At 69.9% G+C, this 228,691-nt stretch carries 220 protein-coding genes and 4 tRNA genes (2 of these 224 running past the window's edge); 164 read left to right on the top strand and 60 right to left on the bottom strand.

Annotated features, from left to right (window positions below):
• The 3 genes from ACWH95_RS15940 to def form a co-directional block, all read left to right on the top strand.
• On the top strand, positions 1-882 hold the final stretch of the coding sequence (locus ACWH95_RS15940) for a pyruvate carboxylase (protein ID WP_136037277.1). 2,526 nt of this gene lie to the left of the window's left edge; the window shows 882 of its 3,408 coding nt (coding positions 2,527-3,408); the start codon falls outside the window, past its left edge; the stop codon is at positions 880-882.
• Positions 883-948: 66 nt separating this feature from the next.
• Positions 949-2,598: a MinD/ParA family ATP-binding protein gene (locus ACWH95_RS15935; RefSeq protein WP_454120959.1), complete on the top strand. Its 1,650-nt coding sequence runs from the start codon at positions 949-951 to the stop codon at positions 2,596-2,598.
• Positions 2,598-3,089: a peptide deformylase gene (gene def / locus ACWH95_RS15930; protein ID WP_136045638.1), complete on the top strand. Its 492-nt coding sequence runs from the start codon at positions 2,598-2,600 to the stop codon at positions 3,087-3,089. The genes ACWH95_RS15935 and def overlap by 1 nt, the downstream gene beginning before the upstream one ends.
• 54 nt (positions 3,090-3,143) lie before the next feature.
• On the opposite strand, the gene ACWH95_RS15925 is transcribed toward def, so the two are convergent.
• Complete coding sequence (locus tag ACWH95_RS15925) at positions 3,144-4,976, bottom strand: AMP-dependent synthetase/ligase (protein ID WP_136031289.1); 1,833 nt, start codon at positions 4,974-4,976, stop codon at positions 3,144-3,146.
• A 147-nt stretch (positions 4,977-5,123) separates the two neighbouring features.
• On the opposite strand from ACWH95_RS15925, the gene ACWH95_RS15920 reads away from it, so the two are divergent.
• The gene (locus ACWH95_RS15920) at positions 5,124-5,813 is read left to right on the top strand and encodes a lysophospholipid acyltransferase family protein (protein WP_136037280.1); all 690 of its coding nucleotides are present in this window, start codon (positions 5,124-5,126) and stop codon (positions 5,811-5,813) included.
• A 47-nt stretch (positions 5,814-5,860) separates the two neighbouring features.
• Entirely contained in the window at positions 5,861-7,201 is a 1,341-nt protein-coding gene (locus tag ACWH95_RS15915; protein WP_136031294.1) for a class II 3-deoxy-7-phosphoheptulonate synthase, read from the top strand.
• Positions 7,202-7,265: 64 nt separating this feature from the next.
• On the opposite strand, the gene pknB is transcribed toward ACWH95_RS15915, so the two are convergent.
• Positions 7,266-9,221 carry a Stk1 family PASTA domain-containing Ser/Thr kinase gene (pknB, locus tag ACWH95_RS15910; protein ID WP_454120958.1) on the bottom strand — a complete coding sequence of 652 codons (1,956 nt, stop codon included), beginning with the start codon at positions 9,219-9,221 and terminating at the stop codon, positions 7,266-7,268.
• A 74-nt stretch (positions 9,222-9,295) separates the two neighbouring features.
• Positions 9,296-10,492 carry a LysM peptidoglycan-binding domain-containing protein gene (locus tag ACWH95_RS15905; protein ID WP_454120957.1) on the bottom strand — a complete coding sequence of 399 codons (1,197 nt, stop codon included), beginning with the start codon at positions 10,490-10,492 and terminating at the stop codon, positions 9,296-9,298.
• Between the two features lie 121 nt (positions 10,493-10,613).
• Between ACWH95_RS15905 and ACWH95_RS15900 the strand changes: the two genes are divergently transcribed.
• Positions 10,614-10,982: an Rv2175c family DNA-binding protein gene (locus ACWH95_RS15900; RefSeq protein WP_205812765.1), complete on the top strand. Its 369-nt coding sequence runs from the start codon at positions 10,614-10,616 to the stop codon at positions 10,980-10,982.
• Between the two features lie 7 nt (positions 10,983-10,989).
• Here ACWH95_RS15900 and ACWH95_RS15895 read toward each other — a convergent pair whose 3' ends face one another.
• A complete protein-coding gene (locus tag ACWH95_RS15895) occupies positions 10,990-12,078 on the bottom strand; it encodes a polyprenyl synthetase family protein (protein WP_454120956.1) in 1,089 nt (362 codons plus the stop codon).
• Positions 12,079-12,174: 96 nt separating this feature from the next.
• On the opposite strand from ACWH95_RS15895, the gene ACWH95_RS15890 reads away from it, so the two are divergent.
• From ACWH95_RS15890 to ACWH95_RS15760, 27 genes are all read left to right on the top strand, one after another.
• On the top strand, positions 12,175-12,549 hold the full coding sequence (locus ACWH95_RS15890) for a DUF3040 domain-containing protein (protein WP_136031304.1): 375 nt from the start codon (positions 12,175-12,177) through the stop codon (positions 12,547-12,549).
• A 254-nt stretch (positions 12,550-12,803) separates the two neighbouring features.
• Positions 12,804-13,235: a division/cell wall cluster transcriptional repressor MraZ gene (mraZ, locus tag ACWH95_RS15885; RefSeq protein ID WP_136031306.1), complete on the top strand. Its 432-nt coding sequence runs from the start codon at positions 12,804-12,806 to the stop codon at positions 13,233-13,235.
• A gap of 103 nt (positions 13,236-13,338) precedes the next feature.
• Positions 13,339-14,277 carry a 16S rRNA (cytosine(1402)-N(4))-methyltransferase RsmH gene (rsmH, locus tag ACWH95_RS15880; protein ID WP_454120955.1) on the top strand — a complete coding sequence of 313 codons (939 nt, stop codon included), beginning with the start codon at positions 13,339-13,341 and terminating at the stop codon, positions 14,275-14,277.
• Entirely contained in the window at positions 14,274-14,846 is a 573-nt protein-coding gene (locus tag ACWH95_RS15875) for a hypothetical protein (RefSeq protein ID WP_454120954.1), read from the top strand. The genes rsmH and ACWH95_RS15875 overlap by 4 nt, the downstream gene beginning before the upstream one ends.
• A gap of 24 nt (positions 14,847-14,870) precedes the next feature.
• Entirely contained in the window at positions 14,871-16,640 is a 1,770-nt protein-coding gene (locus ACWH95_RS15870) for a peptidoglycan D,D-transpeptidase FtsI family protein (protein WP_454120953.1), read from the top strand.
• Positions 16,641-16,667: 27 nt separating this feature from the next.
• Positions 16,668-18,080: a UDP-N-acetylmuramoyl-tripeptide--D-alanyl-D-alanine ligase gene (locus ACWH95_RS15865; protein ID WP_454120952.1), complete on the top strand. Its 1,413-nt coding sequence runs from the start codon at positions 16,668-16,670 to the stop codon at positions 18,078-18,080.
• Positions 18,077-19,183, top strand: a complete 1,107-nt coding sequence (mraY, locus tag ACWH95_RS15860) for a phospho-N-acetylmuramoyl-pentapeptide-transferase (protein WP_136031316.1) — start codon at positions 18,077-18,079, stop codon at positions 19,181-19,183. Before ACWH95_RS15865 ends, mraY begins: the two co-directional genes overlap by 4 nt.
• Positions 19,173-20,708: a UDP-N-acetylmuramoyl-L-alanine--D-glutamate ligase gene (murD, locus tag ACWH95_RS15855; RefSeq protein WP_454120951.1), complete on the top strand. Its 1,536-nt coding sequence runs from the start codon at positions 19,173-19,175 to the stop codon at positions 20,706-20,708. The genes mraY and murD overlap by 11 nt, the downstream gene beginning before the upstream one ends.
• Complete coding sequence (gene ftsW, locus ACWH95_RS15850; RefSeq protein WP_136031320.1) at positions 20,677-21,882, top strand: putative lipid II flippase FtsW; 1,206 nt, start codon at positions 20,677-20,679, stop codon at positions 21,880-21,882. Before murD ends, ftsW begins: the two co-directional genes overlap by 32 nt.
• Positions 21,879-22,955, top strand: coding sequence for a UDP-N-acetylglucosamine--N-acetylmuramyl-(pentapeptide) pyrophosphoryl-undecaprenol N-acetylglucosamine transferase (locus ACWH95_RS15845; protein WP_136037290.1), 1,077 nt, complete (start codon positions 21,879-21,881; stop codon positions 22,953-22,955). Before ftsW ends, ACWH95_RS15845 begins: the two co-directional genes overlap by 4 nt.
• A 42-nt stretch (positions 22,956-22,997) precedes the next feature.
• On the top strand, positions 22,998-24,398 hold the full coding sequence (gene murC, locus ACWH95_RS15840) for a UDP-N-acetylmuramate--L-alanine ligase (protein ID WP_206253294.1): 1,401 nt from the start codon (positions 22,998-23,000) through the stop codon (positions 24,396-24,398).
• A 3-nt stretch (positions 24,399-24,401) separates the two neighbouring features.
• Complete coding sequence (locus ACWH95_RS15835; RefSeq protein WP_136031326.1) at positions 24,402-25,319, top strand: FtsQ-type POTRA domain-containing protein; 918 nt, start codon at positions 24,402-24,404, stop codon at positions 25,317-25,319.
• A 161-nt stretch (positions 25,320-25,480) separates the two neighbouring features.
• Positions 25,481-26,629, top strand: a complete 1,149-nt coding sequence (gene ftsZ, locus ACWH95_RS15830) for a cell division protein FtsZ (RefSeq protein WP_136031329.1) — start codon at positions 25,481-25,483, stop codon at positions 26,627-26,629.
• A gap of 8 nt (positions 26,630-26,637) precedes the next feature.
• Complete coding sequence (locus ACWH95_RS15825) at positions 26,638-27,333, top strand: YggS family pyridoxal phosphate-dependent enzyme (protein ID WP_454121007.1); 696 nt, start codon at positions 26,638-26,640, stop codon at positions 27,331-27,333.
• Between the two features lie 43 nt (positions 27,334-27,376).
• Positions 27,377-27,850 (top strand): cell division protein SepF, encoded by a 474-nt coding sequence (locus tag ACWH95_RS15820; protein ID WP_136031331.1) that lies wholly within the window; start codon positions 27,377-27,379, stop codon positions 27,848-27,850.
• Between the two features lie 3 nt (positions 27,851-27,853).
• Entirely contained in the window at positions 27,854-28,153 is a 300-nt protein-coding gene (locus ACWH95_RS15815; RefSeq protein ID WP_136031333.1) for a YggT family protein, read from the top strand.
• A gap of 181 nt (positions 28,154-28,334) precedes the next feature.
• Complete coding sequence (locus ACWH95_RS15810) at positions 28,335-28,928, top strand: DivIVA domain-containing protein (RefSeq protein WP_136031335.1); 594 nt, start codon at positions 28,335-28,337, stop codon at positions 28,926-28,928.
• A 96-nt stretch (positions 28,929-29,024) separates the two neighbouring features.
• A complete protein-coding gene (gene lspA / locus ACWH95_RS15805; protein WP_247638914.1) occupies positions 29,025-29,585 on the top strand; it encodes a signal peptidase II in 561 nt (186 codons plus the stop codon).
• A gap of 2 nt (positions 29,586-29,587) precedes the next feature.
• Positions 29,588-30,508 (top strand): RluA family pseudouridine synthase, encoded by a 921-nt coding sequence (locus ACWH95_RS15800; protein WP_247638915.1) that lies wholly within the window; start codon positions 29,588-29,590, stop codon positions 30,506-30,508.
• 56 nt (positions 30,509-30,564) lie between these two features.
• The gene (locus ACWH95_RS15795) at positions 30,565-31,137 is read left to right on the top strand and encodes a GNAT family N-acetyltransferase (protein ID WP_241115776.1); all 573 of its coding nucleotides are present in this window, start codon (positions 30,565-30,567) and stop codon (positions 31,135-31,137) included.
• 121 nt (positions 31,138-31,258) lie between these two features.
• Complete coding sequence (locus ACWH95_RS15790; RefSeq protein ID WP_136031341.1) at positions 31,259-31,864, top strand: RNA polymerase sigma factor; 606 nt, start codon at positions 31,259-31,261, stop codon at positions 31,862-31,864.
• The gene (locus ACWH95_RS15785; protein ID WP_454120950.1) at positions 31,839-32,924 is read left to right on the top strand and encodes a hypothetical protein; all 1,086 of its coding nucleotides are present in this window, start codon (positions 31,839-31,841) and stop codon (positions 32,922-32,924) included. Before ACWH95_RS15790 ends, ACWH95_RS15785 begins: the two co-directional genes overlap by 26 nt.
• Positions 32,925-32,994: 70 nt before the next feature.
• Positions 32,995-36,513, top strand: coding sequence for a DNA polymerase III subunit alpha (gene dnaE, locus ACWH95_RS15780; protein WP_136031345.1), 3,519 nt, complete (start codon positions 32,995-32,997; stop codon positions 36,511-36,513).
• 68 nt (positions 36,514-36,581) lie between these two features.
• On the top strand, positions 36,582-37,823 hold the full coding sequence (locus ACWH95_RS15775) for a hypothetical protein (protein ID WP_454120949.1): 1,242 nt from the start codon (positions 36,582-36,584) through the stop codon (positions 37,821-37,823).
• A gap of 1 nt (position 37,824) precedes the next feature.
• Positions 37,825-39,129, top strand: coding sequence for a histidinol dehydrogenase (hisD, locus tag ACWH95_RS15770; RefSeq protein ID WP_136037295.1), 1,305 nt, complete (start codon positions 37,825-37,827; stop codon positions 39,127-39,129).
• 10 nt (positions 39,130-39,139) lie between these two features.
• Positions 39,140-39,610 (top strand): transcriptional regulator NrdR, encoded by a 471-nt coding sequence (gene nrdR / locus ACWH95_RS15765; protein ID WP_136037296.1) that lies wholly within the window; start codon positions 39,140-39,142, stop codon positions 39,608-39,610.
• Positions 39,611-39,620: 10 nt separating this feature from the next.
• On the top strand, positions 39,621-40,658 hold the full coding sequence (locus tag ACWH95_RS15760; RefSeq protein ID WP_247981854.1) for a quinone-dependent dihydroorotate dehydrogenase: 1,038 nt from the start codon (positions 39,621-39,623) through the stop codon (positions 40,656-40,658).
• On the opposite strand, the gene ACWH95_RS15755 is transcribed toward ACWH95_RS15760, so the two are convergent.
• Positions 40,633-41,205 (bottom strand): DUF3043 domain-containing protein, encoded by a 573-nt coding sequence (locus tag ACWH95_RS15755; protein ID WP_136031354.1) that lies wholly within the window; start codon positions 41,203-41,205, stop codon positions 40,633-40,635. The two genes, ACWH95_RS15760 and ACWH95_RS15755, sit on opposite strands and share 26 nt — an antisense overlap.
• Positions 41,206-41,250: 45 nt before the next feature.
• On the opposite strand from ACWH95_RS15755, the gene ACWH95_RS15750 reads away from it, so the two are divergent.
• The 5 genes from ACWH95_RS15750 to ACWH95_RS15730 all read left to right on the top strand — a co-directional run bounded on the left by ACWH95_RS15750 (position 41,251) and on the right by ACWH95_RS15730 (position 46,300).
• Entirely contained in the window at positions 41,251-42,654 is a 1,404-nt protein-coding gene (locus ACWH95_RS15750; RefSeq protein WP_206253306.1) for a dipeptidase, read from the top strand.
• Between the two features lie 69 nt (positions 42,655-42,723).
• Positions 42,724-43,086, top strand: coding sequence for an iron-sulfur cluster insertion protein ErpA (erpA, locus tag ACWH95_RS15745; protein WP_136031358.1), 363 nt, complete (start codon positions 42,724-42,726; stop codon positions 43,084-43,086).
• Between the two features lie 142 nt (positions 43,087-43,228).
• Positions 43,229-44,125 carry an aa3-type cytochrome oxidase subunit II gene (gene ctaC, locus ACWH95_RS15740; protein WP_136031360.1) on the top strand — a complete coding sequence of 299 codons (897 nt, stop codon included), beginning with the start codon at positions 43,229-43,231 and terminating at the stop codon, positions 44,123-44,125.
• Positions 44,126-44,128: 3 nt separating this feature from the next.
• On the top strand, positions 44,129-45,862 hold the full coding sequence (gene ctaD, locus ACWH95_RS15735) for an aa3-type cytochrome oxidase subunit I (protein ID WP_205812734.1): 1,734 nt from the start codon (positions 44,129-44,131) through the stop codon (positions 45,860-45,862).
• Between the two features lie 3 nt (positions 45,863-45,865).
• Entirely contained in the window at positions 45,866-46,300 is a 435-nt protein-coding gene (locus ACWH95_RS15730; RefSeq protein WP_025105064.1) for a cytochrome c oxidase subunit 4, read from the top strand.
• A 68-nt stretch (positions 46,301-46,368) separates the two neighbouring features.
• Here the strand turns inward: ACWH95_RS15730 and ACWH95_RS15725 are convergent, their stop codons facing one another.
• The 6 genes from ACWH95_RS15725 to ctaE all read right to left on the bottom strand — a co-directional run bounded on the left by ACWH95_RS15725 (position 46,369) and on the right by ctaE (position 52,408).
• Entirely contained in the window at positions 46,369-46,788 is a 420-nt protein-coding gene (locus ACWH95_RS15725; protein ID WP_454120948.1) for a rhodanese-like domain-containing protein, read from the bottom strand.
• Positions 46,789-46,871: 83 nt separating this feature from the next.
• Positions 46,872-47,408 (bottom strand): GNAT family N-acetyltransferase, encoded by a 537-nt coding sequence (locus ACWH95_RS15720; RefSeq protein ID WP_454120947.1) that lies wholly within the window; start codon positions 47,406-47,408, stop codon positions 46,872-46,874.
• Positions 47,409-48,009: 601 nt separating this feature from the next.
• Complete coding sequence (qcrB, locus tag ACWH95_RS15715; RefSeq protein ID WP_454120946.1) at positions 48,010-49,824, bottom strand: cytochrome bc1 complex cytochrome b subunit; 1,815 nt, start codon at positions 49,822-49,824, stop codon at positions 48,010-48,012.
• Positions 49,821-50,897, bottom strand: a complete 1,077-nt coding sequence (qcrA, locus tag ACWH95_RS15710) for a cytochrome bc1 complex Rieske iron-sulfur subunit (protein WP_136028787.1) — start codon at positions 50,895-50,897, stop codon at positions 49,821-49,823. Before qcrA ends, qcrB begins: the two co-directional genes overlap by 4 nt.
• Before the next feature lie 36 nt (positions 50,898-50,933).
• Positions 50,934-51,734: a cytochrome bc1 complex diheme cytochrome c subunit gene (gene qcrC / locus ACWH95_RS15705; RefSeq protein WP_136028788.1), complete on the bottom strand. Its 801-nt coding sequence runs from the start codon at positions 51,732-51,734 to the stop codon at positions 50,934-50,936.
• A gap of 20 nt (positions 51,735-51,754) precedes the next feature.
• Positions 51,755-52,408: an aa3-type cytochrome oxidase subunit III gene (gene ctaE, locus ACWH95_RS15700; protein ID WP_136028789.1), complete on the bottom strand. Its 654-nt coding sequence runs from the start codon at positions 52,406-52,408 to the stop codon at positions 51,755-51,757.
• Positions 52,409-52,600: 192 nt separating this feature from the next.
• Here ctaE and trpD point away from each other — a divergent pair, with 192 nt between their 5' ends.
• A complete protein-coding gene (gene trpD, locus ACWH95_RS15695; RefSeq protein ID WP_136036543.1) occupies positions 52,601-53,671 on the top strand; it encodes an anthranilate phosphoribosyltransferase in 1,071 nt (356 codons plus the stop codon).
• Between the two features lie 2 nt (positions 53,672-53,673).
• Positions 53,674-54,660 (top strand): PHP domain-containing protein, encoded by a 987-nt coding sequence (locus ACWH95_RS15690; protein WP_454120945.1) that lies wholly within the window; start codon positions 53,674-53,676, stop codon positions 54,658-54,660.
• Positions 54,661-54,663: 3 nt separating this feature from the next.
• Here ACWH95_RS15690 and ACWH95_RS15685 read toward each other — a convergent pair whose 3' ends face one another.
• The 3 genes from ACWH95_RS15685 to ACWH95_RS15675 all read right to left on the bottom strand — a co-directional run bounded on the left by ACWH95_RS15685 (position 54,664) and on the right by ACWH95_RS15675 (position 56,991).
• A complete protein-coding gene (locus ACWH95_RS15685) occupies positions 54,664-55,614 on the bottom strand; it encodes a 5'-3' exonuclease (protein WP_454120944.1) in 951 nt (316 codons plus the stop codon).
• 31 nt (positions 55,615-55,645) lie between these two features.
• The gene (locus tag ACWH95_RS15680; protein WP_454120943.1) at positions 55,646-56,209 is read right to left on the bottom strand and encodes a hypothetical protein; all 564 of its coding nucleotides are present in this window, start codon (positions 56,207-56,209) and stop codon (positions 55,646-55,648) included.
• A gap of 236 nt (positions 56,210-56,445) precedes the next feature.
• Positions 56,446-56,991 carry a hypothetical protein gene (locus tag ACWH95_RS15675; protein ID WP_454120942.1) on the bottom strand — a complete coding sequence of 182 codons (546 nt, stop codon included), beginning with the start codon at positions 56,989-56,991 and terminating at the stop codon, positions 56,446-56,448.
• A 234-nt stretch (positions 56,992-57,225) separates the two neighbouring features.
• Here ACWH95_RS15675 and rpsA point away from each other — a divergent pair, with 234 nt between their 5' ends.
• From rpsA to ACWH95_RS15620, 11 genes are all read left to right on the top strand, one after another.
• Entirely contained in the window at positions 57,226-58,680 is a 1,455-nt protein-coding gene (gene rpsA, locus ACWH95_RS15670; protein WP_136028795.1) for a 30S ribosomal protein S1, read from the top strand.
• 144 nt (positions 58,681-58,824) lie between these two features.
• Positions 58,825-59,667: an ABC transporter ATP-binding protein gene (locus ACWH95_RS15665; RefSeq protein WP_206253325.1), complete on the top strand. Its 843-nt coding sequence runs from the start codon at positions 58,825-58,827 to the stop codon at positions 59,665-59,667.
• Positions 59,664-60,710, top strand: coding sequence for an aliphatic sulfonate ABC transporter substrate-binding protein (locus ACWH95_RS15660; RefSeq protein ID WP_136036537.1), 1,047 nt, complete (start codon positions 59,664-59,666; stop codon positions 60,708-60,710). Before ACWH95_RS15665 ends, ACWH95_RS15660 begins: the two co-directional genes overlap by 4 nt.
• Positions 60,707-61,564 (top strand): ABC transporter permease, encoded by an 858-nt coding sequence (locus tag ACWH95_RS15655; protein ID WP_136028798.1) that lies wholly within the window; start codon positions 60,707-60,709, stop codon positions 61,562-61,564. The genes ACWH95_RS15660 and ACWH95_RS15655 overlap by 4 nt, the downstream gene beginning before the upstream one ends.
• Complete coding sequence (gene acs, locus ACWH95_RS15650) at positions 61,555-63,564, top strand: acetate--CoA ligase (RefSeq protein ID WP_136036536.1); 2,010 nt, start codon at positions 61,555-61,557, stop codon at positions 63,562-63,564. Before ACWH95_RS15655 ends, acs begins: the two co-directional genes overlap by 10 nt.
• Positions 63,561-64,865 carry an O-acetylhomoserine aminocarboxypropyltransferase/cysteine synthase family protein gene (locus ACWH95_RS15645; RefSeq protein WP_136036535.1) on the top strand — a complete coding sequence of 435 codons (1,305 nt, stop codon included), beginning with the start codon at positions 63,561-63,563 and terminating at the stop codon, positions 64,863-64,865. Before acs ends, ACWH95_RS15645 begins: the two co-directional genes overlap by 4 nt.
• The gene (locus ACWH95_RS15640) at positions 64,862-65,443 is read left to right on the top strand and encodes a CoA-binding protein (protein ID WP_136028803.1); all 582 of its coding nucleotides are present in this window, start codon (positions 64,862-64,864) and stop codon (positions 65,441-65,443) included. The genes ACWH95_RS15645 and ACWH95_RS15640 overlap by 4 nt, the downstream gene beginning before the upstream one ends.
• Before the next feature lie 30 nt (positions 65,444-65,473).
• Positions 65,474-66,073: a dephospho-CoA kinase gene (gene coaE, locus ACWH95_RS15635; RefSeq protein WP_136028805.1), complete on the top strand. Its 600-nt coding sequence runs from the start codon at positions 65,474-65,476 to the stop codon at positions 66,071-66,073.
• Positions 66,074-66,200: 127 nt separating this feature from the next.
• Complete coding sequence (locus ACWH95_RS15630) at positions 66,201-66,740, top strand: hypothetical protein (protein ID WP_136045359.1); 540 nt, start codon at positions 66,201-66,203, stop codon at positions 66,738-66,740.
• A gap of 39 nt (positions 66,741-66,779) precedes the next feature.
• Complete coding sequence (uvrB, locus tag ACWH95_RS15625; RefSeq protein ID WP_136028809.1) at positions 66,780-68,852, top strand: excinuclease ABC subunit UvrB; 2,073 nt, start codon at positions 66,780-66,782, stop codon at positions 68,850-68,852.
• 11 nt (positions 68,853-68,863) lie between these two features.
• Positions 68,864-69,217: a TfoX/Sxy family protein gene (locus ACWH95_RS15620; RefSeq protein WP_454120941.1), complete on the top strand. Its 354-nt coding sequence runs from the start codon at positions 68,864-68,866 to the stop codon at positions 69,215-69,217.
• On the opposite strand, the gene ACWH95_RS15615 is transcribed toward ACWH95_RS15620, so the two are convergent.
• Entirely contained in the window at positions 69,214-69,456 is a 243-nt protein-coding gene (locus tag ACWH95_RS15615) for a hypothetical protein (RefSeq protein WP_205812731.1), read from the bottom strand. The genes ACWH95_RS15620 and ACWH95_RS15615 overlap by 4 nt on opposite strands.
• 44 nt (positions 69,457-69,500) lie before the next feature.
• Here ACWH95_RS15615 and ACWH95_RS15610 point away from each other — a divergent pair, with 44 nt between their 5' ends.
• The 16 genes from ACWH95_RS15610 (at position 69,501) to ACWH95_RS15535 (ending at position 85,478) form a co-directional block, all read left to right on the top strand.
• A complete protein-coding gene (locus ACWH95_RS15610) occupies positions 69,501-69,965 on the top strand; it encodes a MarR family winged helix-turn-helix transcriptional regulator (protein ID WP_378803796.1) in 465 nt (154 codons plus the stop codon).
• 36 nt (positions 69,966-70,001) lie between these two features.
• Positions 70,002-70,754, top strand: a complete 753-nt coding sequence (locus ACWH95_RS15605; RefSeq protein WP_378803795.1) for a DUF4129 domain-containing protein — start codon at positions 70,002-70,004, stop codon at positions 70,752-70,754.
• Positions 70,751-71,227 (top strand): hypothetical protein, encoded by a 477-nt coding sequence (locus ACWH95_RS15600; protein WP_240745375.1) that lies wholly within the window; start codon positions 70,751-70,753, stop codon positions 71,225-71,227. Before ACWH95_RS15605 ends, ACWH95_RS15600 begins: the two co-directional genes overlap by 4 nt.
• The gene (locus ACWH95_RS15595; protein WP_206253336.1) at positions 71,224-72,195 is read left to right on the top strand and encodes an AAA family ATPase; all 972 of its coding nucleotides are present in this window, start codon (positions 71,224-71,226) and stop codon (positions 72,193-72,195) included. Before ACWH95_RS15600 ends, ACWH95_RS15595 begins: the two co-directional genes overlap by 4 nt.
• On the top strand, positions 72,192-73,499 hold the full coding sequence (locus ACWH95_RS15590) for a DUF58 domain-containing protein (protein WP_454120940.1): 1,308 nt from the start codon (positions 72,192-72,194) through the stop codon (positions 73,497-73,499). Before ACWH95_RS15595 ends, ACWH95_RS15590 begins: the two co-directional genes overlap by 4 nt.
• A complete protein-coding gene (locus ACWH95_RS15585; RefSeq protein ID WP_136036529.1) occupies positions 73,496-74,062 on the top strand; it encodes a hypothetical protein in 567 nt (188 codons plus the stop codon). The genes ACWH95_RS15590 and ACWH95_RS15585 overlap by 4 nt, the downstream gene beginning before the upstream one ends.
• A 37-nt stretch (positions 74,063-74,099) precedes the next feature.
• Positions 74,100-76,988 carry an excinuclease ABC subunit UvrA gene (uvrA, locus tag ACWH95_RS15580; protein WP_136028825.1) on the top strand — a complete coding sequence of 963 codons (2,889 nt, stop codon included), beginning with the start codon at positions 74,100-74,102 and terminating at the stop codon, positions 76,986-76,988.
• A complete protein-coding gene (gene uvrC, locus ACWH95_RS15575) occupies positions 76,988-78,895 on the top strand; it encodes an excinuclease ABC subunit UvrC (RefSeq protein ID WP_136036528.1) in 1,908 nt (635 codons plus the stop codon). The genes uvrA and uvrC overlap by 1 nt, the downstream gene beginning before the upstream one ends.
• A gap of 35 nt (positions 78,896-78,930) precedes the next feature.
• Positions 78,931-79,803 carry an RNase adapter RapZ gene (gene rapZ, locus ACWH95_RS15570; RefSeq protein ID WP_136028829.1) on the top strand — a complete coding sequence of 291 codons (873 nt, stop codon included), beginning with the start codon at positions 78,931-78,933 and terminating at the stop codon, positions 79,801-79,803.
• A gap of 63 nt (positions 79,804-79,866) precedes the next feature.
• Positions 79,867-80,844 carry a DNA-binding protein WhiA gene (whiA, locus tag ACWH95_RS15565; RefSeq protein ID WP_136028831.1) on the top strand — a complete coding sequence of 326 codons (978 nt, stop codon included), beginning with the start codon at positions 79,867-79,869 and terminating at the stop codon, positions 80,842-80,844.
• A gap of 190 nt (positions 80,845-81,034) precedes the next feature.
• Complete coding sequence (locus ACWH95_RS15560; RefSeq protein ID WP_017202787.1) at positions 81,035-81,661, top strand: superoxide dismutase; 627 nt, start codon at positions 81,035-81,037, stop codon at positions 81,659-81,661.
• Positions 81,662-81,777: 116 nt separating this feature from the next.
• Positions 81,778-82,788, top strand: a complete 1,011-nt coding sequence (gene gap / locus ACWH95_RS15555; RefSeq protein WP_136028833.1) for a type I glyceraldehyde-3-phosphate dehydrogenase — start codon at positions 81,778-81,780, stop codon at positions 82,786-82,788.
• A gap of 10 nt (positions 82,789-82,798) precedes the next feature.
• On the top strand, positions 82,799-84,013 hold the full coding sequence (locus ACWH95_RS15550) for a phosphoglycerate kinase (RefSeq protein WP_454120939.1): 1,215 nt from the start codon (positions 82,799-82,801) through the stop codon (positions 84,011-84,013).
• Positions 84,004-84,795 carry a triose-phosphate isomerase gene (gene tpiA / locus ACWH95_RS15545; RefSeq protein WP_454120938.1) on the top strand — a complete coding sequence of 264 codons (792 nt, stop codon included), beginning with the start codon at positions 84,004-84,006 and terminating at the stop codon, positions 84,793-84,795. The genes ACWH95_RS15550 and tpiA overlap by 10 nt, the downstream gene beginning before the upstream one ends.
• Before the next feature lie 81 nt (positions 84,796-84,876).
• A complete protein-coding gene (secG, locus tag ACWH95_RS15540) occupies positions 84,877-85,125 on the top strand; it encodes a preprotein translocase subunit SecG (RefSeq protein WP_101845144.1) in 249 nt (82 codons plus the stop codon).
• Positions 85,125-85,478, top strand: coding sequence for an RNA polymerase-binding protein RbpA (locus tag ACWH95_RS15535; RefSeq protein WP_136028839.1), 354 nt, complete (start codon positions 85,125-85,127; stop codon positions 85,476-85,478). The genes secG and ACWH95_RS15535 overlap by 1 nt, the downstream gene beginning before the upstream one ends.
• A gap of 76 nt (positions 85,479-85,554) precedes the next feature.
• On the opposite strand, the gene ACWH95_RS15530 is transcribed toward ACWH95_RS15535, so the two are convergent.
• Complete coding sequence (locus ACWH95_RS15530) at positions 85,555-86,799, bottom strand: hypothetical protein (RefSeq protein ID WP_454120937.1); 1,245 nt, start codon at positions 86,797-86,799, stop codon at positions 85,555-85,557.
• 104 nt (positions 86,800-86,903) lie between these two features.
• On the opposite strand from ACWH95_RS15530, the gene ACWH95_RS15525 reads away from it, so the two are divergent.
• Entirely contained in the window at positions 86,904-87,380 is a 477-nt protein-coding gene (locus ACWH95_RS15525; protein ID WP_454120936.1) for an N-acetyltransferase family protein, read from the top strand.
• 23 nt (positions 87,381-87,403) lie between these two features.
• On the opposite strand, the gene ACWH95_RS15520 is transcribed toward ACWH95_RS15525, so the two are convergent.
• A tRNA-Gly gene (locus ACWH95_RS15520) sits at positions 87,404-87,474 on the bottom strand.
• 94 nt (positions 87,475-87,568) lie between these two features.
• Here ACWH95_RS15520 and ACWH95_RS15515 point away from each other — a divergent pair.
• The 11 genes from ACWH95_RS15515 to ACWH95_RS15465 all read left to right on the top strand — a co-directional run bounded on the left by ACWH95_RS15515 (position 87,569) and on the right by ACWH95_RS15465 (position 97,418).
• A tRNA-Pro gene (locus ACWH95_RS15515) sits at positions 87,569-87,642 on the top strand.
• Between the two features lie 59 nt (positions 87,643-87,701).
• Positions 87,702-89,177 carry a trigger factor gene (gene tig, locus ACWH95_RS15510; RefSeq protein WP_378803791.1) on the top strand — a complete coding sequence of 492 codons (1,476 nt, stop codon included), beginning with the start codon at positions 87,702-87,704 and terminating at the stop codon, positions 89,175-89,177.
• Between the two features lie 70 nt (positions 89,178-89,247).
• On the top strand, positions 89,248-89,742 hold the full coding sequence (locus ACWH95_RS15505; RefSeq protein ID WP_247638934.1) for a tetratricopeptide repeat protein: 495 nt from the start codon (positions 89,248-89,250) through the stop codon (positions 89,740-89,742).
• A gap of 81 nt (positions 89,743-89,823) precedes the next feature.
• Positions 89,824-90,411, top strand: a complete 588-nt coding sequence (locus tag ACWH95_RS15500; RefSeq protein WP_136030882.1) for an ATP-dependent Clp protease proteolytic subunit — start codon at positions 89,824-89,826, stop codon at positions 90,409-90,411.
• 17 nt (positions 90,412-90,428) lie between these two features.
• Complete coding sequence (locus ACWH95_RS15495) at positions 90,429-91,070, top strand: ATP-dependent Clp protease proteolytic subunit (RefSeq protein ID WP_025105017.1); 642 nt, start codon at positions 90,429-90,431, stop codon at positions 91,068-91,070.
• A gap of 151 nt (positions 91,071-91,221) precedes the next feature.
• Entirely contained in the window at positions 91,222-92,157 is a 936-nt protein-coding gene (locus ACWH95_RS15490; RefSeq protein ID WP_378822926.1) for a sugar-binding transcriptional regulator, read from the top strand.
• Positions 92,158-92,186: 29 nt separating this feature from the next.
• On the top strand, positions 92,187-93,155 hold the full coding sequence (deoC, locus tag ACWH95_RS15485; protein WP_372490611.1) for a deoxyribose-phosphate aldolase: 969 nt from the start codon (positions 92,187-92,189) through the stop codon (positions 93,153-93,155).
• 13 nt (positions 93,156-93,168) lie between these two features.
• Entirely contained in the window at positions 93,169-94,611 is a 1,443-nt protein-coding gene (locus ACWH95_RS15480; protein WP_378822924.1) for an aldehyde dehydrogenase family protein, read from the top strand.
• The gene (locus ACWH95_RS15475; protein ID WP_136030887.1) at positions 94,608-95,459 is read left to right on the top strand and encodes an aldehyde dehydrogenase family protein; all 852 of its coding nucleotides are present in this window, start codon (positions 94,608-94,610) and stop codon (positions 95,457-95,459) included. Before ACWH95_RS15480 ends, ACWH95_RS15475 begins: the two co-directional genes overlap by 4 nt.
• 157 nt (positions 95,460-95,616) lie before the next feature.
• The gene (gene clpX, locus ACWH95_RS15470) at positions 95,617-96,885 is read left to right on the top strand and encodes an ATP-dependent Clp protease ATP-binding subunit ClpX (RefSeq protein WP_136030889.1); all 1,269 of its coding nucleotides are present in this window, start codon (positions 95,617-95,619) and stop codon (positions 96,883-96,885) included.
• A complete protein-coding gene (locus ACWH95_RS15465) occupies positions 96,882-97,418 on the top strand; it encodes an NUDIX hydrolase (protein ID WP_247638935.1) in 537 nt (178 codons plus the stop codon). Before clpX ends, ACWH95_RS15465 begins: the two co-directional genes overlap by 4 nt.
• Positions 97,419-97,470: 52 nt before the next feature.
• Here the strand turns inward: ACWH95_RS15465 and ACWH95_RS15460 are convergent, their stop codons facing one another.
• The 3 genes from ACWH95_RS15460 to ACWH95_RS15450 are packed head-to-tail and all read right to left on the bottom strand — an operon-like array spanning position 97,471 to position 100,987.
• Positions 97,471-97,968: a GyrI-like domain-containing protein gene (locus ACWH95_RS15460; RefSeq protein WP_454120934.1), complete on the bottom strand. Its 498-nt coding sequence runs from the start codon at positions 97,966-97,968 to the stop codon at positions 97,471-97,473.
• Between the two features lie 19 nt (positions 97,969-97,987).
• Positions 97,988-100,039 carry a M3 family metallopeptidase gene (locus tag ACWH95_RS15455; RefSeq protein WP_454120933.1) on the bottom strand — a complete coding sequence of 684 codons (2,052 nt, stop codon included), beginning with the start codon at positions 100,037-100,039 and terminating at the stop codon, positions 97,988-97,990.
• A gap of 9 nt (positions 100,040-100,048) precedes the next feature.
• Positions 100,049-100,987, bottom strand: coding sequence for a LysR family transcriptional regulator (locus tag ACWH95_RS15450; protein ID WP_136030896.1), 939 nt, complete (start codon positions 100,985-100,987; stop codon positions 100,049-100,051).
• Positions 100,988-101,069: 82 nt separating this feature from the next.
• Here ACWH95_RS15450 and tdh point away from each other — a divergent pair, with 82 nt between their 5' ends.
• The 4 genes from tdh to ACWH95_RS15430 all read left to right on the top strand — a co-directional run bounded on the left by tdh (position 101,070) and on the right by ACWH95_RS15430 (position 104,189).
• A complete protein-coding gene (gene tdh, locus ACWH95_RS15445; protein WP_136030898.1) occupies positions 101,070-102,113 on the top strand; it encodes an L-threonine 3-dehydrogenase in 1,044 nt (347 codons plus the stop codon).
• A complete protein-coding gene (locus tag ACWH95_RS15440; protein ID WP_136035433.1) occupies positions 102,113-103,291 on the top strand; it encodes a glycine C-acetyltransferase in 1,179 nt (392 codons plus the stop codon). The genes tdh and ACWH95_RS15440 overlap by 1 nt, the downstream gene beginning before the upstream one ends.
• 65 nt (positions 103,292-103,356) lie before the next feature.
• Entirely contained in the window at positions 103,357-103,974 is a 618-nt protein-coding gene (locus ACWH95_RS15435) for an ArsR/SmtB family transcription factor (protein WP_136035432.1), read from the top strand.
• Positions 103,971-104,189 (top strand): hypothetical protein, encoded by a 219-nt coding sequence (locus ACWH95_RS15430; RefSeq protein ID WP_136030905.1) that lies wholly within the window; start codon positions 103,971-103,973, stop codon positions 104,187-104,189. Before ACWH95_RS15435 ends, ACWH95_RS15430 begins: the two co-directional genes overlap by 4 nt.
• A 70-nt stretch (positions 104,190-104,259) precedes the next feature.
• Here ACWH95_RS15430 and ACWH95_RS15425 read toward each other — a convergent pair whose 3' ends face one another.
• Together ACWH95_RS15425 and valS are read right to left on the bottom strand one after the other, a co-directional pair.
• Positions 104,260-104,475, bottom strand: a complete 216-nt coding sequence (locus ACWH95_RS15425; RefSeq protein ID WP_454120932.1) for a hypothetical protein — start codon at positions 104,473-104,475, stop codon at positions 104,260-104,262.
• Positions 104,475-107,069, bottom strand: a complete 2,595-nt coding sequence (valS, locus tag ACWH95_RS15420; RefSeq protein ID WP_136044812.1) for a valine--tRNA ligase — start codon at positions 107,067-107,069, stop codon at positions 104,475-104,477. The genes ACWH95_RS15425 and valS overlap by 1 nt, the downstream gene beginning before the upstream one ends.
• A 156-nt stretch (positions 107,070-107,225) precedes the next feature.
• Here valS and ACWH95_RS15415 point away from each other — a divergent pair, with 156 nt between their 5' ends.
• Positions 107,226-108,275 (top strand): P1 family peptidase, encoded by a 1,050-nt coding sequence (locus ACWH95_RS15415; RefSeq protein ID WP_206251091.1) that lies wholly within the window; start codon positions 107,226-107,228, stop codon positions 108,273-108,275.
• An 87-nt stretch (positions 108,276-108,362) separates the two neighbouring features.
• Here the strand turns inward: ACWH95_RS15415 and ACWH95_RS15410 are convergent, their stop codons facing one another.
• From ACWH95_RS15410 to ACWH95_RS15375, 8 genes are all read right to left on the bottom strand, one after another.
• The gene (locus ACWH95_RS15410) at positions 108,363-109,175 is read right to left on the bottom strand and encodes a serine hydrolase (protein ID WP_136035491.1); all 813 of its coding nucleotides are present in this window, start codon (positions 109,173-109,175) and stop codon (positions 108,363-108,365) included.
• On the bottom strand, positions 109,172-110,008 hold the full coding sequence (locus ACWH95_RS15405) for a serine hydrolase (RefSeq protein ID WP_136030915.1): 837 nt from the start codon (positions 110,006-110,008) through the stop codon (positions 109,172-109,174). The genes ACWH95_RS15410 and ACWH95_RS15405 overlap by 4 nt, the downstream gene beginning before the upstream one ends.
• Positions 110,005-110,982, bottom strand: coding sequence for a S66 peptidase family protein (locus ACWH95_RS15400; protein WP_240744545.1), 978 nt, complete (start codon positions 110,980-110,982; stop codon positions 110,005-110,007). The genes ACWH95_RS15405 and ACWH95_RS15400 overlap by 4 nt, the downstream gene beginning before the upstream one ends.
• On the bottom strand, positions 110,979-112,628 hold the full coding sequence (locus tag ACWH95_RS15395) for an ATP-binding cassette domain-containing protein (protein ID WP_454120931.1): 1,650 nt from the start codon (positions 112,626-112,628) through the stop codon (positions 110,979-110,981). The genes ACWH95_RS15400 and ACWH95_RS15395 overlap by 4 nt, the downstream gene beginning before the upstream one ends.
• Position 112,629: 1 nt before the next feature.
• Positions 112,630-113,544: an ABC transporter permease gene (locus ACWH95_RS15390; protein WP_136030919.1), complete on the bottom strand. Its 915-nt coding sequence runs from the start codon at positions 113,542-113,544 to the stop codon at positions 112,630-112,632.
• Positions 113,541-114,584, bottom strand: coding sequence for an ABC transporter permease (locus ACWH95_RS15385; protein ID WP_136035442.1), 1,044 nt, complete (start codon positions 114,582-114,584; stop codon positions 113,541-113,543). The genes ACWH95_RS15390 and ACWH95_RS15385 overlap by 4 nt, the downstream gene beginning before the upstream one ends.
• Positions 114,585-114,656: 72 nt before the next feature.
• Complete coding sequence (locus ACWH95_RS15380) at positions 114,657-116,462, bottom strand: ABC transporter substrate-binding protein (protein ID WP_240745286.1); 1,806 nt, start codon at positions 116,460-116,462, stop codon at positions 114,657-114,659.
• A 316-nt stretch (positions 116,463-116,778) separates the two neighbouring features.
• The gene (locus tag ACWH95_RS15375) at positions 116,779-117,927 is read right to left on the bottom strand and encodes a M20/M25/M40 family metallo-hydrolase (protein ID WP_452313110.1); all 1,149 of its coding nucleotides are present in this window, start codon (positions 117,925-117,927) and stop codon (positions 116,779-116,781) included.
• Between the two features lie 92 nt (positions 117,928-118,019).
• Between ACWH95_RS15375 and ACWH95_RS15370 the strand changes: the two genes are divergently transcribed.
• From ACWH95_RS15370 to ndk, 15 genes are all read left to right on the top strand, one after another.
• Positions 118,020-118,802: a hypothetical protein gene (locus ACWH95_RS15370; RefSeq protein ID WP_378803787.1), complete on the top strand. Its 783-nt coding sequence runs from the start codon at positions 118,020-118,022 to the stop codon at positions 118,800-118,802.
• Positions 118,799-119,485 carry a MurR/RpiR family transcriptional regulator gene (locus tag ACWH95_RS15365; protein WP_136030929.1) on the top strand — a complete coding sequence of 229 codons (687 nt, stop codon included), beginning with the start codon at positions 118,799-118,801 and terminating at the stop codon, positions 119,483-119,485. Before ACWH95_RS15370 ends, ACWH95_RS15365 begins: the two co-directional genes overlap by 4 nt.
• Positions 119,482-120,630 carry an o-succinylbenzoate synthase gene (gene menC / locus ACWH95_RS15360; RefSeq protein ID WP_378803786.1) on the top strand — a complete coding sequence of 383 codons (1,149 nt, stop codon included), beginning with the start codon at positions 119,482-119,484 and terminating at the stop codon, positions 120,628-120,630. The genes ACWH95_RS15365 and menC overlap by 4 nt, the downstream gene beginning before the upstream one ends.
• A 30-nt stretch (positions 120,631-120,660) precedes the next feature.
• Complete coding sequence (locus tag ACWH95_RS15355; protein WP_378803785.1) at positions 120,661-121,551, top strand: aminotransferase class IV; 891 nt, start codon at positions 120,661-120,663, stop codon at positions 121,549-121,551.
• Between the two features lies 1 nt (position 121,552).
• Positions 121,553-122,665, top strand: a complete 1,113-nt coding sequence (locus ACWH95_RS15350) for a dipeptidase (RefSeq protein WP_454120930.1) — start codon at positions 121,553-121,555, stop codon at positions 122,663-122,665.
• On the top strand, positions 122,662-123,375 hold the full coding sequence (locus ACWH95_RS15345; RefSeq protein WP_247981819.1) for a type 1 glutamine amidotransferase: 714 nt from the start codon (positions 122,662-122,664) through the stop codon (positions 123,373-123,375). Before ACWH95_RS15350 ends, ACWH95_RS15345 begins: the two co-directional genes overlap by 4 nt.
• Entirely contained in the window at positions 123,372-124,895 is a 1,524-nt protein-coding gene (locus tag ACWH95_RS15340) for a serine hydrolase domain-containing protein (protein WP_454120929.1), read from the top strand. Before ACWH95_RS15345 ends, ACWH95_RS15340 begins: the two co-directional genes overlap by 4 nt.
• 94 nt (positions 124,896-124,989) lie before the next feature.
• Positions 124,990-126,609, top strand: coding sequence for an ABC transporter substrate-binding protein (locus tag ACWH95_RS15335; RefSeq protein WP_378803782.1), 1,620 nt, complete (start codon positions 124,990-124,992; stop codon positions 126,607-126,609).
• Positions 126,610-126,649: 40 nt separating this feature from the next.
• Positions 126,650-127,594: an ABC transporter permease gene (locus tag ACWH95_RS15330; RefSeq protein ID WP_136030942.1), complete on the top strand. Its 945-nt coding sequence runs from the start codon at positions 126,650-126,652 to the stop codon at positions 127,592-127,594.
• On the top strand, positions 127,591-128,403 hold the full coding sequence (locus ACWH95_RS15325; RefSeq protein WP_136030943.1) for an ABC transporter permease: 813 nt from the start codon (positions 127,591-127,593) through the stop codon (positions 128,401-128,403). Before ACWH95_RS15330 ends, ACWH95_RS15325 begins: the two co-directional genes overlap by 4 nt.
• The gene (locus ACWH95_RS15320; protein ID WP_378803781.1) at positions 128,400-129,905 is read left to right on the top strand and encodes a dipeptide ABC transporter ATP-binding protein; all 1,506 of its coding nucleotides are present in this window, start codon (positions 128,400-128,402) and stop codon (positions 129,903-129,905) included. Before ACWH95_RS15325 ends, ACWH95_RS15320 begins: the two co-directional genes overlap by 4 nt.
• Positions 129,906-130,157: 252 nt before the next feature.
• Positions 130,158-133,547 (top strand): isoleucine--tRNA ligase, encoded by a 3,390-nt coding sequence (gene ileS / locus ACWH95_RS15315; RefSeq protein ID WP_136034039.1) that lies wholly within the window; start codon positions 130,158-130,160, stop codon positions 133,545-133,547.
• Positions 133,544-134,896 (top strand): bifunctional folylpolyglutamate synthase/dihydrofolate synthase, encoded by a 1,353-nt coding sequence (locus tag ACWH95_RS15310; RefSeq protein WP_378803780.1) that lies wholly within the window; start codon positions 133,544-133,546, stop codon positions 134,894-134,896. Before ileS ends, ACWH95_RS15310 begins: the two co-directional genes overlap by 4 nt.
• A complete protein-coding gene (locus ACWH95_RS15305) occupies positions 134,893-135,315 on the top strand; it encodes a DUF4233 domain-containing protein (RefSeq protein ID WP_378803779.1) in 423 nt (140 codons plus the stop codon). Before ACWH95_RS15310 ends, ACWH95_RS15305 begins: the two co-directional genes overlap by 4 nt.
• A 1-nt stretch (position 135,316) precedes the next feature.
• Positions 135,317-135,733 carry a nucleoside-diphosphate kinase gene (ndk, locus tag ACWH95_RS15300; RefSeq protein ID WP_136034032.1) on the top strand — a complete coding sequence of 139 codons (417 nt, stop codon included), beginning with the start codon at positions 135,317-135,319 and terminating at the stop codon, positions 135,731-135,733.
• Positions 135,734-135,796: 63 nt separating this feature from the next.
• Here the strand turns inward: ndk and ACWH95_RS15295 are convergent, their stop codons facing one another.
• Positions 135,797-136,414 carry a vitamin K epoxide reductase family protein gene (locus ACWH95_RS15295; protein WP_378822891.1) on the bottom strand — a complete coding sequence of 206 codons (618 nt, stop codon included), beginning with the start codon at positions 136,412-136,414 and terminating at the stop codon, positions 135,797-135,799.
• A gap of 280 nt (positions 136,415-136,694) precedes the next feature.
• On the opposite strand from ACWH95_RS15295, the gene ACWH95_RS15290 reads away from it, so the two are divergent.
• A complete protein-coding gene (locus ACWH95_RS15290) occupies positions 136,695-139,391 on the top strand; it encodes an Rne/Rng family ribonuclease (protein ID WP_454120928.1) in 2,697 nt (898 codons plus the stop codon).
• Here ACWH95_RS15290 and ACWH95_RS15285 read toward each other — a convergent pair.
• On the bottom strand, positions 139,353-139,622 hold the full coding sequence (locus ACWH95_RS15285) for a DUF4031 domain-containing protein (protein ID WP_136030663.1): 270 nt from the start codon (positions 139,620-139,622) through the stop codon (positions 139,353-139,355). The two genes, ACWH95_RS15290 and ACWH95_RS15285, sit on opposite strands and share 39 nt — an antisense overlap.
• Positions 139,623-139,835: 213 nt before the next feature.
• Here ACWH95_RS15285 and rplU point away from each other — a divergent pair, with 213 nt between their 5' ends.
• From rplU to ACWH95_RS15235, 10 genes are all read left to right on the top strand, one after another.
• Positions 139,836-140,144 carry a 50S ribosomal protein L21 gene (rplU, locus tag ACWH95_RS15280; RefSeq protein WP_168387232.1) on the top strand — a complete coding sequence of 103 codons (309 nt, stop codon included), beginning with the start codon at positions 139,836-139,838 and terminating at the stop codon, positions 140,142-140,144.
• Positions 140,145-140,163: 19 nt separating this feature from the next.
• Positions 140,164-140,421: a 50S ribosomal protein L27 gene (gene rpmA / locus ACWH95_RS15275; RefSeq protein ID WP_017202370.1), complete on the top strand. Its 258-nt coding sequence runs from the start codon at positions 140,164-140,166 to the stop codon at positions 140,419-140,421.
• A gap of 101 nt (positions 140,422-140,522) precedes the next feature.
• The gene (obgE, locus tag ACWH95_RS15270) at positions 140,523-142,025 is read left to right on the top strand and encodes a GTPase ObgE (protein WP_454120927.1); all 1,503 of its coding nucleotides are present in this window, start codon (positions 140,523-140,525) and stop codon (positions 142,023-142,025) included.
• Positions 142,022-142,807, top strand: a complete 786-nt coding sequence (gene proB / locus ACWH95_RS15265) for a glutamate 5-kinase (protein ID WP_454120926.1) — start codon at positions 142,022-142,024, stop codon at positions 142,805-142,807. Before obgE ends, proB begins: the two co-directional genes overlap by 4 nt.
• A 9-nt stretch (positions 142,808-142,816) precedes the next feature.
• Positions 142,817-144,070: a glutamate-5-semialdehyde dehydrogenase gene (locus ACWH95_RS15260; RefSeq protein WP_136035385.1), complete on the top strand. Its 1,254-nt coding sequence runs from the start codon at positions 142,817-142,819 to the stop codon at positions 144,068-144,070.
• A 64-nt stretch (positions 144,071-144,134) separates the two neighbouring features.
• Positions 144,135-144,359, top strand: a complete 225-nt coding sequence (locus ACWH95_RS15255) for a hypothetical protein (RefSeq protein WP_136030670.1) — start codon at positions 144,135-144,137, stop codon at positions 144,357-144,359.
• 7 nt (positions 144,360-144,366) lie between these two features.
• Positions 144,367-144,969 (top strand): nicotinate-nucleotide adenylyltransferase, encoded by a 603-nt coding sequence (gene nadD / locus ACWH95_RS15250; protein WP_136035386.1) that lies wholly within the window; start codon positions 144,367-144,369, stop codon positions 144,967-144,969.
• Positions 144,966-146,117 (top strand): hypothetical protein, encoded by a 1,152-nt coding sequence (locus tag ACWH95_RS15245; protein WP_454120925.1) that lies wholly within the window; start codon positions 144,966-144,968, stop codon positions 146,115-146,117. The genes nadD and ACWH95_RS15245 overlap by 4 nt, the downstream gene beginning before the upstream one ends.
• Positions 146,117-146,497, top strand: a complete 381-nt coding sequence (gene rsfS / locus ACWH95_RS15240) for a ribosome silencing factor (protein ID WP_241115000.1) — start codon at positions 146,117-146,119, stop codon at positions 146,495-146,497. The genes ACWH95_RS15245 and rsfS overlap by 1 nt, the downstream gene beginning before the upstream one ends.
• A 1-nt stretch (position 146,498) precedes the next feature.
• Positions 146,499-147,188 carry an SDR family oxidoreductase gene (locus ACWH95_RS15235; RefSeq protein WP_206251107.1) on the top strand — a complete coding sequence of 230 codons (690 nt, stop codon included), beginning with the start codon at positions 146,499-146,501 and terminating at the stop codon, positions 147,186-147,188.
• Positions 147,189-147,198: 10 nt separating this feature from the next.
• Here the strand turns inward: ACWH95_RS15235 and ACWH95_RS15230 are convergent, their stop codons facing one another.
• On the bottom strand, positions 147,199-148,866 hold the full coding sequence (locus ACWH95_RS15230; RefSeq protein ID WP_454120924.1) for a dipeptide ABC transporter ATP-binding protein: 1,668 nt from the start codon (positions 148,864-148,866) through the stop codon (positions 147,199-147,201).
• Between the two features lie 156 nt (positions 148,867-149,022).
• On the opposite strand from ACWH95_RS15230, the gene ACWH95_RS15225 reads away from it, so the two are divergent.
• The 8 genes from ACWH95_RS15225 (at position 149,023) to ACWH95_RS15190 (ending at position 157,252) form a co-directional block, all read left to right on the top strand.
• Positions 149,023-150,228 carry a dipeptidase gene (locus ACWH95_RS15225; protein ID WP_136030679.1) on the top strand — a complete coding sequence of 402 codons (1,206 nt, stop codon included), beginning with the start codon at positions 149,023-149,025 and terminating at the stop codon, positions 150,226-150,228.
• On the top strand, positions 150,228-151,847 hold the full coding sequence (locus ACWH95_RS15220) for an ABC transporter substrate-binding protein (RefSeq protein WP_454120923.1): 1,620 nt from the start codon (positions 150,228-150,230) through the stop codon (positions 151,845-151,847). The genes ACWH95_RS15225 and ACWH95_RS15220 overlap by 1 nt, the downstream gene beginning before the upstream one ends.
• 32 nt (positions 151,848-151,879) lie before the next feature.
• A complete protein-coding gene (locus ACWH95_RS15215) occupies positions 151,880-152,842 on the top strand; it encodes an ABC transporter permease (protein WP_136035917.1) in 963 nt (320 codons plus the stop codon).
• Positions 152,839-153,738, top strand: coding sequence for an ABC transporter permease (locus tag ACWH95_RS15210; RefSeq protein ID WP_136030686.1), 900 nt, complete (start codon positions 152,839-152,841; stop codon positions 153,736-153,738). The genes ACWH95_RS15215 and ACWH95_RS15210 overlap by 4 nt, the downstream gene beginning before the upstream one ends.
• 9 nt (positions 153,739-153,747) lie before the next feature.
• A complete protein-coding gene (locus tag ACWH95_RS15205) occupies positions 153,748-154,926 on the top strand; it encodes a M24 family metallopeptidase (protein WP_206251110.1) in 1,179 nt (392 codons plus the stop codon).
• A 25-nt stretch (positions 154,927-154,951) separates the two neighbouring features.
• Positions 154,952-155,851 (top strand): alpha/beta fold hydrolase, encoded by a 900-nt coding sequence (locus tag ACWH95_RS15200; RefSeq protein ID WP_452312451.1) that lies wholly within the window; start codon positions 154,952-154,954, stop codon positions 155,849-155,851.
• A gap of 23 nt (positions 155,852-155,874) precedes the next feature.
• Entirely contained in the window at positions 155,875-156,876 is a 1,002-nt protein-coding gene (locus ACWH95_RS15195) for an Lrp/AsnC family transcriptional regulator (protein ID WP_240744543.1), read from the top strand.
• 91 nt (positions 156,877-156,967) lie between these two features.
• Entirely contained in the window at positions 156,968-157,252 is a 285-nt protein-coding gene (locus ACWH95_RS15190; RefSeq protein ID WP_136030694.1) for a hypothetical protein, read from the top strand.
• 64 nt (positions 157,253-157,316) lie between these two features.
• Here the strand turns inward: ACWH95_RS15190 and ACWH95_RS15185 are convergent, their stop codons facing one another.
• Complete coding sequence (locus ACWH95_RS15185) at positions 157,317-157,502, bottom strand: hypothetical protein (RefSeq protein ID WP_136030696.1); 186 nt, start codon at positions 157,500-157,502, stop codon at positions 157,317-157,319.
• A 906-nt stretch (positions 157,503-158,408) separates the two neighbouring features.
• On the opposite strand from ACWH95_RS15185, the gene ACWH95_RS15180 reads away from it, so the two are divergent.
• Positions 158,409-158,906, top strand: coding sequence for a DUF4031 domain-containing protein (locus ACWH95_RS15180; protein ID WP_454120922.1), 498 nt, complete (start codon positions 158,409-158,411; stop codon positions 158,904-158,906).
• Between the two features lie 111 nt (positions 158,907-159,017).
• On the opposite strand, the gene ACWH95_RS15175 is transcribed toward ACWH95_RS15180, so the two are convergent.
• The 8 genes from ACWH95_RS15175 to ACWH95_RS15140 form a co-directional block, all read right to left on the bottom strand.
• A complete protein-coding gene (locus tag ACWH95_RS15175; RefSeq protein ID WP_454120921.1) occupies positions 159,018-159,320 on the bottom strand; it encodes a C1 family peptidase in 303 nt (100 codons plus the stop codon).
• A 347-nt stretch (positions 159,321-159,667) separates the two neighbouring features.
• Entirely contained in the window at positions 159,668-160,657 is a 990-nt protein-coding gene (locus ACWH95_RS15170) for an ImmA/IrrE family metallo-endopeptidase (RefSeq protein ID WP_454120920.1), read from the bottom strand.
• Between the two features lie 3 nt (positions 160,658-160,660).
• Complete coding sequence (locus ACWH95_RS15165; protein ID WP_454120919.1) at positions 160,661-161,032, bottom strand: helix-turn-helix domain-containing protein; 372 nt, start codon at positions 161,030-161,032, stop codon at positions 160,661-160,663.
• Positions 161,022-161,399, bottom strand: a complete 378-nt coding sequence (locus ACWH95_RS15160) for a holo-ACP synthase (protein WP_454120918.1) — start codon at positions 161,397-161,399, stop codon at positions 161,022-161,024. The genes ACWH95_RS15165 and ACWH95_RS15160 overlap by 11 nt, the downstream gene beginning before the upstream one ends.
• Positions 161,396-162,256 (bottom strand): hypothetical protein, encoded by an 861-nt coding sequence (locus tag ACWH95_RS15155; RefSeq protein WP_454120917.1) that lies wholly within the window; start codon positions 162,254-162,256, stop codon positions 161,396-161,398. Before ACWH95_RS15155 ends, ACWH95_RS15160 begins: the two co-directional genes overlap by 4 nt.
• Positions 162,237-162,572 carry a hypothetical protein gene (locus ACWH95_RS15150; RefSeq protein WP_454120916.1) on the bottom strand — a complete coding sequence of 112 codons (336 nt, stop codon included), beginning with the start codon at positions 162,570-162,572 and terminating at the stop codon, positions 162,237-162,239. Before ACWH95_RS15150 ends, ACWH95_RS15155 begins: the two co-directional genes overlap by 20 nt.
• Positions 162,573-162,621: 49 nt before the next feature.
• On the bottom strand, positions 162,622-163,605 hold the full coding sequence (locus ACWH95_RS15145) for a nucleotide kinase domain-containing protein (protein ID WP_454120915.1): 984 nt from the start codon (positions 163,603-163,605) through the stop codon (positions 162,622-162,624).
• Position 163,606: 1 nt separating this feature from the next.
• The gene (locus ACWH95_RS15140) at positions 163,607-165,121 is read right to left on the bottom strand and encodes a thymidylate synthase (protein ID WP_454120914.1); all 1,515 of its coding nucleotides are present in this window, start codon (positions 165,119-165,121) and stop codon (positions 163,607-163,609) included.
• Between the two features lie 106 nt (positions 165,122-165,227).
• Here ACWH95_RS15140 and ACWH95_RS15135 point away from each other — a divergent pair, with 106 nt between their 5' ends.
• The gene (locus ACWH95_RS15135) at positions 165,228-167,315 is read left to right on the top strand and encodes a metallophosphoesterase (protein WP_454120913.1); all 2,088 of its coding nucleotides are present in this window, start codon (positions 165,228-165,230) and stop codon (positions 167,313-167,315) included.
• A gap of 268 nt (positions 167,316-167,583) precedes the next feature.
• On the opposite strand, the gene ACWH95_RS15130 is transcribed toward ACWH95_RS15135, so the two are convergent.
• Positions 167,584-167,659, bottom strand: a tRNA-Ala gene (locus tag ACWH95_RS15130).
• Between the two features lie 134 nt (positions 167,660-167,793).
• On the opposite strand from ACWH95_RS15130, the gene ACWH95_RS15125 reads away from it, so the two are divergent.
• From ACWH95_RS15125 to ACWH95_RS15105, 5 genes are read left to right on the top strand one after another with little or no spacing between them, the layout of a single operon-like run.
• Positions 167,794-168,864: an NAD(P)-binding domain-containing protein gene (locus ACWH95_RS15125; protein WP_454120912.1), complete on the top strand. Its 1,071-nt coding sequence runs from the start codon at positions 167,794-167,796 to the stop codon at positions 168,862-168,864.
• 48 nt (positions 168,865-168,912) lie between these two features.
• Entirely contained in the window at positions 168,913-169,704 is a 792-nt protein-coding gene (locus ACWH95_RS15120) for a hypothetical protein (RefSeq protein WP_454120911.1), read from the top strand.
• Positions 169,701-170,228 (top strand): DUF3592 domain-containing protein, encoded by a 528-nt coding sequence (locus ACWH95_RS15115; protein ID WP_136030703.1) that lies wholly within the window; start codon positions 169,701-169,703, stop codon positions 170,226-170,228. Before ACWH95_RS15120 ends, ACWH95_RS15115 begins: the two co-directional genes overlap by 4 nt.
• Positions 170,229-170,256: 28 nt before the next feature.
• Positions 170,257-170,913, top strand: coding sequence for an SDR family oxidoreductase (locus ACWH95_RS15110; protein WP_136030705.1), 657 nt, complete (start codon positions 170,257-170,259; stop codon positions 170,911-170,913).
• Between the two features lie 19 nt (positions 170,914-170,932).
• Complete coding sequence (locus tag ACWH95_RS15105; protein ID WP_454120910.1) at positions 170,933-172,204, top strand: glycoside hydrolase family 3 N-terminal domain-containing protein; 1,272 nt, start codon at positions 170,933-170,935, stop codon at positions 172,202-172,204.
• 15 nt (positions 172,205-172,219) lie between these two features.
• Here ACWH95_RS15105 and ACWH95_RS15100 read toward each other — a convergent pair whose 3' ends face one another.
• The 3 genes from ACWH95_RS15100 to ACWH95_RS15090 are packed head-to-tail and all read right to left on the bottom strand — an operon-like array spanning position 172,220 to position 174,786.
• Positions 172,220-173,083 (bottom strand): 3-methyladenine DNA glycosylase, encoded by an 864-nt coding sequence (locus ACWH95_RS15100; RefSeq protein WP_454120909.1) that lies wholly within the window; start codon positions 173,081-173,083, stop codon positions 172,220-172,222.
• 1 nt (position 173,084) lies between these two features.
• The gene (locus ACWH95_RS15095) at positions 173,085-174,110 is read right to left on the bottom strand and encodes an App1 family protein (protein ID WP_136033591.1); all 1,026 of its coding nucleotides are present in this window, start codon (positions 174,108-174,110) and stop codon (positions 173,085-173,087) included.
• Between the two features lie 4 nt (positions 174,111-174,114).
• On the bottom strand, positions 174,115-174,786 hold the full coding sequence (locus tag ACWH95_RS15090) for a DedA family protein (protein ID WP_136037316.1): 672 nt from the start codon (positions 174,784-174,786) through the stop codon (positions 174,115-174,117).
• A 41-nt stretch (positions 174,787-174,827) separates the two neighbouring features.
• Here ACWH95_RS15090 and ACWH95_RS15085 point away from each other — a divergent pair, with 41 nt between their 5' ends.
• Both ACWH95_RS15085 and leuS read left to right on the top strand, forming a co-directional pair.
• The gene (locus tag ACWH95_RS15085) at positions 174,828-176,138 is read left to right on the top strand and encodes an anthranilate synthase component I family protein (RefSeq protein ID WP_454120908.1); all 1,311 of its coding nucleotides are present in this window, start codon (positions 174,828-174,830) and stop codon (positions 176,136-176,138) included.
• 73 nt (positions 176,139-176,211) lie between these two features.
• The gene (leuS, locus tag ACWH95_RS15080; RefSeq protein ID WP_136037320.1) at positions 176,212-178,749 is read left to right on the top strand and encodes a leucine--tRNA ligase; all 2,538 of its coding nucleotides are present in this window, start codon (positions 176,212-176,214) and stop codon (positions 178,747-178,749) included.
• A 25-nt stretch (positions 178,750-178,774) separates the two neighbouring features.
• Here the strand turns inward: leuS and ACWH95_RS15075 are convergent, their stop codons facing one another.
• Positions 178,775-179,452 carry a hypothetical protein gene (locus ACWH95_RS15075; RefSeq protein WP_136045561.1) on the bottom strand — a complete coding sequence of 226 codons (678 nt, stop codon included), beginning with the start codon at positions 179,450-179,452 and terminating at the stop codon, positions 178,775-178,777.
• 215 nt (positions 179,453-179,667) lie between these two features.
• Between ACWH95_RS15075 and ACWH95_RS15070 the strand changes: the two genes are divergently transcribed.
• The 3 genes from ACWH95_RS15070 to holA are packed head-to-tail and all read left to right on the top strand — an operon-like array spanning position 179,668 to position 183,710.
• Positions 179,668-180,267 (top strand): ComEA family DNA-binding protein, encoded by a 600-nt coding sequence (locus ACWH95_RS15070; protein WP_136045562.1) that lies wholly within the window; start codon positions 179,668-179,670, stop codon positions 180,265-180,267.
• Positions 180,264-182,663, top strand: coding sequence for a ComEC/Rec2 family competence protein (locus ACWH95_RS15065; protein ID WP_454120907.1), 2,400 nt, complete (start codon positions 180,264-180,266; stop codon positions 182,661-182,663). The genes ACWH95_RS15070 and ACWH95_RS15065 overlap by 4 nt, the downstream gene beginning before the upstream one ends.
• Before the next feature lie 9 nt (positions 182,664-182,672).
• The gene (gene holA, locus ACWH95_RS15060; RefSeq protein WP_136030521.1) at positions 182,673-183,710 is read left to right on the top strand and encodes a DNA polymerase III subunit delta; all 1,038 of its coding nucleotides are present in this window, start codon (positions 182,673-182,675) and stop codon (positions 183,708-183,710) included.
• A gap of 212 nt (positions 183,711-183,922) precedes the next feature.
• Here holA and rpsT read toward each other — a convergent pair whose 3' ends face one another.
• Positions 183,923-184,183: a 30S ribosomal protein S20 gene (rpsT, locus tag ACWH95_RS15055; protein WP_136030523.1), complete on the bottom strand. Its 261-nt coding sequence runs from the start codon at positions 184,181-184,183 to the stop codon at positions 183,923-183,925.
• A gap of 221 nt (positions 184,184-184,404) precedes the next feature.
• On the opposite strand from rpsT, the gene ACWH95_RS15050 reads away from it, so the two are divergent.
• Both ACWH95_RS15050 and ACWH95_RS15045 read left to right on the top strand, forming a co-directional pair.
• Complete coding sequence (locus ACWH95_RS15050) at positions 184,405-185,778, top strand: glycoside hydrolase family 1 protein (protein WP_454120906.1); 1,374 nt, start codon at positions 184,405-184,407, stop codon at positions 185,776-185,778.
• Positions 185,775-187,010 (top strand): MFS transporter, encoded by a 1,236-nt coding sequence (locus ACWH95_RS15045; protein WP_206251123.1) that lies wholly within the window; start codon positions 185,775-185,777, stop codon positions 187,008-187,010. Before ACWH95_RS15050 ends, ACWH95_RS15045 begins: the two co-directional genes overlap by 4 nt.
• Here the strand turns inward: ACWH95_RS15045 and ACWH95_RS15040 are convergent.
• From ACWH95_RS15040 to ACWH95_RS15020, 5 genes are all read right to left on the bottom strand, one after another.
• Entirely contained in the window at positions 187,005-187,736 is a 732-nt protein-coding gene (locus ACWH95_RS15040) for an alpha/beta fold hydrolase (RefSeq protein WP_247638968.1), read from the bottom strand. The two genes, ACWH95_RS15045 and ACWH95_RS15040, sit on opposite strands and share 6 nt — an antisense overlap.
• A gap of 73 nt (positions 187,737-187,809) precedes the next feature.
• Complete coding sequence (locus ACWH95_RS15035) at positions 187,810-189,525, bottom strand: ABC transporter family substrate-binding protein (RefSeq protein WP_247638969.1); 1,716 nt, start codon at positions 189,523-189,525, stop codon at positions 187,810-187,812.
• Positions 189,526-189,655: 130 nt separating this feature from the next.
• Complete coding sequence (locus tag ACWH95_RS15030; protein WP_454120905.1) at positions 189,656-191,584, bottom strand: ABC transporter ATP-binding protein; 1,929 nt, start codon at positions 191,582-191,584, stop codon at positions 189,656-189,658.
• Positions 191,581-192,519: an ABC transporter permease gene (locus tag ACWH95_RS15025; RefSeq protein ID WP_136030535.1), complete on the bottom strand. Its 939-nt coding sequence runs from the start codon at positions 192,517-192,519 to the stop codon at positions 191,581-191,583. The genes ACWH95_RS15030 and ACWH95_RS15025 overlap by 4 nt, the downstream gene beginning before the upstream one ends.
• 1 nt (position 192,520) lies before the next feature.
• The gene (locus ACWH95_RS15020; RefSeq protein ID WP_136030537.1) at positions 192,521-193,504 is read right to left on the bottom strand and encodes an ABC transporter permease; all 984 of its coding nucleotides are present in this window, start codon (positions 193,502-193,504) and stop codon (positions 192,521-192,523) included.
• 242 nt (positions 193,505-193,746) lie between these two features.
• Between ACWH95_RS15020 and lepA the strand changes: the two genes are divergently transcribed.
• From lepA to ACWH95_RS14915, 21 genes are all read left to right on the top strand, one after another.
• Entirely contained in the window at positions 193,747-195,600 is a 1,854-nt protein-coding gene (gene lepA, locus ACWH95_RS15015) for a translation elongation factor 4 (RefSeq protein ID WP_136030540.1), read from the top strand.
• Between the two features lie 73 nt (positions 195,601-195,673).
• Positions 195,674-196,327 (top strand): DUF1990 family protein, encoded by a 654-nt coding sequence (locus ACWH95_RS15010; protein WP_136030542.1) that lies wholly within the window; start codon positions 195,674-195,676, stop codon positions 196,325-196,327.
• Entirely contained in the window at positions 196,327-197,544 is a 1,218-nt protein-coding gene (hemW, locus tag ACWH95_RS15005; RefSeq protein ID WP_454120904.1) for a radical SAM family heme chaperone HemW, read from the top strand. Before ACWH95_RS15010 ends, hemW begins: the two co-directional genes overlap by 1 nt.
• 104 nt (positions 197,545-197,648) lie before the next feature.
• On the top strand, positions 197,649-198,680 hold the full coding sequence (gene hrcA / locus ACWH95_RS15000) for a heat-inducible transcriptional repressor HrcA (RefSeq protein ID WP_136036372.1): 1,032 nt from the start codon (positions 197,649-197,651) through the stop codon (positions 198,678-198,680).
• A 32-nt stretch (positions 198,681-198,712) separates the two neighbouring features.
• A complete protein-coding gene (dnaJ, locus tag ACWH95_RS14995) occupies positions 198,713-199,828 on the top strand; it encodes a molecular chaperone DnaJ (RefSeq protein WP_454120903.1) in 1,116 nt (371 codons plus the stop codon).
• A gap of 2 nt (positions 199,829-199,830) precedes the next feature.
• On the top strand, positions 199,831-200,559 hold the full coding sequence (locus ACWH95_RS14990; RefSeq protein ID WP_454120902.1) for a 16S rRNA (uracil(1498)-N(3))-methyltransferase: 729 nt from the start codon (positions 199,831-199,833) through the stop codon (positions 200,557-200,559).
• A 37-nt stretch (positions 200,560-200,596) separates the two neighbouring features.
• Entirely contained in the window at positions 200,597-200,944 is a 348-nt protein-coding gene (locus ACWH95_RS14985; RefSeq protein ID WP_136030553.1) for an HIT domain-containing protein, read from the top strand.
• A gap of 46 nt (positions 200,945-200,990) precedes the next feature.
• Positions 200,991-202,016, top strand: a complete 1,026-nt coding sequence (locus ACWH95_RS14980; RefSeq protein WP_454121006.1) for a PhoH family protein — start codon at positions 200,991-200,993, stop codon at positions 202,014-202,016.
• Positions 202,013-202,474: an rRNA maturation RNase YbeY gene (gene ybeY / locus ACWH95_RS14975; protein WP_136030557.1), complete on the top strand. Its 462-nt coding sequence runs from the start codon at positions 202,013-202,015 to the stop codon at positions 202,472-202,474. The genes ACWH95_RS14980 and ybeY overlap by 4 nt, the downstream gene beginning before the upstream one ends.
• Entirely contained in the window at positions 202,471-203,763 is a 1,293-nt protein-coding gene (locus tag ACWH95_RS14970) for a hemolysin family protein (protein WP_136030559.1), read from the top strand. Before ybeY ends, ACWH95_RS14970 begins: the two co-directional genes overlap by 4 nt.
• Complete coding sequence (era, locus tag ACWH95_RS14965; RefSeq protein ID WP_136045884.1) at positions 203,756-204,652, top strand: GTPase Era; 897 nt, start codon at positions 203,756-203,758, stop codon at positions 204,650-204,652. The genes ACWH95_RS14970 and era overlap by 8 nt, the downstream gene beginning before the upstream one ends.
• A gap of 54 nt (positions 204,653-204,706) precedes the next feature.
• On the top strand, positions 204,707-205,234 hold the full coding sequence (locus tag ACWH95_RS14960) for an RNA polymerase sigma factor (RefSeq protein WP_454120901.1): 528 nt from the start codon (positions 204,707-204,709) through the stop codon (positions 205,232-205,234).
• On the top strand, positions 205,227-206,207 hold the full coding sequence (locus ACWH95_RS14955; protein WP_454120900.1) for a hypothetical protein: 981 nt from the start codon (positions 205,227-205,229) through the stop codon (positions 206,205-206,207). Before ACWH95_RS14960 ends, ACWH95_RS14955 begins: the two co-directional genes overlap by 8 nt.
• Positions 206,204-206,683, top strand: coding sequence for a hypothetical protein (locus ACWH95_RS14950; protein WP_454120899.1), 480 nt, complete (start codon positions 206,204-206,206; stop codon positions 206,681-206,683). Before ACWH95_RS14955 ends, ACWH95_RS14950 begins: the two co-directional genes overlap by 4 nt.
• A 62-nt stretch (positions 206,684-206,745) precedes the next feature.
• The gene (locus tag ACWH95_RS14945) at positions 206,746-207,336 is read left to right on the top strand and encodes an RNA polymerase sigma factor (RefSeq protein ID WP_136044294.1); all 591 of its coding nucleotides are present in this window, start codon (positions 206,746-206,748) and stop codon (positions 207,334-207,336) included.
• Between the two features lie 80 nt (positions 207,337-207,416).
• On the top strand, positions 207,417-207,920 hold the full coding sequence (locus ACWH95_RS14940; protein ID WP_454120898.1) for a hypothetical protein: 504 nt from the start codon (positions 207,417-207,419) through the stop codon (positions 207,918-207,920).
• 761 nt (positions 207,921-208,681) lie between these two features.
• Positions 208,682-209,203, top strand: coding sequence for a hypothetical protein (locus tag ACWH95_RS14935; RefSeq protein ID WP_454120897.1), 522 nt, complete (start codon positions 208,682-208,684; stop codon positions 209,201-209,203).
• A gap of 557 nt (positions 209,204-209,760) precedes the next feature.
• Entirely contained in the window at positions 209,761-210,222 is a 462-nt protein-coding gene (locus ACWH95_RS14930) for a hypothetical protein (RefSeq protein ID WP_454120896.1), read from the top strand.
• 14 nt (positions 210,223-210,236) lie between these two features.
• Positions 210,237-210,629 carry a hypothetical protein gene (locus ACWH95_RS14925; RefSeq protein ID WP_454120895.1) on the top strand — a complete coding sequence of 131 codons (393 nt, stop codon included), beginning with the start codon at positions 210,237-210,239 and terminating at the stop codon, positions 210,627-210,629.
• A complete protein-coding gene (locus ACWH95_RS14920; protein WP_454120894.1) occupies positions 210,626-211,339 on the top strand; it encodes a hypothetical protein in 714 nt (237 codons plus the stop codon). The genes ACWH95_RS14925 and ACWH95_RS14920 overlap by 4 nt, the downstream gene beginning before the upstream one ends.
• 80 nt (positions 211,340-211,419) lie before the next feature.
• A complete protein-coding gene (locus ACWH95_RS14915; RefSeq protein ID WP_454120893.1) occupies positions 211,420-212,361 on the top strand; it encodes a quinone oxidoreductase family protein in 942 nt (313 codons plus the stop codon).
• Here ACWH95_RS14915 and ACWH95_RS14910 read toward each other — a convergent pair.
• Positions 212,358-213,005 carry a hypothetical protein gene (locus ACWH95_RS14910; RefSeq protein ID WP_454120892.1) on the bottom strand — a complete coding sequence of 216 codons (648 nt, stop codon included), beginning with the start codon at positions 213,003-213,005 and terminating at the stop codon, positions 212,358-212,360. The genes ACWH95_RS14915 and ACWH95_RS14910 overlap by 4 nt on opposite strands.
• Before the next feature lie 192 nt (positions 213,006-213,197).
• Here ACWH95_RS14910 and leuA point away from each other — a divergent pair, with 192 nt between their 5' ends.
• A complete protein-coding gene (leuA, locus tag ACWH95_RS14905; protein ID WP_136036915.1) occupies positions 213,198-214,952 on the top strand; it encodes a 2-isopropylmalate synthase in 1,755 nt (584 codons plus the stop codon).
• A gap of 64 nt (positions 214,953-215,016) precedes the next feature.
• Here leuA and ACWH95_RS14900 read toward each other — a convergent pair whose 3' ends face one another.
• The gene (locus ACWH95_RS14900) at positions 215,017-215,394 is read right to left on the bottom strand and encodes a VOC family protein (protein WP_136030114.1); all 378 of its coding nucleotides are present in this window, start codon (positions 215,392-215,394) and stop codon (positions 215,017-215,019) included.
• A gap of 66 nt (positions 215,395-215,460) precedes the next feature.
• Here ACWH95_RS14900 and ACWH95_RS14895 point away from each other — a divergent pair, with 66 nt between their 5' ends.
• A complete protein-coding gene (locus tag ACWH95_RS14895; protein WP_136044868.1) occupies positions 215,461-216,192 on the top strand; it encodes a TetR/AcrR family transcriptional regulator in 732 nt (243 codons plus the stop codon).
• On the opposite strand, the gene ACWH95_RS14890 is transcribed toward ACWH95_RS14895, so the two are convergent.
• Positions 216,193-216,885 (bottom strand): trimeric intracellular cation channel family protein, encoded by a 693-nt coding sequence (locus ACWH95_RS14890; RefSeq protein ID WP_136030119.1) that lies wholly within the window; start codon positions 216,883-216,885, stop codon positions 216,193-216,195. It lies immediately after the preceding gene.
• A 34-nt stretch (positions 216,886-216,919) separates the two neighbouring features.
• On the opposite strand from ACWH95_RS14890, the gene recO reads away from it, so the two are divergent.
• Both recO and ACWH95_RS14880 read left to right on the top strand, forming a co-directional pair.
• A complete protein-coding gene (gene recO / locus ACWH95_RS14885) occupies positions 216,920-217,663 on the top strand; it encodes a DNA repair protein RecO (protein ID WP_136030121.1) in 744 nt (247 codons plus the stop codon).
• Positions 217,660-218,463, top strand: a complete 804-nt coding sequence (locus ACWH95_RS14880; protein WP_136030123.1) for an isoprenyl transferase — start codon at positions 217,660-217,662, stop codon at positions 218,461-218,463. The genes recO and ACWH95_RS14880 overlap by 4 nt, the downstream gene beginning before the upstream one ends.
• Here the strand turns inward: ACWH95_RS14880 and ACWH95_RS14875 are convergent.
• Positions 218,403-219,014 (bottom strand): P-loop NTPase family protein, encoded by a 612-nt coding sequence (locus ACWH95_RS14875; protein WP_136030125.1) that lies wholly within the window; start codon positions 219,012-219,014, stop codon positions 218,403-218,405. The two genes, ACWH95_RS14880 and ACWH95_RS14875, sit on opposite strands and share 61 nt — an antisense overlap.
• Positions 219,015-219,070: 56 nt before the next feature.
• Between ACWH95_RS14875 and ACWH95_RS14870 the strand changes: the two genes are divergently transcribed.
• Positions 219,071-219,745 (top strand): DsbA family oxidoreductase, encoded by a 675-nt coding sequence (locus ACWH95_RS14870; RefSeq protein WP_136030127.1) that lies wholly within the window; start codon positions 219,071-219,073, stop codon positions 219,743-219,745.
• Positions 219,746-219,814: 69 nt separating this feature from the next.
• Here the strand turns inward: ACWH95_RS14870 and ACWH95_RS14865 are convergent, their stop codons facing one another.
• The gene (locus tag ACWH95_RS14865) at positions 219,815-221,011 is read right to left on the bottom strand and encodes a metallophosphoesterase family protein (RefSeq protein ID WP_454120891.1); all 1,197 of its coding nucleotides are present in this window, start codon (positions 221,009-221,011) and stop codon (positions 219,815-219,817) included.
• A 154-nt stretch (positions 221,012-221,165) separates the two neighbouring features.
• Entirely contained in the window at positions 221,166-221,660 is a 495-nt protein-coding gene (locus ACWH95_RS14860) for a glutathione peroxidase (protein WP_454120890.1), read from the bottom strand.
• Positions 221,661-221,719: 59 nt separating this feature from the next.
• Between ACWH95_RS14860 and dusB the strand changes: the two genes are divergently transcribed.
• From dusB to ACWH95_RS14830, 6 genes are all read left to right on the top strand, one after another.
• Positions 221,720-222,874 (top strand): tRNA dihydrouridine synthase DusB, encoded by a 1,155-nt coding sequence (dusB, locus tag ACWH95_RS14855; protein WP_136030131.1) that lies wholly within the window; start codon positions 221,720-221,722, stop codon positions 222,872-222,874.
• Entirely contained in the window at positions 222,864-224,249 is a 1,386-nt protein-coding gene (locus ACWH95_RS14850) for a deoxyguanosinetriphosphate triphosphohydrolase (RefSeq protein WP_136030133.1), read from the top strand. The genes dusB and ACWH95_RS14850 overlap by 11 nt, the downstream gene beginning before the upstream one ends.
• Positions 224,249-226,108 carry a DNA primase gene (gene dnaG / locus ACWH95_RS14845; RefSeq protein WP_454120889.1) on the top strand — a complete coding sequence of 620 codons (1,860 nt, stop codon included), beginning with the start codon at positions 224,249-224,251 and terminating at the stop codon, positions 226,106-226,108. Before ACWH95_RS14850 ends, dnaG begins: the two co-directional genes overlap by 1 nt.
• A 37-nt stretch (positions 226,109-226,145) precedes the next feature.
• Positions 226,146-226,919 carry an ATP-binding cassette domain-containing protein gene (locus ACWH95_RS14840; RefSeq protein ID WP_136030137.1) on the top strand — a complete coding sequence of 258 codons (774 nt, stop codon included), beginning with the start codon at positions 226,146-226,148 and terminating at the stop codon, positions 226,917-226,919.
• A 97-nt stretch (positions 226,920-227,016) separates the two neighbouring features.
• Positions 227,017-227,092, top strand: a tRNA-Asn gene (locus tag ACWH95_RS14835).
• 153 nt (positions 227,093-227,245) lie between these two features.
• Positions 227,246-228,661, top strand: a complete 1,416-nt coding sequence (locus ACWH95_RS14830; protein WP_454120888.1) for an amino acid permease — start codon at positions 227,246-227,248, stop codon at positions 228,659-228,661.
• A gap of 3 nt (positions 228,662-228,664) precedes the next feature.
• Here the strand turns inward: ACWH95_RS14830 and ACWH95_RS14825 are convergent, their stop codons facing one another.
• Positions 228,665-228,691 carry the 3' portion of a hypothetical protein gene (locus tag ACWH95_RS14825; protein ID WP_454120887.1) on the bottom strand. 486 nt of this gene lie beyond the right edge of the window, so only the last 27 of its 513 coding nucleotides appear in the window; the start codon falls outside the window, past its right edge — the gene reads right to left on this strand; the stop codon is at positions 228,665-228,667.

The following is a 228,691-nucleotide window of genomic DNA, read 5'->3' as shown; positions in this document are numbered from 1 at the left end:
AAGGCTCTGGGGCTGGCGGACGACTTCGAGCTCATCGAGGACATGTACGCCGCCGCCGACCGGATCCTCGGACGCGTGCCGAAGGTGACCCCCTCCTCGAAGGTCGTCGGAGATCTCGCTCTGCATCTCGCCGCGGTGAAGGCCGATCCCGCCGACTTCGAAGCGAACCCGGAGAAGTACGACGTGCCGGACTCCGTCGTCGGCTTCATGGCAGGCGAGCTCGGTGACCTGCCGGGCGGGTGGCCCGAGCCGTTCCGTTCCAAGGTGCTCGCCGGGCGATCGGTGCGTGCGGGGCTGACGGCCCTCACCGCCGAGGACGAGGCGGATCTCGCCGGATCGAGCGAGCAGCGCCGTTCGCGACTGAACACGCTGCTGTTCCCGGCGCCGACCGCCGAATTCCGTGAGCGCCGCGAGCTGTTCGGCGATCTGTCCGTGCTCGACACGAGCGACTACCTCTACGGGCTCGTTCCCGGACAGGAGCACCTGATCGAGATCGACCGCGGTGTGCAACTGTACGTCGGGCTCGAGGCGATCGGCGACGCCGACGACAGAGGCATGCGCACCGTGATGACGACGCTGAACGGTCAGCTCCGTCCGGTGTTCGTCCGCGACCGCTCCGTGGCGGTCGACGCGCACGAGGTGGAGAAGGCCGACACGTCCGTCCCCGGTCAGGTCGCGGCGCCGTTCTCCGGAGTGGTCACGCTCAAGGTCGAGGTCGGTGCGGCCGTCAGGGCCGGGGAACCGGTGGCATCGATCGAGGCGATGAAGATGGAGGCGGCCATCACCGCCCCCGTCGACGGCGTGATCGAGCGGCTTGCCATCGCCGAGACCCAGCAGGTCGACGCGGGTGATCTTTTGGTCGTCATCCGTCCGTCGCACTAATCTTGTGCGGGCGAGGCCGCGCACTGCGTTGCGCACCCGAGGCCCCGCACAGGCTTGGAGTGACACGTGACCACGAAGAAGACAGGCGACCCCGACGAGAATCCGCTGGGGGTGCTGGACGACACCGGGTCGATCGACACGGCGGGCATCGGCATCCTCGGCGGGACCGCCCAGGTGCGGGTGACGCTGCCGATCGAGGAGGACGACGACCTCGTCGATGACGGTGTCGTGGACGGCGAGGTGGTGGGCGACCTCATCATCGACGACGTCGCGGTCGAGGGCGCCCCTGTCCCGATCGCCGCTGCGGCGATCACGATCAGCTCGACGCCCGTGACTCCGCCGGTGGAAGAGGCGACGACGGCATCGCCGGTGTCGTCCGATACGCCGCCGCCCGCCCCGGCGCCGGAGAAGCCGATCGTGAAAGCCGCGATCGACGAGGGGGCTCAGCGACCCGCCGGGTCCGAGACCGATGCGGTGCGGGAGGCGATCGTGCTCGACGACTCGTCTGCGGGCGACGAGCCCGGCTCGGACGACGTCTCCTCCCCGCACGCCGAGGAGGAGGCGGCCGCCGCCCGCTTCCTCGCGAAGGCTGGTGCGGATGCGGGGGCTGCTGCCTCTTCATCCTCCGTCTCGCCAGGTCCATCGCCCCGGAAGGAGCCACGGATGTCCACGTCCGACAGCCGATCCGTCACCCCGTCGCCGGTGCAGCCCGCACCCGCCGCCGAGGTCACCCTCGCCTCGAAGCGCCTCGGGGAGCTCAGCGAGTCCGCGCGTGAGTCCGCCGATCTGCTGACGGCCGACCGTCTGCTCGACCCGCACCACGTCACCAAGCCCGAGCCGGAGGGCGGCTGGAGCCACTTCCTCTATACGGTGTCCGGTCGACGGATCAACATCGGTGACAGCCGACGGGCCCGCGAACGCAAGGCGCTCACGGCGCGCATCGGCGCGCCGCTGACGGGCGGTGCGCGCTTCATCCCCGTGCTGTCCCGCAAGGGCGGCGTGGGCAAGACCACCATCACCGCGCTTCTCGGTATGGCTCTCGCCGATGCCCGTGAGGACCGCGTGATCGCCGTGGACGCGAACCCGGATCGCGGCACCCTCGCCGACCGGGTCGTCCGTCCGCAGCACGGCAAGTCCGTGCGCGATCTCGTCCGTATCCGTGACGAGGTGCGCGGCTACCACGACATCTCCGCGATCGTGGCTCGTGACGCGACCAGGCTCGACGTGCTCGCGTCCGACGCCGACCCGCACGTGGCCGAGGCCTTCAGCGACACCGACTACCGCGATGTCGCCGCGGTCGCCGCGCACTACTACTCGCTCGTCCTCACCGACACCGGCACCGGCATCGTGCACTCGGTGATGTCGGCCACGCTCGATCTCGCCGATCAGCTCGTGATCGTGTCGGGTCTCAGCGTCGACGAGGCACGCCTCGCGTCCGAGACGCTCACGTGGCTGGAGACCAACGGCTACACCGAGCAGGCGCGCAACGCGATCGTGGTGCTCAACCAGTCCACGCCGGGCAGCCCGCTCGTGCGCCTCAACGAGCTGCAGGCCCACTTCGCCACCCGGGTGCGCAGCGTGGTGCGGGTCCCGTACGACCCGCAGATCGCGGGCGGAGGGAGCATCGTGTTCGCGAACCTGCAGCCGGAGACCCGTACGGCCGCGCGGGAGCTCGCCGCCCTGCTCGTCGAGGGCCTGCGGGCGAAGGCCGCCTGATGGCCGTCCGCGAGATCCGCATCTTCGGCGACCCGGTCCTGCGAACGGTGTGCGCTCCGATCGATGAGATCGACGACGGCGTCCGCGCCCTGGTGGCCGACCTCGTCGACACGGTCGCGCTCCCCGGACGGGCCGGTGTGGCCGCGAACCAGATCGGCGTCGCCGTCCGGGCGTTCAGCTACAACATCGACGGCGACATCGGCTACGTCCTCAATCCCGTGCTGACCGAGGTCCGCGGGGAACCCCAGCCCACGGGGGAGGGGTGCCTGTCCGTGCCGGGCTTGTGGCACGACGCGCAGCGCCATCCGTGGGCCAGGGTCGAGGGCATCGATCTCGACGGGCAGCCTGTGGTGCTCGAGGGCGAAGGGCTGTTGGCCCAGGCGCTCCAGCACGAGACGGACCACCTCGACGGCAAGCTCTTCCTCACCCGGCTCGACCCGGAGACGCGCAAGGTCGCGATGCGGCAGGTGCGCGAGAGCTCCTGGTTCTAGCCGCATGAAGAAGGGCCCCGCCGCGGCGGGGCCCTTCTGCGACTGAGGTGCCGCTCAGCCGCCGATGGCGACGTTGGTGGTGGCGACCGGCTCGTCGTAGATCGCGGAGATCTCGTCGGCGAAGTCGTTCATGATGACGTTGCGCTTGATGGAGAGCTTCGGGGTGAGGTGGCCGGAAGCCTCCGTCCACTCCGAGTCGAGGATCGTGAACTTGCGGATCGACTCGGCCCGCGAGACCCGCTGGTTGGCCGCGTCCACCGCGCGCTGCACCTCGGCGCGCACCGCCGGGTTGGTGGAGGCGTCGGCGAGCGACATCTTCTCGTCCAGTCCGTTGTTGGCGAGCCAGGTGGGCAGCATCTCGGGGTCGAGGGTCACGAGCGCGGAGATGAACGGGCGCTGATCGCCGACGACGACCACCTGGCCGACGATCGGGTTCGCGCGGATGGGATCCTCGAGTGCGGCGGGTGCGACGTTCTTGCCGCCGGCGGTGACGATGATCTCCTTCTTCCGGCCGGTGATGGTGAGGAAGCCCTCGGAGTCGAAGCTGCCGATGTCGCCGGTGTGGAACCAGCCGCCCTCGCTGAAGGCTTCGGCGGTGGCCTCGGGGTTGTTCCAGTACTCCTTGAAGACGTTGATGCCGCGGACCTCGATCTCGCCGTCGTCCGCGAGCCGGATGCCAACGCCGGGAAGGGCGGGGCCGACGGTGCCGATCTTGGACTTGTCCGCGAGGTTCACGGTGGCCGGTGCCGTGGTCTCGGTGAGGCCGTAGCCCTCGAGGATGACGACGCCGAGGCTGTGGAAGAAGTGGCCGAGGCGGGCGCCGAGGGGAGCCGAGCCCGACACCGCGTAGACCACGTTGCCGCCCATGGCCTCGCGCAGCTTGCTGTAGACCAGCTTGTTGAAGAGCGCGAACTTGAGCTTCATGCCGAACGGGATCTTTTTGCCCTCTTCGAGGAGGCGCGAGTGCTCGATCGCGACGTCGGCGGCTGCGCGGAAGATCTTGCCCTTGCCGCCCGCTTCGGCCTTCTGCTCCGCCGAGTTGTAGACCTTCTCGAACACGCGCGGGACGGCGAGGAGGAACGTGGGCTTGAACGAGCCGAGTGCCGGCAGCAGCTGGCGCGTGTCCGGCTGATGACCCGTGCGCACGCCGGCGTGGATGTTGAGGATCGAGATGAAGCGTGCGAACACGTGCGCGGTGGTGATGAACAGCAGCGTGGAGGAGCCGGGCGTCTGCACGACCTCGTCGAGCGCCTTCGCGGCGTTGCGGGACAGCTCGACGAAGTTGCTGTGGGTGAGCACACACCCCTTGGGGCGCCCGGTCGAGCCGGAGGTGTAGATGAGGGTGGCGATGTCCGAGGCGACGGCGAGGTTGCGGCGGCGGTCGATCTCCTCGTCGGAGACGGACGCTCCCTGCGCGGTGAGGGTGTCGATCGCGCCGAGGTGCAGCTGCCAGACCTCGCGCAGCAGGGGGAGGTCGCTGCGCACCTCGTCGACGCGTGCGAAGTGCTCGGGAGACTCGACGATGAGCGCGATCGCACCGGAGTCCTCCAGGATCCACTGGATCTGGGAGGGGGAGCTGGTCTCGTAGATGGGGACCATCACCGCGCCCGCGTAGAACAGGGCGAAGTCGACCAGCGTCCACTCGTAGGTCGTCCTGGCGAGGAAGCCGACCTTCTCGCCGGGCTGGATGCCGGCGGCCGCGAAGCCCTTCGCCAGGGCGATGACCGCGGTCTGGAAGTCGGCGGCGGAGATGTCGCGCCACCCGTCGCCCTGGGGGACGGAGAAGAGGGGGCGGTCGGGCGTGGCGCGCACGCGCTCCGCGAGAAGGTCGGCGACGTTCGCGTCGGGATCGGCGGGGACGATCGCGGGGACTTCAAACTGGACCACGGCAGCTCCTTCGGTACCGGTCGGGCACGGGCGTTGGTCCGAGTCTAGGGCATGGCACCCGGTCGCGTTCAGGGTGAAACTGAGTCGCGTACGGCCCGTGCGAGCGGGGCTGGGGCGGACACCGGAGCGGCGCTAGACTTCACCTCGATGTTCTACTGGCTGATGAAGTACGTCGTGATCGGCCCCGTGGTCAAGGCGGTGTTCCGCCCCTGGATCGTGGGCCGGAAGAACGTGCCCGCGAGCGGTGCGGCGATCCTCGCCAGCAACCACCTCTCGTTCGCCGACTCCATCTTCCTTCCCCTCGTGATCGATCGGCCGATGTCGTTCCTCGCCAAGAGCGACTACTTCACCGGTCGCGGCCTCAAGGGCTGGTCGACGAAGTTCTTCATGAAGGCGACAGGACAGCTGCCCATCGACCGCTCGGGCGGCAAGGCCTCGGAGGCTTCGCTCAACACGGGACTGCAGGTGCTCGGCGGCGGCGAGCTGCTCGGCATCTATCCGGAGGGGACGCGCAGCCCCGACGGCAAGCTCTACCGCGGACGCACCGGCATCGCGCGGATGGCGCTCGAGGCGAAGGTCCCCGTGGTCCCCGTGATCATGGTCGACACCGACACCGCGATGCCGATCGGTCGACGCATTCCCCGCATCATGCGGGTCGGGATCGTGATCGGCGAGCCCCTCGACTTCTCTCGCTACGCGGGCATGGAGAACGACCGCTACATCCTGCGCTCCGTCACCGACGAGATCATGGTGGCGCTGCAGCGACTGGGTCAGCAGGAGTACGAAGACGTCTACGCCTCGACCGTGAAGGACCGCCTGCCCACCCGCGTCACATAGCCTCCGCAGCGCATCTCGGCACCGTCGCCGACCAGTAGGCTTGACGCATGCTCCCGCACCACATCGATGCCCTTGATGCCTGGCGCTCGCTTCCCATCAAGCAGCAGCCGCAGTGGCCGGACGCCGACCGCGTCGCCGACGTCTCCCGGCAGATCGCCGCTCTCCCTCCGCTGGTCTTCGCGGGCGAGGTCGACAATCTTCGCGACCGCCTCGCGCGTGCCGCCTCCGGCCAGGCTTTCCTGCTCCAGGGCGGCGACTGCGCCGAGACCTTCGCGGGTGCGACCGCGGAGCAGATCCGCAACCGCATCAAGACGGTGCTGCAGATGGCGGTGGTGCTCACCTACGGGGCGTCGATGCCGATCGTGAAGATGGGGCGCATGGCCGGGCAGTTCGCCAAGCCGCGCTCGAGCGACACCGAGACCCGTGGCGAGGTCACCCTGCCGGCGTACCGTGGCGACATCGTCAACGGCTACGACTTCACGGAGGGCTCGCGCCAGGCCGACCCCGGTCGTCTGCTGCAGGGCTACCACACGGCCGCGTCGACGCTGAACCTGATCCGCGCGTTCACGCAGGGTGGTTTCGCCGATCTGCGCGAGGTGCACTCGTGGAACAAGGGGTTCGCGCAGAACCCGGCCAACCAGCGCTACGAGCGCATGGCCGCCGAGATCGACCGGGCCATCAAGTTCATGGAGGCTGCGGGCGCCGACTTCGACGAGCTGAAGCGCGTCGAGTTCTTCACCGGCCACGAGGGCCTCCTGATGGATTACGAGCGGCCGATGACGCGCATCGACTCGCGCACGGACACCCCATACAACACGTCCGCCCACTTCCTGTGGATCGGTGAGCGCACGCGCGAGCTCGACGGCGCGCACGTCGACTACTTCTCGAAGATCCGCAACCCGATCGGCGTCAAGCTCGGCCCGACGACGACGCCGGAGACGGCTCTCGCGCTGATCGACAAGCTCGACCCCGAGCGCGAGCCCGGACGACTGACCTTCATCACGCGCATGGGTGCCGGCAAGATCCGCGATGCGCTGCCTCCGCTGCTCGAGGCGGTCCGCGAGTCGGGCGCGCAGCCGCTGTGGGTCACCGACCCCATGCACGGCAACGGCATCACGACGCCCACGGGATACAAGACGCGGCGCTTCGATGACGTGGTCGACGAGGTGCGCGGCTTCTTCGAGGCGCACCGCTCCGTGGGCACGTTCCCGGGCGGCATCCACGTCGAGCTCACGGGCGACGACGTGACCGAGTGCCTCGGCGGCTCGGAGCAGATCGACGAGGCCGCCCTCGCGACGCGCTACGAGAGCCTGTGCGACCCGCGCCTGAACCACATGCAGTCCCTGGAGCTGGCGTTCCTCGTGGCCGAGGAGCTCGAGAAGCGCTGACGCCGCGGACACTGCATGACGAAGGGGCCGGAACATCGTTCCGGCCCCTTCGTCATACGCCGACTCAGCCGGCGAAGCCCATCGTGAGCGTGATCGTCGCGCCCTTCCGCTGCGGGTCCGTCGGACTGTAGGACTCGACGCGCGTGTTCTGATTGGCCAGCAGATCCCACACCGAGTCCGGGAGACCGGTGCCGCTCGTGTACGCCCACTTGAAGCCGGCGTCACGCAGTGCCTTGGTCGCCTCGTCGCGGGACAGCCCTGACACGTCGGGGACGTCGAACAGCGGCGGACCCTGGGAGACGATGAGCTGCACGGTCTCGCCCGGACGCCAGGACCCCTCCTCGCCACGCTCGGCGATACCGATGACGCGGTCCTTCCCGATCGTGTCGCTGGGCTGGTACTGGCTCTCGGCGTTGACCTTGAGGCCCTTGCTGGTGAGGGCGTCGGTCGCCTGGCTCACGGTCATATCGCTCACATCCGGCACGGGGCCGCGCGAGATCTGGATGGTGGCGGTGTCCTTCTCGAAGACCGTGCAGCCCTCGTCGCAGCCGTAGGCGTCGCCACCCGCGCGGGGGGTGATGCGCACGTTGATGACCGAGCCGTCGGCGACGTCGGTGAAGTACTCCTCGTCGTCGGTGATCTCCAGGTTCGCCCTCTCCAGGGCCGCGCGCACCTCGTCGGCAGGCACCCCGGCCACGGCGGCGATGTCGTGCGACGCGGGTCCGGCGGAGACGACGACCGCGACCGTCGCCCCCTTGTCGAGGCGTGAGCCCTCGCCCGGATCGGTCTCGATCACGGTGCCCTTGTCGACATCGACCGAGAACTCGTCGCGCTGCGTCGGCACGAATCCGGCATCGGTGAGCTCGGCGGCGGCCTGGTCGTACGTCTGACCCGCGACGGCGGGTACGGCGATGAGCGAGCCGGGGCCGGAGCCGAACCACCAGCCGACGCCGCCGGCGAGCACGGCCAGCAGCAGCACGAGGGACAGGAGGAAGGCTCCGCGGGCGCGGCGCTTGGACGCACGGCGCCGCAGGATCGTGGCGTTGTCGACCGTGCCGGCGGTGGGCGCGACAGCGTCGGGGATCACCATCGTGCCCGGCATCACCTTGGTCAGGTCGCCCGAGTCGGCGGCGCTCTGCGGGGGAACGGTCGCTCTGGTCACCGCGGGGGAGATGCCGAGCTCGCGCTCGATGTCGCGAAGGCGCTCGAGCATCTGCTGCGCATCGTCCGGTCGCTCGTCCGGTGACTTCTCGGTCGCCCACAGCACGAGCTCGTCCAGCTGCTCGGGAACGGCGGGGTTGCGCACGCTGGGGCGCGGCACCGACTCCGTGGCGTGCTGGAACGCGATCTGCATCGGCTGCTCGCCCTTGTAGGGCTGCTCGCCCACGAGCATCTCGTACAGCATGATGCCGAGCGCATAGATGTCGCTGCGTGCGTCGGCCGTTCCGCGGGTGACGAGCTCCGGCGCGAGGTAGGCGATGGTGCCGAGGAGCTGCTGTCCGGTCGCGGTGTTCGCGGTCGTCGCGCGGGCCAGTCCGAAGTCGCCGATCTTGATGCGGCCGTCCTCGGCGAGCAGCACGTTCTCGGGCTTCACGTCGCGGTGCACGATCCCGGCACGGTGCGCCGCGGAGAGCCCGGCGAGCACGGCGTCCATGATCGTGATGGTCTGCGCGACCGTGAGGCGTTTCTGCTCCCGGAGGAGTTCGCGCAGGGTGATGCCGGGCAGGTACTCCATCACCAGGTAGGCGAGCTCGCCGTCCTGGCCCTGGTCGAAGACGTTCACGACGTGCGGATCGGCCAGTCGTGCCGCGGCGCGCGCCTCTTGGATGAAGCGGCTCTGGAACGCGGAGTCGTCGCTGAGGTGCGCGTGCATGACCTTGAGGGCGATGCGGCGTTCGAGGCGGAGGTCCGTGGCGACGTATACCGTGGCCATCCCGCCGCGCGCGATTCGAGCTCGGACTCGGTACCGACCGTCGACGAGCCGCCCGATGAGGGGGTCGGCCTGCTGATTGGTCGTCACGTCAGAATTCTAGGGAGGATTGCCTGAAAGCCCCGGGAGCGCCTCACCCCTGGACCCCGTATTCCCCGGACATCTCAGCCGTACAGCGCGAGCCAGGCGTAGGCCTGAGTCTCCCACTGCCCGTACTTGTCGGGGTAGGCGGAGATCTGCACGGCCTGCGCTGCCGCGGTGAACGACAGGCTCTCCCACCCGGGGATGTCGAGCAGGCCTCGGGTGACCGTGCCGTTCGGATCGCTCGGGCCGCCATAGAACACGCGGGTGCTGCGGTCGGCGTCCATGATCTGCTCCGGCGTGCCCCACCCGGTGCTCGGGCGCTGCTGGAAGATGCCGAGCGAATCCCGGTCGCCCCAGTCCAGGTTGCGCAGCCCGGACTCGACCATGCCGGTCGCGAGCGCCGTCGCGATGGCGCGATCGGACACGCCGAGCTCGCGACCGATGCGGATGATGAGGGCGGCGGTGCCGGCCTGCTCCGCGGTGAGAGCGGCGCTGAGCTGACCTCCCGGTGCGGGAGCGGCCGCCGGGGCTGTGGCCGGCGCAGGAGCGGCGGCCGCCTGCACGGCGATCGTCTGCCCGGGGTAGATGATCGACGACGGCCCGAGACCGTTCAGTGCGAAGAGAGCCTGCGTCGTCGTGCCGTAGGACTGGGCGATCCCGTACAGCGTGTCACCGGCAGCGACCGTGTGCGTCGTCGCCGCGGGAGCGGGCGCCGGAGCCGGAGCCGGAGCGGGTGCCGCGGCGGGCGCAGCCGCGGGCGCGCCGATGGCGAGGCTCTGCCCCGGGTAGATGATCGAGGCGCGGGTGAGCCCGTTCGCGGACAGGACCGCATCGACGCTCGTGCCGTAGCGCTGCGCGATGGCGTAGACCGTGTCTCCCGCGACGACGGCGTGCACGGTGGTGGCGGCCGGTGCGGGCGCCGGTGCCGGAGCAGGCGCCGGAGCAGCGGCAGGATGGAGCACGAGCGTCTGCCCCGGGTAGATCACGGAGCGCCAGGACAGGCCGTTCCAGGTCAGGACATCGGCCGTGCGCAGCCCGAAGCGACCGGCGATCGCCGCCACGGTGTCGCCCGGCTGGACGACATAGGTCGCCGGCGCCACCTGGGCGGGCACGCCGCGCGGGGGAGCGGTGCGCTGCCGTTCGAGCGGCGCGACCGAGGCGTCGGTCACGGCGACGGCCGGCGCGGCTGTCAGCGTTGCGGCGAGAGCGCCGGCGATCGCGGCGGGCAGCCCCAGCTGCAGGGTTCGAGCGCGGCGAGCAGCGGTCTGAAGGTTCACGACGGGCCCCCTTTTCGAGCACTTCACGCTGACACGGATGTATAGAGATGTCAACAGAAGTGACACATGTGAACAGTGTGACGGGAGTGCTGAAATGCGTCAGGGACGCCGAGGTGAGATAGTGGGCATCGTGTCTGAGAACGTTGCCGCCTCACCCGAAGCCGCCCCCGTCGAGTGGTTGACGCTGCCCGACCTCGTCGAGGTCCTCGGTGAGCCGCTGGGACGCGTGCGCCGACTGATCGACGACCATCACCTGGTCGGATCGCGTCGTACCGGTGTCTTCGCCGTGCCGTCCGTGTTCATCGTCGACGGGCACCCGCTGAGTTCGCTGCGCGGCACGGTCATCGTGCTGCAGGATGCGGGCTTCAGCGATGACGAGCTCATCGACTGGCTTCTGGCGGAGGAGGAGAGCCTCGGCCGTTCGCCCATCGCGTCGCTGCTCGCCGGCCACAAGAGCGAGGTCCGCCGACTCGCGCGCACCCTGGCCTGAGCGGGCTTCAGGCAGAGCGCACCGTCGCGGCTCGCCCGAGGTCGCGGAGCTCGCCCACGGCGGCGTTGTCGAGCGGAGCTCCGGTCAGCGCCCTGTCCGCCTCGCGGGCGTAGGCGGAGATCATGTCTTCCACCCGTGCGAGCGCGCCGGAGTCCGCGATGGTCGACTGCAGAGCGGCCACCTGCTGCGTACTCAGCGCCGGGTCGCCGAGCAGCTCATCGAGGATGGTGCGTGCGGGCGCGTCGAGCGCCTCGCGGGTCAGCGCGACCAGAACCGTCCGCTTGCCCTCTCGCAGATCGTCGCCGGCCGGCTTGCCCGTCACGGTGCTGTCGCCGAAGACGCCCAGCACGTCGTCTCGGAGTTGGAACGCCATCCCGACCGGGTGACCGAAGCGTCGCAGCGCTGCGAGCTGCTCGTGGTCTGCGCCGGCGAAGGCGGCACCGAGGACGAGCGGCTGCTCGATGCTGTACCTGGCCGACTTGAGCGAGGCGATGCGCAACGCGCGTTCCGCGTGCTCCTCCGCCGGATTGACGCTCCAGGCGGACTCCTCTGCGATGTCCAGGAACTGGCCCGTGGTCACATCGCGTCGCATGCGGGCGTACTCCGCGCGCACGGCGCTCGCGTGCGGATGGCCGTCGAGGGCGGCTTCGAGCAGGTCGTCGCTCCACGCCACCAGGAGGTCGCCGAGCAGAACGGCCGCCGCGCGACCGAAAGCCTCCGCGTCTCCGCTCCAGCGGGCGCCGCGGTGCGACGCCTCGAGGGCGCGATGGGCCGCGGGGCGACCGCGCCTGGTGTCGGAATTGTCGATCAGGTCGTCGTGCACGAGGGCGGCGGATTGGAAGATCTCGAGGGCCGCGCACAGATCCCACAGGCGGTCGTCCTCGGTGGCCGTGCGCTCGTGGAAACGGGCGGCGGCACGCCACCCGGCATGACAGAAGCGGGCGCGCAGTCGCTTGCCACCCGCTAGCGTGCTCGCCGCCATGTCGAGGAACGCGCCCGCATCCGGCCCGTAGGCCGATGACTCCTCCCGCATGCGTGCGAGGAAGCCGTCCAGTCGGGCGGCGACGGCGTCGGGGACGGGAGAGGCTGACGGCACGACTCCCAGCATACGTAAAGGAAGGGAGGGGCCTGACGCTGGCCCCGGACGCCCGTCGAGCGTAGACTGGAGTGCACCATACCCGAGGGGGACGAGATGCCACTCTCCGAACAGGAGCAACGTCTGCTCGACGAGATGGAACGCCATCTCCTTCACAATGACGCCGATGTGGTGAGCGCGCCGTCCGGTGACCGCGCACTCAGCTATCGCAACCTCGTCTACGGGGCGCTCCTGCTGCTCGCGGGCGTCGGCGGTCTCGTCGTCGGTGTCATCCTCGGCGATGTCTGGGGTGTGGTCGTCGGGGTCATCGGGTTCGCGGCCATGCTTGCCGGCGTCATGCTCGCGGTCACCCCCGTGCGTCGCTCGGCGCCGGCCGAGCCGCGTCAGCGCTCGACCGCGAAGCGACAGGACTCCTCCTCCTTCATGGATCGCATGAACGATCGCTGGGATCGCCGCCAAGACGGACGGTGACCCGCCTCACCTTCTCTGAGAAGCCCGGATGCTCTGCATCCGGGCTTTTTCCGTGTGTGGACTCTTTCCTCCACCGGGCCTCCACGGCCCTCCACTGACGCTCCACCCCGCTCCACCGCGTAATCACGCGGTTCTCTGGCGCGCCCGGAGCCCTTCGGGCAGAATCTACGGGCATTCGTCATAGGAAAGTGGAGCAAAGTGGAGTAAAGTGGGGCGCACCTCGAGTTGGCCGGACGGAGAGGGGGTGAAGGCCGATGCTGCTGGGCACGCACTCACCGAAGCTGGACGACAAGGGACGGGTCATCCTTCCCGCGAAGTTCCGCGAGGACCTGGGTGGCGGCATCGTCGTCACCCGCGGTCAGGAGCGCTGCCTCTACGTCTTCAGCACGGCCGAGTTCGAGGCGATGCACGAGCGGATCCGTCAGGCGCCGCTCGCGAACAAGCAGGCACGTGACTTCATGCGCCTGTTCCTCTCCGGAGCAAGCGCGGAGATGCCCGACAGCCAGAACCGCATCACCATCCCCGCCCACCTGCGTCAGTACGCCGGTCTTCAGAAGGAGCTCATCGTGACCGGAGTCGGTGCTCACGCCGAGATCTGGGACGCCGAGAGCTGGAACGCCTACCTCGCCGCTGGTGAGGAGTCCTACGCCGAACTGGAGCAGGAGGTGATTCCGGGACTGTTCTGACCACGGCTGTGATGCCCCGCCGCTCCCGCCCCGACACACTTCCCCGGTGCCGGGTCGCGAAGCGGAGGGGGATCAGAGCCGAAGGTCGGACCCGAGAGAGATCATGAGCCTCCGCGACATCCACACCCCCGTCCTGCTCGACCGCTGCGTCGAGCTGCTCGCGCCCGCCCTGCAGGAGGACGGCGCCGTCCTGGTCGACGCGACCCTCGGAATGGGCGGCCACTCCGAGGCGCTGCTGGAGCGGTTCCCCGGCATCCGCCTGATCGGGCTCGACCGCGACACCGACGCGCTGCGGATCGCGGGTGAGCGGCTCGCCCGGTTCCGCGATCGCCTCACCCTGGTGCACGCCGTCTACGACGAGATCGGCCTGCACGCTCAGGGCGCCGCGGGCATCCTGTTCGACCTCGGGGTCTCCTCGCTGCAACTCGACGAGGCCGAGCGCGGTTTCGCGTACGCCAAGGATGCTCCGCTGGACATGCGGATGGACCAGACGAAGGGCGTCACCGCCGCCGACGTCATCGCGACCTACAGCGAGGGCAACCTGCGGCGCATCTTCGAGCGCTACGGCGAGGAGAAGCTCGCGGGCCGCTACGCCCGATTCATCATCGAGGCACGGCAGAAGCACCCGATCCTGCGGTCGGGCGAACTCGTCGACATCCTCGTCGCTGCCACGCCCGCGGCCGCCCAGCGCGCTGGACACCCCGCCAAGCGGGTGTTCCAGGCGCTCAGGATCGAGGTCAATGCGGAGTTGAACGTGCTCGCCGACGCGATCCCGGCCGCGATGGACGCCCTCGCGGTCGGCGGCCGCATCGTCGTGATGTCGTACCAGTCGCTGGAAGACCGCCTGGTCAAGCAGGCGTTCGCGTCCGCGTCCGCGTCCACGGCCCCGGCGGGGCTGCCCGTCGAGCTCCCGGAGCACGCCCCCCGCTTCCGCATCCTGACCAAGGGCGCGGAGCTCGCCGACGACGAAGAGCGCGCCCGCAACCCGCGGGCGATCCCGGTGCGCCTGCGCGCCGCTGAGAAGGTGCGGGAGAGCGCATGAGCATGAACGCAGTACGCACGGCGGCCCGTCCGCAGCCCTCCGAGGCGCCGCAGCGCGCACCGAAGCGGCGGCTGCAGCCGGTCACCACCCCCGCGGTCCGCCGCAAGCCGAAGCTGGCCTATGCGCTCGTGGCCCTCGCCGGCGCCCTTGCCATCGGCGCGGCGCAGGTCGGGCTGTCCCTCGCGATCACGCAGGACTCGTTCACCCTCGCGGGACTGTCGTCCCAGCAGCGGGAGCTGGATCTGCACACGCACGCCCTGCAGGAGGAGCTCACCGGCCTGAGCTCGCCGCAGGTGCTCGCCAGCAGCGCGGCCGCCCTCGGGATGGTCGTCGCAGGTTCCCCCTCGTACCTCCGGCTCAGCGACGGCGCGGTCTTCGGCACGGGGTCGGGAGCCGACTGGACCTCGACCGTCGACCCGAACGGCGCGGCGGCCGTCGGGAACGTGCTGATCACCGAGAACGCACCGCCCGCGGAGCAGACCGCGCAGGGCGAGGACGGCGTCGCGCCGCCCGCGCAGGATCTTCCGCCGGCCATCACCGACGGCCTCCCCAGCCCCACCACCCACTGATCGCAACGACCACGGAGAGATCCCATGACGACACGAGCCACGCGCGGACCGCGGCGACGCACTGTCGTCGCTCTGGCGGTCATCCTCTCGGTCCTGGTGGCGTTCGTCGTCCGCCTCGTCGACATCCAGGTCGTGAGCGCCGATGAGCACGTCTCGCAGTCGCTCGAGCACATCGGGGCGGGTTCCGCCATCCCCGGCCAGCGCGGCTCGATCGTCGACTCCGGGGGCACCGTGCTCGCATCGAGCGTCATGGTCTACGACGCCCAGCTGAGCCCGCAGGTGATCATGCTCGTCGAGGAGAAGAACCCGAAGCTGCCGTGGGCCGAGGCCTCGGACAAGATCGCCGCGATCACCGGTCAGACCGGCGAGGAGGTGCGGGCGCTGGTCTCCAACGCCCTCGCCGAGAACCCGAACAGCCAGTACGCGCCGCTCAAGAAGGGCCTGAACACTGAGCAGTACATCGCCCTGCGCGACCTCGGCATCGGCTCCTACCTGTCGCTCAAGCCGCGGGAGACGCGGGTCTACCCGAACGGTGCGGTCGCCGGGAACATCCTCGGCTTCCTCGACAACACGGCGGAGGCGAAGGCCGGCGTCGAGCAGCTCGAGGAGACGTGCCTCGCGCCGGTCGACGGTGAGGAGACGTACCGCAAGGGCAAGGACGGCGTCGTCATCCCGGGCAGCGAGAAGGTCGTCGACGCCGTGGACGGCGGCACCGTGCAGCTCACGATCAACAGCGACCTGCAGTGGTACCTCCAGCAGATGATCGGCGAGGAGGCGCAGAAGCAGGGCGCCAAGGGCGGCACCGTGACGGTCGTCGAGGTGGCGACGGGCAAGATCCGCGCTGCGGCCGAGTGGCCGGCGATGGACCCCAACGACCTCGACTCCTCCACGCCCGAGACGCGCTACAGCCAGATCTTCCACCGAGACTTCGAGCCGGGATCCACGTTCAAGGCGATCACCGCCGCGGCCGCGATCGAGGGCGCGGGTCTCACGCCCCTGAGCACGGTGACCGCCTCGTCGCGCGAGACGTTCCCGAACGGTGCCGTCATCAACGACGCCTTCTCACACCCGGCCTACAACTACACGCTCGCGGGCGGCCTGATCGACTCGTCGAACGTCGCACTGTCCAAGTTCGGCACCATGGTGTCGCCCGAAGTGCGCTACGACTACCTGCAGCGGTTCGGCGTCGGCCAGAAGACGCTCGACTTCCCGTCCGAGGTGTCCGGCCTGCTGCACCCCGTCTCCGACTGGGACAGCCAGTCGCTGTACACGACCACGTTCGGCCAGTACTTCACGGTCACCGCGCCGCAGCTCGCCGGCGCATACCAGGCGATCGCGAACGGCGGCGAGAAGATCGACCTGTCGCTGGTCGAGTCCTGCACCGGTGCGGACGGCACGGTCTCCGAGGTGAAGAAGCCCGAGCACGAGCAGATCGTCGCACCGCAGACCGCGGCCGACCTCACCCGCATGCTCGAGAACGTCGCCGTCCAGGGCGGCAACGCCGATCGCATCCAGGTTCCCGGCTACCGCGTGACGAGCAAGACGGGTACCGCACAGGTCTCCGACGGCAACGGCGGATACAAGGCCGGCGTGTACTACACGAGCATGGTGGGCTTCGCTCCGGTCGACGATCCGCAGTACGTCGTCGTGGTCACTCTCGACGAGCCGACTAAGGTTGTATCGTCCGCGGCCACCGCATCCGCCTTCCAGAAGGCGATGACGCAGGTGATGAAGACCTATCGCGTGATGCCGTCCTCTGTCCCGATGGACGCGCTCCTCCCCAAGTTCGGATAGTCGGCGAGAGCCGCGCATGGAGATGACATGATCGCCCTGACGCTCGCTGAGATCACCGCCGCTGTCGGCGGTGATCTGCGTGTGGCCGGAGAGCACACCCCCGAGACCGTCGTCGACGGCCTGGTCGACACCGACTCGCGCACCATGCGGCCGGGATCGATCTTCGTGGCGAAGCCCGGCGCGGAGACCGATGGACACCGTTTCGTTGGTGCGGCGGTCGAGGCCGGTGCCGTGCTCGCGATCGTGGAGCATCCGGTCGACGTGCCCGTCAGCCAGATCGTCGTCTCCGACGCCGTGGTCGCACTCGGCGAGCTGGCGCGCGAGGTCGTGGGCCGCGTGCGCGCGGGCGGTGGGCTGCGTATCGTCGGCATCACCGGGTCCAACGGCAAGACCACGACCAAGAACTTCCTCGCACGCATCCTCGCCGACGAGGGGGAGACCGTCGCCCCGATCAACTCCTTCAACAACGAGGTCGGTGCCCCCGTCACGATGCTCCGCGTGACCCACGACACCCGGTACCTCGTGAGCGAGTTCGGGGCGGCCGGCCCGGGGAGCATCGCCCGCCTCGCCGGACTCGTCGAACCCGACCTCGTCGTCGTGCTCATGGTGGGGCTCGCGCACGCGGGCGGCTTCGGCGGCATCGAGGCCACGGCCAAGGCGAAGTCCGAGCTCGTGTCGGCGGCGCGGGTTCCGGGCACCGCCGTGCTCAACGCGGACGACCCCCGGGTGTGGGCGATGCGCGAGCTCGCCGAGCACCGCGGCCTTCGCGTCGTCGGCTTCGGTCAGTCCGACGCGGCCGAGGTTCGCGCCCACGACATCGTCGTGTCCGCCTCCGGGACGACCTGCACGATCGAGGTCGCGGGGGAGCGCCGCTCGCTGCGGCTCCGCGTGCTCGGCGCTCACCACGTGACCAACGCGCTGGCCGCCCTCACCGCGGCCGTGCAGCTCGGCGTGGCTCCGGCCGATGCGATCGCCCGCCTGGAGACCGTCGAGATCGCCGAGCGATGGCGCATGCAGCCGATGGGCAACGATCGCGTGCGCATCATCAACGACGCCTACAACGCGAGCCCCGACTCGATGGCCGCCGCTCTGCGCACGCTCGCGCAGATCACCGGCCCGGACGAGCGCACGGTCGCCGTCCTGGGGGCCATGAGCGAGCTGGGCGACAGCGCGGGCGAGGAGCACGACCGCATCGGCCTGCTCGCGGTGCGTCTCAACATCCGCCGCATCGTGGTGGTGGGCCCTGAGGCGCGCCGCCTCTACCTGGCCGCGGTCGGCGAAGGCTCCTGGGACAGCGAGGCCGTGCATCTGCCCGACCAGGATGCGGCGTTCGAGTACCTGCGCACCGAACTGCGCGACGGCGACCGCGTGCTGGTGAAGTCATCCAACTCCGTGGGCCTGCGGCATCTCGGCGATCGTCTGGGAGAATTGTTCTCGTGAGGTCACTCATCATGGCGGCGGCGATCTCGCTCGCCTTCACCCTGTTCCTGACCCCCGTCTTCCTCCGGCTCTTCCGGAAGTGGGGCTGGGGGCAGGTCATCCGCACCCCCGAGTCCGTGCACAACCCCAGCCACGAGGCCAAGCGCGGCACCCCGACCATGGGCGGCGTGATCTTCATCCTCGGCTCCATCGTCGGCTACTTCACGGGCGTCCTGGTGAGCGGGGAGACACCCGCGCTGTCGGCGATCCTGGTGATCTGGCTCATGGTGGGCTTCGGCGCGGTGGGCTTCATCGACGACTACATGAAGGTGCGCAGCCAGCGCAGCCTCGGCCTCTCCGGGTGGCGGAAGGTGATCGGCCAGCTCCTGGTCGTCATCCCGTTCGGCATCGTGGCGTTGAACTTCCCGAACCGCTGGGGTCAGACACCCGCGAGCGCCTCGATCTCGCTGTTCCGCGACATCACCTGGCTCAACCTCTTCGCCTTCGGTGTGGTCCTCGGCTGGATCCTGTACCTGGCGTGGATCGCGATCATCGGCGTGGCCACGTCCAACAGCGTCAACCTCACCGACGGCCTCGACGGGCTCGCGGCCGGTGCCGGCGTGCTCGTCGTCGGCGCCTACAGCGTGATCGCCTTCTGGCAGTTCAAGCAGCCCTGCATCGGCGGCGACCCCGGCGCGCTCGGCGGATGCTACGAGGTGCGCGACCCCTTCAACCTGGCGATCATCTCGGCCTCGTTCGCCGCGAGCCTCATCGGCTTCCTGTGGTGGAACGCCCCGAAGGCGAAGGTGTTCATGGGCGACGTGGGCTCGATGGCGATCGGCGGCGTCGTGACCGCGATGGCGATCCTGACGCGCACCGAGCTGCTGCTCCTCGTGATCGCGGGCGTCTTCGTCCTCTCGTCCGGCTCGGTCATCCTGCAGCGGGCGTACTTCAAGGTCACGCGCGGCAAGCGGCTGTTCCTCATGAGCCCGTTCCACCACCACCTCGAGATGCGCGGCTGGTCGGAGGTCACGATCGTCGTGCGCATGTGGATCATCGCCGGCCTGCTCGCGGTCTCGGCGATCGGACTGTTCTACGTGGAGTGGCTGACCCGTGTCGGCTGAGCGTCTGGCCGGACTGACCAGCTGGAACGCGGACTGGTCGGGGCTGCGTGTCGCCGTGCTCGGACTGTCGATGACCGGCTTCTCGGTCGCGGACACCCTGGCGGAGCTGGGCGCCGACGTGCTCGTGCTCAGCGAGTCGGCGGACGAGGAGTACGCGCGCCTGCTGCCCGTGATCGGCGCGACCCTCGAGCTGGGGTCGCTCGCCGAGGTGCCGGAGGCCCTGCGCGCGTTCGAGCCGGAGGTGGTGATCGCGTCGCCGGGCTTCTCGCCGTCGCACCCCGTGATCCGCTGGGCGCAGGACGCCGGCATCGCGCTCTGGGGGGACGTCGAGCTCGCGTGGCGGGTGCGGGACAAGGTGCTCCGCGTCGACGGGACCCCGGCCGACTGGGTGCTCATCACCGGCACCAACGGCAAGACCACGACCACGCAGCTCACCGCGACGCTGCTGGTCGAGGGCGGCCTGCGTGCGGCCCCATGCGGCAACATCGGGGTGCCCGTGCTCGACGCGGTGCGCGACCCGGCCGGCTTCGACGTGCTCGTGGTGGAGCTGTCGAGTCATCAGCTCTGGTACCTCGGACTGTCGCAGCCGGAGGGGGAGCTGTTCCCGTACTCCGCCGTATGTCTGAACCTCGCCGACGATCACCTCGTGTGGCACGGCAGCGCGGAGGCCTACCGCGACGCGAAGGCCCTGGTGTATCGCAACACGCGCGTGGCCTGCGTCTACAACAAGGCCGACGTGGCCACGCGCCGCATGGTCGAGGAGGCCGAGGTCGTCGATGGCGCCCGCGCGATCGGCTTCGACCTGGGCATCCCCGGCCCGAGCGACCTCGGCGTGGTGGAGGGGCTGCTCGTCGACCGGGCGTTCCTCGACGACCGCGCCCGCAGCGCCCTCGAGCTCACCACCGTCGCCGAGCTCGAGTCCGCTGGACTCTCGGCGCCGCACATCGTGCAGAACATCCTCGCCGCCAGCGCACTCGCCCGGTCGCTCGGCGTCGAGCCGGAGGCGATCCACTCGGCCCTGCAGGGCTTCCACCTCGACGCTCACCGCATCCAGGTGGTCGCGCGCCACGCCGGCATCACCTGGGTCGACGACTCCAAGGCGACGAACCCGCACGCGGCAGCCTCCTCGCTGCGGGCGTACCCCGGAGCGGTGTGGGTCGTTGGCGGTGATCTGAAGGGTGTGGACATCTCCGAGCTCGTGGCCGATGCCGGGGCGTCCGCCCGCGCGGCGGTCGTGATCGGTGTGGAGCGCGGCGATGTCGTGGCGGCATTCGGGCGACACGCGCCGGCGGTGCCGGTGTTCGAGGTCGACGCTGGCGACACTGGACAGGTCATGAACCGCGTGGTGGAGATCGCCGCGGGGATCGTCGAAGACGGGGGCACCGTGCTGTTGGCCCCGGCCGCGGCGTCCTTCGACCAGTTCTCCGGCTATGCGGAACGTGGCCGCCGCTTCGCCGAGGCGGTACGTGAGTGGATCGAGCGGGGGAGCGCCGATGACGCAGGTGGCTCGCCCTCCGCGCTCTGAGTCGGGCGGCCTCGCGGCCCGGGTGTCTCTGGGGCGCCGGTTCACGCCGGTGTCGACCGAGTTCCTCCTGATCGCGTCGACTGCGCTGCTCCTCACGATCTTCGGCCTGGTGATGGTGCTGTCGGCCACCAGCGCGACCGCCGTCGCGAACGACCAGAACCCGATGGACGGCGTGCTGCGCCAGGGCGTCTTCGCCCTGCTGGGCATCCCGCTGATGTTCCTCATCAGCCGTCTGCCGATCGCCTTCCTGAAGCGCATGGCCTGGCCCGCGCTGTTCGGGGCGGTCGCCCTGCAGCTGCTGGTGTTCACGCCTCTGGGCATCGCGGACGGCGGCAACCGGAACTGGATCCAGATCGCCGGGTTCCAGATGCAGCCGTCCGAGTTCCTCAAGCTCGCGCTGGCCCTGTGGATCGCCGCGGTGCTGCTGCGCAAGCAGACCATGCTGGGCACCTGGCACCACGTGTTCATCCCGGTCGTGCCGGTGGGCGCTCTCGCGATCGGGACCGTGCTGGCGGGCAAGGACCTGGGCACCGCGATGGTGATGGTCCTGATCCTGCTCGGCTGTCTGTTCTTCTCGGGCGTCAAACTCCGGCTCTTCATCATCCCGATGATCCTCGGCGTGGTCGCGGTGCTCGCGTACGCACTGTCCAGCGAGGATCGGATGCGGCGCATCACCGCGACGTGCGACGACATGGCGCTCTACTACACCGACTGCTATCAGTCGATCCACGGCATCTGGGGCATGGCCTCTGGCGGCATCTTCGGGCTCGGCCTGGGCAACTCGCAGGAGAAGTACGGCTGGCTGCCCGCCGCGGGCAACGACTTCATCTTCGCGATCGTCGGCGAGGAGCTCGGCCTGATCGGCTGCATCGTGGTGCTGGCGCTGTTCACGTTCTTCACGGTCGGCGCGTTCCACATCATCCGCAAGACGCCGGACCCCTTCATCCGGGTCGCCGCGGGCGGCATCACGGTGTGGATCGTGGGCCAGGCGGTGCTGAACATCGGTGTGGTGATCGGTGTCTTCCCCGTGATGGGCGTGCCGCTGCCGTTCATGTCGCAGGGCGGGACGGCGCTGTTCGCGGTGCTCGTGGCCTGCGGTGTGCTGCTCGCCTTCGCCCGGACGATCCCCGTCTCGGAGAAGCAGTCAGGTGCGCGGGGTAGGGTCGCTCGGTGACCTCGTATCTTCTCGCCGGCGGTGGCACCGCCGGCCATGTCAACCCGCTGCTCGCGGTCGCCGATGCGTTGCGCGAGCGTGACCCCGAGGCCACGGTCCTGGTGCTCGGGACGGCCGAAGGCCTGGAGTCGCGGCTGGTGCCGGAGCGCGGGTACGAGCTGCTGATCGTCGACAAGGTGCCGTTCCCGCGGCGTCCGAACGCGCAGGCAGCGGCGTTTCCCGGTCGCTTCCGTCGTGCGATCGCTCAGGTGCGTCAGCACATCCGCCGTCACCGCATCGACGTGGTGGTCGGCTTCGGCGGGTACGCCTCGGCTCCCGCGTACGTGGCGGCGCGCCGCGAACGGGTGCCGTTCGTGGTGCACGAGGCGAACGCCAAGCCGGGTCTGGCGAATGTGCTCGGCGCCCGGGCTGCAGCAGGGGTGGGCGTCGCGTTCGAGGGCACACCGCTTCGCCGTGGCGAGGTCGTCGGCATGCCGCTGCGACGTGAGGTGATCGCGCTCGACCGTGCCGCGACGCGTGCCGAGGCGGCGGAGCACTTCGGCCTCGACCCCGCACGACCCGTCCTGCTCGTGTTCGGCGGTTCCCTCGGAGCCCAGCGGCTGAACGACGCGATCGCCGATTCCTGGCGCGACATCCTCGACGCCGGGTGGCAGCTGCTGCACGTGACGGGGGAGCGCAGCGACCTCGAGGATCCCCGCGTGCCTGGCTATACGATGCGCCGCTACGTGGACCGCATGGACCTCGCGTTCGCGCTGGCCGATCTGATCGTGTCGCGGTCGGGTTCGGCCACCGTGAGCGAGGTCAGTGCTCTGGGCATTCCCGCGCTCTACGTCCCGTACTCGGTGGGCAACGGCGAGCAGCGGCTCAACGCCGGCTCGGCGGTGGCAGCGGGAGCAGCCGAGCTGCTCGACGACGCCACCTTCGACGGCGACGCGGTGCGGCGGCTCGTCGTGCCCCTGCTCGGCGATCCCGAGCGCATCGCGCGCATGGCGGCGGCCGCGGAGAACGTCGGTACCAGGAACGGTACGGAGAACGTGATCCAGCTGATCGACCGTGCCCTCGGTGCGGCGTGACTCCGGCGTCCCGACCGGAACGAAAAGTAGACTGAAGCGGACATGATCAGACCCGACCTCTCCCTCCCCCTTCCCGAGACGATCACCTCCGCGCACTTCATCGGCATCGGCGGCTCCGGCATGAGCGGGCTCGCCAAGATGTTCCTCGACGCCGGCATCCGGGTGTCCGGAAGCGACCGCGCCGACAGCGACAACCTGCGTGCCCTGGCCGCCGCGGGCGCGACCGTGCACGTCGGTCACGACGCCGCGCACCTGGGCGACGCCGACACCGTGGTGCACACCGGTGCGATCTGGCCGGAGAACCCGGAGTTCGTCACGGCGAAGGAGCGCGGTCTCCACGTCATCCACCGCTCGCAGGCGCTGCACTGGCTGATCGGATCGCGACGTCTGGTGTCGGTCGCGGGGGCCCACGGCAAGACCACCTCGACCGGGATGATCGTGACCGCGCTGCGCGAGCTCGGGGCGGAACCGCACTTCGTCAACGGCGGCGTGATCGAGCAGCTCGGAGTGTCCAGCGCCACGGGAAGCGGTGACCTGTTCGTGATCGAGGCCGACGAGTCGGACGGCACGTTCCTGCTGTACGACACCGCGGTCGCGCTCATCACGAACGTCGACCCCGATCACCTGGACCACTACGGGTCGGACGAGGCGTTCCACGACGCGTTCGTGCGGTTCGCCGACGCGGCCTCGGAAGCCGTCGTGATCTCCAGCGACGACCCCGGTGCGCTGCGGGTCGGGGCGGGGCTGTCCCACCCCCACGTGCTCACGTTCGGTGAGGCGGAGGACGCGGATGTGCGCCTGACCGACATCGTCACGGACGGACCGGTCGCGGCGACTCTGGTGTACGCGGGGGAGCAGGTGCGCATGCAGCTCGCCGTCCCTGGGGCCCACAACGCGATCAATGCGGCCGGTGCGGTCGCGGTGCTCGTCGCGCTCGGCTTTCCGTTCGCCGACGCGGTGCACGCGATGGAGGGCTTCGCGGGGACCGTGCGTCGGCTCGAACGCCACGGGGAAGAGCGCGGCGTCACGGTGTACGACGACTACTCGCATCACCCGACCGAGGTCAGGGCGGCGCTGGAGGCGATGCGCACTCTCGCCGGCGACGGCCGACTGATCGCGATCCAGCAGCCGCACACCTACTCCCGCACGCAGCACATGTATCAGGAGTTCGCCGATGTGCTCGAGCAGCTGGCCGACCACACCGTGATGCTCGACGTCTACGGCGCCAGGGAGGATCCGGTTCCCGGTGTCACCGGTGAACTCGTGAGCGGTGCGTTCCACGACCCCTCGCGCGTGCACTTCGTGGCGGACTGGCAGCAGGCCGCCGACTACACGGCCTCGGTCGCGCGCGCGGGCGACGTGGTCGTCACGCTCGGCTGCGGCAACGTGTACCAGATCATCCCGCAGGTGCTGGAGTCGCTGCGTCGGACCGACGGGGCGTAGCGCATGCGCCGGCCCGCACCGCTTCCGAGCGCTCCGGATGCCCCGGAGCAGGCGCCCGCGGCGCCGGAACGGACTGCGCGTGCGCGTCGCCGTGATCCGGAGCCGCCGATCCCGCTCGTCGATGAGCCTGCGGGCGAGGCCGTGCAGGATGACGACGCGGAGCGTCCCACGTCGACGCGGGAGGTGTGGCGGGCGGCTCGCGCTCGTCGCAAGGCGCTGCGCGCGGAGATCCGCCGCTTCACGCAGCGGTCACGTCGGCGCCGGATCGTCTGGCTCAGCAGCCTGGGTGCCCTCGTGCTGCTGGTGGGCGGGAGCGTCGCGGCGGCGTACAGCCCGCTGTTCGCGGTCGAGCGGATCACGGTCGCGGGGGCGACGACGATCGATCCTGCCGTGATCGAGGCGGCGCTGAGCGACCAGGTCGGCACCCCCCTCGCGCTCGTGGACACGAGTGAGGTGAAGGCCGCTCTCCTGGCGTTCCCGCTGATCGAGACGTACTCCCTGGAGGCGCGCCCTCCGCACGACCTGACCGTGCGCATCGTCGAGCGGACGCCCATCGGGGTGATCTCGTCGTCGGCGGGCTACACGCTGGTGGATGCGGCGGGTGTGGCGCTGTCGACGACGGCGGAGCAGCCCGCGGGTCAGCCGCTCGTGGAGACCGAGGGCGGGGTGGATTCGGCCGCGTTCCGCAGCGCCGGCCTGGTGGTGCGTGCACTGCCGGAGGGGATCCGCACGGCGCTGACGGAGGTGAGGGCGTCGACCGCGGACGATGTGACGCTCACCCTCAGCACCGGCCTCACGGTCGTGTGGGGGAGTTCGGAGGAGTCGGGTCTGAAGGCGCTCGCGCTGTCGGCGGCGCTCACCGCGAACCCCGAGGCGTCGTCGATCGATGTGACCTCGCCGGACGTCGCGGTCGTCGGCTGACGGCTTTCGGCGGGAATGGGGCGACACGCCCGTGTCGCTGCGCGCGCGCGGCCGGGCGGCGCTTACCTTCGATCTGAGAGAACGCAATACCGGGAAATACTTTACACCTCTAGTTGAGGTTTAAGGTTCCCATCCAAGGCTCGACTAATCGGAGGCCGGCCATGAGCCAGAACCAGAACTACCTCGCCGTGATCAAGGTCGTCGGCGTCGGCGGTGGCGGCGTCAACGCCGTCAACCGCATGATCGAGCTCGGGCTCCGCGGAGTCGAGTTCATCGCCGTGAACACCGATGCGCAGGCGCTGCTCATGAGCGACGCCGACGTCAAGCTCGACGTCGGCCGCGAGCTCACGCGCGGCCTCGGGGCGGGTGCCGACCCGGAGGTCGGTCGCCGTGCTGCGGAAGACCACGCGGAGGAGATCGAGCAGGCGCTGACCGGCGCCGACATGGTGTTCGTCACCGCCGGTGAGGGCGGTGGCACCGGAACCGGTGGCGCGCCTGTCGTCGCCCGCATCGCCAAGTCGATCGGCGCCCTGACGATCGGTGTCGTCACCAAGCCGTTCTCGTTCGAGGGTCGCCGCCGCCAGAGCCAGGCGGAGGCCGGCGTCGCCAAGCTCAAGGAAGAGGTCGACACCCTCATCGTGGTGCCCAACGACCGCCTCCTGGAGATCAGCGACCGCGGCATCTCGATGATCGAGGCCTTCGCGACCGCCGACCAGGTGCTCCTCGCCGGTGTCCAGGGCATCACGGACCTCATCACCACCCCCGGTCTGATCAACCTCGACTTCGCCGATGTCAAGTCGGTCATGCAGGGTGCGGGATCCGCGCTCATGGGCATCGGGTCGGCGCGCGGCGCCGACCGGGCCATCAAGGCCGCCGAGCTCGCGGTCGAGTCTCCGCTGCTGGAAGCCTCGATCGAGGGTGCGCACGGCGTGCTCCTCTCGATCCAGGGTGGCTCGAACCTGGGCATCTTCGAGATCCACGACGCCGCGGACCTGGTGAAGGAGGCCGCGCACCCGGAGGCGAACATCATCTTCGGTACCGTCATCGACGACACGCTCGGCGACGAGGTGCGCGTCACGGTCATCGCCGCGGGCTTCGACGGCGGGGAGCCGTCGCTGCGCCTGGACCCGATGGTCGTCTCCCGGCCGTCCACCGCATCGCTGCCGGAGGTCGCCCTCTCGGACGAGGCCGAGAAGCCCGCGGAGACGCCCGCCACCGAGTCGGCCCCGGCACCGCAGCGCACGCCGGCCACCAGCATCGAGCCGGCATTCGCCGACGACGACATCGACATCCCCGAATTCCTGAAGTGACGGCTCCGATGGGTGCTCCGGCGCCATCGGAGCTCGCGGCGCGGCTGTCGGCGATCGACGAACGGATCGCCGACGCCGCGCGCGCGGCCGGTCGCTCACCGGAGGAGATCACCCGGATCGTCGTGACGAAGTTCCACCCGGCGGCTCTCGTGCGCGATCTGCACGCCCTCGGCGTCTCGGCGGTGGGGGAGAACCGCCAGCAGGAGCTGACCGCGAAGGCCACGGAGCTCGCCGACCTCGACCTGCAGTGGCACTTCATCGGCCAGGGGCAGACCAACAAGGCGGGGGCCATCCGGCGCAGCGCCGACGTGGTGCACTCCGTCGACCGCGACCGCTTCGCCGACGCGTTGCATCGAGCGGCCGACGGCGACGATGTGCTCGACGTGCTCGTGCAGATCAATTTGACCGACGACCCGGGTCGCGGCGGTGTCGCACCCGACGCGGCGACCGCTCTGGCCGAGCACGTGCTGTCGCTGCCGTCGCTGCGGCTGCGCGGCGTCATGGCCGTCGCGCCGCTGGACGAGGAGCCCGCCTCCGCGTTCGCGCGGCTCCGGGGCATCGCCGACGGCATCCGCACGATCGAGCCGACGGCCACGTGGATCTCGGCCGGTATGACCGGCGACTTCGTCGAAGCCATCGCCGCCGGCGCGACACACCTGCGCATCGGTTCCGCAATCACGGGACCGCGCCCCGACCGGGGTTAACCTGTGACAAGACCAGCCCGAGACGTTCGAACCGGAGGACACGATGGGTAACCCGCTGAAGAAGACCATGGTGTATCTCGGCCTCGCCGACGAGGAAGAGGTCTACGAGGAGGAGACGCAGGCACCCGCCCGCGCCCACCGTGAGCGCGAGCGCGAGCGTGAGGAGCCGACCCCGGCCCCCGTCACGCCCCTCCGTCGTCCCGTCGCCGTCCGTCAGCCCGCAGCAGGAGCCGTGAACGAGATCCTCACCGTCCACCCGAAGCAGTACCGCGACGCGCAGCTCATCGCGGAGAACTTCCGCGAGGGCGTCCCGGTCATCATCAACCTCTCCCAGATGAGCGACGCCGACGCGCGGCGCCTCATCGACTTCGCGAGCGGTCTCTCCCTCGGCCTGTACGGTCGCATCGAGCGCGTCACCTCCAAGGTGTTCCTGCTCTCGCCGGAGAACATCGCGGTGTCCGGGCACGGGGGAATCGCGCACGCGGACGCCGAGTCCGCGGGCTTCGACCACTCCTAACCCGTGCAGCTGGTCTCGGTCCTCGCCAGCATCGTCCACCTGGTGCTGCTGCTGTACATCTTCGTGCTCTTCGCGCGGCTCATCCTGGACTACATCCCCCTGTTCAACCGGGAGTGGCGTCCGAAGGGATTCGGCCTCGTCGCCGCGGAGGCCGTCTACACGGTCACCGATCCGCCGATCCGGTTCTTCCGGCGGATCATCCCGCCGCTGCGCATCGGGCAGCTATCGCTCGATTTCGGGTTCGCGCTCACCCTGCTGGTGGTGCTGATCCTGATGAACATCGTCCGGCTCTTCATCCGCTGACGCCGTGGCGTGTCGCGCCTCAGGGCGCCGGTGAGTTCGCCGAGCCTGGGTGTCGCGGCGTCGCGAGGCCAAGGCTCGGGGGCTATGCTGGCACCCAGGTGCGCGCCCCGGGTTCGCGCCACATCACGAACACGCCATACATCGGTACTGGCAATCGAACTCATCGAAAGAGGAGCCACCCATGGCACTTACCCCGGATGACGTCGTCACCAAGCAGTTCCAGCACGTCCGCTTCAAGGACGGCTTCGACCCGGACGAGGTCGACGACTTCCTCGACGAGATCGTCATCGAGTGGCGCAAGGCCCTCGAGGAGAATGCCGAGCTGAAGGCCAAGCTGGCCGCGTACGAGTCCGGTGCCGCGCCCGCCGCCGCCGAGACCCCCGCCCCGAAGCCGGTGGCCGCGCCCGCCGCCGAGGCCACGCCCGCCGAGCCCGCTCCGACCGGTTCTGCCACGGCGACCGCCGGGATCATCGAGCTCGCCCAGCGTCTGCACGACGAGCACGTCGCCGAGGGTGAGGCCAAGCGCAACGCGCTCATCGCGGAGGCGGAGACCGAGGTCGCTCGCATCCGCACCGAGGCCGAGGCCAAGCAGCGCGAGGAGTCGGCGCGTCTGGAGCGCGAGCGCAACACGCTCGAGGCCCGCATCACCGAGCTCCGCAACTTCGAGCGCGACTATCGTGCTCAGCTGCGCGGCTACATCGAGGGTCAGCTCCGCGACCTCGACGAGAAGTCGGCTTCCACGGACTCCACGCCCGTCTCCGCGATCGGCCTGTAAGGCGTCGCGTTGACAGGACGTCGTCCCCTTCGTCGGTCGGCGGCCGGCGCGCTCGTTGCGATTCTCGCAGCGGTCGTGCTGGCCGCCGATCAGTTTGTGAAGTACCTCACCATCGAGCACCTTCCGCTGCACGAGGTCGTCCCCGTGCTCGGGGAGTTCCTGCAGCTGTATTACATCCGCAACCCCGGAGCGGCGTTCTCGCTCGGGTCCGAGGTCACGTGGATCTTCACGATCGCCCTCGCGGTCGTCGCGGGAGTGATCGTCTGGAAGGCCTTCGGCCTGAGGTCCCGGTTGTGGGCCGTCGTCCTCGGCTGCCTGCTCGGCGGTGTGCTCGGCAACCTCAGCGACCGGCTGTTCCGCGAGCCCGGGTTCCCGGTCGGCCACGTTGTCGACATGATCTCCATGCCGTGGATGATGCCCGCGATCTTCAACGTCGCCGACATCTTCATCGTCACCGGCATGATCTCGGTGGCACTGCTGGTGGTGTTCGGCCTGCGCTTCGACGGCACCCGCGAGCGCGACCACGCGCCGGTGGAGACCGATGAGGACGCGGAGGCCGTCGCGGCCGAGCACGAGGCTGCGCTGAGCGAGAGCGACCGCGTCGTCGACGGACGCGCGTCGGCCGAGGCAGGGTCGTCGTCTCCCGAGGAGCGCTGAGCGTGGAGTCGCGCTCTCTCCCCGTCCCGGACGGGCTCGACGGCACGCGCGTCGACGCGGCCCTCGCGAAGCTGCTCGGCTTCTCGCGGACGTTCGCGGCGGAGGTCGCGGCGAGCGGCGGTGTGCGGCAGGACGGCGCGACGCTCGACAAGTCGGACCGTCTGCACGGCGGGGCCTGGCTCGAGGTGGAGTGGCAGCCCAAGGAGGCGCCGAGGATCGAGCCGATCGCGGTGCCCGAGCTGGGCATCGTGTATGACGACGACGACATCGTGGTGGTCGACAAGCCCACCGGGGTCGCCGCCCATCCCTCGCTGGGCTGGGAAGGGCCCACGGTCGTCGGGGCTCTGGCCGCCGCGGGTTTCCGGATCGCCACGAGCGGGGCTCCGGAACGGCAGGGCGTGGTGCATCGGCTCGATGTGGGCACGAGCGGGCTCATGGTCGTCGCCAAGAGCGAGAGCGCGTACACCGCGCTCAAGCGCGCGTTCAAGGAGCGGACGGTCGAGAAGATCTATCACGCGGTCGTCCAGGGACACCCCGACCCGCTCGTCGGCACGATCGACGCGCCCATCGGGCGCCACCCGAATCACTCGTGGAAGTTCGCGGTCGTGCCGGACGGCAAGCCATCGGTCACGCACTACGAGACGCTCGAGGCGTTTCCCGGAGCCTCGCTGCTGGAGATCCACCTGGAGACCGGGCGCACGCATCAGATCCGCGTGCACATGGCCGCGCATCGTCACCCCTGCGTCGGGGACCCGCTGTACGGCGCCGACCCCACGCTGTCCGCACGGCTCGGGTTGACGCGACAGTGGCTGCACGCCCACCAGCTCGCGTTCGCGCACCCGACCACCGGCGAGTGGGTGCAGTTCGAGTCGCCGTATCCGGCCGACTTCCGGCACGCGCTGGACGTGCTGCGCGGGGAGTAGCGGCTGCCCCGGGGTGCCGCGCGCGCGGTGTCGGTGGTGTGCGCCACACTGACCGCATGAGCATCGTGGTGCGCCCCGCGACCGTCTTCGACGACGTCGCGACACTGGTGGGTCCGAAGAAGCCGACGTCGAACGTCTGCTTCTGCCTCAGCTATCGGATCGGCAACAAGGAGAACGTGTCCCTGCGCGGGCAGGCTCGTGCGGATCGCGTGCGCGAGCTGTGCCACCAGGACCCGCCGCCGGGCGTCATCGCGTATCTCGACGATGAGCCCGTGGGGTGGGCGGCTCTGCATCCCCGGCGTGACACCAGCTTCGCGCGCAATCGCCTCATCCCGCACGTCGACGATCTGGACGTCTGGTCGCTGTGGTGTTTCCGCGTGCGCCCGGGATTCCGCAAGCAGGGTGTCTCGCACGCGCTGATCGACGGCGCGGTCGCGTACACCAGGGAACGCGGGGCTCCAGCGATCGAGGGATATCCGGTCGACAACGCGGGGGAGAAGGTGAACCTCACGATGGCGTACGTGGGGACCCGGTCCCTGTTCGAGGGTGCCGGCTTCACGAAGGCTGCCGACACCGGGTCCGTGCTCGACGGGTTCCCCCGGGTGCTCATGCGTCTCGACCTGCGGTGACGGGCCGTCGTGGAGTGACCGACCGGGTGAGTGAGGACCGGGGAACGCGCGGCGGATCGGTCGTCGACGGGGCGCCGCGACGAGTTTCGAACCGGATCGTGCTTCTGAGGCAATACATAGTGTGAGCACAGACAGCGAGATCATTCAGCGGTCGCTCGGGCACCCCCGGGCGTTCGCCGAACTGTTCGACAGACACGCCGGCGCGGTGGGTGGCTATGCCGCCCGCCGCCTCGGGATGGATGCCGGAGAGGACGTCCTCAGCGAGACGTTCCTCGTCGCCTTCGCGCGGCGGTCGTCGTTCGACACGTCCTGGGACTCTGCACTCCCGTGGTTGTACGGCATCGCGTCGCGGCTGATCAAGAAGCACAGGGCGCGCGAGGCGAAGCACCTGCGGTCGGCGGCGCAGTCGGCGGCGCGTGAGGAGCACATCGCTCACGGCGATCTCGACGGGACGATCGCCCGGCTCGACGCCGAGCTCTCGACCCGTCAGCTCGCCCCGCTGATCGCCGCGCTGTCGGCGAAAGACCGCGAGACTCTTCTGCTCTACGCCTGGGGCGACCTGAGCTACGAGGAGATCGCGCTCGCCCTCGGCGTTCCCGTGGGAACGGTGAGGTCCCGCATGAACCGGGTGCGGACACGGTTGGATCCGGCGCGCGCCCGCGGTCGGAACACGATGGTCACGGAGAAGAAGGGAGAAGTCGATGGACGTTTTCGAGCGCGTGCGTGAGGTCAACCGGGGGGCCGGCCTCAGCGAGGAGCACCTGACGTCGGCCAGGGCGCGGCTTCTCACGGGGATCGACGCGGGGGTGGCGGCCGAGCGGTCACGGAGGGTGCACCGGCCGCTGTTCCTCGTCGCCGGGGCGGTCGCGGGGGTCGCGGCCGCCACGGCCGGGGTCGTGGTGCTGAGCCAGCTGACGGCACCGGAGCCGCGCGTGGAAGCCGTGCCGGTGCAGACGCTCGATCCGCGCCCGCACGGCGACCCGCTGCCGCGTCCGTCGGCGACGTCGGGGACGGGTGCGACCGAGCCGTTCCCCGGTACGACCCCGCAGGCGGGGCAGTATCTGCAGATCCGCTACACCAGCGACGCGCTCTACTTCCGGGATGGTGTGGGGGGCGTGTTCCGCTGGCCGCGGAGCGGCGACCCGCAGACCATCTCGGCCGCCGTGATGCGCTCGCACGCAGTGGACTACGTGCCGGCCGACCGCGCCGGCACGTGGGTCAGCCGCTATGGGCCCTCGATGGAGCGCGTCGAGCTGTTCGGCACCGATACCGAGGTGATGCGATGGACGTGGGACAGCCTCGCGCCGTACCGGCCAGAAGTTTCTGAGCTGCAGTCGGTCGGCGGGCGGCAGTACGGTGACCTGCCTCCGGTCGGTGGCCCCGGCTACTACGACGCCGCGCCCCGGGATCCGCAGGGGCTGCTCGACTACTGGTCGAGTTTCTTCGCCGAGGCCGGCGGTGCGCGCGATGACTCGGTGCTCATGGAGATCCTCAGCCAGCTGAAGCAGAACATCGCGCCCCCGGACGTGCGGTCGGCGTATCTGTCCGCTCTGCAGCTCACGGGACGTGCCACGGTCGACTCGACGGCGGGTTCGGAGGTGACGTATCGCGTCGAGTTCACCGATATCGACGCGCGGACCGAGACGATCACGATCGACAGCACCACGGGATGGGTCGTCGAGTCCGCGATCTGGTACGTGAAGCAGTCCGGGCACGATCTCGTGCCGTCGGGTGTGCCGGACGAACGAACCACCTACGACGTGTCGATCGTCGACGCGATCCCCTGACAGCCACGGCGACCCGGACACGGGCCCCGGCACCGATCTCGGTGTCGGGGCCCCGCCGTAGACTCGGAACATGGCATCCGATTCCTTCGTCCACCTGCATGTGCACAGCGAATACTCGATGCTGGACGGCGCGGCGAAGATCAATGCCATGACGCAGGCGGCGGCCGACTACGGCATGCCGGCCATCGCCGTGACCGACCACGGCAACACGTTCGCGGCGTTCGAGTTCTACCGGGCGGCGCAGGCCGCGGGCATCAAGCCGATCGTCGGGCTGGAGGCGTACGTCACCCCCGGCACGCACCGCAGCGACAAGACCCGCGTGCAGTGGGGCTCGCCCGATCAGAAGAGCGACGACGTCTCGGGGTCCGGCGCGTACACCCACATGACGATGTGGAGTCAGAGCACCGAGGGGATGCACAACCTCTTCCGGCTCAGCTCGCTGTCGAGCATGGAGGGCTACTACTTCAAGCCCCGCATGGACCGCGAGCTGCTGCAGACCTACGGCAAGGGCCTCATCGCGACGACCGGGTGCCCCTCGGGCGAGGTGCAGACGCGTCTTCGTCTCGGGCAGTACGACGCGGCGCGGGCGGCGGCGGCTGAGTTCCAGGACATCTTCGGCAAGGAGAACTACTTCGCCGAGATCATGGACCACGGCCTGTCGATCGAGCGCCGGGTGATGACCGACTTGCTGCGGCTGGCCAAAGACCTGGGCATCCCGCTGGTGGCCACGAACGACTCGCACTACACGCACCAGCACGAGGCCGACGCGCACGAGGCGCTGTTGTGCGTGCAGTCGGGGTCAACGCTCGACGACCCGAACCGCTTCAAGTTCGACGGCGACGGGTACTACATCAAGACCGCGGCCGAGATGCGGCAGCTGTTCCGCGATCACCCGGAGGCGTGCGACAACACGCTGCTGATCGCCGAGCGCTGCGAGGTGGAGTTCAACACCTCCGCCAACTACATGCCCCGCTTCCCCGTGCCGGACGGCGAGACCGAAGACAGCTGGCTCATCAAGGAGGTCGAGAAGGGCCTCCACTACCGCTACCCGAGCGGTATCCCCGACCGGGTGCGCAAGCAGGCGGAGTACGAGACCGGCATCATCCTGCAGATGGGGTTCCCTGGCTACTTCCTCGTCGTCGCCGACTTCATCAACTGGGCCAAGGACAACGGAATCCGCGTCGGTCCCGGCCGAGGCTCCGGTGCCGGATCGATGGTGGCGTACGCGATGCGGATCACCGACCTCGACCCCCTGGAGCACGGTCTCATCTTCGAGCGCTTCCTCAACCCGGACCGCGTCTCGATGCCCGACTTCGACGTCGACTTCGACGACCGCCGCCGTGGCGAGGTCATCGAGTACGTGACGGAGAAGTACGGCTCCGAGCGCGTGGCGCAGATCGTGACCTACGGCACGATCAAGTCCAAGCAGGCGCTCAAGGATGCCGGCCGCGTGCTCGGGTTCCCGTTCAGCATGGGGGAGCGTCTGACCAAGGCCATGCCCCCCGCCGTCATGGGCAAGGACATGCCCCTCGACGGCATGTTCGACTCCGCGCACCCGCGCTACAAGGAGGCGAGCGAGTTCCGGGCGCTGATCGAGACCGACCCCGAGGCGAAGACGGTGTTCGATCGCGCGCTCGGGCTCGAGGGCCTCAAGCGCCAGTGGGGCGTGCACGCTGCCGGTGTGATCATGTCGTCGGAGCCGCTGCTCGACATCATCCCCATCATGCGCCGCGAGCAGGACGGGCAGATCGTCACGCAGTTCGACTACCCGTCGTGCGAGACGCTCGGCCTGATCAAGATGGACTTCCTGGGGTTGCGCAACCTCACGATCATCTCGGACGCGCTCGACAACATCCGCATGAACCGAGGCGAGGAGCTCGACCTCGAGCACCTCGGACTCGACGACCCCGCGGTGTACGAGCTCCTCGCGCGCGGCGACACGCTGGGCGTGTTCCAGCTCGACAGCCCTCCGCTGCGGTCGCTCATGCGCCTGATGAAGCCGGACAACTTCGGTGACATCTCGGCCCTCATCGCGCTATACCGCCCGGGCCCGATGGGCGCGAACTCGCACACGAACTACGCGCTGCGCAAGAACGGCCAGCAGCAGATCACGCCGATCCACCCGGAGCTCGAAGAACCCCTGGCCGAGATCCTGGAGGAGTCGTACGGCCTCATCATCTACCAGGAGCAGGTGATGGCCATCGCGCAGAAGGTCGCCGGGTTCAGCCTCGGTCAGGCCGACATCCTCCGTCGCGCGATGGGAAAGAAGAAGAAGTCCGAGCTGGACAAGCAGTACGAGGGCTTCGCCGGCGGTATGAAAGAGCGCGGCTTCGGCGAGGGCGCGATCAAGGCGCTGTGGGACATCCTCCTGCCCTTCTCCGACTACGCGTTCAACAAAGCGCACTCCGCCGCGTACGGTCTCGTGTCCTACTGGACCGCGTACCTGAAGGCGCACTACCCGGCCGAGTACATGGCGGCGCTGCTGACGAGCGTCGGCGACTCGAAGGACAAGATGGCGCTGTACCTGAACGAGTGCCGCCGCATGGGTATCCGGGTGCTGCCGCCCGACGTCTCGGAGTCGATCAACTTCTTCGCCGCCGTCGGCGACGACATCCGCTTCGGTCTGGGAGCGGTGCGCAACGTGGGCACCAACGTCGTCGACGGGATCGTGCAGGCCAGGAAGGATGAGCGCTTCACGTCGTTCCACCACTTCCTCGACAAGGTCCCGCTGCATGTCGCCAACAAGCGCACCGTGGAGTCGCTCATCAAGGCGGGCGCGTTCGACTCGATGGGCGACACGAGGCGTGCGCTGCTGGAGGTGCACGAGGACGCCGTGGAGGCCGCGGTCGACCGGAAGCGCAACGAGGCTCAGGGCGCGATCGGGTTCGACTTCGACAGCCTGTACGACGGGCTGGAGGAGGTCGCGCCGGCCAAGGTCCCCGCCCGACCCGAGTGGATCAAGAAGGACAAGCTGGCGTTCGAGCGGGAGATGCTCGGGCTGTACGTGTCCGACCATCCGCTCGCGGGCCTCGAGGTGCCTTTGGCGAAGCACGCGTCGATCTCGATCCATGACCTCAACAACTCGGAGGACCTGCAGGACGGCGACCAGGTGACGGTCGCGGGCCTGGTCACGAGCGTGCAGCACCGGGTGGCGAAGGCCAGCGGAAACCCGTACGGCATGATCACGGTCGAGGACTTCAACGGCGAGGTCACCGTGATGTTCATGGGCAAGACGTACACGGAGTTCCAGCACACCCTCCAGCAGGACGCGATCCTGGCCGTGCGGGGGAGGGTGTCGCGCCGCGACGACGGCCTCAACCTGCATGCCCAGTCGGCCTTCGCACCCGATGTGGGCTCGTTCGACGCCGCAGGCCCGCTGTCGCTCGTGCTCGCGGAGCAGCGCGCCACCGAGCGCGTGATGCACGAGCTTGCCGAGGTGCTGCGACGGCACAACGGCGAGACCGAGGTGCTGCTTCGGGTGCACCGCGGCGGGACGGCGAAGGTGTTCGAGGTCCCGATGCCGGTGAAGGTGTCGGCCGACCTCTTCGGCGACCTCAAGTCACTGCTCGGCCCGACCTGTCTGGGGTGAACGGGTAGGATCGGGAGCCGTCGACAGCACCGCCACGGCCAGAGTGCGCCGGTGATGAAAGGACCACTATGAGCACGGAACTTCCCGAGCCGGATGCCGCCGACGCGGTGTTCAGCGACGAGGACGGCGTCCTCTATGACGACGAAGTGACCCCGGAGTACGGCATCCTCGGCTTCACGCTGCGTGAGCTGTTGATCGTCGGCGTCTGGCTGGTGTCGTTCCTCGTCTCCTTCTTCCCCCTCAGCGGCGGCGTCTCGCTGTGGGGCATCGGCATCCAGTGGATCCTGCCGATCGGCGTCCCGACGGTGGCCGTGTTCCTGCTGGTGCTGCGCCGGTTCTCTCCCGACGGCATCCGCCGCGTGGGCTCGTTGGGCATCGATCAGTTCGCCTCCGTTGCCTTCGCCGTATCCGCGTGCGTGTGGGCGGGCAACCTCTGGCTGGCGGTGTCCGCCGCGATCGCCACGGGTCAGTGGGGTCTGCCGTGGAACGCGCTCGTGCAGGTCATCACGTCGGTGGCGCTGGTCGTCCTGACCGTTTTCGCACCGCTGATCCCGGGGCTGCGTGAAGACTTCCAGGGTCGGCTGGTGACTCTCGCGCACCGGAACGCGAATCCCGTCCGGCCGGTGATCGCCCGTCCGCGCCCGGAGTCGACGTCCGGAGAGACTCAGGACGAGGCGGCGGTGGGGTCGCCGGAGGAGTCCGACACGGACGCGGTCATCGACACCGGACCCCCCACCAGCCCGGACACCGCAACCGACGCTGTCACCGACGTGGTACCCGATGCGGTCGATGGCGATCGGCGTCACGACGACACCGACTCGTACCCGGCCGACTACTCGGACCGGATCCCGCTCACTGCGCACGCGTCGGGCGGAGGCACGGGGACGATACCCGTGGCCGACGAGGAGGAGTACACGCCGAGCTACTCCCGGCGTTCCCGGGCCGAGCAGCCCGAGATCGTCTCCGACACCGGGAGCATCGAGTCCCTCCTCGGCACGACCGCTCGGGAGGAGACAGGAGCGGTCGATGTCCCCGACGATGCCACGGCCGTCCATCCGATCGTCGCGGACGAGCAGGACGACGACGTCGAGGCCACGATCCCCCGCCAGTACACGGAGGCGGCGCAACCGTTCTGGATCCTGGCGCCCACCGAGCGCGATGTGCACGACGAGCGCGGCGAGCCGATCTTCCGGGTGGGGCCGACCGCGTGGGCGCTGGTGATCGAGGATCGCGGAGGGGCCTACGTCGTTCGCCATGACGACGGCCGCATCGGATACCTCCACGACATCACCGACATCACGAAGGGCTGACATGCGCACGATCGATCTGCGGGGGCGCGAGCTCTCGCCCGCGGACATGCTCGCGGCCGTCCCCCGCGCCACGCAGGCGCGCGCGGAGGCGCTCGACACCGCGGCACGCCTCGTCGAGGAGGTGCGGGAGCGCGGTGAGGGTGCGCTGCGAGAGCAGGCGGAGCGGTTCGACCGGGTCGTCGGACACGAGGTTCGCGTGCCTGAGACGCACATGACGCAGGCCCTCGACTCGCTCGATCCGGCAGTGCGGGCGGCGCTCGACGAGGCGATCCAGCGCGTGCGCCTGGCCTCAGCCGCTCAGGTCCCGGCCTCGCAGGTCACGACCATCGGCGCGGGTGCCACGATCACTCAGCGGTGGCAGCCCGTGCACAGGGTCGGTGTCTACATCCCCGGCGGAAAGGCCGTCTACCCGTCGAGCGTCGTCATGAATGTCGTCCCCGCGCAGGTCGCCGGGGTGCAGCAGATCGCCCTGGCCTCGCCGCCGCAGGCGGATCAGGACGGTCGTGTCCACCCGACGATCCTGGCGGCCGCGGCTCTGCTCGGAGTGACCGAGGTGTACGCCATGGGAGGTGCGGGAGCGATCGGTGCCTTCGCGCACGGTGTCCCCGGTCTCGGCCTCGATCCCGTCGATGTGGTGTCGGGCCCCGGCAACAACTACGTCGCCTCGGCCAAGCGGGCCGTGGCGGGCGTCGTCGGAACGGACTCCGAGGCTGGAGCGACCGAGATCCTCGTGGTCGCGGATTCCACCGCCGATCCGCGTCTCGTCGCCGCCGACCTGGTCAGCCAGGCCGAGCACGACGAGCAGGCGTCGGCCGTGCTTGTCACCGATGCGGAGGGACTCGCGGACCGGGTCGTCGCCGAGGTCGAGCGGCTCACCGCGGCGACGCGCCACAGCGCACGTGTCGCTGCCGCATTGGCTGGTCCGCAGTCCGCGGTCGTCCTGGTCGACGACCGCGCGATGGCGGTGGCGTTCAGCAACGCGTACGCGCCGGAGCACCTGGAACTGCACCTGTCCGACGCCGAGCAGGCAGCGGCGGCGTTCACCAGTGCCGGCGCGGTGTTCGTGGGCGACCACACCCCGGTGAGCCTCGGCGACTACATGGCGGGGAGCAACCACGTGCTGCCGACCGGCGGTCAGGCGCGCTATGCACCGGGCCTCGGCGCCTATACCTTCCTCCGTCCGCAGCAGGTCGTCTCCTACGATCGCGCCGCCCTGGCCGCGGTTCGCGAGGGGGTCGTCGCCCTGGCGAACAGCGAAGCGCTGCCCGCGCACGGCGAGGCGATCGAGGCGCGGTTCACCGCGTAGGATCGGTCAGATGCACTGCCCCTTCTGCCGTCACCCCGACTCCAGGGTCATCGATTCCCGCACCAGCGACGACGGACTCTCGATCCGCCGTCGCCGACAGTGTCCGGAGTGCGGAGGACGGTTCTCGACGACGGAGACGGCCAGCCTCAACGTGATCAAGCGCTCAGGCGTGATGGAGCCGTTCAGCCGGGAGAAAGTGATCTCCGGCGTGCGAAAGGCCTGTCAGGGGCGTCCGGTGACGGAGGCCGACCTGGCGATCCTCGCGCAGCGCGTGGAAGAGGCGGTGCGTCAGACCGGGGTGTCCCAGCTCGATACCAACGAGATCGGCCTGGCGATCCTGGGTCCGCTGCGTGAGCTCGATGAGGTCGCGTTCCTTCGATTCGCGAGCGTCTATCAGGCGTTCGACTCTCTGGAGGACTTCGAGGCGGCCATCGGCGATCTCCGCGCCGACCACGCGAAGGCGGAGGCGGGCGACCGGTAATCTGGCAGGGATGTATCCCCTCCTCTTCCGCGCCGTCCTGTCGCGCTTCGATCCCGAGTTCGCCCACCACGCCGGCATGGCCGTCATCCGTGCCGTCGGTGTCCCGCCGCTGTCCTGGGCGACCCGCGCGATGACCAGGCCGGATCCGTCACTGCGTGTGGAGGCGCTGGGTCTCACGTTCCCGTCGCCGTTCGGTATCGCCGCGGGCTTCGACAAGAACGCGGTCGGCGTACGAGGTCTCGCCGCGCTCGGCTTCGGACACGTCGAGGTGGGCACGATCACGGCGATCCCGCAGGACGGGAATCCGAAGCCCCGGCTCTTCCGCTTGATCGCCGACCGTGCCGTGATCAACCGGATGGGCTTCAACAACAGGGGAGCGGACGCCGCGGCCCGTCGTCTGGCCCGGCTCCGGCGGGGCGCGCCGGACACGGTCATCGGGGTCAACATCGGCAAGAGCCGCGTGGTCGATGTCGAGGACGCGACCGCCGACTACGTCGCGTCAGCCACCCGGCTCGCGCCTCTCGCCGACTACCTCGCGGTGAACGTCTCCTCTCCGAACACTCCGGGCCTTCGCGGGCTTCAGGCGGTGGAGACGCTGGCGCCACTGCTGCGCGCCGTCCGCGACGCTTCGGGCTCGACCCCGCTGCTGGTCAAGATCGCGCCCGACCTCGCCGACGATGAGATCACCGCGATCGCGCAGCTCGCCGTGTCGGAGGGACTCGCGGGGATCATCGCCCACAACACCACGATCAGCAGGGACGGGCTCGTCACCGATGCCGCGACGGTCGAGGCTGCGGGTGCCGGCGGGCTCTCCGGTGCTCCGCTCAAGCGGCGCTCTCTCGAGGTGTTGAGGGTCGTCCGTTCCGCGGTGCCCGAGGACTTCTGCGTGATCGCGGTCGGCGGAGTGGAGACGGCCGCCGACGTGCAGGAGCGTCTGGACGCTGGAGCGACCCTGGTGCAGGGGTATACGGCGTTCCTCTACCGCGGCCCGTTCTGGGGTCGCGAGATCAACCGCGGGCTGGTCAGTCGGGGTACTGCCCGCGCTTGACCTGCGGCTTCGGCAGGCGCATGAACCGCATCTGCAGTGCGCGCATGCCGGCGTACCATCCGAGGCCCTTCTCGACGCGGTCGGCGCCGAACTTCGCGGCCGCCTTGCGCTTGACCCGAAGGCCGAGCAGGATCATTCCGCCGATCGCGATGACGAGGTACGCCATCATGAACAGGTACGCGTAGAACGAGATCATGAGGTTCGTCGGCAGGAGTGACGCCAGGATCACCAGAACCATGACGCCCATGACGAACTCCGCCGGGTGCCAGCCCGCGTCGACGTAGTCGCGCACCCAGCGCCGCTGCGGGCCCTTGTCGCGCACCGGGAGGTACTTCTCCTCGCCGGCGGCCATCCCCGCCTGGGCGCGTGCGCGCCGCTCGTTCAGCTCGGCCCGGGCGGCCGCCTTCGCCTCCTTGGTGTTGGCCACCAGCGGCCGACGTCGCGCGGCCTCCTGCTCGGCGCGGGTCGGCGTGGCGCGCCCCTTGCCGACGGCGGGCGTCTGCGGGGCGTCGTCGTTCGTCGAAGGGGAGACGGGGGTAGTGGCCACGGGTTTCCTCGGTTCGCTGAAGATGGTCACCTTAAGATTACTCGCATGACCTCACCTGCACTTCCCAGCGAGTCCGACGCCGCCGTCCTCGAGGCCGTGGCCACCGGCATCCCGTCCGCGCTGTCCGATCTGGGGCACCTGGTTCGCATCCCCGGCATGGCCTGGCCCGCGTTCGATCAGACGCAGCTGGAGCGCAGTGCGGACGCCGTCGCGACGCTGGCCAGGGACACGGGGGTGTTCGACGAGGTGCGTGTGCTGCGTGCCGCGATCCCGGGCGCCGATGAGCACGGACAGCCCGCGGTGCTCGCGACCCGCGCTGCTCGCAACGGCAAGCCGACGATCCTCCTCTACGCCCACCACGATGTGCAGCCCCCCGGCGACGACGCCCTCTGGGAGACCCCGCCGTTCGAGCCGACGGTGCGCGACGGCCGCCTCTACGGACGCGGGGCCGCCGATGACAAGGCGGGGATCATGGCCCACATCGGTGCGATCCGCGCGGTGTCGTCGGTTCTCGGTGCCGACCTCGACCTCGGGATCGCGATGTTCATCGAGGGGGAGGAGGAGTACGGCTCCCGCTCGTTCGCCCAGTTCCTCGCCGACAACAAAGACGCCCTCCGCGCCGACGCCATCGTCGTGGCGGACTCCGGCAACTGGGATTCGGTGACGCCCGGGCTCACCGTGTCGCTGCGGGGGAACGCACGGTTCACGATGAAGGTCCGCACGCTCGACCACGCGTCCCACTCCGGGATGTTCGGTGGCGCGGTGCCCGACGCGATGATGGCCACCGTCCGGCTGCTCTCGACGCTCTGGAACGCCGACGGATCGGTCGCCGTCGAGGGTATGACGAGCCGCGAGGCGGAGACGCCGGAGTACGCGGAGGCGACCCTGCGCGACGAAGCGGGTCTCCTTCCCGGCACGATGCCGATCGGCGACGGGACGATTCTGAGCCGCATCTGGAACAAGCCGTCGGTGACCGTCATCGGCATCGACGCGACGAGCGTTTCGGCCGCGTCGAACACGCTACTGCCGGAGGTCACCGTCGTGATCAGCGCGCGGGTGGCACCCGGGCAGACGGGGCAGGAGGCGTATGACGCGCTGGAGCGGCATCTGCGTGCCCACGCCCCGTTCGGCGCCGAACTGTCGTTCTCCGACGTCGACCTGGGCAACCCGTTCCTCGTCGACACCAGCGGCTGGGCGGTCTCGCTCACCCGCGACGCGATGCGCGACGGCTACGGCGTGGCGCCGGTCGACCTGGGAGTCGGCGGGTCCATCCCGTTCATCGCCGACCTCGTCCGCGAGTTCCCCGACGCGCAGATCCTCGTGACGGGAGTGGAAGACCCGCATTCCCGCGCGCACAGCCCGAACGAGTCGCTGCACCTGGACACCTTCCGTCATGCGGTCGCGACCGAGGCGCTGCTGCTGGCACGGATGAACGCCGTCGAGCTCTGAGCCCGTCGCGGGAAGCGGCGGTAGAATCGTCACAGAAGCCGTGTATCGCGGCCCGTCCCAAGGAGTGACATGACCGACACCACCCTGTCCGCAGAGACCACCCGCGCACACGGCGTCAGCCTGACGGACGCCGCGGCCACCAAGGTCAAGAACCTTCTCGAGCAGGAGGGCCGCGACGATCTGCGTCTGCGCGTGGCCGTCCAGCCCGGAGGCTGCTCCGGCCTGATCTACCAGCTCTACTTCGACGAGCGCTTCCTCGAGGGCGACGAGACGGTCGACTTCGACGGCGTCGAGGTCATCGTCGACAACATGAGCGTCCCGTACCTCGACGGCGCGTCGATCGACTTCAAGGACACGATCTCCGAGCAGGGCTTCACGATCGACAACCCGAACGCCGCGGGAAGCTGCGCCTGTGGAGACAGCTTCCACTGATCTGCGGATTTCCGGACCACGGCCGTCGTCACCTCGCGTGACGGCGGCCGTTTCGCGTGCGGAACCTGCGTGGATGGCATGAATCGGGTGTGAGGTTGCTCTAGACTTGAACGTGCCCTGTCCGCAATCTGAAAGGTGCATCGTGCCCTCGAAACGCCGCCTTCGTTGGGCCGCACTCCCTGTGGGAGTCGTGGCAGCTGTGGCTCTGGCGGGATGTACTCCCACCGAGCTGAACGGCTTTCTTCCGGGCTTCGTGGAGGGTGGCCCGGCAGCGACCAACCAGACGGAGCGCGTGTCGTCGCTCTGGGTGAACTCCTGGATCGTTCTTCTCGCCGTCGGCGTCATCACCTGGAGCCTCATGGCGTGGGCCGCGATCGCGTACCGCCGGCGCAAGGGGCAGACCGGTCTCCCGGTGCAGATGCGCTACAACATGCCGATCGAGATCTTCTACACGATCGTGCCGCTCATCCTCGTGCTGGGCATGTTCTTCTTCACGGCGCGCGACCAGACCGAGATCGAGACCAAGTGGGACAACCCCGACGTCGAGATCACCGCGATCGCCAAGCAGTGGGCGTGGGACTTCCAGTACAACGGCGACACCGAAGACGACACGGTCTGGACGATGGGCATCCAGGCCCAGCCCGATGCCGAGGGCAACATCGACAAGGCCGAGCTCCCGACGCTGGTGCTCCCCGTCGACAAGAAGGTCACGATCAACCTTCAGTCGCGCGATGTGATCCACTCCTTCTGGATCATCGACTTCCTGTACAAGAAGGACATGTTCATCGGCAAGGACAACTCCTGGTCCTTCATCCCGACGCGCGAGGGCGAGTACGCCGGCAAGTGCGCCGAGCTCTGCGGTGAGTACCACTCGATGATGCTGTTCAACGTGAAGGTCGTCTCCCAGGAGGAGTACGACGCCTACCTCGAGTCGCTCGAGGAGAAGGGCAACACGGGCGACATCACCGACGCGTACGACCGTCTCTCGAACCTCCCCGGCACCTCCGGGAAGACCGACACCGAGGAAGGAGAGGAGTAAGTCATGTCGACCACTGAAGCTCCTCGCACCGACGAGGCACCCCGCTCCCGTCCCACCACTCTGCCCGCACGTCAGGCGGCTCTCATGAGCTCCTCGCGTGTGGAGCAGAAGGGCAACATCGTCGTCAAGTGGATCACCTCCACCGACCACAAGACCATCGGGTACATGTACCTGATCGCGTCTGTGCTGTTCTTCCTCCTCGGCGGCGTGATGGCCCTGGTCATCCGCGCCGAGCTCTTCGCGCCGGGCATGCAGATCATCCCGACGAAGGAGCAGTACAACCAGCTGTTCACGATGCACGGCACGATCATGCTGCTGATGTTCGCGACGCCGCTGTTCGCCGGTTTCGCCAACGCGATCCTGCCGCTGCAGATCGGTGCGCCCGACGTCGCCTTCCCGCGTCTCAACGCCTTCGCGTTCTGGCTGTTCCTCTTCGGGTCGACGATCGCCGTCGCCGGCTTCCTCACCCCGCAGGGTGCCGCCTCCTTCGGCTGGTTCGCCTATCAGCCGCTGGCCAACGCCTCGTTCTCGCCGGGTGCCGGTGGAAACCTCTGGATGCTCGGTCTGGGCATCTCCGGCTTCGGAACGATTCTCGGTGCGGTGAACTTCATCACCACGATCATCACGATGCGTGCCCCGGGTATGACCATGTGGCGCATGCCGATCTTCTCGTGGAACACGCTGATCACCAGCCTGCTCATCCTGATGGCGTTCCCGGTGCTCGCGGCCGCGATCTTCGCCGCCGCCGCCGACCGCGTCCTCGGCGCTCACGTCTACGACCCGGCCAACGGCGGTGTGCTCCTGTGGCAGCACCTGTTCTGGTTCTTCGGCCACCCCGAGGTGTACATCATCGCGCTGCCGTTCTTCGGCATCGTCTCGGAGATCTTCCCGGTCTTCAGCCGGAAGCCGATCTTCGGCTACAAGACGCTGGTGTACGCGACGATCGCGATCGCCGCGCTGTCGGTCGCCGTGTGGGCGCACCACATGTACGTCACCGGTTCGGTGCTGCTGCCGTTCTTCGCGCTGATGACGATGCTCATCGCCGTCCCGACCGGTGTGAAGATCTTCAACTGGATCGGCACGCTCTGGCGAGGGTCGGTCACGTTCGAGACCCCGATGGTCTTCGCGCTCGGCTTCCTGGTGTCGTTCGTCTTCGGTGGTCTGACCGGTGTCATCCTCGCGGCCCCGCCGCTGGACTTCCACCTCAGCGACTCGTACTTCGTGGTGGCGCACTTCCACTACGTGGTGTTCGGCACGGTCGTGTTCGCGATGTTCGCGGGCTTCTACTTCTGGTGGCCCAAGTGGACGGGACGCATGCTCAACGAGCGTCTGGGCTACGTACACTTCTGGATGCTGTTCGTCGGCTTCCACATGACCTTCCTGATCCAGCACTGGCTGGGTGTGGACGGCATGGTGCGTCGCTACGCGGACTACTCGGCGGCTGATGGCTGGACCTGGCAGAACCAGGTCTCCACGATCGGCGCGATCATCCTCGGCGCCTCGATGCTGCCGTTCTTCCTGAACGTCTGGATCACCGCGCGCAAGGCGCCCAAGGTGACGGTGAACGACCCGTGGGGTTACGGCGCCTCGCTCGAGTGGGCGACCTCGTGCCCGCCGCCGCGGCACAACTTCACGTCGATCCCGCGTATCCGCAGCGAGCGTCCCGCGTTCGACCTGAACCACCCGGAGGCGGCCGAGTTCGCGACCACCGCACCCGGCGAGCGAGAGGGCCACTGAGTCATGCGCGATAACGTCATCATCTGGTGGGTCCTGACCGCGTTCTTCGCCCTTGTGGGCGTCGTCTACACGGGCTGGAACATCCTCGCCCACCCCGGCCTGCCGCTCGTGAATCAGATCGAGTGGGTCGGCACCGTGGCGCTGTTCTTCTCGGCCTTCATGGGAGCGATGGTCGCGTTCTACCTCGACCGCACCCACAAGGCGCAGAACGGTGAGCTGCCGGAAGACATCCTGACCTCCGACATCGACGACGGTGACCCCGAGCTCGGAGAGTTCAGCCCGTGGTCGTGGTGGCCGCTCGTGCTCGCCGCTTCGGCAGGCGTGTTCGTTGTCGGGCTCGCGGTGGGGCACTTCCTCCTGCCGATCGGTCTCGCGATCTTCGTGGTCGCGATCGTCGGCTGGGTCTACGAGTACTACCGCGGGAACTTCGCCCGCTGAGCGCTGTACCTGCGAAAGGCCCCCCGGATCGTTCCGGGGGGCCTTTCCCGTGTGTGTGAGCGCGGCGTTCAGGCGCGCGTGCGGATCCGTGGAATCCCGGTGAGGGGATCGACGGGGCGGTGGTGCACGCCATCGGCATCTTCGACCGGGTAGCCCTCTCGCACCCAGTACTCGAACCCGCCGATCATCTCGCGGACCCGATACCCGAGGCTGGCGAACTCGGCCGCGCCCCGCGTACCGCCGTTGCAGCCGGGGCTCCAGCAGTACACGACGACCTCGGCGTCGGGGGAGATCTCCTGCGGCGCCCGGGCGGCGATCTCACTGTGGTGCATGTGAACCGCGCCCGTCACGCGCCCCTGGATCCACGCCTCCGAGGACCGGACATCGACCACGACGAGCTGTTCGCCCGCGGTGCGCGCGGCGTGCACGTCGGCGGGATCCGTTTCATAGGCGAGCTTGGCGGCGAAGTAGTCGGAGCGCGAGATCATGTCTCCACGCTAGTTCCCGCTGTGGCCGCGTGGCGCAGTGAGACGGACGTCGGTCGTGCGGATTCTGCCGTTGGCCCCCGCTGTCAGTGGCGCCGCGTCATCTGCACGCGCGTTCCGTATGCGTCCAGCCCGAGGGCGTGCTCGATGCTCACGAGGGACTCGAGGAACGGCGTATCGGGAGTGCTCACGGCGAACCCGCACGTGGCGTAGAACGGGGCGTTCCAGGGAACCTCGGCGTAGGTGCGCAGAGTGATGCGCTGATTCCCCCGTCGAACGCTCTCGTCCAGCGCGGCATGCACCAGCTGCCGACCGATACCCCGGCGACCATGATCAGGGTGGACCGACAGTTGCTCGAGATGCCCATCTCCGTCGATCTGCAGGACGTGGGCGAAGCCGACGACGGTGAGCGCAGAGCGGGCGGGATGCGCGGCACGGCGCGAATCGACCACCTCGGCGACCAGGACGTAGCCGTCATGGGCGGCGCGCTCGGCCGCCGTCGCCGCGGGCGGCCAGTCCTGCGCGCGGAAGCGTTCGACCAGGAGGCGATCGGCCGCGAGCTCGATCTCCTCCAGAGCCGCGATGTCCTGCGGCTCCGCCGGCCGGATACGCACGCGTGTCATAGCGACGCCGCCGAGCCGATGACCGCGGGGGTGCTCCGTGTCGTTTCATCCTGGGCCGCGTGCCCCATGTCGAGCGTGATCGGGAACGGGTCGGTCGTGGCCGATGCAGGGGTCGATGGGTTCGGCATGGACCGCGTGACAGACGCGAACCAGGGGTGCACGTCACGGGCTCCATGTCCAACGATGTGGATGTCGGTACGGGCTTCGGCGATGGGCTCAGCAGCGCCGGCGTGAGTGCCGTCAGGGGGAGCGGCGGGGGCAAGGGGCCCGGCGGCGGCGGGGGGACCGGCGAGGGGTCCAGGAGCGACGACGTGAGTGCTGCCGGTGGGAGCTGCGGCTGTAGAGGCGGCGGTGACGGGTCCTCCGGCGTCGTTGAGATCGTCGAGGAATAGGGATCCAGCAGCGCCGTGGGGACCGGCGAGGGGGCCAGCAGCGACGTGGGGACCGGCGGCAGACTCAGCGGCGAGATGGAGCGCGCGTCGGGGCGAAAGCGCGCGCGAGCGAGCTGACCGAGCACTGGATGACATGAAGTGATCCTCTCATCGGTGAGACGACGAAGGCCCCGTCCGACGAGACGGGGCCTTCAGCGGGGGAGTGGCGACTACTCGTCGTCCTCCGACTTCTTCTTGCGCGGACGCTTCACGGGCTCGGTCGAGATCACTGTGCTGGGCGTGTTCGGCGTCTCGTCGACGTGAGTCTCGTCGACGGTGAGCGGGGCGTCGGGGAAGCCGGCGCGCTCGTGAGCGCCCTGGATCTCCGCGGCCTCGGCCGCCTCGTTGTCCGCCGTGACGTGGTGCTGGTGTGCATCGGCGGCGTCCACCTCGGCCTGCGTGAGCGGAGCCAGACGGTCCTCGAAGAACCAGCGCGACATCGCCGAACGGAGGTTCTCCGTCCACGGGATGCGGCCCTTGGCGTTCGGGCGCACCACGAGGGGCTCGTAGCCGTCGATGTCGATGAGCTTCCAGCGGTCGTACTTGTCGACCGGCTGGTGCACCTCGATGTACTCGCCACCGGGGAGGCGGACGATGCGGCCCGACTCGAAGCCGTGCAGCACGATCTCGCGGTCCTTCTTCTGCAGCGCGATGCAGATGCGCTTGGTGACGAAGTAGCCGATGATCGGGCCGAGGAACAGCAGCACCTGGAGCGTGTGGATCACGCCCTCCATCGTGAGCATGAAGTGCGTCGCGATGAGGTCGGACGATGCCGCCGCCCACAGCACGGCGTAGAAGATGACGCCCGCGACACCGATCGCCGTGCGCGTGGCCGCGTTGCGGGGACGCTGGGCGATGTGGTGCTCGCGCTTGTCGCCCGTGACCCACGCCTCGATGAACGGGTAGATCGCCACGATCACGATGAACAGGCCGAGCACTGCGACCGGAGCCAGGATGCCGAACGACCACGTGTGGTTCAGGAACACGATGTCCCAGTTCGACGGGGCGAGGCGCAGCGCGCCGTCCGCGAACCCGATGTACCAGTCGGGCTGCGTACCCGCCGAGACGGGGGACGGGTCGTACGGGCCGTAGTTCCAGATCGGGTTGATCTGGAAGAACGTCGCGATCAGCACGATGGTGCCGAAGACGATGAACAGGTAGCCACCCATCTTGGACATGTACACCGGCATCATCGGGTAGCCCACGACGTTGTCGTTCGAGCGGCCGGGGCCGGCGAACTGCGTGTGCTTGTTGATGACCATGAGCATCAGGTGCAGGACGATGAAGGCGATCACCAGCATCGGGAGCAGCAGGATGTGCAGGGTGTAGAGACGGCCGACGATGTCGGTGCCGGGGAACTCGCCGCCGAAGAGGAGGAACGAGGTCCAGGTGCCGATCAGGGGCAGGCCCTTGATCATGCCGTCGATGATGCGCAGGCCGTTGCCCGAGAGCAGGTCGTCGGGGAGCGAGTAGCCGGTGAAGCCCTCGGCCATCGCCAGGATGAACAGCGCGAAGCCGATCACCCAGTTCAGCTCGCGCGGCTTGCGGAACGCGCCGGTGAAGAACACCCGCAGCATGTGCACGCCGATACCCGCGATGAAGACCAGCGCAGCCCAGTGGTGGATCTGGCGGACCAGGAGGCCACCGCGCAGGTCGAACGAGATGTGCAGCGTCGACTCGAGAGCCGAGGACATCGCGATTCCGCGCATGGGAGCGTATGCGCCCGTGTAGTGCGTCTCGACCATCGAGGCCTGGAAGAAGAACGTCAGGAAGGTTCCGGAGAGGAACACGACGACGAAGCTCCACAGGGCGATCTCACCGAGCATGAACGACCAGTGGTCGGGGAAGATCTTGCGACCGAGCTCCTTGACGAAGCCGGAGAGGCTGGTGCGCTCATCGATGTAGTTCGATGCGGCGCCGACGAAGCGGCCGCCGAGAGGCGCCTTGGTGTCCTTCTCGTCCTTGGACAGCGTTGCGGTGCTCAATGGCGCTCCCAGAAGCTCGGGCCGACGGGTTCGGTGAAGTCGCTGCGTGCGATGAGGTAGCCCTCGTCATCCACGGTGATGGGCAGCTGCGGAAGCGGACGGGCGGCCGGCCCGAAGATGACCTTCGCGTGGTCGGTGACGTCGAACTGCGACTGGTGGCACGGGCACAGCAGGTGGTGCGTCTGCTGCTCGTACAGAGCCACCGGGCAGCCGACGTGGGTGCAGACCTTGGAGTAGGCCACGATGCCGTCGTACGACCAGTCCTTGCGATCCTCGGCCTCGATCAGCTGCTCGGGCCGCAGGCGCATCATCAGCACGATGGCCTTGGCCTTCTCCTCGAGGTAGCCCTCGTCGTGGCCGAGTTCGGCGAGGTCCTCGGGGATGACGTGGAAGGCAGAGCCGAGCGTGACGTCGGCGGCGCGGATCGGCGTACCGTCGGGGTCGCGCACCAGGCGCATCCCCTTGTCCCACATCGTGTGCTTCAGCAGCGCCACCGGGTCGCCCTTGGTCGGGTCGTCCGGCGTGGAATGCGGTGCGAGACCGCGGAACAGCGTGACTCCGGGGATGATCGACGCCACGATCGCCGCGAACAGCGAGTTGCGGATCATGGTGCGGCGGCCGAATCCGGACTCCTCGTTGGCGTCGGCGAACGCCTTGATGGCGGCCTCGCGCGTCGAGTCCTTGCCCCGCGTGGGGTGGCGCAGCTCGACGTGCTCCTTGTCGGACATGAGCGCCTTCGACCAGTGGATCGCGCCGATGCCGAGGGCGAGCAGCGCGAGAGCGATGCCCAGACCGATGAAGAGGTTGTTCTGCCGGATGTCGATGAGCGCGCCGCTCTCGATCGGGAACAGCATGTAGGCGGCGACCGCCCAGATGCTGCCAGCGAGCGACAGGTAGAACAGCGTGTAGACGGTACGGACCGCAGCCTTCTCAGCGCGCGGGTCCTTATCGGTCATCCGCTCGCGGTGCGGCGGCAGCCCGGGGTTCTGCACGGGATCGCTGACTGCGACACCCAGCCCCGGAGAGGGCTGGTAGGCCCTGTCAAGAGCCTGCGAGTCGTCGTCGTGTGCCATGGTGCTCCTCGTACGTTCCTCTTCGATGAATATGCGTCAGTTGGACTTCGCCGTGATCCACACGGTGATGGCGACCAGAGCGCCGATACCGAAGATCCACACGAACAGGCCCTCGGAAACCGGGCCGAGCGACCCCAGCGAGAAGCCACCGATCTGCACCGACTGCTGCTGGAAGAGCAGGGCCGAGATGATGTCGCGCTTGTCCTCGTCGGACAGGTTCATGTCGCCGAAGACCGGCATGTTCTGCGGGCCGGTGACCATGGCGGCATAGATGTGCAGCGCGCTGGTCTCGGTGATCGCGGGGGCGTACTTGCCCTCGGTCAGAGCACCACCGGCGGCCGCGACGTTGTGGCACATCGCGCAGTTGACGCGGAAGAGCTCGGCACCGTGCGCGACGTCTCCCTCGCCGTCCAGGATGCGGTCGGACGGGAACGTCGGACCGGGGGCTTCGGACTGCACGTAGGCCGACATCGCGAGGATCTGCTCCTCGGTGAACTGCGGCTCCTTCTGCGGTGCCTGCGGGCCCTGCATCTGCAGCGGCATGCGGCCGGTCGACACCTGGAACTCCACAGCCAGCTCGCCGACGCCGTAGAGGCTCGGTCCGTTGGGGGTGCCCTGCAGGTCGAGGCCGTGACAGGTGGCGCAGTTCGCCTGGAACAGCTTCTCGCCGTCTTCCACCGTCAACTGCGTCGCCGCGCTAGGGGCGTCGTTGGCCGCGAAGGCGGCGGACGCTCCTGCGTACACGGCGCCCGTGATCATCAGTCCAGCTCCGATGAGCGCGGCCGCCGCCAGTGGGCTGCGACGACCGCTCGAACGGCGCTTCTTCTCTCGTGCCATCTCGGGGATCAGCTCCGCTCTTATTTCAGGAAGTAGATAACGAAGAACAGCACGATCCAGACGACGTCGACGAAGTGCCAGTAGTAAGACACCACGATCGAGGACGTCGCCTCCTTGTGCCGGAAGTTCTTGACGGCGTACGCGCGGCCGATGACGAGGAGGAACGCGACGAGACCGCCGGTGACGTGCAGGGCGTGGAAGCCGGTCGTCAGGTAGAAGGCCGAGGCGTACGAGTCGGCCTGGATGGGCATGCCCTCCGCGACCAGCTGCGCGTACTCCCAGACCTGGCCGGAGACGAAGATCGCGCCGAGGGCGAAGGTGAGGAAGAACCACTCGACCATGCCCCAGCCGAACAGGCGACGGCGACCGGCGCCGTTCTTCTGGCCCTTCGCGATGCGGTAGGGCTGGAGGTCCTCGGCTGCGAACACGCCCATCTGGCACGTGAACGACGAGAGAACGAGGATCGCCGTGTTGACGGCCGCGAACGGCACGTTCAGAAGCTCGGTACGGTCGGCCCAGAGTTCGGGTGAAGTGCTGCGGAGCGTGAAGTAGATCGCGAAGAGTCCCGCGAAGAACATCACCTCGCTGCCGAGCCACACAATGGTGCCGACAGCTACCGGGTTGGGCCGCTTGATCGTTCTCGCCGCCGGGGCATACGTCGCTGAGGTCGTCACCCCTCCATTATGGCCGATCCGCGGACGTGATTCTTGCACCCACGGCCGTCGAATCCCTCGTCAGGGACTTAGGGGACCCTAAGAGATCACTGCGAATCATCGGTGAATCCGCGGGAAACGGCGGTCGACACCCGTCTGCGCGGAAGCGCGGATCGATCTGCACGTTTTCTCCGCGCCGATAGGATCGCACACATGGCTGAATCCCTGACCTGGTCCGATGTGCTCACCACCCTCCTCGAGCGTCGGGACCTCAGCGTCTGGGAATCCACCTGGGCGATGCGCCAGATCATGTCGGGCTCGGTCACCGAGGCGCAGCTCGCGGGGTTCCTCATCGCACTCAGGGCCAAGGGGGAGACCATCGACGAGATCGTCGGCTTCCGGGACGCGATCCTCGAGGCGGCCGTTCCTCTCCCGGTCTCGCCGGACGTTCTCGACATCGTCGGAACGGGCGGCGACCGCGTCGGGACCGTCAACGTGTCCACGACCGCGGCCATCATCATCGGCGCCACCGGAGTCCCTGTCGTCAAGCACGGCAATCGCGCTGCGAGCTCGGCATCCGGCTCCTCCGACGTGCTCGGCGCGCTCGGCCTGGAGCTCTCGCTGGACCCCGCTGCCGTGGCCTCGATCCTCGACCGGACCGGGATCACCTTCGCGTGGGCCGGGGCGTTCCATCCCGGTTTCAAGCACGCGGGAGCTGTGCGCGCGCAGCTCGGCGTTCCGACCGTGTTCAACATGCTCGGCCCGCTCTGCAACCCCGCACGAGCCGAAGCGAACGCGGTGGGGGTGGCGCAGATGGAGCGGGTCCCGCTCATCACCGGCGTCTTCCGCACCCGCGGCGCCACCGCCCTCGTGTTCCGCGGAGACGACGGGCTGGACGAGCTCACCACGACCGGTCACAGTCGCATCTGGGAGGTGACCAGAGGCGACATCCACGAGCACGACCTGGATCCGCGCGACCTCGGCATCCCGCTCGCCGACCTCGCCGACCTGATCGGCGGCTCGCCCGAGCACAACGCGGACGTGCTGCGACGCACGCTCGCGGGTGAGACCGGGCCCGTGCGTGACATCGTGCTGCTCAACGCCGCGGCCGGGATCGTCGCGTTCGAGCTCTCGCAGGACGCCACGCAGGTGCAGCGGCCGATCCTGGAGCGTCTGCGTGAGGGATACGCTCGCGCGTCCGCGGCGGTGGACGACGGGCGGGCCCTCGCGAAGCTCGACGCGTGGATCGGTGCGAGCCGCGAACTGGCCGCCGTCGAGGAGTGACCATGGAGCCCGTCGACGCCCTCCTCGAGATCGCCTCGCTGCTCGAGCGCGAGCGGGCATCGCGGTATCGGGCGAAGGCGTTCCGACAGGCAGCCGCCACGTTCGAGGATCTCCCCGAGGACGTGCGGAACGACCCCACCCGGCTTCGCGCCGCACGGGGGATCGGGGAGTCGACGTTCGCCGTGATCCGCCAGGCCCAGGAGGGCCGCATCCCCGAGTACCTCGTAGAGCTGCGCGGCGAGGTCGAACCCGAGCGGGTCTCGGAGCTGCGGGGCCGACTGCGCGGCGACCTGCATGCCCACACCGACTGGTCGGACGGCACCACATCCATCGAGGTGATGGCCGCCGCCGCTCGAGCCCAGGGGCACGAGTATCAGGCGATCACCGATCACTCGCCGCGTCTGCGGGTGGCGCGTGGCCTCTCCGCCGAACGGCTGCGGGTGCAGATGCCGCTCGTGCGGGCGCAGTCTGGCGACGGTTTCACGCTGCTCGCGGGCATCGAGGTGGACATCCTCGAAGACGGGTCTCTCGACCAGGACGACGATCTCCTCCGGGAACTCGACATCGTGGTCGCCTCCGTGCACTCGAAGCTGCGCATGGACGCCAGGCCCATGACCGCGCGCATGATCGCCGCCGTCTCGCATCCACGCGTCAATGTGCTCGGTCACTGCACAGGCCGGCTCGTGCAGGGCGACCGGGGGACGCGCCCGCCGTCGGCCTTTGACGCTGCGGCGGTTTTCGCCGCCTGTGCCGAAAACGGCGTGGCCGTGGAGATCAACTCGCGACCGGAGCGACAGGATCCACCCGACGAGTTGATCGCGATCGCTTTGGAAGCCGGGTGTCTCTTCTCGATCGACTCCGACGCCCACGCGCCGGGACAGCTCTCGCTGCTGGACTACGGTGCCGAACGCGCCGAGCGTGCGGGAGTGCCCGCGTCGCGCATCGTCACCACCTGGGGTCTGTCCCGCCTGCTCGCCTGGGCGGAGTGACGCTCACTCCTCGGTCGCTGCGCGTCCGGCCTCCGTCACCGCGGTGACCGCCCGCGTCATCGAGCCGCCGAGGTTCCACCTCTCCGCCAGTGCCGTCGCCGTCGTGACCTCGCTCTCCGACAGGGCACGGAGGGGGACGTCCGGTGTGGCGATCGGGAGATCCGTCGCCACGGCCACGACGGTCGGTGCGACGTCGAGGTAGGCCGTCGCTGCGAGGATCTTGGCGCGCACCCCTGCGCTCATGCCCTCACCCGCCTCCGCCGCCTCCCGGATCCCCACCAGGTCGCCGTGCACCCCCAGCAGCGTGGCCGCCGTCTTCTCGCCCACCCCGGCGACGCCGGGGAGGCCGTCGGACGCATCCCCTCGCATCGTGGCGAAGTCGGCATACTGCGACGGGAGCACCCCGTACTTGGCGACGACGGTGGCGTCGGTGACCACCTCGAGGTTGCTCATGCCGCGCGCCGTATAGATGACCCGGACGTCGGCGGCGTCGTCGACGAGCTGGAAGAGGTCGCGATCGCCCGTCACGATGTCGACCGGCATGGATGCGTGCGTCGCCAGGGTGCCGATCACGTCGTCGGCCTCGTGCTCGGCCACACCGACGATCGGGATCCCGATGGCGGCGAGGGTCTCGCGGATGAGCGGGATCTGCGCCTCGAGGGGATCGGGCACCTCCTCGACGTCCGGCGCACCGGCCACGACCTCCACCACGCGGTGCGTCTTGTAGCTCGGGATCAGGTCGACGCGCCACTGCGGCCGCCAGTCGTCGTCCCAGCAGGCGACCACGTGCGTCGGCTGATACAGGGTGATGAGCTTCGCGACGATGTCGAGCAGTCCGCGCGCGGCGTTGATGGGGGAGCCGTCCGGGGCGGTCACGTTGTCGGGCACGCCGTAGAAGGCGCGGAAATACAGACTGGCGGTGTCGAGCAGCATGAGGCGTTCGGCGCGGGGCATGGCTTCAGGGTAGAGCGTGCGTGCGCACGGGTCAGCAGCCGGGGGCGGTGGGTTGCTCGGTGCACGTGTGACGGACGAGCGCTGTGGTGGCCTCATAGATGCGGATGGCCTGGCCGGGCCCGGGGATGGTGAGCTCGCCGGGGAGGGGCACCCAGCCGCTGCCGGTGTCGAGCTCGGCGGTGTAGTGGACGGCGGTGGTGGCGGTGTAAGTGCCGCGGGCGCGGTACACGTGGCTGGTGGGGGTGGGGGTGAGCTGGGATTGACGGAGCGCGGCCCACGGGAGTCCCGGCGTCGTGGTGGATGCGGTCGTGCCGTCGCCGTAAACGAAGTCGTAGCGGACCGGGGTGAAGCGCACGGTGATGGGCGTGCCCAGGAGAGTGCCGGTGCGGGCCGGAGGGGCGGTGGGGGTGAGGAAGTTCGTGGGGAGTCCGGCGACGCCGATGTTGGACGGCTCGGCGCTGGTGGCGGCCGGGTACGGCGCGAACTCGGCGACATCGGTGATCGTGAGCGCGGGACCCGGGGCAGCAGGCCGGGGTGCGGGAGGAGTCTGAGGAGCCGTGGCGCGGCATCGTTCATCGGCTATTCCCGCGCACACGTCGGACTGACGGTTCTGGTCCGGGCGGGGGTAGCGACGGGGCGTGCCCGTGTGGCGTGCGTCGGGGGTGGCTTCGACGGGGGATGCGCCGGGACGAGTCTGTGACGCCGACACGGTGAGGACGTCTCCCGAGACGTTCGCGGTCAACCCGCTCTCCGGGTCAGCGGGCGGCGGTGCTACGGCGCCTGCGGCTCCGGTGGCTACCAACAGCAGTGCTGTTGTGATGCGCGCCCGAACTAGCACGAGAGCTCTTCGGTCGCGACGCTCGAGTAAATCGCGAGCCCGGTGCTGGTGTCGGCACGACGAAGTTCCACCTGAAGTGGCTGTCGTAGTGGGCGGTCCGGCGCGACGACGGACACCCCAGCCGAGTTGACGACTTCGACGTTCGACACATCGAAGCAGAGTCGCGCGATGATGGACGTCCCATCGTAGGCAACAGGCGTGAACGTGTCGAAGGACGATTCGCCAATGCGAGCAACGCCCTCGGCGTTGTAGTTGGTGAGGGACTTCCTGGACGCTGCTAGTGCGTCGGATCGCAGCCAGACGAAGACGGGCTCGAAGGTGCTTGCGTCGCTGAGGACGGTCTCGTTCGCCGCATCCCGATAGGCGCGATACGTTGCTTCGGCGGCGGCGAAGGCATCTTCCTTGTTCGCGAACAGCGGGGTGGCGGTGGGGCTCGGGGTCGTGTGCGGGGTTTGTGCGCAGGCGGCGAGGCTGAGGAGCGTGGCGACGAGTGCGGCGGTGAGCGTCGCTCGGAGCCGGATGGTGGATGACGGGATCACCCGGTCACGGTACGGGGAATGCGGGGTCGGGCGTCACGGTTGTCCACAGGGGAGCGGCGAACCCTCCGCTCGCGGGCGGATCGCTTCTTCTGATAGCCTGAATCGTCACTCGTGGCGTGCATGCGCATGCCCAGGTGCCGAACAATCACAATCCAACCGCTGTGAAGCATGCTGTCGGCCGTGCGCGGCCGCGCTTCCAGCCCGAGTATCCATTCAACAAGGACAACCCACTACATGACTACCGCAACGACCGCCCCGGCCACCAAGCAGGTCGCCATCAACGACATCGGATCTGCTGAGGACTTCCTGGCCGCGGTCGAGAAGACCCTGAAGTTCTTCAACGACGGCGACATCATCGAGGGCACGATCGTCAAGATCGACCGCGATGAGGTCCTCCTCGATGTCGGCTACAAGACCGAGGGCGTCATCCCCTCGCGCGAGCTCTCGATCAAGCACGACGTCGACCCCAACGAGGTCGTCGCCGTCGGCGACCAGGTCGAGGCCCTCGTTCTCCAGAAGGAGGACAAGGAAGGCCGCCTGATCCTCTCCAAGAAGCGCGCCCAGTACGAGCGCGCCTGGGGAGACGTCGAGAAGATCAAGGAGAACGACGGCGTCGTCACCGGTACGGTCATCGAGGTCGTCAAGGGTGGACTCATCGTCGACATCGGCCTCCGTGGCTTCCTCCCGGCGTCGCTCATCGAGCTGCGCCGCGTGCGCGACCTCACGCCGTACCTCGGCCAGGAGATCGAGGCGAAGATCCTCGAGCTCGACAAGAACCGCAACAACGTCGTCCTCAGCCGCCGCGCGCTGCTCGAGCAGACGCAGTCGGAGTCGCGCACCACGTTCCTGAACAACCTGCACAAGGGTCAGGTCCGCAAGGGTGTCGTCTCGTCGATCGTCAACTTCGGTGCGTTCGTCGACCTGGGCGGCGTGGACGGTCTCGTGCACGTCTCCGAGCTGTCCTGGAAGCACATCGAGCACGCCTCCGAGGTCGTCGAGGTGGGCCAGGAGGTCACCGTCGAGATCCTCGAGGTCGACCTCGACCGCGAGCGCGTCTCCCTGTCGCTGAAGGCGACGCAGGAGGACCCGTGGCAGGTCTTCGCCCGCACCCACGCGATCGGTCAGGTCACGCCGGGTAAGGTCACCAAGCTCGTTCCGTTCGGTGCGTTCGTGCGCGTCGCAGACGGCATCGAGGGCCTCGTCCACATCTCCGAGCTCTCCAGCAAGCACGTCGAGCTGGCCGAGCAGGTCGTGTCGGTCGGCGAAGAGGTCTTCGTCAAGGTCATCGACATCGACCTCGAGCGTCGCCGCATCTCGCTGTCGCTGAAGCAGGCCAACGAGTCGGTCGACCCCAACGGCACCGAGTTCGACCCGGCCCTGTACGGCATGCTCGCCGAGTACGACGAGAACGGCGAGTACAAGTACCCGGAGGGCTTCGACGCCGAGACCGGTGCGTGGAAGGAAGGCTTCGACGCCCAGCGCGAGGCATGGGAGCAGGAGTACGCTGCGGCCCAGGCTCGCTGGGAGGCGCACAAGGCTCAGGTCGCCAAGGCGGCCGAGGCCGAGGCTGCGGCCGGCGACGACTTCGGTGGCCAGTCCTTCTCGAGCGAGTCGGCCGGTGCCGGCACGCTCGCCGATGACGAGGCTCTCGCCGCTCTGCGCGAGAAGCTCTCGGGCGGCAACTCCTAAGTAACATTCCGAGAAGGGCCGTCACCCCGCCTCCGGGCGGGTGTGGCGGCCCTTTTCGCGTACCGGATTCGGTGGCGATCCGCTGCGTGACGGAACATTACGACCGCATTCGTAACACAAGAGCCGCTCCGCCAGCATGGGCCTATGACCGCCCTGCTGCCCGCGTCGCGCACCGCCGACGTCACGACGACCGCAGCGACGGCGCAGGACGTGCGACTCGACGCCGTCGAACGGTCCTTCCCGATCGCACGAGGCACCCGCCGGGTGCTGCGCGGCATCGACCTGGACATCCGCGCGGGGGAGATCGTCGCCGTCGTCGGCCCCTCCGGGTGCGGCAAGTCGACTCTCCTGCGTCTCGTGGGCGGACTCGATGCGCCGAGCCGCGGCAGCATCCGCATCGGGGGCACCGCGGTCGCCGACGTGGACGAGCGCACCGCGGTCGCCTTCCAGGAGCCGCGGCTGCTGCCCTGGCGGACGATCGCACAGAACGTCGAGCTCGGCCTGCCGCGAGGCACCGGGCGTCGAGCGGGACGCGCGCGCGTGCAGGAGCTGCTGCACCTGGTGGGACTCGACCATGCCGCCGATCAGCGCCCGCGTGAGGTTTCCGGGGGCATGGCGCAGCGGGCATCCCTCGCGCGAGCCCTCGCCCGCAACCCCTCCGTGCTGCTGCTCGACGAGCCCTTCGGCGCGCTCGACGCCCTCACGCGCCTGCGCATGCACGACCTGCTGCTGAAGATCCACGCAGCCGAGCCCACCACCGTGCTCCTCGTGACGCACGACGTGGAAGAGGCCCTCTACCTCGCCGACCGCGTGCTGCTGCTGCGCACCCTCGGCGACCACGACCACGCCTCCGTCGCCCGCACGATCGAGGTGCCGGGAGCCCGACCCCGCGACCGCGCCGACCGCGGCCTCGCCGACCTGCGCGCCGACCTCCTCGAGGGACTCGGCGTCGACACCCACCACCGCAGCACCGAGGAGACCCGATGAGCACCATCACCCGCCGAATCATCCCCGCGATCGCGCTCGCCGGGACGATGATGCTCGTCGCGACCGGCTGCGTCGCGGGCGAGAATGCGACCGCCGACACCGACACCGACACCGCACCGGCGGCCGACGCCGAGTGGTCGTCCGACACCCTCTCCATCGACTTCGCCACCTACAACCCGCTCAGCCTCGTCGTGCGCGACCAGGGGATCCTGGAGGACATCCTGGGCGACGACGTGACGGTCGAGTGGGTGCAGTCCGCCGGCTCCAACAAGGCGAACGAGCTGCTCCGCTCCGGCTCGGTCGATGTCGGCTCGACCGCGGGATCCGCGGCGCTGCTCGCCCGCGCCAACGGCTCGCCCATCCAGGTGATCGACATCTTCTCGCAGCCGGAGTGGTCGGCGATCGTCGTCGGACCCGACAGCGACATCACCTCGGTCGAAGACCTGAAGGGCGCCTCGGTCGCGGCCACCAAGGGCACCGACCCCTACTTCTTCCTGCTGCAGGCGCTGGACGAGGCGGGCCTCTCCCTGTCCGACGTCGAGGTGCAGAACCTGCAGCACGCCGACGGTCGCGCCGCGCTCGACGGCGGCTCGGTGGACGCGTGGGCCGGGCTCGACCCGATCATGGCAGCCGCCGAGGTCGAGTCGGGGGACACGCTCGTCTACCGCAACGTCGACTTCAACACCTACGGCTTCCTCAACGCCACGGAGGACTTCCTCACCGAGCACCCCGACCTCGCCCAGGCCGTCGTCGACGCCTACGAGCAGGCGCGCGAGTGGGCTCTGCAGAACCCCGAGGAGACGGCGGCGCTGCTCGCGGAGGTCGCGGGCATCGACGTCGAGGTCGCCACCACCGTGATCCAGGAGCGCTCGAACCTCGACGTGAGCGGCATCCCCGGAGACGACCAGCTCGCGGTGCTCGAGAAGATCGCGCCCGTGCTCGCCGAGTCCGGCGACGTGCAGGGAGGCCAGGCGTCGGTCGACAAGGCGCTCTCGTCGATCGTGAACGACACGTTCGCGAAGAAGGCGGTCGGGGACGAGTGACCGATCTCGACCAGCGGGTGATCGTCCCGGCGGACTCGCGGGACGCGCTCGACGTCGCGAAGGGCGAGCACCGGCGTCCGACCGGCGCGGGGCACGGGTGGAACCGCCCGGCCGTGCGGGTCATCGCCGGGCTCGTGCTCCCGCTGCTGATCCTCGGCGCCTGGCAGTACGTGACCGCGACCGGGATCGTGCCGCCCTACCGGCTGCCCGCACCCGCCTCGGTCGTGACGGCCGGTGTCGAACTCGCACAGCGCGGAGAACTGTGGACGCACATCGCGATCTCCGTGCAGCGCGTGCTGCTCGGCTTCGCGATCGGCTCGGTGATCGGTCTCGCGGTCGCCGGGATCGTCGGTCTCTCGCGCCTCGGCGACGTGCTGCTGAGTCCCACGCTCGCTGCGCTGCGGGCCGTGCCCTCGCTCGCCTGGGTGCCGCTGCTCATCCTGTGGATGCAGATCGGCGAGGAGTCGAAGGTCACCCTGATCGCGATCGGTGCCTTCTTCCCCGTGTACACCACCGTCGCCTCGGCCCTGCGACACGTCGATCCGCAGCTGGTCGAGGCCGGCCGCTCGTTCAGCCTGCGCGGATGGTCGCTGTTCCGGGTGGTGCAGCTGCCCGCCGTGATCCCCTCCGTCGTGTCCGGACTGCGGCTCGCCCTGGCTCAGGCGTGGCTGTTCCTCGTCGCTGCGGAGCTCATCGCGTCGTCGATGGGGCTCGGCTTCCTGCTGACCGACTCCCAGAACAGCGGCCGCGTGGACCGGATCCTGCTGTCGATCGTGCTGCTGGCCCTGCTCGGCACCCTCACCAACGGGGTGCTCGCGCTGGTCGAGAAGTACCTGCTGCGGCGATGGACGTGACCGCGACCGAGGCCCGGCTGCACGAGACGCGCGTCTACCCGCCGTCACCGCTGTTCCCGGATGCCAACGTGACCGCCGAGGCCTACGCCAGGGCGGCCGCCGACCCCACCGCGTTCTGGGAGGAAGCCGCACGGCGGCTGGAGTGGTCTGCACCGTGGCACACCGCGCACGAGTGGGAGCCCCCGATCGACGGGCGCGTTCCCGCCGCGCGGTGGTTCGTCGGCGGACGGCTCAACGTGGCCGTGAACTGCCTCGACCGCCATGTCGCCGCGGGCCGCGGAGACCGGGTCGCGCTGCACTTCGAGGGCGAGCCCGGCGACCGGGAGTCGGTAACGTACGCCGACCTGCTGCGCCGAGTGTCCCGCGCCGCGAACGCCCTCACGGCGCTCGGCATCGGCGCGGGCGACCGGGTCGTGATCTACCTGCCGGTGCTCGTGGAGACGGTGGTGGTCACCCTGGCGTGTGCGCGCATCGGCGCCGTCCACTCGCTCGTGTTCGGCGGGTTCTCGGCGGAGGCCGTGCGCTTCCGGCTCGAGGACACCGGTGCGAAGCTCCTCGTCACCAGCGACGGGCACTTCCGCCGCGGTGCCGCGACCGAGGTCAAATCCACCGCCGACCGTGCGGCAGCGGGCCTGGACACCCTGGAGCACGTCCTCGTGCTGCGCCGCACGGGCCAGGACGTGCCGTGGACCGAGGGCAGAGACGTGTGGTGGCACGACGTGGTCGACACGGCCTCGCCGGTCCACGACGCGGAGGCGTTCGACGCGGAGCATCCGCTCTTCGTGATCTACACCTCCGGCACCACCGGGAAGCCCAAGGGGCTTGTGCACACGTCCGGCGGCTACCTGACGCACGCGAGCTGGGCGCACTGGGCGCATTTCGACGCGAAGCCGGACGACGTGCACTGGTGCACAGCCGACCTGGCCTGGGTCACCGCGCACACGTACGAGATCTACGGGCCACTGTCGAACGGTCTGACGCAGGTGATCTACGAGGGCACGCCGGACGCCCCGCATCGCGAGCGGCACCTCGAGATCATCGAACGGTACGGCGTCACTGTGTACTACACGGCCCCGACGCTCATCCGCACGTTCATGACCTGGTTCGGCGCGGACCTCCCCGCGGGTCACGACCTGTCCTCGCTGCGTCTGCTGGGCACGGTCGGCGAGGCCATCAACCCGGAGGCCTGGGTGTGGTTCCGCCGCGCCTTCGGCCGCGATGAGCTGCCCGTGATCGACACGTGGTGGCAGTCGGAGACGGGGGCCGCGATGATCGCGCCGCTGCCGGGGGTGACGGCGCTCAAGCCGGGTTCCGCCTCGGTCCCGCTGCCCGGCATCGACGTGGCCGTGGTGGACGAGCACGGCGACGAGGTCGCCGCCGGTCAGTCGGGCACGCTCGTGGTCCGGCGGCCGTGGCCCGGCATGGCGCGGACGGTGTGGAGCAACCCGCAGCGCTATCGCGACGCGTACTGGTCGGCGTACGCCGGCCGGGGCGAGCACGGCGGCTACTACGTCGCGGGTGACGGAGCCACGAGGGATGCGGACGGGTACATCTGGATCCTCGGCCGGCTCGACGACGTCGTGAACGTGTCGGGTCACCGGCTCTCCACGATCGAGATCGAATCCGCCCTCGTGGCCCACGACACCGTCGGCGAGGCGGGCTCGGCCGGAGTGCCGGACGCCGTCACCGGACAGGCCGTCGTGGCGTACGTGACCCCGTCCGGCCGGGCGGAGGTCGAACCGGCCACGCTGCGCGAGCAGGTCGCACGGGCGATCGGCCCGGTCGCGAAGCCCCGACACATCGTCGTCGTGCCTGATCTGCCGAAGACCCGCTCCGGCAAGATCATGCGCCGACTGCTGGCAGAGTTGTGGGAGGCCGAGCACGACCGTCGAGCCGGTCGAGTGCCCCGCCCCCTCGGGGACACCACCTCGCTGCAGAACCCGTGGGCCGTCGACGACATCGCCGACGTGCTCTCCGCCGCCGAACTGAGGACATCATGACGGAAGAACATCGCTTCGGGTTCCGCACCAGGGCCCTGCACGCCGGCGGCACGCCGGACGCATCGACGGGCGCACGGGCGGTGCCGATCTACCAGACAACGTCGTTCGTGTTCGACGACGCGGCGGACGCCGGAAACCTGTTCGCTCTGCAGAAGTACGGCAACATCTACTCGCGCATCGGCAACCCCACGGTCGCCGCGCTCGAGGAGCGCCTGGCCTCGCTGGAGGGCGGCATCGGGGCCGTCGCGACCGCCTCGGGCATGAGCGCGGAGTTCCTCACCTTCGCGGCCCTCGTCGGGGCCGGGGACCACGTCGTCGCCGCGGCACAGCTCTACGGCGGCACGGTGACGCAGCTCGACGTGACCCTGCGCCGCTTCGGCGTCGAGACCACGTTCGTCGCCTCGACCGACCCTGTCGACTTCGCCGCGGCGATCCGTCCGGAGACGAAGGTCGTGTACGTCGAGATGATCGGCAACCCCTCCGGCGAGATCGCGGATATCGAGGGTCTCGCCGCGGTCGCCCATGCGGCGGGCGTCCCGCTCGTCGTGGACGCGACGCTCGCCACGCCCTACCTGGCGCGTCCGCTCGAGCACGGTGCGGACATCGTGATCCACTCGGTCACCAAGTTCCTCGGCGGCCACGGGACCACCCTCGGCGGTGTCGTGATCGAGAAGGGCACCTTCGACTGGGGCAACGGGAAGTTCCCGCAGATGACGGAGCCCGTCGCGTCGTACGGCGGCATCCGGTGGTGGGACAACTTCGGCGAGTACGGCTTCCTCACCAAGCTCCGCTCCGAGCAGCTGCGCGACATCGGGCCGGCGCTGAGCCCGCAGTCGGCGTTCACCCTGCTGCAGGGCATCGAGACGCTGCCGCAGCGCATCGACGCGCACCTCGCCAACGCCCGGGTCGTCGCGGACTGGCTGGCATCCGACCCGCGGGTCGCCTACGTCACGTGGGCGGGTCTGGAGGATCATCCGCATCACGAGCGTGCGGCGAAGTACCTCCCGCTCGGTCCCGGCTCCGTGTTCGCGTTCGGGGTGGCCGCGGACGACGGGCGTGCCGCGGGGGAGAAGCTGATCGAGAACCTGCAGCTCGCGTCGCACCTGGCGAACATCGGCGACGCCAGGACCCTGGTGATCCACCCGGCCTCGACCACGCACCGCCAGCTCACCGAGGAGCAGCTCGCGGACGCCGGGGTGCGTCCCGATCTGATCCGCATCTCGGTCGGGCTGGAAGACGCGGACGACATCCTCTGGGACCTGGATCAGGCCCTCACCATCGCGACGGGAGTCACCCGATGAGCGCCACGACCTCGACCGGCGACGCCTGCGCTCTTCCGGCGGCGCCCGCGGACGGGCAGAGCTGCGCCCTTCCCGCGGCCGCGCCCGCCCCTGGTCGCACGTGGACGGGGCCCACGCAGCAGGAGCGGTTCGCGCTGCTCCGCCGGGCGAGGACCATCGCGATCGTCGGAGCGTCGAACAACCCGGCACGGGCGTCGTTCTTCGTCGCGACCTACCTGCTGTCCAGCACGGCCTACGACGTGTACCTGGTGAACCCGCGGGAGACCGAGATCCTCGGACAGCCCGTCTACGCCTCCCTCGCGGACCTTCCCGTGCGGCCGGACATCGTGGACGTGTTCCGTCGCCACGACGACCTGCCGGGCGTGGCGCAGGAGGCGATCGACGCGGGGGCCTCGACCCTGTGGCTCCAGCTCGGGTCGTGGAACGAGGAGGCCGCCACGATCGCCGAGGCCGCGGGGCTCGCGGTGGTGATGGACCGGTGCATCAAGATCGAGCACGCACGCTTCCACGGCGGACTGCATCTCGCGGGATTCGACACCGGCGTGATCAGCTCGCGACGGCAGTTGCTCGCGCGCTGAGGCCCGTGGCGGGGAACCTAGACTGACGTCATGCCCCTCATCGCCCTCACCGGTGGCATCGCCTCCGGGAAGTCGACCATCGCCCGTCGTCTCGCGGAGCACGGAGCGATCATCGTGGATGCGGACGCGATCGTGCGCGACGTGCAGGCGCCCGGGTCGCCGGTGCTGGAGCGGATCGCCGAGGTGTTCGGCCCGGAGGTCATCGCGGAGGACGGCTCCCTGGATCGGCCGGCGCTGGGCGCGCGGGTGTTCGGCGACCCGGAGCAGCTGGCGCAGCTGAACGCGATCGTGCACCCCGCCGTGCGCGACGAGTCGCAGCGCCGCTTCACGGACGCGCTCGCCGCCGATCCGCACGCGGTGGTGGTGTACGACGTGCCGTTGCTGGTGGAGGCGAGGGTCGACGACCCGTGGGACCTGATCGTGGTCGCGCATGCCCCGGCGGAGGAGCGTCTGCGTCGGCTGGTCGAGCTGCGGGGCATGGACGAGGCTGCCGCCCGCGAGCGCATCGGCGCGCAGGTGTCCGACGAGAAGCGTCTGGCGATCGCCGACGTGGTGATCGAGACCGGCGGCGCTCTCGCCGAGACGGTCGCGCAGGCCGACGCGCTGTGGGAGCGCCTCCGCACCGGCTGACCGACCGGACGTTCAGCATTTCTCCAGGTGCGCAGAACGTCGCCGATATTCTGGAAGGGCGTGGGGACGCACCAGGGGATGGTCTGCTGGGGGAGAGCTTTTTTCCGCGCGCTGGGGAGTGGAAGAAGTGACTCAGTCGAGCCATGGCATCTCGCGTCGGACTCTGATCAAGGGAGCGGCCTGGTCGGCCCCCGTCATCGCGGTGGCCGTCGCTGCGCCGCTGGCGGCAGCCAGCGCGACCGTCGTCCCGAACAGCACGGCGAACTACTACTGGGACGCGGAGGCGCAGGGCGCGTTCACCAGCCTGGTCGCGGCGAGCGGTGGCCTGCGCGCCACCTTCAGCACCCAGATCAGCTATCGGGCGAACCCCTGGATGAGTCCGCCCGCCGGTGGCTCGCTTGTCGTGGTCGTCACGTTCTCCTCTCCCGTCACGCTCGATCCCGCGTCGTCGTTCGGGGCCTGGGCGCCGCAGCCCGTCGGCGGCTCCACCGCCACGAGCTTCACCTTCATCAGGACGCCGTCGAGCTTCGGCGACGCGCTGAGCTTCAACGTGATCGGCTCGGCGCCCGGCGAACTGCGCTCGACCGCGACCATGACGCTCCTCAACGGCGGGAGTGCGACCGCGACCACCGAGCCCTCGGCGGAGACGGCGGTCCTGGTCGCCTGACCCGGCCCCGATGTCGGAGGGGCGGCCTACGCTGGAAGCATGCAGCCCACGCGCAGTGTCCGTCCCTTCGAGGTCATCAGCGAGTACGCCCCGGCCGGTGATCAGCCGCAGGCCATCGCCGACCTCGCCTCGCGCATCAACGCGGGCGAGACCGACATCGTCCTCCTCGGCGCCACGGGTACCGGCAAGTCCGCGACGACGGCGTGGCTGATCGAGCAGGTGCAGCGTCCCACGCTGGTGCTCGCGCACAACAAGACCCTCGCCGCCCAGCTCGCCAACGAGTTCCGCGAGCTCATGCCGAACAACGCGGTGGAGTACTTCGTCTCGTACTACGACTACTACCAGCCAGAGGCGTATGTGCCGCAGACGGACACCTTCATCGAGAAGGACTCGTCGATCAACGCCGAGGTCGAGCGGCTCCGACACTCCACCACCAACTCACTCCTGAGCCGGCGCGACGTGGTCGTGGTGTCGACGGTGTCGTGCATCTACGGCCTCGGCGCGCCGGAGGAGTACCTGCGAGCCATGGTGGCGCTGCAGGTGGGGGAGCGGTACGACCGCGACGCGCTCATCCGGCAGTTCATCGCGATGCAGTACAACCGCAACGACGTCGACTTCTCGCGGGGCAACTTCCGGGTGCGCGGCGACACGATCGAGATCATCCCGGTCTACGAGGAGCACGCGATCCGCATCGAGCTGTTCGGCGACGAGATCGAGGCGCTGTACTCGCTGCACCCGCTCACCGGCGAGGTGATCGAGAAGCTCGACGCCGTGCCGATCTTCCCCGCGTCGCACTACGTCGCCGGAACCGACGTGATCCAGCGCTCCATCGGCACGATCGAGCACGAGCTGGAGGAGCGGCTGAAGGAGTTCGAGCGCCAGGGCAAGCTGCTCGAGGCGCAGCGTCTCCGCATGCGCACCACGTTCGACCTGGAGATGCTGCAGCAGCTCGGCTTCTGCTCGGGGATCGAGAACTACTCGCGGCACATGGACGGCCGCATGCCGGGCGAGCCCCCGCACACGCTGCTCGACTTCTTCCCCGACGATTTCCTGCTGGTGATCGACGAGTCGCACGTCACGGTGCCGCAGATCGGCGCGATGTACGAGGGCGATGCCTCCCGCAAGCGCACGCTGGTCGACCACGGCTTCCGGCTGCCCAGCGCGATGGACAACCGCCCGCTGCGGTGGGACGAGTTCAAGAACCGCATCGGGCAGACCGTGTACCTGTCGGCGACGCCGGGCAAGTACGAGATGGGCATCGCCGACGGCGTGGTGGAGCAGATCATCCGCCCGACGGGTCTGGTCGACCCGGAGATCATTGTGAAGCCGTCGAAGGGGCAGATCGACGACCTGCTCGAAGAGATCCGGCTGCGGGTCGAGCGCGATGAGCGCGTACTCGTCACGACGCTGACGAAGAAGATGGCCGAGGAGCTCACCGACTTCCTCGGCGAACACGGCGTGCGGGTCCGCTACCTGCACTCCGACGTCGACACGCTCCGCCGAGTGGAACTGCTCAGTGAGCTGCGCGCCGGCGTGTACGACGTGCTCGTGGGCATCAACCTGCTGCGTGAGGGCCTCGACCTGCCCGAGGTGTCGCTGGTGGCGATCCTCGACGCCGACAAGGAGGGCTTCCTCCGCTCCGGCACCTCGCTCATCCAGACGATCGGCCGCGCGGCGCGAAACGTCTCGGGTGAGGTGCACATGTACGCCGACAACATGACCGACTCCATGGCGAAGGCCATCGAGGAGACCGACCGCCGTCGCGAGAAGCAGATCGCGTACAACAAGGAGAACGGCATCGACCCGCAGCCTCTGCGCAAGCGGATCGCCGACATCACCGAGGTGCTCGCCCGCGAGGGCGCCGACACCGCCGACCTGATGTCGGGCCGCGGCCGGGCCTCGGGCAAGGGCAAGTCGCCGACGCCGAACCTCCGGCGCACGGGCATCGCGGCCGAGGGAGCGCAGCAGCTCGAGGCGACGATCCAGGATCTGACCGATCAGATGCTCGCGGCGGCCGCCGAGCTGAAGTTCGAGCTCGCCGGGCGCCTGCGCGATGAGGTGCAAGACCTCAAGAAGGAGCTCCGCTCGATGGAGCGGGCCGGGCACGCCTGAGTGGAGTGGCGATGGATGACGCAGGGAACGACCTCGCCGATCGGATCCGGGCGCTGTCGAGCGCGGACGACGCGATCGAGGAGCGCCGGATGTTCGGAACCAAGGCGTTCCTGGACGGGGGGCGCATCCTGGTCGGCGCGCGCACGGGCGGTGTGCTCCTCGTCCGCGTGGACGACGAGAACGGGGCGGCGATGCTCACGGAAGCGGGGGTCTCCCGCGCGGTGATGGGCTCGCGCACCATGAGTTCCGGGTGGCTCGACGTCGCGCCGTCGGCGATCGAGGACGATGCCGCGCTGATGCTGTGGCTCGATGTCGCGCGCGAGTCGACGGGCGCCGCGGTCGAGGCGGCTTCCGACGAGGGCTAGGGGCAGTGCACCAGGGTCTTCGGACCCGATCGGTCGATCTCGTGCTGTGTCATCGGCGCCCCGCACAGCGGGCAGGCCCGCTCGGCGCGCTCGGCAGCGCTGGGAGGCGGCGTCTTCTCGTACGGTCCGACGGACGCGGGACCGGCGAGACGGACCAGGTTGGTGTTGACCCAGGTGTAGAGGCCCCCGGCCTCGCGGATGCGGGTGCGAAGCGGGGGCCGAGTGGAGTCGTTCGACATGTTCATTAGTGTACTAATGATTCGTGCAGATGTATAGTCGATCCGTGACCGCCTCCGACGACCTGCTCCGCCTCGAGAACCAGTTGTGCTTCGCGATCGTCACGGCCGCTCGCAACATCGTGGCGATCTACCGCCCGATCCTGGAGCCGCTGGGACTGACGCATCCGCAGTACCTGGTCATGCTCGCGCTGTGGGAAAGGGCGCCGCGCACCCTCAACGACCTCGCCGCAGACCTCGCGCTGGAGCCGGCGACGGCCTCGCCCCTCGTCAAGCGCCTGGAGACGGACGGCCTCGTGGCACGACAGCGCAGCGCCGAGGACGAGCGTCGGCTCGAGATCACGCTCACGGAGGCGGGCCTGGCGCTGCGTACTCGCGCTGTCGACGTGCCCGTGCAGGTCATGCGCGCCGTCGGCATGAGCATCCAGGAGGTCGGTGCGCTCCGCGACGGACTCGGCGCTTTCGCCGGGCGCCGGCTCGACAGCGGCTCCACGGCACCGCCGTCCGCCTGACCACGCCCGCGCCGCGCCCGACCCTAGGGTGGACTCATGTCGCGCACCGAGGGCCCCACTCGCGGAGCCCTGCGCGCGAGCGGTCGCGGAACACTCCGCCGGATCCTGCTCCTCGGCGGGGTGGTCGGTCTCTTCGCTCTGCTGATGCTCGCCGCGGCGCTTCAGGGGCAGCCGCAGTTCGCGCCGTCGTCGCCGCCCCCGCCGGAACAGCAGCCCGACGCGGTCGTCGTCCCCGAGACGACGAGCTCGCCCCTCCCGGAGCTGGAGCCGCCGGAGGACTCGGTGCTGCAGAACATCCTCGGCGTCGTGTTCGGAGCGCTGCTCGCCGCCGTCGCGGTGCTGGTGCTCGTGGTCGTGGCACGGTGGGCCGTCCGCCGCCTCCGTGATCTGTGGCGCGATCGTCCCCTGCGGCGCACGGACGCGGTCGTCCCGGACGCCGCGTCCGGCGGGCCTGTGGTCGAGGCTGCGCCCGACGATGCGGTCATCCGCCGGGGAGTCGACGCAGCGCTCCGAACGATCGCGGAACGTCCGCGGGCCGCCGACGCCATCGTCTCCGCCTGGGTCGGACTGGAGGAGTCGGCGGCGGATGCCGGGGCCGGCCGCTCGGCGACGGAGACGCCGTCGGAGTTCACGGTGCGTATCGTCGGGCGCCGGGCGGGCATCCGCGACGACGTGATCACGCTGCTCGGTCTCTACGAGCAGGTGCGCTTCGGCGGCCGCGTCGCCGACGAGGCGGATCGCGCTGCCGCGGCCGCGAGTCTGCGCGGCATCAGGGAGGGGTGGCGATGAGGGCGCGGACCGTCGCGATCGCCGCGGGCTGTGTGCTGCTCGCGGTCGCCCTCGTGCTGGGGCTGCGCGCCGCAGGTGTCCCGCTGGCGTTCGCGGTGTCGTGGACGACGGTCGCCGCGGCGGTGTCCCTCGCGCTGCGCGGGGTCCTGGTCGACGATCCCGTCCTCTGGCCGCCCGAGCGTCCGCCGCGCGAGGCCAGGGGCTCCGAGGTGTCCCGGCTGGCCTGGGCGATCAACACACGTTCGGGCGTTGCGGGGACTATCCTCGTGCGCCGCGTGCAGAACGTGCTCCGCCGGCGGCTCGCACACCGCGGCCTCGACCTCGACGATCCCGCCGACCACGCGGCCATCGACGCGCTGCTCGGCCAGGGCATCCGCGCGGGACTGTCCCGCCGCGAGGTGCGGCGCGACGACATCGAGAGAGCGTTGGACGCGCTCGAACGCATACCCACCGACACGGAGGAGACAGCATGACCACGGACGAGACCACCGAGATCGCGACCACGGGTCGCCGTGTGCTGGAGGGGGTGCGCAGCGTCGTCGTCGGTATGGACGAGACGCTCACACTCGCCCTCGCGGCGATCCTGGCCGGGGGTCACGTGCTGTTCGAGGACGTGCCGGGGCTCGGCAAGACGCTGGCCGCGCGGAGCCTGGCCCAGGCGCTGGGACTCGAGTTCCGACGGCTGCAGTGCACGCCGGATATGCTGCCCGGCGACGTGACGGGCTCGTACGTGTACGCCCCGACCGAGGGGGACTTCGTCTTCCGGCCCGGGCCGATCTTCACGGGTCTGCTCCTCGCCGACGAGGTGAACCGCACCACGCCCAAGACGCAGTCCGCGATGCTCGAGGCGATGGCCGAGCGGCAGGTCACGGTGGAGGGGAACCGTTTCCCACTGCCGCAGCCCTTCCACGTGATCGCGACCTCCAACCCCATCGAGTACGAAGGGACCTACGCCCTGCCGGAGGCGCAGCTCGACCGGTTCATGGTGCGCCTCACCGTGGGCTACCCCGCCCCGGACGACGAGACGCGCATCATCGTCGACAGGGTGCGGCGGCAGACGCCCGACGTGCGCGTGCCCGCCGTGGTCGACACGGAGGGGCTTCTCGCGCTCCAGGCGGCGGTCGAGCGCATCAACGTCGATCGAGACGTGGTGCGCTACGCCGTGGACCTGACGAGGGCGACCCGCGAGGCGGCGAACGTGTCGGTGGGTGCCTCGCCTCGCGGATCCCAGGCGCTCGTGCTGCTCGCCAGGGGCGTCGCGGCACTCGAGGGGCGGTCGTACGTGCGGCCCGACGACGTCAAACGCGTCGCCGTCCCTGTGCTGGCGCATCGGCTGACACTCACTCCGCAGGCCTGGGCGCAGGGGGTGGATCCGGGTGGAGTCGTGGCGGCGGCGGTCGAACGCACCCCGGTGCCGCCGACCGTCGCGGCCGTGCGATGACCGACGAGACCGCGACGACGGCGTCCGCGGAGGTGACGTGGCATCGGACGCCCGTGATCGCGCTCGGCCTCGCCGGAGCGGCCGTGCTCGCGGGCCTCGGACTGGTGCTGTCGCGCCCCGACGTGATCGCGGTGGGTCTGCCGCTCGCCCTCGCGGCGGTGTGGGCGCTGCTGCGCCGTCCGCGCGACGGGGAGCTGCGGGTCGCCCTGCACGCTGCGCCCGACGCGGGGGAGGACGCCGTGGTGCGCGTCACCGCCGACGTCGTCCTCGACGCCGAGCACGTGCAGCTCGCGGTCGAGGGGCGGGGGCGTCGCACCGCGCTCGCGGAGGTGCGGCCGGGCACGGCCGTGCTGTCCGCTCGGACGAGGCTGTCGCACTCGGGGCCGGTCGAGCTGATGGGGCTGATCGCCCGGGGCACCGCGATCGACGGCGCCTGGGTCTCCGACCGCGGACCGCGCACGGCGATCGGGTGGAACGCCGCACCGAAGACGAGGAGGATCGATCGGCTGCCGGTGGCTCCGCGCCTCGCGGGGCTGAACGGCTCGCACGAGGGGCGTCGCGCGGGTCAGGGCGGCGACTTCCACGACATCCACCCGTTCGTCCCCGGGGATGAGGTGCGGAGGGTGGATTGGCGCGCGACGGCTCGTGCCGCCCGACGCCCCGGCGACCTGCTGGTGCGGCGGGTGAACGCGCTGGGCGACTCCTCGGTGGTGATCGCGATGGACACGGCGGAGGACCTCGGATCGGTGGTGGCCGCGTGGGGGACCGACGACCCGGACCGCACGGGTGTCACCTCGCTCGACCTCGCGCGCGAGGCGGCTCTTTCCGTGGCGACCGCCGCGGTCGGAGCCGGGGATCGGGTCGCGTTCCACGCGCTCTCGCCGGGCGGACGCAGCGTGCCGATCGGCGGGGGAGCCCGGCACCTCGCGCGGCTGCGCGCCGCCGTCGCCGCCACGGGTCCGAGTGCCGACTCGTCCTACCGGCGCTCGCCTGTCGTACCGACGGGCTCGATCGTGTTCGTGCTCTCGACCTTCGCCGACGGGGTGGCTGCGCGACTCGCGACGCAGTGGCGGGCCGCCGGTCACGCCGTCGTCGCGATCGATGTGCTGCCGCAGCTCGACGGCGCACGGCTCACCAGGGAGCAGCGCATCGCCCTGCGCACGCTGCTGGCCGAACGCGCCGACATCCTCGCCGAGCTCCGGCGCGCGGGGGTCGAGGTGGTGGCCTGGGCAGACGACGGCGTCGATGTGGCGTTGCGGGTGGCGGCGGTGCGCCAGCAGCGGAGCCGGAGGGTGGCGCGGTGACCGCTCGCACGCGAGGGTTCGACGTGGGCGCCTGGGTGCCCGGGGTGACGCTGCGCGTCCTGACCGTGGCTCTGGTGCTGCTCGGCGTGCTGGTGCTTCACCCCACGCCGTTCTGGCGGGGTGTGGCGGTGGTCGCGGCTCTCGTGGGGGCCGTGCTGCCGCGGTCGCTCGCAACATGGGTGGGGGCGGCCTGCCTGCCGTTCGGGCTGCTGCTGTCCGAGCCGGCGCCGGAACGGACGGCGGTCGCCCTCGTGCTCGTCCATGCGATCCACATCCTCGCCGCGCTCAGCCTCACGGTGCCCGCGGCCGCTCGCCTCACGCTGAGGTCGCTCCGGCCGACGGCGGTGCGGTTCGTCGTGATCCAGCTGGTGGCCCAGTCGCTGGCGCTCGGCGTCTGGGCGTTGTCGCCCGAGCAGGTCGAGCGCGGTGCGGCCTGGCTCGCCCCGGCGGCGGCGTCACTCCTCCTGGTCGTCGTGGTCGTCGCATGGCTGGTCCTGCGGCGGGAGAACGGCCCCGTCCCGCGGGCCGTCGCGGCCCCGTCGACGGGAGGGGATCGCCCCTAGCGGAGCCGATGTCCGTGGCCCCTCGTAGACTTGTTCGGTGCCCATCGTCCCCGTTGCCTCCCCCGGAAAACTCAGTGTCCGCGGTGCCCGCGTCCACAACCTCCAGAACGTCGACATCGACATCCCGCGCGACTCCCTCGTCGTGTTCACCGGCCTGTCCGGGTCGGGGAAGTCGAGTCTGGCGTTCGACACGATCTTCGCCGAGGGGCAGCGCCGCTACGTCGAATCGCTGAGCGCCTATGCGCGGCAGTTCCTCGGCCAGGTGGATCGGCCGGACGTCGATTTCATCGAGGGCCTGAGCCCCGCGGTGTCGATCGACCAGAAGTCGACCAACCGCAACCCGCGGTCGACCGTGGGCACCATCACCGAGATCTACGACTACATGCGCCTGCTGTGGGCGCGTATCGGCGTGCCGCACTGTCCCGAGTGCGGCGAGAAGATCCAGCGTCAGACGGTGCAGCAGATCGCCGACCAGCTCATGGAGCTGCCCGAGCGCACCCGGTACCAGGTCGTCGCCCCCATCGTGTCGCAGAAGAAGGGCGAGTTCGTCGACCTCTTCCGCGAGCTCGGCGCCAAGGGCTACTCCCGCGCGATCGTCGACGGCGACCTCATCCAGCTGGCCGAGCCGCCCACGCTGAAGAAGAGCTACAAGCACGACATCGCGGTGGTCGTCGACCGCCTGGTGGCGTCGCCCGACATCCTGGGCCGGGTCACCGACTCGGTGGAGACGGCCCTGGGACTTGCGGGTGGCGTCGTGCAGATCAACTACGTCGACGGCGAGGGCGACGACGCCTGGCAGACCTTCTCCGAGAAGCTCGCCTGCCCGAACGGCCACGCCCTCACCCTCACCGAGATCGAGCCGCGCACGTTCTCCTTCAACGCACCGTTCGGCGCCTGCCCCGCGTGCTCCGGGCTGGGCACGCGCATGTCGGTGGACGTCGAGCTGATGCTCGGCGACGAAGACCTCTCGATCCGCGAGGGCGTCATCATCCCCTGGACCACGCAGGGCAAGGGTCTCTTCCAGTACTACGAGCGCCTGCTCGAGGGGCTGGCGCGCGACCTCGACTTCTCGCTCGACACGCCGTGGCGCGAGCTGCACTCCGACGTCAAGGAGGCCGTGCTCCGCGGCGAGAACTACAAGGTCACGGTCAAGTGGAAGAACCGCTACGGCCGGGAGATGCGGTATGCGTCCGGGTTCGAGGGCGTCGTGCCCTACATCGAGCGGCAGTACCTCCAGGCCGAGTCCGACACGCAGCGCAACCGCTGGGGCGAGTACCTCCGCGAGGTGCCGTGCCCCGTGTGCAACGGCGACCGCCTCAAGCCCGAGGTGCTCGCGGTGCAGGTGCACGGCCACTCGATCGCCGAGGTGTCGCACCTGAGCCTCGCCGACGCGCGGGGCTTCATGGAGAAGCTGCACCTCACGGAGCGGGAGGCGAAGATCGCCGCCCAGGTGCTGCGCGAGATCCGCCTGCGCCTCGACTTCCTCCTCCAGGTGGGGCTGTCGTACCTCAACCTCAGCCGCTCGGCGGGGTCGCTGTCCGGCGGCGAGGCGCAGCGCATCCGGCTCGCCACGCAGATCGGCTCCGGCCTGACGGGCGTGCTCTACGTGCTCGACGAGCCGTCGATCGGCCTGCACCAGCGCGACAACCGCCGGCTGATCGAGACCCTGCTCACGCTGCGCGACCTGGGCAACACGCTCATCGTGGTGGAGCACGACGAAGAGACCATCGAGGCGGCGGACTGGGTGGTCGACATCGGTCCCGGCGCCGGAGTGAACGGCGGCACCGTTGTGCACTCGGGGCCGTACAGCGCGCTCCTCGGCGACAGCGATTCGATGACCGGCGACTACCTGTCCGGGCGCCGGGCGATCCCGATGCCGTCGAAGCGTCGCAAGATCGACAAGAAGCGCATGCTGAGCGTGGTCGGCGCGCGGGCGAACAACCTGCGCAACGTCACGGCGGACTTCCCGCTGGGCGTGCTCACGGCCGTCACCGGCGTCAGCGGCTCGGGCAAGTCGTCCCTCGTGAACGACATCCTGTACCAGGTGCTCGCTTCGCGACTGAACGGTGCGCGGACCGTTCCGGGCAAGCACACCAGGGTGACCGGCCTCGACAACCTCGACAAGGTCGTGCACGTCGACCAGGCGCCGATCGGCCGCACCCCGCGCTCGAACCCGGCCACGTACACCGGCGTGTTCGACCGCATCCGCACCCTGTTCAGCGAGACGCCGGAGGCGAAGGTGCGGGGCTATCAGCCCGGTCGCTTCAGCTTCAACGTCAAGGGCGGCCGCTGCGAGGCGTGCTCGGGCGACGGCACTATCAAGATCGAGATGAACTTCCTGCCCGACGTCTACGTCGACTGCGAGGTCTGCCACGGCAAGCGGTACAACCGCGACACGCTCGCGGTGCACTACAAGGGCAAGAACATCGCCGAGGTGCTGGAGATGCCGATCGAGGAGGCCGCGGAGTTCTTCGAGCCGATCCAGGCGATCCACCGCTACATGAAGACGCTCGTCGACGTCGGGCTCGGCTACGTGCGGCTGGGGCAGTCGGCCACGACGCTCTCGGGCGGCGAGGCGCAGCGCGTCAAGCTCGCCACGGAGCTCCAGCGTCGCAGCAACGGCCGCAGCATCTACGTGCTCGACGAGCCGACCACGGGTCTGCACTTCGAAGACGTCCGCAAGCTCCTCGAGGTGCTCAACGGCCTCGTCGACAAGGGCAACACCGTGATCGTGATCGAGCACAACCTCGACGTGATCAAGTCGGCGGACTGGGTGATCGACCTCGGACCGGAGGGCGGTTCGGGTGGCGGGCAGATCATCGCGACCGGTACGCCGGAGCAGATCGCCCGCGTCGAGGAGAGCCACACCGGGCAGTTCCTCGCCGAGATCCTGGGTGAGGGGCGCGCCGCGCGGAAGGCCAGCTGATGGCCGACGTGCTCCCGTACAAGCCGCGGACGGGGGAGATCCCGACCGACCCCGGCGTGTACCGGTTCCGCGACGCCAACGGACGGGTGCTCTACGTCGGCAAGGCGAAGAACCTGCGCCAGCGGCTGTCGAACTACTTCGCCCCGCTGCGCACGCTGCACGAGCGCACCCGTCGCATGGTCACGACCGCTGCGTCGGTGGAGTGGACGGTCGTTCCCACCGACGTCGACTCGCTGCAGCTCGAGTACATGTGGATCAAGGAGTTCGATCCGCCGTTCAACGTGCGCTACCGCGACGACAAGTCGTACCCCTTCATGGCGGTCACCCTCGCCGATGAGGCGCCCCGCGTGATCGTCACCCGGAACAGGAAGATCCCCGGGGCGCGGTACTTCGGTCCGTATCCCAAGGTGTGGGCGGTGCACGAGACCATCGACCTGATGATCAGGGCCTTCCCGATCCGCACCTGCAGCGATGCGAGCTACAAGAGGGCGATGCAGACCGGGCGCCCGTGCTTCCCCGGGCAGATCGGCAAGTGCGGCGGGCCGTGCTCGATGACGGTGTCCATCGAGGAGCACCGGGCGATGGTCGACGACTTCATCGCGTTCATGGCGGGCGGAGACGAGCGCTTCACCCGCGAGCTCACGAAGCGCATGCTCGCCGCGTCCGCCGCGATGGACTACGAAGCCGCCGCGAAGTACCGGGACAAGCTGTCCGCGATCGAGGCCGTGCTCGGCAAGAGCGCCCTGGTGCTGCCGGCCGATGAGGACGCCGACCTGTTCGGCATCGCGGAAGACGAGCTCGCCGCCGCCGTGCAGCACTTCGTGATCCGCGGCGGCCGCGTGCGCGGTGTCCGTGCTCTCACGATCGAGAAGGAGATCGACATCACGGGCGCCGAGCTCGTCGACCAGGTGCTCCAGCAGGCGTACGGCGACGCGCAGGACGTTCCGCGACGGATCCTCGTCCCGACGCTCCCCGACGACGCGACCGAGCTGGAGCAGTGGCTGCGCGAACGCCGTGGCAAGAAGGTCGAGATCGCGGTCGCACATCGGGGTCAGCGTGCCGACCTGATGCGCACCGCGACGCTGAACGCGCAGCAGGCGCTGATCCGGCACAAGACCCGCCGGACGAGCGACTACGTGGCGCGCACCCAGGCGCTGACCGATCTCCAGGAGGCGCTGGGCATGGAGGAGGCGCCGCTGCGCATCGAGTGCTTCGACATCTCGCACCTCGGCGGCACCAACGTGGTCGCCTCGATGGTCGTGTTCGAGGACGGCCTTCCGCGCAAGGACCAGTACCGGTCGTTCAACATCGCCGAGACGACCGACGACACCGACTCGATGTACCAGGTTCTGCGCCGCAGGCTCGCACACCTGGATCGGCCGGAGGAGGAGCAGGAGGTCCTCGACCCGACCACCGACGAGGTCGTGGGGGAGGACCTGGGCGAGGCGACCGCACGGCGCAAGCCGCGGTTCGCGTATCCACCGCAGCTGCTCCTCGTCGACGGAGGGAAGCCGCAGGTGGAGGCCGCCGCGCGCGCCCTCCACGACGCGGGGCACACCGAGATCGCCGTGTGCGGCATCGCCAAGCGTCTCGAAGAGGTGTGGCTGCCGGGAGACGACTTCCCCGTGATCCTGCCCCGCACCAGCGAGGCCCTCTACCTTCTCCAGCGACTGCGAGACGAAGCCCACCGCTTCGCGATCACCCACCAGCGCAAGAGGCGCAAGAAAGACATCGGCAGCGTGCTCGCCGAGGTTCCGGGGCTCGGCGCCTCTCGCATCAAGGTGCTGCTCAAGCACTTCGGCTCGGTCACGGCCCTCCGCGCCGCCGACCCGTCGCAGATCCAGGAGGTACAGGGGATCGGTCCGGTGCTCGCTCAGACCATCCATTCGCACCTGTCCACTCGCTAGGCTGGGAGACCGAGGGGGAGAAGGAGCAGGGAGCGATGACTGACGGGGAGAAGGGCGAGTTCCTCATCGTCACTGGGATGTCCGGCGCAGGCCGGACGACGGCGGCGAACGCACTGGAGGATCTCGGCTGGTATGTCGTCGACAACCTGCCTCCGCAGATCCTCCGGCCGCTGCTCGACCTGACCGGCATGGGTGGCGATTCGCTGCCCAAGGTCGCCGCCGTGGTCGACGTGCGCGGCCGCAACCTCTTCGACGATTTCCCGGGTGTCGCCCGACTGCTGCGCACGCGCGGCGAGATCCGAGTGCTGTTCCTCGACGCCTCCGACGACGTCCTGGTGCGTCGCTTCGAGTCGGTGCGCCGCCCGCACCCCCTGCAGGGCGATGGCACTCTGCTCGACGGCATCCGCACGGAGCGGACGCGTCTGGCCCCCATCCGCGAGGCCGCCGACCTGGTGATCGACACCTCGGCGCTGAACATCCACCAGCTCGCGACGCAGGTCTCCGACATCTTCTCGGAGGAGGGGGAGGCGCGGCATCGGGTGACGCTGCTCAGCTTCGGCTTCAAGTACGGGCTGCCCACCGACGTCGACCTGGTCGCCGACATGCGCTTCCTCCCGAATCCGTACTGGAACGAGGAGCTGCGCGGCCTCACCGGGCAGGATGAGACGGTTCGTGAGTACGTGCTGTCCCGCGAGGGTGCGACCGACTTCCTCGATTCCTATGCGAAGGCGCTCGTGCCGGTGCTCGAGGGGTATCAGCGGGAGAACAAGAGCCACTCGACGATCGCGATCGGATGCACGGGCGGCAAGCACCGCTCGGTCGCGATGTCCGAGGAGCTGGCCCGCAGGATCGCCGCGATTCCGGGGGTCGCCGTGAACGTGCGGCACCGCGACCTCGGCAGGGAATAGCCCCCCGGGCGAGTAAGCTGGAGGTTTGCGTCGCGATCCGGCGCGTGAACGTGAAGGAGTGTCGTGGCACTAACCACCGACGTCAAGGCTGAGCTCGTCAGCATCCGCAATGCACCCCCGACGGTGCGCGTGGCGGAGGTGACAGCCATCCTCCGATTCGCCGGTGGACTGCACTCCATCGCGGGCCGTGTGGCCGTGGAGGCCGAGGTCGACGCAGAGACCCTCGCCCGCCGCGTCGCCAGGGATCTCGCCGAGATCTACGGCGTGCGCCCGGAGATCGCGCAGGTGCAGTCGAGCACCGCGAACGACGGCGCCCGCTGGGCCGTGCGCGTGATCGCGCAGGGGGAGACCCTCGCCCGCCAGACCGGCCTGCTCGACCCGCGTCGCCGTCCGGTCCGCGGCCTGCCGAACCGTCTCACCACGGGTTCGCGCGCCGAGATCGCCGGTCTGTGGCGTGGGGCCTTCCTGGCCGCCGGATCGCTCAGTGAGCCCGGCCGCTCGGCGATGCTCGAGGTCGCCTGCCCGTCGTCCGAGGCGGCGATGGCGCTCGTGGGCGCCGCACACCGTCTGGGCGTCGCCGCGAAGGCGCGCGAGGTCCGCGGCATGCCCCGCGTCGTGGTGCGCGAGGGCGAGGCGATCCGTACGATCCTCAGCGAGATGGGCGCTCACCGTACCGCGCTGGCGTGGGAGGAGCTGCGTCAGCGTCGCGAGGTGCGCGCGGGCGTGAACCGCCTGGTCAACTTCGACGACGCGAACCTGCGGCGTTCCGCGCAGGCGGCGGTGGCCGCGTGCGCCCGTGTGGAGCGCGCGCTGGAGATCCTCGCCGACGAGGTTCCCGATCACCTGCGGGTCGCCGGCGAGCTGCGCCTCGCGCACCGGGACGCCAGCCTCGACGAGCTCGGCCACCACGCCGACCCGCCCCTCACCAAGGACGCGGTCGCCGGTCGCATCCGTCGTCTTCTCGCCATGGCAGACAAGCGCGCCCAGCAGGAGGGCATCCCCGGCACGGAGGCCGCTGTCCCCGCCGGGCTCGACGTCTGATCCACCCGCCTCTTCTCCGACGGCCCGTCGCCCCTACCCGGGGTGGCGGGCCGTCGTCAACGGGAGGAAGGATCCGGTCCGACCCGGTGTTGTCCTCACTAGGATGAGAGACGTCCGCTCCACGCCGCACATCGGTGGCGCGGAGGATCGGCAAGCGCCGCGGGCGCGGCGCGGATTGGATGAAAGCGATATGGCGACCTACACCCTCCCCGACCTCCCGTACGACTTCGCAGCCCTCGAGCCGCACATCAGCGGCAAGATCATGGAGCTGCATCACGACAAGCACCACGCGACCTACGTCGCCGGCGCGAACACCGCGCTCGAGCAGCTGGCCGAGGCCCGCGAGAGCGGCAACCTGGCGAACGTGAACAAGCTCGAGAAGGACCTCGCGTTCAACCTCGGCGGTCACGTCAACCACTCGATCTTCTGGACCAACCTGTCGCCCAACGGCGGCGGTCAGCCGGAGGGCGAGCTGAAGGCCGCCATCGACGAGTACTTCGGTTCGTTCGAGAAGTTCCAGGCGCACTTCACGGCTGCCGCGACCGGCATCCAGGGGTCCGGCTGGGCCGTCCTCAGCTGGGACTCGATCGGTTCGCGCCTGATCATCCAGCAGCTGTTCGACCAGCAGTCGAACACGGCGCAGGGCACGATCCCGCTGTTCCAGCTCGACATGTGGGAGCACGCGTTCTACCTCGACTACCTGAACGTGAAGGCCGACTACGTCAAGGCCGCATGGAACATCGCGAACTGGGAGAACGTCGCCCAGCGCCTCGAGGTCGCCCGCAAGCAGACGAACGGCCTGCTGGTACTGTCGTAACCGGGTCGCGTCCCGGCGGGCCCACGGCTCGTCGGGGCGCCATCTCAGCCAAAAAACCCGCGCATGGCGCCCGCTTCGACAGCGGTCTCCGGCGCATGAGAAACAGGGAGACCTGAGTGTCTGTCAAGATCGGTATCAACGGCTTCGGCCGCATCGGACGCAACTACTTCCGCGCGGCGCTCGCGCAGGGAGCAGACCTTGAGATCGTCGCGGTCAACGACCTCACCGACAACAAGACCCTGGCGCACCTCCTGAAGTACGACTCGGTCGGCGGCGTCCTCGACGCGCAGATCAGCTACGACGAGGACAGCATCACCGTCGACGGCAAGGAGATCAAGGCGTTCGCTGAGCGCGACCCCGCCAACCTTCCGTGGGGCGAGCTGGGCGTCGACATCGTCATCGAGTCGACCGGTTTCTTCACCAACGCCGACGCGGCACGCAAGCACATCGAGGCCGGCGCGAAGAAGGTCCTCATCTCGGCTCCCGCCACGGGCGACGACCGCACCATCGTGATGGGCGTCAACGAGGAGACGTACAACCCGGAGACGGACCACATCATCTCCAACGCCTCGTGCACCACGAACTGCCTCGCGCCGCTGGCGAAGGTCTTCAACGACGCCTTCGGCATCGACCGCGGCTTCATGATGACCGCGCACGCCTACACGGCCGACCAGAACCTGCAGGACGGCCCGCACAAGGACCTGCGTCGTGCACGCGCCGCCGCGATCAACATCACTCCGGCGTCGACCGGTGCGGCCAAGGCGATCGGTCTCGTGCTGCCCGAGCTGAACGGCAAGCTCAGCGGCTCGTCGTACCGCGTTCCGGTCCCCACGGGCTCGATCGTCGACCTCACGCTGATCACCGACCGCGAGAACCTCACGGTCGAGGAGGTCAACGAGGCCTACAAGAAGGCTGCCGCCGACGGTCGTCTCGCGGGCTACCTGCAGTACAACGAGGACCAGATCGTGTCGAGCGACATCGTGCACAACCCGCACTCGTCGATCTTCGACGCCACGCTCACCAACGTCAGCGGCAACCTGATCAAGGTCTCGAGCTGGTACGACAACGAGTGGGGCTACTCCAACCGTCTCGTCGACCTGACCGAGTACGTGGCCGAGCGCCTCTAAGCTCAGACACATGACTCTGCGCACCCTGGACTCCCTGGGGTCGCTCGAGGGCAAGCGCGTCATCGTCCGTTGTGATCTCAATGTCCCCCTGCGGGACGGGGTCATCACGGACGATGGCCGCGTTCGGGCCTCGCTGCCGACCCTGAACACGCTGATCAACGCGGGCGCCCGCGTGATCGTATGCTCGCACCTCGGCCGCCCCGACGGTGCCCCCGACCCGCAGTACAGCCTGGAGCCCGTGGCTCAGCGTCTGTCCGAGCTCCTCGGCGCTCCCGTCGCGTTCGCGCGCGACACCGTCGGGGAATCCGCGAGGGACGCGGTCGCCTCCCTGGAAGACGGCGGGGTCGTGGTGATCGAGAACCTCCGGTTCAACCCGGGGGAGACGTCGAAGGACGAGGCGGAGCGCGAGGCGTTCGCCGGTCAGCTCGCCGAGCTGGGAGACGTGCTGGTCTCGGACGGCTTCGGCGTGGTGCACCGCAAGCAGGCGAGCGTGTACGAGCTCGCGAAGCGTCTGCCCTCGGCGGCGGGCCTGCTGATCGCGGCTGAGCTCGACGTGCTCGACCGCCTCACCGAGAACCCGGAGCGGCCGTACGCGGTCGTGCTCGGCGGCTCCAAGGTGAGCGACAAGCTCGGCGTGATCTCGCACCTGCTGCCGCGTGTCGACCGCATCCTGGTCGGCGGCGGCATGCTGTTCACCTTCCTCAAGGCGCAGGGCCACCCGGTGGCGTCGAGCCTCCTCGAGGAGGATCAGCTCGACACGGTGCGCGGCTACATCGCGGAGGCGCAGGAGCGCGGCGTCGAACTGGTGCTCCCGACCGATGTGGTTGTGGCGGCGTCCTTCTCGGCAGACGCGGCGCACGAGGTGGCGGCCGCGGACGCGATCGAGGAGACCGCGTTCGGAGCGTCGGGCATCGGCCTGGACATCGGTCCGGAGACGGCGGCCCGTTTCGCCGAGGTGATCCGCGGATCCAAGACGGTGTTCTGGAACGGGCCGATGGGCGTGTTCGAGTTCCCGGCGTTCGCGGCGGGCACCAAGGCCGTGGCGCAGGCGTTGACCGAGGTCGACGGCCTCAGCGTGGTCGGCGGCGGCGACTCGGCGGCTGCCGTGCGCCAGCTCGGCTTCGCCGACGACCGCTTCGGTCACATCTCGACCGGAGGCGGAGCGAGCCTCGAGTTCCTCGAGGGCAAGAAACTACCTGGGCTGGAGGTCCTCGGATGGGCGTGAGCTCCCGTACCCCGCTGATCGCGGGCAACTGGAAGATGAACCTCGACCACCTGCAGGCGGTCGCGTTCGTGCAGAAGCTGCACTGGACGTTGAAGGATGCGAAGCACGAGGACGGCTCGGTGGAGGTCGCGGTGTTCCCGCCCTTCACCGACATCCGCAGCGTGCAGACGCTGATCGACGCCGACAAGATCCCGTTCGCCTTCGGTGCGCAGGATGTGTCGGCGCACGACTCGGGCGCGTACACCGGCGAGATCTCCGGCGCGTTCCTGTCGAAGCTCGACGCGACCTACGTCATCATCGGTCACTCCGAGCGTCGCGAGTACCACGATGAGACCGACGAGGTCGTCGCCGCCAAGGTGAAGGCCTCGCTGAAGCACGGCCTGGTGCCGGTGATCTGCGTGGGCGAGACCGCGGAGGACCTGGAGAAGTTCGGGGCGAGCGCGGTTCCGGCCGGTCAGCTGGAGGCGGCGCTGCAGGGCGTCTCGCCGTCGGCGGACATCGTCGTCGCGTACGAGCCCGTGTGGGCGATCGGTTCCGGTCAGGCCGCGACCCCGCAGCAGGCGCAGGACGTGTGCGCCGCGCTGCGCGGGGTGATCGCGACGGTCCTGGGCGACGAGGCGGCGGCGCGTACGCGCATCCTCTACGGCGGATCGGTGAAGGCGGCGAACATCGCCAGCTTCATGCGGGAGCCCGATGTGGACGGCGCCCTGGTCGGCGGGGCGAGCCTCGTCGTCGACGAGTTCGCCGCGATCATCCGTTTCGAGAAGCACGTCGGCGTGTGAGTGCGGCGGGGCTGCGGCCCCGCTGCACCGTATACTTGACCGTTACGGGGGCGCTCCGGCCCCAGCGAAAGGCTCTTTCTCGTGGCAATTCTCGAGTTCGTCCTGCAGGTCGTGCTGGGTATCACCAGCGTGCTGCTGACTCTCCTCATCCTCCTGCACAAGGGTCGCGGTGGCGGCCTGTCCGACATGTTCGGCGGAGGCATGACCACCGCGGTGGGTTCCTCCGGTCTCGCGGAGCGGAACCTCAACCGCTTCACCGTCGTCCTGGCGCTCACGTGGTTCGTCGCCATCGTCGCGCTGGGCCTCATCACGAAGTTCGAGGTGATCTGATGGCTACCGGTGGAAACGCGATCCGCGGTACCCGGGTGGGCTCCGGCCCGATGGGCGAGCAGGACCACGGCTACCACGCCGACCGCATCGCCGTCACGTACTGGGACGGCCTCGGCAATGAGACGGTCCGCTACTTCGCGGCCGGTCTGCCCGAGGAGGAGATCCCCGAGATCATCGACCACCCGCAGTCGGGCCTTCCCGCGGGGCGCGACAAGGAGAACCCTCCCGCCGTCGCCAAGACGGAGCCCTACAAGACGCACCTCGCGTATGTGAAGGAGCGTCGCACCGACGAGGAGGCCGTACAGCTCCTCGAAGACGCGCTGACGCAGCTGCGTGAGCGCCGGGGGCAGTGACCTCCCGCTGAGTCGGACAGACGCCGAGTCGAACTGAGAACCGCCACGGATCAGCCGTGGCGGTTCTCTGTTTCCGTCAGCGGCAGCCGGCGGCCGCGTCGATGTAGTTCTGCGGCGGGTAGCCGTAGGCCCAGACGCCGTTCGCGTCGTCGGTGAAGCCCATGCTGATCGCCCAGGCCGTCGCCCACTTCTCGATGCTGTCCTGGGTGGAGGAGTCGTACATGCCCTGGCACTTGACGCTGATGGCATGTCCCACCTCGTGCGCGACGAGCGCCTTGCTCCGATCGGCGGGCCACTGCTGGGCGACCGAGTCCGACAGCTGGATGACGGCGCGACCCGGCTCGTCCCACCACCACGTGGTGTAGCCGCCCATGCTGCCGTTGGCGCCCGCGCCGTTGACGGTCGCGGCCCAGTCGAACTCCAGGAGCACTCCGGGGGCCAGCGACCGGGCGAACGCCTCGATCTCGAGGCGTGCGCCGCGGAGGGGGCCGTCCTTCTCGCTCAACTCCGCCGCCTCGGTGGCGACGACCTGGGCCGCCGCATCCTGCAGCGCGACGTAGGCCGCGACCGCGGTGTCGTCGATGGTCGTCACGGCGGCGACGTCGGCCGCGGCGTCGCGCAGGGCGATCACGGCATCGTTGCGAGCCGACACGTGCGCCGCCTCGAACGCGGTCGCCGCCTGCCCTGCCGTCGCGAGCACGGCCAGTCCGCTCTCGGCCACGGCGTCCCGTCCGCGCGAGGCGTCCGCCGACGCCCGCTCGAGGTTCGCGTCGAGCTCAACGAGCGCCCGCTCGTCGTCCTCCAACTGGGCGGTGGTGCCGAAGAGTTCCCAGAACCAGGCCGGTTTGTCGCGTGCGGGCGGTCGATCGGCCGCCACGGCGTCCTCCACGGCCGCTCCGATCCCCTCGCCGTCCGCGACCGCGGCGGTGAGGGCCGACCAGGATTCCTCCGGCACCGGGAGAGTCGGACTGCCGGTGTCGAGGATCACGTGACCGGCGTCCGTGGACTCCAGCAGAGCGGCGTACCGGTGATCGACCTCCGAACGCTGAGCGTCCACGGCGCGCACGGCTGTTTCGACGCGCGCCGATGCGTCATCGAAACCGAGCGCTGCCGACACCTGGGTGATCGCGAGGGCCGCGACCACGGCGACCGCGCCGATCACGCCGGCGACGACGGGGCCCCGTGGCCGGCGTCGGCGGCGGCGGGTGAGCGGGGTGAGCAGGGGAGCGGAGGGCGCGCTCGCGAACCGCGGCGGAAGCCGATGGCCCGCGCCTCCCGGGGGGCCGGCGGGGGCGGCGCTCGGGGCGCCGGGGTCCGTCACGACGTGCCCATTCGCTGATGCCTTCCGGTCGGGCTGCGGAGATCTGCTGTCAGCGTATTGGACCGGCGCTGCGTCCCGCGACCGGCCGGTGACAGGATGAGTCGATGGCACAGGTGAGCGTCCGACGGATGACGACCGACGAGTTCGAGGAATGGGTGGGGGCGATCGCCCGCGAGTATGCCGCGGAGCAGGTCGCTGCCGGCCGGTGGGAGCGGGATGGCGCCGTCGATCGCGCGCGGGCGGAGAATGCGCGGATGCTTCCGAAGGGACCAGCGACGTCGCGCATGCTCGTGCTGCGAGGGCTCGACGAGGACGGACGTCCGATCGGTCGCGCCTGGGTGGGGCTCGACCACCCGCGAGGGGCGCCCGGCGTCGCGTTCCTCTATGACATCGAGGTCGTGCGGGATCGCCGAGGAGAGGGCCTGGGCAGGGCGTTGCTCGCCGCGGTGGAGAGCGCGGCGCGCGATGCCGGTGCCGAGGCGCTGGAGCTCAACGTGTTCGGCGGCAACGCGGCGGCGATCCGCATGTACGACGCGGCGGGTTACGCGGTCGTGACGCAGCAGATGCGGAAACGGCTCTGAGCGCTGACGCTCTGCCGTGGGAGAGGGGGTGACGGGAATCGAACCCGCGCAATCAGTTTGGAAGACTGAGACTCTACCATTGAGCTACACCCCCGGAACCGGAGTCCGGACTCCCACGATCATAGCGGACGGTCGGGCATGCTCCGGTCCGTTAGACTCGGTGGGGCTGAATCTGCGTGCGGATTCCCCGGGGCGTAGCTCAGCTTGGTAGAGCGCCCGCTTTGGGAGCGGGAGGTCGCAGGTTCAACTCCTGTCGCCCCGACTCAGATCCTCGACTTTTCAGCCGCGTCCGCGCGGAAACCACAAGGAGAACACACCAGCATGGCGAACAGCACCGTCGAGAAGCTGACCCCGACCCGGGTCAAGCTCAGCATCACGGTCACCCCGGAAGACCTCAAGCCCAGCATCGCTCACGCCTACGAGCACATCGCCCAGGACGTGCAGATCCCCGGCTTCCGCAAGGGCAAGGTCCCCGCGCCGATCATCGACCAGCGCATCGGCCGCGGCGCGGTCATCGAGCACGCGGTCAACGAGGGCCTCGACAAGTTCTTCCGTGAGGCGACGACCGAGCACAAGCTGCGCATCGTCGGCCGCCCGGCCGCCGAGATCACGCAGTGGCCGAACGAGAAGGACTTCTCGGGCGACCTGCTCGTCGACATCGAGGTCGATGTCCGTCCCGAGATCGAGCTCCCCGACTACGCGGGTGTCACGCTGACCGTCGACGCCGTCGAGGCCGACGAGGCCGCGCTCGACGCCGAGCTCGACAACATGCGCGCGCGCTTCGGCACGCTGATCCCCGTGGACCGTCCGGCCGCGAAGGGCGACTTCGTCGAGCTCGACCTGGTCGCGACGATCGACGGCGCCGAGATCGACCGCGCCGAGGGCGTCTCGTACGAGATCGGCTCCGGTGAGCTGCTGGAGGGCATCGACGACGCGGTGGAGTCGCTCACCGCCGGCGAGGAGACCACGTTCCGCTCCGCCCTGGTCGGCGGAGACCACGCCGGCAAGGAGGCGGAGGTCTCCGTCACCGTCAAGGCCGTCAAGGAGCGCGAGCTGCCCGAGGCCGACGACGAGTTCGCGCAGATCGCCAGCGAGTTCGACACGATCGCCGAGCTCCGCGCGAGCCTGGCCGAGCGCGTCGCGCAGCAGGGCGTGTTCACGCAGGGTTCTGCCGCCCGCGACAAGCTCGTCGAGACGCTGCTCGAGCAGATCGACATCCCGGTTCCGCCGCAGCTCATCGAGGACGAGGTGCACAACCACCTCGAGGGCGAGGGTCGCCTGGAAGACGACGTGCACCGCGCCGAGGTCACCGAGGCGAGCGAGAAGCAGTTCCGCACGCAGGTGCTGCTCGACACGATCGCCGAGCAGGCCGACGTGCAGGTCTCGCAGGAGGAGCTCTCGCAGTACCTCATCCAGTCCGCCGCGCAGTACGGCATGGCTCCGCAGGAGTTCGTCGAGGCGCTGCAGTCGTCCAACCAGCTGCCCGCCCTCGTCGGTGAGGTCGCCCGCAACAAGGCGCTCGCGATCGCGCTGGGCAAGGTCAAGGTCGTCGACACCAACGGCAAGCCCGTCGATCTGTCCGACTTCGTGGTGACCGACGACGAGGCCGCTCAGGACGAGGCCGCCGAGGAGACGCCCGCGGAGGAGAAGCCTGCCGCCAAGAAGGCTCCCGCCAAGAAGGCTCCGGCCAAGAAGGCTCCGGCCCAGAAGGACGCCGACGCGGAGGAGAAGCCCGCCGCCAAGAAGCCGGCCGCCAAGAAGGCTCCGGCCAAGAAGGCTGCCGACAAGGGCGAGTGATCGCACGAACGGTGAAGAGGGCGGATGCTGCGGCATCCGCCCTCTTCTTTCGCATCGACGAGGAGGATGCATGAGCGCGTGGGACGACCGGGTCGAGCAGGTGTGGGCCGAGGCGACCGGTGACGAGGTCGGCGACGATACGATCGCACGGATCGACGCCCTGGCCGCCGAGCGCGGCCCGGACGACGCGCGGGCGGAGTTCGAGCGGGCGGGCGCCAGGGACTCCGCAGGGCGCCCGGCCGAGGCGGTCGAGCTGTATCGCCGGGCGCTGGCTCTCGGGCTCGATGAGGAGCATCGCCCGCAGTGCGTGATCCAGCTGGCGAGCTCGCTGCGCAACCTGGGGGAGTACGACGAGGCGCTGGCGGTGATCCGCGCCGAGGAGGAGGCCTCCGCCGACGGCCCGTACCGCGACGCGGTCGCCGTGGTGCATGCGCTGATCCTCGCGAGTGCCGGACGCCCGCATCAGGGGCTCTCGGTGGCGCTGCTGGCGCTGGTTCCGCACCTGCCGCGCTATCACCGTTCGATGACCGCGTACGCGCAGGAGATGGCCGAGCGCGACACCTGATATGCCGACGGCGAACACGACCTGAGTGCTGCGTTGACGCCGGTAGATTCGAATCACTGAAACACGGAAGCAGGAGCTGACATGGCTGAACCCCTCGTCGCGACAAGCGTCTTCGACAGGTTGCTGAAGGACCGCATCATCTGGCTCGGCTCGGAGGTGCGAGACGAGAACGCCAACGAGATCTGCGCGAAGATCCTCCTTCTCGCCGCCGAAGACTCCGAGAAGGACATCTACCTCTACATCAACTCGCCCGGCGGCTCGATCACCGCAGGCATGGCGATCTACGACACGATGCAGTTCGTGCCGAACGACATCGTCACGGTCGGCATCGGCATGGCCGCTTCGATGGGTCAGCTGCTGCTGACCAGCGGCACCAAGGGCAAGCGCTACATCACGCCCAACGCGCGTGTGCTGCTGCACCAGCCGCACGGCGGCTTCGGCGGCACGGCGAGCGACATCCAGACCCAGGCGCAGCTCATCCTGTCGATGAAGAAGCGTCTCGCGGAGATCACGGCGGGCCAGACCGGCAAGCCGGTCGAGCAGATCAACGCCGACGGAGACCGCGACCGCTGGTTCACGGCGGAGGAGGCCCTCGAGTACGGCTTCGTCGACCACATCCGCGAGCACGCCAGTGATGTCACCGGCGGCGGCGGCACGGGCGCCGAGTGAGGATGCGAGAGGACACCATGTACACACCCACGTTCCAGTCCGCCGGAAACCTGCCGTCCAGCCGCTACGTGCTCCCGCAGTTCGAGGAGCGCACGGCCTACGGCTTCAAGCGCCAGGACCCGTACAACAAGCTGTTCGAGGATCGCGTGATCTTCCTCGGCGTGCAGGTCGACGACGCGTCCGCCGACGACGTGATGGCGCAGCTGCTCGTTCTGGAGAGCCAGGACTCCGAGCGCGACATCACGATGTACATCAACTCGCCCGGTGGCTCGTTCACGGCCATGACCGCGATCTACGACACGATGCAGTACGTCGCGCCGCAGATCCAGACCGTGGTGCTGGGCCAGGCGGCGTCGGCCGCGTCGGTGCTGCTCGCCGCGGGTGCGCCGGGCAAGCGTCTGGCCCTGCCGAACGCCCGCGTGCTCATGCACCAGCCGGCGATGGGCGAGGCCGGTCACGGTCAGGCGTCGGACATCGAGATCCAGGCCGCCGAGATCCTCCGGATGCGCACCTGGCTCGAGGAGACCATGGCGCGTCACACCGGCAAGCCCGTGGAGCAGGTGAACCGCGACATCGATCGCGACAAGATCCTCTCCGCCAACGAGGCGCTGGAGTACGGCATCGTCGACCAGGTGCTCACGTCGCGCAAGCGCGCGTAAGCCCCGCTGTTCGAGAGGGCGTCCGTCGAGAGACGGGCGCCCTTTCGCGTGCCCGTCGGATGTGCGTCGGGACGGGGGTCGGGTGCGCATATGAGCAGAAGCGTGCGCGAACGCTGAATCGGGCCTACCCTGGACAGGGAAGGAGGATGCCGTGGAAGAAGACCTGCTCATGGTGCGCGTGGCCGAGCTGTATTACGACGAGGACAAGACGCAGGACGAGATCGGCGGCCTCCTCAAGATCTCCCGCTGGAAGGTCGGGCGGCTGCTCACCCAGGCCCGGGAGAGAGGGATCGTGCGCATCGAGATCGTGCATCCCCGCGCACGTCGCCTCGGGCTCGAGAGAGAGCTCGTCGAGCGCTTCGGGCTCAAGGACGCGGTGGTCGTGCCCGCTCCGGAGGGCGACGACGGCACGCTCGAGCGGGTGGCCCAGGCGGCCGCCGACTTCCTGACCGCGATGCGTCCGGTGCCCCGCACGCTCGGCGTGAGCTGGGGCAAGACCCTCCGCGCCGTCGCCGAGGCACTCCCCGACGGCTGGGCCAGCGGCGTCACCGTCGTGCAGCTCAACGGCGGGGTCAGCCTCAACCGCCGCTCCGGAGGCGCGGCAGGACTGGCCGTGACGATCGCGCAGCGCGCGTCCGGCCAGGTCTCACTGCTGCCGAGTCCCGCGATTTTGGAGCACGTCGAGACCAAGCGGGCCATCGAGGGCGACCGCACCGTCGCGGCCGTGCTCGAGGAGGCCGCGGAGGCGCAGGCGTTCCTGTTCACCGCCGGTCCCTGCGACGCGTCGTCGGCGCACGTCGAGAACGGCTACCTCCGCGCGGACGACGTCGAGGAGCTCGCACGCCGCGGAGCCGTCGGCGACGTGCTCGGCCGCTACGTCGACGCGGAGGGGAACATCGTCGACCCGCAGCTCGACGCCCGCACCGTGGGCGTCTCGCTCGACCGGCTGCGCGGCGCCGACCGCGCGGTCTTCGTGACCGCGGGACCCGCGAAGCACGACATCGCACGAACGGTGGTGACCAGCGGCCTGTGCAGCGTGCTGGTCACCGACGAGACCACAGCACGAGCATTGTTGGAGGAACAGTGACCACCACAGAACTCAGCCGCAGGGCGGCGGTGGACGTCCTCGGCGGAGAGCCGGACGACGCCACGCTGCGCCGCTTCCTGCACGGACTTCCGGGCGTCGACGCGGTCGGGCTGGAGCAGCGGGCGGCCGGTCTCGGCACCCGCTCGATCAAGACGACCTCGAAGGCCTGGGCGCTCGACACCATCATCCGTCTGATCGACCTCACGACGCTCGAAGGTGCCGACACCCCCGGCAAGGTGCGCTCGCTCGTCGCCAAGGCGAAGACCCCCGACGCCGCCGACCCCTCCACGCCGCGCGTGGCCGCGGTGTGCGTCTACGGCGACATGGTCGGCGGCGCGGTCGAGGCGCTGGGCTCCGTGCACGGCGACCCGGACGACGGCCTCATCTCGGTCGCCGCGGTCGCCACGGCGTTCCCCAGCGGCCGGTCGTCGCTCGCGATCAAGCTGGCCGACACCGCCGAGGCGGTCGCGGCGGGCGCCGACGAGATCGACATGGTGATCGACCGCGGTGCCTTCCTCTCCGGCCGGTACGGCCTGGTGTTCGACCAGATCGCCCAGGTCAAGGAGGCCTGCCGCCGCGAGGACGGCTCCTACGCCTCGCTCAAGGTGATCCTGGAGACCGGTGAGCTGAACACGTACGACAACATCAAGCGCGCGTCGTGGCTCGGGATCCTGGCGGGCGGCGACTTCATCAAGACGTCGACCGGCAAGGTGCAGCCCGCGGCCACGCTGCCCACCACGCTGCTCATGCTGGAGACCGTGCGCGACTGGTACCGCGGCACGGGCGAGCGGATCGGCGTGAAGCCGGCCGGTGGCATCCGCTCCTCGAAGGACGCGGTCAAGTACCTCGTCACCGTGGCGGAGACCGTGGGGGAGGAGTGGCTGCAGCCGCACCTGTTCCGCTTCGGCGCCTCCAGCCTCCTCAACGACGTGCTCCTGCAGCGACAGAAGCTCCGCTCCGGCCACTACTCGGGCCCCGACTACGTCACCATCGACTGACGGGAAGACCACCATGTCATTTCTGGAATACGCTCCGGCACCGGAGTCCACCGCGATCCTGAACCTCCGGGACAGCTACGGCCTGTTCATCGACGGCGAGTTCGTCGACGGCTCGGGCGCCCCCTTCACGACCATCTCCCCGTCGAGCGAGAAGCGCATCGCTGAGATCGCGTCCGCGAGCGACGAGGACATCGACCGTGCGGTCGCCGCCGCCCGCCGCGCCTACGACAAGACGTGGTCGAGGATGAGCGGCCGTGACCGTGGCAAGTACCTGTTCCGCATCGCGCGCCTGGTGCAGGAGCGCGCGCGCGAGCTCGCGGTCGCCGAGAGCCTCGACAACGGCAAGCCCATCAAGGAGAGCCGCGACGTGGACGTTCCCCTCGTCGCCTCCTGGTTCTTCTACTACGCGGGCTGGGCGGACAAGCTCGACTACGCCGGGCTCGGCGCGAACCCGCGGTCGCTCGGCGTCGCCGGACAGGTCATCCCCTGGAACTTCCCGCTGCTCATGCTCGCGTGGAAGCTCGCGCCCGCTCTCGCCGCCGGCAACACGGTCGTGCTGAAGCCGGCCGAGACCACGCCGCTCACGGCCCTGCTGTTCGCGGAGATCCTGCAGCAGGCCGACCTGCCCGCGGGCGTCGTGAACATCGTCACGGGTGCCGGGCAGACCGGGGCCGCGCTCGTGCGTCACCCCGACGTGGACAAGGTCGCCTTCACGGGTTCCACCGGCGTGGGTCGCGACATCGCTCGCGCGGTCGCCGGGACGAACAAGAAGCTGACGCTGGAGCTGGGCGGCAAGGCGGCGAACATCGTGTTCGACGACGCCCCGATCGACCAGGCCGTCGAGGGCATCGTCAACGGCATCTTCTTCAACCAGGGCCACGTGTGCTGCGCCGGCAGCCGCCTGCTGGTGCAGGAGTCCATCCACGACGAGGTCGTCGACCGGCTCAAGGCCCGGCTGTCGACGCTGCGCCTCGGCGACCCGCTCGACAAGAACACCGACATCGGCGCGATCAACTCCGCCGCCCAGCTGGCGCGGATCCGCGAGCTGAGCGACATCGGCGAGGCGGAAGGTGCCGAGCGCTGGACCGCCGACTGCGCCATCCCCGACCAGGGCTTCTGGTTCGCGCCGACGATCTTCACCGGTGTCGAGGCCGCGCACCGCATCGCGCGCGACGAGGTGTTCGGGCCCGTGCTGTCCGTGCTGACCTTCCGGACGCCCGCGGAGGCGATCGCGAAGGCGAACAACACGCCGTACGGGCTCTCCGCGGGGATCTGGTCCGACAAGGGCTCGCGCATCCTCGCCGTCGCCGACCGGCTGCGCGCCGGTGTGGTGTGGGCCAACACGTTCAACCGTTTCGACCCGTCGAGCCCGTTCGGCGGCTACAAGGAGTCCGGATACGGCCGCGAGGGCGGCCGTCAGGGGCTCACCGCGTACCTCAAGGGAGCCGCAGCATGAGCAAGCGACTGAGCGTTCCGAAGACCTACAAGCTCGCGATCGGCGGGGCCTTCCCCCGCAGCGAGTCGGGTCGCACGTACGAGGTGGTGTCGCGCAAGGGCGGCTTCCTCGCGAACGCCGCCAAGGCCTCGCGCAAGGACGCCCGCGACGCGGTCACCGCGGCGCGCGCGGCCGTGAAGGGATGGTCGGGGGCGACCGCGTACAACCGCGGCCAGGTGCTGTACCGCGTCGCGGAGGTTCTGGAGGGGCGCCGCGCGCAGTTCATCGACGAGATCGTGGCGCAGGAGGGCGTGTCGTCCTCGGCGGCCACCGCGCAGGTGGACGAGGCGATCGACCTGTGGGTCTGGTACGCGGGCTGGTGCGACAAGTACGCCCAGGTGGCGGGCAACGCGAACCCCGTGTCCGGCCCGTACTTCAACATCTCCGTGCCGGAGCCGACCGGCGTGGTCGCGATCGTCGCGCCGCAGGACTCGGCGCTGCTCGGGCTGGTCTCGGTCGTGGCGCCCGCGCTGGTCGCGGGCAACACGGTCGTCGTGATCGCGAGCGAGCAGCACCCGCTGTCGGCGATCAGCCTCGCGGAGGTGCTGGCCACGAGCGACCTCCCCGGCGGCGTCGTGAACGTGCTGACGGGGTCGCCCGCGGAGATGGCGCCCTGGCTCGCCGCGCACCAGGACGTCAACGCGCTCGACCTGTCCGGCGCGGGAGCGCTCGACTGGGTCGACCTGCAGATCGCCGCCGCGGAGACCCTGAAGCGCGTGGTCGCTCCGGGCGAGGTCGTCGCCTCGCCCGAGCGGATCGCCGCGTTCACCGAGGTGAAGACCGTCTGGCACACCAAGAGCATGGTCTGAGCTCGGACCGCAGGAGGGGCCCCGTCGCGCATCCCGCGGGCGGGGCCCTTCTCGATGCCGGGGCCGCGCGGAAGCGAGTCCGCGCCAATGCGGCCCGGTGTCGCATGCAGCGGTTAGGCTCGAAGGACGATCTCTGATCCCCCATAGGAGGACGCGCATGGCCCGCATCGGTGAAAGCGCTGACCTGTTCAAGTGTTCTTTCTGCGGAAAGAGCCAGAAGCAGGTGCAGCAGCTCATCGCGGGTCCCGGCGTGTACATCTGCGACGAGTGCGTCGAGCTGTGCAACGAGATCATCGAGGAGCGCATGGCGGAGTCGTCCGCCGAGGGCGTCGCCGAGTTCGAACTGCCCAAGCCGCGGGAGATCTTCTCGTTCCTCGAGGAGTACGTGGTCGGCCAGGAGCCCGCGAAGCGCGCCCTCGCCGTCGCCGTCTACAACCACTACAAGAGGGTCCGTGCGCACGGCACCCTGCAGCCGGCGGAGCAGAAGGCCGAAGAGGTCGAGATCGCCAAGAGCAACATCCTGCTCATCGGGCCGACCGGCTGCGGCAAGACCTACCTGGCACAGACGCTCGCCAAGCGCCTCAACGTGCCGTTCGCCGTCGCCGACGCCACCGCGCTCACCGAGGCGGGCTATGTGGGTGAAGACGTGGAGAACATCCTCCTCAAGCTCATCCAGGCCGCCGACTACGACGTGAAGCGCGCCGAGCAGGGCATCATCTACATCGACGAGGTCGACAAGATCGCCCGCAAGGCCGAGAACCCCTCGATCACCCGCGACGTGTCGGGCGAGGGCGTGCAGCAGGCACTCTTGAAGATCATCGAGGGAACGGTCGCGTCGGTTCCGCCGCAGGGCGGCCGCAAGCACCCCCACCAAGAGTTCCTGCAGATCGACACGTCGAACGTGCTGTTCATCGTGGCCGGCGCCTTCGCCGGGCTGGAGGACATCGTGTCGGCGCGCGTCGGCAAGCACGGCGTCGGCTTCGGCGCCCCGCTGCACGACAAGGGCAAGGACCTCGACCTGTTCAGCGAGGTGCTGCCGGAAGACCTCCACAAGTTCGGCCTCATCCCCGAGTTCATCGGGCGTCTGCCGGTCGTGACCAACGTGTCGCCGCTCGACCAGGCCGCGCTGATCGACATCCTCACCGGCCCGCGCAACGCGCTCGTGAAGCAGTATCAGCGCATGTTCGAGCTCGACGGCGTGCAGCTGGAGTTCGAGGAGGAGGCGCTGCGCTCGATCGCCGACCTCGCGGTGGAGCGCAAGACCGGTGCCCGCGGGCTCCGCGCGATCCTCGAGGACGTGCTCGGCCCCGTCATGTTCGAGATCCCGTCCGCCGACGATGTCGCGAAGGTCATCATCACGCGCGCCGCGGTCGACGAGGGCGCCCCGCCCACCGTGGTGATGGAGCGCAAGCGCAAGAGCGCGTGACCGCGACGCCGCAACCGTGGCGCACGGTCGCGCGGGAGACCGTTATCGCCGACCGATGGATCCATCTGCGTGCGGACGACTGCGTCGATGCCCAGCGACGCCGGATCGCCCCCTATTACGTGCTGGAGTACGGCGACTGGGTCTCCGTGCTCGCCGTGGACACCGAGGGATGCGCCATCCTCGCTGAGGAGTATCGGCACGGCGCGGGCGTGGTCGCCCTCGGGACAGTCGGGGGCGCTGCCGAGAGCGGGGAGGAGCCCCGCGCGGCGGCCGTCCGCGAACTGCGTGAGGAGACCGGCCATGAGGCGACGGAACTCCACGAACTCGGAGCAACCTGGGCCAACTTCGGCAGTCACACCAACCGTGTGCACCACTACCTGGCTCTCGGCTGCACCCGTGTGGGGGAGCCGTCGCTCGACGACACCGAGATGATCGCGCTGCAGCGGGTCCCGCTCGACGAGGCCGGCACCCGGCTCACGCAGAGCTACCACCTGCTCACCTGGTACAAGGCGCAGGAGCTACTGCGGTCCTGACGGGTCGCGGCGACGGGCGGAACGCGACGCCGCGCGCGACCGCGGACCGCGGTCAACCGACCGGCATGATGAGGTCGGTGCGCAGGTCCTCCGGCGCCGTGTCCGGGTCGGAGACGTACACCTCGATCCAGACGCCGCGCGGATGGAGGTCCGCCTCCGCCGCCCGTGCGACGAGAGCTGCCCATCCGGCCCCGAGACCGTCGTAGGAGCCGAGGACGGTGGTCGCCACCGCGGATTCGGACGGAAGCGTGGATGCGACGATGGCGGTGCCGTCACCGGTGGCGAGGGCGTCGGACGGCGAGGTCTGCACGGGGAACCCGAGCTCGAGATCGAACACGCCCATCGGGTCGCCGTGGTAGATCGCCAGTGCCGGACCGGCGGGAAGCAGCGTGCCGGCGGCGAACGCGTCGCCGATGGCGCCGTACCCGGTGTCGAAGGCGTCACGGAGATCGGCGAGACGGAGCGCCTCGTGGCGGATGACCGCGAGCGGGACGGGGTCGAGGTCGAGCCGGTCGGCAGGGCCGAACGGGGCGTCGGAGAAGGCGTTCATGTGCTCAGGGTGCCACGGGTCAGCCGTCGAGTCCACGGCGCTTCAGCAGCGGCGCGATCTCGGCGTCGCGGCCGCGGAAGTCGCGATACGCCTCCAGGGGGTCCTTCGACCCGCCGACCCCGAGCAGGCGCTCCCGGAAGCGGTCGCCGTTCTCCCGGGTGAGGCCGCCGTTCTCCCGGAACCACTCCACGGTGTCGGCGTCGAGCACCTCGCTCCAGATGTACGAGTAGTACCCCGCGCTGTAACCGCCGGAGAACACGTGCGCGAAGTACGTCGACGAATACCGCGTCGGCACGGCGGGGTCGTCGAGTCCGATGTCGGCCAACGCTGCGGCCTCGAACGCCGCGACATCGTCCACGTGGTCGTCGACGGAGAGCCGATGCCAGGCCTGGTCGAGCCAGGCGGCGGCCAGATACTCGCTCGTCGCGTGTCCCTGATCGAAGGTCTCGGTCGCCCGGAGGCGGTCGACGATCGCGGGGTCGAGCGGCTCTCCCGTCTCGTGGTGGCGGGCGTAGTTGTCCAGGACCTCGGGCCAGAGGATCCACATCTCGTTGACCTGACTCGGGAACTCGACGACGTCGCGGAACACGTTGGTGCCGGCGAAGTGGGGGTACGTCACCGTCGCGTACAGACCGTGCAAGGCGTGCCCGAACTCGTGGAACAGCGTCGTCACCTCATCGAGCGTCAGCAGCGTGGGCTCTCCCTCTCCGGGCTGGGGGACGTTGAGGTTGTTGACCACGACGGGCGCGCTGCCGCGGAGTCGTGACTGGCTGACGATCGCGTTCATCCAGGCGCCGCCGCGCTTGGAGTCGCGGGTGTAGAGGTCGAGCACGTAGAGGCCGAGCGGGGAGCCGTCGGCGTTACGCACCTCGAACACCCGGGCCCCGGGGTGGTAGGCGACCAGGTCGTCGCGCTCGCGGAAGGTGACTCCGTACAGCCGGGTCGCCGCGAAGAACACGCCGTCCTGCAGCACGCGCTCGGCCTCGAACCAGGGGCGCAGCGCAGCCGTGTCGATGTCGTAGCGGGCCGTGCGCACCTTCTCGGTGTAGAACGCCCAGTCGTGCGGCTCGACCGGGAAGGGAGCGGGCTCCGACTCGTCGACCAGCGCCTGGAGCGCCGCGCGCTCGGCGCGCGCGTTGCGGGCCGACGGAGCAGCCAGCCGGCGCAGCATCCGTTCGACCGCCTCGGGAGAGCCCGCCGTCTCGTCGGCTGTGACGTATGCGGCGTGCGAGGGGTGCCCGAGAAGTGCGGCGCGCTCGGCCCGCAGGCGCACGATCTCGCGCAGGACCGGACGGTTGTCGTTCGCGTTGTCGCGCGAGCCCCGGGCGCGCGACGCGGCCAGGACGCGCCGCCGGGACTCCCGCACGCCGAGGCGGGCCAGGGCGGGATGGCCGGTGAACAGCGGCAGGGTGAGGAGGTACCGGCCGTCGAGCCCGCGGTCGGCGGCGGCGCGGGCGGCCGCGGAGAGCTCGCCCTGGCTGAGGCCGTCGAGCTCGGCCGCGGAGTCGAACACCACGGCGAGGTCGTTCGTGTCGCCCAGCAGGTTGCGCTCGAAGGTGTTGGTGAGCACGGAGAGCCGCTGGTTGAGGGCCGTGAGCTCGGCTTTGGCCGCGTCGTCGAGGCCCGCGCCCGCGTGCGTCATCTCGCGGCGGTACCGCTCCACCAGGTAGCGCTGCTCGGGGTCGAGGGGCAGAGCATGGCGCTGCTCGTGCACGCGTTCGACGCGCCAGAAGAGGGCCGCGTCGAGGGTGATCGCGTCCTGGTGCGCGGCCATGAGCGGCGCGAGCTGCTCGTCGATCTCCTGGATCTCCGGTGTCGCGTCGGCCGAGCTGACCGTGTAGAACGTGTGCGCCACGCGGTCGAGCAGCTCCCCGGACCGCTCGAGCGCCTCGATCGTGTTCTCGAACGTGGGCATCGATCGCACCCGCGTGATGTTCGCGACCTCGGCGAGCTGCGCCGCGAACCCGGCCTGGAACGCCGGGAGGTAGTGCTCGGCGCGGATCGCCCGGTAGTCCGGCAGTCCGAAGGGAAGGGACGACGGCTGGAGGAGCGGGTTCGTGGCGTCGGTCATTCCCCGAGCCTAACGACCCGTGCCGAGCGCATCGTCGGCCTCGGTGCGCAGCCCGACCATCACGGCGCGCAGCGCGTCGACGACCACGCGGACGGACCGCCGGCGCAGGTTCTCCGGCCGCGCCAGGACGTCGATCATGCGGTGCGTGCTCACGCCACGCAGCGGGATGCGCACGATGTCACGGTCGTCGACGCTGCGCGACGTGAAGCGCGGCAGCATGCCGAGCACCCCGCCCGCGGCGACGACGGCGGACACGGCGCCGTAGTCGTTGATGCGGTGGAGCACGTCGACCGGGCGCCCCGCGACGGCCGACACGGCGCGCAGCACGTCGTCGGGGGAGTAGCCGGTGCGGCTGGTCACCCAGCGCTCTGCCGCCACGTCGGCGGGCTTCAGGCTCGACCGCGTGGCGAGGGGATGATCGGCGGCGACCGCCACGTCGAGCGGCTCGCGCACGAGCGTGACACTGCGCACACCCGCCGTTGGCCACGGATCGGAGTGCTCCATGCGATGCGCGAGCACCAGGTCGTACCGGGAGGTGAGGGCGGGGAACTCGCTCTGGGCGACATCTTCGTCGGTGAGCTGCACGGTGGGCGCGGCATCCAGCGCGGACAGCTCACGCAGCAGCGGCCCGAACAGCGCCTGCCCGACGCTGTGGAAGCCGCTGAGGCTCACCACGCCCGTCGCCGCCTCCTCGAAGTCGTCGAGGGCGTGCCTCGCGGCGGCCATCGCGTCGATCGCCTCGGTGCCCGCCGCGGCCAGGACCTCTCCGGCCGCAGTGAGCACGAGCGAGCGTCCCTCGCGACGGGTGAGCGGTGTGGGGAACGCCCGCTGGAGGGCGGCGAGCTGCTGCGACACCGCGGACGGCGTGACGCGCAGGGCCTCGGCGACCGCGGTCACACTCCCGAGGGCGCCGAGCTCGCGGAGGATCTGCAACTGGTGGAGCTCCATCGCGATAGTTTAGCCAGAACTACAGGGACGATGCAGGATCTGCCGATTGTTCTACAGCGATGGATGCGCTGAGATCGAAGACATGAAGGCTTTGTTCAAGGAGGAGCCGGGCGCCGGACTCACCCTCGTCGACCGCCCCGAACCGACGGCCGGACCGGGAGACGTGGTCATCCGCGTGCTGCGGACGGGTATCTGCGGCACCGACCTGCACATCCACCGCTGGGACGACTGGGCGGCCTCCGCCATCTCGACCCCGCTCATCCCCGGACACGAGTTCTACGGGGAGGTCGTGGAGGTCGGGCCCCTGGTGCACGACATCGTCGTCGGGGACCGCGTCTCCGGAGAGGGGCACATCGTGTGCGGCACCTGCCGGAACTGTCGCGCGGGGCGCCGGCAGATGTGCATCCGCACGATCGGTCTCGGGCTGCAGCGCGACGGGGCGTTCGCGGAGTACCTGTCGCTGCCTGCCGCGAACGTCTGGGTGCACCACGCCGACGTGACCCCGGAACTCGGGGCCGTCTTCGACCCCCTCGGCAACGCCGTGCACACGGCCCTGACGTATCCGCTGGTCGGTGAGGACGTGCTGGTGACCGGGTGCGGCCCGATCGGCCTCATGGCGATCGCGGTGGCGCGGCACGCCGGTGCGCGTTTCATCGCCGCGACCGATGTGAGCGCACCGCGGTTGGAGATGGCGCGGCGCATGGGCGCGGACGAGGTGGTCGACGTGTCGCAGCGCGACGTGCGCGACGCCCAGCGCGTGCTCGGCATGCGCGAGGGCTTCGACATCGGCTTCGAGATGAGCGGCGCGGCGTCGGCCCTCCCGGCCATGATCGACAACATGAACCACGGCGGACGGATCGCGATGCTCGGGCTGCCGAGCGCCGGCTTCGAGATCGACTGGGGCAAGCTCGTCACGCACATGCTCACGATCAAGGGCATCTACGGCCGCGAGATGTTCGAGACGTGGAACGCCATGGGCGCGATGCTGCAGACCAGCGCCGCGCTGCGCGAGGCGATCGGCCGCGTGATCGCCGACGTCGTGCCGGCGCGCGAGTGGGAGCGCGGCTTCGCGGCCGCGGAATCGGCGGGAACGGGCAAGATCATCCTCGACTGGACGGAGCTGTGATGTACGGAGACTTCAAGACTCATGTGGCGGCGGAGCTCGCCGGGATCGAGGAGGCCGGGCTCACCAAGCGCGAGCGCGGCATCCGCGGACCGCAGAGCGCGGAGATCACGGCCGACGGGACGCCCGTGCTGAACTTCTGCGCCAACAACTACCTCGGCCTCGCGGACGACCCCCGGATCCTCGCGTCGGCCACCGCCGCGCTGCAGGAGTGGGGATACGGGCTCGCGAGCGTCCGCTTCATCTGCGGCACCCAGGAGCAGCATCTGGAGCTGGAGCGGCGCCTGGCGGACTTCCTCGGGACGGACGACGCGATCCTCTACTCGTCGTGCTTCGACGCGAACGGCGGGGTGTTCGAGACGCTCTTCTCGGCGGAGGACGCGATCATCTCGGACGAGCTCAACCACGCGTCGATCATCGACGGGATCCGGCTCTCCAAGGCGCGGCGCCTGCGCTACCGCAACCGCGACATGGCCGACCTGGAGGAGCAGCTGCGGGCGGCGGCCGATGCCCGGTTCCGGGTGGTCGTGACCGACGGCGTGTTCTCGATGGACGGCTACATCGCGCCGCTGGCCGAGATCTGCGACCTCGCCGAGCGGTATGACGCGCTGGTGTTCGTGGACGATTCCCACGCCGTCGGGTTCGTGGGCGAGCACGGCCGCGGCACTCCGGAGCTGTGCGGGGTGTCGGACCGCGTCGACATCTACACCGGCACGTTCGGCAAGGCGCTCGGCGGCGCCTCGGGCGGGTACGTGGCCTCCCACGCCGACATCGTGGCGCTGCTGCGACAGCGGTCGCGCCCCTACCTGTTCTCGAACACGCTGGCCCCCGCGATCGTGGCGGGAACCCTGACGGCGCTCGACCTCGTCGAGGGATCCGCCGAGCTGCGGGCGCGACTGCGCGAGAACGCGGCGCTGTTCCGGCGCCGGATGACCGAGGAGGGGTTCGAGCTGCTGCCGGGGGAGCACCCGATCGTCCCGGTGATGTTCGGCGATGCGGCGAAGACGGCGCGGATCGCCCAGGCCATGCAGGAGCGGGGCATCTACGTGACCGCGTTCAGCTTCCCCGTCGTCCCGCGCGGGCTCGCGCGCATCCGCGTGCAGCTGTCCGCCGCGCACACGCCGGAGCAGGTGGAGGAGTGCGTCGCCGCGTTCGTGGCGGCGCGTGACGCGGTGGGCTGACGGGAGCGGATCCGGATGCAAAGAAACTCTTGCAAAGAATCGTTTGCAAGGGTATCTTTGCACTCATGACCGAACAGACCCAGGTGCGAACGCTCGACGCCGGAGCGCTGAAGGCCCTCGCCCACCCGCTTCGCGTGAAGATCTTCGACCTGCTCGCCTCGCGCGGCCCCCAGACCGCGAGCTCCCTCGCCGCGCTCGTGGGGGAGACCTCGGGTTCCACGAGCTATCACCTGCGCGCCCTCGCCGCGCACGACCTCATCCGCGAGGTCGAGGGCCGCGGCACCGCCAGGGAGCGCTGGTGGGAGCGGCCGAAGGGGCGCATCGACGTGCCGGGCCCGGACGACATGACCTCGCCCGCGAACCGCGCCGCCGCGCAGATCGTGACCTCCGAGTTCTTCCGGCTGCGGCACGAGACGCTGATGTCGTACCTGAACCGACCGGCGTCCGAGGTTCCCGACGGGTGGGGTGACGTGGGCATCACGCTCACCACGCACCTCGACGTGACCCCCGCCCAGGCACTCGCCCTGCGCTCGGAGCTGGAGGCCGTCATCGAGTCGGCGATCGAGCGGTACCGCGGCCAGACCGGGCCGGACGTGCGGCGGGTGTCGGTGCGCGCCGAGCTGTTCGACCTGCCGACGCCGCCGTCCGCGGCGGGTGCGGCCGAGCCGGAGTCCGCATCATGACCGCCGCCACGCTGCACCTCTCCGCCCCCACGCGCACGGAGCGGGGGCTGCTGCGCCTCGCCGACCGCCTCACCGGCCTCGTCGAGCATCGCGTGGCCGAGCGCGCGCGGCGCCGCCAGCTCGCCCTCGACCTGCTGGCGGAGCAGCAGGCTCGCCGCCACGACCCGCACGCCGTGGACCACCTGCTCGCCCAGCTCGGGGCGCCGCGCCGCTGACGGCCCCTGCCACGGACGCGAGAGCCCCGGATCCGCAGAGGATCCGGGGCTCTCGTCGCACGGGGGCTGCTCAGTCCTCGAACGGACGCGCCACCACCTCGCCGGACGCCGTCTGCACGACCTCCCAGGCCGCGTCGAGCTCGGCGAGCGCCCGGCCCTCCAGCCAGGTGAGCGTCCAGTGTCCGGTGAGCCCGCGGGCCTCGACCTCGGCGATCGCGGGGCGCAGCGCCTCCGGGACCGACGCGGGCGGCTGCGTGCCGGTGGCCCAGCGGGTGCCGAGCTGCATCACGACGCCTCGACCGGGGCGAGCTCGATCGCGGTCACCGCGAACTCCTCGGCCTCGGTGAACTCGAGCTCGGCAATGCGGCCGACCGCGCGGAGGTCGTCGGCAGCGGCGCGCAGCGCGTCGAGCTTCGCGGCAGGGGCGGCGATCGCCGCGCGCGACACCGGGGTCTTCTGCGACGCCTTCGCCTCGGTCTTCGCACGACGGATGCCGATCAGGGCCTCGCTCGCGGCGGCCAGCACCGCGGCGTCGCCCTCGATGCCCAGCGGCTCCGGCCACGCGGCGGTGTGCACGGAACCCTGCTCGAACCACGACCACGCCTCCTCGGTCGCGAACGACAGCACGGGCGCGAGCAGTCGCAGGAGCGTGGACAGCGCCAGGCGCAGCGCCAGTGCCGCCGACGCCTGTCCCACGTCGTTCTGGTTGTACGCCCGCTCCTTCACCAGCTCCAGGTAGTCGTCGCAGAACGTCCAGAAGAACGCCTCGGTGAGCTCGAGCGCGCGCGCGGCGTCGTAGCGGTCGAACGCCGCGGTCGCCTCCGCCACCACGGCGTCGAGGGCCGTGAGCATCGAGGCGTCCAGCGCGTGGGTGACCTGCGCCCCCTCCGGCACCGGGAACGACAGCACGAACTTCGCGGCGTTGAGCACCTTGATGGCCAGGCGCCGCCCGATCTTCACCTGGGTCGGATTCTGCGGGTCGAACGCGGCGTCCATGCCCAGTCGGCTGGAGGCCGCCCAGTACCGCACCGCGTCGGAGCCGTGCGCGTCGAGCACGTCGGCCGGGGTGACCACGTTGCCCTTCGACTTCGACATCTTCTTGCGGTCCGGGTCGACGATGAAGCCGGAGATCGCGGCGTTCTTCCACGGGGCCCTGCCGTCCTCCAGCGTGGAACGCAGCATGGTGGAGAACAGCCAGGTGCGGATGATGTCCTGCCCCTGCGGACGCAGGTCGAACGGGGCCGTGAGCTGCCACAGCTCCTCGTCGCGCTGCCAGCCGCCGGCGAGCTGCGGCGTGAGCGACGACGTGGCCCACGTGTCGAGGATGTCGGCCTCGGCGTCGAACCCGCCCGGCACGCCGCGCTGGTCTTCCGTGTACCCGGCCGGCACGTCGGTGGTCGGGTCGATCGGCAGGCTCGCGGCGTCGGGGACGAGCACGCGGTCGTAGTCGCGGTCGCCGTTCTCATCAAGCGCGTACCAGAGGGGGATCGGCACGCCGAAGAAGCGCTGCCGGGACACGAGCCAGTCGCCGGTGAGACCGCCGACCCAGTTCTCGTACCGCACGCGCATGAAGTCGGGGTGCCACGCGAGCTCCTGCCCGTGCGCGAGCAGCTGGTCACGCAGCTCGCCGTCGCGGGCGCCGTTGCGGATGTACCACTGGCGCGTGGACACGATCTCGAGCGGACGGTCGCCCTTCTCGAAGAACTTCACGGCGTGCTGGAAGGGCTTGCCGACCGCGGTCAGGTCGCCCGTCTCCTGCAGCTTCTCGACGATCGCCTTGCGGGCGCTGAACACGGTCTTGCCGGCGACCTCGGCCGCGTACCAGGCGCGGGCGTCGGCGTCGGCCACGAGGGACGGAGCCTCCGGGAGGAACCGGCCGTCGAGGCCGATCGTGGTCATGTTCGGCAGGTCGCGACCATCGGTCGTGCGCAGCTCGCGCCACCAGACGATGTCGGTCACGTCGCCGAAGGTGCACACCATGGCGGCACCGGTGCCCTTGTCGGGCTGGGCGAGGTGGTGACCGTGGATCTCGATCTCGGCACCGAAGAACGGGGTGCGCACCTTCGTGCCGATCAGGTGCTTGTGCGGGCCCTCGGGGTGGGTCACGATCGCGATGCACGCGGGGAGGAGCTCCGGACGTGTGGTGTCGATCGCGATCGAGCCGGAGCCGTCCGCGAAGGGGAACTCGATCGTGTGATAGGCGGCCTGCTGGTCGCGATCCTCGAGCTCGGCCTGCGCGATGGCGGAGCGGAAGTCGATGTCCCACAGCGTCGGCGCGAGGGCCTGGTAGGCCTCGCCCCGGTCGATGTTGCGCAGGAACGCGAGCTGGCTCTGGCGGATCGTGTCGTCGGAGATCGTGCGGTAGGTCTGCGTCCAGTCCACGCTCAGGCCGAGCTGCCGGAACAGGGCCTCGAACTGCTTCTCATCCTCGATCGTGAGGCGCTCGCACAGCTCGATGAAGTTGCGCCGGCTGATGGGCTGCTGGTCGGCCGCACGGCTGGACTTGTTGTCTCCGCCCTCGAACGGCGGGGTGAAGTCGGGGTCGTAGGGGAGCGAGGGGTCGCAGCGCACGCCGTAGTAGTTCTGCACGCGGCGCTCGGTGGGCAGGCCGTTGTCGTCCCAGCCCATCGGGTAGAACACGGTCTTGCCGCGCATCCGCTCGTACCGCGCCTTGACGTCGGTGTGGGTGTACGAGAACACGTGCCCGATGTGCAGGCTGCCCGAGGCGGTGGGCGGCGGGGTGTCGATCGAGTACACGCCCTCACGGCCGAGTTCCGCGGCGCGCAGACGGTCGAACAGGTAGGTGCCCTGCTCCGCCCAGGCGGCGTCCCACTTCGCTTCGAGACCTTCGAGTGCGGGCTTGTCAGGGATGGCGGACATGGAGGTCTCCTCGAGCGATGTATGCGGCACTGTGTGAGCGTGCCTGAGTGTGGGTGGTGCCGCCCAGTCTACCGAGCGTGCGGGCGGGTCGCTCGACCGCGGCGGGCACTCGGCGCGGCGCGGACCCGCACCCGCCGCGACTGGGAGGATCGGAGCATGACATCGCCGTCGTCCTCGTCCACCCGTCCCCGGCTCGCCGACCTCGGCGTCGCGCCCGGAGCCTTCGCGCGCGGTGCGGAGAACGCGATCACCGACGTGCCCGGGGTGCGGGTCGGCCACGCCACGCTGCACGGCGACGGTCTGCACACGGGGGTCACGGCGATCGTGCCGGACGCGCTCACCGCGCGGCGCCGCAGCCTTCCCGCGAACCTCTCCGTGGGCAACGGCTACGGCAAGCTCGTCGGTGCCACGCAGCTGCGCGAGCTCGGCGCGCTGGAGACACCGATCCTCCTCACGTCGACCCTGTCGGTGTTCCGCGTGGCCGACGCGCTGCTCGGGCACCTGCTGGCGACGCCCGCGCACGCGCACACGACGACGCTGAACCCGGTGGTGGGGGAGACGAACGACGGGTTCCTCTCGGACATCCGTCGGCGGGCCGTGGGCGAGGAGCAGGTGGTCGCGGCACTGGAGGCGGCGGCGTCCGGTCCCGTCGCGGAGGGCTGTGTCGGTGCGGGTGCCGGGACGGTCGCCCTCGGCTACAAGGGCGGCATCGGCACGGCGTCACGGGTGGTCGACGTGGCCGGAACCCCGTGCACGGTCGGCGCGCTCGTGCAGACGAACTTCAGTGGCACGCTGCGCATCGCCGGGGTGCCCCTGCCCGCGGAGGAGCTGCTCACGGACGACCCTGCGGAGCCGGTCGGGAACTCCTGCATGATCGTCGTCGCCACCGATGCGCCGGTCGACGGCCGCCAGCTCGGGCGCGTGGCCAACCGCGCCGTGTTCGCGATGCGGGGCGTCGGTGCCGACTACGCGCAGGGCAGCGGCGACTACGCCATCGCGTTCTCCGTGCACGACCCGGCGACGGGCGGGCTCGCGGCGGACGACGAGCTCTCGCCGCTGTTCGCCGCGACGATGGACGCGGTCGAGGAGGCGCTGATCAACTCCGTGCTGGCCGCCGAGACCACCGTGGGCCCCGAGGGGCGGACGGCGCACGCGGTGCCGATCGATCGGGTGCGCGAGCGCCTGGCGCGCGCCGGGGTCGTCTGACCGGCGGGGGGGAAACGTCGCCGTGGAGGACGGACGCGCGACGTGTCGCGGCAACCGCGCCCGGATGTCGTGCGGTGCGAGCGGTGCTCAGTCGGCGAGCGCGGCGTGGATGCCCTCGCCGATCCGGCGCATGGCCGCGAGCACCGGGCCGCGGCCGTCCGCACCGCTGTTCCAGGTGGCCAGCACGGCGTAGGCGATGCGCCGGGTGGGGGACATGACGAGGCCCGTGTCGGCGCGGACCCGCGAGATCGTCCCGGTCTTGTTCAGCAGCCACACGCCACGGTCGAAACCCCAGTGCGCGAGCGGGTCGAGCTCGAACGCCGAGGCGACCATCGACAGGTCCATGCCTGCACCGAGCCACCGCCGCAGCGTGTCGGCCGACGCGGGCGAGAGATCGGCGCCGTCGGCGAGCCGCGACATGAAGCGCACGAGCTCCGCGGCGTTCGCGTGCGACAGCGTCCGGGGAGCGCCGGGCGGGATCGGCCACCGCACGATGTCGTCGAGCGCGGAGGCGGTGTAGCCGAGCGCGCGGGTGTGCTCCTGCACCACGGGGATGCCGATCACGCGGCCCAGGGTGTTGGTGGCGGCGTTGTCGCTCACCGCGCCGATCAGCGCCGCCACGTCGTACAGCGACAGCTCGTCGGCCTGCAGCAGGTACCACAGCCCCGAGTCCTCGATGGCCTCCACGGGGCGCCGGGTCACGCGCTCTTCCAGCGTGCGGGTGCCCGCGTCGACCTCGGCGAGCAGCCGGTGCAGCAGGAAGATCTTGCCCACGCTCGCGGTGTCCTGCACGGCCTCGGGGTCGTGGCGCAGCAGCACCTCGCCGGTGTCGACGTCCTGCACGAGCACCGACCACACGGTGCCGTTCCCGCTCGGCAGCTCCACGTCGATCGCGCTCATGCGTCCCCTCCGTCGTCGCGCGGGCGTCCGGTCACGTGCGCCCGGATGAGCTCGCCGACCGCGCGCATGCCGTCGAGCACGGGCGCTCGCAGATCGGTGCCCGCGGTCTTCCAGTTCGCCGCGACGGCGTAGGCGACCGCGCCCTCCGGGCCGCGCAGCAGTCCGACGTCCACCCGCGCGAAGCCCACGCTGCCGGTCTTGTGACGCAGCACCAGGCCCTGGTACTCGGCCTCGACGTGCGCGAGGGGGTCGAGCAGGAACGCGTCGGCGGCCATCGACGTGTCGGTGTCGGCGGCCAGCCAGTCCAGCACGCGCGCACTCACGGCGGGGGAGAAGACCTCGCCGGCGCCGAGCCGCCGCATCACGTCGGACAGCTCGGCCGCGGTGCCGAACGACGGCGTCCACGGCAGGTCGGGCGTGCGCTCGTTGCGGATGTAGTCGTGCAGCGCGGTGTCGCGGTAGCCGAGCTCCGGGGCGACCGCGCGGACGGCGTCGAGTCCGCAGAGGTGGAGGAGCGCGTTCGTGGCGAGGTTGTCGCTCACGGCGCCGACGAGGAGTGCCGCGTCGTGCACGGTGACGCGCTGGTCGTGCATCCGGTACAGCAGCCCCGAGTCCTCGACACGGTGCTCGTCGGGGATGTCGATGCGCGCGTCCGCCGCGAGCGTCCCGTCCTCCAGCCGCCGGGCGACCTCGATGAGCAGGAAGATCTTGCCGATGCTCGCGGTCTCGCACTGCACGTCCGGGTCGTGCTCGGCCAGGGTCGCCCCGGTGTCCGCGTCGAGCAGCCGGACGGACCAGGTCGCCCGGGGGTCGAGCGGGGGGAGGGCGATCATGCCGGCAGCCCGACCGTGAGGCGCGGCTCGTCCCCGGTCGCGTCGAGCACCCCGTCCACGCCGAGCGGGATCGTGAGCGCGTGCGGGTCGTGGCCGAAGCCCTGCTCCCACAGCACCGGCACCCCGCGGTCTTGGAACTCGTCGCGCATCAGGGCGTGCACGAGCTCGAGGTCGCCGCACTCGTGCCAGGAGCCCAGCACGATGCCCGAGGCCTGGGCGAGCCGCCCGGCCCGGCGCAGCTGCGTCACGAAGCCGTCCAGCCGGTACGGCTCCTCCGTGATGTCCTCCAGGAACAGGATGCCCGGGGCGGCGACGGCGGCCTCCGGCGCCCCCAGTCCCGCCGCCAGGAGGCTGAGGTTGCCGCCGGTGAAGCGTCCCTCCGCCCGGCCCCGCGTCATGATCTCGGTCTTCGGGCCGATGAGCTCGCGTCCGCGCCAGGGCTCGAACAGCCAGCGCTGCACGTCGTCGCGCACGGTCGGCGAATCGCGGAACACGTTGTTGCCCGCCATCGGACAGAACAGCGTGGCGACGCCGAGGTGCGCGCGCCAGGTCTCGTGCAGCGCGGTCACGTCGGACGAGCCGGTGAGCAGCTTCGGCCGTCCGTCGCGCCGGAGGGCTCCGCGCCGCATGGCCGCCCAGTCGATGCCGTCGAGCAGCCGCAGGGCGCCGTAGCCGCCGCGGGCCGTGACGACCGCGTCGACCTCGGGGTCCAGCCAGGCGGCCACGAGGTCGGCGCGGCGCAGGTCGTCGGGGCCGGCGAGGTAGGAGGCGCGCGGGTGCGGCGTGAGCACGTGCTCTCCCACCCTCACGTTCAGGCCCCACGACTCGTAGTAGTCGACGGCGCGCTGCGTGTTCTCCTCGTTGCCGGGGCCCGAGGGCGACACGATCGCCACGGTGTCGCCCGGTCGCAGCGGCGCGGAGTCCAGGTAGGGCGAGTCCGTGCCGATCGCGGTGCCCTCCATCGTGTCGGTCATGCGGTCCTCTCCTCGATGCGCGGTGCCGCAGAGAGCAGGTGCCGCGTGTACTCGTGCTGCGGGTTCAGCAGCACCTCCTCCGTGGGGCCGTGCTCCACGATCTGCCCGTGGTACATGACGGCGACCGTGTGGGCGATGTTCCATGCGAGCCCGAGGTCGTGCGTGATGACGAGCGCCGAGAGCCCGAGGCGGCGGCGCAGGTCGAGCAGCAGTCCCAGGATCTCGCCGCGCACCGAGGCGTCGAGCGAGGCGACGGGTTCGTCGGCGATCAGCATCTGCGGCTGCACGGCCAGGGCCCCGGCGATCACGACGCGCTGCCGCTGACCGCCGCTGAGCTCCTGCGGGATCGCGCCGAAGTACTGCTCGGGCGGCGTCAGCTCGGCGTCGGCGAGGCTCTGCGCCACGCGCTCGCGCTCGTCTCCGGGGTAGCGCTGCACGCGCAGGCCCTCGGCGACCGACTCGTACACGCTGTGCTTGGGGTTGAGCGCCGCCCACGGGTCCTGCAGCACCAGCTGCACCTGCGAGCGGAACTGCGCGAGCGCCCGGCCCTTCGCCGCGATCGGAGAGCCCTCGAACAGGATCTGCGACCCCGGGTCGGCGGGCTGCAGTCCCATGAGGGCGCGGGCGAGGGTCGACTTGCCCGAGCCGGACTGGCCGACCAGCGCCACGATCTCGCCGCGCCGCACCGCGAGGTCGACGTCGCGCACCGCGTGCACGGGGCGGCCGCCCGAGCGGTAGGTGACGTTGAGGCCCTTCGCCTCCAGCAGCACCTCGTCGCCGTGGACGATCTCCGGCACGTCGTCGGCGTCGCGTCCGTGCCGGGTCACCGGCGCCATGCGGGGGGCGGGGTCGCCGATGGTGGGGAACGCGTCGGCGAGCTGGCGCGTGTACGCCTGCTCGGGCGTCGTGCACACCGCGTAGCTCTCGCCGACCTCGACCAGCTCGCCGTTGCGCATGATCGCGATGCGGTCGCACGCGGTCGCGAGCACCGACAGGTCGTGGCTGATCATCAGCATCGAGATGCCGCGCTCGGCGACCAGCCGGGAGATCATGTCGAGGATCTGCTTCTGCACGATCACGTCGAGCGCGGTGGTGGGCTCGTCCGCGATGATCACCTCGGGGTCGCACGCGAGAGCCATCGCGATCATGACGCGCTGCCGCTGCCCGCCGGAGAGCTCGTGCGGATACGCCTCGCCCTTCTGCGGCGGAAGGTCGACGACGTCGAGCAGCTCGCGCACCCGTTCCTTCCGCGCCTTCTCGGTCTTCCAGCGATCGGAGGCGTGCAGCTCCAGCGCCTCGTTCAGCTGCCATGCGACCGTGCGCACCGGGTTCAGCGAGTGCATCGCGCCCTGGAACACGATGGAGGTCTGCGCCCACCGCACGGCGCGCAGCTGTCCGAACGACAGCGTCGCCACGTCCTGGTCGCCCAGCAGCACGCGTCCGCTGAGTCGGGCGTTGCGGGGGAGCAGGCGCAGCACGCTCATCGCGAGGGTGCTCTTGCCCGACCCCGACTCGCCGGCGATGCCGAGGGTCTGCCCGGCGGGGAGGGTGAGGGAGACGTTGCGCACCGCGGCGACCTCGTCGCGGCCGGAGCGGCCGGAGGTGCGGTAGGTGATGGAGACGTCGTCGAAGATCAGGTCGGGCATCTCAGCGGCTCCTCAGCGTCGGGTTGGTGATGTTCTCGACCGCGCGGCCCATCACGGTGAAGGCCAGCACCACGAGCACGATCGCGATACCGGGCACGAGCACGTACCACCAGTAGCCGCTGGTCGCGGCGGAGACGTCCATCGCGTTCTTCAGGATCGAGCCCCAGGACTGCAGGGTCGTGTCGCCGAGGCCGAGGAACGCCAGCGTCGACTCGGAGATGATCGCGGAGCCGACCGTGAGGGTCGTGTTCGCGAGCACGAGCGGCAGCACCCCGGGCAGCAGGTGCTTGAGGATGATGTGCCAGTGGCCGGCGCCGAGCGCCCGGGAGCGCTCGATGTAGTCGCGCGACTCGACCGACAGCGTCTGCGCGCGCACCACGCGGGCCGTGCCCGCCCAGGAGGTGAGGCCGATGGCGATGATGATCGTCCACACTCCGCGGCTCAGCACCGACGACAGCACGATCGCGAGGATCAGCGACGGCAGCACCAGGAAGAAGTCGATGATGCGCATCATGAGGCCGCCGAAGAAGCCGGTGAAGTGTCCGGCGGCGATGCCGACGAGCGTGCCGATGATCATCGACATCGCGGTGGCGGCGAGGCCGACGAGCAGCGACACCCTGGCGCCCCACACCATGCGCACCCAGATCTCGCGACCCTGGTGGTCGGTGCCCAGCGGGTGCTCCCACGAGGGCGGGGCGAACCGCTGCACGTCGACGAGCTTCGTCACGTCGAGCATGCTCGCGGGGGCGATGACGGGCGCGAAGATCGCGACGAGCGCCACGATGATGAGGAAGACGAGCCCCACCATGCCGGCGCGGTGGTGCGCGAACTCCCGGCAGAAGCCGGTGAAGGCGACGCCGCGGCGGTGCCATGCCAGGGCGCGGGGCGAACGGATGGTCGGGGATGCCGTGGTCATGCGCGCCTCACCCTCGGGTCGAGCTGACGGTAGATGAGGTCCGCGATGAGGTTCATCACGATGATGATCGTGGAGAACACCACGAAGGTGCCCTGCAGGAGCGGGAGGTCGGGGCCGGAGATCGCCTCGAACGTGAGCTTGCCGAGGCCGGGCCAGGAGAACACCGTCTCCACGGTCACGGCTCCCGCGATCAGGCCGCCGATGTGCATGAACACGAGGGTGACGGTGGGAAGCAGCGCGTTCGGCACGGCGTGGCGGCGGCGCACGAGGTCTTCGCGGAGGCCCTTGGCGCGTGCGGTGGTGAGGTAGTCGGCGCCCATCTCCTCCAGGAGCGAGCTGCGCATCACCATGAGGTACTGCGCGTACACCACGGCGACCATCGTGATCACCGGCAGCACCATGTGCGAGATCACGTCGAGCACGATGCCCACCGGGTCGGTCGGCGGGTTGGGAGACACCATGCCGCCGGTGGGGAACCAGTGCAGCGTGCCGCCGAAGATCATCAGCAGCAGCAGGGCCAGCCAGAACGTCGGCACCGACCAGAACACGAGCGAGGTGCCGGAGACGATGCGGTCGAAGGTGGAGCCGTGCTTCCACGCCGCCTTCTGGCCGAGCCACAGGCCGAGCGCGATCGCGATCACCGCCGCGGTCCCGGTGAGCAGGATCGTGTTCCAGAAGTACTGGCCGATCAGCTCGGACACCGACGTGCGGTACACGTAGCTCGTGCCGAAGTTGAGGGTGAAGACGTTGCCGAGGTAGTCGAAGAACTGCTGCCACAGCGGCTTGTTCAGGCCGAGCTGCTCACGCAGCTGGTCGGCCTGCTCGGCGCTCATGCCGCGTTCGCGGGCGATCGAGGCGACCGGGTCGCCGGGCAGGATCTTGAAGGCGAAGAATCCGAGGAGAATCACCATCGCGAGGCTGATGGCCGCGCCGCCGAGCTTGCCGAGGATGTACCGGAGGGCGCCGACGCCGGTCGGCTGCTCTTCGGCGGCCGCGCTCGTGGCGATGGCCGAGGTGGAGGGGGGTACCGCGTTGGACATGGGGGTCTCCTTGCTGCGGAGCCGGAGACGTCGCGGGGGCGGGCTATCGCCGCCCGCGACGTCTCGCGGGGCTCATTCGACGTCGGCGATGTTGCGGCGTCGGATCAGGAAGAAGACCAGGGCGCCCACGACGATCACTCCCACGACGACTCCGCCGATGATGAGGCCCGTGTTGGTGCCCGTGCCGCCGGCCGTCGCGCCCTCGACCGGCTCCACGGTCAGGTAGCCCCAGTAGCCGGCCTGGTTGGCGATGATGCCGCCGTCCTTGGGCTGCAGGGTGAACCCGGTGAAGCGGTCGGAGCGGTACGCCTCGAGCGAGTTGGCGTACCAGGTGGCCACCTGCGCGGTGTCGGTGTAGTTCAGCGCGAGCATGTCGTGCACGATCTCCTGCCGCTTCTCCTCGTCGATCTCGGAGCGCTGCTGGGCGTACATCTCGTCGAACTCGGGGTTGCAGTAGCCGTCCTGCGTGGTGCCGCCGGTGCCGTCGGTCGCGGTCGGCAGGTTCATGCAGGTGTTGATGCCGAGCTGGTAGTCGGGGTCGGGGTTGACCGACCAGCCGCTGAAGTACAGGTCGTAGTCGCCGGACGTGGCCTTCGCGCTGATGGTGTCGGAGTCGGTGGACTCGACCGTGATCTCGATGCCGATGTCCTTCATCCACGGCACGAAGAAGTCGGAGATGGACTGCTCGTTCGCGTCGTCGGCATCGATCAGCAGGCGCAGCGCGAGACGCTGCCCGTCCTTCTCGCGGATGCCGTCGGCCCCGGGCGTCCAGCCGGCCTCGTCGAGCTTCGCCTGCGCGGCCTCGGGGTCGAAGCCGACGATCACGTCGTCGTCCTCCGACAGGTGCCACTTCGGGAAGGACGCGGGGATGAAGCTCGTCGCCAGCGTGCCCTCGCCGTCGAGCACCTTGTCGAGCAGGGTCGCGGTGTCGGTGCCGAGGCGGATGGCCTGGCGCACCTCGAGCTCCTTGAGCGCGGCGTTGCCGGTGCCGTAGGGGACGTTGTCGCGGGTCTGCTGGCCCACGTTGATGCTGATCGAGTGGTAGCGGCGGCCCTCACCGGAGTGGGTGGTGACGCCGTCGACGCCGTCGAGCGCCTCGAACTGGGTGGGGGTGAGACCGGTGACGAGGTCGACGTCGCCCGCCTTGAGGGCCTGCACCTGCGCGTCGGAGTTCGTGTAGTACACGTACTGGATCGCGTCGATCTTGGGGGCGCCGCGCCAGAAGTTCTCGTTCGCCTTCAGGGTGATGGACTGGTTGGCGGAGTAGCTGTCCAGCACGAACGGGCCGGAGCCGACGACCTCGGAGTCGTTGGCGAACGTGGTCGGGTCGTCGACCTTCTCCCAGATGTGCTTCGGCACGATCGGGATCTCGGAGCCGGGGTTCGGGGCCTGCGGGGTCTTCAGGGTGATGACGACGGTCTTGTCGTCGGGCGTCTCGACCGTGTCGAAGTTCGACACCAGGTTGCCGTTGGCGGTGCCCAGCGCGGGCACCGTGAGCATCTGGTCGTACGTGTACTTCACGTCGGCGGAGGTGATCGGCTCGCCGTCGGACCACACCAGGTCGTCCTGCAGCGTGAAGGTCCAGGTCTGGCCCCCGTCGGTGGCCTCCCACGAGTCCGCCAGCCCCTTGGTCGGGGAGCCGTCCTCAGCGTCGTTCTGCACGAGCGACTCGTACACGTACCGGATGATGTTGGTCGGCGTGAGGTAGATCGAGATGAACGGGTTGAACGTGTCGACGAACCCGGACGTCGCGATGCGCAGCGTGGTGTCCGATGCGGGGGATTCGGTGGCGGCGCTCGCGGTCTGCGCCTGGGCGGCACCGACCGGCGCGGCGACGAGAAGCGCGGTCGCGATCGCGGCGGCGGTCAGACTTCGCACTGATTTCGAGCGGGGGGCAAGACGCATGGAAGAAGTCCCTTCGGGCGCCGCCCGGATCCACGATGAAGCCGGGTCGGTGGAGACCATGCAAGCGGAAGTCGGGCCCGGGGTCAAGAGATTCGATGCGTATCGCGGAAGAAAAACTGCGGTCGTGGAGAAGACCCCCCGGCGCCGTTCGGGTGTAACACGGCGGAAACACGGGGCTGCCAGGATGCGCACGTGCGGGAACCGCCGAGACGGCGTCGCATCGTCACCGTGGAGATCCGGAACGTATCCTCGCCAGGGGTCCCGGGGCACGCGAACGGGAATCGTATCGTCAGTCCGCGGCGATCGTGAGCACGGCACGCAGGAGCGCGACCCGGTCGTGCAGGGAGGAGCGCAGGAAATGCTCGTCCACCGCGTGCGCGCCCCCGCCCCGTGGCCCGAAGCCGTCGACGGTCGGCAGCCCGAGCCCGCCCAGCAGGTTGGTGTCCCCGGCGCCCGCGGCCGGACGACCCTCGATGCGCTGACCGACACCGGCCGCCGCTTCGGAGATCTGCTCCAGCAGGGCGGCGTCCTGCGCGGAGGCCCGCCAGGCCGGCCGCGCGCTGAGCACCTCCGCCGTCACGGTCGCGCCCTCGCGCACCGGGTGCAGCGCGGCCAGGGCGTCGAGCACCCGGCGTTCGGTCTCGGGATCCGTGAAGCGCAGGCCGATCTCCGCCGCCGCCTCCGCCGGCACCACGTTCGTGCGGGCTCCTCCGGCGATCGTGCCGACGTTGCACAGCACCGGACCGGGCAGGGCGGGATCCGCGACGATGCGTCGCACCGCGAGCAGCTGGTCGACGAGTTCGTCCACGGCCGAGATCCCGTGCTCCGGATCGAGGGCGGCGTGGGCGGCGCGCCCGGTGACCGAGAGGCGCACCCGCGCGCTGCCGCGACGGCCGACCTTGAGGGCGCCGTCGGGGTGCGGCGACTCGAAGCCGATCGCCGCCGCGGTCCCGCGCGCGCGTGCGGCCAGCAGCGGCCCGGACACGGGGGAGCCGATCTCCTCGTCGCACACGAGCACCACCCGCACGGCCCGGCGCCGCTCGACCGCCAGCGGCTGGAGGGTGCGCAGAGCCTCGAGCATCACCGCGATCCCGGCCTTCATGTCGTAGGCGCCCGGTCCGCGGACGACGTCGCCGTCCTCCACCCAGGGCACCTCGCCGTCGAGGGCGCCGACGGGCCACACGGTGTCGGTGTGCCCGATGAACAGGAGCGGATCGCCCGTCCCCGGCACGTCGATCACCAGGTCGGTCCCGGCGCTCGTGGGCTCGCGGCGGACGGTGCCGCCGATGGCCTCGAAGCGGGCGCTCAGGACGTCGGCGATGCGGGCGCTAGCGGCGGTGTCGCGGCTCGGCGACTCGATCGACACGAGCTCGCGCACGAGTGCGATGATGTCGTCAGAAGAGTGGTCCGCGTGCTGCGCCGCCGGAGAAGTGGTCACAGTTACGAACCGTATCTGCCTCTTGATCCCCGTGCAAGCCGCCGATAACATCGCTCAGAGCAGCAGGACTCTTCAATCTTAGGAAACGTATCGTGCCTCATTTCTCCGTGGCCGCTGACGCGGGCATCGGCTACGGCTGTCGGGAGCTGACCCAGTACACCGAGTTCCGAGAGGCCGCGGCGCTGTACGCCAGGGTGTTCGCCTACACCGAGAGCGAGTACGCGCTGAACGCCAACCTGCTCACCGCGCTCGCCCGCAACGGCGGTTCGGCGATCGGGGCCTTCGCCGACGACGGCGCGCTCATCGGATTCGCCTACGGCTTCGCCGGGTGCGACACCGACGGCACGCTGTTCCACTACTCGCAGGCGGCCGCCGTCGAGGCCGCCCAGCAGGGCCGCGGCGTCGGTCAGGCCCTCAAGCTCGCGCAGCGCGCGGTCGCCCTCCGGTGGGGGCAGCGCACCATGCGCTGGACCTTCGACCCGCTGCTGTCGCGCAACGCGCACTTCAACCTCAGCTCGCTCGGCGCCGTCGGCATCGCGTTCGAGCGCGACTACTACGCGCGCCCCGACACCGACCGGCTCGTGGTCTCGTGGGACCTCACCGCCGCCACGCGGTCTCCGCGTGCCACGCCGCCGTCCGCCCCGGCGCTCGGGCCGGACGACTGGGGTCGCGCGGTCGCCGCACCGGACGGCACCTGGATCGCGATCCCCGTGCACCCCGGCCGCCTGAGCCCGGCCGAGCGCGAGGCGCTGCGCCGCGACCTCGAGCGCAGCATGACCGGGGTGTTCCACCGCGGGGAGGTCCTGGTGGCGGCGACGCGCCTCGACGATCAGACGGCGGTCTACCGCGCGACACCAGGGGAGGGCCCGGCATGAGCGACCACCACCACGAGGACCGCGACCTCGTCTCACCGCGCGACCGCTTCGGCGAGCGCATCCGCACCAACCAGTCGGCCGAGAGCATCCAGGCGCGCATCATCGAGACCGAGCAGCGCACCCTCGCGCAGACGTTCGAGGAGCTCAGCCGCTCGGCGCAGGTGCCGCAGGCGGCCGCGCTCCTGCTCGGCGCCCGCCGTCGCTACGTCGCGGGCGAGGGCAAGGCCGCCGCGTACGCGCAGCTGCTCACCGCCGATCTCTCCGCCACGCTGTCCAACGTGTTCCTCGTGGACGGGCACGCACTGCAGCCGCTCACCGTGCTGACCGATGTGCGCGCCTCCGACGTGCTGATCGCGTTCTCCCTGCGGCGCTACCGCGAGGAGACCGTGCGGCTCGGACGGCTGTTCCACGAGGCGGGCGGACAGCTCGTCGTGATCACCGACAGCGAGGACGCGCCGCTGGCACCGATCGCCACGTCGCTCATCCGCGTGCGCACCGGGTCGGCGTCGTACGCCGACTCGCCGACCCCGGTCGCGGCGGTCTGCCACCTGCTCAGCGCCCTGACCACGGCGAGCGCGAAGGGTGCGCGTCGCCGCCTGGCCGAGCGCGACCGGCTCGTGGCCCGCCTCGGCCTCTACGGCCCGGAGCAGCCGCGGCCGCGCAGCGAGGAGGGCGGCGCGTGAAGATCGACCGCATCCGCCTGTTCACGCTGCGCCAGCCGCTGCGGCACAGCTTCGAGACCAGCTCGCACCGCAAGTCCGGCATCGAGCACATCCTCGTCGAGGTCACCGACACGGACGGGCGCACCGGCTGGGGGGAGATCGCGTCCCCGAGCGACCCCTACTTCGGCGCGGAGACCACGGTGACCGCGTGGGAGATCGCCACGCGGTACCTGGTCCCCGCCCTGCTCGGAGCGACCGGCGACGACCCGGCCGACCTGGAGTCGACGTGGTCGCGCGTGCGCGGACACGAGTTCGCGAAGGCGGGATTCTCCGGCGCGGTGTGGGACCTGTACGCCCGCACGCACGGCATCGCGCTCGCCGCGGCGCTCGGCGGCACCAGGGACGAGGTGGTCGCGGGGGTCTCGCTCGGCATCGAACCGTCGATCGACGAGCTCCTCGCACAGGTCGAGCTGCAGCGCGCGGCCGGCTACCCGCGGGTCAAGCTCAAGATCGCGCCGGGGTGGGACGTGGAGCCCGTGCGGGCCGTGCGCGCCGCCCACCCCGACCTCGACCTCCACGTCGACGCCAACGGCGCCTACCCCGACGACGACGAGGCGGCCGCGGTGTTCGCGCGCCTTGACCGCGAGGGGCTCACCATGATCGAGCAGCCGTTCGGCCCCCACGAACTGGTGGCCCACGCGGAGCTGCAGGCGCGCCTCGACACGGACGTGTGCCTGGACGAGTCGGTCGTGGCGCTCGGCGACCTGCGCGCCATGATCCGTCTGGGCGCCGGGCGCATCCTCAACATCAAGGTCTCGCGGATGGGCGGGCTCGGGGTGGCACGCGCCGCGCACGACATCGCGCTCGACGCCGGCATCCCCGTGTGGTGCGGCGGCATGCACGAGTTCGGCGTCGGCAGGGCCGCGAACGTCGCGGTTTCGTCGTTGCCCGGCTTCCTGCTGCCCTCCGACGTGTCCGGATCGGACAAGTACTACGAGAGCGACATCATCGAGCCGCCCGTCACCGCTCAGGCGGGGCGTGTGCGGGTGCCGACCGGGCCCGGCCTCGGCCATGAGGTGCGGGTGGCGCGCATCGAGCGCGACGCCGCGCGGGTGTACGACTCCGCGGCGTCCGACGTGCGCGACACCGCCCTCACGCTCGGCTGACGGCCCCGGACCGCTGCGAGGAGTGGACCCATGCGCGCACTGCTGCTGTACCGGCTGGAGCTGTCCCCGGACACCGAACCCGCGGACGCCGTCGTCGAGGTGGACCCCGCGACCCCGATCATCCGCGCCACCGACCTGGGGGTGACCCGCGGGGACGGCGTGTTCGAGACCGCGGTCGTGCGCCACGGCGTGCCCCAGGCGCTGGAGGCGCACCTGCACCGGCTGGAACGGTCGGCTGCGCTGCTCGAGCTGCCGGCGCCGTCGCTCGACCGCTGGCGCACGGCCGTGCGCAGGGCGGCCGCCGCGGTGTCGCGACCCGGGGTGCTGCGCGACGGCGAGATCGCCTCGATCAAGTTCGCCATGACCCGCGGCGACGAGCTCGACCACGCGGGACCCACCGGCTGGGTGCTCGGCTTCGCGGGCGCCGACCCCTCGACCGTGCGCGCCGCGGGGGTCACCGCGGTGGTGCTCGACCGCGGGTACCGGCACGACGTGATGCACACGGCGCCCTGGCTGCTGCAGGGCGCGAAGTCGCTCGCCTACGCGGTCAACCAGGCGGCGCTGCGGGAGGCGGCACGCCGCGGTGCGGACGACGTGGTGTTCGTCAGCGCAGACGGGTTCGTGCTGGAGGGGCCGCGGTCGACCCTGATCGCCCGCATCGACGACACCCTGGTCACCCCGCCGCCGGAGTTCGGCGTGCTGCCGGGCACCACCCAGGGGGATGTGTTCGCGGGGCTCGCCGACCGCCGCACCGCGATCGTGCCCGTGACGCGGGAGGATCTGCGGCGGGCGGATGCCCTGTGGCTGTGCTCCAGCACGCGCGGTGCAGTGCCGGTGCGCGCCCTCGACGGCGCGGCCCTGGCGATCGACCATGAGCTCACCGCGCGGATGAACGCGGTGCTGGATGCACGGGAGGACTGACATGACCGGCGACGGACGGACTCTGGACAGGGTGTTCGACGGGCACAACGACCTGGCCTGGGCGAGCAGGACGCTGCTCGGGTACCGGGTGGACGAGCTGGCCGGGCCGGTCGCGGCCACTCAGACCGACCTTCCGCGGCTGGACGCCGGGGGCGTGGCGGCCCAGTTCTGGTCGGTGTGGGTCGACCCGGTGCTGGAGGGTGCGGAGCAGGTGGTGGCGACGCTGGAGCAGATCGACTTCGTGCACCGGCTGGCGGACGCCCACCCCGATCGGCTCGCCTTCGCCCGGACCGCGGCGGACGTCAGGGAGGCGATGGCCGAGGGGCGCATCGCCTCGCTGATCGGCATCGAGGGCGGCGACCAGCTCGGCGGCTCGCTCGCGGTGCTGCGCCAGTTCGCGCGGCTCGGTGCGCGCTACCTGACTCTGACGTGGTCGCGCACGATCGCCTGGGCGGATTCCGCGACCGACGAGGAGCGCCACGGCGGACTGACGGAGTTCGGGCGGGAGGTCGTGCGCGAGCTGAACCGCATCGGCGTGCTGGTCGACCTGTCCCACGTGGCGCCGAGCACGATGCGCGACGCGCTCGCGATCACCACGCGGCCCGTGATCGTGAGCCACTCCGGAGCGCGCGCGCTGTGCGACCACCCGCGCAACGTGCCGGACGACGTGCTCGCGGCCATCGGTGCGCAGGGCGGCGTGGTGATGGTGCCGTTCGTGCCGACGTTCCTGTCGCAGGCCAGACGCGACTGGTGGGAGGCGGGCGGTGCGGGCGAGGCCCCGGCGGTCGGGGTGAGCGACGCGGCCGATCACCTCGACCACGTCCGGCGCGTCGCGGGTGCGCACGCGGTCGGTATCGGCGCGGACTACGACGGTTCCGACGCGATGCCCGACGGTCTCGGCGACGTCTCGTGCTACCCGGCTCTGTTCGCCGAGCTCCGGCGACGCGGCTGGTCGGAGGAGGACCTGGCCGCTGCCGCCCACGAGAACGTGCTGCGCGTGCTCGCCGCCTCCGACCCCGACCACGAGGCGTTCCTCGCCGGCCGCGCGGGGTCTCCGGCCCCCGCGGCGCTGGTGCCCGCGGTCGACACCACCGCGCGAGAGGGGGCGGAATGAACGCCCGTGTGCTCGTGGTCGTGAACTCCGCCAGCTCGGGCCCGCGACGTCTGGGTGCGTGGCTCACGGAGCGCGGCCTCGACGTCCACCCGGTCGTGGGAGCGCAGGAGCCGCTGCCGACCTCGCTCGACGGCTACGCGGGGCTCGTGCTCCTCGGCGGGGGACTCATGCCCGACGACGACGACCGCGCGCCGTGGCTGGCGGCCGAGCGCGCGCTCGCCGCCGAGGCGATCGCCCGCGACTTCCCGACACTCGGCATCTGCCTCGGCGGTCAGCTGCTCGCGCACGTGGCGGGGGGCGAGGTGCGGGCCAAGACCGGGCCGGTCGAACGCGGGGCCACGCCCATCCAGCCCACGGACGCGGGGCGCGAGGACGCGGTGTTCGCCGCCCTCGGTGACGAGGCCCCCATGATCGAGAACCATCAGGACATGATCACGGCTCTCCCGCCCGCGGCCGTGCTGATGGCCTCCAGCGCGGCGGTGGAGAACCAGGCCTTCCGGCTGGGTGCGCACGTGCGCGGCGTGCAGTTCCACCCCGAGGCGTCCGCCGCCGACCTGGAGCGCTGGGACGACGCGGCGCTGCGTGGCGAGGGACGGTCGCTGCCGGCCCTGATCGCGGAGGCCGAACGCGTGCACGACCACAACACCGCCGCGAGCCGCGCGCTCATCGAGGCCTTCGCCGACGAGGTGCTCGCCGGGGTCTCGGCATGACGTCCCCCGGGCCCCGCGGGCCGGCGGAGGCGACGGACGAGGGCGTCCTCCGGCTCGGGCTGGACGACGACGCGCGGCGCGGGGCCCCCGCGGCCGTCGCGGCGGTGTGCGACCGGGGCACGGTGCGGGCGGTCGCGGTGCACGGACACCCGCGCGGCGACGGGCGCCCGACCACACGCGACACCGTGTTCCGCATCGCCTCGATGTCGAAGAGCTTCCTCGCCGCGACGGTCCTGGTGCTGCGCGACCGCGGACTGCTCGACCTGCACGCGCCGATCACCACGTCGGTACCGGGCGTGCGACTGCTCCACGACGGCCGGGAGTGCACGGTGACGGGGGAGCAGCTGCTGTCGAACCGCTCGGGGCTGGGAGAGGACAACGCCTGGGTCGACCGTCACCTCGGCGCCGGCCGGGAGGAGCTCGCGGCGCTGTTCGCGTCGGGGCTGCCGCTCGCCGCGGTCCCCGGCACCGTGTATCAGTACTCCAACCTCGGGCAGTCGCTGCTCGGGCGGGCGGTCGAGGCCGTGACCGGGAGAGCGGTGGAGGACGTGGTGCGCGAGGTGCTCCTGGAGCCGCTCGGGCTGCACCGCACCGCGCACACCCCCGACGCGTTCCCCGACGACGAGCGGGCGCACGGTTTCCGCACGTTCGACGGCGGGGAGACCTTCCGCCCCGAGCCGTTCGTGGGGGCGGGGGCGCTCGGGTGCATCGGCAGCATGGTCAGCACGGTGGACGACATCGCGACGTGGATGTGGTTCCTCGGCTCGGCGTTCACGGATGAGCCCGTGGCGCCGGAGGTGCTCTCACCCGCGTCACGCAGGGAGCTGCAGCAGCCGCGCACGCCCATCCCCGGGCCGCCAGGGGCGTTCCCCGGACACGAGCTCGCCGCCGCCGGCTACGGCTACGGGCTGGTCGTCGAGGAGGATCGACGGTTCGGGCGGATCGTGCAGCATTCGGGCGGGCTGCCCGGGTTCTCGTCGCACATGCGGTGGCACGCCGCGACCGGGCTCGGCGTGGTCGCCTTCGGCAACTCGGATGACTTCGCGGCGCGGCGCGTGGCCGGCGTCGCACTGGACGAGCTCCTCGCGGGCACGGGGGCGCCGTCGGCCGTGGTGCGACCGTGGCGGGAGACCGTGGCGGCGGCGCAGGCCATCGATGCGGCGATCCGTGAGGGCCGGTCCGCCTCCGCGTATCCCGTCCTCGCGGATCACGTGCTGGCCGACGTGCCCGCGGATGTGCGGAATGCGCGGCTGGGCGCCCAGCTCGAGGAGATCGGCGGACTCGTGCCGGAGCAGGCGCCGTTCGCGGAGCGTGTGGTCGCCGCCGGGAGCGAGGCCGAGCTGCGCTGGCGGATCGCGGGAGTGCGGGCCGATCTGCGCGTCGAGGTGCGGATGATCGGGCTGCCCGAGCCGCGGATACAGGGGCTGTCGGTCGTGGTCGTGCCGACGGGCGAGTCGCGCGCCGAGGGGGAGCAGCCGGGCCCGGCCGACCGCCACCGCCTCGTGCTCCCCGCGCTCTGACCTCCGGCGCACGAGGGCCGCGGTCACACATCGACCCCGTCCAAAAATCGGTTCTAGGATGGATCCATCCCACCCGATCGTTCTGAGGACCGTCATGCCCGCCACCCCCGTGCGTCGTCTCCTGCCCGCCGCCGCGCTCGCCGCCGTCACCGCCCTGGTGCTCGCCGCGTGCGCCGGTCCCTCCACCGATGCCGACGGGGAGGTGGGCGATGAGCTCGTCTGGTCGATCGAGGGCGCGAACCTCTCCGCGGGGCACATGGATCCGCAGGTCAGCCAGCTCGACGTCTCCGGCATGGTGCAGCGCGCCGTGCTCGACTCGCTCGTGTTCCAGGAGGAGGACGGCAGCTTCAGCCCGTGGCTGGCGACGGAGTGGGAGGTGTCGGACGACAGCACCGAGTACACCTTCACGCTTCGCGACGACGTGACCTTCACCGACGGCGAGCCGTTCGACGCCGAGGCCGTGAAGGCGAACTTCGACCGCATCGTCGACCCGAAGACCAAGTCCGCGCAGGCGGCCAGCATGATGGGCGCCGACTTCTACGAGGGCACGGAGGTCGTCGACGAGCACACCGTGAAGGTCACGTTCACGCAGCCGTACGCCCCGTTCCTGCAGGCCGCCAGCACGCCGCAGCTGGGCTTCTACTCGCCCGCGGTGCTGAAGGAGTCCGCGGCGAAGCTGAAGGCCGGGGGCCCGGGCGTCACCGTGGGCACCGGTCCCTTCGAGCTCACCGATTACACGCCCGATCAGGAGCTCGTGTACACGCGCAACGACGACTACGCCTGGGGGCCGCACGGGGAGAAGGCGCCGTCGTTCCAGACGCTGCGCGTGGAGATCCAGCCCGAGGCCGCCGTGCGCAGCGGCGTCGTGCGCAGCAGCGAGGCCGACCTCGCCAGCGACATCCCGCCGAACCTGGTCGAGGAGCTCGGCGACGGTGTCACGGTCGACTCGGTCGAGTACCCCGGCCTGCCCTACTCGCTGTACCTGAACGAGAAGTACGGCGTGTTCGCCGACGAGAAGGTGCGCCAGGCGTTCGCGCGGGGCATCGACATCGACGCCGCCGTGGAGGAGATCTACTTCGGCCAGTTCCCGCGGGCGTGGAGCATCCTCGGCTCGACGACGCCCGGGTACGACGCGGCGCTGGAGGGCACGTGGCCGTACGACCAGGACGCCGCGAACGCGCTCCTCGACGAGGCCGGGTGGACCGAGCGCGACGCCGACGGCATCCGCATGAAGGACGGCGCGCGCCTCTCGGTGCGCTGGATCGCGTGGACCCCGGTGCCCGACGACCAGGCCGCGCTCGCGAACGCCATCCAGTCCGACCTCAAGGCGATCGGCTTCGAGGTGCAGCGCGAGGTGCTGGAGCCGGGCGCCTACAACGCGCAGTACGAGCCGAAGACGTTCGACCTCACGGACTGGGGCTTCTCGGGCGTGGACGCCGACTTCCTGCGCAACCACCTGCACAGCGAGGGCTTCCAGAACGCCTCGCAGGTCACCGACCCCCAGATCGACGCGCTGCTGGAGCAGGCGGTCTCCTCGAGCGACCAGGACACCCGCAACGCCCTGTACGCGCAGCTGCAGGAGTGGAACGCCACGTACACCGCGATCGTGCCGCTCTACAGCCCGTCCGCGATCACGGCGGTCGGCGAGCGCGTGAACGGCCTGCAGTACGACCTGTACGGCCGGCCGCTGTTCTACGATGTGACCCTCGGCTGAGTCCGCTCAGCCGCCGGGACGAGGGAAGCAGGACGCAACGGTGAAGGCTGCCCTGCCGCGGATCGCCGGCCTCCTCGCGACCGTGGTGGTGGTGCTGTGGGGCGCCGCCACCCTCGCGTTCCTCGCCTTCCGGCTCATCCCCGGCGACCCGGTCTCGGTGATGCTCGGCCCGCAGGCGCAGGTGAGCGATGAGGTGAAGGACGGCATCCGCGCCGAGCTCGGGCTCGACCGGCCCGTCCTGGAGCAGTACGCGTCGTTCATCGGGCAGCTCGCCCGGGGCGACCTGGGCGAGTCGTATCAGCTGCGGCTGCCGGTGACCGAGGTGATCGGCCGTCAGCTCGGGGCGACCCTGCAGCTGTCCGCGCTGGCCCTGGCGATCGCCGTGGTGCTCGCGCTCGCCGTGACCGTGCTGGTGCGCGGACGGACGGCGCGCGCGGTGGCCGCGGCGGTCGAGCTGGTCGTGCTGTCCTCGCCGGTGTTCTGGATCGGGCTCGTGCTGCTGAGCGTCTTCGCGTTCGGTCTGGGGTGGTTCCCGGTGTCGGGCGCCCGCAACCCTGCGACCCTCGTGCTCCCCGCGGTCACGCTCGCACTGCCGGTGGCGGCCCTGCTGAGCCAGGTGCTGCGCGACGCGCTCGTGCAGGCCGAGCGGATGCCGTTCGCCGAGACGGTCCGCGCGCGGGGGGCGAGCCCGTCGTGGTTCACGCTGCGGCACGGACTCCGTCACGGCGCGGCCTCGGGCATCACGCTGGCCGCCTACCTCACGGGCTCGGTGCTGGGCGGCGCGGTGCTGGTGGAGACGGTGTTCGCGCGGCCGGGGCTGGGGCGCGTGACCCTCGCGGCGATCAGCGACCGCGACCTCCCCGTCATCACCGGCATCATCCTGCTGAGCGCCGTCGTGTTCGTGGCGGTGAACCTCGTGGTCGAGCTCGTGCATCCGCTGATCGACCCCCGGGTGCGGGCCGCAGCGGCCGGAGGCGCCCGATGAGCCGCGGTCAGCGGGCGGCCCTGTGGTCGGCGGTCGCGGTGCTCGCGGTGATCGCGGTCGCGGCGGTGTGGCCCGACCTCCTCGCCCCGCAGGACCCGCTGCAGACCGACGTGCGTTCGGCCCTGCTGCCGCCCAGCCCCGAGCACCTGTTCGGCACCGACCAGAGCGGACGCGACGTGTACGCGCGCGTGGTGCACGGGGCCGGGCGGTCGCTGGGCATCGGGCTCCTCGCGACCGGGATCGCGGTCGTCGTCGGGCTGCTCGTCGGCGCGGTGGCGGGGATGGCGCCGCGGGGCGTGGACCTCACCGTGATGCGGGTCAACGACGTGCTGATGGCGTTCCCCGAGTTCCTGGTGGCGCTCGTGGTGGTCGCGGTGCTGGGCCCGGGACCGGTGAACATCGCGATCGCGGTGACCCTGGCCGCGGTGCCGGTGTACGTGCGCCTGGCCCGGGTGCAGACCAGGACGCTGCGCGTGGCCGAGCACGTGGAGGCCGCGCGCATCCTCGGGGTGCCGCCGCTGCGGGCCTTCACCCGGCACGTCGCCCCCGGGGTGCTGGGCTCGCTCAGCGTGCTCGCGACGATCGGCATCGGATCCAGCATCCTCGCCGCCGCCGGGCTCAGCTTCCTCGGCCTCGGGCCGTCCGAGCCGACCCCGGAGTGGGGGCTGATGCTCGCCGGAGGCCGGAACGTGCTCGGACAGGCGTGGTGGATCTCGGTCTTCCCCGGCATCGCGATCACGCTCTCGGTCGTGTGCGCGACGGTCGTCGGACGGATCCTGCGGGCCAGGGCGGACGGGAGGACGGCATGAGGGCGCTCGAGCTGCGGGGGCTGCGGATCGCGTTCGACGGCACGGCGGTCGTGGACGGCGTCTCCCTGTCGGTCGAGCGCGGCGAGTGCGTCGCGATCGTGGGGGAGTCCGGTGCGGGCAAGACCCTCACCGCCCGCGCTCTGCTCGGGCTCACGCCGCGTGCGGCGACCGTGACCGCGGAGGGGCTCGTGATCGACGGGACGGATGCCGCCGCCCTCGGCGAGCGCGCCTGGCGGCGGCTCCGCGGCGCGCGGATCGGCCTGGTGGCGCAGGACGCGCTGATCTCGCTCGACCCCCTGCGCCGCATCGGGGCGGAGGTCGCCGAGCCCCTGCGCCTGCACCGCCTCGCGCGCGGCCGGGGCGCCGTGTCGCAGCGGGTGCAGGAGCTGCTGCGGCGCGTGTGGCTGCCCGAGCCGGAGCGCCGCGCCCGCCAGTACCCGCACGAGCTCTCCGGGGGACTCCGCCAGCGCGCCCTGATCGCCTCGGCGCTCGCGGCGTCCCCGGCGGTGCTGGTCGCGGACGAGCCGACGACGGCGCTGGACGCGACGGTGCAGGCGCGCATCCTCGACCTGCTGCGGGAGATCGCCGACAGCGGGACAGCGGTGCTGTTCATCAGCCACGACGTCGCGGCCGTGCGCCGGCTGGCCGACCGGGTGCTGGTGATGAAGGACGGCGTCGTGGTGGAGTCGGGTCCGGTCGCGGAGGTGCTGGAGCGTCCGCAGCACGAGTACACCCGGGAGCTCATCGCCGCGACCCTGCACGAGCCGCGCGACGCTCCCGCCGGCGAGGCGGCCCCGATCCTCGTGGCCGAGGGCGTGGCGAAGTCGTTCGGCGCCACGGCCGCCGTGGCCGACGCGTCGTTCACGGTGCCGGAGGGGCGCACGCTCGGGATCGTGGGAGAGTCCGGGTCGGGCAAGACCACGCTCGCGCGGCTCCTGGTCGGCGTCGAGAAGGCGGACACCGGGTCGCTCGCCTGGCAGGGATCGCCGCGGGTGCAGCTCGTGCACCAGAACCCGCTCGGCGCGTTCGACCCGAGGTGGACGATCGGGCGGTCGCTGCGCGAGGCCCTGGAGGCCGGCGGGGTGCCCCGGTCCGAGCGCCGTGCACGGGTCGCGGGGCTGCTCGCCGAGGTCGGCCTCGCCCCGGAGCTGGCCGCCCGGCGCCCGCTCGCCCTCTCCGGCGGACAGCGCCAGCGCGCGGCCATCGCCCGGGCGCTCGCCGCCGACCCCGAGGTGCTGGTGCTCGACGAGCCGGTGTCCGCGCTCGACCCCTCGGTGCGCGAGCGCGTGCTGCGACTGCTGGCGCGGCTGCAGCGGGAGCGACGGCTGACGATGGTCCTGGTCTCGCACGACCTCGACGTGGTGGGCGCGGTCGCCGACGAGGTGCTGGTCATGCAGGACGGGCGCATCGTCGAGCAGGGCACGACGGCCGAGGTGTTCGCCGCGCCGCGACACCCGTTCACGCGCGAGCTCCTGGCCGCGGCCGGTACCGCGCGCCCCTGACCCGATGCCGTGGTCCCGGGGTGCCGCATCCGCGTACACTGGGAGCACGAGCATCGATCCGGCCATCACCGGGGAGCTCTCGGAAGAACGGTCCCGGCCCCGCGCCGTGGCTCAGTAGAACCGAGCGGGGCAGGCCCGTCACAGCCGCAGTGAGAGTGGTCGCGTCGCATGGCGCGGCACGCGAGGTGGTACCGCGGTCCGCGAGGGTCGTCCTCGCAGCAGCATCCGCCACGACGACCACTGCGAGACACGATGACCTACCCGCGCTCCTCCTTCGGACCCGCCGCCGACCAGGCCGCCACTGTGGCGCCGAGCCCCCGCTTCCCGCAGATCGAGGAGGAGGTGCTCGACTTCTGGAAGACCGACGACACCTTCCGCACCTCCATCGCGCAGCGCGAGGGCGCCCCCGAGTGGGTGTTCTACGACGGCCCTCCCTTCGCCAACGGGCTGCCCCACTACGGCCACCTCCTGACCGGCTACGCGAAGGACGTGTTCCCGCGCTTCCAGACCATGATCGGCAAGAAGGTCGACCGCGTCTTCGGATGGGACACGCACGGTCTTCCCGCCGAGCTCGAGGCGATGAAGCAGCTCGGCATCACGGAGAAGCGCGAGATCGAGGAGATGGGCATCGACGTCTTCAACGAGAAGGCGCGTTCGTCCGTCCTGAAGTACACGCACGAGTGGCAGGACTACGTCACCCGCCAGGCGCGCTGGGTCGACTTCGAGCGCGGCTACAAGACGCTCGACCTCGGCTACATGGAGAGCGTGCTGTGGGCCTTCAAGACCCTGTACGACAAGGGACTCGCCTACGAGGGCTATCGCGTGCTGCCGTATTGCTGGCGCGACGAGACCCCGCTCTCCGCGCACGAGCTGCGCATGGACGACGACGTGTACCAGATGCGCCAGGACCCGTCGGTGACCGTGACCTTCCCGCTCACCGGCGCCAAGGCCGAGGCGCTCGGGCTCACCGGCGTGCGCGCGCTCGCCTGGACGACCACCCCGTGGACGCTGCCGACCAACCTCGCGCTCGCCGTGGGGCCCGACATCGAGTACGTCGTGCTCCCCGCGGGGCCTGCGGGCGCGGCCGACGTGCACCAGGGGCGCGGCGCGCCCTCGGCCGACCTGGTCGCCGTCGAGTCGTCGGCGCACCGCTACCTGCTCGCGAAGGACCTGCTGGGCGGCTATGCCAAGGACCTCGGCTACGAGAGCGCGGAGGAGGCGGCGGCCGCGGTCGACGCGACGCTGCGCGGCGCGGAGCTGGCCGACATCACGTACGACCGGCTGTTCGACTACTACGCCGACGAGGAGACCTACGGCACCCAGCACGCCTGGCGCATCCTCGTCGACGACTACGTCACCACGACCGACGGCACCGGCATCGTCCACCAGGCGCCCGCCTACGGTGAGGACGACCAGCGCGTGGCGGGGGCCGCGGGCATCCCGACGATCCTGTCGCTCGACGACGGCGGCCGCTTCCTGCCGAACGTGACCGATGTCGCGGGCGAGCTGTGGATGGACGCCAACAGCCCGCTCGTGCGGATCATCCGCGACAACGGGCGTCTGGTGCGTCTGCAGAGCTACGAGCACTCGTACCCGCACTGCTGGCGGTGCCGGAACCCACTGATCTACAAGGCCGTGTCGAGCTGGTTCGTCCGCGTCACCGACATCAAGGACGACATGCTCGCGAACAACGAGCAGATCACCTGGGTGCCGGAGAACGTCAAGCACGGACAGTTCGGCAAGTGGCTCGAGGGCGCGCGCGACTGGTCCATCAGCCGCAACCGCTACTGGGGCTCGCCGATCCCGATCTGGAAGAGCGACGACCCCGAGTACCCGCGCGTCGACGCGTACGGGTCGCTGGAGGAGCTGGAGCGCGACTTCGGCACGCTGCCGCGCAACCCGGAGGGCGAGGTCGACCTGCACCGGCCGTACATCGACCACCTGACGCGCCCGAACCCCGACGACCCGACGGGCAAGAGCACGATGCGCCGCATCGAGGACGTGTTCGACGTGTGGTTCGACTCCGGCTCGATGCCGTACGCGCAGGTGCACTACCCGTTCGAGAACCAGGAGTGGTTCGACTCGCACTCCCCGGCGGACTTCATCGTGGAGTACATCGGCCAGACCCGTGGCTGGTTCTACGTCATGCACGTGCTGTCGACCGCGCTGTTCGACCGCCCGGCGTTCACGGGCGTCAGCTGCCACGGCATCGTGCTCGGCAGCGACGGCTACAAGATGTCGAAGTCGCTGCGCAACTACCCCGACGTGTCCGAGGTGCTCGACCGCGACGGCTCCGACGCCATGCGCTGGTTCCTCATGTCGAGCGCCGTGCTGCGCGGCGGCAACCTGATCGTCACCGAGGAGGGCATCCGCTCCGGCGTGCGGGAGTTCCTGCTGCCGCTGTGGAACTCGTGGTACTTCTTCGCCACCTACGCCAACGCCTCGGGCGACGGCGGGTACGAGGCGTCGTGGTCCACCTCCTCCACCGACGTGCTCGACCGCTACATCCTGGCGCGCCTGGGCGATCTGGTGCGCGAGGTGCGGGCCGACCTGGAGGGCCTCGACTCGACCACCGCGTCGGCCCGGCTGCGCGACTTCGCCGAGGTCCTGACCAACTGGTACATCCGCCGGTCGCGCGACCGGTTCTGGGTGGGCGTCACCGACGACCCGCAGAGCCGCGAGGCGTTCGACACGCTCTACACCGTGCTGGAGACGCTGTGCCGCGTGGCCGCCCCGCTCGTGCCGCTGGTCAGCGAGCGCGTGTGGCAGGGCCTCACCGGCGGCCGCAGCGTGCACCTGCAGGACTGGCCGGACGCCGGGCAGTTCCCGGCGGCCGACGAGATCCGCGACGCGATGGACGCCGTGCGCGAGCTGTCGAGCGTGGGCAACGCGCTGCGCAAGAAGGAGAAGCTGCGCGTGCGGCTGCCGCTCGCGCGCCTCACCGTCGTGTCGCCGCTGGCGGGCGACCTCGGGCAGTTCGAGGACATCCTCCGCGAGGAGCTGAACGTGAAGTCCGTCGAGCTCGTGTCCCTCACGGAGGACGCCGCGGCGGAGTACGGCATCAGCCACCGGCTGAGCGTGAACGCGCGGGCGGCCGGTCCGCGACTGGGCAAGGACGTGCAGAAGGCGATCCAGGCAGCGCGCTCGGGCGACTGGTCGGAGAGCGACGGCGTCGTCACCGCCGGCGGCATCGCGCTGGAGCCGGCGGAGTACGAGCTCGTGCTGGAGACGACGGGCCGGCCCGAGGGCGAGGCCCTGGCGATCGTGCCGTCGGGCGGCTTCGTGCTGCTCGACACCCGCACCACGCCGGAGCTGGAGGCCGAGGGGCTCGCGCGCGACGCGATCCGCGTGGTGCAGGAGGCGCGCAAGAACGCGGGGCTCGACGTGAGCGACCGCATCGTGCTGGCGCTGAATGCGGCGCCCGCGGAGGCTCCGGCGCTGGAGGCGCACGCCGAGCTGATCGCCGCGGAGACCCTCGCCGTCGCGTTCGCGGTGCAGTCCACGGACGAGCTCGACCGTCTCGTCGACGAGGTCACGAGCCCCGGCGACGGCGTGCACCGCAGTGGGGCGAAGGCCCTCGGGGCGGGCAAGGCGCCCCTGATCGTCACGATCGACACGAACCTGGAGAGGGTGGGCGCATGAGCGCGAGGGACAGGGCGGACGCCGTCTACGAGACGCTGCTGAGCCGTGCGGGGGAGCGGTGGGTGCAGCCGCGCAAGGAGCGCACGGCCCGCGTGCTCCAGTACCTGGACGACCCGCAGCGCACGTACCGCGTGATCCACATCACCGGAACGAACGGCAAGACCTCGACCGCACGGATGATCGAGAGCCTGCTGCGCGCGCACGACCTGCGCACGGGCCTGTTCACGAGCCCGCACCTGGAGCGCTTCACGGAGCGCATCATGATCGACGGCGAGCCGATCGCCGATGAGGCCGTGGCCGACGCCTGGGACGAGATCAAGCCGTTCGTCGCGATCGTCGACGCCGAGCTGGAGGCCGAGGGCGAGGAACCCCTCACGTTCTTCGAGCTGCTGACGGTGCTGGCCTTCGTCGCGGTCGCCGACGCCCCGGTCGACGTGCTGGTGCTCGAGGTGGGCATGGGCGGCGAGTGGGATTCCACGAACACGGCGGACGGCGACGTGGCGGTGTTCGCGCCGATCGACATCGACCACGCCGACCGCCTGGGCGACACGATCGCGAAGATCGCGGAGGTCAAGGCCGGCATCATCAAGGAGGGCGCAGCGGTCGTCTCCGCGCAGCAGCCCGCGGAGGCCGCCGAGGTGCTGCGTCGCGTGGCCGCCGAACGACACGCGACCATCGCCTTCGAGGGCGAGGACTTCGGTCTCGCAGAGCAGAAGCTCGCGGTCGGCGGGCAGCTGCTGACGATCCGCGGCCTGGCCGGGCAGTACGCCGAGGAGTACCTGCCGCTGTACGGTGCGCACCAGGGACACAACGCCGCCCTCGCGGTCGCGGCGGTGGAGTCGTTGATCGGCGGTGCCTCGCAGGCCATCGCGGGCGGCATCATCTCGGACGGCCTGCAGGGGAGCACCTCGCCGGGGCGGCTGCAGCTGCTCGGCATCGCGCCGACGGTGATCGTCGACGGCGCGCACAACCCGCACGGCGCCGCCGCGCTCGCCCAGGCCCTCGACGACAGCTTCGACTTCGACGAGTGGGGTCTGGTGCTGGGCATCCTGGCCGACAAGGACGCGGCGGGCATCGTGGCGACCCTCGCGCCGGCCGCGGCGCACGTGTTCGCGACCGCGCCGGAGTCGGATCGCGCGAGCGATGCCGACATGATCGCCGACCTCGTCGAGCAGACCGGCCGCCGGGCGACCGTCCACCCGTCTCTGGCCGACGCCGCCGACGCGGCGCGCGAGTGGGCGGCCGCCTCCGACCGCCGCGCCGTGATCATCGCCGGATCGGTCGTGCTCGCGGGGGAGGCCATCGCGCTCTCGGAGGACGAGGACTGGAAGGCGGGGTGGCGCGCATGAGTGCCGGCGCCGCGTCCTCCCGCCCCGCGCGCCGGCCCCGTCCGCCGCGCACGCTGGTGCAGAAGCTCGCCCCGATCGTGCTCGGCTTCGAGGCGATCGTGGTGTTCCTCGTGGGTCTGACGCTGTTCGGCCTCAAGGCGCTGCCGGCGGGCATCGAGCAGTGGTGGGGCATCGTCGGCGGTGCCGTGCTGGCCCTCGCGTGCATTGTGATCGCGGGGCTCATCACGAGGCCGGGGGCGATCGCCGCCGGCTGGATCGTGCAGGTCATCGTGGCCCTGGCGGCGATCGCCGTGCCGGCGGTGCTGCTCGTCGTGCTGATTTTCGGCGGCATGTGGGCGTATGCGACCATCATGGGGGCTCGGCTGGACGCACGACGTCCCGCTCAGCCCTCGACCGAGACTCAGACAGAGAGTGAATGACATGGCCACCGAAGAAACCCTCGTCCTCGTCAAGCCCGACGGCGTCGCCCGCGGCCTCACCGGCGCGATCCTCGCCCGCATCGAGGCGAAGGGCTACGCGCTCGTCGACATCCGCCTGGTCGAGCCCGACCGCGACCTGCTCGCGCAGCACTACGCCGAGCACGAGGGCAAGCCGTTCTACGAGCCGCTGCTGGAGTTCATGATGTCGGGCCCCTCCGTCGCGATCCGGCTCGCGGGCAACAGGGTCATCGAGGGGTTCCGCTCGCTCGCCGGCACCACCGACCCGACGACCGCCGCGCCCGGCACGATCCGCGGCGACTTCGGGCGCGACTGGGGCCTGAAGGTGCAGCAGAATCTGGTGCACGGTTCGGACAGCCCGGAGTCGGCCGCCCGGGAGCTGGGCATCTGGTTCGACTGACGACCACACGACGAAGCCCGTCCGCCGAGAAGGCGGACGGGCTTCGTCGTGCGTGCGGCCGGTTCAGAAGACCATGCCGATGACCTCGCCCAGCAGGTCGAGCCCGCGCAGCTGCGCGAGCAGGATCACCACGGCGTAGGCCAGGACGGTCGCGAGCGGCACCCACGCCATGAGGCGGTTCGCGCGGGCCTGGGTCTTCTCGTTGCTCGTGAGGCTCCCGTTGCGGGTGAGGTGGAGCATGGTCGCGAAGAACGTGGGGATCGTGACAGACCAGGTGAGCATGCACCAGGGGCAGAGCACGCCGAGGTTGGGGGCGTACAGGCTCTGCCAGATCAGCCAGCAGACGAGCCCGAAGGCGAAGGTGATTCCGGCGCCGAACGTGAGCCAGAACCAGCGGGGGAAGCGGGCGCCGGCGAGCAGGGCGACGCCCATGAACAGCGGCGCCATCCAGCCGGCGATGCCGATGATCGGGTTCGGGAAGCCGAACACCTCGCCCTGCCACGAGCCGAGGTTCTTCCCGCACTGGATCATGACGCTCACGTTGCAGCTGAGGTCGGCGTCGGGGTTCGCGAGCTGGATGAACTTGTCCATCGTGAGCTGGAAGGCGGCGAACCACCCGATGACGGCCGCGACGATCAACCAGACGGCGTAGACGACGGGGCGGGTGCGCTGCTCGCTCATGTTCAGGATTATCTCAGCGAGTGCTATGGATGGGGCGAGAACGGCCCCGGGGAAAACGCGCCATCATCACCGATGCCGCGAACGGGGCCATGTGGTGCGATAATGACCTGTGATGCGATGAACGGCGCCGCCGCGACACGCATCGACGCAGACTTCGGGGCCCATGCCCCACGCGACCAGAGCCCAGAGCCGGTCGCACGCCGATTGAGTTCGCGGAACCCGCGGGTACCGCATGAGATTTCACGGAGCACCCGGTGCCCGTGCAGGGAGTACGCCAGAGATGGCCGATGAGAACAATGACCACAACCCCTCCGCTCTCGATCTCCCGGCTGGTGCCGCGGATCCGGTGACGGAGCCCACGGCTCCCGCGACCGACGACTCGCTCGTCGCGCCGCTCGCCGAGGACGACACGGCGGACATCGCCGCCGACGTCGCCGCAGACGAGCTCGCCGCCGACAACGCCGCCGCGGAAGACGCGGCCGCCGCCGCCGACGATGCCGCCGCTGCCGCGGTGGAAGACGCCGCCGCCGCTCAGGACGCCGCCGACGCGGTCTCCGACCGGGCCGACGCCGCCTCGGCGTCCGGCGTTCCGGCCGACGAGGAGAGCGCGGCCGAGGCTCCTGTCGACGCGGGCGCCGCTGCTGACGCGCCGGCGAGCCAGGAGGCTGCCGGAGACGCTCCCGCCGAGGCCGCGCCCGCCGCCGATGTGCCCGCCGAGGACGCTCCCGCCGCTGAGGCGTCGTCCGACGATGCTCCCGCCGAGGGCGAGCCCGCCGCCGAGGTGTCGTCCGACGAGGCTCCCGCCGCCGAGGCGCCGTCCGAGGACGCTCCCGCCGAGGCCGCTCCCGCCGCCGAGAAGACGGAGCCCGAGGCCCCGGCGCCCCTGACCGCCGTCTCCCTGGGCCTGCTGCCCGAGGTGTTCGTGTCGCAGGTGTCGACCCAGCTGCACTTCTACGCGCCCGAGGTCGTCCCGCTGCCGGCACGCCCCGGTCGCGACGAGCGTCCTGCCGAGCGCGACCAGGAGGAGTCGTCCTCCGGCCGCCGTGGCCGCCGCCGCCGCGGAGGTTCCGACGGCGACGAGCAGCGCGACGAGCCGCGTCAGCGCCAGCGCGTCGTGGAGTACATCACCGAGCCGAAGGCCATCAAGGGCTCGACGCGCTTGGAGGCCAAGAAGCAGCGCCGCCGTGACGGGCGCGACGCGGGTCGCCGTCGTCCGGTCGTCACCGAGGCGGAGTTCCTCGCGCGCCGCGAGTCGGTCGACCGCAAGATGGTCGTGCGCTCCAAGAACGGTCGCACGCAGATCGGCGTGCTGGAGGACGGCGTGCTCGTGGAGCACTACGTCGCCCGCAACCAGGATGCGTCGCTCATCGGCAACGTCTACCTCGGCCGTGTGCAGAACGTGCTCCCCAGCATGGAGGCCGCGTTCGTCGACATCGGCCGTGGTCGCAACGCCGTGCTGTACTCCGGCGAGGTGGACTGGGACGGCGTCGAGACCGGCAACCAGCCGCGCCGCATCGAGCTGGCCCTCAAGCCCGGCGACCGCGTGCTCGTCCAGGTCACGAAGGACCCGGTCGGCCACAAGGGCGCCCGCCTCACGAGCCAGATCTCGCTGCCCGGCCGCTACCTGGTGTACGTGCCCGGCGGGTCGATGAACGGCATCAGCCGCAAGCTGCCCGACAACGAGCGGGCGCGACTCAAGCGCATCCTCAAGGAGGTGCTGCCCGAGTCCTCCGGCGTGATCGTCCGCACGGCCGCGGAGGGTGCGACCGAGGAACAGCTGACGCGCGACGTCCAGCGGCTCACGTCGCAGTGGGAGCACATCCAGAAGCAGGTGGAGAGCCAGCAGGCACCCGCGCTGCTGCACGCCGAGCCGGATCTGCTGGTCAAGATCGTCCGCGACGTCTTCAACGAGGACTTCACGAAGATGCTCATCCAGGGCGAGGACGCGCAGCGCACGATCCGCGCCTACCTGGAGAGCGTCGCGCCCGACCTGCTCGAGCGCGTCGAGTCCTACGAGGACGAGGTCGACCCCTTCGACGCGTTCCGGATCACCGAGCAGATCGAGAAGGCGCTCGACCGCAAGGTGTGGCTGCCGTCCGGTGGCTCGCTCGTGATCGACCGCACCGAGGCGATGACGGTCGTCGACGTCAACACCGGCAAGTTCGTCGGTTCGGGCGGCAACCTCGAGGAGACCGTCACCAAGAACAACCTCGAGGCGGCGGAGGAGATCGTCCGTCAGCTGCGGCTGCGCGACATCGGCGGCATCATCGTGGTCGACTTCATCGACATGGTGCTGGAGTCCAACCGTGACCTCGTGCTGCGGCGTCTGATCGAGTGCCTGAGCCGCGACCGCACGAAGCACCAGGTGGCCGAGGTCACGTCGCTGGGCCTCGTGCAGATGACCCGCAAGAAGCTGGGCCTCGGGCTGCTGGAGACCTTCAGCGAGGCGTGCGAGGTCTGCGCGGGTCGCGGCGTCATCGTGCACCACGACCCGGTGGTCAAGCACCGCGCCAACGGCGGCAACGGCGGAGGCGGAGGAAACGGCGGTCGCCGCCAGCGCGGCAACGGGAACGGCAATGGCAACGGCAACGGCAACGGCAACACCGCTCCGGTCGTGGCCGCGGTGACGCACAGCATCACGGAGGGCGCGAAGTCGGCGCTCGCCCAGATCGCCGCGTCGACCATCGCCCCCTCGGGTGACGCCCCCGCCGAGAGCGCACCGGCCGAGCAGGCCGCCGCGCCCGCCGCCGAGCGTCCGAAGAAGGCCCGCAAGAAGCGCGGGGCCGACCGCAAGGGCCCGAAGTCACCGGCTGAGGAGCTCCTCGACTCGGTGCTGGATGCGCTTCCCGAGCCGAAGGCACCGGGGCAGGGGCGTGGTCGCCGCCGGGTGACCACGGCCGCGCTCTCCGGCACGCCGGTGTCGGTGGCGGCGGAGAGCTCAGCGCAGCCGGTCGCGGCCGCGGACCCGGAGGCCTGACGCGATCAGGCGGCGCACCAGTTCCTTTCCCGGAACGTGCTGGGCGCCGCCGGCGATCAGCCGCGCCACCGCGTCCTCCGGGACGTCGTAGTGGTCCAGGTCGAACGCGCGCGCCGGGATGCCGTGCGCGCGGGCGAAGTCGTGCAGCTCGTCGAGGTCGGTGTCGCTGACCAGGTGCGCCCACAGGCGTCCGTGGGCCGGCCAGAGGGGGTCGTCGACGAGTACGGTCACCTCGCCAGCCTACGACCGGAGGCGCGACCGGTCTCACTTTGCGAGGGGCTCCGGCATCCGGTAAAGTAGTCCCTTGGTGCGCATGCCGCGTCGTCCTCGACGGCCGATGCGGAGAGTCTTGCATTCGCGCCCGTCGTACCAGCGACGCATGCAAGCAACAGTCTTCCCGTGAGATTCTCGGAGCCGCGTGCTCCCCAACGAAACAGGTATGAAGTGGTTTACGCAGTAGTGCGCGCCGGTGGCCGGCAGGAGAAGGTCGAGGTCGGCACCATCGTTCAGCTCGACCGTGTTCAGGCGGCCCAGGGCGAGAAGATCGAGCTGCCCGCTGTGCTGCTCGTCGACGGCGCCACGGTGACCACCGACGCCGACGCGCTGGCGAAGGTCAAGGTCACGGCCGAGGTCGTGGGCAACCTCCGCGGCCCGAAGATCGTCATCCAGAAGTACAAGAACAAGACCGGCTACAAGAAGCGTCAGGGCCACCGCCAGGAGCTCACGCGCGTCAAGATCACCGGCATCAAGTAAGACCGAGGAGACACAGGACATGGCACACAAAAAGGGCGCAAGCTCCACCCGCAACGGTCGTGACTCCAACGCTCAGCGACTCGGTGTGAAGCGCTTCGGCGGTCAGCAGGTCCTCGCCGGCGAGATCATCGTCCGCCAGCGCGGCACGCACTTCCACCCCGGCGTGAACGTCGGCCGTGGTGGCGACGACACGCTGTTCGCTCTGGCCGCCGGTGCGGTCGAGTTCGGCGCGAAGGGCGGCCGCAAGGTCGTCAACATCGTCGCTGCTGCTGAGTGATCACAGCACCACGCTAGACATCCGGTTCGGGGCGGGCTTCGGCTCGCCCCGTCCGCGTATCTGCCGTCCGTCTTCCCCCGCTACCCGAAGGACACGCACACATGGTCACGTTCGTCGACACCGTCACGCTGCACCTCCGTGCGGGTAAGGGCGGCAACGGCTGCGTCTCGGTGCACCGGGAGAAGTTCAAGCCCCTCGGCGGCCCCGACGGCGGCAACGGCGGCGACGGTGGCGACATCGTCCTGGTCGCCGATCCGCAGACGGGCACGCTGCTGTCGTACCACCACTCGCCGCACCGCTCCTCGGGCAACGGCGGGCCGGGCATGGGCGACCACCGGTCGGGCTTCGACGGCGAGTCCCTGGAGCTTCCGGTCCCGGTCGGCACGGTGGTCAAGTCGCCGTCCGGCGAGGTGCTCATCGACCTGATCGAGCCGGGGGAGCGCTTCGTCGTGGCCGCCGGCGGCCAGGGCGGCCTGGGCAACGCCGCCCTCGCGACACCCAAGCGCAAGGCCCCCGGTTTCGCCCTGCTCGGCACGCCCGGCTATGAGGGCGACGTCGTGCTCGAGCTGAAGACCGTCGCCGACGTCGCGCTGGTGGGCTACCCGTCCGCCGGCAAGTCGAGCCTGATCGGCGCCATCTCGGCCGCACGCCCGAAGATCGCGGACTACCCCTTCACCACGCTCCACCCGAACCTGGGCGTCGTGCAGGTGGAGGACTTCCGGTTCACGGTCGCCGACGTGCCGGGACTGATCGAGGGCGCGAGCGAGGGCAAGGGCCTCGGCCTGGAGTTCCTGCGTCACGTCGAGCGCTGCTCGGCCCTGCTGCACGTGCTCGACTGCGCCACGCTCGAGCCGGGCCGCGACCCGATCTCCGACCTCGACGTCATCCTCGCCGAGCTGGCCGCCTACGAGGCGCCGGAAGGCCAGACGCCGCTGCTGGAGCGCCCGCAGCTCGTCGCGCTCAACAAGGTGGACGTGCCGGAGGCGCGCGACCTCGCCGAGCTCGTTCGCCCCGATCTGGAGGCGCGCGGCTTCCGCGTGTTCGAGATCTCGACGGTGTCGCACGAGGGTCTTCGCCCGCTCACGTTCGCGTTGGGCGAGCTGGTGGAGAAGCACCGCGCCGAGAACATCGCGGCGGAGAAGCCGCGTGAGCGCGTGGTCATCCGGCCGCGGGGCTCGAAGAAGGACTTCTCGATCCGCGTCGAGGGCGGCACCTACGGCAACGTGTACCGCATCCTCGGCGAGAAGCCGGTGCGCTGGGTGCAGCAGACCGACTTCCAGAACGAGGAGGCCGTGGGCTACCTGGCCGACCGCCTCGAGAAGCTGGGTGTCGAAGACGAGCTGTTCCGCCTCGGTGCCGTGCAGGGCTCGACGGTCGTGATCGGCGAGGGCGACAGCATCGTGTTCGACTGGGAGCCCACCATGAGCTCGGCCGCGGAGCTCATTACCGCGCCGCGTGGCACCGACCCGCGCCTGGCGCCGAACTCCCGCCGCACCACGTCCGAGCGCCGCGAGCAGTACTACGAGCGGATGGACGCCAAGGCGCAGGCGCGCGCGGAGCTGGAGGCCGAGCGCCTCGCCACCGCCCGCGAGGGCGACGAGTGACCGCACGCACGCGCGCCGACCTCGCGTCGGCGTCGCGCATCGTCGTGAAGGTCGGTTCGTCGTCCATCAGCGGCGAGTCGTCCTGGCGCATCCCGGTGATCGTGGAGGCCCTGGCCGCCGCGCACGCCAGGGGAGCCGAGGTGGTCCTGGTGTCGTCCGGCGCGATCGCCTCTGGCATCCCGTTCCTCCGGCTCGACGCCCGCCCGACCGATCTGGCGACGCAGCAGGCCGCCGCGGCGGTGGGCCAGAACATCCTCGTGTACCGCTACCAGAAGGCCCTGCGCCCGTTCGACATCGTCGCCGGGCAGGTGCTGCTCACCACGGGTGACCTGGAGAACCCGACGTCGCGGTCGAATGCCCGTCGGGCCATGGAGCGGCTGCTGGGTCTGCGCACCCTGCCGATCGTGAACGAGAACGACACCGTGGCGACGCAGGAGATCCGCTTCGGCGACAACGACCGCCTCGGCGCGCTCGTGGCACAGCTGATCGAGGCCGACGCGCTGATCCTGCTGAGCGACATCGAGTCGCTCTACACCAAGCCGCCGACCGACCCGGGTGCCGAGCCGATCGACGTCGTGGCCCCCGACGCCGACCTGTCCGGACTGGAGTTCGGATCGACGGTCGTGAACAGCGTCGGTACCGGGGGAGCCGCCACCAAGGTCTCGGCGGCACGTCTCGCTGCAGCCTCGGGGATCGGCGTGCTGGTGACCAGCGCCGACCTGGTCGACCGGGCCCTCACGGGCGACGACATCGGGACCTGGTTCGAACCGGCGACCTCCTAGACTGGGCGGATGACCGACCCGACCCCCCAGGCGCGCCTGGAGCGCGCGAAGGAGGCCTCCCGCGCCACGGCCGGCCTCACCAGCGACGACAAGGCGCGCGCTCTCGAGGCGATCGCCCTGGCTCTGGAGGAGAACGCGCCGCGGATCATCGAGGCGAATGGGCGCGACATCGCCCGCGGCCGCGAGGACGGCATCGGCGACTCGCTGATCGATCGCCTGCGGCTCGACGAGCGCCGGGTCTCCGCGCTGGCCGCGGCGGTGCGCGAGGTGGCGGCGCTGCCCGACCCGGTCGGTCGCGTGGTCGGCGGTCACCGCATGCCCAACGGTGTCGCGCTGGAGCAGGTGCGAGTGCCGTTCGGCGTGGTCGGTGCGATCTACGAGGCCCGGCCGAACGTGACGGTCGACATCGCCGCCCTCGCCCTGCGGTCCGGCAACGCCGTGGTGCTGCGCGGGGGCAGTGCCGCGCGCGACTCGAACACCGTGCTGGTGGAGGTCATGCGTGGCGCTCTGGAGGGGGCCGGGGTCACCCCGGAGGCGATCCAGACGGTCGACGACTTCGGTCGCGAGGGCGCGAAGGCCCTCATGCACGGTCGCGGTCTGATCGACGTGCTCGTTCCCCGCGGCAGTGCCGGCCTGATCGAGACGGTCGTGACGGAGTCGACCGTGCCGGTGATCGAGACCGGCGCCGGCAACGTGCACATCGTGCTCGACGAGAGCGCGCCAGACGACTGGGCGCGCGACATCGTGGTGAACGCCAAGGTGCAGCGTCCGAGCGTGTGCAACGCGGTGGAGACCGTGCTCGTGCACCGGCAGGCCGCGCCGCGGCTGATCCCCCTCGTCGCGAGCGCGCTCATGAGCGAGGGTGTGGCGATCCACGGCGACGACATCGTCGCGGGGCTGGTCGCCACCGTGATCCCGGCGACCGAGGAGGACTGGGCGACCGAGTACCTGAGCCTGGACATCGCGATGAAGGTGGTCGACTCGCTCGACGATGCGCTCGACCACATCCGCCGCTACAGCACGGGTCACACCGAGTCGATCATCACGACCGACACCCGCAACGCCGAGCGGTTCCTGGCCGAGGTGGACTCCGCGGTGGTCATGGTGAACGCGTCGACGCGCTTCACCGACGGCGGGGAGTTCGGATTCGGCGCCGAGGTCGGCATCTCGACGCAGAAGCTGCACGCCCGCGGGCCGATGGGACTGTCCGAGCTGACCAGCACGAAGTGGCTCGCGCGTGGGGCGGGTCAGACGCGCGGCTGAGGGCTAGACTGGGGGACGCTGCATCCCCGACACCCGAGACAGCACGCCACGAAACGGAGCAAGGATGAACCTCGTCGCACAGATCGCGATGGCCGCCGCAGAGACCGAGCACCACGGCAACGTCGCGCTCGACACCCTGATCTTCGGAGTCATCGCCGCGATCGTGTTCGCCGCTCTCGGGTTCGTCACGCTGTCGTACAAGAACGTGGCGAACCGTCACTCGGCGAAGGCGGAGGCCTGGGCGGCGAAGCACGGCAAGGACGGCCACGAGGCGGGACACGGCCACTAGGCCTTTCATGAGCACTGCGACCACGCGCGCACCGCGCATCGGCGTGATGGGCGGCACCTTCGACCCGATCCATCACGGCCACCTGGTCGCCGCCAGCGAGGTCGCGCACTCCTTCGATCTCGACGAGGTGGTCTTCGTTCCCACCGGACGGCCGTGGCAGAAGGCGGAGGTCACGCCCAGTGAGCACCGCTATCTCATGACCGTCATCGCGACCGCGTCGAACCCCCGGTTCACGGTGAGCCGGGTCGACATCGATCGCGCCGGCCCCACCTACACGATCGACACGCTCCGCGATCTCAAGGCTCAGCGGCCCGACGCGGAGCTGTTCTTCATCAGCGGCGCCGACGCCGTGGCGCAAATTCTCAGTTGGAGAGACCATGATGAACTGTGGGAACTGGCCCACTTCGTCGCGGTCTCCCGCCCAGGACACGTTCTGAGCATCGACGGCCTCCCGAGCGACGACGTCAGCCAGCTGGAGGTGCCGGCGCTGTCGATCTCGTCGACGGACTGCCGAGAGCGAGTCCGCGACGATCAACCGGTCTGGTACCTCGTCCCCGACGGCGTCGTCCAGTACATCGCGAAGCACCATCTGTATCGGAGCAAGGAATGAGCACATCGGATCAGCGAGGTCCGCTCACGCGGAAGCAGCTGCGGGAGATCCGGTTGACTGGATCCACCCCGGTCATCACGGAGGAGCAGGCCGAGGCCGCTGCGGAGGCGGCGAACGCGACTCCGCCGGCGGCCCCGCTTCCCCGCGCGGCCGAGCCCGCCCCGGTGGCGCCGGCCCCGGTGGCCGACTCCGCGGTCGACCTCGGTGCCGCACCGCTCACCCGTCGCCAGGCGCGTGAGCAGGAGAAGATCAAGACCGCATCCGTGCCGGTCGTGGGAGCCGAGGCGACCGAGGGCGACCGCGACACCGCCCCCCGCGCAGATGAGTCGGACGACGACTCGTCGATCGTCTCGGGCATCCCCGACTTCTCCTCGCCATCGGCCCCGGCGGATGACGAGGTCGACGACGACGACGTCGACGACGAGGTGTCGATCGAGCCGGTGAGCGCCGCCGACGCCGTCGAGTCCGCCGGGAGCGTGCCGCTCGCCGAGCCGGCGGAACCGGAACCGGTCGACGTGGCCGAGTTGCTCGGCGTCCCCGGCACCGCGGAGGCCGACGAGGTCGAGACCGGGTCGACGGACGAGCGTGACGACCTGCTCGCTGATCAGGACGACGACCGCGGCGAGGTCGCCGACGGCGAGCGTCCCACCGTGAGCCCCGCGTTCGGCGAGGGCGTGCTGGCCGCCGAGGAGCCGGCGAAGCCCGCGTCGTTCCGGCCGTCCTTCGACGAGCTGCTCACGTCCAACGACTCGGGCGGCTCGCACCGCTCGCCCAACGCGCTGATCTTCACGCCGTCGCCCGGGGAGGGGTCGCTGTCCGGGCCCGTCGCGTCGACGGGGGAGATCCTCATCACGGGTTCCTACGAGCTGCCGAAGGGCATCGGCTCGCAGGGCCACGCACACGGCACCGCCGACGGCAAGGATGTCGACGCCGTCCTCATCGACGGGGAGCTGCCTCCGGCGTCCTCGCCCACCCCCATCGCTGCCAGCTCGGCTGTCAGCACCATCAAGCCCGCCGGCGAGGTCATCCGTCCGCCCGCGCCCGAGAAGGGCAATCGGCTGATGCTGATCCTGGCGATCGTCGCCGGTGGCCTCGCTCTCGCGCTGGGTGTGGCACTGGTCGTCGCCTTCACCACGAATGTGTTCTGATGCAATCACCTGAAACCGCCGAAGAGATGCTGCGCATCGCCGCCGAAGCCGCCGTTGCGAAGGGCGGGGAAGACCTGGTGGCGCTCAACGTCTCCGAGCCTCTTCCGCTCGTCGACATCTTCCTGGTCGTCACGGGCAACAGCGAGCGCAACGTCGCCGCGATCGCCGACGAGATCGAGGACCGCCTGGTCGAGTCCGGCCACAAGCGCGTGCGCCGCGAGGGCCGCGCGGAGGCGCGGTGGGTGCTGCTCGACTTCGGCGACCTGATCGTGCACGTCTTCCACCAGGAGGAGCGCGTCTACTACGGGCTCGAGCGCCTGTGGAAGGACTGCCCCGTGATCCCGCTCGACGCCGTCGAGACCGCTGCAGACGCGGGCTGAGGTGGCCACCCATCTGGTGACCGGCGCCGGTTCTGGTATCGGCGCCGTCCTCGCCCGTCGCCTCCTCGAGCGCGGCGACCACGTGGTCGTGCTGGCGCGCGACGCGGGGAGGGCGCGGCAGATCTCCGACGAGCTCCCCGGTGCCACGGCGATCGTGGGCGACCTCGCGCAGCCGGGGCGGCTCTCGTGGGCGCTGTCGAAGCAGAGCCTGCCCGACCGTCTCGACGGTCTCGTGCACGCCGCCGGTGTCGTGGACCTCGGTGCCGTGGGCGAGCTCACACCCGCCCTGTGGGAGCAGCAGCTCGCCGTCAACCTGGTCGCGCCCGCGGAGCTGACGCGCCTGCTGCTGCCGGTGCTGCGGGTGTCGCGCGGGCACGTGGTGTTCGTCAACTCCGGGGCCGGGCTCCGGGCGAACCCGGAGTGGTCCGCCTATGCGGCATCGAAGCACGGCCTGCGGGCCCTCGCCGACGCGCTGCGTGCGGAGGAGGCGGGGCACGGCGTGCGCGTGACCTCGATCTACCCCGGCCGCACGGCCACGCCGATGCAGGAGCGGGTGCACCGACAGGAAGGGGCGGAGTACGACGCGTCGCGCTTCATCACCCCGGACGCGGTGGCGACCACGATCCTCACGGCGCTCGACCTTCCGCGTGACGCCCACCTCACCGACCTGACCGTCCGTCCCGCCGGCTGAGCCGCGGCGCTCAGGCCGACAGCCGCGTGCGTCGCTGGAGCATGCCCCGCTCGGCGCGCGTCTGCGGCGGGATGGCCGACAGCAGCGCCTGCGTGTACGGGTGCGAGGGGTGCCGGTAGACCTCCTCCGTGTCGCCGACCTCGACCATGTCGCCGAGGTACATCACGGCGACGCGGTCGGCGATGTGCCGCACGAGGGACAGGTCGTGCGCGATGAACACGATCGACATGCCCAGACGCTCGCGCAGCTCGCACAGCAGGTCGATGATCTGCGCGCGGATGGAGACGTCGAGCGCCGACACCGGCTCGTCGCACACCAGGACATCGGGGTCGAGCGCGAGGGCGCGGGCGATGCCGATCCGCTGTCGCTGTCCGCCGGAGAACTGGTGCGGGAAGCGCGAGGCCATGTCCGGGTCGAGGCCGACGAGCTCGAGCAGCTCGGAGACCCGCTCGCGGCGTGACGCCGGGGTGCCGGTGCGGGTGGCGGCGAGCGGCTCGGCGATGATCTGCTGCACGGTCATGCGCGGGTTCAGCGACATGTACGGGTCTTGGAACACCATCTGCACGCCGCGGCGCAGCACCTTGCGGTCGCGCAGCCGACCCCGCGTCACGTCCTGGTCCCGGTAGCGCAGTGTGCCGGCGTCGGGGGAGTCGAGGCCGACGAGCATGCGCGCCAGGGTGGACTTGCCGCTGCCGGACTCGCCGACGATCGCGAGGATCTCGCCGCTGCGCAGGGAGAGGTCGACGCCGCCGACGGCCGTGACGCGGTGTGCGCGTCGTCCGCTCCCGGAGCGGAACGTGCGCTCGAGTCCTCGTCCCTCCAGGATCGGCGCGGAGCCGTCGTCGTCCGCCGCGGCGCTCACGTCCTGCGGCATCGAGTCGAGCAGCTGCAGCGTGTACGGATGCCGGGGTGCAGTGAGCACGTCGTCCGCCGGACCGGACTCCACGATGCGCCCGGTGCGCATCACGGCGACCCGGTCGGCGACCTCCATCACGACGCCGAGGTCGTGGGTGATCAGGAGGACGCCCATGCCGAGGCGGTCGCGCAGCGACAGCAGCAGGTCGAGGATCTGCGCCTGCACCGTGACGTCGAGGGCGGTGGTCGGCTCGTCGGCGATGATCAGGTCGGGGTCGAGCGCGATGGCCATCGCGATCAGGATGCGCTGCCGCTGTCCGCCGGAGAACTGGTGCGGGTAGTCGCGGACACGCTTCTCCGGGCTGGGGATGCCGACCAGGGTGAGCAGTTCGACGGCGCGCGCCTCGGCTTCGCGACGACCGACGGGCGTGTGCGCGCGGATCAGGTCGATGATCTGGTCGCCGATGCTGAGCACGGGGTTGAGTGCGGAGAGAGCGTCCTGCATCACGAGGCTCACTCGGACGCCGCGCAGGCGCCGATGCTGCTCCGGCGTGACGGTGAGCAGGTCGGTGTCGCCGAGGGAGAGGGTCGCGGCCTCCACGGTGCCGTTGTCGATGAGGCCCATGATCGCGCGCGCCGTCATCGACTTGCCGGAGCCGGACTCGCCGAGCAGCGCGAACACCTCGCCGCGGTGCACGGTGAGGTCGATGCCGTCGACCACGCGCTGGGGTCCGCGCGAGCCGTCGAGGGTCACGGTGAGGCCGCGGACGTCGAGGACGACGGTGTTCTCGGGGACGGATGTGTTCTCCATGGATGACATCATGCCAGCATCCTGGCGCTGAATTGTTTCGAACAGGAAACATCTCGGCCGAAAATCATCACAACAGTTGACTTTCGCGCCGGAATCGTCGAGATTCGAGGAAATCTCCCGCTCGACGAACGGGAGGCCACCCCCGTATCGACCCGAAGGAGCGCATCCGTGCTCGAACAAGCAGACCGCTACACCGGCTACACCGCGTACGACTACCTGGAAGCCGGCAAGGACTACCGCGAGTTCCGCTACGCCAAGCAGATCGGCCGTGTGCCGGCGTACGACCTCGGCCTCAGCGACGCGCAGAAGGAGCGCACCGAGCGCCTCCTCCGCGAAGAGACCGTGATCTCGCTGCACGAGCACGTGCAGGTCTTCCCCGAAGACATGGGGGAGCTGCGCGACCACATCCGCCAGGGCCGCGAACCCACCGGCTACCAGGGCCTCGCCCGCTCCGGTCTGACCGCGGTGTTCGACAACGGCATGGACGGCACCTGCTGCATCTCCAGCGACGCCGGATGGAAGTACCAGGACGTGCTGTTCGACCTCGGCGTGCGCATGGCCGACCTCGCGCACCAGGACTTCGTGATCAAGGCCGAGTCGATCAAGGACATCCGGTACGCCGCGGAGACCGGCCGCGTCGCGCACATCTTCGCGCTCGAGGCGGCGACCATGATCGAGAACGAGGTCGACCGGCTCGATGTGCTGTACGGCTTCGGCGTCCGCCAGATGGGCATCGCCTACTCCGAGGCGAACATGCTCGGCGGCGGCCTCAAGGAGCGCGGCGACGGCGGACTCACCTACTTCGGCGAGCGCGCCGTGGAGCGGATGAACAAGCTCGGCATCGCGATCGACATCTCGCACTCGGGTGACCAGACGTGCCTCGACGTGATCGCCCACTCCACCAAGCCGGTCTTCATCACCCACGCGGGCGCCCGCGGACTGTGGCCGACGAACCGCATGAAGACGGACGAGACGATCATCGAGTGCGCCAAGCGCGGCGGGGTCATCGGCATCGAGGCCGCACCGCACACCACCATCTCGCCCCAGCACCCGAAGCACTCGCTGGAGTCGGTCATGGACCACTTCCAGTACTGCGTCGACCTGGTCGGCCTGGAGCACGTGAGCTTCGGACCCGACACGCTGTTCGGCGACCACGTGGGCCTGCACGACGCGTTCTCCTCGAACCTGTCGCTGGGTCAGGCGCACGCCAACGTCGACTACGAGAAGCAGCCGTACGTCGACGGCATCGAGAACCCCGCCGAGGCCTTCTACAACATCATCGGCTGGCTCGTGAAGCACGACTACTCCGACGACGAGATCCGCGCGGTCGTCGGCGGCAACACCATGCGCGTCCTCGAGGAGGTCTGGGTCTGATGAAGCACAACACGTTCCTCGCACTCGGTGCGGCCGCGGTCCTCGCCGTCGGCCTCGCCGCGTGCGCCCCCACGGCACCCGAGCCGGGGGAGTCGTCCGCCGCGACCGGGCCGAGCGATGAGACGCTCAGCATCGGTACGACGACCGACGTCGTGAACTTCAACCCCGTGCTCGGCAACAGCCGCACGGACTCGTGGGTCACCAACCTGATGTACCCGCACCTGCTGAGCATCAGCGACGACGGGACCAAGGAGGCGCACGTCGCCACCGAGTGGGGCTACGTCGACGACACCACCGGGTTCTACGAGATCCGCGACGACCTAACCTGGAGCGACGGCGAGCCGCTCACGGCGGAGGACGTCGCGTGGACGCTGAACGCGGTCAAGCGCGACCAGGCGCCCGGCACGTTCTACGGGCAGCTGGGCAACCTCGACACCGCGACCGCGGTGAGCGACACCCGGGTCGAGTTGACGCTCACGCAGCCCGACTCGTCGATCATCGACGAGATCGGCTTCTGGGGTGTCGTCGTGCCGCAGCACGTGTTCGAGCCGAAGGGATCGATCGCGGAGTTCGCGAACGACGGCAGCGACGGCGGCTGGGTGGGCATGGGCCCGTTCATCATGACCGACTTCCAGGTCGGCCAGCACTACACGCTCGAGCGCGTGGAGGACTACCCGCTGGTCGACGGCGGCGTCCCCGGACCCGCCGAGGTCGTGTACCGCGTGTACCCCGACGTGAACACCGAGATCCTGGCGCTGCAGAGCGGCGAGATCGACGTGATCGCCAATGCCCTCCCGCCCGCGCAGGTCGAGCAGCTGAAGGGCACCGACGGACTGCAGGTGATCGAGGCCGCCGGTCTCGGCTACGCGCACCTCGTCTACAACATGGAGAAGCCCGACCTCGCGAAGACCCGGGTTCGTCAGGCGCTCGCCCACGCGGTGGACTACGAGGCCATCCGCACGGTCGTCCTGCAGGGGCAGGCCGTCTCCACGGGTTCCAGCGCCCTGATGCCGGTGCTCGCGAAGTACTACGACGACTCCGTCACCGAGTACGAGTTCGACCCGGAGAAGTCGCGCGAGCTCATGGAAGACGCCGGGTACACGGCGAACGCCGACGGCATGTTCCCCGTCTCGTTCCGCCTGATTTACTCGCTGCAGGACAGCGTGACCAGCCAGTGGGCGCAGATGGTGAAGGACAGCGCGGCCGAGGCCGGCATCACGATCGAGCTGCAGGGCACGGAGCGCAACACCTACCTCTCCATGACCAACGAGGGCGACTACGACATCTACGCCGGCAACTTCGCCATCATGGACGACCCGGTGACGAACTTCGCCCTGTCGTACCTGCCCGGCGGCGCGATCAACTACACCCACGTCGACGACCCCGAGCTGAACGCACTGATCGAGGAGGGCATGGTCACGTTCGACGAGGACGACAAGATCGAGATCATGCGCAAGGCGAACAAGATCGTGCACGAGCAGGTCTACGACAACATCATGTACACGCAGAACCTGTTCTTCGCCGCGAGCGACGAATGGTCCGGCTTCCTCTCCAAGCCGAGCGAACTGCTGTCGATCGTGAACCCGCTCTCGCTCGCGAGCGCGCACCCGGTCGAGTAAGAAAACCCCCACTCTCGAGGAAGGTCGCCCGGGTGTCCCGAGCATCGTTCATTCTCCGTCGCGCAGGTCGAGGTCTGCTCACGATCTGGTTCGCCGTGACCGTGACGTTCCTGCTCCTGCGTCTGCTGCCCGGCGATCCGGCCCTTGCGCTGGCGAGTCCGAACATGACGGAGGACATCCGGGCGACCATCCTCGAGCAGTACGGCCTCGATCAGCCGCTGATCGTGCAGTACGGCCTGTACATGTGGCAGCTGCTGCAGGGCAACCTCGGCATCTCCTTCACGCAGTCCATACCGGTGACCGACGTGCTGCTGCAGCGGCTGCCGTGGACGCTGCTGCTGACCATCACCGCGCTCGTCCTCACGATCCTGATCGGGGTGCCGCTCGGCGTCGCGGCCGCCTCACACCGGGGTCGCTTCATCGACAGGGCCGTGCAGGTGCTCGGCGTGACCGGGCAGTCGCTGTTCGTGCCGAGCGTCGCGATCCTGCTGCTGTTCGTGTTCGGGCTCAACCTTGGCTGGTTCCCCATCGGCGGCGCCTACACCAACAACACCTACGGCTTCGAGTGGTACCTCAGCGTCGCGCAGCACCTCGTGCTCCCGGCGGTGTCGCTCATGCTCATCCAGGTCGGCTCCTACGTGCTGACCATGCGCTCCACCCTCATCGAGACGCTCGGCGAGGACTACATCCTGCTCGCGAAGGCGAACGGCCTCCGCGGCCGCCGCATCCTGTGGAAGCACGCGCTGCGCAACGCGCTGCTGCCGACCACGACGCTGATCGGGCTCCAGCTCGGGTTCCTCGTCGGCGGGGCGGTGCTCACCGAGACCGTGTTCGCCTACCCGGGCATCGGCCGCGGCATCTACGAGGCCGTCACGCAGCTCGACTTCCCGGTGCTGCAGGGCGCATTCCTCATGCTCGCCATCACCGTGGTCGTGGCCAACACGGTCACCGACATCATCTACGGCTACCTGGACCCGAGAGTGAAGACCGCATGACCGCTCCGCTGCCCTCCACCGAGAACCTCGTCCCCAGCGAACCGACCGCGGCCGGCAGCGAGCGGGCCAGCGCGCACACCTGGCGCGCCTTCCGCCGCGACCCGCTCGGCATGATCTCGCTCGGCCTGCTGATCCTGCTCGTGATCGTCGCCCTCGCGGCGCCCCTGATCGCCCCGTACCCGGCGAGCTACGGGCCCGACGTGCTGCGCCCGCCGAGCGGGGACCACTGGTTCGGCACCGACGCGCTCGGCCGCGACGTGTTCTCCGAGGTCATCTGGGGCACGCAGCAGAGCGTGCTGGTCGCCGTGGCCGCCTCGGTGATCGCGATCGTCTTCGGCACGATCATCGCGGTGATCGGGGCCTACTTCCGCAAGCTCGACAGCATCATCAGCGTGATCGTCGACATGACCCTGTCGCTGCCCGTGCTGCCGCTGATGATCCTGATCGCGGCGCTCGTGGGGCCGAGCACCTCGACGATCATCTTCGTGGTCGCGGCGTTCTCGTGGCCCGAGGTCACCCGACTCGTCCGCTCCCAGGCGCTCACGGTCGTCGGGCTGCCGTACGTCGACGCGTCCCGGTTGATGACGACCTCTCCGCTGTGGATCATCACGCGGCACGTGCTGCCCGCGGTGACCCCGGTGGTCGTGGTCTCGGTCGTGGTGACCGCGTCGCGGGCGGTGCTGTCGGCCGCGGGGCTGGCGTTCCTCGGACTGGGCGACCCGACCACGTGGTCGTGGGGCCGCATCCTGTACGAGGCACAGCAGGCGGGCGCCATGGTGAGCGCGTGGTGGCTGACGCTGTTCCCCTCCATCGCGATCCTGATCCTGGTGCTGTCGGCCACCCTCCTGTCCATCGCCTACAACGACGCGCGCAACCCGCGCCACCTGTCCCGCTAGGAGCACCGCATGACCGTCTTCGATCAGCGCCTCGCGCCGGAGTTCTTCGACACCGTGCAGCAGCGTGTCCGCGAGCGGATGGGGGAGGAGGGCTTCGACGCCTTCCTGACCGATCACCCCGAGGACATCGCGTACCTCACCGGCTTCTTCCACCACCCGTCCGAGCGGCCGGTCGCGATCTGGGTCGAGGCGGGAGGGCGTGTCGTGATGCTGCTGCCCGAGCTGGAACGCGAGTACGCGCAGTCGCAGTCCGCGCGCGCCGAGCTGGTCGCGTTCTTCGAGTTCCCGGGGGTCGTCCCGCCGTTCCAGGTGCTGGCCGACGCGGTGTCGCCGCGCGGCAGGGTCGGTTTCGCGACCACGATGCCGTATCAGCGCCTGGCCGCCGCCCGCGCCGCGATGCCGCACGCCGAGCTCGTGCCGTCCGACCTGCTCACCCGCACCCGATACGTGAAGTTCCCGGAGGAGGTGGTGCTGCACCGCGAAGCCGCCCGCATCACCGACCTGATGCTGGAGGCCGGGGTCGCACTGGTGCGCGAGGCCGTCGCGGCGGGCGGAGAGCTGCCCACCGAGGCCGAGCTGGAGCGGCACGTGACCTCCGCCGGCACCCGTGTCATGTATGCCGAGCACCGCAACGTGGTCGTGGCCTCGCTGCTCGCGGGCGGTCTGGTGTACTCCGGCGCGAACTCCGCGTTCCCGCACGGGCTGCCGTCGGTCAACCGGCTCCGGGCGGGGGACACCTTCATGCTCTCGCTCGGCTGCGCCGTGGGCGGCCGCTTCATCGAGGGCGAGCGCACGTTCGTGCTCGGGGAGCCTACGGCCGAGCAGCGCCGCTACCACGACACGATCCGCGACGCCCAGCGCGTGGGCCGCGAGACCATCCGCGCGGGCCTGGAGTGCCGCGAGGCGAACCGGCTGTGCCTCGACGTGATCCGTGACGCCGGGCTGGGCGAGTTCATCCGGCACCGCCAGGGGCACGGCATCGGTCTGGGCATGCACGAGGCGCCGTGGCTGGAGGACGGCGACGCCACGCTCCTGGAGGCGGGCATGGTCGTCTCCAACGAGCCGGGCATCTACGTGCCGGGTCACGCCGGGTACCGCATCAGCGACAGCATGCTCGTGACCGCCGACGGCGCCGAACCCCTGACCACCTATCCGCGCAGCCTCGACGAGTGCACCATCGCGCTCTGAACGCCTGTTGAAGAAAGAGGACGACATGACATCCACCCCCGACGTCTCCCCGGAGTTCGCCGCCGCCACGAGCGACCACCAGTGGGTCGAGATCAACGGCAACCACCTGGCCGTCGAGGTGCTCGGCCCCGAGGGCGCGCCCGTCATCATCACCCACCACGGAGCCCCGGGGCTGGGGTCGCGTGCCGAGCCGCGCGCGAGCTTCGGCCGGCTCGCCGACGAGTACCGGGTGGTCGTGTTCGACGCCAGGGGCAGCGGCCAGAGCGAGGGGAACGGCACCTACAGCCACGAGCAGTGGGCGGCCGACATCGACGGTCTGCGCGAGTGGATCGGCGCGGAGAAGATCGTCATGGCCGGCGGCTCCTACGGCGGCTTCATGACCATGGAGTACGCGCTGCGCTACCCCGACCGCGTGGCCGCGCTCGTGCTGCGCGACACCTCCCCGGACAACTCCAACGCGCACCTGGCGCGCGAGAACGCCCTCGCCTCCGACCGGGTCGACATCGACATGGAGAAGTTCGACCGCATCGACCTCGGGCAGGTGCGCGACGACGAGGACCTCAAGGACTGCTGGCGGGAGATCCTGCCCCTGTACGACTTCGTCTACGACCCCGAGGCGGTCGAGCGGAAGGTGCAGGCGACGCCCTACCGCTACCGGGCGCACAACTACGCCTTCTCCGTGAACCTGCCGGACTACGACCTGAAGCCGCGGCTGCCCGAGATCGCAGTCCCGACACTCATCACCGTGGGCCGGACCGACTGGATCACGCCAGTATCGTGTAGCCAGACGATCGCCGATCTCATCCCGGACTCCGAGATGGTGGTGTTCGAGAAGTCGGGGCACTCCCCGCAGATCGAGGAGGCAGAGGCGTGGACGGAAGCGGTGCGCACGTTCCTGCACCGGGTGTACCCGCCGACCCGATGACGAGCGTTCCACTGACGAGAGAAGTGAGCGATCTCGACCGGAGGATCGTCGTCGCACTTCAGCAGGACGGACGCGCGAGCTGGACGTCGATCGCCGAGTTCGCCGGCGCGTCCGTCTCGACGGTCACCCGGCGCGGGCAGCAGCTGCTCGCCGAGGGTGTGGTGAGCGTGGGCATCGTGCCGACCCTGGGCAGCGAGGGGCACGTGGAGACGTTCTTCGTGCGCATCAACTGCACCCCCGGGTCGCAGCTGAGCGTCGCGCAGGCGCTGATCGGCTCCCCGTACGTGCGGTTCGTGACCCTGGTGACCGGCAAGTTCGACGTGTTCGCGGAGGTCGTCATCCCGGGGGACTCGGCGACCTACGCGCACGTGCTCACGGATCTGCAGGCCATCCCCGGCGTGGAGCGCTGGCGCAGCGACCTCGTCGTGCACACGTACAAGGTGAGCTTCGACTGGGGGCGTCAGCTGTACGACTCGCACGCCGAGGCCGCCAGCGACCCGAAGTCGTACATGCCGGCACCGAACACGTGCGACCCGACGCACTTCGACGACGCCGACCGGGCGATCGTCGCGGAACTGCGCTACAACGGACGGGCGTCGTTCCAGTCGATCGCCGATGCGCTCGACATGAACGAGAGCAGCGTGCGGCGCCGGTACGAGCGGATGCGCAGCGCCGGCTGCCTCACGACCGTGACGATGGTGCCCGCGTCGGCGCTGGGCATGAGCGCGGAGACGCTGCTGATGCTGCGGGTCGAGCCGTCGCGCATCGCCTCGGTGGCACAGACGCTCGCGCAGCACGTGTCCGTGCGGTTCCTCGCGGCGGCGCTGGAAGAGAACTCGCTGTACTGCGAGATCATCCTGCCGAGCACCGAGACCCTGCACGACTTCCTCACCGGGACGATCGCGCACCTCAAGGGCGTGCGCGGATGGAACGCCGCGATGGAGCTCGTGTTCATGAAGCGCGGGTTCATCGAGACTCCGTGGTGGCGGGCGCAGGTGGCCTCCGCGGGCGGGCTCGACACCTAGTCCTGCACTTCGCCGGTCAGGTGTCAAGGGCCTACCCTTCCGTGCCCGCAGGGCGCACCCTCCTTATAAGAGAGTCCTGGAGGGCCCCCAGATGTCCGACATCCCCGATCCCCGTTTCGTGCTCCACCGCATCACACCGTCCGAGTGGGTGATCAACGACCTGCGCTATCCCCAGAACGACCCGCGCCACGTCGTCGCCTGCGTCTACGAGCTCGCCGACACCGAGGTCGAGGTGACGTGGCTGCGCGACCTTCCGCTCGCGATCCGCTACGGCACCGCGTTCGAGGTTCTCGAAGAGGTCGAGCGGATGCAGGGGGCGAGCCGGGCCACGCGCCCGATCGCGATCCCGCACCGCCCCCCGCTGCTGGCGACGTGAGCGCCGCAGCGCGGAGAGAAGGGCACCACCTCGGTCGAGGCGGTGCCCTTCTCTCGTCCGGCGGTCAGGCGTCGTCGCCGTCGACGTCCGCCGTCGTGGCGGCGCGGTCGGCCTCGGCGCTGTCGATCTGTGCGTCGTCGGCGTCCTCGTCGAGCACGCGTTCGCCGTCGACCTCGCGCGTGGGCACGTCTTCCGCGTCACCCTCGGCGAACGGCGGGACGGGCGGGATCGGGGGAGTCGGGTTGGACATGGGGCATCCTTTCGTCGGCGGATGCGACCTGTCTACGTCGACGCGGGGGGCTTCGCGAGACGGTTGACGCTCGCGCGCTGCGGCGCTAGCCCCGTGCAACCTCACCGGAAACGAAGAAATCCCGCGATCTCTCGCGGGATTCTCTGGTGGACCTGAAGGGACTCGAACCCCTGACCCCCTGACTTTGGTTTAAGCATCCCGGAGAATCCCGTCCTGCCCCTCCATTGCCCTTGTTGACTGGGTTTTCGGGCGACTGCGGGACCTCACCTGATGATGACGGCGACGGCAACGAGGGCAGTAATGCGGGCACCTATGCGGGCAGAACTCGAGCTGTGTTCGATACGCCAACAGCCCGTCTGATTCTTGCTTACGGATCGCCCGCCACCGCCCGCACTGTCGGTGGCTCACCTGGGCAGGTGAGACCGCGCATAGAAACGTTTTACGTACTCTATGCGCGGTCCCGGCGAGAGCGATGCGACACGTCATTCGACAGCTGCGTGGGTGAGAGCGCTACGTCTGCGAATCAGCTGAGATCAATGAGTCGGTGGGCGATGATCGACGCGAAGCTGACGTACATGCCGATGCGATTCGTGATCCGCGCGTCGGCCCCTCAGCCGAGCCCTTAGTAGCTCGACCCGCGGGCAACATCGGAGATTTCCTGCGCTGCGATGGCGCCGGGCATACTCTGCCTCCTCCTGCGCTAAGTATGCGCGATGACCGCGTTCCGGTACGTCACGTCGCCGACGAACCCCAGTCGGCGCTTCTGCGACAGGCGTAATGCCTGGATGCTGGCTCGCCCGTCCCCCAGCGATCCGAGAGTGTGCGAAGCGAGAGCGTTCGTGGCTGTTAGAGACAGAAGCGAATCATTTGATATGACACCGGCAGCTCGCTAGCTCGGCGACGAAAATGATCCGCTTGCTGTCGAAGCAGTGGTGCTGGCGGGGGGGGGGGGGGGGGGCGTGGACGCCTTCGCATCGATGGGCCGCGCAGGGTGCTTCAGCGGCCCGCAGCCGAGTCCTCATCTCGCTCCGCGGAGTAGTCCCGGACGGAGGCTTGACCCGTACCGGACAACCTAGTAGTTTGGGTGTATATACACCTGGAGGTGCGATGACCGTGTATGTCGATGACATGCTGCGAGAGGCGACCGTCAAAGGCATGACGAGGCGGTGGTCGCACCTCATGGCAGACGACCCGGCCGAGCTGCGGGCGTTCGCGTCAGCTATCGGCCTCAAGCTGTCGTGGGTCCAGCGACCAGGCACGTACCGGGAGCATTTCGACGTGACGGAGTCGGTTCGACTCAAGGCGATCCGGCATGGTGCCGTCTCGGTGCGGTTTGAGGACACCCCCGCGCTGCACAGGCGGTTCCGCGAGAGAGCTCAGGCGGCTCGTGCCCAATCAGCCTAAGACGCCACTGAGGGCCGTCCGGGTACCCGACCCGCTCTGGGACGGTGCCCGCGACAAATGCGCCGCGGAAGGACGCACGGTCACTTCCGTCATCCTCGAGGCGCTGAGGGCTTACGTGGACAGCGGCGCGACGGTCGCCACCTCATCGAGCGTCGCTGCCAGGTAGGCCTCGGAGACGAGCGCGCGGCCGTTGTCGCCCCACGCCGTTCCCCATGAATTCTGAACGACGAACCATTCTTGACCGTCTGCGTCGACGGCCCCGACGACGCAGAGCGCGTGTCGCCCGTAGAGGGGTTCAGCCGGGTCGAAGGCATCCAACGCGTGGCCCCCGGACTCGAGATAGAACGACTCGTAGACGCGGATCACGACCAGCCCGGCGACGCCGGACGCCAGCAGGATCATGACATCGGTCACCGTGGCCGAAGTCGGCGTTATCGTCGCTCTGTCCCAGGGCGGGGCGCCGGTGGCGGAAGGCGGCGTAGTCGAGACGAAAGACGGCTCGTATGGCCATAGCGACATCGGAGGTTGGCCCCAGTCCGAGAGGGCGTCGCCGACGGCCGCGACCGTTGTTCCCGCAGCGGACACGGCACCGGCCTGATGGGCGTGCAACCACAGTGCATCCGGGGCGTAGGGCTCTGACGTGGGCCTCGTCAGCTCATGCGCGGTGCTCGTTGCGACGACGACGCACGTCGGCCGGGTTCCCTGATCCCAGATGTACGTCGATGCGCCCCGTAGGTCGTGAATCCATCGGTCCACGCGCATCAGCTGACAGCCGCCTGGCGGAGCTGTTGTACGACCTGAGCGGAGTTTGCTATGGCCGGGAACTGATCCACCCATCCCTCGAACGCGATCTTGTCGATGGGGTCGGCATCACTGAATGAGCGAGTGAGCTCCAGGTCCAGCCGCCACGCACCCGGGTCGTTGGTACGGACGACAACCGTGCGTTCGCCGACACCTCCAACCAGGCGGGGCGCTTCGATTGCCGCCGGATCAGGGGCCGAGGGCTGGTTCCTCACAACCTCGGCGACATCTGACGGGAGCTCGGCTCGCCATCGGTAGCCGGCGAGGGCGTTCTCAGGGAGGCGGATGATGATCTCATCGTCGGGGAGCGTGGTGAAGTCGCGTCCGGTAGCCGGCGCCTGCCAGACATCCGCGTGTGCGTTGCCCGGGGCGACGCCGTCGTTGAGTAGCGTCTTCAAGGCCAGGGGCCTGTACTTCAGCAGAGACGACACATGGGGGCCGCGCAGGATCCCGAGGTTCTGAAGTTGGCGAGCGGCGGCCTCATAGCTGACCTGGAGTTCGCGGGACACCCCGTACAACTGCACCCCGGTCATCTGAGCGGGGTCCTGAACGTCGACGGTGTGGATCGCGCGCCTCACCAGTTGGCGCGGCATGAGGAGGTGGGATGCGAAGAGCTGGGCTTCTCGCTCGCGCTCCGACGCTCCGATGGAGGAGAGGACAGCGTCCGGGGTGTCCCACTCCAGATCTCCTCGATGGAGACACCAGTGGGCGAGCTCATGCGCCGCAGTGAATCGTTGGATCTTCGGGCTGCGCTGCGTGGTGACGATGATGCCACCAGCGCCGACGCGAAGAGTTGCGCCCAGGGCGTTCTCGAGAGGCTGAAAGATGAGCCAGATCCCCAGCTGCCGAACAATGTGAAACACGTCCACCGGGCCGTCGAAACCGAAACCGACTTCCGCCAGCAATCGGTTCGCGGCGACTTTGATCTCGCGGCGACGTGAGTCCCTCATGGCTCAACTTTTCCTTCTGGGCGGCGGAATCGACGGCGCGCCAGCCTGCGCCAGGAACTCGGCGAACCTCAACACCTGGTCTTGGTCCGCGGCCGACAGGTCTTTGGTTGCACGAAACAGCGCCTCGCCGACAGCGGGAGCGTTGTCTTCCTGGCCAAGTATCCAGGTCGCGCTACTTCGATACAACTGTGCGAACGTCGCGAGTTCGGTCGCTGTCACGGCGCGCTCGCCTTTTTCTAGGGCAGTGATAGCTGTGCGCGGCACCGCCACCGCCTGAGCGGCATCTTCCTGGGTGATACCCAGGCGGTCTCTCAGACTACGCAGGCGTGCTCCGATGGCACGCTGCTGTTCTTTCTGCTCGTCGCTAGTTGCCATCGGGTTGGCTCTCTTTCGCAATCACGACTGCAGCTGCCCATTCGCGCTCGCGGGTCAGGGATACCGCGAACTCCGACAGGCCTTCATCTGAGGCGGCGTCGACCGCCGCATCGTGCAGTCGTAGAAATGGTACGTCGCCAACCTTGTAGACCTCGATGTCGAGCGGGTCAATCTGTCCGATACCTCGACGAAGAACCTTCATGCATGCTTCTTTGGCGGCCCACCTCGACGCGAGCCGTGCGACGCTCCCGTTGCAGTACTCGCGTTCACCTTCAGTCCAGAACCGCGCGACATAGTCATTGCGGGAGCGGGCGATTCGGCCTTTCAGCGGCGCGAGTTGCACGATGTCTAAACCGATGCGGTTCATGCGGCGGACACCGCCTCAGACGCTTCCTTGATGATGCGCTGCACGTTCGTCTTGGACCACGGCTTGTGCTCGGCGTCTGCGAGCGTCGCCTGTACGGCGAGCTCGCCCATGGAATATCCGGTCTGCTCGCAGAGGAACTGCTGCAGGCGACCCAGGCCGAGAATGTTGCCGTATGCCTTCGTCACGAGGTACTGATGGCGGTAGACCGCGAGCATGTGCAGTTCGTTGTCGTGGACCGTGAGGTCGACATGAACGAGGCACGGGAACCCGCGCGAGCGATGATCCGTCGGCTGCAGGACCTGCAACCCTCGCACCTCGGTGTACGCCGGGGTGTCCGCTTCTCCCGCCACCACGATGTCGTGGACGTTCGTCGAACTCACGGGGCGGTCGTGGTACCCGCGCAGGGACATGACGCGGTCGCGCAGCTGGTTGACGTTGCCAGCGATCTTGCCCGGCCAACAGACCATACGAGAGAAGTAGGTGCCCAGGTGATTGCCGTCGAACTGGATGAGTGTGGGAATCGACTTGATGTGACGGGCGTAGAGGTTGTCAGCGCGCGCGTCGAGAAGATCCTTGTCTTCCTGGGGCAGGTCGGCGGACCACTGGATGCCGGGGCTACGGTATCGTCCCGCGGGGAAGATCGTGGAGGCGACGGTGCTCACGGGCTGGACGGAGTGCCGCCGTGCGCCCCGCACGAGCCACCGGTCGGCGACCTCGCGGATCTCGGGGACTTCCAGCGTCGGATTCCGCGTCGATGACAACACGTTCACCTGACGTCCGCCCGCCGCATTCACGATGCGAAGCGTCTCCAGCCACATCTCGGAGACGCTGTTCTGTTCAGGAATCAGAAGCGGCATGGCCGTCCCCGTTCTGATAGATGTCGAAGACGACCAGTGCGACACCTTCGATGGAAGACCAGCGGTCGACGGGAACATCGCGCAGCCGATGCTTGGGATACAGGTGCTGGATGAACTCGCTGTAGAGGTCGACTCCGAGGTCGCTCAGGATCTCCGTCGATCCGTCGTCTTGGGTGATGTCGTCGAGGAAGTCGTCCCGGTCGACAAGCTCGACTCGCACGGCAACCTCGACGATGGCCGCCCGAATTTCTTCGAAGCTCATCGCGCGCGCGGCGTCAGTTGAGAGTGGTACCCCTCGGTCGTCGAAAGTAGTCATGACCTCAGTGTCTGATTTTCAGACATTGATGTCAACACTTCCGACGAAATTAGAGTGCTGCGACCGCCAGAGCGGGCGAAGAAACTCCCCACTTAGGTGGGAAGAACGCGTCCAACGCTTCGCTGGACGGGCTGAACTTCGCCTTGATCCTGGACCTTGCACTCTTCAGATCGGGGAGCGCCTCGCGGCAGTACTTGTCCGTCTCGCAGAACAGATTCTGCACGTCGATGGCTTGGAGCGGACGCCCGAACAGTCCGTTGAAGGTGAGACCGCGGTTGGCGAACTCGTCCGTCTGCCGGTCGACCATCCAATGGATGATGTCGCGGGGAGAGTAGTCGCCCGTGTTCTCGAACACCTTCTTGATGCCGCGCAACGCCCCCGGGCCCGGCTGAGTGAAGTCGTTCTCCGAGAAGCTCGTCAACTCCGAGTAGTTCAGATCGATGGCGACTTGGTACGACATGAAGTCGCCCATGAGCGGGAACTCATGCAGGTCCTCGTACACCCCTTGCAGCGACTTCGCCTCAAGGATGCGGCGCTGCAGGTTCTGGTTGACGAACATGTCCCGGAAGAGCTCGACGTGATTGAGGTGCTTCACGCGTCGGCCGTAGGCATCGGTGGCACAGAGGATGAACGCGCCCGTATAGAGGCGGCCGTTCGCGTCGCGCACCGCATTCAGTGCCTCTTCGAGGTCGTTACCTCGGATGTCGTCGACAATCGGCTTCCGGCCCAGGTGTGCAACAAGGGAACGCCACGTTGCAGTATTGCTGAAGGTGCGGAACAGGACGATCTGGAACGCCAGGTCTTCCGCCGCGGTCGTGTCATCGACGTAGATGACCTCTTTGATGAGGGCTTGGGATACGCGGTCGGCCGCGCGGAACACGTTGCAGAACTTGTACTCGCGCAGAATCCGGTCTTCCGTCCAGGGGCCGGGCGATCCGGCCACACGCTGCTCGTAGACGCGTTGCCGTTCTGCTGTGAAACGCCAGAAGATGTCGAAGACCTCGGCCCGGGGCTGTGGTGCCCGTTTCGTCATGTCACGCCTTCCAATCGTTCGACCTGTCCAATTCCATGGCAGCTTCGCGGACCACCCAGGGTCCGCGATCCGCGAGCGCTGTGACAAGCGCCCAGGCGGATGTCGCGAGCGCCTCCGCTGCCTCTATGCGGCTCGCCAAGGGGGCGTCGCTGCTGCGCTCCACCTGGGTGAACGCCTCCAGGCTCATCCTACGAGCGTCGCCGACATCGACACCATCGGCTTCGGCAGAGAACAGGGCGGCAGCTCGAACCTCGAAGCCGTCGAGGCCGTCGCTGCGGGAAGCGGTCCCGGCGGCAGCATCCTCGTCGTCAAGGAAGGTCAAGTACTTCACGGCATAGACGAAGAGATCGACGGCTGTGTCGAAGGCGACGACGGGTGCGCCGTTCTCGAGGTCTAACCGCTCGAGGCGGTCCACCTTGCGGGCGATGTTGGGCACGATGGAGAGGAGCTCCCCGCGTCGCTTCCAGCTGTCTCCGTAGGCGGCGGTCTTTGCGCGGTGCAACTCGACGATGAAGTCGGAAAGGTAGGCGTGTCCGTGAGCTGCGCCGTCACGAGCCTCGTCTCGGTTCACGTATTCGAGGCCGGCAGTGCGTAGACCGGTGTCCTGCACGTCGTCGAATGAGGTCTGCTCACCACGGCCCAGCGCCCAGTACTCGTTGACCATCCGCAGGAAATCCCTGAGCAGCGGATCGGTGACGGTGGCGATCTCCTCGGCTGTGAGGCGTCCCGTCGTACGCGCACGAGCTTCCATGGTGAACCAGTGACGGAGGGCTTCGTCGAGCTCAGCTAGCGGTGTCGCGAAGGTGGCGGCGGCAGGCAACGGGTACGGGTCGGCAGTGAGGGTGTCGCCGAGCATGCGCTCTGCACGCTTGAAATGACGACTGTATAGATGAAGTGAGCCGATGAAGTAAGTGACGCGTCCGACCTCGACCCCCAGCCAGTGCGCCACCATCTCATGAAGCACGCTCCACTCGAAAGTGTTGATGCCCGAAAAGCCCCACATCAGGTCGTTGCTGCGCACGGTGGCCGCGAGGTCGAGGACCCCATTCCGGCACATGAACTGCAACCAGTTCGTGCAGGGGATGTCCCTCGACGTCGCATTGTCGAGCGCCGGATCCCAGAATGAGATGACTGCCTGGCGACTCTGGCGCTCGGCGGTCAGCGCGTGCACGATGGCTCCAAGCTGGTCTATGCCACGCCAGCTACGGAGACGTGGTCCGTACCCGGCGCGCCATGTCAGGCCGTCATCGGAAAAGTCTGGCGCTCGCGGAAGGTATGCGCTGAGATCTGCGATGTCATTGCGCCCGGCGATCACCCATAAGGTTTCGTAGATCGCGGCGAACGGGTTGTTGTGCCGGCTGGGAACGACAATGCATCTCTCCAACGGGCGTCGCAGAGTGAGGGAGACCTGCCGCAACTCCCGTGTCAGCGCACCGCGAACATCGATGGCCTCTCCTCGGGCCAGAATCTCCGCCGCTTGAGCGAGGAGTGCAGATTGTGCGTTGCGGTACTCCATTGTTGCTGAGCGTACCGAAACACCCGGACACGGCCGCTCGCCCCGCCGCATTCGACGTGTTTGAGGCAGTAGACTCCGGACGATATCGGCGGCACTGGGGGCAACATTGGCAATCCTGCTTCATCTTTCGGATCTGCATCTCACGGGTGAAGACGCACCAGAACCCACAGCAGACCACAAGGCGGGTGTTATCCCGGCGAAAACGGCGGGGCATCGCGCGCAGCTTCTCACCTCGAGTTTGCGGGGCCTCGGCGAGTCTTTGCGCGCGGCGGGTGACGAGATCGATTCCATCATCATCACGGGAGACATTGCCGACCACGGCCGGCTTGCCGGGTACGAGCAGCTCAACGAAGTGCTGAGCGGACTCGAGAGCAGCCTCCCTGCGAAGAGCCGAATCATGATTGTTCCCGGCAACCATGACGTGGACCGCACCGCGTCAGGCGACGACCGGTTTGCCGGTATGCGCGGTCTCCGCGCCGACGGTTACCTTGTCGGCTGGCTGTCCGACGAGGAGATCGGTGTTCATCCCGTTCCCAAACTCACCGCACACGACGAGACTTTCGTCATCGTCGGGCTCAACTCTTCGTTCTTCTCCGGCTCGCAGCTCAACATCGAAGACGGGCTCGAGGAGCACCTCGCTGTGCTCGACAAGCGCGCGCCGAAAGACGAGGCCATCAAAGCCCTACTTGCAGCGTGGCGTCGGCGAGGAGGAGCCGACATCGCGCGAATGAGTGGGAAAGAGTTGCAAGCCATTCATGATGCCGTCGGACCAGCACGGGAGTCCGGTCCCCTCAGGATCGCGGGACTGCACCACCAGGTTCTGCCCGTGGGCACGGCAGAGGAGATCAAGGCCTTCGAGGGGATCCTCAACCTTGGCCATCTCCGGTACTGGCTCGCGTCGAACCACATCGACCTCGTGCTCCATGGTCACAAGCACGATGCTGCGGTCATCCGCGAACGCATCGATACTGACCGAGCCCACGATGACCACGAGATGACCATTCTGAGCGCGCCGTCCGTCAGCACCGCGCGCAATGCCGGCGACGGTGTTGGCCAACTCATTCGAGTGGCTTCGTCCCTCCCGCGCCTGAGTGGCTATGAGATCACCACCGTCCCGGCCGCCGAAGAGGGAGCACCGACAACGCTCGCGCGGATGCCGCGTCGCGTGACGCCGCTCTCGGAGACCACGGCCAATGGATTGATCTCCGGGGCGGAAATCAACTCCACCTATGCTCAGATCACGGGCGTGCTCGACCGCTTGCGTGAGTTGCCGACGCCATTGATCTGCCGCGTCGAAGATGGTGCATCCGGGGTAAACCTACCGGAGCTCACTCCGAATGTTCCGGCGCCCGGAACCGAGCGTGACGAGTGGCTGGACACCGTCATCGACTGGTGGCAGCGAGCAATACCGGGTGGGGGAGCGAAGTTCAATCATGGGCAGTTTCTCCGGGCGGAGTTCCGTGACCAGGGCAGCGCGTTGACGCGCATCGTCAAGGAGCTCGAGAAGAAGCAAGGCACGACCAGCAGAGCGCTCGCTGTCCTCGTCAATCAGGACACGCTGACGTACGAGAAGGAGTACCCGTCGTTCGTCATGCTGCAGTTCGTCCTCCGCGACACGAGATTGGATGCGATTGCCTACTTCCGCAAGCAAGAGATGAGGCACTGGTGGCCCATCAACGTCGTCGAGGTCGCCCGAATCCAAAAGGAGGTGGTCGACAAGATCGACAGCAACATCGCGGTGACCTGCGGATCCATCACCACCGTCACCGGAATGCCGGTACACAGCCCCGCGATGCCCACGGTCGCGGTTCCTGCACTCGACCTGAGGGCTGACCAGCACGGTGGAATGCTCGACCTCGTAGTGCCCCTGTTCCAGCCGGCATCTGACCGAGAGGCTATTGAAAACCTATGGCGTGAGATGTTCGACTGGGTGCCCGACAAAGTGCCGACTGACGGGGACCCTCGACCGCTACGGGGGTTGCACGTGCTGTCTGAAACTCTGCAATCCGCAGCAGCGGCCTACGGAGTGGGCGCCACGGTCGAGGAGCTTGTGGGCCAGCTTGACAGCCTCCACTACCTGAACAAGAACTACGACGAGCCCCGTCGTGAGGAGTGGGCCCCTCAGGCTCGAACCATGAGCGCAGGCGTTCTCGGGGCGTTGAAGCGGTTCTTGGACACGCGAGCCGAGGCCTGACCCGCGCCCTGCGCTGAGGTTGGCATCTCGCAGACCTTGTCGTCGGATGAGTCAGACTACATCCGCCATCGCGTCTGCCACGGTGACCGTTGCGTCTGCACGGTGGACTGGGTCCAGATTGTGTCCAGGATGTCCCGATGTGATCCGCGTGCACTCAGCGCAGGCTCGAACAACTGAATGAGGGCAATGAGACATCGAACTGCCCGCATTCCATGCTCGTCTTGGGCCAGATAAGAAGAAAAATCCCGCGATTTCTCGCGGGATTCTCTGGTGGACCTGAGGGGACTCGAACCCCTGACCCCCTGCATGCCATGCAGGTGCGCTACCAGCTGCGCCACAGGCCCAGAAGCCGCTCCTCATCTGCCGGAGCAACTCGAACAGCGTACTACACGAAGCGACACCGGCACCAATCGGGGCGGGCAGCCCGGGCGCGTCGCCGGGGTGGAACAACCGCGGCTCTCCGGGCGTTCCTGACAGCGTGAGCATTCTCGACAGCCTGGTGATCGGTGCAGGGCAGGCCGGCCTCTCGGCGTCGTACCACCTGACCAGGCTCGGGATCCCGCACGTGGTGCTCGACGCCGACGAGCGGCCGGGCGGCGCCTGGCAGCACCGCTGGGACGCGCTGACCATGAGCGACGTGCACGGCGTCGCCGAGCTGCCGGGCGACACCCCGCCCGCGCGCGACCGACGTCGAGCCAACCAGGCGGTGCCGGAATACTTCGCGGCCTACGAGCGCGCGCACGACCTCCCCGTTCTGCGCCCCGTGCACGTGCGTCGCGTGGACGACCACGACGGGCTGCTCGTGGTGCAGGCACCGGAGGGGGAGTGGACGACCCGTACGCTCGTGAACGCGACCGGCACCTGGACCCACCCGTTCGTGCCGCACGTGCCCGGCATGGAGACCTTCCTCGGCGAGCAGCTGCACACGGTCGACTACCCGGGACCGGAGCACTTCCGAGGCCGCCGAGTGCTCGTCGTGGGCGCGGGCGCGTCCGCGGTGCAGTTCCTCGGCGCCCTCGCCCCGATCGCCGAGACGCTGTGGGTCACGCGGCGACCGCCCGTCTGGCGCAGCGACGACTTCACCCCCGAGGCAGGGGCCGCGGCGGTCGCGCTCGTCGAGCAGCGCGTCGCGGCCGGGCTCCCACCGCGGAGCGTCGTCAGTGTGACCGGGCTGATGCTGCGTCCGCAGGAGCGCGAGGCCGAGCGGCTCGGCGCCTATGCGGACCCTCGGCCGCTGTTCGCACGCATCGAGCCCGACGGGGTGCGCTGGGCCGACGGGTCGTTCGAACGGGTCGACGTGATCCTCTGGGCCACCGGATTCCGGCCGGCGATCGGGCACCTGGCGCCGCTGCACCTCCGCAGCGCCGCGGGCGGCATCCAGCTCGACCGCCACGGCCGCGGTACGACCGCGGTCGCCGATCCGCGCGTGCAGCTCGTGGGGTACGGGCCCTCGGCCAGCACGATCGGCGCGAACCGTGCGGGGCGCTCAGCCGCGAAGGGCGTGCAGCGGGCGCTGGCCGCCGCCGCCGTTCCCGTCTCGACCGGCTGAGGGCGCGTCAGCCGGAGTGCGGCCGGGCTTCTCGATACGCTGAAGACCATGCTGCGCATCATCCTCACGGTCGTCTGGCTCCTGCTCACGGCCTGGCTGGCGATCTGGGTGGGCGAGGGACTGTTCGGCGTCGATCAGCGCCACTCGATCCTCCCGTTCGCGGGCGATGACACCCTGGGCGGCCCGATCCTGATCGGCGTCGCCTGGGGGCTGCTCCTCACGTTCGGCGGCACGATGACGGGGTTCGGCCGCCGCACGAAGCTCCGCGGCGAGACCCGGATCGGCGTCGGCACGATCGTCGAGCTCTCCCGCACGGGCGTCACGATCAACGACGTGCCGCAGTACGACCTGTTCCTGCGCGTGAGCCCCGCTGAGGGCGACGACTTCATCGGACAGCTGCGGATGCTCATCGACCCCTCCGACTCCGCGGGACTCCAGGTCGGGCAGCCCGTGCCTGTGCGGTACAGCACGACCGACCACGACACGGTGCAGCTCGCCGACCTCAGCGACCCGACCGTGCGAGAGGCGATGCTGCAGTGGCGCATCGACCGCGGGCTCATCGACCCCGGCCAGGTGCGAGCCAGGACCACGGGCACCGCGGTGCCCGCGTCGGTGCTCGAGGTGCGCCCGACCGGACGCCGCAGGGAGGGGCAGAGCGAGCTCGCGCTCAAGGTGCTGGTGGCACCGGAGGGGGCGGCGACCTGGGAGGCCGACACCACGGTGTTCGTGTATCCCCAGGCGGTGTCGCGGCTGCAGGTGGGCGCGCCGATCTGGGCGTACTACCGGCGGGAGGATCCGCACACGGTGGCGATCACGATCGAGAAGGAGGCGACGCGATGAACCCGCTCGACACCCTCATGTGGCTCGTCAACTTCCCCGCGTCGCACGGCTACGCCATGGTGTTCATCGCCGGCTTCTCGATCCTCGGGCTCTTCGCCGTGTCGGCCAGAGGAGCCACACCGGGTGGGTCGCTGCGGGCCATCCGCGAGCGGGAGGGGCTGCTGCCGCTCGACACCCGCCCGCGGGCCGGGATCGGCGGGACGATCGTGCGGATCGTGTTCCGGGTGCTCGCCTTCGTGATGCTCGGGTCGCTCGTGATCGGCATCCTGAGCCTGACCGGCGTGCCCGTCACGCGCGCGTACATCTACGACAACGGGCGACCAACGACCGCCACGATCGACGGGGACTGGGTCACGTTCACCACCGCGGAGGGCGTGGAGTACACGCTGGAGAGCAACTTCTTCACCCCGGCGGTCTACCCCGACCGCGACGCGTACCTGCCGAGCGGCGCCCCGGTCGTGGTGCGCTACCTGCCCGACCACCCGCAGGCGTTCGTGATCGACAGCGCGCAGACCCCGCGCTGACGTCGGAGCCGGCGCGTAGGGTGGAAGCATGTCGCGCGTCCTCGTCTTCGGCGGCCATGGCCGCATCGCCCTCCTGCTCGCCCCGCTGCTCGTCGCCCGCGGCGACGAGGTCACCAGCGTGATCCGCAATCCCGACCACGTCGCCGACGTGGAGGCCACGGGGGCCACCGCCCTGGTGGCCGATATCGAACAGCTCGACGTCGACGCCCTCGCCGAGATCATCCGCGGGCACGACGCCGTGGTGTGGTCGGCCGGCGCGGGCGGCGGTGACCCGAAGCGCACCTACGCTGTCGATCGCGACGCGGCGGAGCGGTCGATGGACGCCGCCGAGCGTGCCGGCGTCGAGCGCTACGTCCTGGTGTCCTGGATCGGCTCCACCGCGGAGCACGGGATCCCGCAGGACGACCCGTTCTTCGCGTACGCCGACGCGAAGTGGGCCGCCGACGAGCACCTCCGCGGCTCGAACCTCGCCGGGACGATCCTCGGACCGGGCGGTCTCACGTTCGACGAGCCGACCGGACGCATCCAGATCGACCCCGAAGGCCGGGGAGAGGTCTCGCGCGCCGACGTCGCGGCCGTCATCGTCGAGGTCCTGCAGAATCCGGCGACCGTCGGCCGCACGATCCGCTTCGGCAACGGCGACGCGGACTCCTCGCTCCCGATCGCCGAGGCCCTCGCGGGCTGACCGTGGCGGAGGCCCCGACGTGCCCCTGAGGCACGCGCGACGGCGCACGGTCGGAGTGCTCGCCGCGCTGGCGCTCGCCCTCTGTGCGCTGCCCGCCGCCGCGTCGCCGCTGCCCGCTGCGACATCGACCGCCCCTCCCGCGCCTGCCGCTGCCGCGACCACCGCGGGGGAGACTCCCGCGCCCACCGACGATGCCGGGAGCGCCGACGCCACGGTGGACGCCGCCGACACCGCGTATCTCCGCGAACGCGCCGCCGCCGCGGTCGCCGACCTGCCCGTGGCGCAGCAGGCGGCCTCCATCGTGATGGGACACATCGGCGGCACCGACCCGGCAGCGCTGGCCGCCTACATGCAGGCCGGGTTCGGCGGGTTCATCCTGATGGGGGCGAACATCCCCGGCACCGACGCCGAGCTGCACGCGCTCACGGATGCTCTCGCGGTGGACCCGACGCTGCCTCCGCTGATCGCGGTGGACCAGGAGGGCGGCCTGGTCTCCCGGCTCGACGGGGACGTGTTCCCCGCCTCAACGACCCTCAAGGACCGCCCGGCCGCCGACACGTCGGCCGCGTTCGCCGCCCGCGGTGCACTGGTGGCCCGTGCGGGCATCACGGTGAACTTCGGCACGGTCGCAGACGTCACCGCCGACAGCGGCTCGTTCATCTTCGGGCGGGCCCTCGGCACCGATCCGTCCGGGGCGGCCGAGCGCGTCGCGGCGGCCACCTCGGCGCAGCAGCCGTTCGTCGCCTCCGCACTCAAGCACTTCCCCGGCCACGGTGCGGCTCCGGGCGACTCGCACCACGCGATCCCGACCACCGGACGGAGCCTGGAGGAGTGGAAGACGACGGACGCGGTGCCCTTCGCCGCGGGCATCGACGCGGGAGCCTCCCTCCTCATGTACGGGCATCTCGCCTACACCGCCGTCGACCCGCTGCCCGCCTCCCTCTCAGCGACGTGGCACACGCTCGCCCGTGACGAGCTCGGCTTCGACGGTGTCTCGGTGACGGACGACCTCGGGATGCTGCTGTCGTCGGGCGACCCCGCCTACGCCGATCCGGTGGCGAACGGGGTGGCGGCGGTCGCGGCGGGCAACGACCTGGTGCTCATGGTCGCCGGCTCCGACGCGCAGACCGCCGGACGCATGGCCGCGGGCATCGCGGCGGCGGTCGACGCGGGCACCCTGCCCGCGGAGCGGCTGGCGGACGCCGCGACGCGAGTACTGGCCCTGCGGATGCAGCTCGCGGGATCCACCGCGACCTGGGGAGTCTGCGACACCTGCACCCCGGCCGGCTGAGGCGGAAGCGACGGCTCAGGCGACGGCGCGTGCGTCCGAGCCGAGCCAGGCGCGGAGCAGAGCCGCGCGCAGCACCGCCCCCCGCTCCGCGAAGCCGCGCTGTCGTCGCACGTACTCGGCCTTGCCCTCCGGCGTCTCGATGCGCACGGGCTCCATGTCCCAGGCGGCCAGGTCGTAGGGAGCGGCCTGCATGTCCAGCAGGCGGATGTCCCTCGCCAGCTCATAGGTGTCGAGCAGCAGCTCACCGGGCACGAGCGGCCCGAGCTTCATGGCCCAGCGGTACAGGTCCATGCCGGCGTGCAGGCACCCCGGCTGCTCGACCTGGGGCTGCCCGTCCCTGCTGAGCGTCGTCCGGTTGCGTGGCACGGCCTCCGGGGTGAAGAACCGGAACGCGTCGAAGTGGGTGCACCGCAGGTCGTGCGACTCCACGACCGCATCGGTGCCGTCCTTCCCGAGGCGCAGCGGCACGGGGTGACGGTGCTCGTCCGCGCGATACACCATCGCCCACTCGTGGAGTCCGAAGCAGCCGAACTGACCGGGCCGCGAGGCCGTGCGACGCAGCATGCGCTCGACCAGCGCGGCCAGCTCGGGCTTCTCGGCCGCGTACCGGTCGGCATCGGGAACCACCGCGTCGGGGGTCGCGCCGGGGGAGTACCAGCGCCACCCGGCACGCTCGGCGGCGTCACGCAGCTCGACCCCCGCACCGGGGTGCCAGCGCCGCAGCTGCGCGGGCTTGTAGGCGTAATAGGTGTGGAGGAAGTCCCACACCGGGTGCTTCTCGCCGCGGGACAGGCGGGCACGGTGGTCGGCGGTCAGCGTGTCGGCACGCTCCCGATGCGCCTGCTCCCGCGGGAGCCACTCCTCGCGCGACAGGGCCATGTCAGTGCAGGATGCCCACGTCGCCGAGCTGGTCGCGCAGACCGGCACCGTCTTCGGCGCTGACCCACGGGGCGGCGTCCGCCTCGTGCGACTCCATCTCGGCGCGCCCACCGGCGAGCACGGCCTCGGCGGGAAGGAGGCGCCGGATGGCCACACCGGCCACGGAGTCGGGGTGCTCTTCCTGGAACTGCGTGTAGATGGCCTCGTCGTGCTGGCCGTCGTCGCCGATCAGCAGCCACTTCACCTCGGGGAATTCGGTGGCCAGGCGGCGCAGGTTCGTGAGCTTGTGCTCGCGGCCGCTGCGGAACCAGCGGTCGTGCGTCGGGCCCCAGTCGGTCAGCAGCAGCGACCCTGCGGGGAACAGGTGCCGCCCGAGGAACCGGGAGAGCGTGGGTGCGACGTTCCAGGCGCCCGTGGACAGGTACACCATGGGCGCGCCGGGGTGCTGGCGCAGGAGCTGGTCCAGCAGCACCGCCATGCCCGGGACCGGGATGCGGGCGTGCTCATCCACGACGAAGGAGTTCCAGAAGGCGATGAACGGGCGGGGGAGCGCCGTGACCATCACCGTGTCGTCCACATCGGACACGACCCCGAACCGGGTGTCCGCCGCGACGATGAACGCCCGCGCCTCGATCGGCTCCTGCCCCTCGACCGTGACCGTGAAGGTCTGCCACCCGGGCTCCAGGTCGGCGCGGATCACGGCGTCGATCACACCACCGCGGTCGGCGACGACCTGGTGAGTGCTGTCGCCCACGTGCACGCTGACCGACGCGAACCCGACCGGGATGCCGACGAAGCTGCGCCAGCCGCGGATGCTCGCCGGCTCGCCGTCCCGGTTGCTGCGCTGCGGCGGCACGATGAGCACCCGCCCCAGCACGCGCACCCACCCGGGACCCCCGTAGCCGGGGAACGGGAGGATCGTGGCGCTGCGGCCGCGTCGGCGCGCTCGCCCCTCGCGCCACACGTGGAGGCGGTGCTCGAGCCGTGCGAACCAGTGGATCCTGGGCGCCGGGGGTGGGGAAGCCATTGCCTCAGTCTTTCACGTCGGCGTCCGTGCCCGCCTCCGGCGCCTCCAGATGCCGCGCTTCCAGCCGCTGCAGCAGCTTCTTGCCCAGATACGCCAGGAGCAGGAAGAGCGCGATGGCGCCGACGAAGATGTAGCTCGCGTAGTGCACCCGGTCGACGAGGTCGCGGAAGCTTCCCGCCGCGAGCGAGGTCACGCTCACGTAGGCCGTGGCCCAGATGATGCAGGCGGGCGTCGTCCACGCCAGGAAGCGGCGGTACGGGTACTCGCTCATCCCGACGGTCAGCGGTACCAGGGAGTGCAGCACCGGAAGGAAGCGGGAGAGGAAGATGGCGATGCCGCCGCGGCGGGCCAGGTAGTTCTCCGCGCGCACCCAGTTCTGCTCGCCGATGCGGCGTCCCAGCCACGACGAGCGGATGTGGGGACCGAGCCACCGGCCGAGCCCGAAGCCGATGCTCTCGCCGATCAGGGCGCCGACCACGACGCTCACGCCCATCGCCACACCCTCCCAGGGGGTCGCGATCCCCATGGAGGCGATGATCACGATCGTGTCGCCGGGGACGATCAGCCCGATCAGGATGCTCGTCTCCAGCATGACCGCGAGTCCGGCGACCAGCGTGCGCGTGACCGGATCGATCGACTGCACGGTGTCGAGGAGCCAGAGCAGGAGGTCGTCCACCCCCTGAGAATATCGGGCGTCGCCGCACCTAGGCTGGGAAGGTGCGCGCGCACCTGAGCCCCCGACCCCTGCCGACCTGGGCGGACCCCGAGCGGCTGTTCCGCGTGCTCGCCGCCAGGGCGGGTGACGTGTTCTGGCTGGACGCGGGGGACGGAGCCGCGGAGGGGTGGAGTCTGCTGGGGGTCGGCGTGCCGTCGCCGAGACCCGACGATGTGCGGCTGGACGGCCGCGTCTCCGAGCCCGGGCTCCCCCCGTTCCTCGGCGGATGGGTCGGCTGGTGCACGTACGAGGGCGGTGCCGCGGCCGCCGGTGCCCCGGTGTCCGCGGACGACCCGGTGCCCGACGGCTGGATGCGGGTGACCCACGCGATCGCCTGGGACCATGCGCGCCGCCGCCTGTGGGCGCTCGACCCCGCCGGGCCCGACGCCGACCCCTGGGCGGACGAGCTCCTCGTCGCGGCGGTCGACCCCACTCCCGCGCGGCCGGATCCGGCACCGGAGACCACCGTGGCCCGGCACACCCCCGCGGAGTACGCCGAGCTCATCGAGCGGTGCCGCGCCCTGATCCGCGTGGGCGTCGCGTATCAGCTCTGCCTCACCACGCGCTTCACCGTGCCGGGGACGCACGACCCGGTCGAGGTGTACCGGAGGCTGCGGTCGGCGACCCCCGCGCACCACGGGGGCTTCGTGCGCATCGGCGGGCGCGCGCTGCTGAGCGCCAGTCCGGAGCAGTTCCTCCACGCGGCGGGCGGAGTCGTGCGCACCCGGCCGATCAAGGGCACCCGGCCGCGCAGCAGCGACCCCGACACGGATGCCGCACTCGCCGCCGAGCTCGCCGGCGACCCGAAGGAGCGCGCGGAGAACGTGATGATCGTCGATCTCATGCGCAACGATCTGTCGCGCGTGTGCGTGCCCGGCACGATCCGTGTCGACGGGCTGTGGGTCGTGGAGAGCTACCCGGCCGTGCACCAGCTCGTGAGCACGGTGAGCGGCACGCTGGCGGACGGCGTCACGCTCGGCGCGCTGCTCGCGGCCGCGTTCCCCGCCGGCAGCATGACCGGGGCGCCGAAGCTGTCGGCGATGACGCGGCTGCACGAGCTGGAGGGCGGCCCCCGGGGCGTGTACGCCGGCTGCTTCGGCTACGTGGGCGTGGACGGCGCCGTCGACCTCGCGATGGTGATCCGCAGCATCGTGATCGCGGGGGACGAGGCCGTGGTCGGAGCGGGCGGCGGGATCACGTGGGGCTCGGTGCCGGCGGCCGAGGTCGCCGAGGTCGCGACCAAGGCGAGGGCTCCGCTCGCGGCGCTGGGCGCGGAGCCGCCCTGGCCGTGGGGTTCCGATATCCTGAACTGATCCCGCAATTCCCCTCAGATTGGTCGTGCGTTCGTTGTCCGAGAACCTGTCCACCGCTCCCGTCGACGAGGAGATGCCCTCGGCGCACGCCATCCAGGCCAAGTGGCAGAAGTACTGGGCGGAGCACGAGACGTTCCTTACCGGCGGCGACGGCGACACCCGCCCGCGGCGCTACGTCCTGGCGATGTTCCCGTACCCCTCGGGCGACCTGCACATGGGGCACGCGGAGAACTACCTCTACTCCGACATCGTGGCGCGGTTCTGGCGTCACCGCGGGCACAACGTGCTCAACCCGATCGGCTGGGACTCGTTCGGCCTGCCCGCCGAGAACGCGGCGATCCGCCAGGGCGCGGACCCGCGCGAGTGGACCTATCAGAACATCGCGCAGCAGAAGGTCGGCTTCGAGCAGTACGGCGTCTCGTTCGACTGGAGCCGCGTCCTGCACACGTCCGACCCGGAGTACTACCGCTGGAACCAGTGGCTGTTCCTGAAGATGTACGAGCGCGGCCTGGCGTACCGCAAGAAGAGCCCGGTCAACTGGTGCCCGAACGACCAGACGGTGCTGGCGAACGAGCAGGTCGTCGACGGTCGCTGCGAGCGCTGCGGCTACGAGGTCGTGAAGAAGAAGCTCACCCAGTGGTACTTCCGCATCACCGACTACGCGGATCGGCTGCTCGACGACCTGAACCAGCTCGAGGGTTTCTGGCCGCACAAGGTGCTGCAGATGCAGCGCAACTGGATCGGCCGCTCGGTCGGCGCCGACGTGGACTTCCGCATCGAGGGCCGTGACGAGCCGGTGACGGTGTTCTCCACGCGCCCTGACACCCTGCACGGTGCGACGTTCTTCGTGGTGGCGCCCGACTCCGATCTCGCCGCTGAGCTGGCCGCCGAGGCTCCCGTCGAGGTGCGCCAGCGGTTCCAGGACTATCTGGAGCAGGTGCAGAAGGAGTCCGACATCGATCGGCAGTCCACGGATCGCCCCAAGACGGGCGTGTTCCTGGAGCGCTACGCGATCAACCCCGTGAACGGCGAGAAGCTGCCGGTGTGGGCCGCCGACTACGTGCTGGCCGACTACGGCCACGGCGCCGTGATGGCGGTTCCCGCGCACGACCAGCGCGACCTCGACTTCGCCCGCGCCTTCGACCTGCCGGTCAAGGTCGTGGTCGACACGACCGCGCCGATCACGGGGGCCATGCCGGTGATCGAGGTCGATGAGGAGGGCGTCCCGATCGACACGGGCGCCGCCCTCGACGAGCAGCACCCCGCATCGACGGGTGTCGCGCTTACGGGCGACGGCCGCATGATCAACTCGGGTCCGCTGAACGGGCTGTCCAAGCGCAACGCGATCGCCCGCGCGATCGAGCAGCTGGAGGCATCGGGCACGGGCCGTGCGGCGAAGAACTACCGTCTGCGCGACTGGCTGATCTCGCGACAGCGCTTCTGGGGAACGCCGATCCCGATGCTGCACGGCGACGACGGCCGCATCGTGCCGGTGCCCGAGGACCGGCTGCCCGTGAAGCTGCCGAGCGTCGAGGGACTCGACCTCAAGCCCAAGGGCACCTCGCCGCTGGGCGGGGCGGAGAGCTGGGTGCGCACGACCGACCCGGAGACCGGCGACCCCATGCTGCGCGACCCCGACACGATGGACACGTTCGTCGACAGCTCGTGGTACTTCCTGCGCTTCCTCTCACCGAACAGCGACACCGTGGCGTTCGACCCCGCCCAGGCGTCGCGCTGGGCGCCGGTGGACTCGTACATCGGCGGCGTCGAGCACGCGATCCTGCACCTGCTCTACGCACGCTTCATCACGAAGGTCCTGTTCGACATGGGCCTGATCGACTTCACCGAGCCGTTCTCGAACCTGATCAACCAGGGGATGGTGCTGCTCGACGGGCAGAAGATGTCGAAGAGCAAGGGCAACCTGGTGCTGTTCCAGGAGGAGCTCGACGCGCACGGCGCCGATGCGCTGCGCGTGGGCCTCGCCTTCGCCGGTCCGGTGGAAGACGACAAGGACTGGGCGGACGTGTCGACCACGGGCGCGCAGAAGTTCCTCTCGCGTGCGCTGCGCATCGGGCACGAGGTGTCCAGCCCGGTCGACGTGGTGTTCGACGGGGGAGACGCGGCCCTGCGTCGCGCCACGCACAAGCTGCTCGCGGAGGCTCCGGCCCTGGTCGAGCAGACCAAGTTCAACGTGCTGGTCGCCCGGCTGATGGAGCTGGTGAACGTCACCCGCAAGACCATCGACGGCGCGGGCGGTGCGGGCGACCCCGCGGTGCGCGAGGCCGCCGAGACGATCGCCGTGATGCTCGACCTGATCGCGCCGCACACCGCGGAGGAGATGTGGGAGCTGCTCGGGCACGAACCGTCCGTCGGACTGGTCACGTGGCGCTCGGCCGACCCCGCGCTGCTCGTGGAGGACACGGTCACGGCCGTCGTGCAGGTGGGCGGCAAGGTGCGGGCTCAGCTCGAGGTCCCCGCGCGCATCGGCGAGGCCGAGCTGGAAGCGCTCGCTCGCGCGGATGAGCGCGTGATCCGGTCGATCGGCGACCGCGAGATCGTGAAGGTCGTCGTGCGCGCTCCCAAGATCGTCAGCATCGTCGTCGCGGGCTGATCCGTCGCGACCTCCGGAGCCGCGGTCACGCGTCCCGGTCGGCGCGCGCGGCGTCCGCGACGGCGATGCCCCGGCGCATCGCCGCGCGAGACGCCTCGTCCCACGGGCCGGACTCCGCGAGCGGGATCTCGGTCAGGTAGCGGCGCTCGGACTCCGGCAGGAGCGTCACGAACCGGGTCGGATCGGAGCCGGCCATCGCATACAGAGCCGGACCGTCCGCGTAGTACAGATCGCACGCGACGAGACGCCCGTCGCTGCCGCGCATGATGTTGGACGGGTTCTGATCGAGGGGGCCGCACCAGGGCAGCGCCCGCGCTGCCCTGGCATGGATGCGGCGCACGACGTCGACGAGCTCGGCGACGTGCGGTGCGCGTTCGGCGATGGCGGTATGGAAGGCGACCGCGTCCTTCTCGTCGACCGCGTGGAGCCACTCCATCACCTGCAGATCGCCGCCGCCCGCGAGTCGGCGGTGCGCGAACAGTCGCGGTACTTGACCGGTGTGCGCGGCTTCGCGATATAGCGCGGCCGTGTACGGTCCGACCGGATCGAACGGGCTGATGCGCACCGCGGCGACGCCGTCGGGTGAGCGCAGGGCGAGGGCCCAGTCGCCCGCGCCGCTCGGCGTCCAGCCCGCCTCGCGGAAAGCGCGCTCAGCGTCGCGATGAGAGGCCTCCGGGGGCAGGTCGTCGACGATGTCGGTCACCGGTCCAGTCTGCGTCACGCGGCGGGCACGCATCGGAAGAGAGAGCGGCGTGCCCGGGCGCCGGCTCCCGCGTGCTGCCGGCCTGGCGGCGTCGGAGCGAGCGCGGCTCCGATCGCCCCGCCTTCGGCTCTGCACGGCGGACCGGGCGCCGCTGTTGTCCACGACCGGCGGTTCTCCGTGGTCGCGGGGGGTCTGCGGAGACCTACCGTGACGGGGTGACTCCTCCCGCACCGACACCCGTACCCCGGCAGCGACGACTGCGGCTCGGTGTCGGCGCCGCGGTGGCGCTGGCGCTTGTCGTGCTGTCGGCCGCGGTGGGTCTGGGCATCCTGCGCGGCCAGGGCGCTCCGGCGGAGTCCTTCCCGGTGGGCGACCGCGCGACGGCCGCGCCGTCGTCCGACGTGCTGTACGTGCACGTGCTCGGCGCGGTCGAGCGGCCGGGACTGTACGTCGTCAGCGGTGATGCGCGGCTGGTCGATGCGGTGGCGGCTGCGGGTGGTACGACGGTCGACGCCGACCTCGCCGCGATCAACCTCGCCCGCCGGGTCGAGGACGGCGAGCAGATCCTGGTGCCCGTGGTCGGCGGGTCGGGCGCCGGTTCTCCTGCCGCGGCACCCACGGACGCGCGGATTGACCTCAACGCGGCCGACCAGGCCGCGCTGGAGACGCTGCCGCGGATCGGTCCCGCCCTGGCTGCACGCATCATCGCGTGGCGGGAGGAGAACGGACGCTTCCAGTCGGTGGACGACCTCCTCGGCGTGCCGGGCATCGGGGAGAAGCTGCTCGCGGGATTACGCGACGGGGTACGGGTGTGAAGTCCCGCGATCTCCGGCTCGTGCCGGTTGCCCTCGCGGTGTGGGCGGCGGCGCTCGTCTGCGTGTTCCAGCCCGGTCTCGCGGCGGCCTGTGCGCTCGTGTGCGGCGTCGCGGCGGGCGTCGTCCTGCTGGTGCTGCTCGCGCGGGGGAGGCACGGCGCGGGGCTGGTCCTCCTGATGCTCGCGGCGGCCGCGGCCACGGCGCTGTCCGTGGGGTACGCCCTTCCGTCGCGCGAAGCCGCCGCGGGACAGGGCGGCCGCGTGGTCGAAGCGGTGGTCGAGGTCACGTCGTCCGCGTCCACCGGTCAGGACGGGCGGCTCTGGGTCGAGGCGACCACGCAGAGCCTCGGTCCGCCGGGTCGGGCGCGCCCGGTCGCGGTGCCGGTGCGGATCGGGACCGCGACAGCCGACGGCATCGACCTCGGCGCTCGGCTCCGCGTCGTGGGGGAGACCTCGGCGACAGAGGCGGGGGAGCGCGCGGTGCTGGTGCTCTACGCCACGACCACGGAGGTCGTGCAGCCCCCGTCCGGGGTGTTCGGCGTGGCCGCCACGGCGCGCCGCGCCTTCGTCGACCGCGCGCTGCGGCTGCCCGAGCCGGGCGGCGCGCTCCTGCCGGGACTCGCCGTGGGGGACACCAGGGCGGTGGGCTCCGACCTGGACGAAGACATGCGTTCGAGCGGTCTCAGTCACCTCACGGCCGTGAGCGGAGCGAACTGCGCGATCGTGGTGGCGGCGGTCTTCGGGCTCACGGCGCTGTGCGGTGGCGGCCGGGCGCTGCGGGTGGTGCTCGCGGCCACGGCGCTCTCCGGCTTCGTGGTGCTGGTCACGCCGGAGCCGAGCGTGGTGCGCGCCGCGGTGATGGCGGGCGCGGGGATGCTGTCCGTGCTCCTGGGACGACCGAGCGCCGGTGCAGGCGTGCTCGCCCTGTCGACGATCATGATCCTGGTGTCCGATCCGTGGCTCGCCGCGACGCCCGGCTTCGCGCTGTCGGCCGTCGCGACGGGCGCACTCATCCTGCTCGCACCGCCGTTGTCACGCGGATTGCGACGGTGGATGCCGGGCCCGGTCGCGCTGGCGATCGCGGTCCCGCTCTCGGCGCAGCTCGCGTGCGGCCCCATCATCGCGCTGTTCGCGGAACAGCAGTCGCTCATCGGCGTGGCGGCGAACCTGATCGCGGAACCCGCGGCACCGGTCGCGACCGTGGTCGGGCTGCTCGCCTGCCTCGCGGGGCCCGTGCCCGCGGTCGCCGACCTCCTGGCCGCCACCGCGTGGCTGCCCGCGACCTGGATCGCGACGACCGCCCAGGTGACCGCGGACCTGCCCGGTGCGACCATCCTGCTGCCCGCAGGGATCGGCAGCGCGGCACTGGTCGCCGGGCTCGGCGCCGCGGTCGCGGTCGTGTGCCTGGAGGGCGGGAGCCGTGGTCCGCGGTGGCGCGTGCGCGGCGGCGCCGTGCTGCGCGGTGGCGCCGTGACGGTGCTCGTGGTCGCCGGCTCCCTCGCCGGGGCGCAGGCCCTTCTCGGCGGGCCCCTCGCGACGGCCGCGACCCCGGACGCCTGGTCGATCGCCGCGTGCGACGTGGGTCAGGGCGACGCGCTGCTCGTCCGATCCGAGGGCGCCGTGGCTCTGATCGACACCGGTCCGGCGCCGGAACCTCTTCGCGACTGCCTGCGCTCGCTCGGCATCGACCGACTCGACCTGCTCGTGCTCACCCACTTCGACCTGGACCATGCGGGCGGCGTCGAGGCCGTGCGGGGCCGGGTGTCCGCGGTGCTGCACGGGCCGACCGCCGACGCGGACGACGAGCGGACCCTCGCCTCGCTCGCGGCCGGGGGAGCACGGGTGGAGCAGGCGTCCGCGGGGCTCAGGGGAACCCTGGGCGGGGCGACCTGGCGCGTGCGGTGGCCCGTTCGCGATACGACGGCGTTCCCCGCGGGCAACGACCTCGGCGTCGTGATGGAGTTCAGCGGGGGAGAGGTGCCTCGCTCGCTCTTCCTCGCCGATCTGTCGGCCCCTGCGCAGCGGCTGCTCCAGCGTTCGGAGCGCCTCGGCCCGTACGCGGTGGTGAAGGTCGCCCACCACGGCAGCGCCGATCAGGACCCCGGGCTCTACCAGGCGCTCTCACCCGTGGTCGCGCTCATCAGCGTGGGTGCCGACAACGACTACGGGCACCCGCGCCGTGAGACGCTCGACCTGCTGGGCGCGCTGGGGGCCCAGGTGTATCGGACCGACGAGCGCGGACGCATCCTGCTCGGGCTGCGTCACGGCGCTCTGGCGATGTGGAGCGAGACGACCCCCGAGCGTCGAGGTCGTCGCCGCGGCAGCGGGACATCGTGCAGGTCTGCGCCGAACCAGCGCCAGCGCTCGTCCGATCGCGGTGTCGGACACCGCCGGTAGGCTGGGGTGATGGCAGCGTCCCGTCCTCCCGCCCGCGGTGGCGCGAAGCCCGCGAAGATCCCGCAGGTGTCGTGGCGCGAGCCCCGTCCCGCCCCGATCGTGCTCGTCTCCGGTCCGGAAGAGGTCTGCGCCGAGCGTGCGATCGCCGGTGTCCGCGACTATCTGCGCGCCGAGGATCCGGCCCTCGAGGTCAGCGACGTCCGCGCCGACGACTACGCCCCGGGCACGCTCCTGGCCCTCACGTCGCCCTCCCTGTTCGGTGAGCCGCGCCTGGTGCGGGTCTCCGGCGTCGAGAAGTGCTCCGACGCGTTCCTGCAGGAGGCCGTGTCCTATCTCGAGCAACCGCAGGAGGGCGCCACGGTCGTGCTCCGTCACACGGGCGCGAGCGTTCGTGGCAAGAAGCTGCTCGACGCCCTGCGTGCCGGTACGGGCGGGGGCATCGAGATCCCCTGCCCGGCGATCAAGCGAGACGGCGACAGGGTCGACTTCGCGGCGGGGGAGTTCGCGGCCGCCAAGAAGCGCATCGCGCCCCCGGCCCTGCGAGCCCTGGTCTCCGCGTTCGCCGATGACCTCACCGAGCTCGCCGCCGCCTGCCAGCAGCTGATCGGCGACGTCGAGGGCGACGTCACGGAAGAGGTCGTCACCAAGTACTACGGCGGCCGCGTCGAGGTGTCGGCGTTCGTCGTCGCCGACACGGCGATCGCCGGGCGCTACGGCGAGGCCCTGGTGTCCCTGCGGCACGCCCTGGCCTCCGGAGCGGATCCGGTGCCCATGGTCGCGGCGTTCGCCATGAAGCTGCGCACGATGGCGCGGGTCGCCGGGAATCGGGAGCCGAGCCGTCAGCTCGCGCAGCGCCTCGGGATGAAGGACTGGCAGGTCGACCGCGCCCGCCGCGACCTCGCGGGCTGGAACGAGCGGTCGCTCGGGATGGCGATCCAGGCCACCGCCCGCGCCGACGCCGAGGTGAAGGGTGCCGCCCGCGACCCGATCTTCGCGCTCGAGCGCATGGTCACGGTCATCGCCACGCGGGAGCCCTTCGGCGGCTGAGCGTGCGGCGCCCGCAGCCTGGCAGCGGTCCGCCACCCGTGAAGAGCGCGTCGCCGGCGCGCAGTCCCGGCGCGAGCGTGTGCCGCTGCGCGCCGCCTCCGCGATGGAGGCATGTTCCCGGCCCCTCGCCTGTCCCGTGTCGACCTCACGCGTTCCGGGAACGACAGAAGGCCCGCCTCGCGAGGAGACGGGCCTTCCGGATGATCAGATGCTCAGAGAGCGGCGACCTTCTTGGCGATGGCCGACTTGCGGTTGGCCGCCTGGTTCTTGTGGAGCACGCCCTTGCTGACGGCCTTGTCGAGCTTGACCGTGGCCTTCTTCAGGACCTTCTCGGCGGCGGCCTTGTCGCCGGCGGCGACGGCCTCGCGGGTCTGGCGGACGAGAGTCTTCAGCTCGCTCTTCACGGCCTTGTTGCGCTCGTGAGCCTTCTCGTTGGTCTTGTTGCGCTTGATCTGCGACTTGATGTTTGCCACGTGTGGACGCTTTCTGTACAGGAGTTGTTCGGAGTGCCGGCAGCAGAAGAGGGCTGCTGCACGGCGGTCGTGAGGGAAGAACCCACACGCAAGCCAAGAGTCAACTCTACCAGTCCCGGATGCATCGCGCGAAACGAGGCCGCGTCCGCGAAACTGCGTCGCGCTCGGAGTGGTACCGGGTGCAGAATCATCCTGACCCGACAACGACGTCAAGGAGCCCCATGACCCCCGCCTCCGTTCCTTCCCCCGCGCTCGGCCGGCTCCGCTGGTCTGCGGCGACCTCGGCGCTCCAGATCGAGGGCTCGCGCTCCGCCGACGGGGGAGGGCGCTCGATCTGGGACGACTACCTCGAAGCTCCCGGCGCGATCGTCGACGGCTCCACCGCCGACCCCGCCTGCGACAGCTACCGCCATCCCGAGCGTGACGCCGACCTCGCCTCCGCCCTCGGCCTCGACCGCTACCGCTTCTCGATCCCGTGGGCGCGGGTGCAGCCCGACGGACGTGGGCGCGGGAACACCGCAGCCCTCGACCACTACTCCCGGTTCGTCGATCTGCTGCTGGAGCGCGGCGTCACGCCGTTCCCCACGCTGTTCCACTGGGAGATGCCGAGCGCCGTGGAGGAGGCGGGCGGGTGGCTCGCGCGCGACACCGCCGAGCGATTCGGCGAGTATGCGGTGATCGTGGCCGACCGCCTGGGCGACCGCGTCGCGAACTGGTACACCTTGAACGAGCCGGCGATGACGACGCTCCAGGGCTACGCGGTGGGCGCCCTCGCACCGGGGAAGCAGCTGCTTTTCGACGCCCTGCCCACCGCCCACCACCAGCTGCTGGCTCATGCGCGGGCCGCGGCGGCGCTGCGCACGCGGGGTGCCACGGCGGTGGGCCTGGTCAACAACCACACCTGGGTGCTCCCGCTGCACGATGCCCCGGAAGACCGCGAGGCGGCGTTCGTCTACGACCTCCTGCACAACCGGATCTTCAGCGCCCCGCTGCTCGACGGCGCGTACCCCGACCTCGAGGCGCTCGGGCTGCCGCCGCTGCCCGTCGAGGAGGGCGACCTGACCGCGATCGGCGGCTCGATCGACTTCTACGGCGTCAACTTCTACAACCCCACGACCGTGACGGCATCCACCGCCGGAGGACCCATCCCGTTCGACATCGTGCCGACCCCCGGTGTGCCGGTGACCGGTTTCGGACAGGAGTGGCCGATCATGCCGTCCGCCCTGCGCGACCTGCTGGTCGATCTGCACGCCCGGCATCCGCAGCTGCCGCCCGTGATCATCGGCGAGAACGGCGCCTCCTTCCCCGAGCCCGACACGGCGACCCGCGTGGACGACGCCGACCGGATCTCCTACCTCTCCGGCCACATCGCCGCGGTCGCCGAGGCCATCGACGCCGGAGTGCCGGTCGAGGAGTACACGGTGTGGTCGCTGCTGGACAACTGGGAGTGGGCCGACGGGTACACCCAGCGCTTCGGGCTGGTGCACGTCGATTTCGCCACGGGGGAGTGCACCCCGAAGGCCTCGTACGACTGGTACCGCGACCTGATCGCCTCCGTCCGCACCGGTGCCACGACGTCGGCGGCGCGGCGATGACCGCGGCTCCGGCGACGCACCGCGTCCGGGCCGGCGCGCGGTGGATGTCGCTGTTCACGCTGGCGTGGCTGGCGATCTGGACCGTGCAGCTCACCCCGGTGCAGCTGCTCCTCCCGCTGCAGCTCGATACCCCGGAGGACGACTGGATCCGCGGGGTCGTGTCCTCCGGCCTCGTGCTCGGGGTGGGCGGACTGGCGGGCATCGTCGCCGGTCCGGCCGCCGGTGCCCTGTCGGATCGCGCGCGCGCCGGACGGCACCGCCGACGCCCGTGGGCGCTGGGTGGCGTCTGGCTCACAGCCCTGTGCCTGGTGCTGACCGGTTTCGCGACCGGACCCTGGGCGGTCGGTGCCGGGTGGGTGGGTGTCTCGATCGGCGTCGCGGTGTCGTCGGCCGCCTTCACCGCCCTGATCGCGGATCAGCTTCCGACCACGCAGCGGGGTGCCGCCTCCGCCGCCGTCGGCTCCGCCCAGGCGGTCGGGATCGTGCTCGGCGTCGGGCTGGTCGTGCTGCTCGGACTCGACATCGTGTCGGGCTACCTGCTCCTGGCCGCGGTGATCGCGATCGCGGGGTCGGTGGCCGCGCTCCTGCTGCCCGACCCACCGACGACCGAGGCGCTGCGTCCCCGTGACGCCGGACGCCCCCGACTGGCCTCGCTGCGCGACCGCGACTTCGCCTGGATGCTGTCCGGTCGACTGGTGACCAACATCGGCAACGCGCTCGGCACCGCCCTGTTCCTGTTCTTCCTGCTGCACGGGCTCGGGCAGGAGAACGCGACCGCCCAGGACAACCTGCTGCTGCTGATCGTCGTCTACACGGTGTTCGTGGTGCTCGCATCGGTGGTCACCGGCCTCGTGTCCGACCGGACAGGGCGGCGCCGCACGCTCACGGTCGCCGCGACCGTGGTGCAGGCAGCGTCCGGGGTGGCGATCGTGCTGGTGCCCACGTTCGAGATGACGATGGTCGCCGCGGCGCTCATGGGGCTCGGCTACGGCGCCTTCTCTACGGTGGGACTCGCGTTCGCGGCCGACCTGCTGCCGGACGAGCAGGACCACGCGCGCGACCTCGGCATCGTGAACGTCACCGCGGCGCTCGGTCAGCTGATCGGCCCGGTGCTCGGGGCGGGGCTGGTGGCGCTGGTCGGCGGCTTCTGGCTCGTCTTCCTCGCCGCTGCGGTGCTGTCGCTCGTGGGGGGTCTGCTCACGGCGTTCGCACGGCAGCCCGCCCGCTCATGAGTCCTCGGCCTGTGCCTCGACGGTGGCGATCGCGAGGGCCAGCACCGCGTTGAACACCCGCGGTCGCATGGCCGTGACCAGGTGCGTGGTGCGGGGGACCACGATGAGCTCCGCGTGCGGTGCGAGTCGGCGGAACAGCGGTTCGTTCAGGCGCAGCTGGTCGTACTGCCCGTTGACGAACCACAGGGGCACGGCGATGCGCGGGACGGCGGCGGCCACGTCCAGGGCGGCCAGGCTGCGCAGCGCCGTGTCCTGCATGTCGAGCGCGTAGCCACCGGCCTGGAAGTCGGCGCGGTTCTCGGCGGGGATCGTGGCGGCGAGCAGCTGCCGGGTGAGCCACAGGCCGCGGTCGGGGAGGGAGTCGACGGCCCGTGCGAACAGTCGATACGCGCGGAGCCCTGCGCCCTGGGGGAGCGAGGTGCAGGCGGCCGCGACGAGCCCGGCGACCGGAGGACGCTCGGCGCCGCCGGTGTAGGCGAGGGAGAGTAGTCCGCCCATCGAGTGGCCGACGAGGAGCACCGGTCCGCGCTCGGCGGCGGCGCGCACGGCGGCGTCGATCGTGTGGAGGGCCTCGTGCAGCGTGAAGTCCTCCGCCATGCGGGAGCCGTGCCCCGGAAGATCGAGCGCGGTCACGGGATGCCCGTGCTCTTCGAGGTAGGCCACCTGGGAGCGCCACATGGTCGCCGAGGTGCGGATGCCGTGCACGAGGACGGTCTGGACGCTCACGTCTTCAGCATAAGGAAGCGGGGCCGGTGGCGAACCACCGACCCCGCTTCGACACGAGACGTGTCAGAGGGTGTTACTTCTCCCAGCCGACGTTCTCGACCGGCGTGACGCCGAACAGGTCGAGGCCCACGTAGGGCTCCGGCGTCAGGTTCGCCAGGCCGTTCTTGACCACGTAGATCGACGGGCCGTTGTAGAGCGGGATGACGCCCCACGTCTGCTCGATGATCTTCGGCTCGAGCTCCATGGAGGCGGCGGTCCAGGACTCCGCATCCTTCTGCGACTCGACCTCGTCGGCGATCTGCTTGTCGATCTCGGCCGTGCCGGTGCCCGACAGGTTCAGCTGGCTGTCCGAGCAGTAGAGCTGGCAGAACCAGGCCGGGCCGAACGGGTCGGAGTCGGTGAAGCGGAGCGACACCGCGTCCCAGTTCTTCGACGTCAGGTCGTTCGAGAAGTCGGCCGACGGGCGGACGTCGATCTGCATGTCGATGCCGATCTCCTTCTGCTGCGCCTGGAGCGACTTCGCGAGGGCCTCGAGCGTGGGGTCCTCACCGAACACCGGGTAGGTGATGGACAGCTTCTCGCCGTCCTTCTCGCGGATGCCGTCGTCGCCCTCGGTCCAGCCGGCGTCGTCGAGCAGCTTCTTGGCGGCGTCGACATCGTTCTTCAGACCGGCGGTCGCGAACGAGTCGGAGTAGCCGTCCTGGAACGCGTACAGGTTCAGCGAACCGGCGGCCGGCTCCTCGTAACCGAGGCCGTTCCACGCGATCTGCTTCTGCTGGTCGATGTTGATGCCCATGAAGAAGGCCTTGCGCACGTCGATGTCCTCGAACTGCGGCTTGTCGGCGTCGACCATGATGATCGTCTTCGCGGTCTGCTGCGCGCGACGCACCGTGGTGTCGTCGACGTCCTGCAGCTGCTTCAGACGGTCGTTGGTGTTGGCGCCCACCATGTCGATCTCGCCGTTCTTGAAGGCGTTGATCGCGGCGTCCGGCTCCATCGCCGTGAAGGTCACCGAGTCGAGCAGCGGTGCGTTGCCCCACCACTCGGGGTTCGGCTTGAACGAGACGAAGCCGCCGTTCGGGTCGAACGTGTCGACCGTGTACGGTCCGGCGCCCCACTCGGGGTGCATGTTGCCGATGAAGCCCTCGTTGAAGACGGTCGGGTCGGCGACGGCCGGGTGCAGCACGCCACCGGTCAGGAACGCCATGGACGGCCAGGCGTAGATGCCGTCGAAGGTGACGACCGCGGTCTTGGCGGAGTCGCCCTGCTCGACGCTCTTGATCTGCTTGTAGCCGTCGGTCGCGTTGGGGGTGAAGCCCTCGTCGTAGGAGCGGTTGGCCTTCCACGTCGCGTCGATGGCCGTCCAGTCCATGTCCGTGCCGTCGTTGAAGTGGGCCTCGTCCGTGAACGTGAACGTGATGGTGGTGTTGCCGTCCTTCTCGCCGATGTCGTAGGCGTCGAGGTACGCGTCGTTCTTCGTGACCTCGCCCTCCGGCGAGACGAGCAGGATCTGCGGCATGTACCACGACCACAGACGCACGGTGTCCGCGCTGCCGTCACCGTTGAAGGCGTTCAGCTGCTCGGGGATCTCGTTGATCGGGAAGTTGACCTCGCCACCCTCCTGCAGGTTGCTGCGGTCCTGGGGGTTGTAGTCGGCGGACTTGGTCTCGACCTTGTCGCCGCCGTTGTCCCCGCCACCGGTGTTTCCGGACCCGCTCGCGCAACCCGCGAGGGCGAGTGCCAGGGCGCCGCTGATCGCGATCGCCCCCAGCAACTTCTTGTTCTTCATGGTGCTCCTTTCGCCTTTCGGCGTTTCATAAAGGGAAGAATAGTTCGCGGTCGCGACCGGCATACCGCCCCGGAGTGAATCGCGCCTAACCGTTATCGGACGGTGACCAGCAACCCCGCGACCGCGGCGATCAGACCGTCGCCGGCTTGGTCGACATGGTCGCCGCGTCGAACACGACGCGCTGGCGGGTGCGCTCCACATCCGGGTCGGGGACGGGGATGGCCGACAGCAGCGCCTGCGTGTACGGGTGCTGCGGGTTGTCGAACACGTCGTCCACGTCGCCGTGCTCCACGAACTCGCCGAGGTACATCACGGCCACCCGGTCGGCGATGTGGCGCACCACGGACAGGTCGTGCGCGACGAACAGGTAGGACAGGCCCAGCTTCACCTTCAGCTCGTCGAGCAGGTTGATCACACCGGCCTGGATCGACACGTCGAGCGCCGAGACCGGCTCATCGAGCACCACGATCTTCGGGTTCGTCGACAGGGCGCGGGCGATGCCGATGCGCTGCCGCTGACCGCCGGAGAACGCCTGGGGGAAGCGGTCGCTGTGCGCCGGGTTCAGGCCGACGAGGTCCATCAGCTCGTCCACGCGACGGTGCGCCTCCTCCTTGGGCGTGCCGATCGCGAACAGCGGCTCGGAGATGATGTCGGCGACCGTCATGCGCGGGTCGAGGGCGCCCATCGGGTCCTGGAACACGATCTGGATGTCGCGTCGCAGCGCCCGCTCCACCTTGCGGCTGTGGATGTCGTTGACGCTGGTGCCGGCGATCACGATGTCGCCCTCGCTCTGCTTGACCATGTCCATGATCTGCAGCAGGGTCGTGGTCTTGCCGGAGCCGGACTCGCCGACGATGGCCATCGTCTCGCCCTCACGGACGTCGAAGCTGATGCCCTTGATCGCCTGCACCTCGCCGACCTTGCGCTTGAGGAACGCGCCCTTGAGCAGCGGGAAGGTCTTCGTGAGGTTCTTGACCTCGAGCGTGACCGGGCGCTCCTCGCGCGGGAGTCGCGTGAGGTCGCTCTCCGGCACCGCGCGCACGGGGTAGACCGGGAAGCCGCCCAGCAGGCCGCCGTCCTCGATCTCGTGCGAGCGGATGCAGGCGGCGCGGTGCAGGTCGCCCGAGCCGGTGGCCACGGGGAGCAGCTCCGGCTCTTTCGCGCGGCACGCGTCCATCACGATGGGGCAGCGGTCGGCGAAGGGGCACGCGTCGGGCAGGTCGATCAGCAGCGGCGGATTGCCCTTGATCGGGGTGAGCGGCTGCTTGTCGCCCTTGTCCACGCGCGGGATCGCGCCCAGCAGGCCGATCGAGTACGGCATGCGCGTCTTGTGGAACAGCTCGTGCACGGGCGCCTGCTCCACGGGCTTGCCCGCGTACATCACCAGCACGTCGTCGGCCGTGCGGGCCACCACGCCCATGTCGTGCGTGATCATGATCACCGCGGCGCCGGTCTCGTCCTGCGCCTTCTCGATCAGATCGAGGATCTGCGCCTGGATCGTGACGTCGAGGGCCGTGGTCGGCTCGTCGCAGATGATGAGCTTGGGGTTGTTCGCCATCGCGATGGCGATCACCACGCGCTGGCGCATGCCGCCGGAGAACTCGTGCGGGAACGACTTCATGCGCCGCTCCGGCTCGGTGATGCCGACGAGCTTCAACAGCTCGACCGAGCGGTCCCACGCATCCTTCTTCGACAGGCTGCGGTGCACCGTGAGGGCCTCGATGAGCTGGTCGCCCACGGTGTAGACGGGGGTGAGCGAGGTCAGCGGGTCCTGGAAGACCATCGACATGCCGTTGCCGCGGATCACCGACAGCTGCTTGTCGCTCATGCCGATCAGCTCTTTGCCGTCGTACATGATCGAGCCGGTGACCTTGGCGTTCTCGTCGAGGAGTCCCATGATCGCGAGCGAGGTGACGGACTTGCCGGAGCCGGACTCGCCGACGATGCCGAGGGTCTTGCCGGCTTCGAGGTCGAACGAGACGCCGCGCACGGCGTCGACGCGGCCGGCCTCGGAGGCGAAGCTGACCTTGAGGTCGCGGACGGAGAGGACGTTGGTCATGCGCGGCCTCCTGCAGCCGAGGTCGGGTCGAGGGCGTCGCGCAGGCCGTCGGCGATCAACGCCATCGACACCGTGAGCAGGGTCAGCGCCGCCGCCGGGAAGTAGAACAGCCACGGGGCCGTGGTGAGCGAGCTCGAGCCGGCACCGATCAGCGCGCCGAGCGACACGTCGGGGATCTTGACGCCGAAGCCCAGGAACGACAGACCGGTCTCGGTCACGACGGCCGAGACGACGCCGAGGGTGAAGTTGATCACGAGGAGCGAGCCGATGTTCGGCAGCAGGTGGCGCAGCACGATCTTCATGCCGCCCACGCCCATGTAGCGGGCCGCGCTGACGTACTCGCGCTCGCGCAGCGACAGGGCCATGGTCCAGATGACGCGGGCGGGGAAGTACCACCCGATCACGAAGATCATGATGAGTGCGATCACGCGCCAGTCTCCGCCGGCCTTGTTCGAGATCATCGCGAGGATGAGGAAGCTCGGGATCACCATCATGAAGTGGATGATCAGGAGCGAGATGCGCTCGGTCCAGCCGCCGAAGTAGGCCGCGGCCGTGCCGACCAGGGCCGACACGATCGTGACGCCGATCGAGACCGTGAGCGCGATCATGAGAGAGCGCTGCAGGCCGACTGCCACCTGCGCGAACAGGTCGTTGCCGGCGTTGTTGGTGCCGAACCAGTGCTCCGTGGACGGCGGGGTGCTCAGGTTCAGGAAGTCGAGCTCCACGTGGTCGTAGCGCGCGATCAGCGGGCCGAAGATCGCGAACAGCACGAGCAGCGCGAAGATCACCAGGCCGATGAGCGCACCGCGGTTGCGGGAGAAGCGCCGCCAGTACAGGCTCCACTTCGACAGGCGCTTCGTCGCGACGCGGGTGGTCTCGGGGCCGGCGGCCGCGGGGTCCGGGTGGATGGTCGGGTCGAGCATGTCGGTGCTCATGTCAGCTCACTCTCACACGCGGGTCGAGGACCACGACGGCGATGTCGGCGAGGATCGCGCCGATCGCCGTGAGGACCGCGCCGAAGGCCGCGATCGCGACGGTTCCGTGGATGTCGTTCTTCGAGATGGTCTCGATGAAGTACTTGCCCATGCCGTTCCACGCGAAGATCGTCTCGGTCAGGACCGCACCGGTGAAGATGGCGGGGATCGTGAAGGCGACCTGCGTGGCGACGGGGATCAGCGAGGTGCGCAGCGCGTGCTTGCGGATGGCCTGCTGCTTGGTGAGGCCCTTGGCGCGAGCGGTGCGCACGTAGTCGGCGTTGATGTTGTCCAGCAGCAGCGAGCGCTGCAGGAAGTGGATGCTCGCGTAGCCCGTGAGCACCAGGGCTATGGTCGGCAGCGTCAGATGCTGCAGCACATCTATCAGGGTGGGGAAGAAGCCCTCGACCCCCTGACTGGCGTTCCCTGTCACATAGAAGATGCGCGTGCCGGTGGCGTTGTTGAGGCCGATCGCGAGCAGCACGATCGCGAAGGCCGCGACCACGATCGGGATGTTCAGCGTGATGATGCTGGTGGCCTGGCCGATGCGGTCGGCGAGCTTGTACTGGCGGGAGGCCGTGTACACGCCGAGCGCGATGCCGAGGATCGTGGTGATGATCGTCGCGCCGAGCACGAGCTCCGCGCTGACCCACATGCGGTACGCGACCTGCTCGTTGACGGAGCCGCCGGTCGGGCTCACCCCCCAGTCCCAGCGGAGGAGGATGCTCGTGAACCAGTTCCACCAGCGCTCGATGAGCGGCACGGTGTCGCTGAGGTTGCGCGGCACGAGGAGGTTGTTGATCTGCTCTTCACTGAGCGGAGGACGACGGCCCACGTAGTTGCTGCGCGGATCGAGGAACCCCCACGCGAGGAAGTAGGTGAGGTTCGTCGCGACCACGATCATGAGCAGCCAGCCGAGGGCGCGGCGTGCGAGGTACTTGATCAAGGGGGATTGTCTTTCTCTTCTCCAGACGCGCTCGGGATCCGCCGACGCAACGCTGAGCCGGGCGGATGAATCGGGCGCCATCCGCCGTTCTGCGCGACGCGACAGCCCTCACGGAGTCTGTGACGGAGTCGTATCGCTTACGGGATCCGGTGTCACGGATTGATCCCGGGCAACTTCGGGAGACTATCACCGATGTCCCCGAATGGGGATTCCCCTGCCCCTCACCGTAGAATCGACGGGACATGTCCCCACGCGCTCTCACCCCGCTTCAGCCTGCCGCGACGCCGGCTGCGCAGATCCGCAATTTCTGCATCATCGCCCACATCGATCACGGCAAGTCGACGCTCGCCGACCGCATGCTCCAGATCACCGGAGTGGTGTCGGACCGGGACATGCGGGCGCAGTACCTCGACCGCATGGACATCGAGCGCGAGCGCGGCATCACCATCAAGAGCCAGGCCGTGCGCATGCCCTGGGAGATCGACGGCGAGACGTTCGCGCTGAACATGATCGACACCCCCGGCCACGTGGACTTCACCTACGAGGTGTCGCGCTCCCTCGCCGCGTGCGAGGGGGCGATCCTCCTGGTCGACGCCGCACAGGGGATCGAGGCGCAGACGCTCGCCAACCTCTACCTGGCGCTCGAGAACGACCTGCACATCATCCCGGTCCTCAACAAGATCGACCTCCCGGCGGCCGACCCGGAGAAGTACGCGAAGGAGCTCGCCTCCCTCATCGGGGGCAAGCCGGAAGACGTGCTGCGCGTGTCGGGCAAGACCGGCGTCGGTGTGGAGGATCTGCTCGACCGCCTCGTGCGGGAGATCCCCGCGCCGGTCGGAGACGCCGAGGCTCCCGCCCGCGCCATGATCTTCGACTCCGTGTACGACGCGTACCGCGGCGTCGTCACCTACGTGCGCATGGTCGACGGCAGCCTCTCCCCGCGCGAGCGCATCCAGATGATGTCGACCGGCGCCAACCACGAGGCTCTCGAGGTCGGGGTGTCCAGCCCCGAGCCGACGCCCACGAAGGGCCTCGGCGTCGGCGAGGTGGGCTACCTCATCACCGGCGTGAAGGACGTGCGCCAGTCGAAGGTCGGCGACACCATCACGAACGCGCGCAAGCCCGCCGCTGAGGCGCTCCCCGGCTATACCGACCCGAAGCCGATGGTGTTCTCGGGCATCTACCCGATCGACGGCAGCGACTACGCGGAACTGCGCGAGGCCCTCGACAAGCTCAAGCTCTCCGACGCGTCGCTGCAGTACGAGCCGGAGACCTCGGTCGCGCTCGGCTTCGGCTTCCGCTGCGGCTTCCTCGGCCTGCTGCACCTGGAGATCGTGACGGAGCGGCTCGCGCGCGAGTTCGGCCTCGACCTCATCACCACGGCGCCGAGCGTGATCTACGAGGTCGTCACCAGCGACACCGGCGAGACGGTCACGGTCACGAACCCGAGCGAGTACCCCGATGGGCGCATCGGCTCGGTGTCGGAGCCGATGGTCAAGGCGGCGATCCTGCTGCCCAAGGACTACGTCGGCACCGTGATGGAGCTGTGCCAGTCGCGGCGCGGCACGCTGCTGGGCATGGAGTACTTCTCGGAGGAGCGCGTCGAGCTGCGCTACAACATGCCGCTCGGCGAGATCGTGTTCGACTTCTTCGACCAGCTCAAGTCCAAGACGCAGGGGTACGCCTCGCTCGACTACGAGCCCTCCGGTCAACAGGAAGCCGACCTGGTGAAGGTCGACATCCTCCTCCAGGGCGAGAAGGTCGACGCCTTCAGCTCGATCGTGCACCGCGACAAGGCCTACGCGTACGGCACGATGATGGCCGAGCGGCTGCGCAAGCTCATCCCTCGTCAGCAGTTCGAGGTGCCGATCCAGGCGGCGATCGGTGCGCGCATCATCGCCCGCGAGACCATCCGCGCGATCCGCAAGGACGTGCTCGCCAAGTGCTACGGCGGTGACATCACCCGCAAGCGCAAGCTCCTCGAGAAGCAGAAGGAGGGCAAGAAGCGCATGAAGATGGTCGGCCGCGTCGAGGTCCCCCAGGAGGCGTTCATCGCGGCGCTCTCCGGCGACGTCGAGGGCAAGGACAAGAAGTAACCCGGGCGATCCTGGGCGCTCCCGTGGTGCGGGGGGGGTGTTCGCCCAGGGAACCCGAAGTAGGCTGGATCTCATGCGGCGCGGGACTTTCCGAGACGACACGGTGGACTATGCGGCCGTGGGTGCGACCCACGCCCCCGACCTGATGCAGTACCCGCCGGAGCGCAGCATCCCGGCGGAGGAGTCCTGGCGGATCGGCAGCGGCGAGGAGCGGTTCCAGACGGCGGGCGAGGCCCTGCTGTCGTGGACGGCGCAGCGCGCAGCGGGACTCTCGGTGGAAGACGTGCGTCCCGCCCCGGGCCCCGCGTACGCCGGGGTCAGCTTCGACGCCGAGGGCAACCCGATCGCGCCGAGCAAGCGCGACGTCGAGCCGCGCTACGACGCGGAGGGCATGCCGTTCGTCGGCGCCGGGATGACGCTGCACCTGCGCGGTCGGGTGGGCGGCATGCGCGCCGACTCCGAGCTGCGCGTGATCTCGGTCACCGAGGAGACACGGCGCATCGGCTTCGTGCTCGGGACGATCGGGGGCTCGGTCGTCAGCGGCGAGGAGTCGTTCGACGTCGACTGGCGCGAGGACAACGACGAGGTGTGGTTCACGGTGCGCGCGTTCGACGCGCCCAACGCGCTCGTCTACCGCCTGATCCCGGCACTCATGAAGCGGCGCCGCCGCGAGCTGTTCGCGCGGTACCTGCGCGCGATCTCCCCGCTGTACGCGACCCCCGTCTGATGGCGGGACCGCTTCCCCTCGGCGATCCGGCTCCCGCCGACGGCCGCCTGCCCGACGACCTGCCGATCTCTGCCGACACCCCGTTCTCGGCGTACCTGCACGTGCCGTTCTGCCGCGTGCGCTGCGGCTACTGCGACTTCAACACCTATACGTCGAGCGAGCTGCGCGGCGCGAAGCAGGAGGACTATGCGTCGACCCTGATCGGCGAGATCGCCCTCGCTCGCGGCGTGCTGGAGGCCGCGGGGGCGCTGCGACCGATGGACACGGTGTTCTTCGGGGGCGGCACGCCGACGCTGCTGCCCCCGGGCGACCTCGCGCGCATGCTCGGCGCGGCGACCGCGGCGTTCGGGCTGGCGCCGGGTGCCGAGGTGACGGTGGAGGCGAACCCCGACACGGTGACGCCCGAGGTGGCGCGCACCCTCGCGGAGGCCGGCGTCACGCGGTTGTCGATCGGCATGCAGTCGGCGGTGCCGCACGTGCTCGCCGCTCTCGATCGCACGCATCAGCCGGAGAACGTGCGGACGGCGGTGGCCGCGGCCAAGGGTGCGGGACTGGACGTCAGCGTCGACCTCATCTACGGCGCGCCGGGGGAGTCGCTCGCCGACTGGGAGGCGTCGCTCGATGCGGCCCTCCAGCTCGAGTCGGACCACATCTCCGCGTACGCGTTGATCATCGAGGACGGCACGAAGCTGGCGCGGCAGATCCGTCGCGGCGAGGTGCCAGCCCCCGACGACGACCTGCAGGCGGACATGTACGAGCTGGCCGACGAGCGGCTGGCCGCGGCGGGCTTCGAGTGGTACGAGGTCAGCAACTGGGCGCGCACGCCGGAGCAGCGGTCGCGGCACAACCTGGCGTACTGGCGGGGGAGCGACTGGTGGGGCTTCGGTCCCGGCGCGCACAGCCACGTGGCGGGACTGCGCTGGTGGAACGTGAAGCATCCGGCCGCCTACGCGCAGCGGCTCGCGGCGTCCGCGTCTCCGGCGGCGGGACGGGAGCGCCCCGACGTGGAGGCCCAGACGCTCGAGCGCATCCTGCTGCTCAGCCGCATCCGCGAGGGCATCGCGGTGGACGACCTGCCCGCGGCGAACCGCCCCCGCGTGGCCGGGCTCATCGCGGACGGCCTGATCGACGCGGCGGCGGCGATCCGCGGGCGCGTGCAGCTCACCCTGCGCGGACGCCTCCTCGCCGACGCGGTGGTGCGCGAGCTCACCGACTGAGTGATCGGCGCGCGGGTTCGGAGAACTCCCGGTCGTACGCGGTAGGATTGGCACTCAGGGTGTCAGAGTGCCAGCGTCCGGTCGTCAGCGGGAAGGGGTGGGCCATGGTCACAGAGCGAGGACTCCAGGTTCTCCGCGCGATCGTGCAGGACTACGTCGAGACGCACGAGCCGGTGGGCAGCCGATCGATCGTCGACCGTCACTCGTTCGGGGTGTCCGCGGCGACGATCCGCAACGACATGGCGCAGCTCGAAGACGAGGAGCTCATCACCGCCCCCCACACGTCGTCCGGTCGCGTGCCCACCGACAAGGGCTACCGCGTGTTCGTCAACCACCTCGCCCAGCTCCGTCCCCTCTCCTCGGCGCAGCGCTCGGCGATCGAGTCGTTCCTCGCCGACCCCGCCGACCTCGACGACCTCATGGCGCGCACGGTGCGGGTACTGACGCAGCTCACGGGCCAGGTCGCGCTGGCGCAGTATCCGTCGTTCGCCCGCGCGCGGGTCACGCACGTGGAGCTCGTCGCGCTGGCCCCCAACCGTCTCCTGACCGTGCTGGTGACCGATGCCGGCGGCGTCTCGCAGCGGATGACCGTGCTGCCGGATGCGATCGACGAGGCCGATCTCGGTGTGCTCCGCGCCCGGCTCTCCGCGCTCATCACGGGACAGGCGATCGCGGAGGCGTCCGAGCGGCTGCAGACCCTGCTGGCCGCGGAGGAGACGCCGCGCGACCGCGTGCTGCGCACTCTCGCCGGCGTCCTCGTCGACGAGCTGGGCGGGTTCCGTCAGGAGCGACTGGTGATGGCGGGCGCGGCGACCCTCGCCCGCCGCGAGCACGACTTCCGCGGCAGCATCCACCCGCTCCTCGAGGCGATCGAGGAGCAGGTGACGCTGCTGCGGCTGATGAGCGAGATGGTGGCCGACGAGCACGGCCTGGCGGCCAGCATCGGCACCGAGAACGCGCCGTTCGGTCTCGGCGAGGCGTCGATCGTCGCGAGCGACTACGCGGCACCGACCGGAACGGCGCGCGTCGGCGTGATGGGGCCGACGCGCATGGACTATCCGAGCAACCTGGCGGCGGCGCGGGCGGTGGCCCGCTACCTGTCGCGGATGCTCGACGACGACGAGGCCGGCCGCTGACGCGGCCCCACGGAACACGCAGAAGGGCGATTGTGGCGGACCACTATGAGGTTCTCGGGGTGTCCCGGGACGCTTCCACGGATGAGATCAAGAAGGCGTACCGCCGACTGGCGCGGCAGCTCCACCCGGACGTGAATCCGGGCGAGGACGCGGCCGAGCGGTTCAAGCTCGTCACCCACGCCTACGACGTGCTCAGCGACGAGGAGTCGCGACGCCGCTACGACATGGGCGGCGGGGACGGCGCCGCGGGCAACTTCGGCGGCTTCGGCGGGTTCGGCGACATCTTCGAGACGTTCTTCGGCGCCGCGCAGGGCGGTGGCCGCGGAGCCCGACCCCGGTCGCGGCGCGAGCGCGGTCAAGACGCCCTGGTGCGCGTGACGCTCGAGCTGGGCGACGTCGTGTTCGGCGCGCACCGCGACATCGAGGTCGACACCGCGGTGCTGTGCGAGACGTGTCAGGGCTCGTGCTGCCAGGAGGGCACGTCGCCCGTCACGTGCGACATCTGCGGCGGCACCGGCCACGTGCAGCGTCAGGTGCGCAGCCTGCTCGGCAACGTCGTCACCTCGCAGCCGTGCGGCACGTGCGAGGGCTACGGCACCACCATCCCGTATCCGTGCGGCACGTGCGGCGGACAGGGGCGCGTGCGGTCGCGGCGCACCGTGTCGCTCGACATCCCCGCCGGCGTGGAGACCGGACTGCGGCTGCAGCTGCCCGGCTCCGGTGAGGTCGGTCGCGCCGGTGGCCCCAACGGCGACCTGTACGTGGAGGTCACGGTCACCCCGCACCCCGCGTTCAGCCGGGAGGGCGACGACCTCCTCGCGACGCTCGAGGTGTCGATGACCGATGCGATCCTCGGCACCGACACGTCGATCGAGGGCCTGGACGGCGAGGTCGACCTGGAGATCCGCCCCGGTGTGCAGTCCGGCGACGTGCTGACGATCAAGGGCCGCGGCATCACGCCGCTGCGCGGCACCCAGCGCGGCGACCTGCGCGTGGGCGTGCAGGTCGTGACACCCACGAAGCTCGACGCGTCGCAGCGCAAGCTCATCGAGGACTTCGCGAAGAAGGCGAAGGCTCCGACCCCGCAGCTCGCCCAGTTCCAGCAGGGGCTGTTCTCGAAGCTGCGCGACCGGTTCCGCGGACACTGATCGTGGCGCTCCACTTCCTTGTCGAGACGGCGGGAGGCGCGGCCGTCGGCGACGTGGTCACGCTGACCGGCGCCGAGGCGAAGCACGCCGCCGTGGTGCGTCGGCTGCGCGTCGGCGAGGCCGTGACGGTGGGGGACGGCCGTGGCGTGTGGCTGACCGGCGTCGCGGAGGAGGTCTCGCCGTCGCGCGTCGAGGTGCGCGTGCAGGAGCGCGCGGAGACGCCGTCGCCGTCGCCGAGGGTCGTGCTGGTGCAGGCGCTCGCGAAGGGCGACCGTGACGAGCTCGCGGTGCAGGCGGCGTGCGAGCTCGGCGTGGACGAGATCGTGCCGTGGCAGGCGGGTCGCAGCATCTCGCGCTGGGAGGGGCCCAAGGCCGCGAAGGGTCGCGAGCGCTGGGCGACGATCGTGCGCGAGGCGGCCAAGCAGGCCCATCGCGCATGGGTGCCGGAGGTCGCGCCGGTCGAGTCGACCGCGCAGCTGGCGGCGCGCGCGGCGCTGCAGCGGGTGCTGCTGCTCGACCCGACCGCGCCAGGGCGGCTGTCCGACCTGGAGCCCGACGGCCGCGACCTCGTGCTGGTGGTGGGGCCCGAGGGCGGCATCTCCGCCGAGGAGCTGGAGCGGCTCACGGCGGCGGGCGCGGAGCGCGTGCTCCTCGGCGACACGGTGCTGCGCACGTCCACGGCAGGACCGGCGGCGATCGCGGTGCTGTCGGTCGCTCTCGGCCGCTGGTGACCGCCGCCGCGTGCAGGGGCCCCGGTAAGCTGAACGCATGAGCGAACCCTCGATCTTCACGCGCATCCTGAACGGGGACATCCCCGGCGAGATCCTGCTCGATGCGGGTCGGGTGTTCGTGATCCGCGACATCAACCCGCAGGCTCCGCTGCACGCGCTCGTGATCCCGAAGACCGAGGAGTACCGCGACGTGACGGAGCTCGCGGCGGGTGACCCGGGTCTGCTGGCCGAGATGGTCGCGGCAGCGAAGCGCATCGCCGACGAGCACGCCAACGGCGAGTACCGCCTCATCTTCAACAACGGCGCGAGCGCCGCCCAGTCCGTCTTCCACGTGCACGCCCATGTGCTCGGCAATCTCGAGGAGAACAAGCTCGTTGGCTTCTGACGATCAGGAAACCGTCACCGAACGCATCTACGCGGACGGTGTCGCGATGGTGCAGCTGCTCGGTCCGCAGGACCGCCTGCTGCGGATGCTGGAACGCGAGCACCGCGATGTGCAGGTGCTCGTCCGCGGCAACGAGATCACCCTGACGGGCGAGCGCGACGCCGTCGCGAAGGCGAAGAACCTCGTCGACGAGCTGCTGGCGATGACGAAGGCCGGGCACGACCTGGCGCCCAGCGACGTGTCCAGCTCGGCGCGCATGCTCCGCACCGAGGGCGGTCCGCGCCCGAGCGAGGTGCTCGGCGAGGCGATCCTGTCGACCCGTGGCAAGGTGATCCGCCCGAAGACGCTCGGACAGAAGGAGTACGTCGACGCGATCGAGGAGAACACGATCGTGTTCGGCATCGGCCCGGCCGGTACCGGAAAGACCTACCTGGCGATGGCGAAGGCCGTGCAGGCGCTGCAGCGCAAGGAGGTCACGCGCATCATCCTCACCCGTCCGGCGGTGGAGGCGGGGGAGCGGCTGGGGTTCCTGCCCGGCACGCTCACCGACAAGATCGACCCGTACCTGCGCCCGCTGTACGACGCGCTGAACGAGATGATGGACCCGGAGATCGTGCCGCGCCTGATGGCCACGGGGACGATCGAGGTGGCGCCGCTCGCGTACATGCGCGGTCGCACGCTCAACGACTCGTTCGTGGTGCTCGACGAGGCGCAGAACACCACCCCGGAGCAGATGAAGATGTTCCTGACGCGGCTGGGCTTCGGCACCAAGATGGTCGTCACGGGCGACATCACCCAGGTCGACCTGCCGCAGGGGTCTTCGGGACTGCGGCTCGTGACGCGGGTGCTCGACGGGATCGACGACATCCACTTCACCCGGCTGACCAGCGACGACGTGGTGCGGCACTCGCTCGTGGGGCGCATCGTCGACGCGTACAGCGAGTACGACGAGAAGCGCACCACGCAGCGGTTCGAGCGCGAGCAGGCCGCGGAGTTCGCCAACAGGGCCGAGCGCCGCGGGGCGCAGCGACCAGGACCACGCGACCGGATGCCGAAACGGGGGCTCTCATGATCGAGATCAACAACGAGTCGGCGATCGACGTCGACGAGACGGTGCTGCAGCGGCTCACCGACTTCAACCTGGAGCAGCTGCACGTCAGCCCGGACGCCGAGGTGGCGATCGTGCTGGTCGACGAGGGCGCCATGGAGGCGCTGCATGTGCAGTGGATGGACGAGCCGGGCCCGACCGACGTGCTCAGCTTCCCGATGGACGAGCTGCGCCCCGGCACCGAGGACCGCCCGACGCCTCCCGGTCTGCTGGGCGACATCGTGCTGTGCCCGCAGGTGGCGGAGACCCAGGCGCAGGCGGCCGGCCACACCCTGATGGACGAGCTGATCCTGCTCACCACGCACGGTCTGCTGCACCTGCTCGGCTTCGATCACGCGGAGCCGGAGGAGGAGCGGGAGATGTTCGGACTCCAGAAGCAGCTGATCCAGGGCTTCGCCGTGTCCGAGCGCCGCCGCCGATGACGGAGATCCTGCTGCTGATCGCCGCCGTGCTGCTGGTGGCCTTCGGCGGCCTCATGGCTGCGATCGACGCGGCCTACGGCGTCACGTCCCGGGCCGGCCTCGCAGATCTGGCGACCGAGGGGCGACGGGCGAAGGCGCTCGAGCGGATCGCCGCCGACCTCGACGCGCACGTCAACGCGGTCGCGTTCATCCGGGTGCTCGCGGAGGTCACCGCGGCCGTGCTCGTCACGGTGGCGTTCACGATCATGTTCGAGAGCATCTGGTGGGCGATGCTCGCCGCGGCCATCCTGATGACGGGCATCACGTTCGTGCTCGTCGGCGCCAGTCCGCGCACGTTCGGCCACCAGCACGCCGAGGCCATGATCCGCGGGAGCGCGGGCATCGTGCGCGGTCTGCGCATCATCCTCGGCCCGCTCGCCCAGGGGCTGGTCGTGCTCGGCAACCGGGTCACGCCCGGCACGGGTCGCAGCTCGTTCTCGAGCGAGGATCAGCTGCTGAGCATGGTCGACGAGGCCGCGTCGAACGACCTCATCGAGGAGGACGACCGCGATCTCATCCACTCGGTGTTCGACTTCACCGACCAGTTCGTGCGGGCGGTGATGGTGCCGCGCACCGAAATGGTCACCGTGGACGCGGAGGCCACCACCGACGAGGCCATGTCGCTGTTCCTGCAGCGCGGGGTGTCGCGCATGCCGGTCGTGGACGACGAGGCCGACGACGTGGTCGGGGTGCTGTATCTGAAGGATCTGGTGCAGTTCGCCTACCGCGACGACCTGGCCTGGCGCGCGGCGTCGATCCGCCCGATCGCCCGCCCCGCGACGTTCGTGCCGGAGTCGATGCGCGCCGAGACGCTGCTGCAGCAGATGAAGCGCGACGCGGTGCACGTGTGCCTGGTGATCGACGAGCACGGCGGGATCTCCGGGCTTGTGACCCTGGAGGACCTGATCGAGGAGCTCGTCGGCGAGATCTCCGACGAGTACGATCAGGTATCCGCGGAGTTCGTGGATCTCGGTGCCGGACGCTACCGCGTCAGCTCCCGGCTGTCGCTGGAAGACGTCGGCGACCTGTTCGGCCTCGAGCTCGAGGATGAGGACGTCGACTCGATCGGCGGTCTGCTCGGCAAGGCGCTCGGACAGGTGCCGCAGCCCGGGGCGACGGCGGTCGTGGACGGTCTGGTCCTCACCGGCGGGGCCTCTCGGGGGCGCGGCCGCGGGATCGCGACGGTCTTCGTCGAGAGGGCTGCGGTGGCGGACGAGGTGCAGGAAGAAGGAGAGCGACGCGATGACTGAGGACACCCGGAGCGGATTCGTGACCTTCGTCGGTCGGCCGAACGTCGGCAAGTCCACCCTGACGAACGCGCTGGTGGGCGACAAGATCGCGATCACGAGCGAGAAGCCGCAGACGACGCGGCGCGCGATCCGCGGCATCCTGAACCGCCCGGACGGGCAGCTCGTGATCGTGGACACCCCCGGCATCCACAAGCCGCGCACCCTCCTGGGCGAGCGTTTGAACGACCTGGTCGAGCAGGTCCTGGGCGACGTCGACGTGATCGGGTTCTGCGTGCCGGCGACCGAGAAGGTCGGGCCGGGCGATCGTCGCATCGCCGCCTCGCTCGACGGCTACCCGCGTGCGCAGAAGATCGCGATCGTCACGAAGACCGATGCGGCGGGGCGCGACGAGATCACGGAGCGCCTCATGGAGGTCGACTCGTTGCGCGAGGACTGGGCGGCCGTCATCCCGCTCTCGGCACTGACGCGCGATCAGCTCGATGTGCTCGCCGACGAGATCCTGCAGCTCATGCCGGAGGGACCCGCGCTGTATCCGGCCGGGATCACGACGGACGAGTCGAATGAGGACCGCATCGCCGAGATCATCCGCGAGGCTGCGCTCGACGGCGTGCGCGACGAGCTCCCGCACTCGATCGCCGTGGTCGTGGACGACATCGCCCCCCGCGAGGACAGCGACCTGACGGACGTGCACGCGTCGATCGTGGTGGAGCGCGACAGCCAGAAGGCGATCATCATCGGCCACAAGGGCTCGCGGTTGCGCGACGTGGGCGCTCGCGCGAGGACGGGCATCGAGGACCTGCTGGGCACGCGGGTGTTCCTCGGACTGCACGTCAAGGTCGCGAAGGAGTGGCAGCGCGACCCCAAGCAGCTCGGCCGACTCGGGTTCTGAGATGAGACGGGGCACGACGTCGAAGGCGGCGGGCAGACCGCCGACCCCGCGGTCATGAGCGGCCGCAGCGAGGACCCGAACACGCTGCGTCACGAGGTCTTCACACGAGTGTTCGATGAGCACTGGGCGGCGGTGCGCCATCACATCGAGGGCGTGGTCGGTGACGACGACGAGGTCACCGAGATCGTGTCGGAGGTGTTCCTGGCCGCGTGGTCGCGTCTGCGGCCGAGTCGTCCGCCCGGTCGGGTGTGGCTGCTGCGCGAGGCCGACCGTCGTCTGCGCACCCGCGGTCGGCGGGGGACGACCCGGCTCAGGGCGCTCGACGCGCTGCACAACGGACTGTCCGGCGACCCCGAGCCGCTGGGGCTCGTCGGCCGCAGCGAGGTGCTGCACGCGGTGGGTACCCTCAGCCCGGCCCAACGGCGTATCATCATGCTCACGTATTGGGATGGACTCACGGTGGGGGAGATCGCGGAGCTGGTGCGCGCATCGGAGTCACGGGTACGGAAGACGTTGCGTCTGGCGGAGGATCGGCTTCGCGCGGCGCTGGGCCTGGAGGGGACGGATACGCGTGATGCCTGACAACGCCCTGCTCGAGCGAGCGCTCACCGCTGCGGATCCGGCGCGGACTCCGCGCGACGCGGAACCGGACGCGCGGGCAATCGCGACGCGCGACCGCATCCTGCGCAGCTCCCGGGAGCCGCAGCGTCGCCGGGCGCGCCGAGTCGGGTGGGCGGCGGGACTCACCGCCGTCGCGGCGTCGGCTGCTCTCGCGTTCGGGGTGCTGCTGCCGCAGGGCGCGGCCGTTGCGGGCACACCCACCCCGCTCGCGTTCGACGGATCCGCCTCACTCGCCGAGACCGTGGCGACCGCCGACACCGACCTCGGCGTGTTCCACGAGCCGGAGTCGCCTGAGCGCTCCGTGCGCGCCGCATCGTGGTCGTTCTCCGTCGACGTCGACGCCGGGCGGGCCGAGATCGTGCCGCAGCTGTCGACGTTCCAGTGGAGCGACGACCTCTCGGGAGAGGCGATCGCGATCAACGGTGTCGCCTACGACCCGGGCGACGCGGTCGCCAACCAGGAGGCCGAGGTCGTGAGCACGGGTGAGGTGGCGTCGCGCGTCACGTACGCACCCGGCGAGTTCGTGACCCCCGTCGTCGCTGTGCCGGGAGAGACGCCCGCCGACGTGCGGGCGCTGCTGGAGGCGTTCGGGCTGCCGAAGGAGCCGAGTGCGTTCGACGTGGTCACGGCGGTCACCTCCGTCTTCGGGCAGTGGACGCTGACCAACGCGCAGCACGCCGAGCTGCTCGCGCTCATCGAGGACTCGGGCGGTGCGCAGGCGCTGGGCGCGACGACGGACCGGCTCGGTCGTCCGGTCGCGGGCATCCGGGTGATCGCCGCGGACGGTGCCGTCAGCGACGACGTGCTGGTGTCGCTCGACAGCGGGCGCATCGTGGGCGTGGAGCGCACGGTGCTCGTGGACGACGGGATCGTGGCCCCTGGCTCGATCACGGACTACCGCATGTGGGATCTCGACGAGGAGATGATCGAATGAGGCGTACGCGCGCGACGGTGGCGGCCCTGGTGGGCCTGGTGCTGGTGCTGACCGGGGTGCCCACTGCGGCATCAGCGGCGGCGAACCCGGATGCGGTCGATCCGCAGGTGGCGCAGCTGCTCGAGGAGGTTCCGGGCGGCGAGCTGGTTGCGCCGGGTCACATCGTCTGGCCTGAGCTCGACATGGAGTTCGTGGCGGCTTCCGGCTCGTCCGGGCTGAGCGCCCGGTCCGTGGGCAGCTGCTCCACAGGTCGCATCTGCGCGTACACCGCGTACAACCTCTCCGGCAGCATCCTCAGCTGGGGGAGCTGCGGCAGCATCGCGATCCCCTCGACCTTCGTGACCCGGTCGATCGCCAACGCGCGCACCTCCGGCTACGCCCAGGCCCGCAACGGCAGCACCGTGCTCGCGACGGCGTACGCGAACGGCTCCGCCAACGTCTACGGCTCGGCGAACAACATCCGCTGCTACCTCTGAGCGCTGGTGTCGGGGGAGGAGGGCGTTGAGCGCCCGGTGTCCGGTGCCGGCGGGGGTGCCCCGTGAGTCGTCGCGCGGAGGAGCGTGCCGCCGAGCGCGAGCGCGTGTTCACCGCGATCTACGCCCAGCACTGGGCCGCCGTGCAACGACATGTGGAGTGCACGCTCGACGATGACGCGGAGGTGGCCGAGGTGGTCGCCGACGTGTTCCTCCTCGCCTGGCGCAAGCTGGATCCGGCGTGCCCGCTCGGATTGGTGTGGTTGCTGCGGGCATGCGACAACAAGCTCAAGGATCGCGACCGGAGTGAGCGAGCCCATGCGAGAGCGATCGACGCCGTCCGCACCGGGCACCGGGCGCCGCAGGGCGACCTGCTCGACGCGCTCGCGGTGCGTCGAGCGATCGACACGGTGCTGACGCCGCGAGAGCGTCGGATCGTGATTCTCGCGTACTGGGACCGGTTGGCCGCCGGCGAGATCGCTGAGCTTCTGCGGTGCAGCCAGGGAACCGTCTGGACGACCCTCAGCCGGGCGCGACGGAAGCTGCAGAGCGAGCTCGGCCTGTCGCCGATCGCGAGTGCTCCGCGGGTCGAGGCCCTGTCCATTGCACGAGCCGGCAATACCTTACGGCCGAGTATTTCCGCTCCGGGGGTGTAGACCCACCGGCTTCACTGCCCCTAGCGTGCCGCTGTGACTTCCCCCCCGCTCGGGCTCGCCCGCGAAGGACGGTACTCGTCATGCTGAAGAGGGCGGTGATCCGGGTCGCCGCGGTCGCACTGGGGTTGATGGGTGCCGCGGCCCTGTCGGGATGCGTGCCGTCGCGACCCGTCTTCCTGGAGCCGGTCGCCCTCACAGTCGTCGACGACCGGTTCGCGTGGGTGCAGTGCCTCGATGAGGCGTGGGCCATCGATTACATCTCCACGGCCGTGCGCGAAGAGTGGGGATCAGAGGACGAGGTGGTGCTCTTCTCCGCGACCGCCGACGAGGGGCGGGCCGTTGCTGTGCCCTCCGGTGAGCCGATCCTTCCCGACACCTTCCCTGACTTCTCTGTGACCAGCAGCCGCGAGTATCCGGTGTCGAGTCTGGACGGACCTGTCACTGTGTACGTCATCCTTTCCGGGCCGGACCACCGCGCGGAGATGTCGTTCAAGAACGTCGCGATCGATTCACTTGTGGAGGGTGCGTACGTGTATCACTCCGGGGAGGTGCGCGACGAGCCCTGCGGCATGGGCGCCGAGTGAGCGGCGGTGTCTCGACGCGAAGACAGGCCGGTCGGACTCCTGCATTGCACGAGGCGGCAATACCTTACAGCCGAGTATTTCCACTCCGGGGATGTAGACCCACCGGCTTGACTGCCCCTAGCGTGCCGCTGTGGCCTCCCCGCTCAACCTTCGTCTGCCTCGTTCGTGGCGCTCAGCTCGTGCGGTGAGGCCGCTTCACGCGGCTGCGGTACTGGGGCTCGCCGTCGTCGCGTGTGCCGGATGCTCAGGTGGGGCCGTGCCCGATGTGGAGGTGTCCGAGGACGACCTGATCGGCGTGTGGACGGCGACGTCCGGAACGGCGGAGTTCGAGCTGCATAGGGCGGAGGGGTGAGCGCGGAGGACTGGCCGGCATCGATGTGGTGTGACGCCGCGCCAGACACCGGTCCATCGTTCCCTTCCCTGACCGGCCAATGGTCCGCCGGATACGGCGCCAGCGCTATCGCGTTCAGCCTGAATCCGCCCTGCAACGCGATGCCCGCCCTCTTCGCTTTTGAGAGCGAACAAGGCGCGGTTGAGCTCTGGTACTTCGCACCGGGCGTTGACCGCGAATCAAACCCTGACCCCGAGGTGGTGTTCAGGAGGTCCGGGTGATGTCCGTCTTCGCGACGCCACCGAGGGCCCGGCGCGTCCGTGGCATGACGTCGAGCCCTACCTCGGCCTTTTCGCCGTTTTCGCGCGCGGGGGAGTGCCGAAGCCTCCAGAACCGGCGGAGCGCGATGAAGCGACGACGAAGAGGGCTCATGGCAAACCTCGCCTTACGTCTGTCGACGGCGGTGTCGGTGACGGTCGTGACCGCTCTCGCGCTGGTCTCCTGCTCCTTCCTTCCGGAACCCGCTGGTCTGTATCCGCCGCTGTCTTTCAGCGCGCGCGACGGGGAACCGGTCGTTGCCTGGTGTGGTGGCGACGCGGAGATCGTGCGGGTGCGGATGTACTACGGAGCAGGTTCCGTGGGAGACAGCCAACTCGTCGTCGATGGGCGCGGCACGGAGACGGTCCGTCGTGGCAGCGAGATTCTTCCAGCGGCCTTACCGAAGGGCTGGGATGTCGAGCGCAGCGGATACACCGGCGGGCAGCTCGCGGAAGTCACCATCACGATCGTGTACGGGACGACCGACGACGAGGGGCGGACCTCGACGGGCAACTTCATCGCAGAGTTCGATCTCGATGAGGCGACGCTCGAATCATGGCCCGACGGGTCGTGGATCGGAGCGGACGGGTCTGTGGCGACCGATCCGTGCGGCATGGCGAGTGCTCGCGAATGAAGACTTCGCGAGCATGGGCGAGGCGAGGACGAAGGGCGCGATGACCACGTTGGGCACCAGCTACTCGGTGCGATGGCGCGCATGCGCCGTTGCGGTCGGGATGTCGAACACGATCGTGGGAGCGGTCTTGGGGTTGATGTACGGCCTGTACTCGTTCCCCTTCACCGGGGGTTCCATCCATGCTGATGGGAACGCGGGACACGTTCTGAGCTCGATCATCGTGAGCGCGGTTTTCGGACCATCTTTCCGACAGCGTTGAGCCTTCTCGCGATGATTCCGCGACGCGCTCGCTCCCACCTGTGGCCGGTATCGATCGCCGTGGGACCAACGATCTTTTCCCTCCTCAGCTTCGTGTTCGTCTGGTCCTTCCCGGTCGTCCTTGCCTTCGTCGCTGTGGCATCGATAGCCGGAAGTGCGCTCAGCATCGCGGCGGTCACGCTTGTGCATGGTGTGCAGAGAAAAGAGGGAGACCGTTGATGTCGGAATGCGCGGATTCTGAGTCTGGAGCGGGGAACCGTGGGAGGTTCGAGCCGGTGATCGGGGGAGGACGGTGCAAAGTGAAGGACGAGTGTGGCGTCCGGCGTCTTCGGTACCCGGTCGCGGTGGTGCTCGTCTGCGCGGGTCTAGCGCTCTTCCTGGGGTTCCTCTACCAGCTCGTCTTTCTCGCGCCATTGCTTCGTGAGCGAGGCGGGGCTGAGGCAATGGCGGATGCGCTCAGATCGAGCATCGCGTTCTTCGTGGTGCTTCTCATCGCAGCTCTACCGACAGTCATTGCGCGCAGGACGAGTGCGCGATGGTGGGGAAGAGTTCTCGCCGCCGTGATCTCGGGGTTCCTGATGGCTCTGGGCAGTTGGTTCTCGCTGGCGCAGGCCAACGGCTTCCCGATAGCTGCGGGAGTGATCGCCTCGCTCGGGTTCTTAGTGCTCCTGGTCGCTGACCGCGAGATCGTGTTCAGGAGGTCAGGCTTGATGTCCGCCAGCGCCGACCATCAGTCGATTCTGCGGGGAGAAGAGGAATGAGCATGAGACGTGCCATGCCGTTTCTGCTCGCCATTGCAGGGACGACCGCGGTCCAGATGGCGTCGATCTTCGTGACGTGGCTGGGGTCGTTCGGCGGCGGGCCGTTGCTGTCCTCCCCGGAGGACATCCTGAACCGCATCGGATTCGGACTGGCGGTGATCATCGTGCTGTCTTCTGCAACCTGCATTCCGATGGTCTTCATCGCTCGCACGCGAAGTGGGGCGAGAACGGCCGTGACTGTTTCTGCGATCTTCACCGTGATCCAGGCCCTTCTGTATTCACTTCTGTTGTTCTGGCGGCCGCTCCCGCCCTATCCGGGTCTGACGCTGCTTCTCCTCGCCGGCCTCTTCGCGGTGGACTTCCTCGTCATCGTCCTGGCCCGAGACGTCGCGAAGGAGTCGCCGTGACGGCGGAGCGAGGGCACGACATTACGGAGGCGTCGACGAAGGGCGGGGTCATGGCGAAGCACTGGATGGCGACGGCGGCGGGGCCTCCGGAGTCGTGGGAGTTCGAGGAGTACGAGCCCGCGGCGCCGCGCGAGGGCGAGGTCACGATCCGCGTCCGCGCGGCCGGGGCGAAGGGAGAGCCACTCATGCTGAAGCGATTCCTCTGTCGACCCCTGGCGGTAGGGGCCGTGGTGCTCGCGAGTTCGCTTGTTCTCTCGGCCTGCGCGTTTCTTCCCGGGGTGCCAGAGGACCAACCACTCTCGCTTGCGGTGCGTGGCGGAACTCCGATCTTGAGCTGGTGTGCGCCCAGCGCCGAGATCGTCCGCGTGCGTGTGTACTACGGGACGGTGTCTGCCGACGACGCGGAGCTGGTGATCGATGCGAGGGGGCGCCTCCCTGTTGCTCCTGGGGCGGAAGTAACACCTGGCGGGCTCCCCGAGGAGTGGGTCGTGGAGCGTCACGAGTACGCCGGGGCGGAGCTTTCGGAGATCGGCGTGACGGTGGACTACGAGGCGCGGGACGCCGAGGGGGAGCTGGTCGAAAGGAGCTTCGGTGCAGACTTCGAGAACGAGGGCGCGTCCGATCTGGATTCTTGGCCGGACAACGGGTGGATCTGGGCGAACGGGACCGTGTCGACCGATCCGTGCGGCATGCCGAGTTCTCACGAGTAATCCGTGAATCGGACCGCGTCGTCTCAGCGCCTGACCGTCCCGGCGGGAGCATGATGGAGGCAACGACGAAGGGCGGGGTCATGGCGAAGCGCTGGATGGCGACGGCAGCGGGGTCTCCGGAGTCGTGGGAGTTCGAGGAGTACGACCCCGCGGCGCCGCGCGAGGGCGAGGTCACGATCCGCGTCCGCGCGGCCGGGGTGAATCCGGCCGATGCGAAGCATGTCGCGGCAGCTCGTCCGGGGGTCGAGTTCCGGGTGCCGATCGGCTACGAGGTGTCGGGCGAGCTCACGGCCATCGGCCCCGCGACCCGTATCGGTTCCGGTGAGGCCGCGGTCGGCGACGAGGTCGTGGCCTTCCGCGTGCAGGGCGGTTATGCGACCGAGGTGACCGTACCCGCCGCGAAGGTCTTCGCGAAGCCGACGACGCTCACGCACCCCGAGGCCGCGAACCTCCTGCTCGTCGGCACGACGGCGGCCGAGATGCTCGCGGTCACCGGGGCGGCACCGGGCGAGACGGTCCTGCTGCACGGGGCGTCGGGAGCGGTGGGCGTCAGCGTGCTGCAGCAGGCGCGGCTGCGCGAGGTACGAGTGATCGGCACCGCCGCGCCGGACCGCTTCGATGAGGTACGACGCTTCGGGGGGATCCCGGTCGCGTACGGCCCGGGTCTCGCCGACCGGGTGACCGCACTTACGGACGGCCCGATCGCTGCGGCGCTCGACGCCGTGGGCACCGACGAGGCGATCGACGTGTCCCTCGCCCTGGTGGCCGATCGCCGCCGCATCGTCACGATCGCGAACTTTGCGCGGGCCTCCGCCGACGGGCTTCTGGCGATCGCAGGGTCGATGCCCGACAGCGCCCGCTTCCGCGATGAGGTGCGCAGCGAACTCCTCGCGCTCGCGCAGAACCGCGACCTCGTGGTCCCGGTCGCCCGCACGTTCCCGCTCGCCGAGGCACCGGCCGCGCACCGGCTGCTCTCCACCGGTCACCCCGGCGGCAAGCTCGCGCTGATCCCCGAGGACTAGTCGACCTCGCGCAGCAGCGACTCGACGATCACCACGCCGTCTCCGTACTCGTCGTCCGCCGCGCGCTGCAGCGTCCCGTCGTCCCACGAAACCTGCAGCCACACGTACCCACGGTCGGTGCCGACGAAGACCGCCCCGGGTCCGAGCCGCGCCGCGATGTCCTCCTGCACCCTGGTCAGCTCGCCCTCCGGGGTGATGCCCGTCTTCCCGCCCGTCGGATCCTCCGGCGCCACCGGGTCGAATAGGGCGAGGAGGATCGGCGGATCCGAGACGGTCAGACGCTCGCCGTCGAAGGTGCCGTACACCGCATACGACCCCCACCGCGTGTCACGCGCGCTCACACTGCCGTCGACGCCGTCCCACGTCCAGTCGTCGAGCGGCACGCCGGCGCACTGCGGAGGGGACGAATCCATGACCGCGCCGAGGCAGAGCGTGGGGCCGTCCGTTCCGTCGATCACGGTGCCCGTTCCGAGCACGCGGCCTTCCGGGGGCGTGGGGTGCGCGTCTTCCAGCCGCTGGTCGGAGGGCACGGTGGTGCTGGTCGGTGGGAGGGTCGCACGGGGTCCGACCGCGCACCCGCTCAGGGTGACCGCTGCGGTCACGGTGGCGGCGACGAGGAGCAGGCGACGCGAGGAAGGGCTCATGTCCATCAGTGTCCCGCGTCGGCTCATCGTCTCAGCGCGGTCGAAACGGCCGCACCGACCCTGCTAGCATGGCGCCATGCCTTTCGGCGGTCTGCTTCTTCTTAGCTGCCGCGACGAGTCCTGACACTAGGGCCTTCCTCGTCGCGGCGCTTGTGTTGGCCCGTCCATTCCGACGAAGAGAAGTAGCCCATCATGCAGAACACTCAGCGCCCGTCCGCGATGCCGATCCACAAGTACCGGCCCTTCCACGAGCAGATCACCGTCCACCTGCCCGACCGCACGTGGCCCGACGCCCGCATCACCGAAGCCCCGCGCTGGTGCGCGGTCGACCTCCGCGACGGCAACCAGGCCCTCATCGATCCGATGTCCCCCGAGCGCAAGCGCGTCATGTTCGAGCTGCTCGTGAGCATGGGGTACAAGGAGATCGAGGTCGGCTTCCCCTCGGCCAGCCAGACCGACTTCGACTTCGTGCGCCAGCTCATCGAAGAGAACCTGATCCCCGACGACGTCACGATCCAGGTGCTGACTCAGGCGCGCGAGCACCTGATCGCCCGCACCTACGAGGCCATCGCCGGCGCGAAGCAGGCCATCGTCCACCTCTACAACTCCACGAGCGTGCTGCAGCGCGAGGTGGTCTTCCGCACCGACAAGCAGGGCATCATCGACATCGCCCTCGAGGGCGCCCGCCTGTGCCGGAAGTTCGAGAAGACGATCCCCGACACGCAGGTCTACTACGAGTACTCGCCGGAGAGCTACACGGGCACCGAGCTCGAGTTCGCGGTCGACGTGTGCAACCAGGTCATCGAGATCTTCGAGCCGACGCCCGACCGCAAGGTGATCATCAACCTGCCTGCCACGGTCGAGATGGCCACGCCGAACATCTACGCCGACTCGATCGAGTGGATGAGCCGCCACCTGGCCCACCGCGAGAACGTGATCCTGTCGCTGCACCCGCACAACGACCGGGGCACCGCGATCGCCGCCGCCGAGCTGGGCTACATGGCCGGCGCCGACCGCATCGAGGGCTGCCTGTTCGGCAACGGCGAGCGCACGGGCAACGTCGACCTGGTGGCACTGGGCATCAACATGTTCACGCAGGGCATCGACCCGCAGATCGACTTCAGCGACATCGACCAGGTCAAGCGCACGGTCGAGTACTGCAACCAGCTGCCCGTGCCGGAGCGCAGCCCGTGGGCCGGCGACCTCGTGTTCACGGCGTTCAGCGGCTCGCACCAGGACGCGATCAAGAAGGGCTTCGAGGCGATGGCGGCGAAGGCCGAGGCGCAGGGCGTCACGGTCGACGAGATCGAGTGGGCCGTGCCCTACCTGCCGGTCGACCCGAAGGACCTGGGCCGCTCGTACGAGGCCGTCATCCGCGTGAACTCCCAATCGGGCAAGGGCGGCGTCGCCTACCTGCTGAAGTCCGACCACGCGATCGATCTGCCCCGCAAGCTCCAGATCGAGTTCTCCGGCGTCGTGCAGGCCAAGACCGATGCCGAGGGCGGCGAGGTGACGAGCGAGCAGATCTGGTCGATCTTCACCGACGAGTACCTGCCGGCGACCGACACCGAGGCGAAGTGGGGCCGCTTCGAGCTGCTGGCCACGCAGACCCGCAGCGACATGTCGGGTGACGTGGTGCTCGACGTGGTGCTGCGCGACGACGACCAGGAGGTCGCGGTCTCCGGCAACGGCAACGGTCCGGTGGCCGCGTTCGTCGAGGTGCTGCGCGGACAAGGTTTCGACATCACGGTGTACGACTACGTCGAGCACGCTCTCAGTGCGGGCGGTGACGCGCAGGCTGCGGCCTACGTCGAGCTGCAGGTGGGCGACCAGCGTCTGTGGGGTGTCGGCATCGACGGCGACATCTCGACCGCGTCGCTCAAGGCGATCGTGTCGGGTGTGAACCGGTCGATCCGCACGCGCCAGCAGGAGCTCGCGGCGGTCTGAGGTCGCACCACGGAAGCGGCCGGGTCCCGAGGGCCCGGCCGCTTCCGCGTGCTCCGGCGGGTGGTCAGACCCACTGCACCAGCTGCCAGATGAGGCTGTTGGGGTCGGCGAACTGGCAGTAGCGCTCGCCCCACGGCTCGGTCTCCGGCGGTGTGACGACGCGGGCGCCGGCGGCGGCGATGCGGGCGAAGGCGGCGTCGAGGTCGTCCACGACGAACACCAGCAGCGTGCCCTGGCCTGCCGATCCGGCGATCTCCTCCGGGCGGAACGTGGGGAGCCCGGTCTGCAGGAAGATCAGGTTCGGCGGGGAACCGGGGTGCTCGAGCGACACGAAGCCCTCGGCGGACATGGCCTCCGTGAATCCGAAGTGGGTGGTGGCGAAGGCTGCGGAGGCGGCGATGTCGGGCACGTTGAGCGAGAGGGCGGTCTGGGTGATGTTCATGGGTCTCCTGTTCTAAACAACGTACAACGTACAGGGTTAAGTGCGCCGACGGCTAGGCTATTCCCGATGGCGAAGAATCTGGTCGATCTGCTGTGGCGTGACAGTGCCGCTGAGACCTCATCGCGCCGTGGACCGCGAGCCCGCCACTCCACCGACGACGTCGTGACGCGCGCGATCGACCTGGCCGATGCCGACGGCCTCGCCGCGGTCACCATCCGCGCTCTGGCCCAGGCATTGGGCCTCACCCCGATGTCGATCTACACGCACGTCAACAGCCGGGCGGATCTGCTCGTGCTGATGGCCGACGCGGTCCACGGACAGCGCGCACCGTCGGGCGACGCCGACGGGTGGCGAGCCCGCGTCCGCCTCGTCGCCGCGCACAACCTCGCCCTCTACCGCGCGCACCCCTGGCTGCTCGACGTGCACGACCCGCGCACCGCTCTCGGCCCCGGCACCATCGCGACGTACGACCGCGAGCTCCGCGCCTTCGACGGGCTCGGCCTCGACGACGTGGAGCGCGATGCGGCCCTCACGTTCGTGCGGGAGTTCACGCGGTCCGCCGCCGCACGCCTGCGTGACGCCGCGGAAGCGGAGGACTTCGCGCCGATCTGGGCGGACGCCGCTCCGCGGCTCGCGGGCTACCTCGGCGACGACTACCCCCTGGCGCAAGCCGTGGGCCGGGCCGCTGGCGAGGCCATGGGCGGCCCGTCCGATGCGGACGCGGCCTGGGAGTTCGGGCTCGCGCGCGTCATCGACGGGCTCGCCGGTCTGATCGAGACCCGAGACGCGGCGCCCTGATCAGTCCTTCGGCTTGACGATCGCGATGGCCCCGGTCTCCGCGGCGACCTTGCGGCGGTAGAGGCGGCGCTGCTCCGGCAGGGACACGTCGAACGTGACCGCCAGGATCCGGATGACCGCCGTGACGACGATGCCGACGATCGCGGCCAGCGTGATCGGCATGCCGACCGCGTTCGCGATCACGATGAACGTGCATCCTGCCGCAGCCGCGACCGCGTACAGCGAGCCGACGTGCATGATCGCCGTCGGCAGGCCCATCAGCATGTCGCGCAGCACGCTCCCGCCGACCGCGGCGCAGACGCCGATGAACACGGCGGGCACCTCGGGGATGCCGAACGCGAGGGCCTTGCTCGTGCCGAAGGCGCCGAACATGCCGATCACCACGGCGTCGAGCACCACGATCGCGGTGTTGAGGCGGGTGAACAGCCCCGCGAGCAGCATGCCGAGGAGCGCGGCACCCGCGGCGGTCACCAGGTACCACTGGTTCTGCAGGGTCGCGGGCGTCTGCCCGAGCAGGATGTCGCGGATGAGACCGCCGCCCATGCCGATCATGATCCCGATGATCGCGACGCCGAGCCAGTCGAGCCGCCGCTGCCCCTGGAATCCGGCGGCGAACATGGCACCCTGCACCCCGCCGAGCCCGACGCCGAGGAGGTCCGCCCACAGCGGAATGGTGAAGAGCGGTTCGGTCACCCGTCCATTGTCCCGCACGGAGGATAATCGGAAGGTGCCCACCTACCGAGACGAAGCGGTGATCCTGCGCACCCACAAGCTGGGCGAGGCGGATCGGATCGTCACGATGCTGTCGCGCCGGCACGGCAAGGTGCGGGCGGTCGCGAAGGGCGTGCGGCGCACGTCGTCGAAGTTCGGCTCGCGGCTCGAACCGTTCATGGTCGCCGACGTGCAGCTGTACGAGGGGCGCTCGCTCGACATCGTGCAGCAGGCGGAGTCGCTCGGCGCGTACGGCACCGACATCGCGGCGCACTACGACCGCTTCACCGCGGCCAACGCGATGGTCGAGACCGCCGACCGGCTGAGCGACGCAGAGGCCACACCGGAGCAGTACCTGCTGCTGGTCGGCGGACTGCGTGCGCTCTCGCGCGGAGAGCACGTGCCACGCAGCATCCTCGACTCCTACCTCCTGCGCGTGATGTCGCTGTCGGGGTGGGCGCCGTCGCTCGACGACTGCGCCCGCTGCGGTGCCCCGGGTCCGCACACCGTGTTCGTCGCACAGCTGGGCGGGCTCGTGTGCCACGCCGACGCCCCCGCGGGCAGTCCGCGCATCGCCGAGAAGACCCTGGCGCTGCTGCGCGCGCTCATCCGCGGCGACTGGGAGCTCATCGACGCCGCCCCGCACGCCGACACCGCTGCCGCCTCCGGCCTGGTGGCGGCCTATGCCCAGTGGCACCTGGAGCGCGGCATCCGCTCTCTCGCGCACGTCACCACCACCCCGGGAGAAGGAGCACGGTGAGCCCGAAGCCCTACACGCACAAGGACGCCGTCGCCTACCGGCCGCTCGACTGGACCGGGGTGTATCCGCCGCCGTTCCCCGCGGTGCCCGAACACGTCGCGATCGTGATGGACGGCAACGGCCGCTGGGCGAACCGCCGTGGCCTCAGCCGCATCGAGGGGCACAAGGCGGGGGAGGAGGTGCTGCTCGACGTGGTCGCCGGCGCGATCCAGGCCGGGGTGAAACACCTCTCGGTCTACGCCTTCTCCACCGAGAACTGGGCCCGGTCGCCCGAGGAGGTGCGCTTCCTGATGGGCTACAACCGCGACGTGCTGCACCGCCGCCGCGACCAGCTCAACGAGTGGGGCGTGCGGGTGCGGTGGGCCGGGCGCAAGCCGCGCCTGTGGGGCAGCGTCATCAAGGAGCTGCAGTACGCCGAGCAGCTCACCCGCGGCAACGACGTGCTCACGCTCACGATGTGCGTGAACTACGGCGGCCGCGTGGAGCTGGTCGACGCGATGCGGGCGATCGCCGCCGATGTCGCGGCCGGGCGCCTCAAGCCGAACGCGATCACCGAGAAGACCGTCCGGCGTCACCTCTACGTGCCCGACATGCCCGATGTCGACCTGTTCCTGCGCAGCTCGGGCGAGCAGCGCACGTCGAACTTCCTGCTGTGGGAGTCGGCCTACGCCGAGATGGTGTTCCTCGACACGCTGTGGCCCGACTTCTCGCGCGAGGAGCTGTGGCGCGCGATCGGCGTCTACCTGTCGCGCGACCGGCGTTTCGGCGGCGCGATCGACACCCCCGACGCCTCGGCCTGAGCACGCAGCCAGCGCTCCGTCTCGCGCGGGTGTGTCAGCCGCACGACGATGAGGTGCGGGAAGCGCTCGACGTAGCCCGGCATCCGCTCGCTCCAGGTGTGCAGCGTCTTCGTCTGCCACGCGAGGATGTTCTGCTCGGGGTCGCGGTTGAGCAGGTTCCACGGCCCCTTCTCGCGGTTTCCGTTCCAGAGTTCCTTCCGCAGAATGCCGCGGGCCAGCGTCCGCCGCAGCAGCCGTCCCCGCACCACCGGGTACGGGTAGTCGAGCCAGACCGCGAGCTGGGCGCGCGGCGTCAGGAACGCGTCGGTGCCCTTGCTCGTGTACTGCCACTCGGTCACCCAGCGGTCCTCCGCCGCGAAGGCGCGCACGTCGTCGAGGAACTCCGGGCGCGGAGTCCAGCCCGGCCCGTGGAACAGCGCGTCGATCTCGACGTGGCGGAGCCGCCACAGCTCGCCGAGGCGACGCGCGAGGGTGGTCTTGCCCGAGCCCGTGACGCCCGCCACGAGCACGCGCTCCGGCCGACGAGGGAGCGGGTCGTCGGCGGAGAGCATCCGAGCATCCTACCGAGCACGGAATACCCCGGGAGTGCATGCGGTTGGATGAAGGTGTGACTGAACCCATCTCCATCGACATCTGGTCCGACATCGCCTGCCCGTGGTGCTACATCGGCAAGCGCAATCTCGAGAAGGGTCTGGAGGCGGTCTCCGCCGACGAGGACGCCCCCCGGGTCACCGTCACGTTCCACTCGTTCGAGCTCTCGCCCGACACGCCCGTCGACTTCCACGGCGACGAGGTCGACTTCCTCGCCGGACACAAGGGCATGCCGCGCGAGCAGGTCGAGCAGATGCTGTCGCACGTCACCGGGGTGGCCGCGGACGCGGGGCTCGAGTACCGCTTCGACCTGCTGCAGCACACCAACACCGTGAAGGCGCACGAGCTGCTGCACTTCGCGAAGGCCGAGGGGCTTCAGCACGAGATGGAGGAGCGGCTGATGTCCGCCTACTTCACCGAGGGCAAGCACGTGGGTCGCATCGACGACCTGGTGGCGCTGGCGGCCGAGGTCGGCCTCGACGCCGACAGGGCCCGCGCGGCGCTCGAGAGCGAGCAGTATCTGCCCGACGTGCGTCAGGATCAGGCGCAGGCCCGGGCGTACGGCATCCAGGGCGTGCCGTTCTTCGTGGTCGACGGCCAGTACGGCATCAGCGGTGCGCAGCCGCCGGCAGCGTTCGAGAACGTGCTCCGCGACCTGTGGGCGCAGCGCGGCGAGGCCGTCGAGGCCTGACCGCCGCCGGCCGAGAGCATCAGAACGGCGGGGACCCGATCGCGGGCCCCCGCCGTTCTCTCGTTCGCGTCAGACGCGCTGCTGGCGAGGTGCCAGCGGCAGGGGTTCCATGGGCTGGTCGTCGGCGGTGAGATCGATGCCGAGGTCCTTCGCATAGACGACCCGCGAGGCGATGCTCACCTGATCCCCGCTCTCGGTCAGCTCGAACACACGCCCGCCGCGGAGGCGGTTGCGCTCCGCTCCGTCGAGGCCGTACGCACCGAAGCCGGTTCCCGGCGCGTAGCCGAGCAGCACGCCGTAGTAGTCGCCCATGTAGTCGTTGACGTGGTCGTGGCCGACGAACACGCCCTTCACGTCGCCGCGCTCGACGATCGCGTTGAACATGCCCGAGTTGAAGGGCCCGGGGCACTCGTCCTCGTTGCGCTCTCCGACGATGCCGTGGCGCGCGCGGCCGCGGGCGGCGTCGGCCTCCGTGCGGGTGTCCACGCCGCCCCACCACATGAACCGGTGCTCCCAGAGCGCGATGTGGAGGAACATGAGGGCGGGGACCTTGCGGCCGGCGCGCTGCTCGAGCCGCTGCGACTGCTCGCGATACCAGGCGACCTGGTCCATGCGCACCCAGTCCCAGGTCGGGTAGCCGGCGAAGTCCTGTCCGGCGAGGGCGTCCGGGGCGTAGCGGCCGGAGTCCAGCAGCCAGAGCGCGAACGCCTCCCGGTTCTTCTTCGCCGACGAGCCGATGGTCAGCAGCGTGTTGCTGGTGCCGGTCACGCCGCGCGTGTTCTCCGCGTTCACGTTGTACTCGTACGAGCGGTAGATCTTCAGCATCCCCGCCTCGTCCACGCCCGACTGCGGGAGCGAGTCCTCGTCGTGGTTGCCGTAGGTCACCGCCCACGGGATGCCGCGGGACTCCATCGGCCACACGACGTTGTTGATCGCCTGCTTCACGGCGAGACGGGTCTCGCATCCGCCCGTGATCACGTCGCCGTTGATCACCACGAGGTCGGGCTGCTCCTGGTCGAGCACCTTCTCGATCAGCTCGACGGTGCGGCGGTCGGTCTGCTCATCGTCCTGCGTGTCGTTGAACTGCACGACCGTGAAGGTCCCGTCGGCGCGGAACCGCAGTCCACGCGCGGCTTTCGCTGTCGAGGCGGCCACGGTCGTGTCGGCGGCGGCGGCGGTGGTGCCGAGGGGCAGGGTGGAGCCGAGGGCGCCGAGCGCTCCGGCGGTGAGGACGGTTCGCCGGCTGATCGGCAGTCGGTCGGGCATGCGGTGTCTCCTTCATCTGCGGCGGGTGTGGCCGCAGGGGAGACTAGGGGCGCCGGATGGCGAGGGTCTGACGAGCGCGTGAACACCGCGGCCGTTCGAGGGCCGCGAGCAGCCCGTTCCGGGTGACGCGGGGGTGAACGAGCGCGGCCCCGGGTCAGCGGGAGAGTGCGGCCTCGATCGCCTCGACGATCTCGGGGGAGTCCGGCTTCTGCTTCGGGCGGAAGCGCAGCACCTCTCCGTCGGGCAGCACCAGGAACTTCTCGAAGTTCCACTCCACCCGTCCGGCCTTGCCGCCCGCGTCAGGGGTCTCCTTGAGCGCCTTGTACAGCTCGGACGCGTTCCTGCCGTTGACCCTGACCTTGTCGTTGACCGGGAAGGTCACGCCGTACGTGGTGGAGCAGAACTCGAGGATCTCGTCGACCGAGCCCGGCTCCTGACCGAAGAACTGGTTGCACGGGAAGCCGACGACCGTGAAGCCGCGGTCGCCGAAACGGCGCTGCAGCTCCTCCAGCTGCTCGTACTGCGGGGTGAGCCCGCACTTGGACGCCACGTTCACCACCATCACCACGTCGGCACCGAGATCGTCGAGGGTCTTCTCCTGACCCTGAGCGTCGGTGAACGGGATCGAACGGAGCGCGGAATCGGTCATATGCACAGCTTAGGTCGCCGCGTCCGCAGGGGCTCCGGGTCTGGGAGAATGGACGTGCCATGACTGTCGCCACCGCCCCCGCCCGCCCCCTCCGCATCGGCCCGATCGACCTCGACGTGCCGGTCGTGCTCGCACCCATGGCGGGCATCACCAACACGGCCTTCCGGCGACTGTGCCGGGAGTACGGCGCGGGGCTGTACGTGAGCGAGATGATCACGTCGCGCGCGCTGGTCGAGCGCAACGAGACCACGATGCGGCTGATCCGTCATCACGAGTCCGAGACGCCGCGGTCCATCCAGCTCTACGGCGTCGATCCGAAGACGATCGCGGAAGCCGTGCGCATCATCGTGGCGGAGGACCACGCCGACCACATCGACCTGAACTTCGGCTGCCCGGTGCCCAAGGTCACGCGCAAGGGCGGCGGGGCGGCTCTGCCCTGGAAGTCGAAGCTGTTCGCCGACATCGTGGATCAGGCCGTGAAGGCCGCCGGCGACATCCCGCTCACGGTCAAGATGCGCAAGGGCATCGACCGCGATCACCTCACGTTCCTCGACGCCGGGCGCGCGGCGGAGGACGCCGGGGCGGCCGCGGTGGCGCTGCACGCCCGCACCGCGAGCGAGTTCTACTCCGGCCACGCGGACTGGAACGCGATCGGCGAGCTCAAGCAGGCCGTCACGAGCATCCCGGTGCTCGGCAACGGTGACATCTGGTCGGCCGACGATGCCGTGCGCATGATGGCCGAGACCGACTGCGACGGTGTGGTGGTCGGTCGCGGCTGCCTCGGGCGGCCGTGGCTGTTCGGCGAGCTGGCCAACGCATTCGGTGGCGAGGGCAAGACGGTCGACGCAACTCTCGGCTTCGTGTCGGATGCGTTCCGCCGTCACGCCGAACTGCTGGTGGAGTTCTTCGAGGACGAGGACCGCGGGTGCCGCGACGTGCGCAAGCACGTGTCGTGGTACTTCAAGGGCTACCCCGTCGGCGGCGACATCCGCACGGGCCTGGCGACCGCGTCGAGCCTCGCCGAGATCGACGAGCTGCTGGGTCGCCTCGACCGGTCGGCACCGTACCCTGGAGCCGACGCCGAGGGGCAGCGCGGGCGCGCCGGCCACCCGAAGAAGACGGCGCTGCCGGAGAAGTGGCTGGAGTCGCGCGAGCTGGCCTCCAGCGCCTCGGAGATGATGCGTGGAGCGGAGATCGAGAACAGTGGCGGATGACCCCTCGGTCGGCGGTCGCGCCGACGGCTACCACCCGCGCGACGCCGAGCGCTTCTTCGCCGAGACGCACCGCTCCGAGCGCGACGACTTCGCGCGTGACAGGGCCCGCGTGCTCCACTCGGCCGCGCTGCGCCGTCTGGCCGCCAAGACGCAGGTGCTCAGCCCGGCGAGCACGGCCGACTTCGCTCGCAACCGCCTGACGCATTCGCTCGAGGTGGCGCAGGTGGGTCGCGAGCTCGCCGCGGCGCTCGGCGTCTCCGCCGACGTGGTCGACACCGCCTGCCTGAGCCACGACCTCGGCCACCCGCCGTTCGGTCACAACGGCGAGCGGGCGCTGAACGAGTGGGCGGAGCCGATCGGCGGCTTCGAGGGCAATGCGCAGTCGCTGCGCATCCTCACGCGCCTCGAGGCCAAGGTGCTCGACGCGGACGAGCACTCGGTCGGCTTGAACCTGACCAGGGCCAGCCTCGACGCGACCTGCAAGTACCCCTGGACGGTGGACAGCCCCGTGCCCGACCCGGGCGGCCGGCTCAAGTTCGGTGTGTACCCGGAGGACGAGGCGGTGTTCCGCTGGATGCGCGAGGGGGCGCCCGGCCGCCTGCGGTGCATCGAAGCCGAGATCATGGATCTCTCCGACGACATCGCCTACTCGGTGCACGACTTCGAGGATGCGATCGTCAACGGCTACGTCGACGTGGCGCAGCTCGCCGACCCTGCGGCCCATGAGGCGCTGCTCAGCCGCATCCAGCAGTGGGTGGGCTACGACTTCACGCGCGACGAGCTCGCCGACGCCCTCTACCGTCTGGCATCGCAGCCGATGTGGCTCGCGTCGTTCGACCGCTCGCGGCAGTCGCTCGCTCGGCTGAAGAACCTCACCAGCGACCTGATCGGGCGCTTCGCCCGTGCGGCCGTGTCCGCGACGCGCGAGGCCTACGGCACGGCGCCGCTGGTCCGCTACAACGCGCACGTCATCGTGCCGCGCGTGATCGAGGTCGAGATCGCCGTGCTCAAGGGCATCATGGGTCAGGCCATCGTGACGATCGACGCACGAAAGGGCGTGTACAAGGAGCAGCGGCGGGTGCTCAAGCGCCTCGCCGACGCGCTGTGGTCGACCGATGCGCTGTGGTCGGCCGGGGCCGACGTGCTGGAGCCCGCGTTCGCCGCCGACTTCGTCGCCGCCGAGAGCGACGCGGAGCGGGCGAGGGTCGTGGTGGATCAGATCGCGAGCCTGACCGACCAGAGCGCGGTGGACTGGCACAACCGGCTCGTCGGGGAGATCGACCCGGCGGAGGTCGGCATCTGGACCCCGCGTCACGCGCGACCCGGCACGCGCACCCCCGTCACGCGGCGTCCCGTCGCCGAAGGGGCGCACTGATGCCGCGGATCCGGCAGGCCGACGTCGACGAGGTGAAGGCCCGCACGAACATCGCCGACATCGTGGGCGAGCGCGTGGCGCTGAAGTCGGCGGGGGTCGGATCCCTCAAGGGGCTGTGCCCGTTCCACGACGAGAAGAGCCCGAGCTTCCACGTCCGCCAGCAGGTCGGCTACTACCACTGCTTCGGCTGCGGGGAGTCGGGCGACGTGTATTCGTTCCTCCGGGCGATGGACCACGTGAGCTTCACGGAGGCGGTCGAGCGCTTGGCGGGCCGCATCGGCTACACCCTGCACTACGAAGACGGGGGAGCGGCCCCGGAGACCAGTGGCCGCAGCCGCCTGTACGCGGCGAACACGGCGGCGGCGGAGTTCTTCCGCGCCCAGCTGCTGACCCCCGACGCCGAAGCCGCGCGTCGGTTCCTCGGCGAGCGGGGCTTCGACGCCGGAGCAGCCGCGCACTTCGGGGTGGGCTTCGCGCCGCGCGGGTGGGACGGGATGCTCAAAGCGCTGTCGGCGCAGGGCTTCACGCGCGACGAGCTCAGCGCCGCGGGACTCGTGTCGACCGGGCAGCGCGGCGTGTACGACCGGTTCCGCGGGCGACTGGTGTGGCCGATCCGCGACGTGTCGGGACAGACGATCGGGTTCGGCGCGCGCAAGCTCTTCGACGACGACCAGGGCCCCAAGTACCTGAACACCCCCGAGACCCCGATCTACAAGAAGGCGCAGGTGCTGTACGGGCTCGACCTCGCCAAGCGCGACATCGCCCGCGGCGACCCCCGGCGCGTCGTGGTCGTCGAGGGCTACACCGACGTGATGGCGTGTCACCTCGCCGGTCTCACGACCGCGATCGCGACGTGTGGAACGGCGTTCGGCACCGAGCACATCAAGGTCCTGCGCCGTGTCATGGGCGACGACAACGCCTCCGGCGAGGTCGTGTTCACGTTCGACGGCGACGAGGCGGGTCAGAAGGCCGCGCTGCGGGCGTTCACGGAGGACGACCGCTTCAACGCGCAGACCTTCGTGGCCGTGGCTCCGGACGGGCTCGACCCGTGCGACCTCCGCCTGCAGCGCGGCGATGCGGCCGTGCGCGGGCTCATGGACGCCAAGCAGCCGATGTTCGAGTTCGCGATCGACCGCAAGCTCGCCGGCTTCGACCTCTCGACCGTGGAGGGCCGCGTGGGCGCGCTCCGGGCCGCGGCGCCGATCGTGGCGGAGATCCGGGACCGTCTGCTGCGTCCGGGGTACGAGCGTGTACTGGCACGCCGTCTGGGCATGGACCCGACCGAGGTGCACGGCGAGGTCGAGCGGGCGGCTCGGGGCGCGGCGACCGCTGCGCCGAGGCGCGAGACCTCGCCCCCCGACCCCGCCTCGGGTGCCCCCGCGGTGGCCGCGGTCACGCTGGCGAGCCTGCCCCGCACCGCCGATGTGGCCGTGGAGCGCGACGCCCTCATGGGTGCGCTGCAGTACGGGCACCAGATCGACGCGGTGCTGCTCGACCGTGCCCTGTCGCAGCCGTTCCGCACGCCGGGGCTCGACGCGGTGCGCGAGGCGATCGCGGCAGCCCCCGACCGCAGCAGACCGGGGTGGGTGACCGATGCGGTCAATGCGGTGCGGGAGCCGTACCGGTCGCTCGGCGGCGAGCTGCTGATGACGCCGTTCCCGGCGCGCGACGAGGCGGGGGCGGTCGCCTCCGCGACGGATCTCGCGCGGCGGCTGGTGGTGCGGCAGCTCGAGCGGGAGAAGCAGGAGCTCCTGGGTGCGGTGCAGCGCGTCCCGGCGGACTCCGACGGCGGGCGGGCTCTGCGGGTCCGTCTCCGTGACATCGATGTGGAGCGTCAGCGCTTCTCGGCCGAGTCGTAACGGGGCGGGGCGCGGTGCAGCGGGCAGGATGGAAGACATGTCCCGCAGGCCCGTCTCCACGTCCGCGATCGAGTGCTCCGATCTGGTGATCGACCGCATCGGTCACGGCACACCGAACCGCGCGGTGGACGGGGTCACGTTCACCCTGGCGCCCGGCGGGCTCATCTGCGTCGCCGGACCCACGGGGTCGGGGAAGTCGACGCTCGTCGCCGCTCTCGCCGGGTCCACCGACCCCTCCGTGCGCGTGGTGGGCGGCAGCGCCCAGGTCTGCGGCATCGACATCCGCCGCCCCGGTCGCAAGCATCGCATCCTCACGTACCGCACGGGATTCGTGCCGCAGGGTGCGGGCGCGGATCTGCCGCCGCGGCTCACGGTGAACGAGGTCATCGCCGAGCCGATCCTGATCCGCGAGCGCCGCGTCAACACCAAGGCGCTGTCGATCCGTGTCGCGACGCTGTTGGACGAGCTGCACCTGCCCCTGGGGACGGCGTCGAAGTTCCCGTACGAGTTGAGCGCGGGCATGCGGCAGCGCGTCGCGATCGCCCGGTCGTTCGTGCTCGAGCCCCGGGTCCTGATCGCGGACGAGGTGCTGGCCAACCTCGACCTCGAGGTGCGCCCGGTGGTGTTCGACGCGATCACGCGGCGACGCACCGAGGAGGGCATGGCGGCGCTGCTGGTGACGAACGACGCCGATTTCATCCGCGAGCTCAACGCCGAGACGCTCATGCTGCGCGGCGGCCACGTGGTGGCGAGAGGGGTGGGGAAGGACCTGCTCTGGGTGCCCAACGCGGAGACCGATTCCCGCGGCTGATGGCGACACGCCCGGCGTCCGCCGAAGGGCCGTCGGTGTCACGAACGGCCTTCGGAGTTTGCTAAGCTTGTCGAGTTGCCCGCACAGCGGAGCACATTCCTCGGTAGCTCAATTGGCAGAGCAGCCGGCTGTTAACCGGCAGGTTCTTGGTTCGAGTCCAAGCCGGGGAGCCAACGAGAAGAGCCCCCTCTGCGGAGGGGGCTCTTCTGGTCTCCCGAGACGCGCGTCCTTGCGGACGAGACCACTCTGCAGAGTATCGGTCTGTCCACAGTAAAATGTTACTCTCGTCGCACCGCTGACCTCGTTCGCGGTCGAAGGAGAGATCGATGACGACATCCGACCCCCGCGAACTGCGCTCAGGGCTCAAGTCGCGCCACATGTCCATGATCGCGATCGCGGGCGTCATCGGCGCCGGGCTGTTCGTGGGTTCGGGGGCGGTGATCCACGCCGCAGGACCCGCCGCGATCATCGCCTATGCGACCGCCGGGGTGATCGTCGTGCTGGTGATGCGCATGCTGGGGGAGATGTCGGTGATGAACCCCGACAGCGGCTCCTTCTCCACGTACGCGGACCGCGCGATCGGTCGATGGGCGGGCTTCAGCATCGGCTGGCTCTACGCGTGGTTCTGGATCGTGGTCCTCGGCGTCGAGGCGACCGCCGGCGCGTTGATCCTCCACCGGTGGATGCCCGGAGTCCCGCAGTGGGGATTCGCTCTGGCGCTCATGGTGGTGCTCACCCTCACGAACCTGGCGTCCGTCGCGTCGTACGGCGAGTTCGAGTTCTGGTTCGCCGGGGTCAAGGTCGTCGCGATCGCCGCGTTCCTCGTGATCGGGGTGCTGGCGGCGCTCGGCGCGTTCCCCGGGTTCCCCCCACCGGGGCTCGACAATCTCGTGGCCCACGGCGGGTTCTTCCCGAACGGCGTGCTCGCCGCGTTCTCGAGCATCCTCGTCGTGGTGTTCTCGTACTTCGGCTCGGAGATCGCGACGATCGCCGCCGGGGAATCGACCAACCCCACCGTGGCCGTCCGCAAGGCGGTCAATTCCGTGGTGTGGCGGATCATCGTCTTCTACGTCGGGTCGATCTCCCTGATCGTGCTGTTGCTGCCCTGGAACGACGCCTCGATCGCGAAGAGCCCGTTCGTCGCGGTTCTCGACGCGATCGGCATCCCGGTGGCGGCGGTGATCATGGACGTCGTGGTGCTGGTGGCGGTGCTCTCGTGCCTGAACTCGGGCCTCTACACGGCGAGCCGCATGCTCTACTCGCTGGCTCGGCGGGGCGACGCCCCCGCGCTGCTCGGCCGCACGGCGCGGAACGGCTCGCCCCGGTACGCCGTGCTGGCCGCGACGGTCGTGGGGTTCATCACGGTCGGACTGAACTACCTTTATCCCGACACGGTCTTCCTGTTCCTGCTGAACTCGTCGGGGGCGATCGCCCTCTTCGTCTGGCTCGTGATCGCCGTGTCGCAGATCCGGCTGCGGCGGGCGGCGATGCGCCGAGGTGTGCAGGTGCCCCTGCGCATGTGGGGCTTTCCGGTGCTCAGCTACGTCGTCGTGGCGGTGATCGTCGCTCTGTGCCTGGCGATGTTCCTCCAGCCGGACACCCTCTGGCAGATCACGATCTCGCTCGCGATCGCGGTGCTCGTCAGTGTTGTCGGCATGCTCCGTCACCGCGCCGGAGGCGGCTCGACGCAGAAGGCGGCCGGGAGCGGATCGCTCCCGGCCGCCGATGCGGTGGTGGACTGACCGTCAGCGCGCGGCGCCGGCCAGGGAGCC

It is taken from the genome of Microbacterium sp. NPDC055502 (assembly GCF_053643635.1).
The sequence above is the reverse complement of the archived record's forward strand: the minus strand, read 5'-3'. Positions and strand labels throughout refer to the sequence as shown.

Bases quoted from the DNA above. Each gene is read 5' to 3' on its own strand.
- def (WP_136045638.1), top strand. From the start codon at position 2,598: ATGGCCGTCCGCGAGATCCGCATCTTCGGCGACCCGGTCCTGCGAACG.
- ACWH95_RS15920 (WP_136037280.1), top strand. From the start codon at position 5,124: ATGTTCTACTGGCTGATGAAGTACGTCGTGATCGGCCCCGTGGTCAAG.
- ACWH95_RS15915 (WP_136031294.1), top strand. From the start codon at position 5,861: ATGCTCCCGCACCACATCGATGCCCTTGATGCCTGGCGCTCGCTTCCC.
- ACWH95_RS15890 (WP_136031304.1), top strand. From the start codon at position 12,175: ATGCCACTCTCCGAACAGGAGCAACGTCTGCTCGACGAGATGGAACGC.
- mraZ (WP_136031306.1), top strand. From the start codon at position 12,804: ATGCTGCTGGGCACGCACTCACCGAAGCTGGACGACAAGGGACGGGTC.
- rsmH (WP_454120955.1), top strand. From the start codon at position 13,339: ATGAGCCTCCGCGACATCCACACCCCCGTCCTGCTCGACCGCTGCGTC.
- ACWH95_RS15875 (WP_454120954.1), top strand. From the start codon at position 14,274: ATGAGCATGAACGCAGTACGCACGGCGGCCCGTCCGCAGCCCTCCGAG.
- ACWH95_RS15870 (WP_454120953.1), top strand. From the start codon at position 14,871: ATGACGACACGAGCCACGCGCGGACCGCGGCGACGCACTGTCGTCGCT.
- ACWH95_RS15865 (WP_454120952.1), top strand. From the start codon at position 16,668: ATGATCGCCCTGACGCTCGCTGAGATCACCGCCGCTGTCGGCGGTGAT.
- ftsW (WP_136031320.1), top strand. From the start codon at position 20,677: ATGACGCAGGTGGCTCGCCCTCCGCGCTCTGAGTCGGGCGGCCTCGCG.
- murC (WP_206253294.1), top strand. From the start codon at position 22,998: ATGATCAGACCCGACCTCTCCCTCCCCCTTCCCGAGACGATCACCTCC.
- ACWH95_RS15835 (WP_136031326.1), top strand. From the start codon at position 24,402: ATGCGCCGGCCCGCACCGCTTCCGAGCGCTCCGGATGCCCCGGAGCAG.
- ftsZ (WP_136031329.1), top strand. From the start codon at position 25,481: ATGAGCCAGAACCAGAACTACCTCGCCGTGATCAAGGTCGTCGGCGTC.
- ACWH95_RS15825 (WP_454121007.1), top strand. From the start codon at position 26,638: ATGGGTGCTCCGGCGCCATCGGAGCTCGCGGCGCGGCTGTCGGCGATC.
- ACWH95_RS15820 (WP_136031331.1), top strand. From the start codon at position 27,377: ATGGGTAACCCGCTGAAGAAGACCATGGTGTATCTCGGCCTCGCCGAC.
- ACWH95_RS15810 (WP_136031335.1), top strand. From the start codon at position 28,335: ATGGCACTTACCCCGGATGACGTCGTCACCAAGCAGTTCCAGCACGTC.
- ACWH95_RS15795 (WP_241115776.1), top strand. From the start codon at position 30,565: ATGAGCATCGTGGTGCGCCCCGCGACCGTCTTCGACGACGTCGCGACA.
- ACWH95_RS15785 (WP_454120950.1), top strand. From the start codon at position 31,839: ATGGACGTTTTCGAGCGCGTGCGTGAGGTCAACCGGGGGGCCGGCCTC.
- dnaE (WP_136031345.1), top strand. From the start codon at position 32,995: ATGGCATCCGATTCCTTCGTCCACCTGCATGTGCACAGCGAATACTCG.
- ACWH95_RS15775 (WP_454120949.1), top strand. From the start codon at position 36,582: ATGAGCACGGAACTTCCCGAGCCGGATGCCGCCGACGCGGTGTTCAGC.
- hisD (WP_136037295.1), top strand. From the start codon at position 37,825: ATGCGCACGATCGATCTGCGGGGGCGCGAGCTCTCGCCCGCGGACATG.
- nrdR (WP_136037296.1), top strand. From the start codon at position 39,140: ATGCACTGCCCCTTCTGCCGTCACCCCGACTCCAGGGTCATCGATTCC.
- ACWH95_RS15760 (WP_247981854.1), top strand. From the start codon at position 39,621: ATGTATCCCCTCCTCTTCCGCGCCGTCCTGTCGCGCTTCGATCCCGAG.
- ACWH95_RS15750 (WP_206253306.1), top strand. From the start codon at position 41,251: ATGACCTCACCTGCACTTCCCAGCGAGTCCGACGCCGCCGTCCTCGAG.
- erpA (WP_136031358.1), top strand. From the start codon at position 42,724: ATGACCGACACCACCCTGTCCGCAGAGACCACCCGCGCACACGGCGTC.
- ctaD (WP_205812734.1), top strand. From the start codon at position 44,129: ATGTCGACCACTGAAGCTCCTCGCACCGACGAGGCACCCCGCTCCCGT.
- ACWH95_RS15730 (WP_025105064.1), top strand. From the start codon at position 45,866: ATGCGCGATAACGTCATCATCTGGTGGGTCCTGACCGCGTTCTTCGCC.
- ACWH95_RS15725 (WP_454120948.1), bottom strand. From the start codon at position 46,788: ATGATCTCGCGCTCCGACTACTTCGCCGCCAAGCTCGCCTATGAAACG.
- ACWH95_RS15720 (WP_454120947.1), bottom strand. From the start codon at position 47,408: ATGACACGCGTGCGTATCCGGCCGGCGGAGCCGCAGGACATCGCGGCT.
- qcrA (WP_136028787.1), bottom strand. From the start codon at position 50,897: ATGGCACACGACGACGACTCGCAGGCTCTTGACAGGGCCTACCAGCCC.
- qcrC (WP_136028788.1), bottom strand. From the start codon at position 51,734: ATGGCACGAGAGAAGAAGCGCCGTTCGAGCGGTCGTCGCAGCCCACTG.
- trpD (WP_136036543.1), top strand. From the start codon at position 52,601: ATGGCTGAATCCCTGACCTGGTCCGATGTGCTCACCACCCTCCTCGAG.
- ACWH95_RS15690 (WP_454120945.1), top strand. From the start codon at position 53,674: ATGGAGCCCGTCGACGCCCTCCTCGAGATCGCCTCGCTGCTCGAGCGC.
- ACWH95_RS15685 (WP_454120944.1), bottom strand. From the start codon at position 55,614: ATGCCCCGCGCCGAACGCCTCATGCTGCTCGACACCGCCAGTCTGTAT.
- rpsA (WP_136028795.1), top strand. From the start codon at position 57,226: ATGACTACCGCAACGACCGCCCCGGCCACCAAGCAGGTCGCCATCAAC.
- ACWH95_RS15665 (WP_206253325.1), top strand. From the start codon at position 58,825: ATGACCGCCCTGCTGCCCGCGTCGCGCACCGCCGACGTCACGACGACC.
- ACWH95_RS15660 (WP_136036537.1), top strand. From the start codon at position 59,664: ATGAGCACCATCACCCGCCGAATCATCCCCGCGATCGCGCTCGCCGGG.
- acs (WP_136036536.1), top strand. From the start codon at position 61,555: ATGGACGTGACCGCGACCGAGGCCCGGCTGCACGAGACGCGCGTCTAC.
- ACWH95_RS15645 (WP_136036535.1), top strand. From the start codon at position 63,561: ATGACGGAAGAACATCGCTTCGGGTTCCGCACCAGGGCCCTGCACGCC.
- ACWH95_RS15640 (WP_136028803.1), top strand. From the start codon at position 64,862: ATGAGCGCCACGACCTCGACCGGCGACGCCTGCGCTCTTCCGGCGGCG.
- coaE (WP_136028805.1), top strand. From the start codon at position 65,474: ATGCCCCTCATCGCCCTCACCGGTGGCATCGCCTCCGGGAAGTCGACC.
- uvrB (WP_136028809.1), top strand. From the start codon at position 66,780: ATGCAGCCCACGCGCAGTGTCCGTCCCTTCGAGGTCATCAGCGAGTAC.
- ACWH95_RS15620 (WP_454120941.1), top strand. From the start codon at position 68,864: ATGGATGACGCAGGGAACGACCTCGCCGATCGGATCCGGGCGCTGTCG.
- ACWH95_RS15615 (WP_205812731.1), bottom strand. From the start codon at position 69,456: ATGTCGAACGACTCCACTCGGCCCCCGCTTCGCACCCGCATCCGCGAG.
- ACWH95_RS15605 (WP_378803795.1), top strand. From the start codon at position 70,002: ATGTCGCGCACCGAGGGCCCCACTCGCGGAGCCCTGCGCGCGAGCGGT.
- ACWH95_RS15600 (WP_240745375.1), top strand. From the start codon at position 70,751: ATGAGGGCGCGGACCGTCGCGATCGCCGCGGGCTGTGTGCTGCTCGCG.
- ACWH95_RS15595 (WP_206253336.1), top strand. From the start codon at position 71,224: ATGACCACGGACGAGACCACCGAGATCGCGACCACGGGTCGCCGTGTG.
- ACWH95_RS15590 (WP_454120940.1), top strand. From the start codon at position 72,192: ATGACCGACGAGACCGCGACGACGGCGTCCGCGGAGGTGACGTGGCAT.
- uvrC (WP_136036528.1), top strand. From the start codon at position 76,988: ATGGCCGACGTGCTCCCGTACAAGCCGCGGACGGGGGAGATCCCGACC.
- rapZ (WP_136028829.1), top strand. From the start codon at position 78,931: ATGACTGACGGGGAGAAGGGCGAGTTCCTCATCGTCACTGGGATGTCC.
- ACWH95_RS15560 (WP_017202787.1), top strand. From the start codon at position 81,035: ATGGCGACCTACACCCTCCCCGACCTCCCGTACGACTTCGCAGCCCTC.
- ACWH95_RS15550 (WP_454120939.1), top strand. From the start codon at position 82,799: ATGACTCTGCGCACCCTGGACTCCCTGGGGTCGCTCGAGGGCAAGCGC.
- tpiA (WP_454120938.1), top strand. From the start codon at position 84,004: ATGGGCGTGAGCTCCCGTACCCCGCTGATCGCGGGCAACTGGAAGATG.
- ACWH95_RS15535 (WP_136028839.1), top strand. From the start codon at position 85,125: ATGGCTACCGGTGGAAACGCGATCCGCGGTACCCGGGTGGGCTCCGGC.
- ACWH95_RS15525 (WP_454120936.1), top strand. From the start codon at position 86,904: ATGGCACAGGTGAGCGTCCGACGGATGACGACCGACGAGTTCGAGGAA.
- tig (WP_378803791.1), top strand. From the start codon at position 87,702: ATGGCGAACAGCACCGTCGAGAAGCTGACCCCGACCCGGGTCAAGCTC.
- ACWH95_RS15505 (WP_247638934.1), top strand. From the start codon at position 89,248: ATGAGCGCGTGGGACGACCGGGTCGAGCAGGTGTGGGCCGAGGCGACC.
- ACWH95_RS15500 (WP_136030882.1), top strand. From the start codon at position 89,824: ATGGCTGAACCCCTCGTCGCGACAAGCGTCTTCGACAGGTTGCTGAAG.
- ACWH95_RS15495 (WP_025105017.1), top strand. From the start codon at position 90,429: ATGTACACACCCACGTTCCAGTCCGCCGGAAACCTGCCGTCCAGCCGC.
- ACWH95_RS15480 (WP_378822924.1), top strand. From the start codon at position 93,169: ATGTCATTTCTGGAATACGCTCCGGCACCGGAGTCCACCGCGATCCTG.
- ACWH95_RS15475 (WP_136030887.1), top strand. From the start codon at position 94,608: ATGAGCAAGCGACTGAGCGTTCCGAAGACCTACAAGCTCGCGATCGGC.
- clpX (WP_136030889.1), top strand. From the start codon at position 95,617: ATGGCCCGCATCGGTGAAAGCGCTGACCTGTTCAAGTGTTCTTTCTGC.
- ACWH95_RS15460 (WP_454120934.1), bottom strand. From the start codon at position 97,968: ATGAACGCCTTCTCCGACGCCCCGTTCGGCCCTGCCGACCGGCTCGAC.
- ACWH95_RS15455 (WP_454120933.1), bottom strand. From the start codon at position 100,039: ATGACCGACGCCACGAACCCGCTCCTCCAGCCGTCGTCCCTTCCCTTC.
- ACWH95_RS15450 (WP_136030896.1), bottom strand. From the start codon at position 100,987: ATGGAGCTCCACCAGTTGCAGATCCTCCGCGAGCTCGGCGCCCTCGGG.
- tdh (WP_136030898.1), top strand. From the start codon at position 101,070: ATGAAGGCTTTGTTCAAGGAGGAGCCGGGCGCCGGACTCACCCTCGTC.
- ACWH95_RS15440 (WP_136035433.1), top strand. From the start codon at position 102,113: ATGTACGGAGACTTCAAGACTCATGTGGCGGCGGAGCTCGCCGGGATC.
- ACWH95_RS15435 (WP_136035432.1), top strand. From the start codon at position 103,357: ATGACCGAACAGACCCAGGTGCGAACGCTCGACGCCGGAGCGCTGAAG.
- ACWH95_RS15430 (WP_136030905.1), top strand. From the start codon at position 103,971: ATGACCGCCGCCACGCTGCACCTCTCCGCCCCCACGCGCACGGAGCGG.
- ACWH95_RS15425 (WP_454120932.1), bottom strand. From the start codon at position 104,475: ATGCAGCTCGGCACCCGCTGGGCCACCGGCACGCAGCCGCCCGCGTCG.
- valS (WP_136044812.1), bottom strand. From the start codon at position 107,069: ATGTCCGCCATCCCTGACAAGCCCGCACTCGAAGGTCTCGAAGCGAAG.
- ACWH95_RS15415 (WP_206251091.1), top strand. From the start codon at position 107,226: ATGACATCGCCGTCGTCCTCGTCCACCCGTCCCCGGCTCGCCGACCTC.
- ACWH95_RS15410 (WP_136035491.1), bottom strand. From the start codon at position 109,175: ATGAGCGCGATCGACGTGGAGCTGCCGAGCGGGAACGGCACCGTGTGG.
- ACWH95_RS15405 (WP_136030915.1), bottom strand. From the start codon at position 110,008: ATGATCGCCCTCCCCCCGCTCGACCCCCGGGCGACCTGGTCCGTCCGG.
- ACWH95_RS15400 (WP_240744545.1), bottom strand. From the start codon at position 110,982: ATGACCGACACGATGGAGGGCACCGCGATCGGCACGGACTCGCCCTAC.
- ACWH95_RS15395 (WP_454120931.1), bottom strand. From the start codon at position 112,628: ATGCCCGACCTGATCTTCGACGACGTCTCCATCACCTACCGCACCTCC.
- ACWH95_RS15390 (WP_136030919.1), bottom strand. From the start codon at position 113,544: ATGACCACGGCATCCCCGACCATCCGTTCGCCCCGCGCCCTGGCATGG.
- ACWH95_RS15385 (WP_136035442.1), bottom strand. From the start codon at position 114,584: ATGTCCAACGCGGTACCCCCCTCCACCTCGGCCATCGCCACGAGCGCG.
- ACWH95_RS15365 (WP_136030929.1), top strand. From the start codon at position 118,799: ATGAGCGACCACCACCACGAGGACCGCGACCTCGTCTCACCGCGCGAC.
- ACWH95_RS15355 (WP_378803785.1), top strand. From the start codon at position 120,661: ATGCGCGCACTGCTGCTGTACCGGCTGGAGCTGTCCCCGGACACCGAA.
- ACWH95_RS15350 (WP_454120930.1), top strand. From the start codon at position 121,553: ATGACCGGCGACGGACGGACTCTGGACAGGGTGTTCGACGGGCACAAC.
- ACWH95_RS15345 (WP_247981819.1), top strand. From the start codon at position 122,662: ATGAACGCCCGTGTGCTCGTGGTCGTGAACTCCGCCAGCTCGGGCCCG.
- ACWH95_RS15340 (WP_454120929.1), top strand. From the start codon at position 123,372: ATGACGTCCCCCGGGCCCCGCGGGCCGGCGGAGGCGACGGACGAGGGC.
- ACWH95_RS15335 (WP_378803782.1), top strand. From the start codon at position 124,990: ATGCCCGCCACCCCCGTGCGTCGTCTCCTGCCCGCCGCCGCGCTCGCC.
- ACWH95_RS15325 (WP_136030943.1), top strand. From the start codon at position 127,591: ATGAGCCGCGGTCAGCGGGCGGCCCTGTGGTCGGCGGTCGCGGTGCTC.
- ACWH95_RS15320 (WP_378803781.1), top strand. From the start codon at position 128,400: ATGAGGGCGCTCGAGCTGCGGGGGCTGCGGATCGCGTTCGACGGCACG.
- ileS (WP_136034039.1), top strand. From the start codon at position 130,158: ATGACCTACCCGCGCTCCTCCTTCGGACCCGCCGCCGACCAGGCCGCC.
- ACWH95_RS15310 (WP_378803780.1), top strand. From the start codon at position 133,544: ATGAGCGCGAGGGACAGGGCGGACGCCGTCTACGAGACGCTGCTGAGC.
- ACWH95_RS15305 (WP_378803779.1), top strand. From the start codon at position 134,893: ATGAGTGCCGGCGCCGCGTCCTCCCGCCCCGCGCGCCGGCCCCGTCCG.
- ndk (WP_136034032.1), top strand. From the start codon at position 135,317: ATGGCCACCGAAGAAACCCTCGTCCTCGTCAAGCCCGACGGCGTCGCC.
- ACWH95_RS15295 (WP_378822891.1), bottom strand. From the start codon at position 136,414: ATGAGCGAGCAGCGCACCCGCCCCGTCGTCTACGCCGTCTGGTTGATC.
- ACWH95_RS15290 (WP_454120928.1), top strand. From the start codon at position 136,695: ATGGCCGATGAGAACAATGACCACAACCCCTCCGCTCTCGATCTCCCG.
- rpmA (WP_017202370.1), top strand. From the start codon at position 140,164: ATGGCACACAAAAAGGGCGCAAGCTCCACCCGCAACGGTCGTGACTCC.
- obgE (WP_454120927.1), top strand. From the start codon at position 140,523: ATGGTCACGTTCGTCGACACCGTCACGCTGCACCTCCGTGCGGGTAAG.
- ACWH95_RS15260 (WP_136035385.1), top strand. From the start codon at position 142,817: ATGACCGACCCGACCCCCCAGGCGCGCCTGGAGCGCGCGAAGGAGGCC.
- ACWH95_RS15255 (WP_136030670.1), top strand. From the start codon at position 144,135: ATGAACCTCGTCGCACAGATCGCGATGGCCGCCGCAGAGACCGAGCAC.
- nadD (WP_136035386.1), top strand. From the start codon at position 144,367: ATGAGCACTGCGACCACGCGCGCACCGCGCATCGGCGTGATGGGCGGC.
- ACWH95_RS15245 (WP_454120925.1), top strand. From the start codon at position 144,966: ATGAGCACATCGGATCAGCGAGGTCCGCTCACGCGGAAGCAGCTGCGG.
- rsfS (WP_241115000.1), top strand. From the start codon at position 146,117: ATGCAATCACCTGAAACCGCCGAAGAGATGCTGCGCATCGCCGCCGAA.
- ACWH95_RS15230 (WP_454120924.1), bottom strand. From the start codon at position 148,866: ATGATGTCATCCATGGAGAACACATCCGTCCCCGAGAACACCGTCGTC.
- ACWH95_RS15220 (WP_454120923.1), top strand. From the start codon at position 150,228: ATGAAGCACAACACGTTCCTCGCACTCGGTGCGGCCGCGGTCCTCGCC.
- ACWH95_RS15210 (WP_136030686.1), top strand. From the start codon at position 152,839: ATGACCGCTCCGCTGCCCTCCACCGAGAACCTCGTCCCCAGCGAACCG.
- ACWH95_RS15205 (WP_206251110.1), top strand. From the start codon at position 153,748: ATGACCGTCTTCGATCAGCGCCTCGCGCCGGAGTTCTTCGACACCGTG.
- ACWH95_RS15200 (WP_452312451.1), top strand. From the start codon at position 154,952: ATGACATCCACCCCCGACGTCTCCCCGGAGTTCGCCGCCGCCACGAGC.
- ACWH95_RS15190 (WP_136030694.1), top strand. From the start codon at position 156,968: ATGTCCGACATCCCCGATCCCCGTTTCGTGCTCCACCGCATCACACCG.
- ACWH95_RS15185 (WP_136030696.1), bottom strand. From the start codon at position 157,502: ATGTCCAACCCGACTCCCCCGATCCCGCCCGTCCCGCCGTTCGCCGAG.
- ACWH95_RS15180 (WP_454120922.1), top strand. From the start codon at position 158,409: ATGATCCGCTTGCTGTCGAAGCAGTGGTGCTGGCGGGGGGGGGGGGGG.
- ACWH95_RS15170 (WP_454120920.1), bottom strand. From the start codon at position 160,657: ATGAGGGACTCACGTCGCCGCGAGATCAAAGTCGCCGCGAACCGATTG.
- ACWH95_RS15165 (WP_454120919.1), bottom strand. From the start codon at position 161,032: ATGGCAACTAGCGACGAGCAGAAAGAACAGCAGCGTGCCATCGGAGCA.
- ACWH95_RS15160 (WP_454120918.1), bottom strand. From the start codon at position 161,399: ATGAACCGCATCGGTTTAGACATCGTGCAACTCGCGCCGCTGAAAGGC.
- ACWH95_RS15155 (WP_454120917.1), bottom strand. From the start codon at position 162,256: ATGCCGCTTCTGATTCCTGAACAGAACAGCGTCTCCGAGATGTGGCTG.
- ACWH95_RS15150 (WP_454120916.1), bottom strand. From the start codon at position 162,572: ATGACTACTTTCGACGACCGAGGGGTACCACTCTCAACTGACGCCGCG.
- ACWH95_RS15145 (WP_454120915.1), bottom strand. From the start codon at position 163,605: ATGACGAAACGGGCACCACAGCCCCGGGCCGAGGTCTTCGACATCTTC.
- ACWH95_RS15140 (WP_454120914.1), bottom strand. From the start codon at position 165,121: ATGGAGTACCGCAACGCACAATCTGCACTCCTCGCTCAAGCGGCGGAG.
- ACWH95_RS15120 (WP_454120911.1), top strand. From the start codon at position 168,913: ATGCTGCGCATCATCCTCACGGTCGTCTGGCTCCTGCTCACGGCCTGG.
- ACWH95_RS15115 (WP_136030703.1), top strand. From the start codon at position 169,701: ATGAACCCGCTCGACACCCTCATGTGGCTCGTCAACTTCCCCGCGTCG.
- ACWH95_RS15110 (WP_136030705.1), top strand. From the start codon at position 170,257: ATGTCGCGCGTCCTCGTCTTCGGCGGCCATGGCCGCATCGCCCTCCTG.
- ACWH95_RS15100 (WP_454120909.1), bottom strand. From the start codon at position 173,083: ATGGCCCTGTCGCGCGAGGAGTGGCTCCCGCGGGAGCAGGCGCATCGG.
- ACWH95_RS15095 (WP_136033591.1), bottom strand. From the start codon at position 174,110: ATGGCTTCCCCACCCCCGGCGCCCAGGATCCACTGGTTCGCACGGCTC.
- leuS (WP_136037320.1), top strand. From the start codon at position 176,212: ATGCCCTCGGCGCACGCCATCCAGGCCAAGTGGCAGAAGTACTGGGCG.
- holA (WP_136030521.1), top strand. From the start codon at position 182,673: ATGGCAGCGTCCCGTCCTCCCGCCCGCGGTGGCGCGAAGCCCGCGAAG.
- ACWH95_RS15050 (WP_454120906.1), top strand. From the start codon at position 184,405: ATGACCCCCGCCTCCGTTCCTTCCCCCGCGCTCGGCCGGCTCCGCTGG.
- ACWH95_RS15045 (WP_206251123.1), top strand. From the start codon at position 185,775: ATGACCGCGGCTCCGGCGACGCACCGCGTCCGGGCCGGCGCGCGGTGG.
- ACWH95_RS15035 (WP_247638969.1), bottom strand. From the start codon at position 189,525: ATGAAGAACAAGAAGTTGCTGGGGGCGATCGCGATCAGCGGCGCCCTG.
- ACWH95_RS15030 (WP_454120905.1), bottom strand. From the start codon at position 191,584: ATGACCAACGTCCTCTCCGTCCGCGACCTCAAGGTCAGCTTCGCCTCC.
- ACWH95_RS15025 (WP_136030535.1), bottom strand. From the start codon at position 192,519: ATGAGCACCGACATGCTCGACCCGACCATCCACCCGGACCCCGCGGCC.
- lepA (WP_136030540.1), top strand. From the start codon at position 193,747: ATGTCCCCACGCGCTCTCACCCCGCTTCAGCCTGCCGCGACGCCGGCT.
- ACWH95_RS15010 (WP_136030542.1), top strand. From the start codon at position 195,674: ATGCGGCGCGGGACTTTCCGAGACGACACGGTGGACTATGCGGCCGTG.
- hemW (WP_454120904.1), top strand. From the start codon at position 196,327: ATGGCGGGACCGCTTCCCCTCGGCGATCCGGCTCCCGCCGACGGCCGC.
- hrcA (WP_136036372.1), top strand. From the start codon at position 197,649: ATGGTCACAGAGCGAGGACTCCAGGTTCTCCGCGCGATCGTGCAGGAC.
- ACWH95_RS14985 (WP_136030553.1), top strand. From the start codon at position 200,597: ATGAGCGAACCCTCGATCTTCACGCGCATCCTGAACGGGGACATCCCC.
- ACWH95_RS14980 (WP_454121006.1), top strand. From the start codon at position 200,991: ATGGTGCAGCTGCTCGGTCCGCAGGACCGCCTGCTGCGGATGCTGGAA.
- ybeY (WP_136030557.1), top strand. From the start codon at position 202,013: ATGATCGAGATCAACAACGAGTCGGCGATCGACGTCGACGAGACGGTG.
- ACWH95_RS14970 (WP_136030559.1), top strand. From the start codon at position 202,471: ATGACGGAGATCCTGCTGCTGATCGCCGCCGTGCTGCTGGTGGCCTTC.
- era (WP_136045884.1), top strand. From the start codon at position 203,756: ATGACTGAGGACACCCGGAGCGGATTCGTGACCTTCGTCGGTCGGCCG.
- ACWH95_RS14960 (WP_454120901.1), top strand. From the start codon at position 204,707: ATGAGCGGCCGCAGCGAGGACCCGAACACGCTGCGTCACGAGGTCTTC.
- ACWH95_RS14955 (WP_454120900.1), top strand. From the start codon at position 205,227: ATGCCTGACAACGCCCTGCTCGAGCGAGCGCTCACCGCTGCGGATCCG.
- ACWH95_RS14950 (WP_454120899.1), top strand. From the start codon at position 206,204: ATGAGGCGTACGCGCGCGACGGTGGCGGCCCTGGTGGGCCTGGTGCTG.
- ACWH95_RS14940 (WP_454120898.1), top strand. From the start codon at position 207,417: ATGCTGAAGAGGGCGGTGATCCGGGTCGCCGCGGTCGCACTGGGGTTG.
- ACWH95_RS14935 (WP_454120897.1), top strand. From the start codon at position 208,682: ATGGCAAACCTCGCCTTACGTCTGTCGACGGCGGTGTCGGTGACGGTC.
- ACWH95_RS14925 (WP_454120895.1), top strand. From the start codon at position 210,237: ATGCCGTTTCTGCTCGCCATTGCAGGGACGACCGCGGTCCAGATGGCG.
- ACWH95_RS14915 (WP_454120893.1), top strand. From the start codon at position 211,420: ATGGCGAAGCGCTGGATGGCGACGGCAGCGGGGTCTCCGGAGTCGTGG.
- ACWH95_RS14910 (WP_454120892.1), bottom strand. From the start codon at position 213,005: ATGAGCCCTTCCTCGCGTCGCCTGCTCCTCGTCGCCGCCACCGTGACC.
- leuA (WP_136036915.1), top strand. From the start codon at position 213,198: ATGCAGAACACTCAGCGCCCGTCCGCGATGCCGATCCACAAGTACCGG.
- ACWH95_RS14900 (WP_136030114.1), bottom strand. From the start codon at position 215,394: ATGAACATCACCCAGACCGCCCTCTCGCTCAACGTGCCCGACATCGCC.
- ACWH95_RS14895 (WP_136044868.1), top strand. From the start codon at position 215,461: ATGGCGAAGAATCTGGTCGATCTGCTGTGGCGTGACAGTGCCGCTGAG.
- ACWH95_RS14875 (WP_136030125.1), bottom strand. From the start codon at position 219,014: ATGCTCTCCGCCGACGACCCGCTCCCTCGTCGGCCGGAGCGCGTGCTC.
- ACWH95_RS14865 (WP_454120891.1), bottom strand. From the start codon at position 221,011: ATGCCCGACCGACTGCCGATCAGCCGGCGAACCGTCCTCACCGCCGGA.
- ACWH95_RS14860 (WP_454120890.1), bottom strand. From the start codon at position 221,660: ATGACCGATTCCGCGCTCCGTTCGATCCCGTTCACCGACGCTCAGGGT.
- dusB (WP_136030131.1), top strand. From the start codon at position 221,720: ATGACTGTCGCCACCGCCCCCGCCCGCCCCCTCCGCATCGGCCCGATC.
- dnaG (WP_454120889.1), top strand. From the start codon at position 224,249: ATGCCGCGGATCCGGCAGGCCGACGTCGACGAGGTGAAGGCCCGCACG.
- ACWH95_RS14840 (WP_136030137.1), top strand. From the start codon at position 226,146: ATGTCCCGCAGGCCCGTCTCCACGTCCGCGATCGAGTGCTCCGATCTG.
- ACWH95_RS14830 (WP_454120888.1), top strand. From the start codon at position 227,246: ATGACGACATCCGACCCCCGCGAACTGCGCTCAGGGCTCAAGTCGCGC.